The sequence below is a fragment of the Klebsiella sp. KTE92 genome, from assembly GCF_000398905.1.
GTDB lineage: Bacteria > Pseudomonadota > Gammaproteobacteria > Enterobacterales > Enterobacteriaceae > Klebsiella > Klebsiella variicola.
In genome coordinates, this window is the sequence record NZ_KB976100.1 from 3,602,185 (window position 1) to 3,832,870 (window position 230,686).

The 230,686-nt window shown below is 57.4% G+C and carries 198 protein-coding genes, 1 tRNA gene, 3 pseudogenes and 2 riboswitches (1 of these 204 cut by a window edge); of the genes and pseudogenes, 91 read left to right on the plus strand and 111 right to left on the minus strand.

Going from position 1 to position 230,686, the window contains the following annotated elements; translation table 11 throughout:
* Positions 1 to 238: 238 nt before the first annotated feature.
* From A1WC_RS08560 to A1WC_RS08550, 4 genes are all read left to right on the plus strand, one after another.
* Entirely contained in the window at positions 239 to 2,095 is a 1,857-nt protein-coding gene (locus A1WC_RS08560) for a sensor histidine kinase (protein ID WP_016161500.1), read from the plus strand.
* 14 nt (positions 2,096 to 2,109) lie between these two features.
* Positions 2,110 to 2,811 (plus strand): response regulator transcription factor, encoded by a 702-nt coding sequence (locus tag A1WC_RS08555; RefSeq protein ID WP_012541069.1) that lies wholly within the window; start codon positions 2,110 to 2,112, stop codon positions 2,809 to 2,811.
* 237 nt (positions 2,812 to 3,048) lie between these two features.
* A complete protein-coding gene (locus tag A1WC_RS27570; protein WP_046621842.1) occupies positions 3,049 to 3,189 on the plus strand; it encodes a small membrane protein in 141 nt (46 codons plus the stop codon).
* Positions 3,190 to 3,304: 115 nt separating this feature from the next.
* A complete protein-coding gene (locus A1WC_RS08550; protein ID WP_016161501.1) occupies positions 3,305 to 3,916 on the plus strand; it encodes a helix-turn-helix transcriptional regulator in 612 nt (203 codons plus the stop codon).
* Positions 3,917 to 4,191: 275 nt separating this feature from the next.
* On the opposite strand, the gene A1WC_RS08545 is transcribed toward A1WC_RS08550, so the two are convergent.
* Positions 4,192 to 5,466, minus strand: a complete 1,275-nt coding sequence (locus A1WC_RS08545; RefSeq protein ID WP_016161502.1) for a dicarboxylate/amino acid:cation symporter — start codon at positions 5,464 to 5,466, stop codon at positions 4,192 to 4,194.
* A 300-nt stretch (positions 5,467 to 5,766) separates the two neighbouring features.
* Between A1WC_RS08545 and A1WC_RS08540 the strand changes: the two genes are divergently transcribed.
* The 8 genes from A1WC_RS08540 (at position 5,767) to yegS (ending at position 19,659) form a co-directional block, all read left to right on the plus strand.
* A complete protein-coding gene (locus tag A1WC_RS08540) occupies positions 5,767 to 7,005 on the plus strand; it encodes an MdtA/MuxA family multidrug efflux RND transporter periplasmic adaptor subunit (RefSeq protein WP_012541067.1) in 1,239 nt (412 codons plus the stop codon).
* Positions 7,005 to 10,127 (plus strand): MdtB/MuxB family multidrug efflux RND transporter permease subunit, encoded by a 3,123-nt coding sequence (locus A1WC_RS08535; protein WP_012541066.1) that lies wholly within the window; start codon positions 7,005 to 7,007, stop codon positions 10,125 to 10,127. Before A1WC_RS08540 ends, A1WC_RS08535 begins: the two co-directional genes overlap by 1 nt.
* Positions 10,128 to 13,205: a multidrug efflux RND transporter permease subunit MdtC gene (gene mdtC / locus A1WC_RS08530; protein WP_016161503.1), complete on the plus strand. Its 3,078-nt coding sequence runs from the start codon at positions 10,128 to 10,130 to the stop codon at positions 13,203 to 13,205.
* 1 nt (position 13,206) lies between these two features.
* Positions 13,207 to 14,622 (plus strand): MFS transporter, encoded by a 1,416-nt coding sequence (locus A1WC_RS08525; protein ID WP_016161504.1) that lies wholly within the window; start codon positions 13,207 to 13,209, stop codon positions 14,620 to 14,622.
* Complete coding sequence (gene baeS / locus A1WC_RS08520; protein ID WP_016161505.1) at positions 14,619 to 16,121, plus strand: two-component system sensor histidine kinase BaeS; 1,503 nt, start codon at positions 14,619 to 14,621, stop codon at positions 16,119 to 16,121. Before A1WC_RS08525 ends, baeS begins: the two co-directional genes overlap by 4 nt.
* Positions 16,118 to 16,840 carry a two-component system response regulator BaeR gene (baeR, locus tag A1WC_RS08515; protein WP_004201558.1) on the plus strand — a complete coding sequence of 241 codons (723 nt, stop codon included), beginning with the start codon at positions 16,118 to 16,120 and terminating at the stop codon, positions 16,838 to 16,840. Before baeS ends, baeR begins: the two co-directional genes overlap by 4 nt.
* A gap of 318 nt (positions 16,841 to 17,158) precedes the next feature.
* Positions 17,159 to 18,520 (plus strand): tRNA 5-hydroxyuridine modification protein YegQ, encoded by a 1,362-nt coding sequence (gene yegQ / locus A1WC_RS08510; RefSeq protein WP_008804076.1) that lies wholly within the window; start codon positions 17,159 to 17,161, stop codon positions 18,518 to 18,520.
* A gap of 242 nt (positions 18,521 to 18,762) precedes the next feature.
* Positions 18,763 to 19,659, plus strand: a complete 897-nt coding sequence (yegS, locus tag A1WC_RS08505) for a lipid kinase YegS (RefSeq protein WP_008804075.1) — start codon at positions 18,763 to 18,765, stop codon at positions 19,657 to 19,659.
* A 239-nt stretch (positions 19,660 to 19,898) separates the two neighbouring features.
* Here the strand turns inward: yegS and A1WC_RS08500 are convergent, their stop codons facing one another.
* The 10 genes from A1WC_RS08500 to dalD form a co-directional block, all read right to left on the minus strand.
* A complete protein-coding gene (locus A1WC_RS08500) occupies positions 19,899 to 20,672 on the minus strand; it encodes an ABC transporter ATP-binding protein (RefSeq protein ID WP_016161506.1) in 774 nt (257 codons plus the stop codon).
* Between the two features lie 10 nt (positions 20,673 to 20,682).
* Entirely contained in the window at positions 20,683 to 21,546 is an 864-nt protein-coding gene (locus A1WC_RS08495) for an ABC transporter ATP-binding protein (protein WP_016161507.1), read from the minus strand.
* Complete coding sequence (locus tag A1WC_RS08490) at positions 21,518 to 22,423, minus strand: ABC transporter permease (RefSeq protein ID WP_002912641.1); 906 nt, start codon at positions 22,421 to 22,423, stop codon at positions 21,518 to 21,520. Before A1WC_RS08490 ends, A1WC_RS08495 begins: the two co-directional genes overlap by 29 nt.
* A complete protein-coding gene (locus tag A1WC_RS08485; RefSeq protein ID WP_016161508.1) occupies positions 22,420 to 23,457 on the minus strand; it encodes an ABC transporter permease in 1,038 nt (345 codons plus the stop codon). Before A1WC_RS08485 ends, A1WC_RS08490 begins: the two co-directional genes overlap by 4 nt.
* A complete protein-coding gene (locus A1WC_RS08480) occupies positions 23,454 to 25,076 on the minus strand; it encodes an ABC transporter substrate-binding protein (RefSeq protein ID WP_016161509.1) in 1,623 nt (540 codons plus the stop codon). Before A1WC_RS08480 ends, A1WC_RS08485 begins: the two co-directional genes overlap by 4 nt.
* A gap of 119 nt (positions 25,077 to 25,195) precedes the next feature.
* Positions 25,196 to 26,350, minus strand: a complete 1,155-nt coding sequence (locus tag A1WC_RS08475) for a mandelate racemase family protein (protein ID WP_008804070.1) — start codon at positions 26,348 to 26,350, stop codon at positions 25,196 to 25,198.
* A 297-nt stretch (positions 26,351 to 26,647) separates the two neighbouring features.
* Positions 26,648 to 27,310: an HAD family hydrolase gene (locus A1WC_RS08470; protein ID WP_016161510.1), complete on the minus strand. Its 663-nt coding sequence runs from the start codon at positions 27,308 to 27,310 to the stop codon at positions 26,648 to 26,650.
* Positions 27,311 to 27,358: 48 nt separating this feature from the next.
* Positions 27,359 to 28,636, minus strand: coding sequence for a D-arabinitol transporter (gene dalT / locus A1WC_RS08465; RefSeq protein WP_008804068.1), 1,278 nt, complete (start codon positions 28,634 to 28,636; stop codon positions 27,359 to 27,361).
* 70 nt (positions 28,637 to 28,706) lie between these two features.
* Positions 28,707 to 30,170 carry a xylulokinase gene (xylB, locus tag A1WC_RS08460; protein ID WP_016161511.1) on the minus strand — a complete coding sequence of 488 codons (1,464 nt, stop codon included), beginning with the start codon at positions 30,168 to 30,170 and terminating at the stop codon, positions 28,707 to 28,709.
* 10 nt (positions 30,171 to 30,180) lie between these two features.
* A complete protein-coding gene (dalD, locus tag A1WC_RS08455; RefSeq protein ID WP_016161512.1) occupies positions 30,181 to 31,548 on the minus strand; it encodes a D-arabinitol 4-dehydrogenase in 1,368 nt (455 codons plus the stop codon).
* Positions 31,549 to 31,754: 206 nt separating this feature from the next.
* Between dalD and A1WC_RS08450 the strand changes: the two genes are divergently transcribed.
* Positions 31,755 to 32,696: a sugar-binding transcriptional regulator gene (locus A1WC_RS08450; protein ID WP_012541054.1), complete on the plus strand. Its 942-nt coding sequence runs from the start codon at positions 31,755 to 31,757 to the stop codon at positions 32,694 to 32,696.
* 81 nt (positions 32,697 to 32,777) lie between these two features.
* On the opposite strand, the gene fbaB is transcribed toward A1WC_RS08450, so the two are convergent.
* From fbaB to A1WC_RS08430, 4 genes are all read right to left on the minus strand, one after another.
* Positions 32,778 to 33,830, minus strand: coding sequence for a class I fructose-bisphosphate aldolase (gene fbaB, locus A1WC_RS08445; RefSeq protein ID WP_016161513.1), 1,053 nt, complete (start codon positions 33,828 to 33,830; stop codon positions 32,778 to 32,780).
* Positions 33,831 to 33,977: 147 nt separating this feature from the next.
* Positions 33,978 to 34,778 (minus strand): bifunctional hydroxymethylpyrimidine kinase/phosphomethylpyrimidine kinase, encoded by an 801-nt coding sequence (thiD, locus tag A1WC_RS08440; RefSeq protein ID WP_008804064.1) that lies wholly within the window; start codon positions 34,776 to 34,778, stop codon positions 33,978 to 33,980.
* Positions 34,775 to 35,548, minus strand: a complete 774-nt coding sequence (gene thiM / locus A1WC_RS08435; protein WP_016161514.1) for a hydroxyethylthiazole kinase — start codon at positions 35,546 to 35,548, stop codon at positions 34,775 to 34,777. The genes thiD and thiM overlap by 4 nt, the downstream gene beginning before the upstream one ends.
* 34 nt (positions 35,549 to 35,582) lie before the next feature.
* Positions 35,583 to 35,680, minus strand: a riboswitch (TPP riboswitch).
* Positions 35,681 to 36,148: 468 nt separating this feature from the next.
* A complete protein-coding gene (locus tag A1WC_RS08430) occupies positions 36,149 to 36,754 on the minus strand; it encodes a hypothetical protein (protein ID WP_016161516.1) in 606 nt (201 codons plus the stop codon).
* 140 nt (positions 36,755 to 36,894) lie between these two features.
* Between A1WC_RS08430 and A1WC_RS08425 the strand changes: the two genes are divergently transcribed.
* From A1WC_RS08425 to A1WC_RS08400, 10 genes are all read left to right on the plus strand, one after another.
* Positions 36,895 to 37,722 (plus strand): hypothetical protein, encoded by an 828-nt coding sequence (locus A1WC_RS08425; RefSeq protein WP_016161517.1) that lies wholly within the window; start codon positions 36,895 to 36,897, stop codon positions 37,720 to 37,722.
* Positions 37,723 to 37,811: 89 nt separating this feature from the next.
* Positions 37,812 to 37,970, plus strand: coding sequence for a hypothetical protein (locus A1WC_RS28020; protein ID WP_187079213.1), 159 nt, complete (start codon positions 37,812 to 37,814; stop codon positions 37,968 to 37,970).
* 173 nt (positions 37,971 to 38,143) lie between these two features.
* A complete protein-coding gene (locus A1WC_RS08415; RefSeq protein ID WP_016161519.1) occupies positions 38,144 to 38,719 on the plus strand; it encodes a hypothetical protein in 576 nt (191 codons plus the stop codon).
* A 403-nt stretch (positions 38,720 to 39,122) separates the two neighbouring features.
* Complete coding sequence (locus tag A1WC_RS27575) at positions 39,123 to 39,368, plus strand: recombinase family protein (protein WP_016161520.1); 246 nt, start codon at positions 39,123 to 39,125, stop codon at positions 39,366 to 39,368.
* Positions 39,369 to 39,383: 15 nt separating this feature from the next.
* The gene (locus A1WC_RS28025; RefSeq protein ID WP_153677459.1) at positions 39,384 to 39,548 is read left to right on the plus strand and encodes a hypothetical protein; all 165 of its coding nucleotides are present in this window, start codon (positions 39,384 to 39,386) and stop codon (positions 39,546 to 39,548) included.
* Complete coding sequence (locus A1WC_RS27580) at positions 39,541 to 39,747, plus strand: hypothetical protein (RefSeq protein ID WP_016161521.1); 207 nt, start codon at positions 39,541 to 39,543, stop codon at positions 39,745 to 39,747. Before A1WC_RS28025 ends, A1WC_RS27580 begins: the two co-directional genes overlap by 8 nt.
* A 100-nt stretch (positions 39,748 to 39,847) precedes the next feature.
* A complete protein-coding gene (locus A1WC_RS08410) occupies positions 39,848 to 40,144 on the plus strand; it encodes a hypothetical protein (RefSeq protein ID WP_016161522.1) in 297 nt (98 codons plus the stop codon).
* Between the two features lies 1 nt (position 40,145).
* On the plus strand, positions 40,146 to 40,529 hold the full coding sequence (locus tag A1WC_RS08405; RefSeq protein ID WP_016161523.1) for a hypothetical protein: 384 nt from the start codon (positions 40,146 to 40,148) through the stop codon (positions 40,527 to 40,529).
* A 112-nt stretch (positions 40,530 to 40,641) separates the two neighbouring features.
* On the plus strand, positions 40,642 to 41,016 hold the full coding sequence (locus A1WC_RS27585) for a hypothetical protein (protein ID WP_016161525.1): 375 nt from the start codon (positions 40,642 to 40,644) through the stop codon (positions 41,014 to 41,016).
* Positions 41,017 to 41,021: 5 nt separating this feature from the next.
* Positions 41,022 to 42,077, plus strand: a complete 1,056-nt coding sequence (locus A1WC_RS08400; protein WP_016161526.1) for a hypothetical protein — start codon at positions 41,022 to 41,024, stop codon at positions 42,075 to 42,077.
* 44 nt (positions 42,078 to 42,121) lie between these two features.
* On the opposite strand, the gene A1WC_RS08395 is transcribed toward A1WC_RS08400, so the two are convergent.
* Complete coding sequence (locus A1WC_RS08395; RefSeq protein ID WP_000654811.1) at positions 42,122 to 43,090, minus strand: IS5 family transposase; 969 nt, start codon at positions 43,088 to 43,090, stop codon at positions 42,122 to 42,124.
* Between the two features lie 103 nt (positions 43,091 to 43,193).
* Here A1WC_RS08395 and A1WC_RS08390 point away from each other — a divergent pair, with 103 nt between their 5' ends.
* The 6 genes from A1WC_RS08390 (at position 43,194) to A1WC_RS08365 (ending at position 50,817) form a co-directional block, all read left to right on the plus strand.
* Positions 43,194 to 46,832 (plus strand): hypothetical protein, encoded by a 3,639-nt coding sequence (locus A1WC_RS08390; protein WP_032691228.1) that lies wholly within the window; start codon positions 43,194 to 43,196, stop codon positions 46,830 to 46,832.
* Between the two features lie 41 nt (positions 46,833 to 46,873).
* The gene (locus A1WC_RS08385) at positions 46,874 to 47,398 is read left to right on the plus strand and encodes a hypothetical protein (RefSeq protein ID WP_016161528.1); all 525 of its coding nucleotides are present in this window, start codon (positions 46,874 to 46,876) and stop codon (positions 47,396 to 47,398) included.
* 23 nt (positions 47,399 to 47,421) lie between these two features.
* Complete coding sequence (locus A1WC_RS08380) at positions 47,422 to 47,655, plus strand: hypothetical protein (RefSeq protein ID WP_016161529.1); 234 nt, start codon at positions 47,422 to 47,424, stop codon at positions 47,653 to 47,655.
* 20 nt (positions 47,656 to 47,675) lie between these two features.
* Positions 47,676 to 49,508: a hypothetical protein gene (locus A1WC_RS08375; protein ID WP_016161530.1), complete on the plus strand. Its 1,833-nt coding sequence runs from the start codon at positions 47,676 to 47,678 to the stop codon at positions 49,506 to 49,508.
* Between the two features lie 163 nt (positions 49,509 to 49,671).
* A complete protein-coding gene (locus tag A1WC_RS08370; protein ID WP_016161531.1) occupies positions 49,672 to 49,944 on the plus strand; it encodes a hypothetical protein in 273 nt (90 codons plus the stop codon).
* Positions 49,945 to 50,271: 327 nt separating this feature from the next.
* Positions 50,272 to 50,817, plus strand: coding sequence for a recombinase family protein (locus A1WC_RS08365; protein ID WP_016161532.1), 546 nt, complete (start codon positions 50,272 to 50,274; stop codon positions 50,815 to 50,817).
* A gap of 457 nt (positions 50,818 to 51,274) precedes the next feature.
* Here A1WC_RS08365 and A1WC_RS08360 read toward each other — a convergent pair whose 3' ends face one another.
* Positions 51,275 to 52,090 carry an AbiJ-NTD4 domain-containing protein gene (locus A1WC_RS08360; protein ID WP_016161533.1) on the minus strand — a complete coding sequence of 272 codons (816 nt, stop codon included), beginning with the start codon at positions 52,088 to 52,090 and terminating at the stop codon, positions 51,275 to 51,277.
* 38 nt (positions 52,091 to 52,128) lie between these two features.
* A complete protein-coding gene (locus A1WC_RS08355) occupies positions 52,129 to 53,277 on the minus strand; it encodes a tyrosine-type recombinase/integrase (protein ID WP_416376706.1) in 1,149 nt (382 codons plus the stop codon).
* Between the two features lie 195 nt (positions 53,278 to 53,472).
* Positions 53,473 to 53,569: riboswitch (TPP riboswitch) on the minus strand.
* A 184-nt stretch (positions 53,570 to 53,753) separates the two neighbouring features.
* Between A1WC_RS08355 and A1WC_RS08350 the strand changes: the two genes are divergently transcribed.
* Complete coding sequence (locus A1WC_RS08350) at positions 53,754 to 54,176, plus strand: universal stress protein (protein WP_016161535.1); 423 nt, start codon at positions 53,754 to 53,756, stop codon at positions 54,174 to 54,176.
* Here A1WC_RS08350 and A1WC_RS08345 read toward each other — a convergent pair.
* Positions 54,173 to 55,087, minus strand: a complete 915-nt coding sequence (locus tag A1WC_RS08345) for a LysR family transcriptional regulator (RefSeq protein ID WP_074195595.1) — start codon at positions 55,085 to 55,087, stop codon at positions 54,173 to 54,175. The two genes, A1WC_RS08350 and A1WC_RS08345, sit on opposite strands and share 4 nt — an antisense overlap.
* Positions 55,088 to 55,207: 120 nt before the next feature.
* Between A1WC_RS08345 and A1WC_RS08340 the strand changes: the two genes are divergently transcribed.
* Entirely contained in the window at positions 55,208 to 57,019 is a 1,812-nt protein-coding gene (locus A1WC_RS08340; RefSeq protein WP_012541049.1) for an adenine deaminase, read from the plus strand.
* A 2-nt stretch (positions 57,020 to 57,021) separates the two neighbouring features.
* Positions 57,022 to 58,365, plus strand: coding sequence for an NCS2 family permease (locus A1WC_RS08335; RefSeq protein WP_016161536.1), 1,344 nt, complete (start codon positions 57,022 to 57,024; stop codon positions 58,363 to 58,365).
* Here the strand turns inward: A1WC_RS08335 and A1WC_RS08330 are convergent.
* The gene (locus A1WC_RS08330; protein WP_016161537.1) at positions 58,355 to 59,254 is read right to left on the minus strand and encodes a LysR family transcriptional regulator; all 900 of its coding nucleotides are present in this window, start codon (positions 59,252 to 59,254) and stop codon (positions 58,355 to 58,357) included. The genes A1WC_RS08335 and A1WC_RS08330 overlap by 11 nt on opposite strands.
* Before the next feature lie 183 nt (positions 59,255 to 59,437).
* Here A1WC_RS08330 and A1WC_RS08325 point away from each other — a divergent pair, with 183 nt between their 5' ends.
* The gene (locus A1WC_RS08325; RefSeq protein ID WP_002912749.1) at positions 59,438 to 59,755 is read left to right on the plus strand and encodes an RcnB family protein; all 318 of its coding nucleotides are present in this window, start codon (positions 59,438 to 59,440) and stop codon (positions 59,753 to 59,755) included.
* Positions 59,730 to 60,191 carry a GNAT family N-acetyltransferase gene (locus tag A1WC_RS08320; protein ID WP_008804055.1) on the plus strand — a complete coding sequence of 154 codons (462 nt, stop codon included), beginning with the start codon at positions 59,730 to 59,732 and terminating at the stop codon, positions 60,189 to 60,191. Before A1WC_RS08325 ends, A1WC_RS08320 begins: the two co-directional genes overlap by 26 nt.
* Here A1WC_RS08320 and apbC read toward each other — a convergent pair.
* The gene (gene apbC, locus A1WC_RS08315; RefSeq protein WP_008804054.1) at positions 60,188 to 61,297 is read right to left on the minus strand and encodes an iron-sulfur cluster carrier protein ApbC; all 1,110 of its coding nucleotides are present in this window, start codon (positions 61,295 to 61,297) and stop codon (positions 60,188 to 60,190) included. The genes A1WC_RS08320 and apbC overlap by 4 nt on opposite strands.
* Before the next feature lie 153 nt (positions 61,298 to 61,450).
* On the opposite strand from apbC, the gene metG reads away from it, so the two are divergent.
* Complete coding sequence (gene metG, locus A1WC_RS08310; protein ID WP_002912753.1) at positions 61,451 to 63,484, plus strand: methionine--tRNA ligase; 2,034 nt, start codon at positions 61,451 to 61,453, stop codon at positions 63,482 to 63,484.
* A 110-nt stretch (positions 63,485 to 63,594) separates the two neighbouring features.
* Here the strand turns inward: metG and A1WC_RS08305 are convergent, their stop codons facing one another.
* From A1WC_RS08305 to A1WC_RS08295, 3 genes are read right to left on the minus strand one after another with little or no spacing between them, the layout of a single operon-like run.
* Positions 63,595 to 64,065 (minus strand): DUF1456 family protein, encoded by a 471-nt coding sequence (locus A1WC_RS08305; protein WP_008804053.1) that lies wholly within the window; start codon positions 64,063 to 64,065, stop codon positions 63,595 to 63,597.
* Between the two features lie 47 nt (positions 64,066 to 64,112).
* Positions 64,113 to 64,832, minus strand: coding sequence for a two-component system response regulator BtsR (btsR, locus tag A1WC_RS08300; protein ID WP_016161538.1), 720 nt, complete (start codon positions 64,830 to 64,832; stop codon positions 64,113 to 64,115).
* On the minus strand, positions 64,826 to 66,514 hold the full coding sequence (locus tag A1WC_RS08295; protein WP_002912760.1) for a sensor histidine kinase: 1,689 nt from the start codon (positions 66,512 to 66,514) through the stop codon (positions 64,826 to 64,828). The genes btsR and A1WC_RS08295 overlap by 7 nt, the downstream gene beginning before the upstream one ends.
* Positions 66,515 to 66,743: 229 nt before the next feature.
* Here A1WC_RS08295 and A1WC_RS26515 point away from each other — a divergent pair, with 229 nt between their 5' ends.
* Positions 66,744 to 66,857, plus strand: coding sequence for a protein YohO (locus A1WC_RS26515; RefSeq protein WP_002912762.1), 114 nt, complete (start codon positions 66,744 to 66,746; stop codon positions 66,855 to 66,857).
* Here A1WC_RS26515 and A1WC_RS08290 read toward each other — a convergent pair.
* The 5 genes from A1WC_RS08290 to bglX all read right to left on the minus strand — a co-directional run bounded on the left by A1WC_RS08290 (position 66,832) and on the right by bglX (position 73,009).
* On the minus strand, positions 66,832 to 67,569 hold the full coding sequence (locus tag A1WC_RS08290) for an ABC transporter permease (protein WP_016161540.1): 738 nt from the start codon (positions 67,567 to 67,569) through the stop codon (positions 66,832 to 66,834). The two genes, A1WC_RS26515 and A1WC_RS08290, sit on opposite strands and share 26 nt — an antisense overlap.
* Positions 67,553 to 68,500: an ABC transporter ATP-binding protein gene (locus A1WC_RS08285; protein WP_016161541.1), complete on the minus strand. Its 948-nt coding sequence runs from the start codon at positions 68,498 to 68,500 to the stop codon at positions 67,553 to 67,555. Before A1WC_RS08285 ends, A1WC_RS08290 begins: the two co-directional genes overlap by 17 nt.
* The gene (locus A1WC_RS08280; RefSeq protein WP_016161542.1) at positions 68,493 to 69,650 is read right to left on the minus strand and encodes an ABC transporter permease; all 1,158 of its coding nucleotides are present in this window, start codon (positions 69,648 to 69,650) and stop codon (positions 68,493 to 68,495) included. Before A1WC_RS08280 ends, A1WC_RS08285 begins: the two co-directional genes overlap by 8 nt.
* Positions 69,651 to 69,657: 7 nt before the next feature.
* A complete protein-coding gene (locus A1WC_RS08275) occupies positions 69,658 to 70,575 on the minus strand; it encodes an ABC transporter substrate-binding protein (protein ID WP_016161543.1) in 918 nt (305 codons plus the stop codon).
* A 136-nt stretch (positions 70,576 to 70,711) separates the two neighbouring features.
* Positions 70,712 to 73,009 (minus strand): beta-glucosidase BglX, encoded by a 2,298-nt coding sequence (bglX, locus tag A1WC_RS08270; RefSeq protein WP_004201601.1) that lies wholly within the window; start codon positions 73,007 to 73,009, stop codon positions 70,712 to 70,714.
* 194 nt (positions 73,010 to 73,203) lie between these two features.
* On the opposite strand from bglX, the gene dld reads away from it, so the two are divergent.
* Both dld and A1WC_RS08260 read left to right on the plus strand, forming a co-directional pair.
* Entirely contained in the window at positions 73,204 to 74,949 is a 1,746-nt protein-coding gene (gene dld, locus A1WC_RS08265; RefSeq protein WP_008804046.1) for a D-lactate dehydrogenase, read from the plus strand.
* 85 nt (positions 74,950 to 75,034) lie between these two features.
* A complete protein-coding gene (locus tag A1WC_RS08260; protein WP_008804045.1) occupies positions 75,035 to 75,589 on the plus strand; it encodes a GNAT family N-acetyltransferase in 555 nt (184 codons plus the stop codon).
* A gap of 341 nt (positions 75,590 to 75,930) precedes the next feature.
* Here the strand turns inward: A1WC_RS08260 and pbpG are convergent, their stop codons facing one another.
* A complete protein-coding gene (pbpG, locus tag A1WC_RS08255; protein WP_008804044.1) occupies positions 75,931 to 76,881 on the minus strand; it encodes a D-alanyl-D-alanine endopeptidase in 951 nt (316 codons plus the stop codon).
* A 188-nt stretch (positions 76,882 to 77,069) separates the two neighbouring features.
* Positions 77,070 to 77,657, minus strand: a complete 588-nt coding sequence (locus A1WC_RS08250; RefSeq protein WP_008804043.1) for a Yip1 family protein — start codon at positions 77,655 to 77,657, stop codon at positions 77,070 to 77,072.
* Positions 77,658 to 77,810: 153 nt separating this feature from the next.
* Between A1WC_RS08250 and A1WC_RS08245 the strand changes: the two genes are divergently transcribed.
* Entirely contained in the window at positions 77,811 to 78,380 is a 570-nt protein-coding gene (locus A1WC_RS08245; protein WP_008804042.1) for a DedA family protein, read from the plus strand.
* Between the two features lie 32 nt (positions 78,381 to 78,412).
* Here A1WC_RS08245 and mdtQ read toward each other — a convergent pair whose 3' ends face one another.
* Positions 78,413 to 79,852: a multidrug resistance outer membrane protein MdtQ gene (gene mdtQ, locus A1WC_RS08240; protein WP_016161544.1), complete on the minus strand. Its 1,440-nt coding sequence runs from the start codon at positions 79,850 to 79,852 to the stop codon at positions 78,413 to 78,415.
* Positions 79,853 to 79,980: 128 nt separating this feature from the next.
* Here mdtQ and A1WC_RS08235 point away from each other — a divergent pair, with 128 nt between their 5' ends.
* Positions 79,981 to 80,715 carry a class I SAM-dependent methyltransferase gene (locus A1WC_RS08235; protein ID WP_008804040.1) on the plus strand — a complete coding sequence of 245 codons (735 nt, stop codon included), beginning with the start codon at positions 79,981 to 79,983 and terminating at the stop codon, positions 80,713 to 80,715.
* 33 nt (positions 80,716 to 80,748) lie between these two features.
* Here the strand turns inward: A1WC_RS08235 and A1WC_RS08230 are convergent, their stop codons facing one another.
* The 5 genes and pseudogenes from A1WC_RS08230 to dusC form a co-directional block, all read right to left on the minus strand.
* Positions 80,749 to 82,143: a glycoside hydrolase family 1 protein gene (locus tag A1WC_RS08230; protein WP_016161545.1), complete on the minus strand. Its 1,395-nt coding sequence runs from the start codon at positions 82,141 to 82,143 to the stop codon at positions 80,749 to 80,751.
* A 15-nt stretch (positions 82,144 to 82,158) separates the two neighbouring features.
* Positions 82,159 to 84,133: pseudogene (gene bglF / locus A1WC_RS08225) on the minus strand (PTS beta-glucoside transporter subunit IIABC).
* 30 nt (positions 84,134 to 84,163) lie between these two features.
* Positions 84,164 to 84,997, minus strand: coding sequence for a transcriptional antiterminator BglG (gene bglG, locus A1WC_RS08220; protein WP_002912842.1), 834 nt, complete (start codon positions 84,995 to 84,997; stop codon positions 84,164 to 84,166).
* 155 nt (positions 84,998 to 85,152) lie between these two features.
* The gene (locus tag A1WC_RS08215) at positions 85,153 to 86,517 is read right to left on the minus strand and encodes a carbohydrate porin (protein ID WP_016161546.1); all 1,365 of its coding nucleotides are present in this window, start codon (positions 86,515 to 86,517) and stop codon (positions 85,153 to 85,155) included.
* 356 nt (positions 86,518 to 86,873) lie between these two features.
* Positions 86,874 to 87,806: a tRNA dihydrouridine(16) synthase DusC gene (gene dusC / locus A1WC_RS08210; RefSeq protein WP_012541036.1), complete on the minus strand. Its 933-nt coding sequence runs from the start codon at positions 87,804 to 87,806 to the stop codon at positions 86,874 to 86,876.
* Positions 87,807 to 88,164: 358 nt separating this feature from the next.
* Here dusC and A1WC_RS08205 point away from each other — a divergent pair, with 358 nt between their 5' ends.
* From A1WC_RS08205 to A1WC_RS08180, 6 genes and pseudogenes are all read left to right on the plus strand, one after another.
* Positions 88,165 to 88,569: a CidA/LrgA family protein gene (locus A1WC_RS08205; protein ID WP_004201620.1), complete on the plus strand. Its 405-nt coding sequence runs from the start codon at positions 88,165 to 88,167 to the stop codon at positions 88,567 to 88,569.
* Positions 88,559 to 89,254, plus strand: coding sequence for a CidB/LrgB family autolysis modulator (locus A1WC_RS08200; protein ID WP_008804035.1), 696 nt, complete (start codon positions 88,559 to 88,561; stop codon positions 89,252 to 89,254). Before A1WC_RS08205 ends, A1WC_RS08200 begins: the two co-directional genes overlap by 11 nt.
* A 128-nt stretch (positions 89,255 to 89,382) precedes the next feature.
* On the plus strand, positions 89,383 to 90,267 hold the full coding sequence (gene cdd / locus A1WC_RS08195; protein WP_012967554.1) for a cytidine deaminase: 885 nt from the start codon (positions 89,383 to 89,385) through the stop codon (positions 90,265 to 90,267).
* 292 nt (positions 90,268 to 90,559) lie between these two features.
* A complete protein-coding gene (gene sanA / locus A1WC_RS08190) occupies positions 90,560 to 91,291 on the plus strand; it encodes an outer membrane permeability protein SanA (protein WP_008804033.1) in 732 nt (243 codons plus the stop codon).
* 114 nt (positions 91,292 to 91,405) lie between these two features.
* Positions 91,406 to 92,510, plus strand: a pseudogene (locus tag A1WC_RS28560) (HipA domain-containing protein).
* The gene (locus A1WC_RS08180) at positions 92,507 to 92,953 is read left to right on the plus strand and encodes a helix-turn-helix transcriptional regulator (RefSeq protein WP_012541033.1); all 447 of its coding nucleotides are present in this window, start codon (positions 92,507 to 92,509) and stop codon (positions 92,951 to 92,953) included. The pseudogene A1WC_RS28560 and the gene A1WC_RS08180 overlap by 4 nt, the downstream one beginning before the upstream one ends.
* A gap of 41 nt (positions 92,954 to 92,994) precedes the next feature.
* Here the strand turns inward: A1WC_RS08180 and mglC are convergent, their stop codons facing one another.
* The 6 genes from mglC to folE form a co-directional block, all read right to left on the minus strand.
* On the minus strand, positions 92,995 to 94,005 hold the full coding sequence (gene mglC / locus A1WC_RS08175) for a galactose/methyl galactoside ABC transporter permease MglC (protein WP_002912871.1): 1,011 nt from the start codon (positions 94,003 to 94,005) through the stop codon (positions 92,995 to 92,997).
* A gap of 15 nt (positions 94,006 to 94,020) precedes the next feature.
* Complete coding sequence (gene mglA / locus A1WC_RS08170) at positions 94,021 to 95,541, minus strand: galactose/methyl galactoside ABC transporter ATP-binding protein MglA (RefSeq protein WP_008804029.1); 1,521 nt, start codon at positions 95,539 to 95,541, stop codon at positions 94,021 to 94,023.
* A 118-nt stretch (positions 95,542 to 95,659) separates the two neighbouring features.
* Positions 95,660 to 96,658, minus strand: coding sequence for a galactose/glucose ABC transporter substrate-binding protein MglB (mglB, locus tag A1WC_RS08165; protein WP_008804028.1), 999 nt, complete (start codon positions 96,656 to 96,658; stop codon positions 95,660 to 95,662).
* Positions 96,659 to 96,954: 296 nt separating this feature from the next.
* On the minus strand, positions 96,955 to 97,977 hold the full coding sequence (gene galS / locus A1WC_RS08160) for an HTH-type transcriptional regulator GalS (protein ID WP_012967553.1): 1,023 nt from the start codon (positions 97,975 to 97,977) through the stop codon (positions 96,955 to 96,957).
* Positions 97,978 to 98,132: 155 nt separating this feature from the next.
* Complete coding sequence (yeiB, locus tag A1WC_RS08155; protein WP_016161548.1) at positions 98,133 to 99,290, minus strand: DUF418 domain-containing protein YeiB; 1,158 nt, start codon at positions 99,288 to 99,290, stop codon at positions 98,133 to 98,135.
* Positions 99,291 to 99,305: 15 nt separating this feature from the next.
* Complete coding sequence (gene folE / locus A1WC_RS08150) at positions 99,306 to 99,974, minus strand: GTP cyclohydrolase I FolE (RefSeq protein ID WP_008804025.1); 669 nt, start codon at positions 99,972 to 99,974, stop codon at positions 99,306 to 99,308.
* A gap of 361 nt (positions 99,975 to 100,335) precedes the next feature.
* Here folE and fghA point away from each other — a divergent pair, with 361 nt between their 5' ends.
* Positions 100,336 to 101,169, plus strand: a complete 834-nt coding sequence (fghA, locus tag A1WC_RS08145) for an S-formylglutathione hydrolase (protein ID WP_008804024.1) — start codon at positions 100,336 to 100,338, stop codon at positions 101,167 to 101,169.
* A gap of 70 nt (positions 101,170 to 101,239) precedes the next feature.
* Here the strand turns inward: fghA and cirA are convergent, their stop codons facing one another.
* The 3 genes from cirA to yieE all read right to left on the minus strand — a co-directional run bounded on the left by cirA (position 101,240) and on the right by yieE (position 106,026).
* A complete protein-coding gene (cirA, locus tag A1WC_RS08140; protein ID WP_016161549.1) occupies positions 101,240 to 103,213 on the minus strand; it encodes a catecholate siderophore receptor CirA in 1,974 nt (657 codons plus the stop codon).
* Between the two features lie 299 nt (positions 103,214 to 103,512).
* Positions 103,513 to 104,982 carry an amino acid permease gene (locus A1WC_RS08135; RefSeq protein ID WP_012541030.1) on the minus strand — a complete coding sequence of 490 codons (1,470 nt, stop codon included), beginning with the start codon at positions 104,980 to 104,982 and terminating at the stop codon, positions 103,513 to 103,515.
* Between the two features lie 177 nt (positions 104,983 to 105,159).
* Positions 105,160 to 106,026 (minus strand): DNA-binding transcriptional regulator YeiE, encoded by an 867-nt coding sequence (gene yieE / locus A1WC_RS08130; RefSeq protein WP_016161550.1) that lies wholly within the window; start codon positions 106,024 to 106,026, stop codon positions 105,160 to 105,162.
* A 265-nt stretch (positions 106,027 to 106,291) separates the two neighbouring features.
* Here yieE and A1WC_RS08125 point away from each other — a divergent pair, with 265 nt between their 5' ends.
* On the plus strand, positions 106,292 to 107,341 hold the full coding sequence (locus tag A1WC_RS08125) for a YeiH family protein (RefSeq protein WP_012967550.1): 1,050 nt from the start codon (positions 106,292 to 106,294) through the stop codon (positions 107,339 to 107,341).
* A 71-nt stretch (positions 107,342 to 107,412) separates the two neighbouring features.
* Positions 107,413 to 108,267: a deoxyribonuclease IV gene (nfo, locus tag A1WC_RS08120; protein WP_012967549.1), complete on the plus strand. Its 855-nt coding sequence runs from the start codon at positions 107,413 to 107,415 to the stop codon at positions 108,265 to 108,267.
* Positions 108,268 to 108,319: 52 nt separating this feature from the next.
* Here the strand turns inward: nfo and fruA are convergent, their stop codons facing one another.
* From fruA to fruB, 3 genes are read right to left on the minus strand one after another with little or no spacing between them, the layout of a single operon-like run.
* Positions 108,320 to 110,014, minus strand: coding sequence for a PTS fructose transporter subunit IIBC (gene fruA, locus A1WC_RS08115; protein ID WP_016161551.1), 1,695 nt, complete (start codon positions 110,012 to 110,014; stop codon positions 108,320 to 108,322).
* A gap of 16 nt (positions 110,015 to 110,030) precedes the next feature.
* Positions 110,031 to 110,969 (minus strand): 1-phosphofructokinase, encoded by a 939-nt coding sequence (gene fruK, locus A1WC_RS08110; protein ID WP_004103928.1) that lies wholly within the window; start codon positions 110,967 to 110,969, stop codon positions 110,031 to 110,033.
* Complete coding sequence (gene fruB / locus A1WC_RS08105) at positions 110,970 to 112,100, minus strand: fused PTS fructose transporter subunit IIA/HPr protein (protein WP_008804018.1); 1,131 nt, start codon at positions 112,098 to 112,100, stop codon at positions 110,970 to 110,972.
* Positions 112,101 to 112,434: 334 nt separating this feature from the next.
* Between fruB and setB the strand changes: the two genes are divergently transcribed.
* Entirely contained in the window at positions 112,435 to 113,616 is a 1,182-nt protein-coding gene (gene setB / locus A1WC_RS08100) for a sugar efflux transporter SetB (protein WP_016161552.1), read from the plus strand.
* 34 nt (positions 113,617 to 113,650) lie between these two features.
* Here setB and A1WC_RS08095 read toward each other — a convergent pair whose 3' ends face one another.
* Both A1WC_RS08095 and A1WC_RS08090 read right to left on the minus strand, forming a co-directional pair.
* Entirely contained in the window at positions 113,651 to 114,787 is a 1,137-nt protein-coding gene (locus tag A1WC_RS08095; RefSeq protein ID WP_032691231.1) for an HlyD family secretion protein, read from the minus strand.
* Position 114,788: 1 nt separating this feature from the next.
* Positions 114,789 to 115,133, minus strand: a complete 345-nt coding sequence (locus tag A1WC_RS08090; protein WP_016161554.1) for a DUF3302 domain-containing protein — start codon at positions 115,131 to 115,133, stop codon at positions 114,789 to 114,791.
* Positions 115,134 to 115,346: 213 nt separating this feature from the next.
* On the opposite strand from A1WC_RS08090, the gene A1WC_RS08085 reads away from it, so the two are divergent.
* On the plus strand, positions 115,347 to 116,279 hold the full coding sequence (locus A1WC_RS08085; RefSeq protein WP_008804014.1) for a LysR family transcriptional regulator: 933 nt from the start codon (positions 115,347 to 115,349) through the stop codon (positions 116,277 to 116,279).
* Between the two features lie 2 nt (positions 116,280 to 116,281).
* On the opposite strand, the gene A1WC_RS08080 is transcribed toward A1WC_RS08085, so the two are convergent.
* The gene (locus A1WC_RS08080) at positions 116,282 to 116,536 is read right to left on the minus strand and encodes a YkgJ family cysteine cluster protein (RefSeq protein WP_008804013.1); all 255 of its coding nucleotides are present in this window, start codon (positions 116,534 to 116,536) and stop codon (positions 116,282 to 116,284) included.
* A gap of 147 nt (positions 116,537 to 116,683) precedes the next feature.
* Here A1WC_RS08080 and yeiP point away from each other — a divergent pair, with 147 nt between their 5' ends.
* Entirely contained in the window at positions 116,684 to 117,256 is a 573-nt protein-coding gene (gene yeiP / locus A1WC_RS08075) for an elongation factor P-like protein YeiP (protein ID WP_002912951.1), read from the plus strand.
* A gap of 1,201 nt (positions 117,257 to 118,457) precedes the next feature.
* Here the strand turns inward: yeiP and uxuA are convergent.
* The gene (gene uxuA, locus A1WC_RS08070) at positions 118,458 to 119,648 is read right to left on the minus strand and encodes a mannonate dehydratase (protein ID WP_016161555.1); all 1,191 of its coding nucleotides are present in this window, start codon (positions 119,646 to 119,648) and stop codon (positions 118,458 to 118,460) included.
* A 207-nt stretch (positions 119,649 to 119,855) separates the two neighbouring features.
* On the opposite strand from uxuA, the gene A1WC_RS08065 reads away from it, so the two are divergent.
* The 9 genes from A1WC_RS08065 (at position 119,856) to yejF (ending at position 131,512) form a co-directional block, all read left to right on the plus strand.
* Positions 119,856 to 121,322 carry a mannitol dehydrogenase family protein gene (locus A1WC_RS08065; RefSeq protein ID WP_016161556.1) on the plus strand — a complete coding sequence of 489 codons (1,467 nt, stop codon included), beginning with the start codon at positions 119,856 to 119,858 and terminating at the stop codon, positions 121,320 to 121,322.
* A gap of 120 nt (positions 121,323 to 121,442) precedes the next feature.
* Positions 121,443 to 122,420 carry a CobW family GTP-binding protein gene (locus tag A1WC_RS08060; RefSeq protein WP_016161557.1) on the plus strand — a complete coding sequence of 326 codons (978 nt, stop codon included), beginning with the start codon at positions 121,443 to 121,445 and terminating at the stop codon, positions 122,418 to 122,420.
* A 37-nt stretch (positions 122,421 to 122,457) separates the two neighbouring features.
* Positions 122,458 to 123,171: a phosphatase PAP2 family protein gene (locus A1WC_RS08055; protein WP_162494464.1), complete on the plus strand. Its 714-nt coding sequence runs from the start codon at positions 122,458 to 122,460 to the stop codon at positions 123,169 to 123,171.
* Positions 123,172 to 123,597: 426 nt separating this feature from the next.
* Complete coding sequence (gene mepS, locus A1WC_RS08050; protein ID WP_004201653.1) at positions 123,598 to 124,167, plus strand: bifunctional murein DD-endopeptidase/murein LD-carboxypeptidase; 570 nt, start codon at positions 123,598 to 123,600, stop codon at positions 124,165 to 124,167.
* A gap of 188 nt (positions 124,168 to 124,355) precedes the next feature.
* Complete coding sequence (locus tag A1WC_RS08045) at positions 124,356 to 125,918, plus strand: cyclic di-GMP phosphodiesterase (RefSeq protein ID WP_008804008.1); 1,563 nt, start codon at positions 124,356 to 124,358, stop codon at positions 125,916 to 125,918.
* A 68-nt stretch (positions 125,919 to 125,986) separates the two neighbouring features.
* Entirely contained in the window at positions 125,987 to 127,792 is a 1,806-nt protein-coding gene (locus A1WC_RS08040) for an extracellular solute-binding protein (RefSeq protein ID WP_016161559.1), read from the plus strand.
* 9 nt (positions 127,793 to 127,801) lie between these two features.
* Entirely contained in the window at positions 127,802 to 128,896 is a 1,095-nt protein-coding gene (locus A1WC_RS08035; RefSeq protein ID WP_016161560.1) for a microcin C ABC transporter permease YejB, read from the plus strand.
* On the plus strand, positions 128,896 to 129,921 hold the full coding sequence (locus A1WC_RS08030; protein WP_012967542.1) for a microcin C ABC transporter permease: 1,026 nt from the start codon (positions 128,896 to 128,898) through the stop codon (positions 129,919 to 129,921). The genes A1WC_RS08035 and A1WC_RS08030 overlap by 1 nt, the downstream gene beginning before the upstream one ends.
* Position 129,922: 1 nt before the next feature.
* Positions 129,923 to 131,512, plus strand: coding sequence for a microcin C ABC transporter ATP-binding protein YejF (yejF, locus tag A1WC_RS08025; RefSeq protein ID WP_012541015.1), 1,590 nt, complete (start codon positions 129,923 to 129,925; stop codon positions 131,510 to 131,512).
* A 3-nt stretch (positions 131,513 to 131,515) separates the two neighbouring features.
* On the opposite strand, the gene A1WC_RS08020 is transcribed toward yejF, so the two are convergent.
* The 3 genes from A1WC_RS08020 to rsuA form a co-directional block, all read right to left on the minus strand.
* Positions 131,516 to 131,860 (minus strand): YejG family protein, encoded by a 345-nt coding sequence (locus tag A1WC_RS08020; RefSeq protein ID WP_002912974.1) that lies wholly within the window; start codon positions 131,858 to 131,860, stop codon positions 131,516 to 131,518.
* Between the two features lie 330 nt (positions 131,861 to 132,190).
* Complete coding sequence (locus A1WC_RS08015) at positions 132,191 to 133,387, minus strand: Bcr/CflA family multidrug efflux MFS transporter (RefSeq protein WP_008804003.1); 1,197 nt, start codon at positions 133,385 to 133,387, stop codon at positions 132,191 to 132,193.
* The gene (gene rsuA, locus A1WC_RS08010; RefSeq protein WP_008804002.1) at positions 133,384 to 134,103 is read right to left on the minus strand and encodes a 16S rRNA pseudouridine(516) synthase RsuA; all 720 of its coding nucleotides are present in this window, start codon (positions 134,101 to 134,103) and stop codon (positions 133,384 to 133,386) included. Before rsuA ends, A1WC_RS08015 begins: the two co-directional genes overlap by 4 nt.
* Positions 134,104 to 134,249: 146 nt before the next feature.
* Here rsuA and A1WC_RS08005 point away from each other — a divergent pair, with 146 nt between their 5' ends.
* On the plus strand, positions 134,250 to 136,007 hold the full coding sequence (locus tag A1WC_RS08005; protein WP_016161561.1) for a DEAD/DEAH box helicase: 1,758 nt from the start codon (positions 134,250 to 134,252) through the stop codon (positions 136,005 to 136,007).
* 136 nt (positions 136,008 to 136,143) lie between these two features.
* Positions 136,144 to 136,428: a 50S ribosomal protein L25 gene (rplY, locus tag A1WC_RS08000; RefSeq protein ID WP_008804000.1), complete on the plus strand. Its 285-nt coding sequence runs from the start codon at positions 136,144 to 136,146 to the stop codon at positions 136,426 to 136,428.
* Between the two features lie 58 nt (positions 136,429 to 136,486).
* On the opposite strand, the gene A1WC_RS07995 is transcribed toward rplY, so the two are convergent.
* Entirely contained in the window at positions 136,487 to 137,374 is an 888-nt protein-coding gene (locus tag A1WC_RS07995; RefSeq protein ID WP_016161562.1) for a LysR family transcriptional regulator, read from the minus strand.
* Between the two features lie 103 nt (positions 137,375 to 137,477).
* On the opposite strand from A1WC_RS07995, the gene A1WC_RS07990 reads away from it, so the two are divergent.
* Entirely contained in the window at positions 137,478 to 138,764 is a 1,287-nt protein-coding gene (locus A1WC_RS07990) for a serine hydrolase domain-containing protein (protein WP_016161563.1), read from the plus strand.
* A gap of 20 nt (positions 138,765 to 138,784) precedes the next feature.
* On the opposite strand, the gene A1WC_RS07985 is transcribed toward A1WC_RS07990, so the two are convergent.
* Positions 138,785 to 139,381: an NUDIX domain-containing protein gene (locus A1WC_RS07985; protein ID WP_016161564.1), complete on the minus strand. Its 597-nt coding sequence runs from the start codon at positions 139,379 to 139,381 to the stop codon at positions 138,785 to 138,787.
* 81 nt (positions 139,382 to 139,462) lie between these two features.
* On the opposite strand from A1WC_RS07985, the gene A1WC_RS07980 reads away from it, so the two are divergent.
* Positions 139,463 to 140,224, plus strand: coding sequence for a DeoR/GlpR family DNA-binding transcription regulator (locus A1WC_RS07980; RefSeq protein ID WP_008803996.1), 762 nt, complete (start codon positions 139,463 to 139,465; stop codon positions 140,222 to 140,224).
* A 19-nt stretch (positions 140,225 to 140,243) separates the two neighbouring features.
* Here A1WC_RS07980 and yejK read toward each other — a convergent pair whose 3' ends face one another.
* On the minus strand, positions 140,244 to 141,251 hold the full coding sequence (yejK, locus tag A1WC_RS07975; protein ID WP_008803995.1) for a nucleoid-associated protein YejK: 1,008 nt from the start codon (positions 141,249 to 141,251) through the stop codon (positions 140,244 to 140,246).
* A 186-nt stretch (positions 141,252 to 141,437) separates the two neighbouring features.
* Here yejK and A1WC_RS07970 point away from each other — a divergent pair, with 186 nt between their 5' ends.
* The 4 genes and pseudogenes from A1WC_RS07970 to A1WC_RS28565 form a co-directional block, all read left to right on the plus strand.
* Positions 141,438 to 141,665, plus strand: coding sequence for a YejL family protein (locus tag A1WC_RS07970; RefSeq protein ID WP_004195346.1), 228 nt, complete (start codon positions 141,438 to 141,440; stop codon positions 141,663 to 141,665).
* An 18-nt stretch (positions 141,666 to 141,683) separates the two neighbouring features.
* Positions 141,684 to 143,444 carry an LPS biosynthesis-modulating metalloenzyme YejM gene (yejM, locus tag A1WC_RS07965; RefSeq protein WP_008803994.1) on the plus strand — a complete coding sequence of 587 codons (1,761 nt, stop codon included), beginning with the start codon at positions 141,684 to 141,686 and terminating at the stop codon, positions 143,442 to 143,444.
* 76 nt (positions 143,445 to 143,520) lie between these two features.
* A tRNA-Pro gene (locus tag A1WC_RS07960) sits at positions 143,521 to 143,597 on the plus strand.
* A gap of 674 nt (positions 143,598 to 144,271) precedes the next feature.
* A pseudogene (locus A1WC_RS28565) lies at positions 144,272 to 144,367 on the plus strand (AraC family transcriptional regulator); the annotation flags it as partial.
* Positions 144,368 to 144,379: 12 nt separating this feature from the next.
* Here the strand turns inward: A1WC_RS28565 and A1WC_RS07955 are convergent.
* From A1WC_RS07955 to A1WC_RS07930, 6 genes are all read right to left on the minus strand, one after another.
* Complete coding sequence (locus A1WC_RS07955; RefSeq protein WP_008803993.1) at positions 144,380 to 145,168, minus strand: pyrroline-5-carboxylate reductase family protein; 789 nt, start codon at positions 145,166 to 145,168, stop codon at positions 144,380 to 144,382.
* A gap of 207 nt (positions 145,169 to 145,375) precedes the next feature.
* Complete coding sequence (locus tag A1WC_RS07950) at positions 145,376 to 145,915, minus strand: L-2-amino-thiazoline-4-carboxylic acid hydrolase (RefSeq protein WP_008803992.1); 540 nt, start codon at positions 145,913 to 145,915, stop codon at positions 145,376 to 145,378.
* Positions 145,916 to 145,919: 4 nt separating this feature from the next.
* Positions 145,920 to 146,762, minus strand: a complete 843-nt coding sequence (locus A1WC_RS07945; RefSeq protein ID WP_016161565.1) for a transporter substrate-binding domain-containing protein — start codon at positions 146,760 to 146,762, stop codon at positions 145,920 to 145,922.
* The gene (locus A1WC_RS07940; RefSeq protein ID WP_016161566.1) at positions 146,752 to 147,504 is read right to left on the minus strand and encodes an amino acid ABC transporter permease; all 753 of its coding nucleotides are present in this window, start codon (positions 147,502 to 147,504) and stop codon (positions 146,752 to 146,754) included. The genes A1WC_RS07945 and A1WC_RS07940 overlap by 11 nt, the downstream gene beginning before the upstream one ends.
* 9 nt (positions 147,505 to 147,513) lie before the next feature.
* On the minus strand, positions 147,514 to 148,212 hold the full coding sequence (locus A1WC_RS07935) for an ABC transporter permease subunit (protein ID WP_016161567.1): 699 nt from the start codon (positions 148,210 to 148,212) through the stop codon (positions 147,514 to 147,516).
* A gap of 8 nt (positions 148,213 to 148,220) precedes the next feature.
* Positions 148,221 to 148,961 (minus strand): amino acid ABC transporter ATP-binding protein, encoded by a 741-nt coding sequence (locus A1WC_RS07930; RefSeq protein WP_016161568.1) that lies wholly within the window; start codon positions 148,959 to 148,961, stop codon positions 148,221 to 148,223.
* 333 nt (positions 148,962 to 149,294) lie between these two features.
* Between A1WC_RS07930 and A1WC_RS07925 the strand changes: the two genes are divergently transcribed.
* The 4 genes from A1WC_RS07925 (at position 149,295) to eco (ending at position 151,865) form a co-directional block, all read left to right on the plus strand.
* Complete coding sequence (locus A1WC_RS07925; RefSeq protein WP_004851107.1) at positions 149,295 to 149,504, plus strand: YdgH/BhsA/McbA-like domain containing protein; 210 nt, start codon at positions 149,295 to 149,297, stop codon at positions 149,502 to 149,504.
* Positions 149,505 to 149,574: 70 nt separating this feature from the next.
* Positions 149,575 to 149,763, plus strand: coding sequence for a hypothetical protein (locus A1WC_RS07920; RefSeq protein WP_008803987.1), 189 nt, complete (start codon positions 149,575 to 149,577; stop codon positions 149,761 to 149,763).
* Between the two features lie 348 nt (positions 149,764 to 150,111).
* Entirely contained in the window at positions 150,112 to 151,221 is a 1,110-nt protein-coding gene (locus tag A1WC_RS07915; protein WP_012967534.1) for an AI-2E family transporter, read from the plus strand.
* 152 nt (positions 151,222 to 151,373) lie between these two features.
* Positions 151,374 to 151,865: a serine protease inhibitor ecotin gene (gene eco / locus A1WC_RS07910; RefSeq protein WP_012541004.1), complete on the plus strand. Its 492-nt coding sequence runs from the start codon at positions 151,374 to 151,376 to the stop codon at positions 151,863 to 151,865.
* Positions 151,866 to 151,929: 64 nt separating this feature from the next.
* Here the strand turns inward: eco and mqo are convergent, their stop codons facing one another.
* Complete coding sequence (gene mqo, locus A1WC_RS07905) at positions 151,930 to 153,564, minus strand: malate dehydrogenase (quinone) (protein ID WP_016161569.1); 1,635 nt, start codon at positions 153,562 to 153,564, stop codon at positions 151,930 to 151,932.
* Between the two features lie 358 nt (positions 153,565 to 153,922).
* Between mqo and A1WC_RS07900 the strand changes: the two genes are divergently transcribed.
* Positions 153,923 to 155,083, plus strand: a complete 1,161-nt coding sequence (locus A1WC_RS07900) for a SulP family inorganic anion transporter (RefSeq protein WP_072122220.1) — start codon at positions 153,923 to 153,925, stop codon at positions 155,081 to 155,083.
* On the opposite strand, the gene mgtE is transcribed toward A1WC_RS07900, so the two are convergent.
* The 6 genes from mgtE to A1WC_RS07870 form a co-directional block, all read right to left on the minus strand.
* Positions 155,046 to 156,482: a magnesium transporter gene (mgtE, locus tag A1WC_RS07895; protein ID WP_012541001.1), complete on the minus strand. Its 1,437-nt coding sequence runs from the start codon at positions 156,480 to 156,482 to the stop codon at positions 155,046 to 155,048. The two genes, A1WC_RS07900 and mgtE, sit on opposite strands and share 38 nt — an antisense overlap.
* Positions 156,483 to 156,637: 155 nt before the next feature.
* Positions 156,638 to 158,281 (minus strand): multidrug ABC transporter permease/ATP-binding protein, encoded by a 1,644-nt coding sequence (locus tag A1WC_RS07890; protein ID WP_016161571.1) that lies wholly within the window; start codon positions 158,279 to 158,281, stop codon positions 156,638 to 156,640.
* Positions 158,282 to 158,355: 74 nt separating this feature from the next.
* A complete protein-coding gene (alkB, locus tag A1WC_RS07885) occupies positions 158,356 to 159,009 on the minus strand; it encodes a DNA oxidative demethylase AlkB (protein WP_016161572.1) in 654 nt (217 codons plus the stop codon).
* Positions 159,009 to 160,073 (minus strand): bifunctional DNA-binding transcriptional regulator/O6-methylguanine-DNA methyltransferase Ada, encoded by a 1,065-nt coding sequence (gene ada, locus A1WC_RS07880; RefSeq protein ID WP_016161573.1) that lies wholly within the window; start codon positions 160,071 to 160,073, stop codon positions 159,009 to 159,011. Before ada ends, alkB begins: the two co-directional genes overlap by 1 nt.
* A 73-nt stretch (positions 160,074 to 160,146) precedes the next feature.
* Positions 160,147 to 161,199, minus strand: coding sequence for an FAD:protein FMN transferase ApbE (gene apbE, locus A1WC_RS07875; protein ID WP_008803978.1), 1,053 nt, complete (start codon positions 161,197 to 161,199; stop codon positions 160,147 to 160,149).
* Between the two features lie 103 nt (positions 161,200 to 161,302).
* Positions 161,303 to 162,394 carry a porin OmpC gene (locus tag A1WC_RS07870; RefSeq protein ID WP_008803977.1) on the minus strand — a complete coding sequence of 364 codons (1,092 nt, stop codon included), beginning with the start codon at positions 162,392 to 162,394 and terminating at the stop codon, positions 161,303 to 161,305.
* A 771-nt stretch (positions 162,395 to 163,165) separates the two neighbouring features.
* Between A1WC_RS07870 and rcsD the strand changes: the two genes are divergently transcribed.
* Both rcsD and rcsB read left to right on the plus strand, forming a co-directional pair.
* Positions 163,166 to 165,823: a phosphotransferase RcsD gene (gene rcsD / locus A1WC_RS07865; RefSeq protein WP_016161574.1), complete on the plus strand. Its 2,658-nt coding sequence runs from the start codon at positions 163,166 to 163,168 to the stop codon at positions 165,821 to 165,823.
* Positions 165,824 to 165,838: 15 nt separating this feature from the next.
* Positions 165,839 to 166,489, plus strand: a complete 651-nt coding sequence (rcsB, locus tag A1WC_RS07860; RefSeq protein WP_004201684.1) for a response regulator transcription factor RcsB — start codon at positions 165,839 to 165,841, stop codon at positions 166,487 to 166,489.
* 45 nt (positions 166,490 to 166,534) lie between these two features.
* Here rcsB and rcsC read toward each other — a convergent pair whose 3' ends face one another.
* Positions 166,535 to 169,375, minus strand: coding sequence for a two-component system sensor histidine kinase RcsC (gene rcsC / locus A1WC_RS07855; RefSeq protein ID WP_016161575.1), 2,841 nt, complete (start codon positions 169,373 to 169,375; stop codon positions 166,535 to 166,537).
* Between the two features lie 131 nt (positions 169,376 to 169,506).
* Positions 169,507 to 172,140 (minus strand): DNA topoisomerase (ATP-hydrolyzing) subunit A, encoded by a 2,634-nt coding sequence (gene gyrA, locus A1WC_RS07850; protein WP_008803974.1) that lies wholly within the window; start codon positions 172,138 to 172,140, stop codon positions 169,507 to 169,509.
* Positions 172,141 to 172,286: 146 nt separating this feature from the next.
* On the opposite strand from gyrA, the gene ubiG reads away from it, so the two are divergent.
* The 4 genes from ubiG to yfaE all read left to right on the plus strand — a co-directional run bounded on the left by ubiG (position 172,287) and on the right by yfaE (position 177,131).
* Positions 172,287 to 173,015 carry a bifunctional 2-polyprenyl-6-hydroxyphenol methylase/3-demethylubiquinol 3-O-methyltransferase UbiG gene (gene ubiG / locus A1WC_RS07845; protein ID WP_008803973.1) on the plus strand — a complete coding sequence of 243 codons (729 nt, stop codon included), beginning with the start codon at positions 172,287 to 172,289 and terminating at the stop codon, positions 173,013 to 173,015.
* Between the two features lie 344 nt (positions 173,016 to 173,359).
* Positions 173,360 to 175,645, plus strand: coding sequence for a class 1a ribonucleoside-diphosphate reductase subunit alpha (gene nrdA, locus A1WC_RS07840; protein WP_008803972.1), 2,286 nt, complete (start codon positions 173,360 to 173,362; stop codon positions 175,643 to 175,645).
* Positions 175,646 to 175,746: 101 nt separating this feature from the next.
* Entirely contained in the window at positions 175,747 to 176,877 is a 1,131-nt protein-coding gene (gene nrdB, locus A1WC_RS07835; RefSeq protein WP_004140835.1) for a class Ia ribonucleoside-diphosphate reductase subunit beta, read from the plus strand.
* The gene (gene yfaE / locus A1WC_RS07830; protein WP_002913017.1) at positions 176,877 to 177,131 is read left to right on the plus strand and encodes a class I ribonucleotide reductase maintenance protein YfaE; all 255 of its coding nucleotides are present in this window, start codon (positions 176,877 to 176,879) and stop codon (positions 177,129 to 177,131) included. The genes nrdB and yfaE overlap by 1 nt, the downstream gene beginning before the upstream one ends.
* Before the next feature lie 93 nt (positions 177,132 to 177,224).
* Here yfaE and glpQ read toward each other — a convergent pair whose 3' ends face one another.
* Positions 177,225 to 178,292, minus strand: a complete 1,068-nt coding sequence (gene glpQ, locus A1WC_RS07825) for a glycerophosphodiester phosphodiesterase (RefSeq protein WP_016161576.1) — start codon at positions 178,290 to 178,292, stop codon at positions 177,225 to 177,227.
* Positions 178,293 to 178,301: 9 nt separating this feature from the next.
* Positions 178,302 to 179,648, minus strand: a complete 1,347-nt coding sequence (gene glpT / locus A1WC_RS07820; RefSeq protein WP_002913019.1) for a glycerol-3-phosphate transporter — start codon at positions 179,646 to 179,648, stop codon at positions 178,302 to 178,304.
* Positions 179,649 to 179,919: 271 nt separating this feature from the next.
* Between glpT and glpA the strand changes: the two genes are divergently transcribed.
* Genes glpA through glpC form a run of 3 tightly spaced genes read left to right on the plus strand, consistent with a single transcriptional unit; the run spans position 179,920 to position 183,966 of the window.
* Positions 179,920 to 181,542 (plus strand): anaerobic glycerol-3-phosphate dehydrogenase subunit A, encoded by a 1,623-nt coding sequence (gene glpA, locus A1WC_RS07815; RefSeq protein WP_016161577.1) that lies wholly within the window; start codon positions 179,920 to 179,922, stop codon positions 181,540 to 181,542.
* Positions 181,532 to 182,791 carry a glycerol-3-phosphate dehydrogenase subunit GlpB gene (gene glpB / locus A1WC_RS07810; protein WP_016161578.1) on the plus strand — a complete coding sequence of 420 codons (1,260 nt, stop codon included), beginning with the start codon at positions 181,532 to 181,534 and terminating at the stop codon, positions 182,789 to 182,791. The genes glpA and glpB overlap by 11 nt, the downstream gene beginning before the upstream one ends.
* On the plus strand, positions 182,788 to 183,966 hold the full coding sequence (glpC, locus tag A1WC_RS07805; RefSeq protein WP_016161579.1) for an anaerobic glycerol-3-phosphate dehydrogenase subunit GlpC: 1,179 nt from the start codon (positions 182,788 to 182,790) through the stop codon (positions 183,964 to 183,966). Before glpB ends, glpC begins: the two co-directional genes overlap by 4 nt.
* A 28-nt stretch (positions 183,967 to 183,994) precedes the next feature.
* Here the strand turns inward: glpC and yfaU are convergent, their stop codons facing one another.
* The 7 genes from yfaU to A1WC_RS07770 all read right to left on the minus strand — a co-directional run bounded on the left by yfaU (position 183,995) and on the right by A1WC_RS07770 (position 191,397).
* The gene (gene yfaU, locus A1WC_RS07800; protein ID WP_012540990.1) at positions 183,995 to 184,798 is read right to left on the minus strand and encodes a 2-keto-3-deoxy-L-rhamnonate aldolase; all 804 of its coding nucleotides are present in this window, start codon (positions 184,796 to 184,798) and stop codon (positions 183,995 to 183,997) included.
* Between the two features lie 14 nt (positions 184,799 to 184,812).
* Complete coding sequence (locus A1WC_RS07795) at positions 184,813 to 186,102, minus strand: MFS transporter (RefSeq protein ID WP_032691232.1); 1,290 nt, start codon at positions 186,100 to 186,102, stop codon at positions 184,813 to 184,815.
* 42 nt (positions 186,103 to 186,144) lie between these two features.
* The gene (rhmD, locus tag A1WC_RS07790) at positions 186,145 to 187,350 is read right to left on the minus strand and encodes an L-rhamnonate dehydratase (RefSeq protein ID WP_016161581.1); all 1,206 of its coding nucleotides are present in this window, start codon (positions 187,348 to 187,350) and stop codon (positions 186,145 to 186,147) included.
* Between the two features lie 16 nt (positions 187,351 to 187,366).
* The gene (locus A1WC_RS07785) at positions 187,367 to 188,146 is read right to left on the minus strand and encodes an IclR family transcriptional regulator (protein WP_016161582.1); all 780 of its coding nucleotides are present in this window, start codon (positions 188,144 to 188,146) and stop codon (positions 187,367 to 187,369) included.
* A 205-nt stretch (positions 188,147 to 188,351) separates the two neighbouring features.
* Complete coding sequence (locus A1WC_RS07780; protein ID WP_016161583.1) at positions 188,352 to 189,548, minus strand: nicotinamide mononucleotide deamidase-related protein YfaY; 1,197 nt, start codon at positions 189,546 to 189,548, stop codon at positions 188,352 to 188,354.
* A 102-nt stretch (positions 189,549 to 189,650) separates the two neighbouring features.
* Positions 189,651 to 190,193 carry a YfaZ family outer membrane protein gene (locus tag A1WC_RS07775; protein ID WP_004201712.1) on the minus strand — a complete coding sequence of 181 codons (543 nt, stop codon included), beginning with the start codon at positions 190,191 to 190,193 and terminating at the stop codon, positions 189,651 to 189,653.
* Between the two features lie 274 nt (positions 190,194 to 190,467).
* A complete protein-coding gene (locus A1WC_RS07770; RefSeq protein ID WP_012967520.1) occupies positions 190,468 to 191,397 on the minus strand; it encodes an Rpn family recombination-promoting nuclease/putative transposase in 930 nt (309 codons plus the stop codon).
* A 133-nt stretch (positions 191,398 to 191,530) separates the two neighbouring features.
* Between A1WC_RS07770 and nudI the strand changes: the two genes are divergently transcribed.
* The gene (gene nudI / locus A1WC_RS07765) at positions 191,531 to 191,956 is read left to right on the plus strand and encodes a nucleoside triphosphatase NudI (RefSeq protein ID WP_016161584.1); all 426 of its coding nucleotides are present in this window, start codon (positions 191,531 to 191,533) and stop codon (positions 191,954 to 191,956) included.
* A gap of 55 nt (positions 191,957 to 192,011) precedes the next feature.
* On the opposite strand, the gene menE is transcribed toward nudI, so the two are convergent.
* The 7 genes from menE to A1WC_RS07730 form a co-directional block, all read right to left on the minus strand.
* Positions 192,012 to 193,388: an o-succinylbenzoate--CoA ligase gene (gene menE / locus A1WC_RS07760; protein ID WP_032691233.1), complete on the minus strand. Its 1,377-nt coding sequence runs from the start codon at positions 193,386 to 193,388 to the stop codon at positions 192,012 to 192,014.
* Positions 193,385 to 194,350: an o-succinylbenzoate synthase gene (menC, locus tag A1WC_RS07755; RefSeq protein ID WP_016161586.1), complete on the minus strand. Its 966-nt coding sequence runs from the start codon at positions 194,348 to 194,350 to the stop codon at positions 193,385 to 193,387. Before menC ends, menE begins: the two co-directional genes overlap by 4 nt.
* Positions 194,350 to 195,207, minus strand: a complete 858-nt coding sequence (gene menB / locus A1WC_RS07750) for a 1,4-dihydroxy-2-naphthoyl-CoA synthase (RefSeq protein WP_008803957.1) — start codon at positions 195,205 to 195,207, stop codon at positions 194,350 to 194,352. The genes menC and menB overlap by 1 nt, the downstream gene beginning before the upstream one ends.
* Before the next feature lie 14 nt (positions 195,208 to 195,221).
* Positions 195,222 to 195,980, minus strand: a complete 759-nt coding sequence (menH, locus tag A1WC_RS07745) for a 2-succinyl-6-hydroxy-2,4-cyclohexadiene-1-carboxylate synthase (RefSeq protein ID WP_016161587.1) — start codon at positions 195,978 to 195,980, stop codon at positions 195,222 to 195,224.
* Positions 195,977 to 197,647 (minus strand): 2-succinyl-5-enolpyruvyl-6-hydroxy-3-cyclohexene-1-carboxylic-acid synthase, encoded by a 1,671-nt coding sequence (menD, locus tag A1WC_RS07740; protein ID WP_012967516.1) that lies wholly within the window; start codon positions 197,645 to 197,647, stop codon positions 195,977 to 195,979. The genes menH and menD overlap by 4 nt, the downstream gene beginning before the upstream one ends.
* Positions 197,648 to 197,729: 82 nt before the next feature.
* On the minus strand, positions 197,730 to 199,019 hold the full coding sequence (gene menF, locus A1WC_RS07735) for an isochorismate synthase MenF (RefSeq protein ID WP_016161588.1): 1,290 nt from the start codon (positions 199,017 to 199,019) through the stop codon (positions 197,730 to 197,732).
* A 135-nt stretch (positions 199,020 to 199,154) separates the two neighbouring features.
* Entirely contained in the window at positions 199,155 to 199,616 is a 462-nt protein-coding gene (locus A1WC_RS07730) for a GNAT family N-acetyltransferase (RefSeq protein WP_032691234.1), read from the minus strand.
* A 57-nt stretch (positions 199,617 to 199,673) separates the two neighbouring features.
* Here A1WC_RS07730 and rnz point away from each other — a divergent pair, with 57 nt between their 5' ends.
* Complete coding sequence (rnz, locus tag A1WC_RS07725) at positions 199,674 to 200,594, plus strand: ribonuclease Z (protein ID WP_012967513.1); 921 nt, start codon at positions 199,674 to 199,676, stop codon at positions 200,592 to 200,594.
* Between the two features lie 54 nt (positions 200,595 to 200,648).
* Here rnz and nuoN read toward each other — a convergent pair whose 3' ends face one another.
* The 14 genes from nuoN to A1WC_RS07655 all read right to left on the minus strand — a co-directional run bounded on the left by nuoN (position 200,649) and on the right by A1WC_RS07655 (position 217,381).
* Positions 200,649 to 202,106, minus strand: coding sequence for an NADH-quinone oxidoreductase subunit NuoN (gene nuoN, locus A1WC_RS07720; RefSeq protein WP_008803951.1), 1,458 nt, complete (start codon positions 202,104 to 202,106; stop codon positions 200,649 to 200,651).
* A 6-nt stretch (positions 202,107 to 202,112) separates the two neighbouring features.
* Entirely contained in the window at positions 202,113 to 203,642 is a 1,530-nt protein-coding gene (gene nuoM / locus A1WC_RS07715; RefSeq protein ID WP_008803950.1) for an NADH-quinone oxidoreductase subunit M, read from the minus strand.
* Positions 203,643 to 203,943: 301 nt separating this feature from the next.
* Positions 203,944 to 205,785, minus strand: a complete 1,842-nt coding sequence (nuoL, locus tag A1WC_RS07710; RefSeq protein ID WP_012540986.1) for an NADH-quinone oxidoreductase subunit L — start codon at positions 205,783 to 205,785, stop codon at positions 203,944 to 203,946.
* The gene (gene nuoK / locus A1WC_RS07705; RefSeq protein ID WP_002913148.1) at positions 205,782 to 206,084 is read right to left on the minus strand and encodes an NADH-quinone oxidoreductase subunit NuoK; all 303 of its coding nucleotides are present in this window, start codon (positions 206,082 to 206,084) and stop codon (positions 205,782 to 205,784) included. The genes nuoL and nuoK overlap by 4 nt, the downstream gene beginning before the upstream one ends.
* On the minus strand, positions 206,081 to 206,635 hold the full coding sequence (gene nuoJ / locus A1WC_RS07700; RefSeq protein WP_004201743.1) for an NADH-quinone oxidoreductase subunit J: 555 nt from the start codon (positions 206,633 to 206,635) through the stop codon (positions 206,081 to 206,083). The genes nuoK and nuoJ overlap by 4 nt, the downstream gene beginning before the upstream one ends.
* Before the next feature lie 10 nt (positions 206,636 to 206,645).
* Positions 206,646 to 207,188 carry an NADH-quinone oxidoreductase subunit NuoI gene (gene nuoI / locus A1WC_RS07695; protein ID WP_008803948.1) on the minus strand — a complete coding sequence of 181 codons (543 nt, stop codon included), beginning with the start codon at positions 207,186 to 207,188 and terminating at the stop codon, positions 206,646 to 206,648.
* Positions 207,189 to 207,202: 14 nt separating this feature from the next.
* Entirely contained in the window at positions 207,203 to 208,180 is a 978-nt protein-coding gene (gene nuoH, locus A1WC_RS07690) for an NADH-quinone oxidoreductase subunit NuoH (protein ID WP_002913156.1), read from the minus strand.
* Complete coding sequence (gene nuoG / locus A1WC_RS07685) at positions 208,177 to 210,903, minus strand: NADH-quinone oxidoreductase subunit NuoG (protein WP_008803947.1); 2,727 nt, start codon at positions 210,901 to 210,903, stop codon at positions 208,177 to 208,179. The genes nuoH and nuoG overlap by 4 nt, the downstream gene beginning before the upstream one ends.
* Positions 210,904 to 210,934: 31 nt before the next feature.
* Positions 210,935 to 212,272 (minus strand): NADH-quinone oxidoreductase subunit NuoF, encoded by a 1,338-nt coding sequence (nuoF, locus tag A1WC_RS07680; RefSeq protein ID WP_002913158.1) that lies wholly within the window; start codon positions 212,270 to 212,272, stop codon positions 210,935 to 210,937.
* Positions 212,269 to 212,769, minus strand: coding sequence for an NADH-quinone oxidoreductase subunit NuoE (gene nuoE, locus A1WC_RS07675; RefSeq protein WP_002913160.1), 501 nt, complete (start codon positions 212,767 to 212,769; stop codon positions 212,269 to 212,271). Before nuoE ends, nuoF begins: the two co-directional genes overlap by 4 nt.
* 2 nt (positions 212,770 to 212,771) lie before the next feature.
* Entirely contained in the window at positions 212,772 to 214,580 is a 1,809-nt protein-coding gene (nuoC, locus tag A1WC_RS07670; RefSeq protein ID WP_008803946.1) for an NADH-quinone oxidoreductase subunit C/D, read from the minus strand.
* A gap of 87 nt (positions 214,581 to 214,667) precedes the next feature.
* On the minus strand, positions 214,668 to 215,342 hold the full coding sequence (gene nuoB / locus A1WC_RS07665) for an NADH-quinone oxidoreductase subunit NuoB (RefSeq protein ID WP_002913178.1): 675 nt from the start codon (positions 215,340 to 215,342) through the stop codon (positions 214,668 to 214,670).
* A gap of 15 nt (positions 215,343 to 215,357) precedes the next feature.
* Positions 215,358 to 215,804, minus strand: coding sequence for an NADH-quinone oxidoreductase subunit NuoA (gene nuoA, locus A1WC_RS07660; RefSeq protein WP_002913181.1), 447 nt, complete (start codon positions 215,802 to 215,804; stop codon positions 215,358 to 215,360).
* 650 nt (positions 215,805 to 216,454) lie between these two features.
* Positions 216,455 to 217,381: a LysR family transcriptional regulator gene (locus A1WC_RS07655; RefSeq protein ID WP_008803945.1), complete on the minus strand. Its 927-nt coding sequence runs from the start codon at positions 217,379 to 217,381 to the stop codon at positions 216,455 to 216,457.
* A gap of 876 nt (positions 217,382 to 218,257) precedes the next feature.
* Between A1WC_RS07655 and alaA the strand changes: the two genes are divergently transcribed.
* Positions 218,258 to 219,475 carry an alanine transaminase AlaA gene (gene alaA, locus A1WC_RS07650; RefSeq protein ID WP_016161590.1) on the plus strand — a complete coding sequence of 406 codons (1,218 nt, stop codon included), beginning with the start codon at positions 218,258 to 218,260 and terminating at the stop codon, positions 219,473 to 219,475.
* Between the two features lie 81 nt (positions 219,476 to 219,556).
* Positions 219,557 to 220,156: a 5'-deoxynucleotidase gene (yfbR, locus tag A1WC_RS07645; RefSeq protein WP_002913188.1), complete on the plus strand. Its 600-nt coding sequence runs from the start codon at positions 219,557 to 219,559 to the stop codon at positions 220,154 to 220,156.
* A gap of 45 nt (positions 220,157 to 220,201) precedes the next feature.
* Here the strand turns inward: yfbR and A1WC_RS07640 are convergent, their stop codons facing one another.
* From A1WC_RS07640 to yfbV, 4 genes are all read right to left on the minus strand, one after another.
* Positions 220,202 to 222,034, minus strand: coding sequence for an SLC13 family permease (locus tag A1WC_RS07640; RefSeq protein ID WP_008803943.1), 1,833 nt, complete (start codon positions 222,032 to 222,034; stop codon positions 220,202 to 220,204).
* A gap of 76 nt (positions 222,035 to 222,110) precedes the next feature.
* Positions 222,111 to 222,770: a sugar phosphatase gene (locus A1WC_RS07635; RefSeq protein ID WP_008803942.1), complete on the minus strand. Its 660-nt coding sequence runs from the start codon at positions 222,768 to 222,770 to the stop codon at positions 222,111 to 222,113.
* A gap of 11 nt (positions 222,771 to 222,781) precedes the next feature.
* Positions 222,782 to 223,276 carry a YfbU family protein gene (locus A1WC_RS07630; RefSeq protein WP_012540982.1) on the minus strand — a complete coding sequence of 165 codons (495 nt, stop codon included), beginning with the start codon at positions 223,274 to 223,276 and terminating at the stop codon, positions 222,782 to 222,784.
* Positions 223,277 to 223,363: 87 nt separating this feature from the next.
* Positions 223,364 to 223,819 carry a terminus macrodomain insulation protein YfbV gene (yfbV, locus tag A1WC_RS07625; RefSeq protein WP_002913194.1) on the minus strand — a complete coding sequence of 152 codons (456 nt, stop codon included), beginning with the start codon at positions 223,817 to 223,819 and terminating at the stop codon, positions 223,364 to 223,366.
* Between the two features lie 338 nt (positions 223,820 to 224,157).
* On the opposite strand from yfbV, the gene ackA reads away from it, so the two are divergent.
* Together ackA and pta are read left to right on the plus strand one after the other, a co-directional pair.
* On the plus strand, positions 224,158 to 225,360 hold the full coding sequence (gene ackA, locus A1WC_RS07620; RefSeq protein WP_008803940.1) for an acetate kinase: 1,203 nt from the start codon (positions 224,158 to 224,160) through the stop codon (positions 225,358 to 225,360).
* A gap of 200 nt (positions 225,361 to 225,560) precedes the next feature.
* A complete protein-coding gene (pta, locus tag A1WC_RS07615) occupies positions 225,561 to 227,708 on the plus strand; it encodes a phosphate acetyltransferase (RefSeq protein ID WP_008803939.1) in 2,148 nt (715 codons plus the stop codon).
* Between the two features lie 90 nt (positions 227,709 to 227,798).
* On the opposite strand, the gene yfcD is transcribed toward pta, so the two are convergent.
* The 3 genes from yfcD to yfcF are packed head-to-tail and all read right to left on the minus strand — an operon-like array spanning position 227,799 to position 229,654.
* Positions 227,799 to 228,344 (minus strand): NUDIX hydrolase YfcD, encoded by a 546-nt coding sequence (gene yfcD, locus A1WC_RS07610; RefSeq protein WP_012540981.1) that lies wholly within the window; start codon positions 228,342 to 228,344, stop codon positions 227,799 to 227,801.
* 57 nt (positions 228,345 to 228,401) lie between these two features.
* A complete protein-coding gene (gene yfcE / locus A1WC_RS07605) occupies positions 228,402 to 228,953 on the minus strand; it encodes a phosphodiesterase (RefSeq protein WP_012967508.1) in 552 nt (183 codons plus the stop codon).
* A gap of 56 nt (positions 228,954 to 229,009) precedes the next feature.
* Entirely contained in the window at positions 229,010 to 229,654 is a 645-nt protein-coding gene (gene yfcF / locus A1WC_RS07600) for a glutathione transferase (protein WP_016161591.1), read from the minus strand.
* Positions 229,655 to 229,844: 190 nt separating this feature from the next.
* Between yfcF and yfcG the strand changes: the two genes are divergently transcribed.
* Together yfcG and folX are read left to right on the plus strand one after the other, a co-directional pair.
* Positions 229,845 to 230,474, plus strand: a complete 630-nt coding sequence (yfcG, locus tag A1WC_RS07595; RefSeq protein WP_012967506.1) for a GSH-dependent disulfide bond oxidoreductase — start codon at positions 229,845 to 229,847, stop codon at positions 230,472 to 230,474.
* Between the two features lie 65 nt (positions 230,475 to 230,539).
* On the plus strand, positions 230,540 to 230,686 hold the start of the coding sequence (folX, locus tag A1WC_RS07590; protein WP_002913200.1) for a dihydroneopterin triphosphate 2'-epimerase. The gene runs 216 nt beyond the window's last position; 147 of the gene's 363 nt are visible here — the first part of the coding sequence; it begins with the start codon at positions 230,540 to 230,542; its stop codon lies beyond the right edge, outside the window.

Sequence of the window (230,686 nt, forward strand, 5' to 3'; positions counted from 1 at the left end):
GATTACGCTGGAATATTCCTGGTCTCCCACGCAAAATGGCCTGTTCGTCCGGACAGGCCTGTCCACTCTTCCCCACTTCCGGGGGCGTATTATCCATACCGTAGCCAGATGTCTGCGGTCTGTATCGTTGGCATGCCGCAAGGGGGCGTGATTGAAAAGGGTGTCTGCGATCTTCGCAGCGGTCCGGCGTTGCCGGCCGCGGTTCCTGGCAGGCTGGCTGCTCAGCTGTGGATTACTCTTGCTGCTGGTCGCCCCGCAGGCGCAGGCGGTGACGAGCCAGGTGGGCATTGATATTCCGGTCCAGTGGTACGCGGACGCCAGCGGCCAGATGACCATCGATCGCTTCGCCGCCCTGCCCACAGACCAGCTCGCCACCACCCGGCAGATCCCCTCCTTTGGTTATTCGCGAAAAACCTGGTGGCTGCGCAGCGAGCTGCCGGGAACGTGGTTTGCCGGGGAGCCGCGCTGGCTGCAGCTGGGCCCCTCTTTTGTCGACCATCTGACCATTTACTACCGGCCTCTGGGCAGCGATGCCCCCTGGGAACAGCGCACCTTTGGCGACCGCGACGTCGCCCGCGAGAGCGACCTGCACTACCGGGAAAGCGTGCTGATTATCCCCCCGCCGCCAACCGCCGCTGGCTATGAGGTGGTCTTTCGCCTGCACAGCACCAGCACCCTGATCCTGCTGGCCTCGCTCTCTTCGCCGCAGGAATTTGTGCAGCGGGCGACCGCCGACACCGCTTTCTGGAGCTTCTACTTCGGCCTGGCCGCCGTCGCCAGCGGCGTGGCGCTGTGGCTGGCGCTAGCCCTGCGCCGGCGTCTGCTGTGGGGCATCTGTCTTTTCTCGCTCAATTATCCGCTGGTGGCCGCCCTGCACGGCTTCCCGGAGTGGTTTTTCGGCCACGCGGCGCTGCCGTTCCAGGACTTTATGATCAGCAGCCTCTCCCTGTTCAGCTATGCCACCGCCCTCTGGCTGCACAGCGAGATTTTTGATTTGAAGAAGAATATGCCGCGGCTTCATCAACTACTGATCGCCGCGGTGGTCCTCAACCTGGTGCTGCAGGTCAGTATTCCGCTCGGGTTTTACGGCTTCGCGATGCAGATTGAAGGGGTGATCTTCATCATTATCACCCCGGTGCTGCTGTTCACCTCCTGGTGGCTGTGGCGCAAAAAAGCCATCGACCGTAACACTCTGCTGCTGGGTCTGCTGCCGCCGTTCTACGTCGCCGCCGCGGTGCTGGTGCAGTTGTCTATCCACGGGATAATCCCGTTCCATATGGAGATCTATTCCCTCTGGCAGTATGCGCTGATCGTCCACATCATTACGGTGCTGATCATTGCCATCCTGCGGGTGCGCGCTGAAAACCGCCAGCTGGAGCAGAAGCAGCGCCTGGCGCGTGAGCTGCAGATTGAGCGTGAAGCCAGCTTCCATCAGCGACAGTTTATGGGCATGGTAGCGCACGAATTCCGCACGCCGCTGGCGGTGATCCAGGCAGCGCTGGAAAATCTCCGCCTCTCGGCCGCCTCGGCCAGCCAGGAGGCGCGCTTCGATCGCATCGGGCGCGCCGCCACCCGTCTGGTGCAGCTCACCGATAACTGCCTTGCCGACGCCCGGCTCGCCTCACACGACCTGCACGTCGATCGCCAGCAGACCGCCCTGCTGTCGGTGATCAACATGGCCGCCTCGGTGGTGGCCATCTCCCACGACCATTACCTGAACATCCGCCATCACGGCGCGGTGGAAAGCCCGCAGCTGCAGGCCGATGCCGGCCTGCTGTGCATCGCCATCGCCAATCTGCTGGATAACGCGGTGAAGTATTCGCCCCCCGGTGAAATCGCCATCGATATCCGCTCCGAAGCCGGGCATACCGAGCTGCGCATTCGCGACCACGGCCCGGGCCTGCCCGACGGGCAAGCGGAACTGATCTTTGAGCGCTACCGCCGCGGCGAGCACACGTCGCCGGTGCCGGGCGGCACCGGTCTCGGACTGTATGTTGCGCGTCAGATCGTGCAGGCTCATGATGGCAAACTGTGGCTGGCCGAGCATGGCCCGGACGGCTGCACCTTCATTCTCACCCTCCCCACGGTTGCTTAAGAGGAGAACGACGTATGGCTTTACGGCTGGCGATAATTGAAGATAACGCCGATCTGCTGGATGAACTGCTGGCCTGGCTGGGCTATCGCGGCTTCGAGGTGTGGGGCTCGCGCAGCGCCGAAGCCTTCTGGCGACAACTGCATAGCCATCCGGTGGACATCGTGCTGATTGATATCGGCCTGCCCGGGGAAGATGGCTTCAGCGTGCTGAGCTACCTGCATGAGCTGGGGCATTACGGTCTGGTGGTGGTCAGCGCCCGCGGCCAGCAGCAGGATAAACTGCAGGCGCTCAGCCTTGGGGCCGATGCTTACCTGATTAAGCCGGTTAACTTCGCCCACCTTGCGGAGACCCTCACCGCCCTTGGCGCCCGCCTGCAGCAGGATCGACCCGCCGCCCTTCCGTCGGAGGCGCCCGGCACCGCGTCATCCGCCGCCACCGGACTGTGGCGTCTGCATGAGGATAAACTGATTTCTCCCGATGCCCGGACGCTGGAGTTAACCCAGCAGGAGTACCGTCTGGTGGAGCTGTTAATGCGCAATCGCAACGAGGTGTGCAGCAAGCTGGACCTCCATGCCTGTCTGTTTTCCCACGACAGCGAGCCTGACCTGCACCGCATCGACGTGGTGATTAGCCGCCTGCGCCATAAGGCGCGCCAGCAAGGGATCCACCTGCCCGTACGAGCGATCTTTGGCAAAGGACTGGCGTTTATTTCCTGATCGAAAGCGCGATCTGGCCGCTGCGCGGGGTGTGAATAACTCGCAAGTGTTAATTTTTCTCATTTTCTGAGAGAAATGAGAGGAATGAGACTGACGACGCGCTTAAGAACTTTCTTATAGTGCTAGCACATCAGGATGATGTCGTATGATTTTCAGTGGACAGGAAAACATATAACAAAACGTAATAGCCGTTCGCGGTAAATTCTGACACCATGCAGCACAAACAAGGTAAAAACGATGGCCATGCAAACGTGGTTAATATTATTGCTATGCATATTTTTCTTCAGCATCTCTGTATACAGTTTTATTTCCTATCTAAAAGACAGGAGACGGCAGAAGTTTACGTTTAACGATAAGCGTTCGACGCGTCGTAAATAATTCACTTTATAATAATTAAAAACGATTACAGGTACGTTTATAAAATCAACACACCGCATACGCCCGGAGGATTTGTCACAGCATGGCGTTATGTTTTGCATAAGGAAATAACGCCATGAGAAACATTAATGTCACCATCAATACCCGCAACACCTTTGTACGTGAATCGCTGGTGGCCATGGTTAATGATCTCTCCCGGGACGATATGCGGGCCCGTTTCTCCTGGCGCAATAACGACCTGTCAGGCGAAGACATTATTATTTGCGAAGTGATCCCTAGTGAAATCTATCTGTGCAATACCCTGATTAAAAACAGAAAAAAAGGCAGCTCCCTGATTATCCTCCACAGCTACGACCAGCTGCCGGAAGACGATTTCATGATTAATTGCCTGAAAGGAGTCATTTTTGTCTCGCTGAAAACGGCCAGTATTCCACAGCTGCTGGCGATCATTAAAAGCGAACTACAGCATTGTATGGACCCGTCGGCCACTGACGCCACGAGCCGGGAACTGAGCTGCGCCAGCTGCCCGCATCGTGTCCTGTCGCGGTCGCAGACCGCTGTGGTGCACGGTATTCTTGAAGGGCTGGACATGAGTAAAATCGCCGCCCTGCAGCGGGTCAGTCCCCGCACCGCCGCTTACCATAAGAATAAGATTATGGAAAAATACAGCCTGAATAATAATCACGACTTTTTCCAGTTTATGAATCTGTTACGTGAGCGCTGGTAGGCAAATAGCGAACAGAAGAGAATAAGATATTCCCGTAGTGATATTGTCTGGAATCCGAAAATAGCCGCAGGATGCTAAAAAAGCGCCAGCGCTGCCGAACATAACGTTAAACTCTGACGCTTCCTCGGTATAAAGACGTTACCGCGCGTTTTTATATAAGAAAAAAGACTAGTTACGAGGAAAACTGATACTTCGTCACATTACCCCTGACGTGCCTGTCAGGGGTCTTTTTTTTCCGTGCGGAATGGCGCCCTTTGTGAAAGGGCGCGGCAGGATCAGGCTTCCGCTTTCTCGGCTTCCCAGTCCGGCTGTGCTTCCTCGTCGGTCAGCAGACCTTCGTTTTTCGACAGCATGGCGGTGGCGATGCCGTTACCCAACACGTTGATGGCGGAGCGCCCCATGTCGAGGAAATGGTCGATACCCATCAGCAGCAGGATCCCGGCAACCGGAATATTGAAGCTGGGGATCGTGGCCGCCAGCACCACCAGCGCCGAGCGCGGCACCCCGGCGATGCCTTTCGAGGCCAGCATCAGGGTCAGCATCATGACCGTAATCTCGCTAAAGCTCAGTGGTACGTTATAGGCCTGAGCGATAAACATCGCGGCGAAGGAGCAGTAGACCATCGAGCCCACGAGGTTGAACGAGTAGCCAATGGGCAGAACGAACGAGACGATATTGCGCGAGCAGCCAAACTTCACCAGCCGCTCAAGGGTCTTCGGATAGGCCGCTTCGGAGCTGCTGGTGGTAAACGCGACCAGCACCGGGTCCTTCAGCATGTTCAGCAGACGGAAGACCTCTTTCTTCAGCACCATATAACCAACGGCAATCAGCACCGCGCTGGTCAACAGCACCGCCAGGTAGTAACCGCCGATGAACGAAGCGTAGTTGAGCAGGATCCCCAGCCCCTGGGAGGCAATCACCGACGAAATGGTGGCGAAGATAGCCAGCGGCGCAACGTACATCACATAGCCCGTCACCTTCAGCATAATGTGCGACACCACATTGAGGGCCGCCACCAGCGGGGCATTAAACTTCTCGCCCAGCGACGCGCCGGCGATGCCAAAGAACATCGAGAACACCACAATCTGCAGGATCTCGTTGTTGGCCATCGCCTCGGTGATGCTGGTGGGGATGGTGTGCGACAAGAATCCTTTCAGGCTCATGCCGCTGACCGCCAGGCCGGTATCCACCGCCTCTTTCGGCACCGCCAGGTTTAACCCGGCGCCCGGGTGCTGGAAGGTGACGATCACCAGCCCGACGAGAATGGATAATACCGAGGAGGTGATGAACCACACCATCGCCTTCCCGCCTACCCGGCCAATGGTCGCCGTCTCACCGAGACGCATAATGCCGACCGTCAGGGTGCTGAACACCAACGGCGCGATGACCATTTTGATCAACCGCAGAAACAGATCGGTCAGCAGCGTAATGTTGTCCGCCCAGGCGGAGATGGTGGTCGGCGTCGCGTAGGCATGGATAGCCGCGCCGGAGAGGATCCCCATCAGCATAAAAATGACGATGAAGAGCGTGAGTTTGTTTGCGTTTGCCACAACAATGACCCCTGATTATTTAACACGTTGATTTTTAAGTGCATATGTTATTATTATGAAAATGCACTGATTTATTCACCGCATAAATCTAATTAAAGCCCTCCCGGATACAACTATTTTTTACTTTTTTAAACTAAAAGTTGATATCACCCCGGAAATCTCCAACGAGACCGCCCGGCGTCGCGGCGGTTATCCAGACATTTCTCAACCTTCTTTTCATAATTCCTCCATTTTTACGGCCCCATCCCTCACTAAACTAGTATCATTCAGCGAAACGCTTCAGGATGAGACCGTAAACTAATGAAAGGCAGTAACATACGTCGTTGGGGCGCCGCGCTGGCGGTAGTGATTATCGCCGGAGCCGCCTACTGGTTCTGGCACGATCGTGGCACGAGCGGCAGCAGCGCTCCCGCAGCGGGACAAGGCCCGCAGGGGCCGGGCGGCGCGCGCCATGGCCGTTTCGGCGGCGCGCTGGCGCCGGTGCAGGCGGCGACCGCGACCGAACAAGCGGTGCCACGCTATCTCACCGGGCTGGGTACCGTGACGGCGGCCAATACCGTGACCGTGCGCAGCCGGGTCGACGGCCAGCTGCTGAGCCTTCACTTCCAGGAGGGACAGCAGGTCAAAGCCGGCGACCTGCTGGCGCAGATCGACCCCAGCCAGTTTAAAGTCGCCCTCGCCCAGGCGCAGGGTCAGCTGGCGAAAGATAACGCCACCCTGGCGAACGCCCGCCGCGATCTCGCCCGTTACCAGCAGCTGGTGAAAACCAACCTCGTCTCCCGCCAGGAGCTCGACACCCAGCAGTCGCTGGTGGTGGAATCCGCTGGCACCGTTAAGGCCGATGAAGCCGCCGTCGCCAGCGCCCAGCTGCAGCTCGACTGGACCCGCATCACCGCGCCGATTGACGGCCGCGTCGGCTTAAAGCAGGTGGATATTGGCAACCAGATCTCCAGCGGGGACACCACCGGGATTGTGGTTCTCACCCAGACGCACCCGATCGATGTGGTCTTCACCCTGCCGGAAAACAGCATCGCCACGGTGGTGCAGGCGCAGAAAGCGGGCAAAGCGCTCAGCGTCGAAGCCTGGGATCGCACCAATAAACAGAAAATCAGCGTCGGCGAGCTGCTGAGTCTCGACAACCAGATCGATGCCACCACCGGGACCATCAAGCTGAAGGCGCGCTTCAGCAATCTGGACGACGCGCTGTTCCCCAACCAGTTCGTTAACGCCCGCCTGCTGGTGGATACCGAAGAGAACGCGGTGGTGATCCCCGCCGCCGCCCTGCAGATGGGCAACGAAGGGCATTTTGTGTGGGTGCTGAACGACGAGAACAAGGTCAGCAAACACAGCGTGACGCCCGGCATCCAGGACAGCCAGAAAGTGGTCATCAGCGCCGGGCTTTCTGCCGGGGATCGCGTGGTCACTGACGGGATTGACCGCTTGACCGAGGGGGCGAAGGTGGAAGTTGTCACCGCCAGCGGCAGCGAGCAGGCGCAGCCCGCTCCGCGCCAGAGCGGTAAACACGGAGCGCGTTCCTGATGCAGGTGTTACCCCCAGGCCGCACCGGCGGCCCGTCCCGGCTGTTTATTATGCGTCCGGTCGCCACCACTTTGCTGATGGTGGCGATCCTGTTAGCCGGGATCATCGGCTACCGCTTCCTGCCGGTCTCCGCCCTGCCGGAGGTCGATTACCCGACCATCCAGGTGGTTACCCTCTATCCGGGCGCCAGCCCGGACGTGGTGACCTCCGCTATCACCGCCCCGCTGGAGCGCCAGTTCGGCCAGATGTCCGGCCTTAAGCAGATGTCGTCGCAAAGCTCTGGCGGCGCCTCGGTCGTCACGCTGCAGTTCCAGCTGACCCTGCCGCTGGACGTCGCCGAGCAGGAAGTGCAGGCGGCCATTAACGCCGCCACCAACCTGCTGCCGAGCGATCTGCCCAACCCGCCGGTGTACAGCAAGGTGAACCCGGCGGATCCGCCAATCATGACTCTCGCCGTCACCTCCTCCGCGATCCCGATGACCCAGGTAGAGGACATGGTGGAGACGCGGGTGGCGCAGAAGATCTCCCAGGTTTCCGGCGTCGGTCTGGTGACCCTCGCCGGCGGTCAGCGCCCGGCGGTGCGGGTGAAGCTTAACGCCCAGGCCATCGCCGCCCTCGGCCTGACCAGCGAAACCGTGCGTACCGCTATCACCAGCGCCAACGTTAACTCCGCGAAAGGCAGCCTCGACGGCCCGGCCCGCGCGGTGACGCTTTCCGCTAACGATCAGATGCAGTCCGCTGAGGATTATCGCCGGCTGATTATCGCTTATCAGAACGGGGCGCCGATCCGTCTCGGCGATGTCGCCAGCGTCGAACAAGGGGCCGAAAACAGCTGGCTCGGAGCGTGGGCCAACCAGCAGCGGGCCATCGTGATGAACGTTCAGCGTCAGCCGGGGGCCAACATCATCGACACCGCCGACAGCATTCGCCAGATGCTGCCGCAGCTCACCGAGAGCCTGCCGAAATCGGTGAAGGTGCAGGTCCTCTCCGACCGGACCACCAACATTCGCGCCTCGGTGCGCGACACCCAGTTTGAGCTGATGCTGGCCATCGCCCTGGTGGTGATGATCATCTATCTGTTCCTGCGCAACGTCCCGGCGACCATTATTCCCGGCGTCGCGGTGCCGCTGTCGCTGGTGGGCACCTTCGCGGTGATGGTGTTCCTCGACTTCTCGATCAATAACCTGACGCTAATGGCCCTGACCATCGCCACCGGCTTTGTGGTGGATGACGCCATCGTGGTGATCGAGAACATCTCGCGCTATATCGAGAAAGGCGAGAAGCCGCTGGCCGCCGCGCTGAAAGGCGCCGGGGAAATCGGCTTCACCATTATCTCCCTTACCTTCTCGCTGATCGCGGTGCTGATCCCGCTGCTGTTTATGGGCGATATCGTCGGCCGCCTGTTCCGCGAATTCGCCGTCACCCTTGCCGTCGCTATTCTTATCTCGGCGGTGGTCTCCCTGACCCTGACGCCGATGATGTGCGCCCGCATGTTAAGCCACGAATCGCTGCGCAAGCAAAACCGTTTCTCCCGGGCCAGCGAGCGTTTCTTCGAACGGGTGATCGCCGTCTATGGCCGCTGGCTGAGCCGGGTGCTGAACCATCCGTGGCTGACGCTCGGCGTCGCGCTGAGCACCCTGGCGCTGTCGATTATCCTGTGGGTCTTTATCCCGAAAGGCTTCTTCCCGATCCAGGATAACGGCATTATCCAGGGCACCCTCCAGGCGCCGCAGTCGGTCTCCTTCGCCAGCATGGCCGAGCGCCAGCGGCAGGTGGCCAGCATTATCCTTAAGGATCCGGCCGTGGAGAGCCTGACCTCGTTCGTCGGCGTCGACGGCACCAACCCGGCGCTGAACAGCGCCCGTCTGCAGATCAACCTCAAGCCGCTGGATGAACGCGATGACCGCGTCCAGACGGTGATTAGCCGCCTGCAGCAGGCGGTGGACGGCGTCCCGGGCGTGGCGCTCTACCTGCAGCCGACCCAGGATCTGACCATCGACACCACGGTGAGCCGCACCCAGTACCAGTTCACCCTGCAGGCAAACTCCCTCGAGGCGCTGAGCACCTGGGTGCCGCCGCTGCTCAGCCGCCTGCAGGCCCAGCCGCAGCTGGCCGACGTCAGCAGCGACTGGCAGGACAAAGGCCTGGCCGCCTATATCAAGGTGGATCGCGACAGCGCCAGCCGCCTCGGCATCTCAATGGCCGATGTCGATAACGCGCTGTACAACGCCTTCGGCCAGCGGCTGATCTCCACCATTTACACTCAGGCGAATCAGTATCGCGTGGTGCTCGAGCAGGATACCGAGGCGACGCCGGGCCTGGCGGCGCTGGATAATATCCGCCTGACCAGCAGCGACGGCGGCATCGTGCCGCTGACCGCCATCGCCACGGTGGAGCAGCGCTTTACCCCGCTGTCGGTAAACCACCTCGATCAGTTCCCGGTGACCACCATCTCGTTTAACGTCCCGGACAACTATTCGCTGGGCGAAGCGGTGGACGCGATCCTCGCCGCCGAACAGTCGCTGGATTTCCCGACCGATATCCGCACCCAGTTCCAGGGTAGCTCGCTGGCCTTCCAGTCGGCGCTCGGCAGCACCGTCTGGCTGGTGGTCGCCGCGGTGGTGGCGATGTATATCGTGCTGGGGGTGCTGTATGAAAGCTTTATCCATCCGATCACGATCCTCTCCACCCTGCCCACCGCCGGGGTCGGGGCGCTGCTGGCGCTGTGGCTGGCGGGCAGCGAGCTGGACGTGATCGCCATCATCGGCATCATTCTGCTGATCGGCATCGTGAAGAAGAACGCCATCATGATGATCGACTTCGCGCTGGCCGCCGAACGCGAGCAGGGCATGCCGCCGCGGGAAGCGATCTACCAGGCCTGCCTGCTGCGTTTTCGTCCGATCCTGATGACGACCCTCGCCGCCCTGCTCGGCGCCCTGCCGCTGATGCTGAGCACCGGCGTCGGCGCGGAGCTGCGGCGTCCGCTGGGGATCGGCATGGTCGGCGGTCTGATGCTCAGCCAGGTGCTGACCCTGTTCACCACCCCGGTGATCTATCTGCTGTTCGACCGCCTGTCGCTGCACCTGAAGCGCCGCTTCCCGCGTCAGGAAGAGGAGGCGTAAGTGAAGTTTTTCGCCCTCTTCATTTACCGCCCGGTGGCGACGATCCTCATCTCGCTGGCCATCACCCTGTGCGGCATTCTCGGCTTCCGGCTGCTGCCGGTAGCCCCGCTGCCGCAGGTGGACTTCCCGGTGATCATGGTTAGCGCCTCGCTGCCGGGAGCCTCCCCGGAAACCATGGCCTCGTCGGTGGCCACCCCGCTGGAACGCTCCCTGGGACGGATAGCCGGGGTCAATGAGATGACCTCCTCCAGTTCGCTGGGCAGTACGCGCATCATTCTTGAGTTTAACTTCGACCGCGATATCAACGGCGCGGCGCGCGACGTTCAGGCGGCGATCAACGCCGCGCAAAGCCTGCTGCCGAGCGGGATGCCCAGCCGGCCGACCTACCGCAAAGCCAACCCGTCCGATGCGCCGATCATGATCCTGACGCTGACCTCGGACACCTACTCCCAGGGTGAGCTGTATGATTTCGCCTCCACCCAGCTGGCGCAGACCATCGCGCAGATCGACGGCGTGGGTGATGTCGACGTCGGCGGCAGCTCCCTGCCGGCGGTGCGCGTCGACCTCAACCCGCAGGCGCTGTTCAACCAGGGCGTGTCGCTGGACGCGGTGCGCACCGCCATCAGCGACGCTAACGTGCGCAAACCGCAGGGGGCGCTGGAGGACAGCGCGCACCGCTGGCAGGTGCAGACCAACGATGAGCTGAAGACCGCCGCCGACTATCAGCCGCTGATCGTCCACTACCAGAATGGCGCCGCAGTGAGGCTGGGGGATGTCGCCACCGTCTCGGATTCGGTGCAGGACGTGCGCAACGCCGGGATGACCAACGCCAAACCGGCGATCCTGCTGATGATCCGCAAACTGCCGGAAGCCAATATTATCCAGACAGTGGACAGCATCCGCGCCCGCCTGCCGGAGCTGCAGCAGACCATTCCGGCGGCTATCGACCTGCAGATCGCCCAGGACCGCTCGCCGACCATCCGTGCTTCGCTGGAGGAGGTGGAGCAGACGCTGGTGATTTCGGTGGCGCTGGTGATCCTCGTGGTGTTCCTGTTCCTGCGCTCGGGGCGCGCCACGCTGATCCCGGCCGTCGCCGTCCCGGTTTCCTTAATCGGCACCTTCGCCGCGATGTATTTGTGCGGCTTCAGCCTCAATAACCTGTCGCTGATGGCTCTGACCATCGCCACCGGCTTCGTGGTGGATGACGCTATCGTGGTGCTGGAGAATATCTCCCGCCATCTGGAAGCGGGAATGAAACCCCTGCAGGCGGCGCTGCAGGGGAGCCGCGAGGTCGGCTTTACCGTGCTGTCGATGAGCCTGTCGCTGGTGGCGGTGTTTCTGCCGCTGCTGCTGATGGGCGGCCTGCCCGGCCGCCTGCTGCGCGAGTTCGCCGTCACCCTGTCGGTGGCGATCGGCATCTCGCTGGCGGTGTCCCTCACCCTGACGCCGATGATGTGCGGCTGGCTGCTGAAAAGCGGTAAGCCCCACCAGCCGACGCGCAACCGCGGCTTTGGCCGCCTGCTGGTGGCCGTGCAGGGCGGCTATGGGAAATCGTTAAAATGGGTACTCAGGCACAGCCGGCTGACCGGCCTGGTGGTGCTCGGCACCATCGCCCTCAGCGTCTGGCTCTACATTTCGATCCCGAAAACCTTCTTTCCGGAGCAGGACACCGGGGTGCTGATGGGCGGCATTCAGGCCGACCAGAGCATTTCCTTCCAGGCGATGCGCGGCAAGCTGCAGGACTTTATGAAGATCATTCGTGAAGATCCGGCGGTGGATAACGTCACCGGCTTTACCGGTGGCTCGCGGGTCAACAGCGGGATGATGTTTATCACCCTCAAGCCACGGGGCCAGCGCCACGAGACGGCGCAGCAGGTGATCGACCGGCTGCGCAAAAAGCTGGCCAACGAGCCCGGGGCCAACCTGTTCCTGATGGCGGTGCAGGATATTCGCGTCGGCGGCCGGCAGTCGAACGCCAGCTATCAGTACACCCTGCTGTCCGACGACCTGTCGGCGCTGCGCGAGTGGGAGCCGAAGATCCGCAAAGCGCTGGCGGCGCTGCCTGAGCTGGCGGACGTCAACTCGGATCAGCAGGACAATGGCGCCGAAATGGACCTGGTCTATGACCGGGACACGATGTCGCGCCTCGGCATCAGCGTCCAGGACGCCAACAACCTGCTGAACAACGCCTTCGGCCAGCGGCAAATCTCCACCATCTACCAGCAGCTCAACCAGTACAAGGTGGTGATGGAGGTGGATCCGGCCTACACCCAGGACGTCAGCGCCCTCGACAAGATGTTTGTTATCAATAGCGAGGGCAAGCCGATCCCGCTGGCTTATTTCGCCAAATGGCAGCCGGCCAACGCCCCGCTGTCGGTGAACCACCAGGGGCTGTCGGCGGCGTCCACTATCTCCTTTAACCTGCCCACCGGCCGCTCGCTGTCGGAAGCCAGCGACGCCATTAACCGCACGATGACCCAGCTCGGGGTGCCGTCGAGCGTGCGCGGCTCCTTTGCCGGTACCGCTCAGGTCTTTCAGCAGACCATGAACGCGCAGGTGATCCTGATCCTCGCGGCCATCGCCACGGTCTATATCGTGCTGGGGATGCTGTATGAGAGCTATGTGCATCCGTTGACCATCCTCTCGACGCTGCCCTCCGCCGGAGTGGGCGCCCTGCTGGCGCTGGAGATATTCGATGCCCCGTTCAGCCTAATCGCCCTTATCGGGATCATGTTATTAATTGGCATCGTGAAGAAAAACGCCATCATGATGGTCGATTTTGCCCTTGAGGCGCAGCGCACCGGCAATCTGGCGCCGGAAGAGGCGATTTTCCAGGCCTGCCTGCTGCGTTTCCGGCCGATTATGATGACCACCCTGGCGGCGCTGTTCGGCGCCCTGCCGCTGGTGCTCTCCGGGGGCGATGGCTCTGAGCTGCGCCAGCCGCTGGGGATCACCATCGTCGGCGGTCTGGTGATGAGCCAGCTGTTAACGCTCTACACCACGCCGGTGGTCTATCTTTTCTTTGACCGTCTGCGGTTGCGTTTTTCGCGTCACTCCTCTCAACCGGTAAGCGAATAACATGACAGACCTCCCGGCCAGCGTGCGCTGGCAGCTATGGATAGTGGCGTTCGGCTTCTTTATGCAGTCGCTGGACACCACCATCGTTAACACCGCCCTCCCCTCGATGGCCAAAAGCCTCGGGGAGAGCCCGCTGCATATGCATATGATCATCGTCTCCTATGTCCTGACGGTGGCGGTCATGCTGCCGGCCAGCGGCTGGCTGGCCGACAGGGTCGGGGTGCGCAATATCTTCTTCACCGCCATCGTGCTGTTTACCGCCGGGTCGCTGTTTTGCGCCCAGGCCAGCACCCTTGACCAGCTGGTGATGGCGCGGGTGCTGCAGGGGGTCGGCGGCGCGATGATGGTGCCGGTCGGTCGCCTGACGGTAATGAAGATCGTCCCACGCGATCAGTACATGGCGGCGATGACTTTCGTCACCCTGCCGGGCCAGGTTGGCCCGCTGCTCGGCCCGGCGCTGGGCGGGGTGCTGGTGGAGTACGCCTCCTGGCACTGGATCTTCCTCATCAATATCCCGGTGGGGATCGTCGGCGCCATCGCCACCCTCTGCCTGATGCCCAACTACACTCTGCAGACCCGGCGCTTCGATCTCTCCGGCTTTCTGCTGCTGGCCGCCGGGATGGCGACCCTGACCCTGGCGCTGGACGGCCAGAAAGGGCTCGGTATATCGTCACACTGGCTGGCGGGGCTGGTGGCCGTCGGCCTCGCCGCCCTGCTGCTGTACCTGTGGCACGCCCGCGGTAACGCCCGGGCGCTGTTCAGCCTCAACCTGTTTCGTAACCGCACCTTCTCCCTCGGCCTCGGCGGCAGCTTCGCCGGACGCATCGGCAGCGGCATGTTGCCGTTTATGACCCCGGTGTTTCTGCAGATTGGCCTCGGCTTCTCCCCCTTTCACGCCGGGCTGATGATGATCCCGATGGTGCTCGGCAGCATGGGGATGAAGCGGATCGTGGTCCAGGTGGTCAACCGCTTTGGCTACCGTCGGGTGCTGGTCGCCAGCACCCTGGGCCTGGCGGCGGTCAGTCTGCTGTTTATGTTTAGCGCCCTGGCCGGCTGGTATTACGCGTTGCCGCTGGTCCTGTTTCTGCAGGGGATGATCAACTCCAGCCGCTTCTCCTCAATGAATACCCTGACGCTGAAAGATCTCCCGGACGATCTGGCCAGCAGCGGCAACAGCCTGCTGTCGATGGTGATGCAGCTGTCGATGAGTATCGGCGTGACCATCGCCGGGCTGCTGCTGGGGCTGTATGGCCAGCAGCATATGAGCCTCGACGCCGCCAGCACCCATCAGGTCTTTCTCTATACCTATCTGAGCATGGCGGCGATCATCGCCCTCCCGGCGCTCATCTTTTCCCGGGTACCGGATGACGTCGGCACTAATACCGTCATCCGTCGACGCAACAGGAGTGGATCGTGAAATTTTGGCGCCCGGGCATTACCGGTAAGCTGTTCCTCGCTATTTTCGTCACCTGCATCGTGCTGCTGATCAGCATGCACTGGGCGGTGCGTATCAGTTTCGAACGTGGGTTTATCGACTACATCAAGCGCGGTAATGAGCAGCGGTTAACCATGCTCAGCGACGCGCTGAGTGAGCAGTATGCCCAGCACGGCAGCTGGGCGTTTCTGCGCAACAACGACCGCTTTATCTTCCAGCTGCTGCGCACCTTCGAACGGGATAACGACGACCGTTCGCCGCCGGGACACGGCATGAAGCCGGGTCCGATGGAGGGTCAGGGGCCGGATGGGCCGCCGCCGGATGGGCCGCCCGACGGCCCCAGCGACACCCCGCCGCCGAGGCCGGAAATGCCGCCCCACGGCTGGCGCACCATGTTCTGGGTGGTCGATCAGTCGGGCCGCGTGCTGGTGGGGCCCCGTGAGCGCGTACCGGAGGACGGCACCCAGCGCAGCATTGTGGTCAACGGCGTGGAGGTAGGCAAAGTGATCGCCTCGCCGGTAGAGCGGCTGACGCGCAATACCGATATTAACTTCGACCGGCAGCAAAAGCGCACCAGCTGGCTGATTGTCGCCCTTGCCACCCTGCTTGCCGCGCTGGCCACTTTCCCGCTGGCCCGCGGCCTGCTGGCGCCGGTGAAGCGGCTGGTGGAAGGCACCCATAAGCTGGCGGCGGGCGACTTTTCCACCCGCGTGACGGTGACCGGCGGCGACGAGCTCGGCCGCCTGGCGCAGGATTTTAACCAGCTCGCCAGCACCCTGGAGCGCAACCAGCAGATGCGTCGCGATCTGATGGCCGATATCTCCCATGAACTGCGTACTCCGCTGGCGGTGCTGCGCGGCGAGCTGGAGGCGATTCAGGACGGGGTCCGGCGCTTCACTCCCGAGTCCATCCCCTCCCTGCAGGCCGAGGTGGCTACCCTCACCAAGCTGGTGGACGACCTCCATCAGCTGTCGATGTCCGATGAGGGGGCGCTGGCCTACCAGAAAACGTCGCTGGATATCATCACCCTGCTGGAGGTGGCCGCGGGCGCTTTTCGCGAGCGCTTCGCCAGCCGGCAGCTGAGCATTCAGGTGTCGCTCCCCGAGCAGGCGATGATCTTCGGCGACCGCGACCGCCTGATGCAGCTCTTCAACAATCTGCTGGAGAACAGCCTGCGCTATACCGACAGCGGCGGCAGCCTGCACATCACCGCCCGTCGCAGCGGCCGAATGCTGGTGATTGACTTCGCCGACAGCGCCCCCGGCGTCAGCGATGAGCAGCTGGCCCGCCTGTGCGAGCGCTTTTACCGGGCGGAAGGATCGCGCAACCGCGCCAGCGGCGGCTCCGGCCTCGGACTGGCGATTTGCCTCAATATTGTCGCGGCCCACGGCGGCACCCTGCGTGCCGACCATTCGCCTTTTGGCGGGGTTAGCATTAAAGTTGAGTTACCTCTGGAACATGATTTACCGAGAGACGTATGACTGAATTGCCTGTAGATGAAAACACCCCACGCATTCTTATCGTGGAAGATGAACCGAAGCTCGGCCAGCTGCTGATTGATTATCTGCAAGCCGCCGGCTATGCGCCTACGCTGATTAACCACGGTGACAAGGTCCTGCCCTACGTTCGGCAGACGCCGCCGCACCTGATCCTGCTGGATCTGATGCTGCCCGGCACCGACGGTTTAACGCTGTGCCGGGAAATTCGCCGCTTCTCCGACGTTCCGGTGGTGATGGTGACGGCGAAAATCGAAGAGATCGACCGACTGCTGGGGCTGGAAATTGGCGCCGACGACTATATCTGCAAGCCCTACAGCCCGCGGGAAGTGGTCGCCCGGGTGAAAACCATTCTTCGCCGCTGCAAGCCGCAGCGCGATCTGCAGGCGCTGGACGCCCAGAGCCCGCTGATTGTCGACGAAGGTCGTTTTCAGGCCTCCTGGCGCGACAAGCTGCTGGACCTCACTCCCGCCGAGTTCCGGCTGCTGAAAACCCTCTCCCAGGAGCCGGGCAAGGTCTTCTCCCGCGAACAGTTGCTCAACCATCTGTATGACGATTATCGGGTAGTCACCGACCGCACCATCGACAGCCACATCAAAAACCTGCGGCGCAAGCTGGAGGCGCTGGACGCCGAGCAGTCGTTTATTCGCGCGGTGTATGGCGTTGGCTATCGCTGGGAAGCAGACGCCTGCCGACTGGCGTAGTTAGCCTTTTCCCGGCTCGCGCTGCGCTTAGCCGGGCTACACGTTCACCGCCATCTGCAATCCGTAGCCCGGGTAAGGCGTTTATGCCGCAACCCGGGGAACGCCATAGAGCCTATCCCACCAGGCGTTATGAGTGCTGTCAGTGTGAGCACTGCCCAGGTTCAAAATGGCAAACAAATTAGCCATACTGAAAGATACCCATCTGATATTTACTCCCCTTCGCCGCGGCGCTACAATGCCCGCCCTTAATGTGGGGACACTCCCCAACTCGCCGCGCCAGGTGCGGCGAATCTGACCTGTCATCAGAACGAGAACACCATGTTTAAACCAGAACTCCTCTCCCCGGCGGGAACGCTGAAGAATATGCGTTACGCTTTCGCCTATGGCGCCGATGCCGTTTATGCCGGCCAGCCGCGCTACTCGCTGCGCGTGCGTAACAACGAATTCAATCACGAAAATCTGCAGCTCGGCATCAATGAAGCCCACGCGCTGGGTAAAAAATTCTATGTGGTGGTCAACATCGCCCCGCATAACGCCAAGCTGAAAACGTTTATTCGCGATCTGAAGCCGGTGGTGGAGATGGGGCCGGACGCGCTGATCATGTCCGATCCGGGTTTAATCATGCTGGTGCGGGAACACTTCCCGGAGATGCCGATCCATCTTTCAGTGCAGGCTAACGCCGTCAACTGGGCGACGGTCAAATTCTGGCAGCAGATGGGGCTCACCCGTGTGATCCTGTCGCGTGAACTGTCGCTGGATGAAATCGAAGAGATTCGCCGCCAGGTGCCGGAGATGGAGATCGAGATTTTCGTCCACGGCGCGCTGTGCATGGCCTACTCCGGCCGCTGCCTGCTCTCCGGGTATATCAACAAGCGCGACCCGAACCAGGGGACCTGCACCAACGCCTGCCGCTGGGAATACAACGTGGCGGAAGGCAAAGAGGACGACGTCGGTAACATCGTCCACAAATATGAGCCGATCCCGGTGCAGACCGTGGAGCCCACCCTCGGCATCGGCGCGCCGACCGATAAAGTCTTTATGATTGAGGAAGCCAAACGTCCGGGCGAGTACATGACCGCCTTTGAGGACGAGCACGGCACCTACATCATGAACTCGAAAGATCTGCGGGCTATCGCCCACGTTGAGCGTCTGACCCAGATGGGCGTTCACTCGCTGAAGATCGAAGGCCGCACCAAATCCTTCTACTACTGCGCGCGCACCGCTCAGGTTTACCGCAAGGCCATCGACGATGCCGCCGCCGGCAAACCGTTCGATACCAGCCTGCTGGAGACCCTGGAAGGACTGGCCCATCGCGGGTACACCGAAGGCTTCCTGCGCCGCCATACCCATGACGATTACCAGAACTACGAGTACGGCTACTCCCTCTCCGAGCGCCAGCAGTTTGTCGGCGAATTCACCGGGGAGCGTAACGGCCCGCTGGCGGCCGTGGCGGTCAAAAATAAGTTCAGCGTCGGCGACAGCCTCGAGCTGATGACCCCGCAGGGTAACGTCAACTTCACCCTCGAGCATATGGAAAATGGCAAAGGCGAAGCCATGCCGGTGGCCCCGGGCGATGGTTATACCGTATGGTTGCCTGTGCCGGACGACCTGCCTCTGCAGTATGCGCTGCTGATGCGCAACTTCACTGGTCAGACAACCAGAAATCCGCACGGTAACTAGTTAATTTGCGTTATTTTTTCAGGATGTAAGGATATTAGAATCGGATCACATACCGTTTCGATCGAAACAGGTATCATCCATTTCGCTGAAAAACATAACCCATAAATGCTAGTTGTACCAGGAACCACCTCCTTAGCCTGCGTAATCTCCCTTACGCGGGCTTATTTTTTTGCCTCTCCTCCGGTCTTCGCTTGCGTCATGCGGTACACTTTATGCAACATTAAGCAATAAAGGTTCCCTTGATGATGTCTACGTTTCCTGCCAGCTTACTGATCCTTAACGGCAAAGGTGCCAATGAACCGCAGTTACGCGAGGCGGTTAACCTGTTACGCGACGAAGGGATCGATATTCACGTCCGCGTCACCTGGGAAAAGGGCGATGCCGTGCGGTTTATCGATGAAGCCCTGCAGCTGAACGTTGAAACGGTGATCGCCGGCGGCGGCGACGGCACCATTAATGAAGTGGCGACCGCGCTGGTGGAGCGCGGTAGCAAGATGGCGCTGGGGATTTTACCTCTGGGCACGGCCAACGACTTTGCCACCAGCGTAGGCATTCCGCAGGATCTGGCCAGCGCCCTCAAGCTGGCGATCGTCGGCCGCGATGTGCCGATAGATATCGCCCGGGTGAATGATAAAACCGGCTTTATTAATATGGCGACCGGCGGGTTCGGCACCCGAATCACCACCGAAACGCCGGAAAAACTCAAAGCCGCGCTCGGCGGTGTCTCTTATTTAATCCATGGCCTGATGCGTATGGATACCCTGAAGCCGGACCGCTGCGAGATCCGCGGAGAGAACTTTCACTGGCAGGGCGATGCGCTGGTCATTGGCATCGGCAACGGCCGCCAGGCCGGCGGCGGCCAGCAGTTGTGCCCGGAGGCGTTGATTAACGATGGTTTGCTGCATCTGCGCATTTTCACCGGCGAAGAGCTGATCCCTGCCCTGTTCAGCACCCTGGCGAATCCGGAAAACTCGCCGAATATTGTTGACGGTGTCTCCTCATGGTTTGAGATCACCGCCCCCCATGAGATGACGTTTAACCTCGACGGCGAGCCGCTCAGCGGAAAAACCTTCCGCATGGAGCTGTTACCGGCGGCCCTGCGCTGCCGGCTGCCGCCCGACTGCCCGCTGCTACGTTGATCAGGCTTCGCAAAGCAAAGACGGCGCCCGGCTGGTATACAGCAGCCGGGTTCGTTGATTGAGCCTCTGAATGTTAAGGTAAAACGGCACCTGCGGCTGCAGGAAAAACCTGGGCAGGATATCGATCCAAACACCGCACTTACATTAATAGACGATATCTACAACCTCAAACTCACATAATATCAAATAATTACCCATTAAAATGGGCGCATCTGCCGTGAGACAATGCGCCATCAAGCTTAGTAGTCCGCCACCTCGCGCGCCATTTCGCGCGTATATTGCCGACTGGCGTTAACCAGCATCTGCGTATAGGCCGTCCGCGCCTCGCCGCTGACCAACGCATCGACCGTCAGGGTTTCGAGGATCTTCCCGTACTGCATCACCGCCACTTTCTGGCATAAGTGGGCAATAACCCCAAGATCGTGGGTGACCATCAGGTAAGTGAGCTTCGCCTCCCGCTGCAATTCCGCCAGCAGGTTAAGGATCTCAGCCTGCACCGACACATCCAGCGCCGACGTCGGCTCATCCAGCAGCAGCACCTGTGGCTCAAGAATCAGCGCTCTGGCTATCGCCACGCGCTGCCGCTGCCCGCCGGAGAGCTGATGCGGATAGCGCTCACGAAAAGCGCGGTTGAGGCCAACTTTATCCAGCAGCGCATTGATCCGCCGGTCGCGGTCATTGAAACGATGGATCTGCAGCGGCTCTTCGAGGATATCGCCAATGGTGTGACGGGGATGCAGCGATCCGTAGGGGTCCTGAAATACCATCTGCACCTGACGGCAGCGCTCGCGGCTAATTTCATGCCCTAAGGGCTGAGCATCGATGGTCAGTTCCCCCTGCCAGTGGGTAAACAGCCCCGCCAGGCACTTGAGCACCGTCGTTTTACCGGAACCGGACTCTCCTACCAGACCGTAGATCTCGCCGGGCTTAACGTGGAAACTGACGTCATACAGCACCTGGTTACGCTTCTCCCCCTCGCCAAACGCGAGGTTGAGATGTTGAACTTCAATCATTATCCGCTCCTTAATCCGTTAACCAGCTGGCCTGACGCTGCAGCACCGGCAGTATCGGGCGACGATGCTGCATATCCGGCAGCGAGTTAATCAATCCCTGAGTGTAGGGGTGACGGGCGTTATCGAGATCTTTAGCGGCGATGGACTCCACTACCCGTCCGGCGTACATCACCAGTACGCGGTCGCAGAAGCTGCGCACCAGGTTGATATCGTGGCTGATAAAAATCAGCCCCAGCCCGCGCGACTGAACCAGGTCATCCAACAGGCCCAGCACCTGCAGGCGCACCGACACGTCCAGCGCGGAGGTGGGCTCATCGGCAATGATCAGTTCCGGGTCGGTAATCAGCATCATGGCGATCATGATGCGCTGCCCCTGTCCGCCGGATATTTCATGCGGATAAAGCTGATAAACGCGCTCCGGCTGGCGAATACGCACCACCTTCAGCATCTCCAGCGCCCTGGCTTTCGCCTCATCTTTGCGCCCGGGATGATGAGTAAGCCAGGCCTCGGCGATTTGCTTACCCACGCAGACCACCGGATTAAGCGAATATTTCGGGTCCTGCATAATCATAGAGATACGTTTGCCGCGTACGCCGCGCATCTGCGCTTCGCTTAGATGCTGCAGATCGAGGTCGGCAAACTGCATCCGGCTGGCGCTGACGCGGGCCTTTTTCGGATGCAGCTGCAGCAGCGCGCGCCCAACGGTGGACTTACCCGAACCGGACTCGCCGACAATGGCCAGCTTCTCATGCCCCAGCTGGAAGGAGACGCCGCGCACGGCGTGGGTCACCGCGCTACCATTAACAAAGTCGACGCACAAATCGCGCACGTCGAGCAGCGGTGCATTATTCACTGCGGGGATCGAGGATGTCACGTAGGCCATCTCCTAAGAAGTTGAACGCTAAGCTATTGATCAGAATCGCCAGCCCCGGAATGGTTACGACCCACCAGCACTCCATCATATAAGTGCGCCCGCTGGAGATCATCGCTCCCCACTCCGGCTCTGGCGGCTGCGCGCCGAGGCCGAGAAAGCCGAGGCCGGCCGCGGTCAGAATGATCCCGGCCATATTCATGGTGATACGGATAATGACCGAGGGCAGACACAGCGGCACGATATGGCGCCAGAGGACGCGGGCCGATGAAGCGCCCTGCAGACGCACGGCGGAGATAAAATCGGCCTGGCGCAGAGAGAGCGTTTCGGCGCGCGCCAGACGGGCAATCGGCGGCCAGGCGGTCAGCGTGATGGCGATAACCACGTGCTCCAGCCCCGGTCCTAAAGCGGCGACAAACGCCAGCGCCAGGACCAGACTCGGGAAGGAGATGAAAATATCGGTGACGCGCATCAGCACCATATCGACTTTACCGCCGAAATAGCCAGCGCTGACGCCCAGCAGCAGCCCGAGCGGACCGACAGTCACCGAGACCAGCAGCACGATATAGAGCGTGATGCGGGAGCCGTACACCAGGCGACTAAAGATATCCCGGCCAAACTCATCGGTGCCGAACCAGTGCTGTGCATTCGGCGCGACCAGCGCACTATTCAGGTCCTGTACCAGCGGGTTATAAGGCGCAATCAGCGGCGCGAAAATCGCCACCACCAGCAGCAGAAAGATAATGCCTCCGCCGATGGCCGTGAGCGGATTGCGCGCCATTTTGCCGATAAACCCGACGGCCCGCGCCGCCGCGCGTTGCAGCCGCTGACGGCCTTCGCCCGCACCGCCCGAAAGCGGCGAATCCAGAGAAACGGTCATGATTTTGTCCTCGGGTCAAAGAATTGATACAGCATGTCGGAGAGCAGGTTGAGCATCACGAAGATCACGCCCACCAGCAGCACGCAGCCCATCACCGCATTCATATCGCCCAGCAGCAGGCTACCGGTAAGGTAGGAGCCGAAACCCGGCCATGAGAAGACGGTTTCAATCAGCACCGCGCCTTCCAGCAGTGCGCCGTAGGCCAGCGCCACTACCGTCAGCAGCTGCACGAGGATGTTACGAAACGCATGGTTCCAGATAACCTGACGCTCGGTCAGCCCTTTCACCCGCGCGGTAATAATGAACTCCTGCGACAGCTGGGCCAGCATAAAGCTGCGGGTCATACGGCTGATATAAGCCAGCGAGTGAAAACCCAGCAGCGAGGCGGGAAGAATCAGATGATTAATGGCGTTCCAGAACACCTGGCCGTTGCCTGCCAGCAGCGCATCAACGGTCATCAGGCCGGTGCGGCGCGGCACCACACCATCCAGCCCGAGATCTACCCTCCCGGCGCCGCCTACCCAGCCAAGCCAGGCATAGAACACCAGCAGTCCCATCATTCCGACCCAGAAGATCGGCGTCGAGTAGCCCGCCAGGCTGATAATGCGTACCACATAATCGGAGACGCTATTGCGCCGCGCCGCCGCCAACACGCCCAGCGGAATACCAAGACCCGCGCCGACAATAATCGCCATCGTTGCCAGCTCCATGGTGGCCGGGAAGACGCGGATAATATCGTCCACCACCGGTTTCCCGGTCAGCAGCGCGTTGCCCAGATCGCCGTGCAACAGGTTGACGAAATAGATGCCAAACTGGGTGGTCAGCGATTTATCAAACCCAAGCTGCTGGTAAACCTGCTGATAGGTACTCTGGTCAGCATCCGGGCCGACAATCGCCAGCACCGGGTCGATAGGCATGACGCGGCCAATGGTAAAGGTCAGCAGCAGCAGGCCGAACAGTGTAATCACCACCTGCAGTAGCCGTTTTGATAAGCGCCGGCCGCGTGAGCCGGGCGCAAGGATTGTGGTACTCATCCTTTCTCTCCTTCGCGGACTTTATAGACGTCACGCAGAAAAGTGGTGGCGGAGGGGTGCGGCTGATACTCACGTACCTCGTTGCGCACGACGACCGAATCAACCATCTGCGAAAGCGGAATTAAAGCCGGAACCAGCTGGTCGTAGCGTGTCTGGATGGCCTGGTAGTCAACCACCTGTTTTTGCGGATCGCGTTCCAGCAGGGCCTGGTCAATCATCGTATTAAGCTGCGGGTCGTAAAAACCGGTACGCCAGCCCTGGAAGTTGGTCAGGCGCGCCTTATCGCTGTTATCCGGGTTATAGACCAGCGCGCGCAGGCTGGAGTGCGGATGCGGCTCCATCCCGCTGCCGCCGCGACCTACCAGCAGGTCAAATTTACGCTCGCGCATTGCGCCGTAGATCTGGTTACCGGTGCCGGTGATGATTTTGGCGTTAATCCCCGCCTGCATCAGCGTCGACTGCACGGCGATAGCGATGTTAAGAAATGGCTGATCGGAGAGTACCCGCAGCGTGGTATCAAAGCCGTTGGGATATCCCGCTTCCGCCAGCAGCTTTTTCGCCCGCGCCACGTCCAGCTTATAGCCAGGGTCGGGCAGCGTGGATGGCATGCCCGCCTTAATCGGCCGCTGGTGCAGCACGCCGTAGCCCGGCATCAGCGCTTTATTGATACCCTGATAATCAATCAGATAGCGCACCGCCTCGCGCACTTTCGGATTGGCGAAGTGCGCCTCTTTCATGCTCATCGCCACGTAGTACATGGTGCCGCGCTGCACCGCATCGACGGTCAGCTGCGGGTCGCTGCGCAGGGCGTTGATATCGGAAACCGCCATGTTGTTGGCAATATCGAGGTCGCCTTTTTCGATCATCAGGCGCAGGGTTTGCGACTCCTGGAAATGGCGCAGCACCACGCGGCTCATTTTCGCCTCGCCGCGCCAGTAGTCGGGATTGCGCTTCATGCGCAGCACCTCTTTTGCCTGCCAGGTTTCCAGCGTAAACGGCCCGGAACCGGCTTCATGGGTGGTTAGCCAGCGGTTACCCCAATCGTTATCCTGCTGGTGGCTTTGCACCGTTTTACTGTCCAGCACCCCGAGGTTGCCCAGCGCCGCCAGCGAGTAAATCACCAGTTGCGGATCGTTATCTTTGGGTAATACGATTTGCACCGTGAAGCGGTCCGGCGCGCTGACCTGGCTGTCGATATTTTTCTTACTGAAGCCATAGGATTTCCATACCGAGGCCTGGGCCAGGTTGAGATGCAGGATGCGCCGCATCGACCACACCACATCGGCGGCGGTCAGCGGGTTGCCGGAGTGAAACTTGACGTCGTCTCGCAGATGAAAGGTCAGGGTTTTGCCGTCGGGGCTGATATCCCAGGATTTCGCCAGCGCGGGCTTAACGGTGGTGAGCTGCTCAGGGTCCAGCTCCACCAGCGAGTCGTAGAGGTTGACCACGATCCCCACCACTTCGTTACCGGTCATCGCCGCCGGGTCAAGAGTGAGCAGGTTATTCATATTCATCCCGATGATCAGCTGGTCGGGCGGGGTTTTCGCCACCGCCGCCCCGCTCCCCATCGACATGGCGAGCGCGAGAATACACGCTGCCAGTAAGGAGGTTTTTTTCATATCTCTGTTTGCCTGTACTGTAGGGTACATGTTGCCGGATGGCGGCATTTTCGCCTTATCCGGTCTACCGGGCCGCAGACCCGATAAGCGCAGCGCCATCGGGCATTTATTTTTTTAAATCAGTCGTGGCTAACGGTATTGGCTTCGATATACGCAAAATTAATGTCTTCGCCGAGGCCCGGACGTTGTGATAAATGCACAAATCCCTGATCATCCATCGGGTCGACAATGCTGTTGAGATAGGCCGCCGGTTCATCGTAGTCGAGGAACGGATGCAGCAGGCCGCGCTCATACCAACGGCAGTTACGGATCGCGCCGACCACCGCCAGGCTTGCCGCGCCGTTGCCGTGGACTTCGCAATCCATGCCGAAAGATTCCGCCAGCGCCGCCACCTTCATGGTCGGGGTAATGCCCCCCACGCCGTTAGCGCCGGCGCGCAGAATGTCGCAGGCTCCGGCTTTCACCCATTCGGCGCGCATGTGGTGCTTGCCGCCGAAGCTCTCCGGCCCGACGATGGGAATCGACAAGTTTTCCGCCAGCCACGCGTACGAGGACATCGAATCCTCCTCCATCGGCTCTTCAAACCAGGCGAAATTGAGTTTTTCCAGCGCTTTGCCGATCCACAGCGCCTCGGCGCGGCTGTACCAGTGATAGCCATCAATCATCAGGTCAATATCCGGCCCTACCGCTTCGCGCACCGCCGCGCAGGCTTTAATATCCATTTTGGGATTGGGCGCAAAAGAGATTGGCGGCATCCAGGTGTGCAGTTTGATGGCCTTGTAGCCGCGGGCGACCAGCTTTTCGGCAAAGGCGGCATACTCTTCCGGGGTCGACAGGCCGCCCGGTAGATCGTCGCCGCACATGGTGCTACCGTAAGCCGGGACGGTGTCGCGATAGCCGCCAAGCAGCTTGTAGACCGGCATCCTGAGGCTGCGGCCAATCAGGTCCCACAGCGCTTGTTCAACAAACGACAGCGCGCGCTCCGTTAGCTGATGTGCGCTGCCGCGCTGCCAGTGGTTAAGATCCTGCCAGATACGCTCGCGGTTAAACGGGTCCTGCCCCACCAGCACTTTGCGAAAAAAAGTATTCACCACGAACGGGCGCACGACTTCCGGAGGCGCAAACGAAAAACCCTGCGCCCCATCATCAGCGGTGATGGTCAGCATCGCCATTTTGGCCATGCTTTCAGCCCCCGGATGGGAGTGCCCGGCGCTGTCGGAAACCCGACGAGTGGGATACTGGAAAACGGTGACATTCACAGATTCAATTTTCATGCTCAATCCTTATCACGGCCAAATCCGATCGACAGAGGTAAATCGGCAAAGCGGTTTCACATTATTGAAAATACGTTTCAATATATAATCTAAGCACAATTACGTAGCAGTGCCTCGGACAAACACCGCTAAGCAAGGCCATAAATTTGGGCATTGGCACAACAAGACGTGACTGTTTTCACAAAAGATGAGCGAAATGTGAGGCGGATCGGCATGGAGAAAAAAGGGCGTGAGCGCAGAAAAGAGAGTGACCGACCGTGTACATCCCGGGATTTTCTGCGCTCACGAAAGCGTAAGTTATGCGACCGCCGCTGGCTCGGCGTTAAGCGCTTCCAGTAGTTCAGGTAAGGTTTGATAGCGGCCGACAGCGGCCTGATAGCGCCCCTGTCGGCTATCTTCGGCGACAACCGCCGTTGGAATGCCAGCGGCCTGAGCCGCGCAAAAACCGTTGTAACTGTCTTCAATCACCAGGCACTGGCTGGCGTTGAGATTGAGCTTGCGCAGCGTCGTCAGGTACACCGCCGGGTGCGGTTTGCCGCGTGGTTCATCATCTGCGCTGCAAACCACGTCGAAAAAGTGCCAGAGCGAGAGCTTGTTCAGCACAGCGGCAATAACCTGGCGGGATGATGACGTGGCGAGCGCAATTTGATAGCCCGCCTCGCGAAAATAGCGTAACGCCTCATGCACGCCGTGCATCGGCTCGCCTTCGGTGGCGATCAGGCCGGTAATACGCTGCAATATCGCGGCTTCAAGCCGCTGCGGGTCGAGATCAAGCTGAAAATAGCGGCACCAGGTGCCGGCGATTTCGTCGAGGCGTTTGCCTTTGGTCAGGGTTTCACACTCATCCACGCTCGCCGTTGCCCCCCACTGCGCGAGGGCGTCAATCTGCGCCTGGCGCCACAGCGCCTCGGAATCAATAATCACGCCATCCATGTCAAAAATAACCGCCTGCATACTCATTCGTTCACCTCATTAAGGCTGGCATGCGCTTCATGCCAGCCGCATCACCTAAGAGAATTCAACCTGCTCGCGGGCGGTTGCTTCCTTGTGGGAGAACCCTGGCTGCTCCACGCGGATAAAGGCGCAGAGGAAAAAGGCCACCACGTACAATGCGGTGTAGGCAATCACCACCCCGATGGTGCTGAAGAACGGCAGCAACACCACGGCAATCGCCGGCGCGAGAAAGTTCGACATCCCCGCCGACAGGTTATAGACCGAAATCGCCGCGCCTTTGTGCTTCGGCTCCAGCGCCGGGAACACGGCGGCCAGCGGCACGAAGGCGGCGACAAAGATCCCGAGGGCGATGGCGGGGATCAGCGCCATCGCAAAGCTATGGCCAAAGTGCTGAGGGATGTAGTAAAACGCCAGGCTGGAGAGCGCCATCCCGATGCAGCCGAACCAGCGCACCACCTTCATCCAGCCCAGTTTTTCCCCCAGGATCCCCCACAGCACGTTAGAGAAAATGGTGGTGAAGAAGAAGACTGCCCATACCTGGAGCCATTCTGAAGTGGTGAAGCCCAGCTCATCGACAAACATCATCGGCATAATGACCGCAAAACCGAACAGCGAGAGGGTATTGATAATCCTGACCATGCTCGACAGCAGAATATTGCGGTTGGTATAGAGCAGCGTCGCGGCGCGTCCCAGCTCGGAAAATTTCTGGCGAGTGGTGAGATTCTGCATATGCTGCGGCGTTTGAATATGGCGCAGGGAAGCCAGGGCAATCACGCCCCCGGTGACGCAGAAGGCCAGCGCCAGCCATAAAGTCCCCAGTTCGCCAATGTGCGGAATGGTGAAGCTCGGAATATAGCTGCCGAACACGCCGATGCCGATGGAATAGACCGCCCAGAACCAACCGATGGCCGAGCTGGCATTGTCGCTTTTGACGTTATGGACAATCGCCACGATAAACGAGTAGAGGAACAGCGGATAGGCGAAGCCGCGGATGCCGTAGAAAATCAGGATCAGCGCATAGTTGGCGTGACCGAGGCCGAAAACGAGGAACAGCACGTGGAACACGCACCACAGTACGAAGCCAATCATCATCGTTTTCAGCGGGGTGATAATTTCCGCCACCACGCCGGAAATCCACGCCGACAGCGCGGCGGCCAGGCCGTAGAGGGTAAAGGCAAAGGAGGCCTCCGCCGGAGAGAAGCCGAGCGCTTTGATATAGTGCGACAGAAAGGCTAATTCAAAACCGTCGCCGGTCATAAATACGGCAATGGCGATGTATCCCCAGAGCAGGTTCAGGGGTAAACCGAGCCACTGTTTATTATTGATAGACATAATGACCTCGTTTTCAGGGTACAGGGTGGCCGCTCCGCGATGTGCAACGAAGCGGCTGTTATGATGAAAATCAGTGCTGCCGATAATTCAGGTCGTTTAAATACAGGTCTTTAAACTGCGCGTAGCGTTGCATCAGGGTGTGGTGGCGAACGGGATCCGCACGCCAGGTCTGCCAGACTTCCGGTTTTTCACACACCGCGGCAATCGGTTTGCCCGCCGCCAGGCAGGCCAGCCGCGCCGCGCCCAGCGCGCCGCCGGTCTCTCCCCCTTTATGGGTCACCACCGGCATAGCGAGAATGTCGGCCAGCAGCTGGGCCCAGAAAGGACTGCGGGCGCCGCCGCCCACCAGCGAGCACTGCGCGATGGGCGTACCGCTCTCTTTCAACGCCTGCAGGCCGTCGTTGATACCGAAGCTCACCCCTTCCAGCACCGCGTAGCCAAGCTGGGCGCGCAGGCTGGCGTGGGTCATGCCCCAGAACATGCCGCGCGCGTCAGGATCGTTATGCGGGGTACGTTCGCCGGAGAGATAGGGCAGGAAGAACGGGGCGTGGGCTTTCTCCTCCTCGCTGAGCTCGGCAATTTCCGCCAGCAGCGCCACCTCCGTGGTGCCGGTCAGGCGGCAGAACCACTGCAAACAGCTGGCGGCGCTCAGCATGACGCTCATCTGGTGCCACAGGTTCGGCAGCACGTGACAAAACGCATGTACCGCCGACTGCGGCGCCGGACGATAGGCGTCGGTCACCACAAACAGCACCCCGGAGGTGCCGAGCGAAATAAACGCATCCCCCGGCGAGACCGCGCCGACGCCAATGGCGCTAACCGCGTTATCCCCCCCGCCCCCGGCCACCACCACCGAGGCGTTCAGCCCCCAGCGCGCCGCCACCTGCGGATCAAGGGTGGCGGAAACCTCGCAGCCTTCGACCAGTGTCGGCATGTGGCTGCGCGACAGGCCGCACTTGTCCAGCAGAGCGTCGGACCAGTCGCGCTTCGCCACGTCCAGCCACAACGTCCCGGCGGCGTCCGACATGTCGGAGACTTTCTTCCCGGTCATCCGATAGCGCAGATAATCCTTCGGCAGCAGCACCGTGGCGGTGCGCTGAAAGTGTTGCGGCTCATGACGGCGCACCCACAGCAGCTTCGGCGCGGTAAAGCCCGGCATCGCCAGGTTGCCCGCCACCTGATGCAGCTCCGGTGCCATCGCCTCCAGCTCGGCGCACTCTGCGGCGCAGCGGGTGTCGTTCCACAGAATGGCCGGACGGATCGTCTCCCCCTCTTCATCCAGCAACACCGCGCCGTGCATCTGTCCGGAGAGGCCAATCGCCTTGATGGCCGGCCAGTGCTGCGCGCATTTTTCCCGTAGCGTGCTCATCAGGTACTCCGTCGCCTCCCACCATAGCTCCGGTGATTGTTCTGACCAGTGCGGATGGGGCCGCTGAATGCTCAGCGGCGCGCTATGGCTGGCGATAACCTCATAGTTCTCATCAATGACCAGCGCTTTGACTTCCGATGTGCCGAGATCGATACCCAGATACATAGCCACCTCTTTATTTAATCAGCGTGTAAACGGCGGCGACTTTCTCGCGCATCAGCGCCAGAAAATCCGCGTTGTTGGCGAGGTCACCAAACAGGGCTTTATCGCGGGCATAGACAGCCACCGGATCCTGAGCCTCATACATCTCATGCACCGCCTGCGCATCCAGGATGCCGTCCTGGTACTGATAGGGCAGCGTTCCCTTATGCCACTGCTCCATAAAGACGAAGAACAGCGCCGGCAGCATGGCGGTCGCCTCAGGGCGGACGCCGCGCTGATAGCACTCCTGCAGCGTGGGGGCGATCATCGCCGGAATTTTCGAGAAGCCGTCGGCGGCGACGCGCTGGTTGGTGTCCTGGATATAGGGGTTGGTAAAGCGTTTGAGCACCACATCCCGGTAGGTGGGCAGATCAATGCCGTTATCGCCGAGGCAGGGAATGACATCCTCCGTGACGTAGCGGTCGGCAATGGCGTAGATAACATCGGTCAGCGTGCTTTCATGAATATACTGCTGGCCAATTAAGGTTCCCGCCCAGGCAATGCAGCTGTGCGACGCGTTCAGAATGCGGATTTTCGCCTCTTCATACGGGATGACCGACTCGACCATCTCCACGCCGACCGCTTCCAGGTTCGGGCGGGCATCACGGAAGTGGTTCTCCACCACCCACTGGATAAAGGTCTCCCCCATCACCGGCGCTTTGTCATCAATCCCGGTTTGCGCTTTGATACGGGCCGGCAGATCGGCCGCCGGACGCGGGGTGATGCGGTCCACCATGGTGTTCGGACAGGTGGTATTGGCCGCCATCCAGTCAATCACCGCCTGTTTGCCGGTGAGCTGCAGGAACTCGACCATGCCGTCGTGGAAACGCTCGCCGTTGTGGCGCACGTTGTCGCAGTTGAGCAGGGTCAGCGGCCCGGCGTCGTCGGCCATGCGCTTCTCCAGGATCCGCGCGAGGGTGCCATAAATAGTTTTGCACTCGCCTTGCAGGTCGGCCTGCAGATCGGGGTTACTGGTTTCCAGCTGATGGCGGGTGTTCAGGTAGTACCCCCCTTCCGTCACAGTAAAGGCGATAACTTTGGTCTGCGGGTTCGCCCCTTCGTTAATCAGCGGCTGCAGCCCGGCCTGCCACGGCAGCAATTTCTGGATAGAAGTAATTTCTTCATAGTCGCGCTCCCCTTCCGGGCTGACGGTCTCCAGGACGTAACGTCCTCCCTGCGCCGCCAGCGCCTGCACCACCTGCTCGGCGTCGTTACGAATATTTCCTGCCGCGATGTGCCAGCGCTTATCCCCGGACGCTATCAGACGATGCAGATACCACGCCTGATGCGCGCGATGAAAAGAACCCAGACCGATATGAAGCCATGTGAATTGATTGTTCATGTTCTGTTCTCCTTGAGTTGATGGCGCCACTGTAATTGATCATTTGACCAAAATAAGAGCCACGGATCACAAAAGAACAATTACCCAATTAAATTACAAATGACCAGAAAAGAGCAAAAGCTTGCCAGTTATGCCAACCACGGCGAGAATGCGGGTATTCGCCGGGCCAATTGCGAGCCCTGGTCAGCAACTTAGGGCGGGAAACCATGAGTAAAGAAGACGATATCCGGTTGGATCAGAAGGTGCGTGCCGCATGGATGTACTACATCGCCGGTCAGAATCAGAGCGAGATCGCCAGCCAGCTGGGCACCTCCAGACCGGTGGTGCAACGGCTGATCGCCGCCGCGAAAGAAGAAGGGATAGTGTCGATTAATTTGCACCATCCGGTAGCAAACTGCCTCGATTATGCGCAGTTGCTGCAGGAAAAGTACCGGCTTCTCGAGTGCAATGTGGTCCCCGCCTTTAGCGAAGAAAGCACCCTCGACAGCGTGTCGTTTGGCTGCTATCAGCTGATGGCTCGCTATCTGCAGGATGATAAGGAGAAAATCATCGGCCTGGGCTCGGGCCTGACCCTGAAAAAAGCGCTGCAGCGCATCGATTTTGACAGCCTGAATACCCGCTGCGTGGCGCTGATCAGCGCCATGAACGCCGACGGGCAGTGCAATTATTACGATGACGTGCCCCTGCTGCTGACCCGCAAAATTAAGGCCAAGTACTATCAGTGGCCGGCGCCGCGCTACGCCCAGAGCGCGGAGGAGCATGAGATGTGGTGCACCAACCGCTTATTCCGCAGCGTCTCCGGCGTCGCCCAAGAGGCGGACGTGATTTTTGTCGGCATTGGTCCCCTGGGCACGCAAAGTCCGATCTTTAAAGACGGGTTTATCAATCAGGCGCAAATGGATGAGCTGACCGCGCGCGGCGGCATCGGAGAGATCCTCGGACGGTTTATCGATGCGGAAGGCCACGTGGTAGACAGCGAGATCAACCGCATGATCACCAGCTATGATATCCGTCAGAACCACTGCCCGCGTATTGCCGCGGCCTGTGGAGAATACAAACGACCGGCGATCCTGGCGGCCCTTAAAGGCGGCTGGATCAATGGTCTGGTGACCGATGAACATACCGCCCGCTGGCTGCTGACGCGGTAACGGCGCGGCCTGAAGGCGCATACACAACGGTAACCCCGGTGCGCGTCGCGCCACCGGGGATCCCAACGATACTCGTGCTTATCAGGCGATAGTCACTTTCCCGTCAAGGTAGACGTCCTGCACGGCATTGATCAGCTTCACGCCGTCAGCCATCGATTTCTTAAACGCTTTGCGACCAAGGATCAGCCCCATACCGCCGGCGCGTTTATTGATCAACGCTGTGCGCACCGCGTCGGCAAGGTCGGTCTCCCCGCCCGCCGCGCCGCCGGAGTTAATCAGCCCGGCGCGGCCCATATAGCAGTTGGCCAGCTGGTAGCGCACCAGATCGATGGGGTTATCGCTGGTCAGTTTGCTGTACACCCGATCGTCGGTATAGCCGAAGTTAACCGCTTTGTAGCCGCCGTTATTCTCCGCCATTTTTTGCTTAACGATATCGGCGCCGATGGTGGCCGCCAGGTGGTTGGCCTGACCGGTCAGGTCCGCGGAGACATGATAGTCGACGCCATCTTTCTTGAACGCCGAATTGCGCAGATAGGCCCACAGCACGGTGACCAGGCCCAGCTCATGGGCCCGCTCAAAGGCGGCGGAAATCTCTTCTATCTGACGACGCGATTGTTCCGAGCCGAAATAGATCGTCGCTCCCACGGCCACCGCCCCCATATTGAACGCCTGCTCAACGCTGGCGTAGAGGGTCTGGTCGTATTCGGTGGGGTAGCTCAGCGTTTCGTTATGGTTGAGCTTCACCAGGAAAGGGATGCGATGCGCGTAGCGGCGCGACACCGAGGCCAGCACGCCGTAGGTCGACGCCACGCAGTTACAGCCGGCTTCGATCGCCAGCTCGACGATATTTTTCGGATCAAAGTACAGCGGGTTGGCGGCGAAGGAGGCGCCCGCCGAGTGCTCCACGCCCTGGTCAACCGGCAGAATGGAAAGGTAGCCGGTTCCCCCCAGGCGTCCGGTATTGTACAGGGTCTGCATATTGCGTAGCACCGCCGGTGGTCGGTTATTATCCACCATCACCCGATCAACATAATCTGCCCCAGGCAGATACAGCTGGTCGGCCGGAATGGTTATACAACGGTGCTGCAACAGGCTCTCGGCATCTTTGCCCAGCAACTGCGTAATATCAGTCATAGCAATCTCCCGTAAGGCCGGCCGAAGCCGGCATGCATTATCCCAACCCAATTTTTTTGGGCAGGTTAAGCCTGGTACCGACTTAGCCTATTTTCCAGCCGGGGGGCCATTTTTTCAGGAGATTCTGCTGTCCCGTTGCGCTGCCATTTACCACCAGGCGTGGAAATGGTGCACCGGCCCGATGCCGTGGCCCACTTCCAGAGAGTCGGCCTGCGCCAGGGCCGCCGACAGCCAGGCCTTCGCCTCGGCGACGGTGGCCGCCCAGTCCGCATGACGGGGGCGCAGCGCCGCCAGCGCGGCGGAGAGCGTGCAGCCGGTGCCGTGGGTATTTTTGGTCTGCACGCGAGGCGTGGTAAACCGCTGTTCCCCTTCGCGGGTGAAGAGCCAGTCCGGGCTTTCGGCGTCGTCGAGATGGCCGCCCTTCATTAATACCGCGCCGCAGCCCAGCGCCAGCAACGCCCGCCCCTGCTCCAGCATCTCGCGCTCGGTGCGCGCATGGGGGGCATCGAGTAGCGCGGCCGCTTCCGGCAGGTTCGGGGTGATCAATGACACCTGCGGCAACAATCGTTGACGCAGGGTCTCCACCGCCGAGGCCGACAGCAGCGGATCGCCGCTTTTCGCCAGCATGACGGTATCCAGCACCACGTTGGCCACCCGGTAGCGCGCCAGCCGCTCGGCCACGGCTTCCACAATATCGGTCTCCGCCAGCATGCCGATTTTGGTGGTATCGATACGCACATCGCTGAACACCGAGTCGAGCTGCGCGGCCACAAAATCCGGTTCAATGCGATAGACCGACTGCACGCCGCGGGTATTCTGCGCCACCAGGGCGGTGATCACCGAGCAGCCATAGGCCCCCAGCGCGGAGAAGGTTTTCAGATCGGCCTGGATACCGGCCCCACCGCTGGGATCGGTGCCGGCGATGGTCAGGGCGTTGATGCGTTTCATCCCTGCACCTCCTGATACAGCGCGTCGAGAAACGCCGGAATAAAGCTGCCAGGGCCTCCCTGACGGGCGGCGATCTCCCCGGCCTGCTTCATCAGCCCGCAGGCGGCGGCCACGTTTTCCAGCCGGTCTCCCGGCAGCGCCGCGCTCGCCGCCACCACCGCCGACAGCGCGCAGCCGGTGCCCACCACCCGGGTCATCAGCGGATTACCCCCCGCCACGCTGAGCACCCGCTCGCCGTCGGTGACGTAGTCCACCTCGCCAGTGACCGCCACCACGGTTGCCAGCCGACGAGCCAGCGCCTGGGCCGCCGGCAGCGCCGCGGCGGCCGTATCGGTGGTATCCACCCCGCGCCCGCCGGCGCTCATCCCGGCCAGCGCCAGAATTTCAGAGGCATTGCCGCGAATGGCCGCCGGCTGCAGGGCCAGCAGCTCATGACAAAAGGCCGTGCGCACGGTCAGGGCGCCGACCGCCACCGGATCCAGCGTCCAGGGCTTTCCGGCCTGACGGGCGTGTTCCACCGCGACGCGCATCGCCACGGCGCGATCTTCGGTCAGGGTACCGACGTTAATTAACAGCGCATCGGCGATAGCGGCAAACTGCGCCGCTTCGCGGGGATCGATCACCATCGCCGGCGAGGCGCCGACGGCCAGCAGAACGTTGGCGGTAAAGGTCTGCACCACATCATTGGTCATGCAGTGCACAAGGGGGGAATGGGCGCGCAGCAGATGGCGCAGGTGCGCGACAGGCGCGGGATTCAGCAGCTCAGGCATGGTTTGCTCCCGCCAGACGAGGTAGAAGCAATGACCCTGCGGTCTCTGACTTCCCTACGCTGGCATTATCCAGATCAGGTGGTACGGGTATTTCTCAGCCTTCAACGAAGAAGGGCACCCCGAGTCATCGTTACAATAAACTTCTGTAATTCTGCCAGCTTAAGGCAAGTGGCTTGTTAGCACAAGCCTCCCGCAGGGTCGTCGCTTCTTCATCGCCTGGCGGGATACGCATTATCACAGTTTTATCTCACTTTTATCACAGCATATGTGACACCTAACGCAAGAAAGCCAACTTAAATTAATAGCCCGGACATAGTATGCATTGATACAATGAACTCTTATCTAGTTAAGGTGAGATTGCAGGGGGTTAATGTGGTCACGACGATATTTATCATCTTAGGGGTACTCTTTTCTGCATGGCTATCACTAGTAATCGCGGGATTTATACATAGCTCTATTTGCAGGGTAAGAAACTCAAGATGGATTATCAATAAGCTTATGAGTGAATATAACTACGAAGAAGAGCTTGCACGCAATATTATTATCCAAGTTGACTCCATAACCAAATGTAAACTTCTTGGCAAAAATAAAGCCGCGTTTTTAGATGCTACGGAGAAGTTTATATACAAAATGACTGGCGAAATTAGTACCAATAAAGACCCCCTCTAAAACGCTCTCAAAGAGCCTATAGGCAGCTTTAGGATAACAGGGAATACCTTTTCTTATTTTTATCATTGAATTGATTACAGAGTCTCCTGTTAACTTAACTCCTATAGACGCAGCATAGCTGCACACATAATACATACTACGCAGAAAAGATGGATGCTTTTGCTCAAGATAGACGAATGGCCTCCAGCCATGAGGATAGATTGTTGCGTAGGGGGTGCGGGGGCTTGCCCCTGCGTCGCCCTTGACCTTCTCCATTCCCCCTCCTAACTGCATACCTCCTATAGACGCAGCATAGCTGCACTCCCCTTTTAAGTGAAAATAAATTTCCTTATAAAACATACAGATGAAAAATAAATTAAAAATGGTTTTGCACAAATCGACTTTTTTGGAGTGTATATACATATAGGGTATGAAAAAAGTAAGAAACATGTAAGACTCAATCATACGCTCTATCGAGCACATTAATCTTCTATCTCTTGGGAGCTTATGAAGCAACCCTAGTTGCTGAATAGCTTCCCGCGTCTGCGCCGCAGGCATTCTGTTATCTCTTTATTATTTAATAATGATTTAATTAATATAATAGGAGGACATATTGTCCTTACTCAGTGGACATATTGTCCTTAGTCACTGTAAACAGCTATGGCTTAATATAATTATAATAATAAGGTAAGCCCTCTATGATTGTTAAGTGTGAAGATGTTTTTGTAGACTCTCTTACAGGCGAGATTATTAACCCTTTAGATTACTGTCTACCAGAAGGCTACGATGTGTCACCAGCGGTGACAGAGGCTTTAACTGGCCTCCCTTTGAAAGGGACTTATACTACTACTGCCGAAATTAAAAAAGGTAAAGGGCGTAAGCCTAAAGAGATTCTTAACCCGTATTGCTCTATCTTCCAAAACCTAGAGCGTAAAGATGTTAGAACTACTACTGCCGAAATTAAATCAGTAGCTATCCTACCGTCAGTCATTGATGATGTAGTGACCGGAGCGTTACGCTTGAATGAGGCAGGGGACAACACAACTGTTCCGCGTAATCAGCTCTTGTTTGTTCTTGCCCATTTAGAATCTCTGTCAGTAGAAAGCATTCAAAGACTGTTCACTGCTAAACGTGAGCTTAAAGGTGATGCTATTCCGGGGGAGAGATATTGCCGCTACATCTTGCGTAAATGTGAAAGCGTCATTCGCAGCCTGTCATATCATATTGAACGCGGTAACTTCTCTCAGCGTACATCATTTGATTTCGCTCAGGATGCTAAGGATTATGAAAAGTATGGATGCGTGCCCTCTTGTGTAATTTCTCCAGCTCCATTTACTAAAGGGGATAAAGAGATAATTCGTAAACTTGCTATTGAAGGGAAGCTCGTAGAAGCGGATAAGTACCTTAAAGCAGTATCTGATGCACAGGATAAACTGATGAAGAAGTTCTCCTCTCCAGCATTAAAACAGATTGAAGCTGAGATGAATGCTGAGTTTCCGTATGACCCATACATTAGGCAATATTAATTAATACTATCATCAATAATAAGGAAAAAGAAAAGATGAAGATCATCCCCCTTATGAAAGCGCTGCGTGCTCCTTCCGGGAGCGTCCCCATGTCTGAGCTTATGGCCCACTTAAATATCTCCAGAGAGCATTTAATGCTCGATATTAAATGGGCTTTCATCAATCGCCTGTTTGATATGTACATCAATAACGAGGATGAACTGGTATACACCCTCCTCCCGGAAGGTGAATTCTTCCGTAACGCGTAAGGAAATTAACATGCACTTAAAGTTTCCCCAAATCCTGTTCGATACAATGGCAAAAGAAGCTCACAACAAAGGAACCAGTGTAGCTGCTTTGATTGTAAATCTCCTGATGCAACATTATAAACTAACCAAATAACATTTCTTCCTAATACAAATAACAATAAAAGGAAATCAATATGTCTTACATCCCTCGTTCAATCTCTGTAGGCGACATTATCCCAACCAACAACTGCGGCGACATTCGTATTGTTGAATACAAGAATGCTAAACACATCACTGTTGAATTTCTTAACACTGGCTCTCTCAAGGTAGTTAAAGCTTCATCCATTAAAGCGGGTAAAGTAGAGGATAAGATGAAGCCCACCTTTATGGGAGTTGGTTGTATCGGAGAAGGGAATCATCCTACACGCATTAACGGAAAGGTTACTCGTGAATACTCTGCATGGTCTAATATGATTCGGCGGGTATATGGGAATCACCCTAAGTATGCCTCCTACAAAGATTGCACTATCCACCCTCTGTGGCTCAACTTCTCTACCTTCTGCGATACGCTTCCTCAATTGATTGGTTATGCTGAGTGGAAATCTAATGAGAAAGAATGTGCCTTAGATAAAGACGTTCTCTTTATTGGTAATAAAGAATATGGCCCCTTCACTTGTATGTTTGTTGATGCGGCTATCAATTCATTAGAGAGTAACATTCGCCGCTGGCGTAAAGAGCACGCTGATAAAGTAGAAGGGGAGGCTAAGTGATGGAGCCATTCCTCTATTTAGTTGCCACTACTTTCTTCTTAATTAGTTATTTATGGCCTTAATAATTCAAAGAGCCTAGCCGCAGATAGCTCTGCCCGGTGATGGATGCGTAAGGGTTTGGTCGCCTGAGTGTATCCGGCTCTATCTATCCGGGGGAGAGGAGAACTAGATTATATCGTACTGCCATTCGGTGTAAGATGGCTCAGAAGCTGAGCTCCCCCTCAGACCTCCTCTCCCCCGCCTACATTCAGACACACTTTTGATACCTTTATAATATGAAACTAAAAAATAAATATGCACAATATATTTACGACTTAATCACCTTAGCTTGGCTTGACTGGAAGATCATCGCATACATCCTTTCTGTCAGCGCTATAGGGAAATTTCTTATAGGATTTATACTATGACCTTCACTTATACGCGCCCTACTTCTGAACACTTAACTAAATCACGTCAAGCTTCCGCTGAGAAATACCAGCAGACTGTACGTCCTATTGTGGAAGAACTACTCACCTTTGGTTATGGCTATCAGGCCCTGTCAAATGTCCTCAATGCTCGCGGAGTTTTCACTCCACAAGGCAAGCCCTTTAATAAGCAGAGCGTTCGCTATTTACTCTCCATTCTAGAGCTAACCACTGGCAATCAATAATAGGGGGAAGAGAAAATGAATACAGCCGCATCCCTTAAGCGTTTACAAATAAGAATACCTCCGGCAATGCGTGAGCCTTTGAAAGAACATTGTAAGCAGATAGATAAAAGCCCAAGCCTGATTCTTCTCTCTCTTCTTAAAAACTATTTAGAGATTGTCGGAGCTTATGATAATGAATGAATTAATCAAACTGGTTTCCGACATCGACCCCTTTAAGGGCAGTTTCCCTCAAGTTAAACGCTCCCCTTATAATCCAGATGATGCTCGTTCAAGAGCAGCAAGGAAATATCCTAACAAACAAAGCCCGACTGAGTATAAGAAAAGCTATCATAAACAATACGCATATAATGAATTCATGCCATTTGAATATGCAGACTAACCCCCTCTCTAAACACCCCGTAGAAGCTCCTGTATCGCGTTCTGAGAGGATTTCCCCTGTCAACCATTATCGGGCAACATAATTAATATAAAGGCTCCTGATGAATTATACAGAACATAGCATTAAACTACTAAATGAAGAAGAAGCAGCTAAGTATTCCCCCTTTGGCATTGCTTATGCCCTTTCAACTAAATATCCCCTAATGGACAGCAAGCATTGTCAGATAATCAGTGAAGCATTATTCCTCACTGGCATTGAGACATCATTGTATGAGCGCCGCTATTGCTCCCCATTGAACGCTGTAGCTGCTGACATACATTTTACAGCAGAAGAATTAGACACGCTCGCAGAGCTGCTGGAAGCGTTTAAAGACATATCAAAAAGAAAAGGAAAATAATATGGCATACCCGTTTGAAGAGATGGTACAGAAACTTATTGAAGCTGGTTATTCTCGTGAAGATGCTATGGCGGCTGTAGCTGCTGATGCTCAGCGCGTAGCAGAAGAGAAGCGAGCCATTGCAACCACTACAACATTACGCAATCAATATGGCGGCTTTGATTTGAGCAAGGCTAAAGACTTCTTCTCCCACGCTCGTAAGCAGGAAGAGGCTAAGAAGTATTTTGATCCACTGGAAGGAATGCAGTCTGTAGACTCCATGTCTAAGCATGAGCAGATGGATATGATTCGAGGGAAGCATGTAGGGAAAACAGAGAATGTTTCTCCATTACAGAGCGTTAATGCTGGAGTGGATTTCTTTAAGAAACTGCGTGAGGGTAAATAATAATGGCCCTTCTTATCTATTTCCCTGAGCTTTGGTCAGCCAGTAAAACGCAGGTGATGGCCCTCTATTACATGCTGAAAGATTTAAAATAACATTACAAGAGAATATACACATGTCTGATTTATTTGAGGGATGCAAATCCCCTTTCCGCATTTGGAGTATTCTGGATATTCCTTCTTTTATCTATGAAGGAAACACCATCCCCTTCCCTCCGCAACATCGTATTGTATTTGCTTATATGGCCTCCCTTGCTAATCGCTATGGTGATGTGAGAGTTTCCTATTTTTCTGTGTGTAAACGCACAGGCATGGATGAAATAGAAGAAGTGGCGGCAATCTTTAAATGGCTGGAAGCCTTCCGCCTCATCAAGCGTAAAGTAACTCTCTTTGATGAAGACAAAGGCAAGAAAGAAACCACACGCTATGAAGTTAACTATCCTGACAATCAATTTCCTTATGAAACTCTTCCCCCTTCAATGGAGCGATAATATAAATGGCAGATAATAAATATTCTATTGATGATTTTGAGGATGGGCAGGACTACCAGATTGAAGATTTTCAGGATGTTGACGCTGTAGGAGAAACTCCTCCCCCTGCTACCTCAACCCCTTCTAATCGAAATCAGGCTGCTACTGTAGCTCTTCTCAATTCTAATGACCCTATGCAGCAGATGGCAACTTATCAGGCTGTTAACTCTGAGCTGGTTAATCATGGCAGCAGCCCTACAATGCAGGATATTACGGAGCAGGTTACAGCTACAGAACAGGCAGCTAAACAGCGCACTACAGCCCAATACTTAGCGGACCCTTCCATCTCCGATGAATGGAAACAGAGTGCAATCCATGCAGTGAATGACCGCAGCAACCCAATGTATAACCCACGCGCTCTGTTAGGTACTAAGGAGGCTGTACAGGTCACCCCTAATCAGACAGAAGAGGCAGCAGATTTAAGGGAGGTTTGGGCCGCTGGTATTTCCTCAGCAATCACCGCTCAACGTGAGCAGCAGAAAACGCTCAACGCTATGAAGCAAAAGAGCAACGCTGTAGCCGACTATTCAGCAATGGCGGAAGATATCCTCCCTTTGGTATCTGGTGCTAAACAAGCCGGGCTAGAAACAGCTATGGGTGGCACTGGTGGAGAAGCGCTTAAAGCTTTCTTTCTCCCCGGTAGCTCACGCGCTGCTATGGCTGAGAAGTTTAACAGCCTTCCTCTGGAAGAACGTAGCGCTGCATTAACAGCCCTGTCTAATGCCCTCTCCTCTGAGGGGAAGACGATTCTACTCCCGGACTCAATCGACCAATCCAATTATGAAGCGCTTCAACAGATTGTAGAGAATGGTTCTTATACTGTTACAGAAAAATATGTAGATAACATTATGGGGCTGTTAGATATAGTTGGCATTGGCTCTTTGATTAAGGGCGGATTTAAGGCAGCAGGAAAGGCAGCTAAAGTGGCTGGTGTAATTGATGAAGCAGGAGAGGCTGCTAGTGCTGTAGAGCGTAGCTGGCAACGTCGATTCATTGCGACAGATATTCAACGGCTTTGTTGAATAAATAAGATTTCTTGCGAACGACCCTGTAGCTGGCTGGATTTTCAGGCAATACGCACGCTTTCTGGCATCCCAGCCTTTGTCATCCTGTTCAACGCACGCACCATGGCCATAGCTTCCGCTACCTGACCATCGTAGTCACGCAGCGTCAGTGAATCTCCCAACAACTGCTTCATTCTGTACATTGCCGTTTCCGCTATCGAGCGACGGTTATATTCCGTTGTCCATTTCCACCGTGCATTGCTTCCGCTCAGCCGCTGATTAGCAACGGCACGGTTGCGGTCTGCGTACTCACCGGGCCAGTAACCTGCTCCTTTTCGGGGAGGAATAAGCGCGCTGATTTTTTTGCGGCGCAGTTCATCGTGACAGAGCCGGGTATCGTAAGCCCCGTCTGCCGCGGCTGCCCTGATTTTTCTGTGAGTCTGCCGGATAAGGCCCGGGAAGGCTTCTGAGTCCGTGACGTTATTCAGCGACAGGTCTGCACAGACAACTTCATGTGTGTTGCTGTCAACAGCAAGATGCAACTTTCGCCAGATACGACGGCGCTCTTTGCCGTGCTTTCTGACTTTCCATTCGCCTTCACCAAAGACCTTCAGCCCGGTGGAATCAATCACCAGGTGTGCGATTTCACCCCGGGTGGACGTTTTGAAACTGACATTAACCGACTTTGCCCGCTTACTGACACTGGTGTAATCCGGGCAGCGCAACGGAACGTTCATCAGGGCAAAAATGGAATCAATAAAACCCTGCGCAGCCCGCAGGGTCAGCCGGAATACGCGTTTAATCACCAGAACGGTGGTGATGGCGAGATCAGAATAGCGCTGGGGCCTTCCTCGTGATGAAGGCGTTGCCGACTCATACCAGGCCTGAATCGCCTCATCATCCAGCCAGAAAGTGAGGGAGCCACGGTTGATGAGAGCTTTGTTGTAGGTGGACCAGTTGGTGATTCTGAACTTTTGCTTTGCCACGGAATGGTCTGTGTTGTCGGGAGGATGCGTGATCTGATCCTTCAACTCAGCAAAAGTTCGATTTATTCAACAAAGCCATATTCAACCTACCTCCCCTTCACAGGTGATTAAGGATGCCAACCCGGAAAAAGCCCGCCAGCTTCACACAATGGCTGAAGCAGATGAAACCGGGGATGTAGCAGAAGCGCTTTACGGTACTAGCCGCACAGAGGCAGTGGCAGGAGATCTAGCCCCGCAACCCGGCAGTGTAGACGGTTCAGTAAAAAATAAAGTACATCGTCCAGAGATTGCCTCTGATATCGCTGAGATGGCAGACAATGACATTATTAACCTTGTCACTAATACCGCCTCTCCCCATATCTCCCAACGTGAGAAACAAGCTTTAGCCGCTAACGTGTCTAATGATTTCTTTAATGCTACAGGGATGGCGTCACGGAAAGAGATGTCCGCTATTACAGAAGCTCCTGATGGCGGGTTGCACATCTCCGCTGTATATGGCCCTACAGATAGTGGTTGGGCTAACGTACAGGATGCGTTTAATCAAGCTCAGTTTGCATTAAGTAAATATGGTGTAGATGAGAACGACATTACTATCCTGATGCGTAATGGTGATGAATATATCCCCATTGATCGGGCAGCTCAGAATCAACTCCTGAGAGGTAACAACACGCAGATTAAAGGGGATTTTCTCCTTCAAGTTAATCAGCGTTATGAATACAACGCCAGTGATTTAGCGGATACACAATTTGAGAAGTTTGGCGTTAGCTCAATATTCAATGTGCTTAACCGCTTTGAATTTGCTAATGGTAAAACTGGACATGGTTCCCTCACCTCTCAGGTGATTGACCCTGCTTCTATGTTCTCTCCTGAATTCCTCAAAGGCGCTGTATTAGGAGATATTCAGAGCGACCGTGTAGCAGCTAAGCTGATGGAAATATCTAAGCCTTTTGTGGATACGGTTAAGAAGATTCCAGCAGAGCGACACTTCGCTATGGAACGTCGTATTAAAGAGGCTAACCTGAAAGGGCAATCTCTCTCTCCCGTCACTCTCAAGGCTGAGGGATGGAGTGCTCAGGAGATAGCTGGATTTCAGAGCTTCCGGAAAACTCAGGATACCCTTTGGGCTTTAACTAACGCTGATTTAGTTAAGAGCTATAAAGCTCGTGGGTATGGCAAACTAACTTATAAGGATACGGGGTTTGATGTTGTTGCCCGTCCTGTTAAACGCTCTCAAGTAGGGGATGGTGTTAGAGCCTATGACCCAATCAAAGATGAAGTGCGCACTTTGTCAAAAGCTGAGCTTGATGAGATGTATGCAGGAAACAAAAGCATTGCTGAGGCCGCTGATGTAATGGATATTGATGGTATCAAAGTGCAACATGTAATCAACCATAACAGCGCTGATGCTGGTTACATTCGCCCCCTGAGCCACGGTGAGCCAATCCTTTCGTATCGGCATGGATATTACGCGGTACGCTATAAGCAGCCTCACTTCATTGAGCGTAAACTATTTGATGATAATGGTTCCCCTCTGAAAGATAGTAACGGAAATGAAATATGGAAAACTGTAGCAACTGCCCCGGATATTCCCTCAGCTAACAAGGCCATTGAACGATATAAGACCACCTCTCCGGGGGAATATCGTTTCCGAAATGACCTTAAAGGAGAGGACTATGAGAAAGCGAATACGCAATTGCATACAGCCAGTGGGTTAAGTGCTCAGCGTATCCGTGGAAAACGTTTAGAAGATGCTACGGGTAGTAATATGGAGCTTGATGCTGTACACATTGAGTCCCCGGGGGAAGCGATGATGAATAGCATTAACGCTATTAGTTCTCGTGTCTCCTATCGTGACTGGCTGGAAACATCTAAAAAGCGCCTCATGGCTACCTACTCTGATGTAATGCCTACTCATCATGGGCGCACTGTCTATCCTTCTAATGTGTCTGAGATTAAAGGTACATCCAAACAAGCCGCAGACGCTAGGGCTACCTTTGAGTATATCAGGGCTATGGAGAATGGATATACTAACTTAATCGATGATGGTTATAAGTCAATCGCTAACAGCTTTGCTGAGATGGCGGGAACAAACGGCTTTGGTAAGGTGGAGCGTATTTTACGTGGAGCCTCAGAAGCATCTCCTGTTAATAAAGTGAAGTCTGTTCCGTTTGTATTACAGATTGCTCTTAACCCCCTACGCCAATTAGTTATGCAATCCTCTCAGGTAATCCTGTTAGCTACTCGTTTCCCTGCGTACACAGGCCATTTGATTGGAGACAACCTCCTTCTTATTACTCACCACCTAATGAATGGTGGTATTCCTGAGGCTGTCCTGAAGACGTTCGGGCGCAGCAAGGGAGAGTGGGAGGATATGATGAAGGCGCTGGAAGAAAGCTCCATCACTAAAGGGATTAATAAGCATGACCTAGCTAAAGGGCTAGTAGATACAACCGTTGACGCCTCAGTGAAAACAATGAAGGCAGCACGTGACAGTAAGTTGAAGAAGGTTGCTAAAGCCCCTATTACCGTAGGGAAAACTGTAGTAGCCGGTTCTCGTAAGATTGGTTTTGATGCTGGTGAATATATGGTTCAGGCATCCTCCTTTATGGCTCACTACAGTGAAGCTCGTAAGGGTGGCAAGTTGCTTACCAAAGCAGCCCTGGACGATGTAACTCACCAGGCCCGTAATTTCACAGGTAATTTCTCACGCTCTGGAAACTTAGCGATGAACCAGAATACCCTGTCGGTGTTTACGCAATACTTACAAGTGCCTGTCAAACTTGCTCAGCTCGTGTTAACTAATAAAGCTATTCCACTTAAGAATCGTGCTGCGATGGCAGCATCTGTATCCCTCCTCTACGGAATTGGGACAGAAGACATTTACAACCTATTCTCAGATGAACTACCAACAAATGAGTTTGCGCGTAATGTTGTAGTGGATGGCCTGTTAAGCGCCAGCGTCAACGGTATTATTTCCGCTATCTCTGGAGATCCTTCTCGCATTGATGTAAGCGCCCTGAATCCAATTAACGCCTATGGGGTGGTGGAATTCTTAGGGAAGATTAATGAGGGTGGATTCAGCAAGCTAGTAACTGAAAGCCCGGCAGGCTCTCTTATCTTTGGCAGCAATCCACGCATTACTAACCTGACTCGGACAGCGGGAATGTTAATGGGATATGGAGATGTTGCGGAGGGGATTGAGCCTATGTTGTGGGGGCAATTGTGGAGAGATGTAGCTAACCTCTCCTCCGGTGCTTCCAATGGCTATAAAGCTATGTTGGCTCTTGAATATCGTAAGCAGTTTGCTTCTGCTGGCGGTACTATCGCAGACAACATATCCACCCCTGAAGCCTTCGCTATTGCTCTGGGCTTCCCTGTTAAGAACGGGGCGGTTAATTGGGCGATAGTTGAAGATATCAATAGCAAGTATAAAACCCGAAAAGAGGATATACAGGAAGTGTTTAACCAACATTCCCGTATTCTAATTGCCGAGGGGCTGGGAGATGACCAACTAGCCTATCAAATTAAGATGGCCCAACTTGCTATGTCACTCTATAAGGATGACCCGGAAGCCTCTAAGATGTGGTGGGGGATGGTTAAACAGAAAGTGCAAGATGGTGATGACCGTCTGTTACGCAAGATTATGGAAGCGTCTAAATGGGCCACTCCAGAAGACACTAACAAATGGCTTGATAAAGTACCAGACATCACCTCAGAAGAACGCGCTAATTATAAAGCGTGGGCCTCTATGTTTAACAAGGCTCCTAAAGAAGATACTGAGGAATAATTTACAACGGGCAAGGATGCCCCTCACAAAGAGGAAAGATAGTGCTATTTAAAGCCCCAGAATTTAAGCGGCAGCGCGTGCCCCTCAGAAAGAGCAGAGAGCGCAGAAAAGACAGATACAGTGACACCACCCCTGAATATTCTACACGTAATGGCTACTCTATTTATGCTTACAAAGGTGTAGTAATTGAGAAAAGGATGAATGTGTATTTCATTGGTAAACGCATCCAGATTAAAGGCTTTCCTGAGGATGTAATAATGCGGCTCAATGGGACATTTACAGCAGCGTACATCCTGAAAGATTTAATTGATTTTGGATTGGAGAGCGTGGATAAGAAGCGCCATGCTGAAGTAAGAGAACGGCGTAAGAACTGGCAATGCCCACATTGTAAAACCATCACCTTATTAGACGCTAAACATAAACATATAGTGTGGCGTTATATTAAGAATGAATGGGGGGATGAAGAGCGGCAGGACACAGGGAAGCGCCGCTTGAAATGTCACTACTGTTTTGGGGAAACGCTCCTAGAAGATGTTGAGTATGTCTCAGATGAGACGATGTTTTAATAATAAAAAGAGAATATACATTTATGAGCTATAATCTGATTCCTTTCCCTCTCGATATTATGCCTGAAGAAGCATTGAAGATTGTGGAATCCAATTTCATTATTCTTTCTGGTGCTCACATGAAAGCTATTGTGACACATGACCGGCAAGCAATTGAAGATATCCGCAATCTTTCTGAGCAGCTCACCTATATTGAGCATTCCCTTAAAGCTTCTATTGATGGCAAGCTCTTAGATTCTGATTACAACTTACATTAATTATTGAGAGGAATATTAAAATGGCAAATGGTTTATTCGATACTTCTGATATTGGTGGCGGTGTTAGTGGTGGCGTCTCCCCACAACAGGCCGTAGCTCCAGCTCCCAGCGCTATTACAGCGGCGGTAGGCGGCGGGGCATTAAATGCAATTAGTAATGTATTTGGGGGGCTGGCTCAGGGCTTTGAAGCAGGAGCCAAGAAAGCCCAAGCTGCTAAAGATGCAGGTGTTATTAGTAATTATGGTCAGAAGCTTACAGCTCTGGATGCCGCTGTGGCGCAAGGCTCTATGTCACACGCTGAGGCGCAGCGCAGACAGCGGGCTTTGTATAACTCCGCTATTGCTAACAACCCCCATCTCACAGAGAAGCTTACAGGATTCACTAAAGACGTAACAACTACCGACGGATTAGGGGATACGCTTGCTAAAGGGACAGCCGTAGACCAGCAGATTGTAACAGATACTAAGAGCGCAACTGCTGATGGGTTTATCACCCCGAGCATGACTCCAGAAGAACAAGAGAATGGCCTTAACCTCTATCGCCAACGTCAACAGCAAATCGGGGAAATGAAATTTTATAGCCAGCAACTGGACATTCAGAAGCAGAAAATGAGCATTCAAGCTCAGGCAGAGAGTATTGCGGCATCCCGTGTGCAGCGTGCTAATGCTGCTGCTGATTTACAGCTTAAGAAAAATAAAATGTACGCTCAACAGGCTACAGCAGACTTCGGCGCTAACGTTTACGCCCATACACAAACTCAATTGGATGAGATTGGTAAGAAACTAGCAGCAGGCTCTATTACTAATGAGCAAGCTATGTCAGAAGCTAATGCTATTAAGGACAGCATTATGGCGCAGACAATGAAAATCAGGGGCGCTGCTGGCGGTGATTATGTAGATAGTATTTCTAAACCTATTTTTGATTCCATTGATAACCGCAATAAGTTCTTCTCTGGACAAATTAGCGCTGATACCCTTAAAGCCCGTCTGGATAGTCTGAAAGCTACCGCTGAATTGCCTATGATGGCTGACCCTAATTTAGCTAAAATCGCTGTAGCTTCTAAACTTGTGGCGGGGGTAGACCCTTCTTTATTGGGAACCTCAGGGCAGTATTTACAACAGTATTTGAAGAAGAATGTTAACCCTAGCGCCACCCCTGCTAACCCGCTCTCCACTGACCCGGAAGAGAAAGCTGATACTAAGGTGTACACTGGCTCTCTAGTGGATGTGACTAATAAACTTTCCAATAAGAGCCCTACCATTGCAGACCCTAAAGGGACAATGGAAGAGTTACAGAATCACGTTAACCAGCTTTTAAAAGGAACTGGCAGCTTCTCCGGCGCTCATGCTGACCCTAAATCTTACAATGAAGTGGTTAACTATTTGGCTAACCCAGCCTTCCTTGAATATCAGAAGATGGGGGGCCGCATTGACCAAAGCAATCTGGAAAGCGTTAAGAATGTTATCTCCATAAACTATCTGGAAAAACTTGTCCCCGCCATTCAATCTCAATGGGAACAGGCACAAACCACTGTGGGATTCCCTCAGACCGGGAAGCAAGTGGGGGCCGTCTTTATGCCTACCCCTAACACTAAGGCGGCTGAGAACGTTGTACGCTATGTGTGGACAGGAAACACGATTGAGTTTAAAGCAGCTCCGGGCTATGCGGATAATGCAGGTGTACGCGCTAAGGTGGGAGAGCTTCAGCGTAAACTGGCCCCTCTCATCAATAAATCCGTAATGATGCGTGCTCACTTAGATGGCTCCTCTGACTATTCTAAATATTTTAAAATGAGTGAAGCTGAAATGTTCGGGGTGAAAGCTCAGGACAGCTCCTCTGTAAATGGTCGTTAATCTTCATGAGACCCTCCTTAGAAACTATTAGCGCTATAATCACCCTTGGCCTTATCCCAATTATTAAATTCATTCTTAGATGGCGTACCATTAATAAAGATAAATATGAAAGAGGAATTATTGAGCAAGCTATAGAAGAGGCCAGACGCAATAGGAAGAAAGAATGAATATTAGTGACAGCGTACTAACTAATGCGTTCATACAAGCAAAGGTAGCCAGGGATGGCTATCTATATGCCTACGCTCGCAAGCTCTTTAAACAGGGAGGACTTAATGCCCTCTCTTCAAGAGAGCGTGCTTATATGGGGATGAGCCATTGGCAGCATTTCTATAATTATACAGATAAGCTTGTTAAGGCTGGCTTAGCTGTATGTGAATATGATGAGTATGGAGGTATGACATATGTCTCTCCTGTGGAACAAAACAACATGCTGTAATCCACTGGCCCTGTACATCGAAAGGTGTATGGGGCTTTTTCATTTGTACCAAACTTAGAATAGCTTTTTTGGTTTCTGGCCTATGTCACCTTTTCTGCTAGAAATTATCGAGGGGCGTTATGCATAATAGTCACACCCCGTACACCCCCTATCAACCTCCCCAAATCCTCCACCCCCAAATTATTTCACTCTCCCTTTCATACAATCCAACCAATCAATAGATCAACTCCCAAGCCCATTGTCAACATATTTATTTCATGTACAGTATATTGTAAGTTAGTGAACACGCATGCATACTGAACACATCAAATAGAGCTGGGGTGTAAAATGAATATTGGGTATGCAAGAGTAAGTACAATTGGACAGGATACAGCAATTCAAGAAGCCTCTTTAAGGGCTTTGGGATGCTCTATGCTATACATGGAAAACATCTCAGGGAAGGATACTAACCGTCCTGAGTTACAGCGTATGATTGATAATGTACAGGCTGGAGACGTGGTATATGTTACTAAGCTGGACAGGCTTGCACGTAATACCAAAGATGCATTATTTATTGCTGATGCATTGAAAGATAAAGGCGTGGGACTGGTATGTATGGACTTAGGGCAAACAGACATCAACTCTGACTTTGGGAGGATGATATACACGGTTATAGCTGCTGTGGGGGAGTTTGAGCGTAAGCGTATATTGCAGCGTACTCAGGAGGGGAGAGAGAAAGCAATGGCTAATGGTGTTAAGTTTGGAAAGCCTGTTGATGATGAATTACATACGAGTATTGTTGATTGCTGGAATAGAGGTATGAACAAGAAAGCTATAGCTGAACATATTGGATGTAGCCGCACTACCGTGCACAAGGTATTAGAGGGGCTTTAATTAACGCAGTAGTAGTATAAGAAACACTGTAACAATGCTCCTCTTCAAAAGACATTCCTTAAAATAGCTCCAGAGATGGACAGACAAGCTGTCTTGCCGGGAAGGAAGAGACACCCCGAGGGGGCTATTCTCTTTCCTGCGTGCCCTTTGCAGCTCTGCTGTGTGTGAGCGTAGCGAATGCTCTTTGATGATAGTATTCTTTGTTAGTCAGCACTTAAAAAGTGCATTGACCCCACTCCCTCATTCTATCCGTGCTTCTCACTTCATTTACACCCTTTCCTCCCTTCTCATCTCATTAATTTATATACTGTTATATGTAGTGTTATATACGCTTTGCATCGTACCGATGCTCAGCACATTGTATTAACAATGGCATGTATAATAGATTTATAGCTACGCTATTATTCACTGCTGCCGCATTAGAAATGCGAGGTATAATAACACCCCGCAATTTTATTTAATCAGCCATTTTAGATACAAGATAATTACTAAAAGCGCTACATATCACCAGCATATAACGAGCTTCTTCTAATGTAGGCTCCTCACTATCATCCGTTAACGCGTGACGTATTCCGCCTTGGTCACTTGTATATCCGTATAGCTGTTGGAATGCTCTTTTCATTGCTGGATGAATATGTCCTTTATCCTCAATAGTTTTAAGGCAATCTCCAAGAGTCCCTTTCTCATTACCAGAGATCTTCTTGCATAATGATTCTATGGCAGAGATAGATTCTTTGATTGAGTTTCTATAATCAGGCTGCTCTCTGTTAGAAAGCAGGAATAGCGCTCTATTAAAATGCGATTTAGAGGCATTAGTTCCATTATTCAATGCATTATCAATACTACCAACTTCCTCTGGCGAAACAATTGGAGTTATGAGTCCATCAATTATCGTGTACCCTAAACACATCTTCTTGAAAAGATTATTGTATGGCTCACTCAAAAAGGGAGCAACACCTATTACATATTCAACAAAATCTAACACATCATGCCATTCAGCTAGCCTAAAAAAGTCCTTCATGTATTGTTTTAAATCTTTAAAGCTGTTAGATGGATATTCAAAAACAGGTTCTTCGTCAGCAGGACGATATAAAAAACCACACCAAAAACTGGACATTATTTTTTCTGCAACATTATCAAAATATTTTTTTGTTAATAGCTCTAAATACAGGCAACTCCATAAGGCTGTTCTAGTGTTTTCGTTTATCCCTTCAACTTGAAGTATATCCTCAACTTTAACGTGTCCATATCTTTGAGAGAACGGTCTAGCCATCGCTTATGTGCCTTATTGCTGTGTTAGTTATGTAGCGTTTACCGCCAGTTAAGCCCATCAATGATATGACATACAACAGACAGGGGGAAGGTGTGAATATACCTACGCGTTATGCCTGTCCCCGTCTTCTCATGCCCTACTACCTGTTGCAAGTGAGTGATGTCATTCATCCATCCAGAAGCTGCTGTGACAACGCTATGCCTAAAGCTATGTACAATCCTCCGCTGGTTGTGGATGTCTCTGTATGGAATGTTAAGCTCTTCCCTGATATCTGACATCACCTTACCAATCTTAGCCATATTGGTGCCCGCAACTTCACTGAAAAGCTTTTCCCCCTTGCTACCCACAAACTCCAAAAAACCTAAATCAATAAGATGGTTATGGAGAGGAACCTCCCTAGCTGCGTTCTCAGTTTTTCCGTCCGTAATGAGAAGATAATAGCGATTGCTATCATCATCGTATTTCACCTGTGTTTTGGTTAGGGTTGCAATCTCCCCCCTCCTTGCTCCTGTATACGCAAGAAGGAGGATAATCCATTTGAGCCATTCAGGCTTAGCCTCTTCAATTGCATAACGGACAAAGCTCTTCATCTCACTATTTGTATAAGCTCCATAGCGAGCGCTAGACGGCGGAGCTATGACCCCATCTGTAGGGGAGGCTGTCAGTACGTCCTTTTCTTCCACCAAAAATGTTTTAAACAAAGATTTATAAATTTTTAAATGCTTGTGGATCGCCTCCGTCCCTATCAGGTGTTCCTCCGGCACATCACACGCAATGAGCTGTTTTATATTCATAGACCTGTAAGGCTGTATGACTCGCTTAGGGAGGTCTTCTACAACCTCCATCACCTGCTTTATGTCTCTCTTTGTGATGGTGGCTACGGCCCTATCATCTCCAAGTACGGTCAATAACACTTCCATATAGCGCTCATTTGCAGAGTGGATAGCAGCAGTCCAACCCTTCCCCCGCTCATGTTTGTATTGCGCCCAAGCTTCTCCTAAACGCAGCCCCTTCTTTTGCTCTATCTGCTTCTCTGGAGGAAGGGAGAGCGGCATAGAGAGCGGGAAAGCTCTAGCTGCCCTTTCAAGCATTCGATTAGTGTTAAGCGCGTTAAGCTGGAGACAGAGAGCTTCTGGAGTTAATTGGCGATTCTTAACCTGAAGGATAAAAGGCATTAAAGCTATCATCAAAACACTGGCCTCACGATGGCTATCAGTGTTCAGAGAGCGCCTAAACATTTTCCCATCTGGAAGGCAAAACTGAATGTAGTAGATAGAGTCCCGAAGGAAGGTATAGCGGATACGTTTGGTAAGCAAAATCAACACAGCCTCTGTTACAGTTCATACAGGAAAATGAACAGAAGCTTATGTAACACAATGAATTATATAAAAAACCCACCCCCTACGCTGGCATTATCCAGATCAGGTGGTACGGGTATTTCTCAGCCTTCAACGAAGAAGGGCACCCCGAGTCAAAATAGTGAAATTGTTAAGCGTTGTGGAATTTACCGCAACTCACCGGTTCATACAACAAGCCTTTAGCCCTGCAACGACACCCGCGCGGCCATCATGCTCATCAAGCGACCAGGCGGGATTGCATTCCGCTGCTGGCGGGCGGAAAATGATGACATCATGCGCTATTTAGCCTACCGAGGATATACGCCATGGCCGTTTATCACCATGCGCTGGTACTGATTAACAGCAGTCAGGACGGCGTCCCGCTGCTCGAGCATGCCGCCAGAATGGCAGAAGAGAACGGCATGCGCATCACCATCGCCCACATCAGCACCGACTATCGGGCGCTGAACTATGTTTCCGACAGCCTGCGCGACGATCAGGTTTCACAGGAGGTGATCCAGGCCAAGGCCCTGCTCAACGAGCTGGCCTGCACTGTCTCCCTGCAGGTTGAAACCCTCTCGCTGGTGACCACCCGCCGGTTTGAAGACGTGGAAACCTGCGTTCGGCAGCGGCAGATCGATTTAATTATTGCCGGGCACCATAATCGACTGCTGGGCGTCCTCTCCTCACACTCGCTGGAGTACATCAATCACTTAACCGTAGACGTGCTGATCAAGCACCTGCCCTAGCGCAATTCTCCCTGCAGCAGGGAAAAACAGGCTTCGATAAGCGGCGGCAGCGCCTGCGGGCCGCGCATCAGGGCCACCGTACGGGTCAGCGCCGGCTGCTGCAACTGGGCGACCTGGAGCGCCGGGTCCTGCAGATGGGTGGTGTACAGCGCCGGCAGAATGGCCACCGCTAAGCGCGAGCGCACCAGGCCATACAGGGTTTCGATATAGTCCACCTGGTAGCGGGTGGTCAGCGTCAGGCGATGGCTCTCCACTAATGCCGCCACCAGCCGTTGAATATTACCCTTCGAGAAGACGGCAATATCCCGCCCCACCAGCTGTTTCCACGGCAAGTGCGCCTGCGCGGCCAGCGGATCGTCACGGTGCAGCACCGCCACAAAGGGATCTTCGCGCAGCGGATAGACCAGCAGTTCAGCAGGCACTGAGCTGTCGATCGCCCCGATGCCGAAATCAATCTCGCCGCGCAGCAGCGCCTGGATAAGCGCATCGTTGGTCTGATCGTGAAATTCAATGCGCAGACGCGGAAAGGCCTGGGCCAGGGTCTGCGGCAGCAATGGGAACAGCAGCGAACTGACCGACGGCACCAGACCGATGCGCACTGTCCCGTCGCCGCCCGCCTCGACGATCTGCTGCATATCGAAAAAGGCCGCCTGCGCTACGCTGAGGATCCGCTGGGCGTGGGGTAAAATCGCCGCCCCCAGTTCAGTCAGGGTGACCGCCGAAGCGGTACGGTTGACCAGCTTGCCGCCGAGCACCGTTTCAATCTGCCGCAGCGCGCTGCTCAGCGCCGGCTGGCTAATCGCCAGCCGACTGGCGGTATCGGTAAAATGGCGCAGCTGGGCCAGAGTGACGAAATACTGAAGCTGTTTAAGAGAGAGCGCGGGCAGACGCTGCCAGGGTTCGTTCATTATCGGGTTCGCTACGGTGGTCCTGCACAATAACCCGAGCTTATCGGGTGATAAATTTATTCATCTGGGCAAACGTTTGCTGTGCCCATAGAGTATCCGCATTATCCTTGTGCCGGAGTGGTTATGTCCAGCAATGCTCAAGTCCGTCGTCGCGCCGTGCAGGCCGCGCGCGGCGAATCCCCGTTTGATCTGCTGCTGGTCGAGGCGCAGATCGTCGATATGGCCACGGGCGAAATTCGCCCCGCTGACGTCGGTATCGTCGGCGAGATGATCGCCAGCGTCCACCCGCGCGGCAGCCGCACCGACGCCCATGAAGTACGTTCCCTGGCCGGTGGCTACCTGTCCCCCGGCCTGATGGACACCCACGTACACCTCGAAAGCTCGCACCTGCCGCCGGAGCGCTACGCGGAAATCGTCCTCACCCAGGGCACCACCGCGGTGTTCTGGGATCCGCATGAGCTGGCCAACGTCCTCGGCGTCGAGGGCGTGCGCTACGCGGTTGACGCCAGCCGCCATCTGCCGCTGCAGGTGATGGTCGCCGCGCCGTCCAGCGTCCCCTCCACGCCAGGTCTCGAAATGTCCGGCGCCGATTTCGCCGGCGCGGAGATGGAGACCATGCTCGGCTGGCCGGAAGTGCGCGGTGTGGCGGAAGTGATGGATATGCACGGCGTGCTGCACGGTAGCGAGCGGATGCAGGAGATTGTCCAGGCCGGTCTCAACAGCGGCAAACTGATTGAAGGCCACGCCCGCGGCCTGAGCGGCGCTGACCTGCAGGCCTACCTCGCCGCCGGCGTCACCTCCGATCATGAACTGACCTCGGCGGACGACGCGCTGGAAAAACTGCGCGCCGGTCTGACGATCGAGATCCGCGGCTCGCACCCCTATCTGCTGCCGGATATCGTCGCGGCGTTAAAAACGCTGCCGCACCTCTCCTCGCAAATCACCGTCTGCACCGATGACGTGCCGCCGGATATGCTGCTGGAGAAAGGCGGGATCATCGCCCTGCTTAACCTGCTGATCGAGCACGGTTTACCGGCGGTCGATGCGCTGCGATTCGCCACCCTCAACGCCGCTATTCGCCTGCAGCGCCACGATCTCGGGCTGATTGCCGCCGGGCGGCGCGCGGATCTGGTGGTGTTTGATTCCCTGGAGAAACTGGTGGCCCGTGAAGTCTACGTTGGGGGGGAACGGCTGGCCCATGCTGGCCGCCTGCTGAAGCCGATCGCCCCCGCGCCGGGCGTGACGCCGCCGCGCGATACTTTGCCGATCGCCCCCCTCCGCGCCGATGACTTTGTTCTGCGCGTCCAGGGCATTCGTCACGGCGTCGCCCGCCTGCGTCATATCCGCGGCGCGCGCTTCACCCAGTGGGGCGAAGTGGAAGTGCAGGTTCGTGACGGGAAAGTCCAGCTGCCCGCCGGCTTCAGTCTGATCTGGGTTAAACACCGCCACGGCCGCCACCAGGCGACACCGCAAATCGCCCTGCTCGAAGGCTGGGGTGAGCTGCGCGGCGCCATCGCCACCAGCTACTCCCACGACTCGCACAATCTGGTGGTGCTCGGGCGCGACGCTGATGATATGGCGCTGGCGGCCAACCAGCTTATCGCCTCCGGCGGCGGGATGGCGCTGGCGCAACAGGGCGAGATCCTTGCCCATGTGGCAATGCCGATTGCCGGCATGCTGTCGGATCTCCCGGCCGCCGAGCTGGCGCGTCAGTTCCGCGAGCTGCGCGATCTGAGCAGCCAAGTCGCCGACTGGGAGCCACCGTACCGGGTGTTCAAGGCCATTGAAGGAACCTGCCTTGCCTGTAACGCCGGGCCGCATTTAACCGATTTGGGTCTGACCGACGGCGGCAGCCGCCAGATAGTCGACCCGTTGATAGCCTGCCGGGAGACCCCGGAGCCAACCGATCACAACAATAATCCTCAGGGAGCCTGAGCATGGCCGATAACACACTTCACTCTTCCGCCCGCGCTAACTGGCTGGAGCGCCGCTTTGCGCTGCGCTCGCGCGGCGGTACGCTACGCACCGAATGCCTGGCCGGGATCACCGGCTTTCTCGCCGCCGCCTATTTACTGGTGGTCATCCCGGGGCTGCTGGCGATCGGCGGGATGGACAAAGGCGCCGCCACCACCGGCACCATTCTGGTCTTCGTCGTCGGCTCTCTGCTGATGGCGTTTTATGCCAACCTGCCGTTTATCGTCGGCCCGGGGATTGGCGGCTCGGTGCTGGTGGGAGTGACGCTGGCCGGTAGCGAAGCGATTGGCTGGCAGACTGGCCTCGGGATTGCCTGCTGGTCGGGGATCCTCTTCTTCCTGCTGACCCGCTTTGGCCTGCGCGAAGTGGTCACCCGCTCGGTACCGCAGTCGATCAAGCTGGGGCTCACCGCCTCCATCGGCCTGTTTGTCGCCGTCCTCGGCTTTCGCAATGCCGGGCTGGTGCTGGCCAATGCGAAAACCAACGCGCTGATGCTCGGCGACTTTCTCGCCCCCGGCGCGCTGGTGGCGCTGTGCGGCCTGTTCCTGGCGATAGCCCTGCAGGCGCGTAAGGTTCCGGGCGCGATTTTGTGGGCCATTCTGTGCGCCACGCTGGTGGGCATCCCCTTCGGCGTCACCCATCTGCCGACAAGTTTTATCGACGTTCCCCATTCGCTAACCCCGGTGCTGGGGCAGGTTGACCTGTTGGGGGCGTTAAACATCGCCTTCCTGCCGTTCCTGTTCGTCTTTTTCGCTTCTGAGTTTTTCTCCACCATGGGGACGACGCTGGCGGTGGGCGGCGAGGCGGGGCTGCTGGATGAAGAAGGCAACATGCCGCAGATTAATCGCCCGTTTATGGTCGATTCGATTGCCGCCGCGCTCGGCCCATGGGTGGGCATCCCGGCGGCGACGGCACTGATTGAGTCTTCGGCGGCAGCGGAAGCCGGCGGCAAAACCGGCCTCACCGCCCTGTCGGCGGCGGTAATGTTCCTGCTGATGCTGCTGTTCACGCCGGTGGCGTTGATGATCCCGAAAGAAGCCACCGCCCCAGCGCTGATCCTGATTGGCCTCAACATGTTCAGCGGCCTGCGCAAAGTGGATCTTGGCAACTTCACCGACGGGCTGCCGGTGCTGATGATGGTGATGATCACCCTTATCGCCAACAGCTTCGGCACCGGGATTGCCGGCGGGCTGCTGTTTTACATTGTGATCAAGGCTATCGCCGGCAAGTGGCGGGAAATCCCGATTGGCCTGTGGGTGCTGGCTGTCCCGCTGGTGTATTACTTCGCGACCTTAGTCAGGCATTAAGCCCTTCACAATGTGATTTCACCTCTTCATATAACAAACGCACCGCGGCAGAGAGCTGTTTGCGGTGCGGACAAATCAGATTCAACGGCACCACATCCCCCTGATAACGCGGCAGCAGGCGCCGCAGGCGCCCCGCCCGCAGATCGTCGCTGACGTCGAGCATCGATTTATAGGCAATGCCCTCTCCGGCCACCGCCAGCCGACGGATCACCTCGGCGTCGTCGCTCATCACCGTGCCGGAGACCTTCTGCTGCTTAACCACACCGTCGAGGCTCAGCGACCAGCGGTCGAACGGACGGCCGCGCAAAATGTAGATCAACGCATTGTGCTGGCTGAGCTCCTCGAGGGTCTGCGGTTCGCCGTGGCGGGCGATCCACTCAGGCGAGGCCACCAGCACCCGACGATTTTCCGGCGCCACCGGCAGCGAGATAAACGAGGCATCGTCGTTATTGCCATAGCGAAACGCGACGTCCACCGGATCTTTAAACACGTCGGTTAACTGATCGGAAAAGAGCAGCCGCAGACGCAGCGCCGGGTGGCGTTGGCGGAAATCTCGGAACAGGGTCAGGAGCAGATTACGCCCGAGGTCCGACGGCACGGCAATCTGCAACATGCCGCGAACTTCATCGTCCGGGGTCTGGATCTTCTGCAGACCGGCTTCAAGGGTATCGAGCATCTGGGTGGCGTAGGGCAGCCAGGTCTCCCCCTCCGGCGTCAGGCGCAGGCTGCGGGTCGAACGGGCAAACAGGCGAATATTGAGGATCGTCTCCAGACGCTTAATCGCCGCGCTGACCTGCGCCGGCTGTTGTCCGGCTTCGCGCGCCGCGTCGCTAAAACTGCCCAGTGCCGCGGCGCGGACAAATAAGGTCAGATCTTCCAGCCTGAACATGCCGATTCTCCCCTGCTTCAGATTGCTCCCAAAATACGCATCACCGTCGCTGCAACGCAAGCGGCACAAGACTTGTGCCGTGTTTTGCTTACACTTTTTAAAAATCCAGTGCTTGCCATTTCAGCAACGCATCAGGAATGATACGAGGCTGCTAATTTGAGTCCAGGTAATATTGAGGAAATTATGCGTAAAACAAAAATGATGCTTCTGGGCGTACTTCTTGCCACCGCTGGCGCCAGCTGGACGGCTACTGCCGCGGGGATCGATCAGTATGCGCTGAAAGAGTTCACTGCCGATTTCACCCAGTTTCACATCGGCGACACCGTTCCGGCGATGTACCTCACCCCGGAATACAACATCAAACAGTGGCAGCAGCGTAACCTGCCTGCACCGGACGCCGGCAGCCACTGGACCTACATGGGCGGTAACTACGTGCTGATCACTGATACCGAAGGCAAAATCCTCAAAGTGTACGATGGCGAGATCTTCTATCATCGCTGATCCGCGCAACCTCCACGTCCGCCCCGGCGAGCCAGCGGACTCTCCGGCGCTGCGCCAGATCTTCCTGCGGGCGCGCAGTTTATCGTGGACCTGGCTTCCCGCCGCGGCGTGGCGGCTGGAGGATTTCGATGCCGCCACCGCGGATGAACAACTGTGGGTCGCGGAATGCGACGGCCAGCCGGTGGGCTTTGCCGCCGTATGGACCGCCGATAATTTCCTTCACCATCTGTTTGTCGACCCCGACTGGCAGGGCAAACATATCGGCAGCGCGCTGCTGGCGCAGGTCGAACGGAGCTTTACCGCCAGCGGAACGCTGAAATGCCTGATGGAAAATAAAAACGCCCTGCGCTTCTACCAGCGTCATGGCTGGACCATCGAAGCACAGGGCGCGTCGCCCGAGGGCAGATACTGGCTGATGCGCTCGCCGCGGCCTTAAACGGCGCGGAAGGCAATCTCACCCGGGATCACTTCTCCCTGCCAGTACATCTGGGCCGCCACCCGGCCCGCCAGCTGGCGGTAGATGTCGGTAAATTCGCTGTCCGGACGCGCCACCACCGTCGGCGTGCCGTTATCCAGATCTTCCCGCAGCGTAATATGCAGCGGCAGCTGACCCAGCAGCTGGGTGTGGTATTTCTCGGCCAGTTTTTGCGCGCCGCCGGTGCCGAAGATAGGCTCGTGGTGCCCGCAGTTGCTGCAGATATGCATGCTCATGTTTTCCACGATCCCCAGCACCGGCACTTCCACTTTCTCGAACATCACGATTCCTTTTTTGGCGTCGATCAGCGCGATGTCCTGCGGCGTGGTGACCACCACCGCACCGGTCACCGGAATGTTCTGCGCCAGGGTCAGCTGGATGTCGCCGGTGCCCGGCGGCATATCCAGCACCAGGTAGTCGAGATCCGGCCACAGGGTCTCCTGCAGCATCTGCATCAGCGCCTTGCTGGCCATCGGACCACGCCAGACCATGGCGTTGTCGTCGGTCACCAGGTAGCCGATAGAGTTGGTGGCCAGGCCATACTTGATGATCGGCGCCATATGGGTGCCGTCCGGCGAGGTCGGGCGACTGTCTTCGGCGCCCAGCATGGTCGGAATCGACGGACCGTAGATATCGGCATCCAGAATGCCCACCTTCGCCCCTTCCGCCGCCAGGGCCAGCGCCAGGTTTACGGCAGTAGAAGATTTACCGACGCCGCCTTTGCCGGAGCTGATGGCGATAATGTTCTTCACGCCGTTGACCCCGGGCTGGTTTTTCACGCGCTTGAGGGTCGCGATGCTGTGGGTCAGCTTCCAGTCGATGGCCTTCGCGCCGGTGATGCGCAGCAGCTCGGCGCTGCACTGCTCTTTCAGCACTTCGAAGGCGCTGCTCCAGACGAACGGCATCTGCAGCTCAATATGAACGGTATCGTCCAGCCAGGCGACATGGTGCAGCGCCTTGAGGGCGGTGAGATTATGCTTCAGGGTTGGGTGCTGGAAATTGGCCAGCGTCCCGGCGACCATCGCACGTAGGCGCTCAGGGGATTTGGCCTGGGATTGCGAATTCATCCCGACTCCTTTGTTGTTTTGAGATGCTTTCAGTAATCACAGAGTTTATCACAGCTAACGATTATCCATATATGGGCAGCCATTTATGGCGCACCCACAGCCCTTTTGGTAATATCGGAAGCCCTTTTTACAACAGAAGATGTAATGCTCACTATGACTCAAGTCGCGAAGAAAATTCTGGTAACGTGCGCCCTGCCGTACGCCAACGGCTCCATCCACCTCGGCCACATGCTGGAGCACATCCAGGCTGATGTCTGGGTCCGTTACCAGCGAATGCGCGGCCACGAGGTCAACTTCATCTGCGCCGACGACGCCCACGGCACGCCGATCATGCTCAAAGCGCAGCAGCTCGGTATCACACCGGAGCAGATGATTGGCGAGATGAGTCAGGAGCATCAGACCGATTTTGCCGGCTTCGACATCAGCTATGATAACTATCACTCGACGCACAGCGACGAGAACCGCGAGCTGTCGGAGCTTATCTACACCCGCCTGAAAGAGAACGGTTTTATTAAAAACCGCACCATCTCTCAGCTCTACGATCCGGAAAAAGGCATGTTCCTGCCGGACCGTTTTGTGAAAGGCACCTGTCCGAAGTGCAAATCTCCGGACCAGTATGGCGATAACTGCGAAGTGTGCGGCGCGACCTACAGCCCCACCGAACTTATCGACCCGAAATCGGTGGTCTCCGGCGCTACGCCGGTAATGCGTGACTCCGAGCACTTCTTCTTCGACCTGCCGTCGTTCAGCGAAATGCTGCAGGCGTGGACCCGCAGCGGCGCGCTGCAGGAGCAGGTAGCGAACAAAATGCAGGAGTGGTTCGAATCCGGCCTGCAGCAGTGGGACATCTCCCGCGATGCGCCGTACTTCGGCTTCGAAATTCCCAACGCGCCGGGCAAATATTTCTACGTCTGGCTGGACGCGCCGATCGGCTACATGGGCTCCTTCAAGAACCTGTGCGACAAGCGCGGCGACACCACCAGCTTCGACGAATACTGGAAGAAAGACTCCACGGCCGAGCTGTATCACTTTATCGGCAAGGACATTGTCTACTTCCACAGCCTGTTCTGGCCGGCGATGCTGGAAGGCAGCAACTTCCGTAAGCCGACCAACCTGTTCGTGCACGGCTACGTAACGGTTAACGGCGCGAAGATGTCCAAGTCGCGCGGGACTTTTATCAAGGCCAGCACCTGGTTAAATCATTTCGACGCTGACAGCCTGCGCTACTACTACACCGCCAAGCTCTCTTCGCGCATCGATGACATCGACCTGAACCTGGAAGATTTCGTGCAGCGCGTGAACGCGGATATCGTCAACAAGGTGGTTAACCTCGCCTCACGCAACGCCGGCTTTATCAGCAAGCGTTTCGACGGCGTGCTGGCCGCTGAGCTGGCCGACCCGGCGCTGTATAAAACCTTCACCGACGCGGCAGAAAGCATCGGTGAAGCATGGGACAGCCGCGAGTTCGGTAAGGCAATCCGCGAAATCATGGCCCTCGCCGACGTGGCTAACCGCTACGTCGATGAGCAGGCGCCGTGGGTGGTAGCGAAACAGGAAGGCCGCGACGCCGACCTGCAGGCCATCTGCACCATGGGCCTGAACATGTTCCGCGTGCTGATGACCTGGCTGAAGCCGGTGCTGCCGCAGCTGGCGGCGCGTGCGGAGGCATTCCTCAACAGCGAACTGAGCTGGGATGCCATTCAGCAGCCGCTGCTGGCGCATAAGGTGAATCCGTTCAAGGCGCTGTACAACCGCATCGAGATGAAACAGGTGGAAGCGCTGGTGGAAGCCTCTAAAGAAGAGGTGAAAGCCACCGCGGCGCCGGTCACCGGTCCGCTGGCGGACGATCCGATTCAGGAGACCATCACCTTTGACGATTTCGCCAAAGTCGATCTGCGCGTGGCGCTGATTGAAAACGCGGAATTCGTCGAGGGCTCCGACAAGCTGCTGCGCCTGACGCTGGATCTCGGCGGCGAAAAACGTAACGTCTTCTCCGGCATCCGCTCCGCTTACCCGGATCCGCAGCCGCTGATTGGCCGCCTGACGGTGATGGTCGCCAACCTGGCGCCGCGGAAAATGCGCTTCGGCATCTCCGAGGGCATGGTGATGGCCGCCGGCCCTGGCGGGAAGGATATCTTCCTGTTAAGCCCTGACGACGGCGCGAAGCCGGGTCAGCAGGTGAAATAACAAAAAAGCCGGAGAGTATCTCCGGCTTTTTTTTGCCCGGCGGCGCTACGTTTACACGGGCCTACGGGTTTTGTCGGCCGGGTAAGGCGAAGCCGCCACCCGGCTAAACATCACGCCTTCGGGTGATGCACCCGGTGGGTCAACCCGCGCAGGAAGTTGCGCATAAACTGATCCCCGCACTCGCGGTAGTTTTTATGCTCCGGGGCGCGCATCATGGCGGTGATTTCCGGCACCGACACCCGGTATTTCTGCTCGCTCATGATCGCCTGGATATCGTCCGTTTTCAGCGAGAAGGCGATCCGCAGCTTTTTCAGCACCGTGTTGTTATTCACCCGACGCTCCAGCGCCAGCTCCGGCGCCGAATCATCTTTGCCGCGCTTGTCATAGATAAGGCCGTTGAGGAAACCCGACAGGATAATATCCGGGCAGCGGACAAAACCCTCTTCATCCTCTTTCGTCATCCAGGTATCGAAGCTGGCGGCGGTGGATTCCATATCGGCAAGCGCAAGAATGCGCACCATATCGTTATTATTGGCTTTCAGGGTGTAGCGCAGGCTACGAAGAATATCATTACTGAGCATGAGTGCCTTTTACTGTCGATGTTGCAATGGGGCGCAGTGTAGCAGTTTTACAGGCCAATCGCTTCTTTCAGGCTTTTTAAATAGCGCCGGCTCACCGGCACCGTTTGCCCGGCGCGCATCAGCAGCTCCGCCTGGCCGTTCTCTTCCAGGCGAATCTCCTTCAGGTGCGCCATATTCACCAGATACTGGCGATGGCAGCGCAGCAGCGGCGTGCGGCTCTCGAGGGTGCGCAGGGTCAGCTCGGTAAAGCCCTCTTTTCCCTCGCGATCGGTCACGTAGATGCCGCTCATCCGGCTGCTGACGAAGGCCACATCCTCCATCTGCAGCAGCCAGATACGGCTGTGGCCGGTACAGGGAATGTATTTCAGCGTCTGCCGGGCATCATCCAGCAGCGACACGTCCTGCAGGCTGCGCTCCTGACGCAGGCGGGCCAGGGTTTTCTCCAGCCGCACGGCCTCAATCGGCTTGAGCAGATAGTCAAAAGCGTGCTCCTCAAAGGCTTTCACCGCGTACTCATCAAAAGCGGTGAGAAACACGATATAGGGGCGATGCTCCGGGTCGAGCATCCCGACCATCTCCAGACCGCTGATGCGCGGCATCTGGATGTCGAGAAACAGCACGTCAGGGCGCAGCTTATGTACTGTGCCAATCGCCTCCACCGCGTTGCCGCACTCGCCGACGATCTCGATATCGCGCTGAGTCTCCAGCAAAATACGCAGGTTTTCCCGCGCCAGCGGCTCATCATCGACGATCAATACTCTCAGCATGCATTCTCCTCCAGGGGCAGACGTAGGGTGACACGGGTAAAGCGCTCCGGCTCGCAGGTGACGCTGATGCCGCAGTCGGCGCCAAAACGCGCCCGCAGACGCCTGTCCACCAGATTCATCCCCAGTCCGCTGGCCTGGGGGTTGGCCCGGTACAGCCCGGCGTTATCTTCGATATCCAGCTGCAGCCAGCGATCGTCCTGGCTGGCGCGGATGGTAATTTCGCCGACGCCAAGATGTTGCGATGTACCATGCTTAATGGCGTTCTCCACGATCGGCTGCAGGGTGAAAGCGGGCAGCTGGTGATGCGCCAGCCCCTCGGGCACCGCCATCTGGATCTGCAGGTTAGCCTGGAAGCGAGCCTTCTCAATCTGCAGATAGGCGTTAACATGCTCGATCTCATCGGCAAGCGTGACAATTTCCGTCGGCCGTTTCAGGTTCTTACGAAAGAAGGTCGACAGATACTGCACCAGCTGGCCGGCCTGATCGCTGTCGCGGCGGATCACCGCCTTCAGCGTGTTAAGCGCGTTAAACAGGAAGTGCGGGTTGACCTGGGCGTGCAGGAGCTTGATTTCAGATTGCGTCAGCAGCGCCTTCTGCCGCTCGTACTGTCCGGCGAGGATCTGCGCCGACAGCAGCTGAGCAATCCCCTCCCCGAGGGTGCGGTTGATCGAACTGAACAGGCGGTTTTTCGCCTCATACAGTTTAATGGTGCCTATCACCCGCTGGTTCTCGCCGCGTAAGGGGATCACCAGCGTCGACCCCAGCTTACAGTGCGGATGAATCGAGCAGCGGTAAGGCACCTCGTTGCCATCGGCGTAGACCACCTCCCCGGTCTCAATCGCCCGTTGCGTATACGAGGAGGAGATAGGCTTGCCCGGCAGATGGTGATCGTCGCCGATGCCGGTAAACGCCAGTAGCTTGTCGCGATCGGTGATCGCCACCGCGCCGATATCCAGCTCCTGGATCAGCACCTGGGCCACCTTCATGCTGTTCTCTTCGTTGAATCCCTGACGCAGGATCCCCTCGGTCGACGCCGCCACCTTCAGCGCGGTGGCGGAAAAGGCGGAGGTGTATTTCTCGAACATCGCCCGTTTATCCAGCAGAATGCGCATAAACAGCGCCGCACCGACGGTATTGGTGACCATCATCGGCGCAGCAATGCTCTGCACCAGATGCAGGGCGTCCTGGAACGGGCGGGCAATCAGCAGAATGATCATCATCTGCACCAGCTCGGCCACGAAGGTGATCGCCCCGGCGGTCAGCGGGCTAAAGACCTTGTCCGGCCGGCCGCGTTTGACCAGCACGCTGTGCACCAGCCCGCCCAGCAGCCCCTCAACGATGGTGGAGACCATGCAGCTTAAGGCGGTCATTCCCCCCAGCGAGTAGCGGTGCAGGCCGCCGGTCAGCCCCACCAGCCCGCCGACCACCGGGCCGCCGAGCAGGCCGCCCATCACGGCGCCGATGGCGCGGGTGTTGGCGATGGAGTCTTCGATATGCAGACCGAAATAGGTCCCCATAATGCAGAAAATGGAGAAGGTGACGTAGCACAGCAGCTTGTGCGGCAGGCGAACGGTGACTTGCATCAGGGGGATAAACAGCCGGGTTTTGCTCATCAACCACGCGATGACCAAAAATACGCACATCTGCTGAAGCAGCAGCAACACCAGATCAAATTCGTACATACCCGCAAACCACACATTCCTGAAAGCGCGTACCATACCCTGCCTGGCGAAAACTTTCTTTGAAGCCCTGCATAAAAATGAAAAATGACGGACAGGATCACACTTTTCCCGGTGCATTTGCTGAGCAAACGCGGCAAAAACCCCGGCGCGGCACGCTAAACCGCAATTAATGTTTCATTAACACCTGCGCTTCACCGTATAATCCCCCTGTTAACATCAGGAGCCTATTATGAAGCCAGCGAAAATCGCGGTCGTCACCCTCTTCTTACTTATGGCCATCGGCGGGATCAGCGGCGTAATGCTGGCCGGCTATTCCTTTATTGTGCGTGGCGGTGTCGGCTGATCCAGCGGGTCAGACGCTCAAACGCGCGGTCGACGATAATCGCCGCCAGCGCCACCAGCAGCGCCCCCTGAACAATATAGGCGGTATTAAAGCCGCTCAGGCCGATGATGATCGGCGTCCCGAGCGTACTGGCCCCCACCGTCGAAGCAATGGTCGCGGTACCAATATTGACGATGACCGAGGTGCGGATCCCCGCCAGTATCACCGGGGCCGCCAGCGGTAGCTCCACCTTATACAGACGCTGCCAGCCGCTCATTCCCATCCCTTCGGCCACCCCTGACACCCCCGACGGTATCGACCCCAGCCCGGCCAGCGTCCCCTGCAACACCGGCAGTATGCCATACAGCGCGAGGGCGATGAGCGCGGGCAGCCAGCCAAATCCCAGCACCGGCACCGCCATCGCCAGCACCGCCACTGGCGGAAAGGTCTGCCCGATAGCGGCGATGGTCTCCACCAGCGGGCGAAACGCGCTGCCGGCGGGCCGGGTGACCGCCACCCCTGCCCCCAGTCCCACAACCGTTGCCGCGAGACTGGACGCCACCACCAGCCAGCCGTGATCGAGAGTTAGCGCCCAGAAGCTCTCCTGCTGATAGACCGGCCGCGGCAGCTCCGGGAACAGCCGACTGAACAGCGGCGCGCTGTAGGGCAGCCCTACCAGCAGACCGATAAACAGCGCGATAAGCCACCACAGCGGCTCACGAAACGCCTTCATGGCTCGCCTCCTGGCGCAGCAGATCGGCAAAATGCAGCGTACCGCAGGGCTGCCCCTCGGCATCCACCACCGGCAGCGCCTCGCAGCGCCGGGCGACAAACTGCGACAGCGCTTCCCGCAGGGTCATGGTGACGGTCAGCCCCTCGCCCGCCAGCCGTTCGCCGGGACGCAAATAGTCCCCCACCTCGCGCAGCGACAGCAGGCGCACGCCCAGCTCGCTGCGGCCAAAAAAGGTCTGCACAAAGCTATTTTTCGGCCGCAGGAGCATCTCCAGCGGCGCCCCCTGCTGGACCACCTCGCCCCCGTCCATCAGCACCAGGTGGTCCGCCAGACGCAGCGCTTCGTCAATATCATGGGTCACCAGCACAATCGTCCGCCCCAGCAGCCGGTGGATGCGCAGCATCTCCTGCTGCAGCGCCTCGCGGGTCACCGGGTCGAGGGCGCCGAAGGGCTCATCCATCAACAGCACCTCCGGATCCGCCGCCAGCGCCCGCGCCACCCCCACCCGCTGCTGCTGGCCGCCGGAGAGCTGATGCGGGTAACGGTCGCGCAGCGTCGCCTCCAGCCCTAACAACGCCATCAGCTCGTCGACCCGGTCGGCGATCCTCGCCCGCGGCCATTTTTGCAGCTGCGGCACAGTGGCGATATTCTGCGCCACCGTCCAGTGCGGAAACAGGCCGATGGACTGGATGGCATAGCCCATCCGCCGCCGCAGGGTCAGGACCGGCTGCTGGCGGATGTCCTCGCCGGCAAAACGAATAGTGCCATGGTCCGGCTCCAGCAGGCGGTTGATCATCTTCAGCGTCGTCGACTTGCCCGAGCCAGAGGTCCCCACCAGCACCGAGAAGGCGCCTTCGCGCAGCTCCAGGGTCAGGTCCTTCACCGCCGGGTGGCCGGCAAACACTTTGCTGACCCCTTCAAACTCAATCATTGGCCTCTCCTTTTAGCCAGGCGCCCCACAGGGCGAACAGGGCATCCACCACCACCGCCAGGGCAATGGTCGGTACCACGCCCAGCAGCACCAGATCCAGCGCACTGCTCAGCAGCCCCTGAAACACCAGCGCGCCAAAGCCGCCGGCGCCGATCAGCGCGGCCACCACCGCCATGCCGACGGTTTGCACGCTGACCACCCGCAGGCTGCGCAGCAGCACCGGCATCGCCAGCGGAAGCTGCACCTGACGAAAGCGCTGCCCGGCGCTCATGCCCATCGCCGTCGCGCTCTCCAGGGCGTCCTGCGGCACCTGCTGCAGGCCGGTCACCACCCCGCGCACCAGCGGCAGCAGCGCATACAAAGTCAGGGCGATCAGGGCCGGCGCCATGCCGGTCCCGGAGACGCCCAGCTCGCCCAGCGCCGGGAAATAGCGCGCCAGACCGGCAAGTGGTGCAATCAGCAGGCCGAACAGCGCCACCGACGGGATAGTCTGGATCACATTGAGCACGGTGAAGGCCGGCGCCTGCCAGCGCGGACGTCGCCACAGCCATACCCCCAGCGGCAGGCCAATGAGCAGGCCCGGCAGCAGGGTGCCGAACAGCAGAAGCAGATGCTGGCGCAGGGCGTCGTCAAATACTTCCTGACGGTTGGCATACTCCTTCAGCAAAGAGAGCTGATCGAGCGCCCCGACGGCGAGCAGGATGATGGGCAACAGCCAGACTTGCGCATTGAGTAGCCAGCGCCACAGCGGCCGGACGGTAAGATGACGGATGGCCTCGCTGGCCAGCAGCAGACAAAGCGCCAGCGACAGCCACAGGCCGCTGCCGGGCGAGGTGCGCGCCAGCGGCGAGCCGTGCCGGGAGAGCTCAAGCGCCGCCTGTCCGCTGCCCCAGATAAGCAGCGGGAAGAGCAGTTCGGCCAGCAGCAGGTGAAGAAGCGGCGCGGCCTTGCCTGGCAGCCAGCAGAGCAGCATCCCGGCAAGGACTGCCGCCAGCTGAACGCCGGCGAGCCAGGGCATCACCTGCCACAGCCCGCGCCCTTCTCCGGAGAGTAAGCGATTCGGCGCGTAAGTAATAAACGGCAGCGCCAGCGTAACCAGCAGCAGACCTGTCAGCAGCAGGCCGACGCGGTGAGTACAGCGAATGGTCACCGGTGGCTTACTTCAGCAGGCCTTTCTGCTGCAGATAATCTGCCGCCACGCGCTTCGCATCCTGGCCTTCCACCGCAATACGGGCGTTCAGCTGCTGCAAGGTTTTTTCATCGAGGCTGGCAAAGACCGGCTTCAGCCAGTCGGCGATCTGCGGATAGGCTTTGAGCACTGCCTCACGCACCACCGGCGTCGGGGCATAAATCGGCTGCACGCCCTGCGGATCGCTCAGCGTCTGTAACCCCAGCGCCGCGACCGGGCCGTCAGTGCCGTAGGCCATCGCCGCGTTTACGCCCGAGGTCTGCTGCGCCGCCGCTTTGATGGTCACCGCCGTATCGCCCCCGGCCAGCGACAGCAGTTGGTTCTGGTTGAGGTTGAAACCATACGCTTTTTCAAACGCCGGCAGCGCGTCCGGGCGCTCAATAAACTCCGCCGAGGCCGCCAGCTTAAATTCGCCGCCCTGCTGCAGATAGCCGCTGAGGTCGGCCAGCGAGGTCAGGTGATTTTTCTCCGCCAGGTCCTGGCGCACGGCGATAGTCCAGGTGTTGTTGGCCGGCGCCGGGGTGAGCCACACCAGCTGATGTTTCTCCTGATCGAGGCGCTTCACCTTCTCATAGCCCTGTTGGGCATGCTTCCACGCCGGGTCGTTTTCATCTTTAAAGAAGAAGGCGCCATTGCCGGTATATTCCGGATAGATATCCAGCTCGCCGGCGACAATCGCCCCGCGCACCACCGGCGTGGTGCCGAGCTGGATTTTATTAATCGTTTTTACGCCGTGGCTTTCCAGCACCTGCTGGATCATATTGCCCAGCAGCGCGCCTTCGGTATCAATTTTCGAGCCGACCTTCACCGGCTCCGCCGCCTGCAGCGGTAAACTTATCAGGGCGGCCAGCGCCAGCGCACCGGACCATTTCATTGCCATCTTCATCCCGCTTCCCTCAGTTCTTTTGCGCTTCGCTTACAGAAGCTTAAGAGAAAAGCGTAGTCCATTTGCTGGCGATACGAAAAAGAAAAGGCCGATTAATCGGCCTTTAACGTGTCACGTTGAGCTTAAGGGCTATTCCTTACAACAGTTCAAACTCGCTCTGCTTCACGCGGGCGGAGTCCACGCCGATAAAGACATTGAATTTGCCCGGCTCAGCAACGTATTTCATCTGCTGGTTCCAGAACTTCAGCGCGTCGACGTCAATCGGGAAGCTGACGGTTTGCGTTTCGCCCGGCTTGAGGTTGACCTTTTTAAAGCCGCGCAGCATTTTCACCGGCCGGCTCATGGAGGCAGTGACGTCCTGCAGATACAGCTGAATGACCGTTGCCCCTTCGCGTTTGCCGGTGTTGGTCACCTGCACGCTGGCGGTCACGCTGCCGTCGCGCGGCAGGGTGGCTGACGACATGGTGACATCGGAGACGCTAAAGGTGGTGTAGCTGAGGCCGTAACCAAACGGATACAGCGGGCCGTTGGCTTCATCGAAGTAACGCGAGGTGTACTTGTTCGGTTTCTCCGGATTATACGGCCGGCCGGTATTCAGGTGGCTGTAGTAGGTTGGGATCTGCCCCACCGAGCGCGGGAAAGACATCGGCAGTTTGCCCGACGGGTTATAGTCGCCAAACAGCACGTCGGCGATGGCGTGACCGCCTTCAGTGCCGGCAAACCAGGTCTCCAGCAGCGCATCGGCTTGCTGATCCTCTTTCACCAGCGCCAGCGGACGGCCGTTCATCAGCACCAGCACCAGCGGTTTGCCGGTGGCTTTGAGGGCGGCAATCAGATTGCGCTGGCTCTGCGGCAGGGTGATGTCGGTCCGGCTGGAGGCCTCATGCGCCATGCCCTGCGCTTCGCCCACCACGGCAACCACCACGTCGGATTGCTTCGCCGCCGCGACGGCTTCGTCGATCATTTCCTGCGGCGAGCGCGGGTCAACCTGCACCGCGTTCTCATACAGGTTAAGGAAATCGACGATGCCTTTATCGTCAGTGACGTTCGCCCCTTTGGCGTAAATCACTTTACCGTTATCACCCAGCGCTTCTTTGATGCCGGTCAGGACGGTCACCGACTGGTCGGCCACCCCGGCCGCGGACCAACTGCCCATCATGTCGCGTTTGCTGTCCGCCAGCGCACCGACCACCGCGATAGTGCCGGATTTTTTCAGCGGCAGCGTATCGAGACGGTTTTTCAGCAGTACCAGACTTTCGCGGGCCACTTCCCGCGCCTCTTTGCGATGCAGGCGGCTTTCCGCGTTGGTGTCCTGCGGGTCAGAATCTTTTGGTCCCAGGTGGCTGTAAGGATCGTTGAACAGCCCCATGTCATATTTGACGTTGAGCACATGACGGGTGGCGTCATCCAGCTCGGCCATGGTCACCTTGCCAGACTTCACCAGCCCCGGCAGGTACTTGCTGTAATACTCGTCACTCATGCTCATGTTGATGCCGGACTTAAGCGCCACGCGCACCGCGTCTTCCGGGTCGGAGGCCACGCCGTGCTTAATCAACTCTTTGATGGCGCCGTGGTCGGAGACCGTGATGCCTTTAAAGCCCCACTGGTCGCGCAGGACGTCTTTCAGCAGCCAGGAATCAGCAGTCGCCGGGGTGCCGTTCAGCGAGTTCAGGGCCACCATCACCGCGCCGCTGCCGGCATCAAGCCCGGCTTTGTACGGCGGCATATAGTCGTTGAACAGGCGCTGCGGGCTCATGTCGACCGTGTTGTACTCTTTCCCGCCCTCCACCGCGCCGTAGGCGGCGAAGTGCTTGACGCTGGTCATCACCGAATAGCGGTCCGCCGGGCTCTTGCCCTGCATCGACTCCACCATCGCCTGGCCCATCATCGTGGTCAGATACGTGTCTTCCCCGAACCCTTCGGAAGCGCGTCCCCAGCGCGGGTCGCGGGAGACGTCGACCATCGGCGCCCAGGTCATGTTCAGGCCGTCATCGGCGGCTTCATAAGCTGACACGCGGCCCACGGTCTTCACGGCGTCAAGGTTAAACGATGAGGCCAGGCCGAGGCTTATCGGGAACACGGTGCGCTGACCGTGCAGCACATCGTAGGCAAAGAACAATGGGATCTTCAGGCGGCTAAGCTGCATCACCTGATCCTGCATCACGCGGATATCCGGCCGGGTGACGGTGTTAAAAATCGCCCCCACCTGACCGTTTTTGATCATTTCGCGGATCGCCTCTTTCGGGTTATCCGGGCCAACGCTTATCAGACGCAGCTGGCCGATTTTCTCGTCTACCGTCATTTTTTTCAGCAGATCGGTGACAAAGGCATCCCGCGCCTGCGGGGTCAGAGGGTGGTTACCAAACAGTTCATCCGCCAGCGCGGGTTGCAGCGCCAGACTCACGGCGACGCCTACAGTGCAGAGCCATTTCATTGTTATCTCGCTTTTTCTCAGACGGGGACTCGGTAAAACATAATAAAAACCGCAGTTTGCCATATATATAAACAACGCGCCCGCAGAATGCTAAGGTTCTTCTCTGATTTTTGCGAAACATTCATGCATCAAATTGTCATACAAAGCGCTATGCTTATCCTCGATATTTCGCGCACCACCACAAGGAGTGGAACATGTCATCTGCACCCACTAATACCCATAAAACGTTTCTGGCGGATCTGGCGCGCCTGGTTGGCCCTTCGCATCTGCTGACCGACCCGGCAAAAACCCAACGCTACCGCAAAGGCTTCCGCTCCGGTCAGGGCGAGGCGCTGGCGGTTGTCTTTCCCGGCACCCTGCTGGAACTCTGGCGCGTGCTTAACGCCTGCGTAGACGCCGATAAAATTATTCTGATGCAGGCGGCCAACACCGGCCTGACCGAAGGTTCGACCCCCAACGGCAATGATTACGATCGCGAGATCGTGATTATCAGCACTCTGCGCCTGGATAAACTGCATCTGCTGGACAAAGGCGAGCAGGTGCTGGCCTGGCCCGGCACTACCCTCTATTCGCTGGAAAAAGCGCTCAAACCGCTGGGTCGCGAGCCGCACTCAGTGATCGGCTCGTCATGCATCGGCGCATCGGTGATCGGCGGGATCTGCAACAACTCCGGCGGTTCGCTGGTGCAGCGCGGGCCCGCCTATACCGAAATGTCGCTGTTCGCGCAGATTGACGCCGACGGCAAGCTGAAGCTGGTCAACCATCTGGGCATTGATCTCGGCAGCACGCCGGAGCAGATCCTCAGCCGCCTCGACGACGAGCGCATCAGCGATAGCGATGTGCTGCACGACGGCCGCCACGCCCACGATCACGACTATGTGACCCGCGTGCGCGATGTCGATGCCGACACCCCGGCGCGCTACAACGCCGACCCGGACCGCCTGTTCGAATCCTCCGGCTGCGCCGGCAAGCTGGCGGTTTTCGCCGCGCGTCTGGATACCTTCCCGGCGGAAAAACGCCAGCAGGTGTTTTACATTGGCACCAACCAGCCGCAGGTATTGACCGAGATCCGCCGCCATATCCTCGCCGAGTTCCAGCATCTGCCGGTGGCCGGGGAATATATGCACCGCGATATTTACGATATCGCCGAGAAGTATGGCAAAGACACCTTCCTGATGATCGACAAGCTCGGCACCGACAAAATGCCGTTCTTCTTCACCATGAAGGGGCGCACCGACGCGATGCTGGAGAAAGTCTCGCTGTTTAAGCCGCACTTTACCGACCGCTTTATGCAGAAGCTCGGCCACGTCTTCCCGGCGCACTTACCGGAGCGGATGAAAACCTGGCGTGATAAATATGAACATCATCTGCTGCTGAAGATGGCCGGGGATGGCATCGAAGAAGCGCAGCGCTGGCTGACGGAATACTTCCAGCAGGCCGAGGGGGATTTCTTCGCCTGTACGCCGGAGGAAGGCAGCAAGGCGTTTCTGCACCGCTTTGCCGCCGCCGGCGCGGCCATCCGCTATCAGGCGGTGCATGCTGACGAAGTGGAAGATATTCTGGCGCTGGATATCGCCTTGCGCCGCAACGATACCGAGTGGTTCGAACATCTGCCGCCGGAGATCGACAGCCAGCTGGTGCATAAGCTCTACTATGGCCACTTTATGTGCCATGTGTTCCATCAGGATTACATCGTCAAGAAAGGGGTCGACGCCCACGCTCTGAAAGAGCAGATGCTGGCGTTGCTGAAAGCGCGCGGCGCCCAGTACCCGGCGGAGCATAACGTGGGTCATCTGTATGAGGCCCCGGAGAGCCTGCAGCAGTTCTATCGCCAGAACGATCCGACCAACAGCATGAACCCGGGGATTGGTAAAACCAGTAAGCAGAAATACTGGGGTGAAGCGGCACCAACGCCGGTCTCCCCGGCGGATCCGCAATAATCAGTGGCAGGACTATTCAGCCTGGCGCTTCTGTATTACGCTGCACGCCGGAGAATATCTCTCCGGCAGATTCAGGAGCGCCGCCATGCCCGCAGAGGCCCCGTTACTCGACAGTGATTTAGAAATTCGTGAAGCGCTGCCCGACGATGCGCACGCCATCGCCGCGCTGTATGTCTGGCACGTGCTCAATGGCCGCGCTTCCTTTGAAGAGATCCCCCCTACCGTTGACGAAATGCGTAAACGGATCAAAACCGTCCGCGATAACGGGCTGCCCTGGCTGGTGGCGCTGTGGCGCGGCGCCATCGTCGGCTACTGCTACGCCACCTTCTATCGGCCTCGTCCGGCCTATCGTTACACGCTTGAGGAATCGATCTACGTGGAATCCGGGATGGGCGGGCGCGGCATCGGCAGCGCGCTGCTGTCGCGGCTGATCGCCGAATGCGAGAAAGGCCCGTGGCGGCAGATGCTGGCGATCATCGGTGATGGCCATAACAATGCCGGTTCGCTGGCGATCCATAAAAAGTTTGGTTTTACCGTGGCGGGTCAACTGCGCAGCGTGGGCTACAAAATGGGCGACTGGCGAGATACGTTGATTATGCAGCGCGCGCTGGGTGACGGCGACTGGACGCTGCCGGAGTGATATCCGGCGTCAAATCCCCGGCTCGCGGCGTAAACGCCTTAGCCGGGCTACCGTTCAGCGCGGTTCCGTAGAGGCGTCAGCCGCCATACTGCACAAACACCGGCACTCGGCCTGATTGCCCGGCGGCGCTGCGCTTGCCGGGCCTACGAAGGGGGCGAACCCGGCGCCAAATCACGTAGCCCGGATAAGGCGCGAGCCGCCATCCGGCACAAACGCGGCACGGTGTCGGGTATATTGCTCGGCGGCGCTGCGCTTGCCGGGCCTACGAAAGCGGCGAACCCGGTGCCAAATCACGTAGCCCGGATAAGGCGCAATGCGCCGCCATCCGGGGGACAGGCAGATTAATCGTTCTGCGCGGTCTGCGCGCCGCCTTTCAGCATCGCCTCTGCCATCTGCGCTTCGCGCTGCTTTTTATAGCTCAGCGCCGAGGCGGGTACCGGCATCACTTTCCCGGTCTCGATCCAGGTCCGCAAGCGGCTGGCGTCGGCGAAGTGGGTGTATTTACCGAAGGCATCCATCACCACCAGCGCCACCGGGCGTTGGTTAATCACCGTACGCATAATCAGGCAGTGGCCGGCAGCGTTGGTGAAGCCGGTTTTAGTCAGCTGGATATTCCAGTTATCGCGATACACCAGATGGTTGGTGTTGCGGAACGGCAGGCTGTAGGCCGGATGGGCGAAAGTGGCGGTCTCTTCTTTGGTGGTGCTCAGCTGGCCAATCAGCGGATACTGCTCGCTGGCGATCAGCAGTTTGGTCAGATCGCGGGCGGTGGAGACGTTATGCACCGACAGGCCCGTCGGCTCCACGTAGCGGGTATGAGTCATGCCCAGCGCCTGGGCTTTGGCGTTCATCGCGCGAATGAAGGCATCGTAGCCGCCTGGATAGTGATGCGCCAGGCTGGCGGCCGCGCGGTTCTCGGAAGACATAAGCGCCAGCAGCAGCATCGTGCGGCGGCTGATTTGGCTGTTGAGGCGCACGCGGGAGTAGATCCCCTTCATTTCCGGCGTATGGCTGATATCCACCGTCAGCATCTCATCCATCGGCAGATGGGCATCGAGCACCACCATGGCGGTCATCACTTTGGTGATTGACGCCATCGGGCGCACCAGATCCGGCTGGCTGGCATAGATGATTTTTTTGGTTGCCAGATCGACGATCATGGCGCTGCCGGAGGCGATATCCGGCTGCGAGGCGGCAACCGCCGCGGAGGTTTTTGCTAACGCCTGGGGCGCAAAAGGCACAGCCAGCAGCAAGGTCAGGCTGAGCAAAGAGACTCGAAATTTCGGCATCATGGGCATTCTGAAAAGTATTTTTGCACGTTATGGAACGTACGCCGCGAGGTTAAGTGGGCAACATCGCTGGCAAACGCCATCATACCGCGCCGTAAGGCCCTGTGCCTAATAAGAATCGTGAAGAAATGCTGCATTGCCGACACAAAATACATATTTGCCGGCAATGCATATTATCCAGTGACGTGCGATCAGAAGAGTCGGTAACCATACCCCCACAGTACCACGGTGATCGCCAGCAGCACTTCCAGTACCAGCACTCCGATGGCCAGCGTCGAACTGGCGAAGCTTAACCCCTCTTCCCGGTTAATGCTCAGGAAGGTCGGGATGCCCAGATAGAGCAGATAGCCGGTGTAAAACAGCGCGATGGTACCGATCAGCGCGCACAGCCAGACCAGCGGATAGAGCGCCACAATCCCGCTCAGGAACAGCGGCGTGGCCACATAGCCGGCAAACACCATGCAGCGTTTCAGGGAAGGCTGCTGCGGATACTGCCTGGCCATCCACCAGATAACCCGCCCCATGATCGCCACCCCGGCCAGCATCACGGCATAAAACAGTACCGCCAGCGCCAGACCGGTCAACATCGACAGTTTAATAACGGTGCCGTCGCCGAAGTTCCAGCCCAGCTGCGTGGTGCCGATAAAGGCGCACACCACCGGAACCGCCGCCATCAGCAGCACATGGTGCGTATAGTGATGAGAAATGGTTTCATTCTCGCTCTTAATCACGCTCATTTCCCGGTTGGGATGAGCGAAGAGCCCCCAGACATGGTTCATAGCGTCCCCCTTGTCACGGCTTCGTACTGCACTGATCCAAGTATAATTCACCCTACAGATTATTTTGTGTACAGCACAAAAAATCTGCGTCACCGCGTTTTGGTCAGCAGGGTGTATGATTAACAGGTGATGAGATAAGGAGATAAGCTGTTTATGGATATCAATCACCTGATTTCCCAGTATGGCTACGCGGCGCTGATCGTCGGCAGCATGGCGGAAGGTGAGACCATTACCCTGCTGGGCGGCGTCGCAGCGCATCAGGGGTTACTGAAGTTTCCCCTGGTGGTGATCGCCGTCGCCCTCGGCGGGATGATTGGCGATCAGCTGCTCTATCTGGTCGGCCGCCGCTTCGGGGGACGCATTCTGCGCCGTTTCGCCAGCCAGAAGGCGCGAATACGTAAAGCGCAGCGCATGATCCAGCACCGGCCGTGGCTGTTTGTCATCGGCACCCGCTTTATGTATGGCTTCCGGGTAATCGGCCCCCTGCTGATCGGCGCCAGCCGCCTGCCGCCGCGCATTTTCCTGCCGTTGAATATTGTCGGAGCGCTGGTGTGGGCCCTGCTGTTTACCACCATTGGCTATCTCGGCGGCGAGGTGGTTGGCCCGTGGCTGCACCATCTGGACGCCCATCTGAAGCACTGGATCTGGCTGATCCTCGCGGTAGGACTGGTGGTTGCCGCCCACTGGTGGCTCAGGCGGCGAGAAAGGAAGAAGAAAGACTAAACGGCGCCCCCGCAGGCGCGCCGTTGCGCCGGTTATTTCACGCTCTGGTGATAGCCGCCGCCGAGAGCAGAAGTCAGCTGAATGCTGGCGTCAATCCACTGGCCGTGCAGGCGCAATGCGGTAATGCGCTCCTGCAGCGCCGGGAGCTTCGCCATACTGACTCTGGAGCCGGGTAAGATCCCCGCCGCCATTCGGGCCTGCGCCAGGTTCACCACCCGCTGGGCGTCTTTTTCAACCTGCTGCTGCTGCTGGCTTTTGGCCATCAGCGTCTCGACCTGGCTGGCGGTTTTCGCCACCTGGTTGACGGCATCCACCACCGCTTTGTTGTACTGCGCTATCGACAGGCTGTTCTGCGCGCTGGCGATATCCAGATTGGCATTGAGGCGGCCGCTGTCAAAGATCGGCAGCGTCAGTCCGGCGGTGACGCCCATCTGCTGCGCCGAGTGACGGAAAAGATCGCTTAAGTGCAGGGCATCCTGCTGCAGGAACGCCATCAGATTGATGTCGGGATAAAACGCCGCTTTCGCCGCGTCCACTTCGCTCAGCGATGCCTCAATGTACCAGTGAGCAACCTGCAGATCCGGGCGGCGCGCCAACAGCTCATAGCCGAGGGTATCAGGCAGCTGCGCGCTGACCGTCGGCAGGCTGACCGGTTTGAGGTTCAGCGACTGGCTCTGGCTGTTGGTCAGGGCCATCAGGCGCGCTTCAATCTCTTTCATCGTGCCCGCCACGTCCGCCAGCTGCTGGTCGGTTTTGCTGACGTTAATATCGTTCTCCGCCCCTTCGGCGGAGTTGGTGATCCCGCGCTGCAACAGGGCCTTGTCGACCGTCACGATATTATTTTGCTCACCCTTCACCTGCTGCAGCACTGCTTTAATCGCCGCTTCCGTCTGCCACTGCCAGTACAGGCGCGCCACGCTGCCAGAAAGCAATTCGCGGGTCTGGGCCTGCTCCGCCACCTGGGCTTTCAGCTCGCCGATGCGCGCTTTCACCAGCGCGCGGTTTTTACCCCACAGGTCCAGATCCCAGCTAGCGGTCAGGCCGAAGGTGCCGTTGGTGTACCACGGGCCGGTATTGCCGTCGGTGTCGGTGGCGAACGGCCCCATCAGGCCTTCGGCCGACATGCGCTGGCGTTCAACATCGGCGGAGAAATCCATCTCCGGGCCAAGATTCGCCTGCGACATTCGCGCCTGCGCTTCGGCAAGCCTGATGCGCTGTTCGGCAATTTGCATATCCGGCGCATTGGCGAGTGCGCGCTGAATCAGATTATCCAGTTGGGCATCGTGGTAGTCTTTCCACCAGTCGGTCTGCGGCCAGCCATTTTTCACGGCGGCAGGGAGATCCATGGAAACATGGGAGGCTGGAATTTGCTGCTGCGGCGGATTAGCAACCTCATGAGATGGCGCGCAGCCAGCCAGCGCGATGGCCAGGGGCAATGCCGCCAGCACGCTTTTATTTAATATCAATTTCATTAGACAGGTCAGATAACTTAATCAGGTTGGTTATCATAAGTTAATTGAATTAAACGCGTTTAGTAAAGCGTGTGACTAAATTATTAGTTAGCTAAAAATAAACAACCTTATCAATTCAAGGGATGAATATGAGCCAGAATATTTATGACGACCCGCAGTTTTTTGCCGGCTATGCGACCCTCGATCGCTCGGTGAAGGGACTGGATGGCGCACCGGAGTGGCCTTCCCTGCAGGCAATGTTGCCGCCGATAACCGGTTTGCGGGTGGTGGATCTCGGCTGCGGCTACGGCTGGTTTTGCCGCTGGGCACAGCAGCAGGGAGCCAGCCAGATAACCGGTTTTGATATCTCCCAGCGCATGCTGGCGCAGGCGCGGGAGATGACCCGCGGGGATGAGATTGTCTACCGCTGCGCCGATCTGCAAACCCTGACGCTGCCCGCCAACAGCTGCGATCTGGTCTACAGCTCGCTGGCGCTGCATTATTTACCGGACATTGCCCCGCTCTTCGCCACCCTGCAGCAGGCGCTGGTTCCCGGCGGCACCCTGGTCTTTTCCGCCGAACATCCCATCTATACCGCCCCCTTGCAGCAGGGCTGGCGGGTGGATGACCAGGGACAGAAAAGCTGGCCGGTCAGTCACTATCAGCAGGAGGGTGAGCGCGTCAGCAACTGGTTTGCCGAGGGCGTCATCAAGCAACATCGCAAGCTCTCAAGCTGGATAAACGCGCTTATCGCCGCGGGTTTTGTGCTGGAGCAGCTGGATGAGTGGGGTCCGAGCGCCGAACAGATTGTCCAACAGCCCGCCCTGGATGAAGAGAAAGAACGTCCGATGATCTTTTTACTGCGCGCGCGTAAACCGGGCTAATCCCCCGCCCGGCGATGGCCGGGCGGGCATGCTTTACGCTTTCAGGCTGGCGCCGCGGCTGGCAATCACCTCTTTATACCAGTCAAAACTCTTCTTCTTACTGCGCGCCAGGGTGCCGGTGCCGTCATCATGACGGTCGACATAGATAAAGCCATAGCGCTTCGACAGCTCCGCCTTCGAGGCGCTCACCAGGTCAATCGGCCCCCAGCTGGTAAAGCCCATCAGCTCAACGCCATCGTCAATGGCTTCCCGCGCCTGCACCAGATGGTCGTTCAGGTAACTGATGCGGTAGTCATCGTTAATGCTGCCATCGGCTTCCACCTTATCCTTGGCGCCCAGACCATTTTCCACGATAAACAGCGGCTTCTGATAGCGATCCCACAGCACGTTCAGCAGCGTACGCAGGCCCAGCGGGTCTATCTGCCAGCCCCACTCCGAGCTCGCCAGGTGCGGGTTCGGCACCATGCTGAGAATATTGCCGCGCGCCTGCTGGTTCAGCGCCTCGTCGGCGGTGACGCAGCCGGTCATGTAGTAGCTAAAGGAGATAAAGTCGACGGTGGTTTTCAGCGCCTCGCGATCGGCATCGGTGATGGTGAGCGTGATGCCGTTGTCGCGGAAAAAGCGCTGCATATAGCCCGGGTACGCGCCACGCGCCTGCACGTCGCCAAAGAACTGCCAGCTGCGGTTCTCCTGCAGCGTCTCAAACACATCTTCCGGTTTGCAGCTCAGGGGATACATCAGCCCGCCGAGCAGCATATTGCCGATTTTGCCCTCGGGCACCAGCTCGTGACAGGCTTTAACCGCCAGGGCGCTGGCCACCAGCTGGTGGTGAATCGCCTGATACACCTCGCCTTTGCTGCTGCCGGCCGGCAGGCCGACGCCGGTCATCGGGGCATGCAGCGACATATTGATTTCGTTAAAGGTCAGCCACAATTTGACCTTATTTTTATAGCGGCTGAACACCGTGCGGGCGTAGCGCTCAAAGAAACCAATCACCTCCCGGCTGCCCCAGCCGCCGTAGTTTTTTACCAGCGCCCACGGCATTTCATAATGCGACAGCGTCACCAGCGGGGTGATGTTGTGCTTCGCCATCTCGTCGAACAGCTTGTCGTAGAACGCGAGACCGGCTTCGTTGGGCTCGGCGTCATCGCCGTTGGGATAGATGCGGGTCCAGGCGATGGACACCCGCAGGCAGTTAAAGCCCATCTCGGCGAACAGAGCGATATCTTCCGGGTAGCGATGGTAAAAATCGATCGCCACATCCTTAATACCGCTGTCGCCGGGTACGCGCTCGACCACCTCGCCGAACACGCCGTGCGGCTGCACATCGGAGGTGGATAAGCCTTTGCCCTCTTCCAGATAAGCCCCTTCCACCTGATTCGCCGCGGTCGCGCCGCCCCATAAAAAATCCGCCGGGAATGTTTTCATCTCTCTCTCCTGTGATTAATGGCTGACTGACAACAGCGGCTGGCCGGCTTCGACGGCGCTGGACGCCACCGTATCAATTTCCCGGTAGTCGTCGCTGTTGCTGATAATGATCGGGGTCGCCAGGTCGTAACCGGCATCCAGAATCGCCTGACGATCGAACTCAATCAGGAGATCGCCGGCCTGCACCCTGTCGCCCTCTTTGACATGTGCGGTAAACGGCACGCCGTCGAGTTTGACCGTGTCGATGCCGACGTGGATCAACAGCTCAATGCCGCTGTCGCTTTGCAGGCCGATGGCATGTTTAGTCTGAAACAGGGAAGCCACTTCGCCCGGGAACGGCGCAATCACTTGGCCCACCGCCGGGATAATGGCTACGCCTTTGCCGAGCAGGCCGCTGGCGAAGGTGCTGTCCGGCACCTGCTCGAGGGCGATAACGCTGCCGCTCATCGGCGCCAGAATATCGTTTGCCGAGGCCGGGGCTACCGTCACGGCGCCCGGTGCAGCGCTGGCGCGCGGCATGCCGGCGAAGAAGGTCAGTACGCAGGCGAGCACGAAAGCCACGCCGGTGCCGATAAGCCCGCCCCAGACGCTGGCGTCAATGCCGCCGGGCGGGATCATCTGCGCCGGGAAAAAGATATTCGGCACACCGAATGAGTAAGCATGGCTATTACTGAAGGCAGTGATCGCCCCGCCGATGGCACCGGCGATACAGCCGAAGATAAACGGACGACGCAGCGGCAGGGTCAGACCGTAGATAGCCGGCTCGGTGATGCCAAACAGCCCGGCAGAGAAGGCGGAACCGGCCAGCATCCGCTGACGCGCATCGCGGGTGGCCAGCAAAATCCCCAGAACCGCCCCCACCTGGGCAATCACCGCCGGAAGAATAATCGGCAGCATGGAGTCGTGACCAAGTACTGTCATGTTGTTGATCATCAACGGCACCAGCCCCCAGTGCAGGCCAAAAATAACGCACACCTGCCACATGGCGCCCAGTACCGCGCCCGCCAGCCATGGGGCAAACGCATAAATGAACTGGTAGCCGTTGGCCAGCAGATGGCTCAGCCAGGTGGCGACCGGGCCAATCACCAGGAAGGTGAGCGGGACCACCACCGCCAGGCAGATCGCCGGGGTGAAGAAGTTTTTCATCGATGACGGCAACAGCGCGTTGCTCTTGCGCTCCAGCCAGCAGCAGACCCACGAGGCGAGAATAATCGGGATCACTGACGAGCTGTAGTTGATAAAGGTCACCGGGATGCCGAGAAAGTGCTCCACCGCCGCGCCCGGCGCCTGGCTGGCCTCAAAGGCCTGAATCATCAGCGGGTGGGTTAACGCCCCGCCAATCACCATCGAGATAAACGGGTTGCCGCCAAACTTCTTCCCGGCGGTATAGCCAAGGAACAGCGGGAAGAAAAAGAACAGCGCGTCGCTGGCGGCAAACCAGATTTTATAAGTCCCCTGCTCCGGCGTAAGCCAGCCGCAGGTCACCGCCAGCGCCAGCAGGCCTTTCAGCAGACCGGTCGCCGCCATCACGCCGATAAACGGTGTAAAAATGCCGGAAATGATGTCGATAAGCTGGCTTAACACCGATCCTTTGGCCGCTTTTTCCCCGGCAACCGGTTCGCTGTCATCGCTTAACCCCGCCTCCTGGCGCACCGCCAGCCAGACGTCGTGAACGTGGTTGCCAATCACCACCTGAAACTGGCCACCGCTCTCCACCACCATAATGACGCCCGGATTGGCCTTCAGCCCTTCAGCATCGGCTTTGCCGTTATCTTTCAGTTTAAAACGCAGACGTGTCGCACAGTGAACCAGACTCACAATGTTCTCTTTGCCGCCGACGCGGTTGAGAATATCCTGCGCGAGTGCTTTATATTCCATGCTCTTTTCCTTACTGCCGCTGCCCGCAGACAACCGGCGACTGAGTAGTAAAAAATAAAAAAACCCGAGAACCACGCCGGTGGGCGTCGCGCTCAGGTTTTGCCTGCATCATGCAGTAACAATCCAGTTTTGTTGGGGGGAATTAACGCCCCTCTTTTCTTACCCGTTCGATATGAATGGCAAGAAACATAATCTCTTCGGTGGTCAGCGACCGCTGATACTGCTTTTGCAGATGCGTCGCCACCGTTTCCGCACACTTCCACGCTTTAGCGTAGTTATCTTTCACCGCGCTGTGCAGCGAGACGTCGTCATCTTCCACCACCGTGCGCGTCAGCATCCGCTGGGCGAAGAACTTGAGATGAGTGACAAAGCGCTGATAGCTCAATGACTCTTCGTCATAGTTAAGCTGCAGCTGATACTTCACCAGCTGCAGGATCTCCTGCATCACCCGGGTCACGTGCATGACCTCCGGCATTTCGCTGTTGAGCTGCGCCGTCACCAGATGCAGGGCGATAAATCCGGCTTCATCCTCCGCCAGCTCCACACCAAGCCTTTTGGCAATAATGGCCCTTGCCTCCTGACCCAGCGCGAACTCCTTCGGATACAGCCGCTTAATCTCCCACAGCAGCACGTTACGCAGTGCGATGCCCTTTTTCTGCCGCTCGATAGCAAAATGACAGTGATCCGTTAATGTGATGTACAAACTTTCCTGTAGCTTGCCCAGCCGCCCGCGTGCCAGGTCGATAATGCGATCGCAGGTGGTCATCACTTCTAACGGTATCTGACTGAGTAACTCACCTAAGCGGCCTACCAGTTCATCGCTCTGTAAGGCGAAGACTTTTTCAATTTTACTGTCGTCCAGCACGTCGCCCGGGCGTTTCTGAAAGGCCAGCCCTCGCCCCATCACCACCTGTTCGCGCCGGTGCTCGTCAAGAACCACCACCACATTGTTATTGAGTACTTTGGCGATTTGCATATAGACCCCAGAAACAAAAAAACCTGACCCCCGACGAAACGCCAGGTGATCAGGTTTTGCCTGCCGCAGCAGTTGCAATCCAACACCCGCACTGTAACAACTTCTGCTGCGCGCTCAACCTGACAAGTGTAAAAACGTGATTAAGATCGCGACTATCAGAAAGTCACCACCGTTTTCCACTCCACCACCCATGCGTCCTGGGTCTGCGCAACGCCGCCCGGACGGTGCCAGTACTGCAGGCCCGGCTGCAGCTCCAGCCAGGAAACCGGGCGGAAGCGATAATAGAGCTCGCCGTTCAGCGAATGACCGGCCACCGGCTGGTAAGCCGGATCGTTATAGTCGGTGGCGCCGCTGAGTTGATTCATATAGCGCTGGTTACGTGCGTAGTGGCTGCTCATGTCGATCCACGTCAGACCAAAGCCAATCCAGTCCTCCGGGCGGGCGTCAAACAGCCCGCGGTAGCGCATGGAGGCGGCGACGGCGGAGTGGATATAGTTGCTGCGCTGGTCGCTGAGGCTGCCGCTCAGCGAGACGCTCATCCCCCGCAGCGGGTCGTCGGCGTGGCGGGTGATCTGCTGGTTCAGGCCGGCGTACATAAACCAGGTGCTGTCGTGCTCGGCGTAGCCTTGCGGATCGGTCGCCCCGGCGCCGCCGGATTTGCCGCTGTAGAGGTCGGTTTGCGGCGCGTTGGTCCAGACCACACCCAGGTTATAGGCTCCCGGCAGGCCATTCATCAGCGGACGGGTTTCGATCTCCATCGGCAGTAAAATGCCTTTGCTGCCCTTCGTCGACCCGCTCCAGGCGTGACTGCGCGCGGTAGCCTGCGGGTTTTGCTCCATCACCCCGCCTTTCAGGGTGACCGTCGGCCTCAGCTTGTACTCCAGGGTGGTGCCCCAGGTGTGGATGTTCCAGTTATTCCAGGTCAGCGAGTTGGCCGATTTCCCACCGCACTGGGTCAGTAGCTGAAAATCGCAGGGAATGATCTGGTCGAAAGTTTGCACCTTGTTCATCATGCCGATGCGCCAGGTCAGGCGACGGTCGTCAAAGCTGCGGGCAAAGGTCAGCCAGCCGAGGCGGGTGATCGACCCGCCGCCCCAACTCTCCTGCGACAGATCGTTGAAACTGACCCGCGGATCCTGCAGCCGTTTCGTGGTGAGGTTATCATCGTGGTTACGGTTGACGATGTTGCCTTCGAGACGCGCATCCGGTATGCCGGTCCAGCGCTCCAGATCCTGAGTAAAGGTCAGCGCCACCTGGTCAATATAGGCCAGGTGTTTATCATGGTCGTAACCGCCGCCGGCGTTGTAGGCCATCTCGTTAAGATACCCGAGATTATAATGAAAGCCGTTCTCTTCGAGGATCGGACGAATGCCCAGCATATCGCCCAGCAGCCCCTGCTGCCCGGCTTCGAACCCCAGCACGCTGCCGTTCCAGGCCGGAGTTTCCGCGGCGCTGACGGCAGGCACCATTGCCGCCAGCGCCGCGCCGATCAAAAGCTGATTTATTTTTTTGTTATGCATTGTGATATCCACCGTGACTGAATAAAAACAAAGGGGATCCCCAGGTTATTTATTTACCTGTTTTCTTTTTTAAAAAATGAATGGCAAAGGGCGTCCGCCGGTAATAAAACCGCGACGATGCCAGAGAAAAAGTTAATTACAACCCATTGTTTTACATAACCATTTTTTCACCATTGAATTTTAGCCAAAAAAAAACCTAAGCACTTTCCGCCACGAATGACGAAAATGCTTAGGTTTTGCCTGGGTTCAGTAGCAATCCTGAATTGATTGACCGCACATTATCACTTTATTCAACTCATGCCTACCAGCAATAGGCAGGCAAGTAATAATATGTGAAGCAAATAACAGTATGGTGTTTAATAGCGGGCGATGGCCGCCGCTATTTCAGCAGATGTTTGCAGGGCGCGAATTTCATTAAACAGGGTCAGCGCCTCACTATATTCCTTGCGTAAATAGCCTAACCATTGCTTAATTCTCGCCACATGATACAGACCGGTGTCGCCCTGCTTTTCCAGGCGGGTATATTTTTGCAACAGCTGAACCACCTGCGGCCACGGCATGCGCGGTTCGTTGTATTTGATCACCCGGCTGAGGTTCGGTACGTTGAGCGCCCCGCGGCCAATCATCACCGAATCGCAGCCGGTGACGGCCATACAATCCTGGGCGCTTTGCCAGTCCCAGATCTCGCCGTTGGCCACCACCGGAATGGTCAGACGCTGGCGGATCTCACCGATCGCCTGCCAGTTAATGCGTTCGGCTTTGTAGCCATCTTCTTTGGTGCGGCCGTGAACCACCAGCTCGCTGGCCCCGGCCTGCTGCACCGCATCGGCGATTTCGAAGCGCCGTTCGCCGCTGTCCCAGCCGAGTCGCACCTTGACGGTCACCGGCAGATGATCGGGAACCGCTTCGCGCATGGCTTTCGCACCGCGATAGATCAGCTCCGGATCTTTCAGCAGCGTCGCCCCGCCGCCGCTGCCGTTCACCAGCTTAGACGGACAGCCGCAGTTTAAATCCACCCCCCACGACCCCAGCTCCACCGCGCGGGCGGCGTTTTCCGCCAGCCACTCGGGATATTGTCCCAGCAGCTGGACGCGCACGCGGGTGCCGGACGGCGTGCGGCTCTGATGATGCAGTTCCGGGCACAGCCTGTAGAACGATTTTACCGGCAGCAGTTGATCCACCACGCGCAGAAATTCGGTGATGCACAGATCGTAATCGTTAACCTCGGTCAGCAGCTCGCGCACCAGCGAATCGAGCACGCCTTCCATCGGCGCCAGTAGAACACGCATATCGTTATCCGGAAAAAAAAGAGGCGCTATGGTAGCGCCTCCAGGCATTGGTGGAAAGCGCTCAATGCGTCCGGCCTGCCGTACGCCATTCCCCGTTCGGCGAATGCGGCAAAGCGAGGAGATAATCTCTATGCTTTACAGGAGTCTGCGGCGTCTCATGCCGCCTTTATTTGCCGCGCCTCGTTCAAAAAGGTAGCGTGGGACTCCATATACCCTAAGCTGCGAGCTGTCGGGTCCTGCCGGGAGAGGCTATTGTTCCCGTACGCTATCAGCGCTATGCGTAGAATTCATGATGTGATCGGTAGCACATTTTAGGGATTAATTGTATGATGAATGCACTTCATCAAGGGTTATTACCATGAGTAAATCGCTGACTATTATCTGGCAGTACCTGCGGGCCTTCGTCCTGATTTACGCCTGCTTATACGCCGGAATTTTTATCGCCGGACTGCTGCCCATCACTATCCCCGGCAGCATCATCGGCATGCTGATCCTTTTCGTGCTGCTGGCGCTGCAAATTATGCCGCCGCAGTGGGTCAATCCTGGCTGCAATATCCTGATCCGCTATATGGCGCTATTGTTCGTGCCCATCGGCGTCGGCGTGATGCAATACTGGGATCTGCTGCGCGCCCAGCTGGGGCCAGTCGTCATCTCCTGCGCCATCAGCACGCTGGTGGTGTTTGTGGTGGTGAGCTGGAGCTCTCACCTGGTGCATGGCGAACGTAAAGTGATTGGGCAAAAGGAAAAGAAAAATGATGCATGAAATCTGGTGGTCGCTGCCGCTAACCCTGATCGTCTTTTTTCTCGCCCGCAGGCTGGCCGCCCGCTTTAAGTTCCCGCTGCTCAACCCGCTGCTGGTGGCGATGGTAGTTATAATTCCGTTTCTGCTGCTGACCGGGATCTCCTATGAGCGTTATTTTGCCGGCAGCAAAGTCCTGAACGATCTGCTGCAGCCGGCGGTGGTCGCGCTGGCCTTTCCACTGTATGAGCAACTGCACCAGATCCGCGCGCGCTGGAAATCAATCATCACCATCTGCTTTATCGGCAGCTGCGTGGCGATGATCACCGGTACTACCGTCGCCCTGCTGATGGGCGCCACGCCGCAAATCGCCGCCTCTATTCTGCCTAAGTCGGTCACTACGCCAATTGCCATGGCGGTCAGCGGCAGCATCGGCGGTATTCCGGCCATCAGCGCCGTGTGCGTGATTTTTGTCGGCATCCTCGGCGCGGTATTCGGCCATACGCTGCTTAACCTGATGCGCATTCGCACCAAAGCGTCACGCGGCCTGTCAATGGGTACCGCCTCGCACGCCCTCGGCACCGCCCGCTGTGCGGAACTGGACTACCAGGAAGGGGCGTTTAGTTCGCTGGCGCTGGTGCTGTGCGGGATCATCACCTCGTTGATGGCACCGTTCTTATTTCCGCTGATCCTCGCGGTGGTGGGATAAATTGTGATTTAAATCACATTTTTTAATGCAACAAATCAAAGTTGCATAAACAATGAGATATTCGTCACATATGAGACTGCTGGACGCCCGTACACTGGCTTCCCATTACATTGTTATGAGGCAACGCTATGCACTCACGTTTTCAAGCTGCTTTGACGACTCTGGCAGCAGACCTGCAGGCGGCCATCGCCCCGATGCTCGCCGACCCGCACTTCCCGGCGCTGCTCGAAGCCGATCAGGTGGCGACGCTGCAGCAGGCGACAGGTCTGGACGAAGACGCGCTGGCCTTTGCGCTACTGCCGCTTGCTGCCGCCTGCGCGCGCGCCGACCTTTCTCATTTTAACGTCGGGGCGATCGCCCGCGGCGTCAGCGGCCGCTGGTACTTTGGCGGCAATATGGAATTTCTCGGGGCGACCATGCAGCAGACCGTTCACGCCGAGCAGAGCGCCATCAGCCACGCCTGGCTGCGCGGCGAGACCTCCCTGCGCGCTATTACGGTGAACTACACGCCGTGCGGCCATTGCCGTCAGTTTATGAACGAACTGAACAGCGGACTGGCGCTGCGCATTCATCTGCCGGGCCGCGAAGCGCATGCCCTGGAGCACTATCTGCCGGACGCCTTTGGTCCGAAAGATCTGGAGATAAAAACCCTGTTGATGGATGCACAGGACCATGGCTACCCGGTGAGCGGCGATGCCCTGACCCAGGCAGCCATTCAGGCCGCCAACCGCTGCCATGCGCCCTACAGCCACTCGCCCTCCGGCGTGGCGCTGGAGCTGAAAGACGGCACCATTTTCAGCGGCAGCTATGCGGAAAACGCGGCGTTCAATCCGACGCTGCCGCCACTGCAGGGGGCGCTGAATCTCCTGAGCCTCAACGGCTATGATTATCCCGCTATCCAGCGGGCAATCCTCGCGGAGAAAGCCGACGCGGCGCTGATCCAGTGGGATGCCACCGTCGCCACCCTGAAGGCGCTGGGCTGCCAGAATATCGAGCGCGTCCTGTTAGGTTGATCAGCCTGAGCAGATTGCCGGATGACGGTTTCGCCTTATCCGGCCGACCTGATATACCGTCGACCTGATATACCGAGATGTTGTCGGGTGGCGCTACGCTTACCCGACCTACGGTTCGCGCCATGGCGAGCTGAAGATCACTATGCCGGGTGTCGGCTCACGCCTTACCCGACCTGCGTTCGGCGATCTGTCTATATTGCTGAAAATCCCCGCAATCAAACGCGGGTTTCTTGCGCTTACCCGGCGGGTAAAGTAGCCTGAAGACTCCGTTGTCTATTATTGAGCCAAGTTCATGTTAAAGCGTGTGTTCTACAGCCTGTTAGTCCTGCTCGGCCTGCTGCTGTTGACCGTGCTGGGCCTTGACCGCTGGATGAGCTGGAAAACCGCGCCCTATATCTATGATGAGCTGCAGGACCTGCCCTACCGTCAGGTCGGCGTGGTGCTGGGCACCGCCAAATATTACCGCACCGGCGTCATCAATCAGTATTACCGCTACCGCATCCAGGGCGCGCTGAACGCCTACAACAGCGGCAAGGTCAACTATCTGCTGCTGAGCGGCGATAATGCTCTGCAAAGCTACAATGAACCGATGACCATGCGTCGGGACCTGATTAAAGGCGGCGTCGATCCTGCCGATATCGTGCTGGACTATGCCGGCTTCCGTACGCTCGACTCAATCGTCCGCACCCGCAAAGTGTTCGATACCAACGACTTCATTATCATCACCCAGCGCTTCCACTGCGAACGGGCGCTGTTTATCGCCCTGCATATGGGGATCCAGGCCCAGTGCTACGCGGTGCCGTCGCCGAAGGATATGTGGAGCGTGCGGCTGCGCGAGTTCGGCGCCCGCTTTGGCGCGCTGGCGGACCTCTATATCTTCAAACGGGAACCGCGCTTTCTCGGCCCTCTCATCCCGATTCCGGCTCAACAGCATGACGTACCGGATGACGCCCAGTCCTACCCGGCAGTCACTCCGGAGCAGCTGCTGGAACTGCAGAAAAACACAAAACCCGCCAATGAGTGATATAAGATGCATTAATCATGCGATGCCAAAACAATGCGTATTATAAGTAACGTTAATTGCATGAATGCTCTTTAATGAGTAATATTTCACTCATCATCCTTTTTGGAGGGCGCGATGGAAACATTAACGGTACAAGCCTTTCTCAATGCGGAGTGGCAAGACATTGCGTTGATAAAATTCCCCGGTAGTGAGCAAGGGGACTGGTTTACAACACAAATCGACTATCTTACCGATTACGCCATCGACTTTCTGGAACGCGATGACTTTCACGCCGTGTCGCTCAACCATCCCGTTTCGCTTTATTTTGAGGATCACGGAAATCCTGGATGGTTAAGATTTATAGACGATATCATTCCAAGCGGCGCCAGCCGACGTTACTGGGTTAACTTTTTAGATATCAGTGAACTTCCTCAGGGCCAGCAGAATTTCATCTTGCTCAAATTCGGCACGATGTCGCCAGTGGGAAATTTACGCATTAAAGACTCGGTGCCGGACTGGGATAGTCTGGCAAGCAGTAAAACGTTCTCTGTCACTGATGTCATGAATCGTGCCAGTGATTTTCTCGACTATGACCAGGAACGAGGAGCCGCAGCAGGAGGGGCTACATTATCCCTCTCTCTGGTTGCCGCGATTTGATATCAGAAGAGACGGTGATGGCCGGATAATGAGATTGGGAATGGAGTCAGTCTATTCTCTGTTACAAAAAGCGCCAGCGACGATACTTGATCATGAAACCACGCTGCGGATCCTAATCGAAAAGATCACATCCAGTAATATGGTAAGAGTACAGAATTATCGCTTTGATGTTCAAGGATTTATCATCGATTGGGTACGTCGAGACTTATTAAACATTATTTTTGGCAATAGTGATAACCATGGACGTAATACTGCATTTATGAAAGCAGATAATGAAATTATCCTTGCGCCAATCTACGATTTTGCACCAATGAAAGCCGACCCGGAAGGTATACCGCGCACGATGAAGTGGTCATTAGCCTGCGAATCAGGAGGCGAATATAACTTTGGCGCCATCGCACAAGCTTTGGCTGAATGGATCACCCCTGACACATTGCTTAATGCTTTAAGTGAAACCGCATCTCAACTCGTTGATTTACCATCCCGTCTTAAAGTACGCGGCGTTCCTGTTCAGATTCTGGAAATGCCATCAATTGGTTTTAAATTTATACCTGACAAACTCGCTCGCTGGGGGCTGTTATGAAGACCCTGAATAAAAAAGAAACAGAAATCCAAAATACCTTAGCCAGGCTGCGGGCGGATAACCCACCATCCCTACCCGCCACCGGGGTAACGGCTACGGAAAAAAAAGCTCGTTCAGAGATAAGCAGACAACGCGTCTCGGCTGGTTTAAAAAAAGTCAAAACGGTCGATCGTCAGGCGGTCATTCACGCCATTATCCATGACATCATGCTAGGCGCCATCAGCCAGGGAGAGGCCCTGAAAAAACTGAGAGTAGAAGTTCTGGGTTTACGCCAGGATGAATATGCCCGGCTAGTGGATGTCTCTCGTAAGACCTTATCTGATGTGGAAAATGATAAAGGCAATTATTCTGCCGAGATCATTAATAAAATCTATAAGCCGTTTGGCCTTGAAACAGGACTCGTCCCTATTTCTAAAACACTTATTTCTTCTCTATTTAAATAGTAAAAACCCGCGCCAGGCGCGGGTTTTTGATGCGTTCAATCTTATTTCTTACGGGCGTATTTCAGGGAGTCCAGCGCCACGGCGAAGATAATAATCGCCCCCTTAATAATGTACTGCCAGTAAGGGTTGACGCCGATATAGGTCAGGCCGTAGTTGATGACGGTGAAGATAATCACCCCTGTCACCACGCCGAATACGGTCCCTACCCCGCCGCTGAACGAAACGCCGCCCACCACGCAGGCGGCGATGGCGTCCAGTTCGTACATAAAGCCGAGGTTATTGGTCGCCGAGCCGATACGCCCGGCTTCCAGCAGGCCGCCGAAGGCGTAGAACACCCCGGAGAGGGCATAGATCATCAGCAGGTTCAACGCCACGTTAACCCCGGAGACTTTCGCCGCTTCCGGGTTACCGCCGATAGCGAAGATGTTTTTACCAAAGCGCGTCTTGTTCCACAGGATCCAGACAAAGAAGACGGCAATCAGCGCGTAGAAGGTAATGTAGGACAGGCGGAACGAGCCCAGCGCCACAAACCCCTGGGCAAAATGGGAGAAGTGGCTGTCAAAACCGGAGATCGGCGACGCGCCCACGAAGTCGTAGTACAGCGAGTTAATGCCGTACACGATGATCATAGTGCCGAGGGTGGTAATAAACGGCGTCACGTTCAGGTAGGCGATGACGATCCCGTTAATCAGGCCGATGACCGCCCCGATGGCGCACACCAGCAGGATCACCAACGGGATCGGCATGGTCGCCATATCCGGGAACACCTTGTTGGCATTATCCACCGCCTGCAGCATGGTGGCGGCAATCACCGCCGCCAGTCCCACCTGACGGCCGGCGGAGAGGTCGGTCCCCTGCGTGACGATAAGTCCGGCCACGCCCAGGGCAATAATAATACGCACCGAAGACTGAGTCAGGATATTACTCAGGTTGAGCAGACTTAAAAATGTCGGATCCTGGAAAATAATAATGGCCAACAGGACCAGAAGGACGACATATATCCCACCCTCTTTCAGGTAAGTGAGAAAACTCTTTTTATTTAACGCACTCATGTGAAGCCCCTGATCTTAAAGGTGCAATGACGCAAGACGCAGTATTTCGTTTTGCGTGGTGGTTTTAGTCTCTACAATGCCCGCGACAAGGCCATTGCTCATCACCAGAATGCGGTCGGTAATCCCCAGCAGTTCCGGCATTTCGGAAGAAATAATAATGATCCCTTTGTCTTTTTTAGCCAGCTCGGCAATCAGCTGGTAGATCTCGAATTTGGCGCCGACGTCGATACCGCGCGTTGGCTCATCCAGCATCAGGATCTCCGGCTGGGTCAGCAGCCAGCGGCCTATAATGACCTTTTGCTGGTTACCACCGGAAAGCGAACCGATCTGCGTATGCTGGCCGGGGGTTTTAACGCGCATCGAGTCAATAACCCACTGGGTGTCGCTCTTCATTCGCGAGTTATCCAGCAAGCCGATGCTGTTTTTATATTTCTTAATATTGGAGATCAGCGAGTTAAAACCGATATCCAGATAGGCATAAATCCCGGTGGAGCGCCGCTCCTCGGTCACCAGTGCAAAACCGTGGTTAATCGCCTCGTTGGCGCTGTGGTTGTTGATCTTCTTACCGTGCAGGGTGATGGTGCCGCTGGCCTTCTCACGGATCCCGAACAGGGTCTCCACGATGTCGGTACGTTTAGCGCCTACCAGGCCGGCGATACCGAGAATTTCGCCCTTATGCAGATCAAAGGAGACATCGCGAATGGAGGGTTGACGCAGCGAGGTGAGATTGCGCACCTGGAGGATCACTTCTCCCGGGGTATTTTCGCGATCCGGAAAACGCTGGTTGAGCGAGCGCCCGACCATCATGGCGATAATCTTGTCCATATCCAGCCCTTCCAGCGGCTGGGTGGCGATCCACTGGCCGTCGCGCAGGATGGTTATTTCATCGCACAGCTGGAAAATTTCTTCCATTTTATGCGAGATATAGACGATACCGCAGCCGCGATCTTTCAGCTTGCGGATGATCTTAAACAGATGGTTGACCTCTTTTTCCGTCAGCGATGACGTCGGCTCGTCCATGATGACGATTTTGGCGTCATAGGAAAACGCCTTAGCGATCTCAATCATCTGCATCTGGGATACCGATAAGGTACCGACGCGGGCACGCGGGTCGATATCAATATCCAGCTCATCAAAAATGGCCTTGGTATCCCGGTACATTTTGTCCTGATCGACAAACATGCCTTTGGTGGGATAGCGTCCGAGCCACATGTTATCCATGACTGAACGCTGTAAAACCAGGTTTAATTCCTGATGCACCATCGATATACCGTTTTCCAGGGCTTCTTTCGCCGAATGGAAATCGATCTCTTTTCCCTGAAAAAGAATGCTACCGGAATCTTTTTGATAGATCCCAAAAAGGCATTTTAATAATGTCGATTTGCCGGCGCCGTTCTCACCCATTAACGCATGAATGGAGTGCGGACGAACCTTCAGGTTGACATTATCAAGAGCCTTGACGCCAGGAAACGATTTGTTGATGTTGGTCATTTCCAACAAATATTCGCCTGACCGTTCGCTATTATTGCTGACCATAGTTATACCTGGCTGCGTTCATGCACGCCCCGTCCGGCGCAATTACGCCAGCAGGAGTCTGGTTCTGTATCAGGAATAATCGGGCGTGGTTAAACCACGCCCGCAACTCACATCACGATTACTTGCCGGTAAACTGGCTCAGGTTGTCTTTATCGACGCCCACGTACGGTACGCGAACAATCTTGTTGTCAATTTTCCAGTTGGTGCCCGCCGCGGCTTCTTTACCTTCCGCGAGGTTTTTCGCCAGATCGAAGGTCGCTTTCGCCTGGTTGTTGGCATCGTTCAGCACGGTACCGGCCATCGCGCCGGATTTCACCAGTGCCAGCGCTTCTGGCAGGGCATCGACGCCAAACACCGGAATGCTGCTCTTGTTGTGCGCTTTCAGCGCTTCAACCGCGCCCATCGCCATGGCATCGTTGTTCGCGATCACTACTTCAATCTTGTTCGCATTCGGGCCGGAGAGCCAGGCGTCCATTTTGTCTTTCGCCTGCGCGGTATCCCACATGGCGGTATCCAGTTGCAGCTGCTGGGTCTTCAGACCTTTATCATTCAGCTCTTTGATAACGTAGGTGGTACGCGCTTCCGCATCCGGATGGCCCGGCTCGCCTTTCAGCAGGACGAACTGGATCTGACCGTCTTTATTCAGATCCCAGTTCGGGTTGGCTTTCCAGTGCTTGGCGATCAGATCGCCCTGAATAATCCCGGACTCTTTCGAATCGGTACCGACGTAATAAGCTTTGTCATAACTATCCAGCGCTTTGCGGGAAGGCTCTTTGTTGAAGAACACCACCGGAATATTCTGCCCGCGCGCTTTTTCAATCACTGTTCCCGCTGCCGCCGGGTCAACCAGGTTAATCGCCAGCGCCTTCACGCCTTTCGCCAACAGCACGTCAATCTGATCGTTTTGCTTCGACTGGTCGTTCTGCGAGTCATTCATCAGCAGCTGGACGTCAGGCGCGGATTTGCCATCTTTTTCAATCGCCTTACGCACCACCGACATAAAGTTGTCGTCATATTTATAAATCGTCACGCCGATACGGGTATCTGCTGCGTGTGCGGCGGCGCCAAATAACAGACCAGCCATTACAGCAGACAGGGTAAACACCTTCTTATTCATGGAATCTCCGGTTTTATTATGCAGGGTCATTATTGTGAAAAAGTGCGGGCGGGGTTTGTTGCATTAGTGTTACCGCACAACGCATTTCACGACGAAAATTCGGTCTTCCGTGTCGGGTAACGCTCCAGAAAAATACGACTCTAAAACTCGTTTAACGCCTTGTTCCTACTTAAAAAAGTGAGGATAACCCATCACCTCGTGGTTCAGACTGGTAAACGCTGCCATCATAATCAGGCGAATGTTAATATACTGTGAATTTACTCACAAATTGAAAGCGGTTACATCCCATCACCGCTTCAGTTAGTGATCGGCCCCACAGTTTGCCGCTGGGCAACGGAATGACGGCGCACCAGCGTCGGCATAAAGCAGTGCGTTGCCTCGCGATCCAGCTTGCCGGCCGCCCCCAGCAGCGCCAGCTCGGTGGCCAGCTTTGCCATCGACATTACCGGATAGCGCACGGTAGTGAGTTGAGGATCGGTGTAACGGGAAATAGGAATATCATCAAAGCCAATCAGCGACAGATGCTGCGGCACGACAATGCCGTTGTCCTTCAGGGTCGTCAGCGCGCCGGCCGCCATGCTGTCGTTATAGGCGAATACCGCGGTGAGACCGAGATTACGCCCCAGCAGTTCGACCATCGCCGCCTCGCCGCCCTGCATATCCGGGGAGCCAGAACCGACCCAGCTGTCCGGGGCGATGATGCCCTGCTCCTGCAGCGCTTTGCTCCACCCTTCCCGGCGCATATCGTCATCTTCAATGCCGTGGTTTGAGGAGAGATAGCCGATGCGCTGGTGACCGTGATTGAGCAGCATGCGGGTGGCCATCAGCGCGCCGCTGACGTTGTCGAGCCCGACGCAGCGATGGGCAAAGCCTGGCACAATGCGGTTGATCAGCACCATTCCCGGGATATGTTGCATAAAGTCGCTCAGTTCATCATCGCTGAGCGCTTTCGAATGGACAATCAGCGCCGAGCAGCGCTGGCGGATCAGCACCTCGATGGCGTGGCGCTCTTTTTCCGCCTCGTGATAGCTGTTGCCGATCAGCACATACTTCTGATGCTGCTGGGCGACGGTATCCACCGCTTTCACCAGCGCGCCGAAGAAGGCGTCGGAGACGTCCATCACCACCACGCCGATGGTATCGCTCACCTGGGTGGCCAGCGCCTGGGCGTTGGCGTTGGGTCGGTAGCCCAGTTGGGTCACCGCTTTCATCACGGCGTCGCGCGTATCCGGACTCACCAGCGCGCTGTTGTTCAGCACCCGCGACACGGTGGCCACGGATACACCCGCCTGGCGGGCGACATCACGAATGGTGATCATACTCAGCGACCTTAAGAGAATTACAGCACGTCACATTCACCTCCTGTGCTCAGCAAGGAGGCTATTCTGGCAGCGACCCGCGGTCCGCTACGTGAGTGAGGTCACACGGCTGGAAACGTTTACATCCGTTTTGTTAATGATTGTGATCGAGATCGTTATCTGGATGTGTCTTTCAATGATGTGCCTGACGCACGCAGGGTTAACTGACGCCACAGCCATTCCACCGGCCCCTGGCGGAAGCGGCGCAGCCACAGCGATGAGACAAGGAGGTTAACAGCCCAGATGGGGGGAACAAAGGCCAGCAGCTGCAGGCGATCGAAGCGCATAAACAGCCCGAGATGATAAAACAGGGTGGTGCAGATCAGGGTCTGCAACAGGTAGTTGGTCAGCGCCATGCGTCCAACGCAGGCGATAGCGCCCACCAGGCGGAAACGGCACAGCTGCGGCCAGTAACCCCAGGCCAGCGAGGCATAGCCGATAGCCTGCAGGGGGGCGCTCAGTTCGCGCGGCGCCTGCAGCAAAAACGCGCACCAGCGATAGTCCCAGGCCAGATACCACTGGGCGATTATTGCCGGCAGATTCACCGCCATCCCGGCCGCCACCAGCAGCGCCCCCGTGCGCCGGTAGTGACGCAGGCTGAACTGTCCTTTGAGCCAGCCGCTGCGCATCAGCGCCGCGCCCATCAGCATCATCCCCGCCAGCTGCCAGCCATACTGGGCGCCCAGCGCCAGCAGATTGTCCGATAGCATATCCGCCCGGTTGCTGACTGCCTCCATGCCGCCGTGCAGCTTCCAGTACTGCTCATACTGCAGGTTCGCTGCGTCCGGCACCCAGGAGCGATTCGCCGCCGTCCCGGAGATCATCCCCAGCAGCACCAGCACCGCAATGCCGATGAGGTAGAGCACCACCCCGGTATTGAACAGCGATTTGACGTGGTGCGCCTCACGCACCATGCGCCAGCTCACCAGCCCCACCAGGGCGTAGGCCAGCAGAATGTCGCCATCCCAGAAAAAAAGACCGTGAATGAAACCGAGCAGCGCCAGCAGCGTCAGCCGCGACTGGATCCAGCGCTTCCCTCGCGGGAGCAGCAGCTGCAGACCGGCGCCAAACAGCAGTGCAAAGAGCGTGAGAAACTTCACCTGCGCCAGCAAGTCGAGGAGTGCCCATGTCCAGGCATCGCTGAGGGACGCGCTTCCTGACCAGGCAGGATTGAGGTAAGCGGCCTTCGGCAAGCCGAAGGCGCTGATATTGAGAAGCAGGATACCGAGGATGGCGACGCCGCGGACAAAGTCCAGCGTGACATTTCTCTCCATGTACCCTGCTCCGTTTTAGTTGTGGTGACGTACTGCGCGCAGGAATTCCTGGCGGGTATTCTGGCTGGATTTGAACAGGCCACCGAGGGAGGTGGTGGTGGTGGCGCTGGTCGCATCGCGAATGCCGCGCGCCTTCACGCAGTAATGCACCGCGTCAATGGATACCGCCACGTTGCTGGTGCCGAGCAGCGTCTGCAGCGCGATCAGGATCTGCTGGGTCAGACGCTCCTGGACCTGCGGACGCTGAGCGAAAAACTGCACGATGCGGTTGATTTTCGACAGGCCGATCACCGCATCTTTCGGGATATAGGCTACTGTCGCTTTACCATCGATGGTGACGAAATGGTGTTCGCAGGTGCTGGTCAGGGTGATATCGCGCACGGTCACCATTTCATCAACCTTCATTTTGTTTTCAATGACGGTGATTTTTGGGAAGCGGGAGTAATCCAGCCCGGAGAAGATCTCATCGACATACATTTTGGCGATGCGATGCGGGGTCTCCATCAGACTGTCATCACTCAGATCCAGATTCAGCAGTTGCATAATCTCGGTCATATGACCGGTAATCAAACGCTTGCGTGTTTCGTTATCAATTTCTTGTACTGGCGCACGCATCGGCGTCTCCAGCCCACGAGCGACCAGCGCTTCATGAACGAGGACGGCTTCTTTACTCAGTGATGACATTTGGGTTTCTCCTGCAGGTGTGGCGCTCTTTGCTTTTTCTGGGGGCAAAGTTTGTATTCATTGTGCGTGAGGTGGCGCACAGAATCCAGTAGCCGTAACGATAATTATTGAAATTGGCGCTGCCTTTTATTAGGGCCTGAAGCCGCGCCTCAGGCGCGGCGCCAAATCCTTATCGCCGAATCCGGAATGATCTAACCGCTGTACGCATCCATAAGCGCCATCGCTACACCGGTATGTTGGCTATAAGTTGCATTAATGATGCAGTAAGTTCTCAAAAGGAGAAAGTGAAAGTTACTCACCGGCTAATGAAATATCTGTATTATGAACGTTTACGCGCCCCCCCCCTTTCGAGGAGCCTTGCATGGAACTGCTTGAAGAGCATCGCTGTTTTGACGGTCGGCAACAACGCTGGCGTCATCACTCCCCTGTCCTGAACTGCGCCATGACGTTCAGCATTTTTTTACCGCCTGAGCGCGAAACGCCGCCGCCGGTACTGTACTGGCTGTCCGGGCTAACCTGTAACGACGAAAACTTTACCACCAAGGCGGGCGCCCAGCGCATTGCCGCTGAGCTGGGCATCGCGCTGGTGATGCCGGATACCAGCCCGCGCGGTGATGAGGTCGCCAACGATGATGGATACGATCTGGGGCAAGGCGCCGGCTTCTACCTGAATGCCACCGAGGCGCCGTGGGCGGCGCACTATCGGATGTATGATTATCTGCGCGATGAACTGCCCGCGCTGATCCGTAGCGAGTTTAGCGTCGGCGAACGCTGCGCCATCAGCGGCCATTCGATGGGCGGTCACGGCGCGCTGGTAATGGCGCTCAAAAATCCGGGCCGCTACGCCAGCGTCTCCGCCTTTGCGCCGATCGTCAATCCCGGCCAGGTGCCGTGGGGCAAGAAAGCGTTTACCGCCTATCTGGGCGCGGATGAATCGACATGGCAGTCGTGGGACAGCTGCGCGCTGATGCAGGCCAGCCAGCCGGCTGACGCCGTGCCGACGCTGATCGACCAGGGCGATAACGATCCGTTCCTCGCCGGGCAATTACAGCCGGCCGTACTGGCGGAAACCGCCCGCCAGAAGGCCTGGCCGTTAACGCTGCGTATCCAGCCTGGCTACGACCACAGCTATTACTTCATTGCCTCGTTTATTGAAGACCATCTGCGCTTCCATGCGCAGCATCTCTTTGCCTAAACGCCACTGCGCCGCGAAGCAGCTTCACGGCGCATGCTCAGGCCCGCAGGCCACGTTTTAGTGCCGACGATCAGAAGCGATAATCCACCGCCATAAAGTAGCGACGGCCCTCTTCGGTGTAGCTGTAGTCGTCCCGGCTCAGATCTTTATCACCCACGTTCTGCACACCGGAGCGCAGTTTCACGTTTTTGGTCACCTGCCATGCCGCGCCAACGTCAAACAGGGTGTAGCCGCCCGGCGTTTTGCCGGTGGCGCTTACCGCGCGTTGCTGGCCGGTATAGTTGGCCGTCACGTAGAAGGACCAGTCGTCCAGCGGTTTCCAGTCAAGCGTGCCGTTGGCGGTATGGAACGGCAGCGTCTGCAGCGGTTTGTCGCCGCCATTGCTCAGATCGCGGCCATCGTTATAGGTGTAGTTCATCGTCAGCTTCCACTCATCGCCAAACGGGATCTTCACCTCCGTCTCCACCCCTTTGATGCGGGCTTTGTTGACGTTGAAATAGCGGAAGATCGGCACGCGCTTGCCGTTGACGGTTTTCCAGCCGACAAAGTTCGGGTAGCCCGGCGCTTCGCTGGCGCTGGAGGTGCGCAGAACATCGATCATATCGTCGACATTATTCTGGAAGGTGGTGATGCTGCCTTCAACATCCTGCAGCCAGCCCTCTTCCCCACGGTAGTAGAGACCGAGCTCGAAACTTTCACTGGTTTCCGGTTTCAGGTCCGGGTTACCGATGATGCTGCACGACCCGCGGCAGGAGTTGGTGGTCCAGTCGGGGTTAAGCTGCAGCAGCGACGGGGCTTTAAACGCCGTCGCCCAGCCGCCTTTGACGGTGACGGTATCGGTGGCGTTATACACCAGATAGGCGCGTGGGCTCCAGTGATCGCCATAGGTCTGATGGTCGTCCATACGAATGCCGGTGGTCAGCGCCAGCGGCTCGATGATGCGCCATTCGTCTTCGATAAACAGGGCGTACTGACTGGCGGAGGTCGACTGGCCGCCACTGCTCAGGTTGACCGGATCTTTGAGTTTATCGTGGCGCCATTCGCCGCCGAAGGTCACCAGCTGGTTAATCATGTCCAGCGGCAGGACATACTTGCCGTCGATGGCATTGCTTTCCGAGGTGATGGTCCCGTTCTGCCCCGGATTTTTGTTATCCACCTTTTCGCCGTAGAACTTGAGCTCGCTGTTACCCATATCCCAGCGGCCATTATGGCTCAGGGAGTAGTTCTCACGCTCAAGGCGGTTGCGGTCAAGGGAATCGGAATCACGATCCTGACGGTCAAAGCCATAGCCCGCCGTAAAATCATGGTTTTCGCCCGGCGTCCAGGCGAATTCAACATTGCCATCGCGGCTGGTGAAGCCCTCGATGCGCGGCGTCTCGCCGGTGGCGCTGCTGGAAGACTGCGGATCGTCCTTAGCGCGTTTTGCCAGGCTGCCGTAGGCCTTCATCCCGAGCACGCCGTCGATCAGCGGACCGCTGGTGAAGAACTGACCGTTCCAGGTATCGCCGCGATCGCGGTGTTCCTGAATGGTGGTATCGGCGCTCAGCGTCCCGGTCCATTTCTGGCCGATTTTTTTGGTAATAATGTTGACCACGCCGCCGAGCGCATCGGAACCGTAAAGGGAGGACATCGGGCCGCGCACCACCTCGATACGTTCGATGGCATCCACCGGGATCCAGTTCAGGTCGAAGTCATTGTGGCGGAAGACGGCGTTGCGGGAGTTGACGCGTTTCCCGTCGACGAGGATCAGGGTATAGCTGCTGCTCAGACCGCGAATGCTGACGCCCTTGCGGTTATCCCCTTCGTTAGTGAGCTGGACCCCAGGGACATCGCGCAGTACGTCTTTCAGGTTCTGGACGGGCTTACGTTGTAAATCCTGCTGGGTGATGACGCTGATGCTCGCCGGCGCGTCTTTGACGCTCTGTTCAGTGGCCGAGGCGGTCACCACCAGCGTTTCTTCATTTACATCGGCGAGAGCCGGAAACGCCAATGATACGACGGACGCAGACAATCCCGCCCGGATAAAAGGGTTTAACCTGAACATTCCAAATCTCCATGAGGTGTACAACCAAACAAACAAAAAGGTGCTGCTCACACGCGCTGGCGGCCTGTCGCTCTGTCGGCGGCATGCTCGCGCTATTTTCTCGTCGATGTGGCTGGTCGCCCGATGTCAGTCTGACCCAATGGCAGAGACGGGGAGTGGCTTCATCCGTAATGGGCGAAAATGATAAAGATAATGATTACGATTATCAATATAATTATGAAGAATTGTGTCAAGCTGTAACCGTGCGGACATAAAAAAAGCCCTCTTTTCAGAGGGCTTTTATCGCACAATTGCGAAGATTAACGCTTAAAGCGCTCCGGGAAGGTCATTTCGCTGTAGCGAACAAAGCGGGTGCCTTTCGCCAGCTTGTAACCAAACCAGATGACGAGGAACAGCGGAATACCGATGTAGGTCGCCGCCACGCCGCCCCAGTCAATGGTGTCCTTGAGGAACGCTTCGTAGTTCTGTCCGAGGGTGATGATCAGGCACAGCACGAAAGCGAAGATCGGCCCCAGCGGGAAGAATCCGGAACGATACGGCAGATTATTAATATCGTTACCCTGCATGACGTAGCCACGACGGAAACGATAGTGGCTGATCGCAATACCCAGCCAGGCGATAAAGCCGGTCATCCCGGAGGTGTTCAGCAGCCACAGGTACACCGTCTGGTTGCCGAACATGGACGTCAGGAAGCACAGCGCCGCGATAACAGTGGTCGCGTACAGCGCGTTGCGTGGCACGCCGCCACGCGACAGCTTCGAGAAAATACGCGGCGCTTTGCCGTCGCAGGCCAGGGTGTACAGCATACGCGTGGAAGCGTACATCCCGGAGTTACCGGCCGACAGAACGGCAGTCAGAATAACCGCGTTCATGATCGCCGCCGCCGACAGCAGACCAGCATGCTGGAAGACCAGCGTGAACGGGCTGACGGAGATATCCTTCACGTCGTTGCGCAGCAGGCTCGGGTCGGTGTACGGAATGATCAGGCTGATAATCAGAATGGCGAAAACGTAGAACAGCAGGATACGCCAGAAGACCTGGCGCACCGCGCGCGGGATGTTCTTCTCCGGATCCTCAGACTCACCGGCCGCGATGCCGATAAGCTCAGTGCCCTGGAAGGAGAAGCCGACAATCATCGCCACGCCGATCATCGCCGAGAAACCACCGGCGAATGGCGCATCCGCGATCCCCCAGTTGCTCCAGCCAGTGGGCTGCGACCCTTTGAAGATGCCGACAATCATCATCACGCCGACAATAATAAAGATAATGACGGTGGCGACTTTGATCAGCGAGAACCAGTATTCCGCCTCGCCAAAGCCGCGCACCGAGATCCAGTTCAGCAGGAACATAATGCCAAGGAACAAGGCGCTCCAGATCCAGCCCGGGGTATCAGGGAACCAGTAGCTCATCACCAGTTGCGAAGCCACGAGGTCAACGGCGATCGTCACCGCCCAGTTGTACCAGTAGTTCCAGCCCAGCGCGAAGCCGAAGCCTTCTTCAACATAATTCTGGCCGTAGGTGGCGAAGGAACCGGACACCGGCATAAACGCCGCCAGCTCGCCCAGGCTGGTCATCAGGAAATAGACCATCAAACCGATCAGAATATAAGACAGCAGCGCCCCGCCGGGACCTGCTTGCGAAATGGTTGCGCCAGAGGCAACAAAAAGACCCGTACCGATGGAACCGCCAATGGCGATCATGGTCAAGTGGCGCGCCTTCAGTTCACGACGTAGCGTGGGCGCTTCTGTGGTTTTAGTTTCCGAAACCATGTGATAATGCTATCCATCCAAAAAATGAGGCGCGATTGTAGCAGACGATCGGGGTTCCATCCGGTACAAATGCAAAGTTATAAGAGAGCTTCATGATCGCCCGCAAATTATTAGTAAAGCACTAACCTGCGGAATTGCCAGCGAATTCCCCCCGTTATGAGGCGTAAAAACCGGGTGCTACACCTGGCAATATTGCAGAAAACGTTGTAATGCTTTGGAAATATGCTTCTGCCGATGATGGATCCGCCACAGCGTGCGCGTCAGCCGGGGCAATGGCACTTTCAGCTCCGCCAGCGTGCCCGAGGTCAGCTGTTCGGCAATCACCCGGCGCGATAAACAGCTGATGCCCAGGCCATGCCGGACGGCGTGCTTGATCGCCTCCGAATTGCCCAGCTCCATGCCCATATGAAACGCCGGCAGATGCGACAGCAGTACATAATCGACAATCTCCCGGGTACCGGACCCATGCTCGCGCAGGATCCACGGCGCCTCAGCCAGTTGCTGCAGGGTCACCTCCCCCGCCAGCAGCGGCGAATCAGGCGCAGCAAACACCACCAGCTCATCTTCCAGCCACGGCTCGGCAATGATGTCGGCGGCATGGCACGGCCCCTCAATCAGACCGAAATCCACCCGCAGGTCGGCGACGGCGTTGATCACATCCAGGCTGTTGCCGACGCTCAATTCCACCGGCAGTTCCGGGAAGTCATGGCGATAACGGGCGATGATCTCCGGCATAATATAGTTGCCGATGGTGCTGCTGGCGTAGACCCGGATCGCCCCGTTATCGCCGCGAAACAGCTGTTCGATCTCCAGCGCCCGCTCCAGCAGCGCCAGCGCACGCGGGTACAGCAGCCGTCCGTGCTCATTCACCACCAGTCGTTTACCGACGCGGTCAAACAGCTGCACGCCGAGCTGCCCTTCCAGATCGGTCAGCGCGGCGCTGACCGCAGATTGCGAAAGCGCCAGCATCTGTGACGCCTGAGTGGTTGACCCACTCTTATGGACTTCGGCGAACACTTCCAACTGCCGCAGCGTAATATGCATAACCCACCCGTTTAGTAATCCAACCTGAATAACCTTCCTTACTATGGTGACACAAATCGAGGCGGCTGAAGGAAGGAAAATCCGCTTATGTCACAAAATCATCGTCTTGCCGGGAAACCACCCCGCTTTCGCCGCATCGCTCCCCTGCCCCCTTGTCAGCGACGATGCGGTCCTTAACCACTTATTACGATTGATTATAAACATATAATCAATTTTATATTTAACCGCGCGCGGCGTAACCTTTAGGCAGACAAAGGAGAAGGTTATGACAGCACTCACTTTACCCACCAAACATCGTTCCCTGTGGCATTTTGTCCCAGGCCTGGCGCTGACCGCCGCGCTGACCGGCGCCGCCCTGTGGGCCGGGAGTTTCCCGGCCATCGCCGGCGCAGGCTTTAGCGCCCTGACCCTCGCTATCCTGTTCGGGATGGTCGTCGGCAACACGGTCTACCCGAAAATCTGGCAGCCCTGCGACGGCGGGGTGATCTTCGCCAAGCAGCACCTGCTGCGCCTGGGGATCATCCTCTACGGCTTCCGCCTGACGTTCGCCCAGATTGCCGACGTCGGCGTGAGCGGTATTTTGATTGACGTTCTGACGCTCTCCAGTACCTTTTTCATCGCCTGCTTCCTTGGCCAGAAAGTGTTTGGTCTCGACAAACACACCAGTTGGCTGATCGGCGCCGGCAGCAGCATCTGCGGCGCGGCGGCTGTGCTCGCCACCGAACCGGTGGTCAAAGCCGAAGCCAGTAAAGTGACGGTCGCCGTCGCCACGGTGGTTATCTTCGGTACCATCGCCATCTTCCTCTACCCGGCGATGTACCCGCTGCTGGCGCACTGGTTTACTCCGGAGACCTACGGGATCTATATGGGTTCCACCATGCATGAAGTGGCGCAGGTGGTTGCCGCCGGCCATGCGGTCAGCCCGGACGCCGAGAACGCGGCGGTTATCGCCAAAATGCTGCGCGTCATGATGCTGGCTCCGTTCCTGCTGTTCCTGGCGGCGCGTGTTAAACAGCTGACCCCGGCAGGCAACGGCGAGAAAAGCAAAATCACCATTCCGTGGTTCGCGATTATGTTCATCCTGGTGGCGGTGTTTAACTCCTTCCATCTGCTGCCGAAAGCCGTGGTGGATATGCTGGTGACGCTGGATACCGTTCTGCTGGCGATGGCAATGGCCGCCCTCGGGGTTACCACTCACGTCAGCGCGCTGAAAAAAGCCGGGGCGAAACCGCTGCTGATGGCGCTGATGCTGTTCGTCTGGTTGATTGTCGGCGGCGGGGCTATTAACGTCGCTATCCACAGCCTGATGGCATAAAGCACTACATCTTTCTCCAGTTAAGCCGCTATCATTACCCACCCCCCAGCGGCTTTAACTGGAGTTTTTTTATGAAATACGTAGGAGCGCACGTGAGCGCCTCAGGTGGACTGGCCAATGCCGCCATTCGCGCCGCCGAAATCGAAGCAACCGCCTTCGCCCTCTTCACCAAAAACCAGCGCCAGTGGCGCGCCGCGCCGCTCAGCGACGAAACCATCGCCGAATTCAAAGCCGCCTGCGAAAAGTATCACTTTGGCCCCGGGCAGATCCTGCCGCACGACAGCTACCTGATTAACCTCGGCCATCCGGTGGAAGAGGCGCTGGAAAAATCCCGTGATGCCTTCATTGATGAGATGACCCGCTGCCAGCAGCTGGGGCTGACGCTGCTCAACTTCCACCCCGGCAGTCATCTGCAGCAGATCCCGGAGGAGGCGTGCCTGGCGCGCATCGCCGAATCGATCAATATCGCGCTGGCGAAGACCGAAGGCGTCACCGCGGTGATCGAAAACACCGCCGGCCAGGGCAGCAACCTCGGCTTTAAGTTCGAGCACCTCGCGGCGATTATCGACGGCGTGGAAGATAAATCCCGCGTCGGCGTCTGCATCGATACCTGCCACGCGTTCGCTGCCGGCTATGACCTGCGCAGCGCCGAAGCCTGCGAGAAGACCTTTGCCGACTTCGAGCGTATCGTCGGCTTCCAGTATCTGCGCGGCATGCACCTGAATGATGCCAAGAGTACGTTTGGCAGCCGCGTTGACCGTCACCATAGCCTTGGCGAAGGCAACATTGGCCACGACTGCTTCCGCTGGATCATGCAGGACAGCCGCTTCGACGGCATTCCACTGATTCTGGAAACCATCAACCCGGATATCTGGGCGGAAGAGATTGCCTGGCTGCGGGCACAGCAGATCGCCGAAGTGGCGTAAAACAGAGACAAAAAAAGGGCCGAACAATCGGCCCTTTTTTATTACGGTAAGATTATGCCGCTTTTTCGACGTCCACTACCTGCGCTTCCGGGCGTTTCAGCACCGCGTAGGAGAGGCCCGCCACCAGCGTCCCGGCAACAATCGCCAGCAGGTAGCCCAGCACCGGCGTAATCGCTCCCGGGATCAGCAGGACAAACAGACCGCCGTGCGGCGCCATCAGTTTTGCGCCAATCGCCATCGAGATAGCGCCGGTTACCGCGCCGCCGACGATGCAGCAAGGCAGCACGCGCATCGGGTCACGGGCGGCAAAAGGAATCGCCCCTTCAGAGATAAAGCACAGGCCGAGAACCAGCGCGGCTTTCCCCCCTTCACGCTGCCCTTTGTCGAACTTATTGCGGGCAACCAGCGTCGCGATACCCATCGCCAGCGGAGGCACCATACCGGCCGCCATGATCGCCGCCATCGGCGCGTAGGTCTGGGTACTCAGCAGGCCCACGCCAAAGGCATAAGCCGCTTTGTTCACTGGCCCGCCCATGTCGGTACACATCATCGCGCCGAGGATTGCGCCCAGCAGAACCGCGTTCGCGGTGCCCATGGTTTGCAGCCAGTGGGTCAGCCAGGCGAGAATACCGGCTACCGGTTTACCGATCAGGTAGATCATCGCCAGACCCACGATCAGGCTGGAGACCAGCGGAATGATCAGGATTGGCTTCAACGCTTCCATACTCTGCGGCAGTTTCAGCTTCGTGCTGATGGCTTTCGCCACGTAACCGGCAAGGAAACCAGCAATGATCCCGCCAATAAAGCCGGAGCCGCCGCTGACCGCCAGCATACCGCCGATAAGACCCGGGGTCAGGCCCGGACGGTCGGCAATGGAGAAGGCGATAAAGCCTGCCAGCACCGGTACCATCAGCGCGAAGGCCGAGCCGCCGCCGATCTGCATCAGCGCCGCCGCCAGGGTGTCTTTCACTTCAAACGCTTTGATCCCGAAGGCAAAGGAGAGCGCAATACACAGGCCCCCGGCCACCACCATCGGCAGCATGTAGGAGACGCCGGTCAACAGGTGGCGGTAGGCGCCCGCCGACTCTTTTTTCCCTTCGCCAGCAGCCTGAGGTTTACCGGACGGCTGGTACGGTTTGGCTTCGGCCACCGCTTTATCCAGCTCCTGGGCGGTTTTCTTCAGCGCCAGACCGGTGGTGGTGCGATACATTGGCTTACCGGCGAATTTCGCCAGGTCCACCTCGATATCGGCAGCGACGATCACCAGATCCGCCTCGGCCACCTCTTCCGGGGTGATGGCATTGCCAGCCCCAACGGAGCCGCGGGTTTCCACCTTCACCCACCAGCCGCGTTTTTTGGCTTCGGTTTCGATGGCTTCTGCCGCCATAAAGGTATGAGCAACGCCGGTCGGGCAGGCAGTGACCGCGACAATACGTTTCGGTCCGCCGGTAGCCGCCGGGACTGCCGCAGCGGCAGGGGCCGCGTACGGCGTTGCGTGACCTTTGGCTTCGCTGAGGAACAGCTCCGGGTGCGCCACGGCGCGATTAATGTCGCCAAGGTAGACCTGTTTGCCGTTCAGCGCGCTGTCGGTGGCCAGCGCCGCGCCCAGCACAATCACCAGTTCGGCGTCGTTCGGGTTATCAATCAGTTCAAGGTGCGCTTTAGGCGCTGCCGCTCCCAGCAGGGTTTTCGCCATATAGGCGCGCGCCTGTCCGAGTCCGGCATCAATAATCAGCAGCGTTTTCATTATGCCTCTCCTGCTGTCAATTAAAGGGTTGTAAGTCGACGCGCGCCATCATCGCGGCCAACTGGGTACGGTCGGTAATACCCACGTTGCTCTGGCTGACGGCCAGGGCAGCGACGGCAGTCGCCAGGCGCAGGGTATGCTCGCTGGATTCACGCATCAGCAGGCCGTAAATCAGGCCGCCAACCATCGAATCGCCGGCGCCGACGGTGCTGACCACTTCCACTGAAGGCGGTTTAGCAATCCACTCACCGGAGGCGTTCACCCACAGCGCGCCCTCTTCACCCAGGGAAATCACCACGTGGGCGATACCCTGCTCGCGCAGCGCATGGGCGGCTTCGATAACATCTTTCATCTCCGGCAGCTTACGCCCGGCCCAGATTTCCAGCTCGCGACGGTTCGGTTTCACCAGCCACGGCGCCGCTTTCAGTCCGGCAACCAGCGCTTCGCGGCTGCTGTCGAAAATAATGCATGGGCACTGGCTGCGCAGACGGGTCATCCAGTCGGTGAAGGCCTCCGGGCTGACGCCGGACGGCAGGCTGCCGCTGACGCAGACCATATCGAACTGCCCGAGCCAGCTCAGGGAGTCGTTGACGAAGCGTTCCCAGTCGCCCGGGGTGACTTCAAAGCCGGAGAAGTTGAAATCCGTCACTTCGCCATCTTTTTCCGTCAGCTTAACGTTGATGCGGGTCCGGCCCTGCACCACCTGGAAACGGTTGGCGATCCCCAGCTCGCTGAACAACTGCTGAAAGCCATCCTGGTTGTCTTTGCCCAGGAAGCCGCCGACGGTGACGTCAATACCGAGATCTTTCAGCACTTTCGCCACGTTGATGCCTTTCCCGGCGGCATGCAGGCCGGTGGTGCGCACCAGGTTCACTTCACCGCGTTCAATCTCCGGGGTGAACCCCACCAGATCGTACGCCGGGTTTAACGTAATCGTTGCTACACGTCTGCTCATTTATGCGCCCTCCCCAAGGCCTGCGGCGATCGCTTCGCCAATCGCATCCAGCGCTTGTTGCGCATCCTCACCCTGCGCGGTGAAACGCAGACGGTGACCTTTTTTCACACCCAGCGCCACGACCTTCATCAGGCTGCGACCGTTGGCCGGCTTGCCGGAACCGTCGAGGTTGGTGACGGTGATGTCGCTGGAGAATTGTTTAATCGTATTGACCAGCATGGTGCCCGGTCGGGCATGCAGGCCGTGCTCATTGCGCACCACGAATTCGGCGCTCAGCACATCTTCCGCAATGGCATCGTCGCTGGTCAGCAGCGCCAGCACGGTGGCGGCGTCGGCTTTCAGCAAACGGTCAGCTTTCTTGTCCAGCAACAGCTTGCTCAGGCGGTTCAGCACCGCAGTCGGCTGCTCATCGGCCATCGCCACCGTGACCAGCAGAGAAACCGGCTGGTCGTCGCGGGTAAAGGCATTAGCCGCGCGGCTGACTGCCACGGCGCTGCGCAGATTGCCTTCCGCACTGTCGTTCAGCCAGACGCCCTGACCGAGGTTCAGCGGCGTATCGTTGATAGCGTGGCTTACGAATGCCGTGTCAGCGGCACCCACTTCTTTCAGTCGCGCCGCGTTCAGCGCCTGCAGGGTCAGCAGATCGCTGGCCGCCACGTCGAGGCTGAGGGTCTCGTTGTCCAGCTTCAGCGCTTCGCTCTGTTTTTCACCCATCAGCAGCGCACGCAGCTCTTCCGCGGTGGTGGCGGACTGCAGCTGCGCGGCTACCGCGTCATCGCTTAGCACATGGGTCAGCTGACGCAGCAGGCCGAGGTGTTCATCTGAGCTGGCGGCAATCCCGATCGCCACATAGGCGGTCTGCCCTTCGCCCCAGGTGACGCCCTGCGGGAACTGAAATACCTGGACGCCGGTCTTCAGCACCTGGTCACGGGTGTCCGTCGTGCCGTGCGGGATCGCAATCCCGTTGCCGAGGAAGGTCGAGGTCTGCTGCTCGCGAGCCAGCATACCGTTCACGTAGCCATCAGCCACGTTGCCGGCGCTGACCAGCGCGGCGGCGACCTGCCGGATGGCCTCTTCTTTATTACCGGCCTGCTGGCCGGGATGAATATCCTGCACAGATAACTGGAACATGGTTCTCCTCTCCTGCTGAATTGAATCGTTTCAGCTAACTTGAGAAAAAAGGCGCCATCTGACGGGGAACGGATTGTCGAATGACGCTGAAACGTTTCAAGAATTTTGTACCTTTCTTGCTCAACGCGCAAGGTACGTCAGCGACTTGATTGCAGAACTTAGAGGTACTGCACACTTTTGCTGAAGCCTTTGCTATCGACCACCGCAAATGTCAGCTTTTTGCTGAACCTTATATTTTGAAACGCCTTTTTAATTATTCGTGCCATACTACTGTTTATTTTCAGCCAGCAGGCGTAAACTCCGCGCCGTCTCCTGAAACTACAGAAAACCGAACATGCAAAACCGTAGCGCCGCCCTTCCCCGACGCGGGTTCGATGTAACCTCTTCCGCATTCTTGATCGTCGCCTTTCTGACAGGCATTGCCGGGGCGTTGCAAACCCCAACCCTGAGCCTCTTTTTGACCAACGAAGTGCACGTCCGCCCGGCGATGGTCGGCTTCTTTTTTACCGGTAGCGCCGTCATTGGCATTCTGGTCAGCCAGTTCCTCGCTGGCCGCTCCGACCGCCGGGGCGATCGCAAACAGCTGATTGTCGTCTGCTGCCTGCTGGGGGTGCTGGCCTGCCTGCTGTTTGCCTGGAACCGGAACTACTTCATTTTGCTGTTTATCGGCGTCTTCCTCAGTAGCTTTGGCTCGACCGCCAACCCGCAGATGTTCGCCCTCGCGCGCGAGCACGCCGACAAGACCGGTCGCGAAGCGGTGATGTTCAGCTCCATTTTGCGCGCCCAGGTCTCCCTGGCATGGGTGATTGGTCCCCCGCTGGCCTACGCCCTGGCGATGGGGTTTGGTTTTACCGCAATGTATCTCAGCGCTGCGGCGGCGTTTATCGTCTGCGGGATCATGGTCTGGCTATTCTTACCCAGCATGCATAAAGCGGCGGCGGTGGCGACGGGCCGGCTGGAAGCCCCGCACACGCACCGCCGCGATACGCTGCTGCTGTTTAGCATCTGCACGCTGATGTGGGGCACCAACAGCCTGTACATCATTAATATGCCGCTGTTTATCATTAATGAGCTGCATCTGCCGGAGAAGCTGGCCGGGCTGATGATGGGCACCGCGGCCGGACTGGAAATTCCTACCATGCTGATTGCCGGTTATTATGCCCGGCGCTTTGGTAAACGCTTTCTGATGCGCCTTTCGGCAGTGGCCGGTGTGTTGTTTTACGTGGGCATGTTGACGGTGCATACGCCGGCGCTGCTGCTGGCGATGCAGGTGCTGAACGCCGTCTATATCGGGATCCTCGCCGGGATCGGCATGCTCTATTTCCAGGATCTGATGCCGGGGCAAGCGGGCGCGGCCACTACCCTCTACACCAATACCACCCGCGTCGGCTGGATCATCGCCGGTTCACTGGCGGGGGTAGTAGCGGAGATCTGGAGCTATCACGCAGTGTTCTGGATAGCGCTGGTCATGGGTATCACCGCTCAGGTCTGCCTGTGGCGGATCAGGGACGTGTAGGCAAGACGGCCCGGCCTCGACCGGGCCATCCTGATTAATGATCCAGATAGAGGTAATGCAGCCAGCTGGTCATTCGTAGCAGGACTTTGCGCATAATCGACACATGGGCAAAATAATCGGTATAAACCGCCGCCTGCGCACTGACCCCGTCCGGTAAATGTTCCACTTCCGGGTGGGGATCGAGGTCGATCAGCACATAGATGCCCTCTTTTCCTGCCCCGGCGCTCAGCCCCTGCAGCGCACCGCTGGCCTGATAGCTGCCATTCGGGATCGCCGGCAGCACCCGCGATACCTTACCGCTATAGACGCTGCCCGGCAGACCATTAAACACCACCTCCGCGCTATCCCCGGCCGTCAGACGCAGAACCGAGTTCTGGCGGAATACCGCCACCACCTGGCGCTTTTGCTGGGGAATAAACACCAGCACCGGCTTGAAGGGCAGACGTACCGCGGTCATCCCCGGCCGCGCCAATAGCTGGGTAACGTAGCCATCGCTCGGCGCACGAACCACAGTTTGCGCCAGATTATACTCCGCCTCGAGGATCTGCGATTTCAGACTGGCAATGTTGGCATCAAGCCCGTTATAGCGGCCAGACACCTGCTCTCTGGCGTTTTGTAATTGCGCTTTCGCCGCCTGCAATACCGCCGTCTGGATCTGCACCTGCTGCCTGGCGTGAGTCACATCCTGTTCGGAGAAAGGATTGACCGGCATGGCCGCTCCCTGGGCATAACGCTGGTAGTCACGGGTAACACGATCGTACTCGGCCTGCGCCTGCTGCACTCTGGCGCTGGCATCGTCGATAGTCGCCTGCTTCGCCCGCAGCGTCGCCTCCCCGGCCGCCAGATCGGCTTTCAGCTTGTTCAGCCGCGCGCGGTAGCGGGTGTCATCGATGCGGAACAGCAGTTCGCCCTTCTTCATTAACACATTGGTTTTACTGGTGACCTCAACCACCTCGCCTGAGACCTGAGGCACCATCGGAATAGAAACAACAATTTTTTGCGCCCGCAGTGTATAGGGATGGTTATAGTTCATCGTTAATATTAACGCGCCTACGACCACTATTCCGCCTAATATGGCAGTGGGTATTGTCCATTTATTTACTGGAATGCGAAATATCTTAAAAACGCCCCAGGCGATGGCGACATAGCAAAGGATAATTAACAGATCCATATTATTTATCTTTATTCCCCGCTGACGCCTGCTGGCTGTTTTTTAACGCCGCTTCGAGTAATGCGATACGTTGCTCCAGTTCCTCGCGTTGCAGACTATCCTCGGTCTGCGAAGCCATCCCCCACCCGCGGTCAGGGCGGTACAAGGTGGCCCAGATCCACAGAAAAGGCCAGATAGCATGCAGGGTAAACAGGCTTATCCAGCCCGCCACATGAATCGCGTCCTGATGGGGGTGCTGCCGTTTTTGCGCGATATGATAGGGAATATCGTGGATAATAATCACTCCATAAAATAATATGAGAAAAACCAGTATTAATACAAACAAAGCAAAATAATTAAGCAGCATGGTGCATATACACTCAGTAAGCCAGCGGGAAGATCGTTATTTTTAATGACGTCGAGGACCACAAAAGAAGCGATAAAACGCACAATTTTCCTTAAATAACGGACTGTTCAACGCAAAGGTCATCATACGTTTAGCTGATCAATAAATCACATGGCAATTCCGCCAAACTGGTATATCATTTTTGATATACCACAGATATCAGGCAGCGATAAGATGTTGAAAGACTTTAAAATGGATGAGCTGAGGATCATCTGCGCTATCGCCGAAACCGCCAGCGTCAGCCGGGCGGCCCAGCGCCTGAATATGCCCCAGTCTAACGTTTCGCGGACGCTGACCAGCGTGGAGCGGAAAGTCGGTTTGGCCATATTCCTGCGCACCGCCAGAGAGCTGGTGCGCACCGAGTTCGGCGAGCAGTTTATCCATGCCAGTCGCGCGGTTCTCGAACAACATGAGCAGCTTATCAACCTTGCCGACCGTTATAAGAACACGCTGCAGGGCGTGGTCACCCTTGGGGCGCCCATCGGTATCCATCAGTTTCTCGGGCGCTATATTCTGCCGGCGCTGAGGAAAACCCTGCCGGAGCTGCAGATCAATCTGGTCACCCGCAACGCCAGCGAGCGGGAACAGAAATACGGCGCCATCTTCAATAGCGACTGCGATCTGCTGATAAGCCCCTTTAAGCCGCAGAATGAAAATCTCATCGCCCGCCCCTTTACCCGCTTTCGCACCGGCGTCTTCGCCTCTCCGGACTATCTGGCGCAACATCCTATCGCCGAGCCGGAGGCGCTGGTGGATCATGAGTGCATTACCCTGCGCATGTTGGGCGGCAGCGACAATATCTGGACCTTCAAAAGCAAAAACGGCGAACCGCTTAATCTCACGGTAAAGGGGGGATTCGTTTGCGATAACACACTACCGGCGGTGGAGCTGGCGAAGCTGGGGATGGGGATCGTCTATGCGCCCTACTATTCACTCGCCACCGAGCTGGCGGCGGGACAGCTGGTTCCCTGTCTGAAAAAGGAGCGCTGTATCGACCTGCAGGCCTGGCTTATCTTCCAGCGGCGGGACATTCTCCCCCTGCGCGTACAGGCGCTACTCGACGGCCTCAGCGCCCATATCAAAAACCTGTCTCATCTGCTGCTTTAAGCTCAGGGCGCGGTGGCCAGCTCAAGATCCAGCAGCCAGGTGATGGCGTCATCGCGGTGGGTGAAGCACATCTCGGGCGAGGGCTGCAGGCTGGCGCACACCTTCGGGCGCAGAGGGGAGCCGAAAATCAGGCACAAGTTGTGCTCGGAAAGCTGAATACAGCGGGTATTGGCGGGCTTGCCCTGCGGCATGCCGGGTATTGGCGATGATATAGAGGGAGCGATGCAACATGCGCCACAATCGGTACGACATTCCACAACCCAGCTCCCAAACGCTCATTTTGTGCCACAGCCTAAACGTTTTGCCAGAAGATAGCAAAACTCGCGAATTCCGCTTGCCTGAAGGCGCGGGCGCGAGTAGTTTTACGCGATATTTTTGACTCGTTAAGTGACAGGATTACTGCAATGCCAAGAGCGAATGAAATTAAAAAAGGTATGGTGCTGAATTACAACGGCAAGCTGCTGATTGTGAAAAATATTGATATTCAGTCACCCAGCGCCCGTGGTGCTGCGACACTGTATAAAATGCGCTTCTCCGATGTGCGTACCGGCCTGAAAGTGGAAGAGCGCTTCAAAGGTGACGATATCGTCGATACCGTGACCCTGACCCGCCGTTTCGTTGACTTCTCCTATGTCGATGGCAACGAATACGTGTTCATGGATAAAGAAGACTATACCCCTTACACCTTTACCAAAGAGCAGATCGAAGAAGAGCTGCAGTTTATTCCGGAAGGCGGGATGCCGGATATGCAGGTGCTGACCTGGGACGGCCAGCTGCTGGCCCTGGAGCTGCCGCAGACTGTTGACCTGGAAATTATCGAAACCGCGCCGGGTATTAAAGGGGCATCCGCCAGCTCCCGCACCAAGCCAGCCACCATGAGCACCGGCCTGGTAATTCAGGTGCCGGAATACCTGACCACCGGTGAGAAAATCCGCATTCATATCGAAGAGTGCCGCTATATGGGCCGCGCGGATTAATCCTCTGTGACGCCCCGACAGTAAAAAAGGACAGCCGCTGGCTGTCCTTTTTATTTGGCGACGATATGCCCCGGTGCCGGGTAATATTCATTCAACACGGTTCCCGTATTTGTGCCGGATGGCGGCTGACGCCTTATCCGGCCTACGATCCGGGCACCCTGTCGTTAAGTTATTCACTATTCTTGCTGAAACTGCCGGTGCTGGCGGCCTCAACATCGCTGAGACGTTCCCGGAAGGCCGGGGCAGCCCGCATGGATGCGGGCTGAGGGCCGTGTTTTGCACGGACGCTGCCTCGGCCCGACCCGAAGCCTGCAGGGATAAGTCGAAGGTACCACGAAGTGGCGATTTTGCTGGCCGGAGCCCGGGGGTACAGGGGGCGGCGGCGACTGGCCGCCCCCTGTGCGCTCCCTGCACCATGAGTAACATAACGCAGAAGAAATATCGGGAGCGCAATCTGCCCGGAAATAACAGAGAACACAGGTTTTTCCAGGGTCGACACTGTTGCAAACCGATCACCGTATCTACCCATTGCGCCGTTATTTTGTCGGGTGGCGCTTCACTTACCCGACCAGGCTGACGCCCCGACAGTAAAAAGGGACAGCCGCTGGCTGTCCTTTTTATTTGGCGACGGTATGTCCCGGTGCCGGGTAATATTCATTCAACACGGTTCCCGTATTTGTGCCGGATGGCGGCTGACGCCTTATCCGGCCTACGTACGACCTGTCGTTAATTTATTCACTATTCTTGCTGAAACTGCCGGTGCTGGCGGCCTCAACATCGCTGAGACGTTCCCGGAAGGCCGGGGCAGCCCGCATGGATGCGGGCTGAGGGCCGTGTTTTGCACGGACGCTGCCTCGGCCCGACCCGAAGCCTGCAGGGATAAGTCGAAGGCACCACGAAGTGGCGATTTTGCTGGCCGGAGCCCGGGGGTACAGGGGGCGGCGGCGACTGGCCGCCCCCTGTGCGCTCCCTGCACCATGAGTAACATAACGCAGAAGAAATATCGGGAGCGCAATCTGCCCGGAAATAACAGAGAACACAGGTTTTTCCAGGGTCGACACTGTTGCAAACCGATCACCGTATCTACCCCATTGCGCCGTTATTTTGTCGGGTGGCGCTTCACTTACCCGACCCGGCTGACGCCCCGACAGTAAAAAGGGACAGCCGCTGGCTGTCCCTTTTATTATCCCTGTTACCGCGATTACAGCAGTTCAGGGTATTTGGTCATTTTCAGCGCCAGCTCGACGCCACGCACTTCCGCCATCCCCTTGAGACGGCCAATCGCCGAATAGCCTGGGTTGGTTTTCTTGCGCAGATCGTCAAGCATCTGATGACCATGATCCGGACGGAATGGGATCGGGCGCAGATCGCCAGCCTGTTTACGCCGCTGCTCTTCACGCAGAATCGCATCCACCACCGCCACCATATTGACGTCGCCGCTAAGGTGCGCCGCCTCGTGGAAGGTTTTCGGGTTCGCTTCACGACAGGTAGATCGCAGATGGGTGAAATGGATGCGATCGCCAAAGGTCTCCACCATCTTCACCAGATCGTTATCGGCGCGGACGCCATACGATCCCGTACACATGGTGAAGCCATTATTGATGCTGTCCACTGTCTCTTTCAGCCACTGCATATCTTCGATGGTCGACACGATACGCGGCAGGCCAAGGATCGGCCGCGGCGGATCGTCCGGATGCACCGCCAGGCGGATGCCTACCTCTTCGCACACCGGCACGATAGCCCGCAGGAAGTAGGCCATATTCTCGCGCAGCTGCGCTTTATCAATGTGGTCATATTCCGCCAGGCGCGCACGGAACTGGTCAAGGGTGTAACCCTCTTCCGCCCCCGGCAGGCCGGCGATGATATTGCGGGTCAGTTTCTCGATGTCCGCTTCGCTCATCGCCTTGAAATAAACCTCAGCCTGACGCTGCTCTTCTTCGCTGTAATCTCCTTCCGCGCCCGGGCGTTTGAGGATATGCAGTTCAAAGGCGGCGAAGGCGATCTGATCGAAACGCAGCGCCCGGGAACCGTCCGGCAGCTCATATTCCAGATCGGTGCGCGTCCAGTCGAGGATCGGCATAAAGTTGTAGCATACGGTATCGATGCCGCAGGCCGCGAGGTTGCGGATACTCTGCTGATAGTTGGCAATCCAGGTCGCATACTGCCCGCTATGGGTTTTAATATCCTCATGCACCGGAATGCTCTCGACGACCGACCAGGTCAGCCCTTTTGCCGCTAACAGCGCCTGACGCGCTTTAATCTCCTCTACCGGCCAGACCTGACCGTTTGCAATATGGTGCAGCGCAGTCACGACGCCGGTCGCCCCTGCCTGCCGTACATCATCAAGCGATACCGGATCGTTCGGCCCATACCACCGCCAGGTTTGTTCCATCGCTATGCCCTCACAAAAGTTGTTATACCAATAATGGCGACACTCATGACGACTACCATACATGTTTCTCCTCAGGCTGCAAACAGTGCCGGCGCATTGATTGATCCAGCTCACAGTCAGCGGATAATTTCGGCTTACCAATTTAATTTCCTGTCATATAACTTTAGACTGGCATTGTTAATAAGCAGTTAAACAGGTGTGTAAAGAATGACAACAATTGCAACCGCTACGCTACCGGAAAACGTGCAACGTCCTCAGTACGATCGCAGCCAGCTCCGCTCGCGTATTGTCCATTTCGGCTTTGGCGCGTTTCATCGCGCGCACCAGGCGCTGCTGACCGATCGCGTGCTGAATAACGTCGGCGGCGACTGGGGGATCTGCGAAATCAGTCTGTTCAGCGGCGATACGCTGATGAGCCAGCTTCGCGAACAGGACCATCTGTTTACCGTGCTGGAAAAAGGCGCCGACGGTAACCAGCCCATCGTGATCGGCGCGGTGCACGAATGCCTGAACGCCAGGCTCGATTCGCTGGCGGCAATTATCGAAAAATTTTGCGAGCCGCAGGTGGCGATTGTCTCGCTGACCATCACCGAAAAAGGCTATTGCATCGATCCGGCGACCGGCAAGCTGGATCCGACGCATCCGCGTATCGTTCACGATCTGGAAAATCCGACGCTACCGCAGTCGGCTCCCGGTATTTTAGTGGAAGCGCTGGCCCGCCGCCGGGAACGGGGCCTGCCGCCCTTTACCGTGCTCTCCTGCGATAACATTCCCGACAACGGCCACGTGGTGAAAAATGCCGTCCTCGGTATGGCGGAAAAACGCAGCCCGGCGCTGGCGAACTGGATCGCCGATAATGTCAGCTTCCCGGGCACCATGGTGGATCGCATTGTTCCTGCGGCCACCGCCGAGTCGCTGGCGGAAATCGCCGCCGTGCTGGGGGTCGACGATCCCTGCGCCATCAGCTGCGAACCCTTCATTCAGTGGGTGGTCGAAGACCACTTCGTCGCCGGACGACCGGCCTGGGAGACGGCCGGCGTGCAGATGACCGACGACGTGCTGCCCTGGGAGCAAATGAAGCTGCGGATGCTCAACGGCAGCCACTCTTTTCTCGCCTGGCTTGGCTATCTGGCAGGTCATGCGCACGTCAGCGACTGCATGCAGGATAACGTTTTCCGCCGCGCCGCTCGCCAGCTGATGCTTGACGAACAGGCTCCGACGCTGACCATTACCGGCGTCGATCTCGAGGCCTATGCCGACAGCCTCATCGACCGCTTCAGTAATCCGGCGCTCAAACACCGCACCTGGCAAATCGCCATGGACGGCAGCCAGAAACTGCCCCAGCGCATGCTCGACGGCATCCGCGTACATCTTGAGCGCGGCAGCCGCTGGCCGCTGCTGGCCCTCGGCGTTGCCGGCTGGATGCGCTACGTCAGTGGTACGGACGACGCGGGTCAGACGATCGACGTGCGCGATCCGCTGGTCGACAAGATCCAGCAGCGGGTGGCGCAGAGCGATGAGCAGCAGCGCGTCGATGCGCTACTGGGTCTGGAGGAAATATTTGGCCGCGACCTGCCGCACAACGCGCAGTTTGTCGCCGGGATCCGCGCCGCCTGGCAGCAACTGGCGACGCACGGTGCCCGCGAGGCCGTGGCCCGCGCGCTAAATTCTTAACAATATTTGCGCTTATGCGGACAGAATCTTCTTCTGTCCGCCTCAGGACTTCTCTTTTCCCCCTTTTTTCGTCAGGATAGGCGTAACTGTTACAACATTACATTTATCCTGGAGAAAAGAGTGACCAGAACCAATTTGATCACCGGCTTTCTCGGCAGCGGTAAGACGACCTCAATTCTTCATCTGCTGGCGCAGAAGCCTGCGGATGAAAAATGGGCCGTACTGGTGAATGAGTTTGGCGAAGTCGGGATAGACGGCGCGCTGCTGGCCGACAGCGGCGCCCTGCTCAAAGAGATCCCCGGCGGCTGCATGTGCTGCGTTAACGGCCTGCCGATGCAGGTTGGGCTGAATACCCTGCTGCGCCAGGGTAAACCCGATCGCCTGCTGATCGAACCCACCGGCCTTGGCCATCCGAAGCAGATCCTCGATATCCTCACCGCAGCGGTGTATGAACCCTGGATCGATCTACGCGCTACGGTGTGCATCCTCGATCCCCATCAGCTGCTGGATGAAAAAGTCGTCAATAACGACAATTTCCGCGATCAGCTGGCCGCGGCGGACATCATTGTGGCCAATAAAAACGATCGGGAAACGCCCGAAAGCGCCCAGGCGTTGGCCGACTGGTGGCAGCGCTGGGGCGGCGATCGTCGCAAGGTGTCGACAACCCAGGGTAATATCGACCTCGCCCTGCTCGATGAGCCGCGCCGCAACACCGCCCCGTTGCCGGCGAGCGCGGAGCATGTTCACCACTCTCGCCCGACCAGCGGTCTCGCCGCACTCAGCCTGCCCGAGCACCAGCGCTGGCGCCGCCACCTCAACAGCGGCCAGGGCTATCAGGCCTGCGGCTGGATTTTCGACGCGGAAACGGTCTTTGAGACCATCGGCCTGCTCGAATGGGCACGGCTGGCGCCCGTGGCGCGCGTCAAAGGCGTGATGCGCATTGCCGAAGGGGCCGTGAGGATCAACCGCCAGGGCGAGGATTGGCATATCGAGACTCTGAGCGTCCCCCCACCCGATAGCCGAATCGAGCTTATCTCGGCGAACGAAGCCGACTGGAACGCGCTCCAGACCTCACTGTTGAGGCTTCGTTTAAGTTGAGGCGGCTAAGGTTGCCGCCGACTGTCACAAAATCGCAATGGCTATGATGAAAAACCGAATTCCTTTAATTCTGCTGCTTAACATCGCGGGTGTGGCGCTATTTTGCTCCTGGTATCTGCCGGTCAACCACGGCGCCTGGTCGCCGGTCGACTCCGCGATCTTCCATTTCTTTAACCATGGCGTCAGCCTCAGCCACGCCTATGCCTGGCTGCTGGCGATCATCAACAATCGCGCCTTCGACGCCTGTTCGCTGCTGGCGATGGGCTGCCTGATGCTCCGCTACTGGCTTAAAGCGCCGCCAGCAGGCCGTCGCCAGATTGCCATCATGGGCCTGGTGATGCTGCTGGCCGCGGTGATCATTAACCAGCTGGCGCAGCACCTGATGCCGGTACAGCGCGCCAGCCCGTCGCTGTTTTTCCACGATGTCACCCGCGTCAGCGATGTCGTCAATTTCCCCACCAAAGACGCCTCCAAGGACAGCTTCCCCGGCGATCATGGGATGATGCTGCTGATCTTCGCGAGCTTTATGTGGCGCTATTTCGGCCGCCGCGCGCTAACCGTGGCGCTGGTGATATTTGTGGTCTTTGCTTTCCCGCGCGTCATGATTGGCGCTCACTGGTTCAGCGATATTGCCGTCGGCTCCCTGACCGCCGTGCTGATTGGCGCGCCGTGGGTATTGATGACACCGCTGAGCGATAAATTGATCGCCCTTTTCGATCGCTCTCTGCCCGGCGGAATATCGGCCAAATAATGTCGTGGTCGCCGTCTGGCGTCATTATCTATAAGGGGACCTTTTGGGTCCCCTTTTTCAATTGCGCTTTTTTTCAACATGATGTTCATCTTCTTGTCACATTAATCCCGTGACAAATGAAGGAATTGTCTGTTTTTTACCCGATACTGGCGCTATTTTGTCCTTTCCCGATGATTCACTTTTTGTCACCAAAATACTTATAAGAAATCGCGCAAAACCGCTCGCCATGCGGCGTTTGATAGGGTAATCTCGTTCTCGTTTTGCCTTTTCCGCAACATTAATTCAGAGCATGAATAAATTTGTGCGTGACTGCACAAATTTAAGCTTAAGGAATTGTCTCATTGCGGATGGGTATTTAGGCTCTAACACGTTTGGCATTTTTTATAACGACATTGTCGTTAAGGACAACAAGGGAAAATAAACAGCATGGTCAAATCTCAGCCGATTTTGAGATACATCTTGCGGGTAGCCCCCGCGATTGCAGTAGCGGTTCTGCTTTCCGCGTGTAGTTCAACAAGTACCGCCAGGAATATGCATTCTGAGACGCATGCTGTGGGTAGTGGCGATTTATCATCACTGCAAGCCTCTCAGGATGAATTTGAAACGATGGTCCGTAACCTGGACGTGAAGTCCCGTTTAATGGATCAGTATGCCAGCTGGAAAGGCGTGCGTTACCGCCTCGGCGGCAGCACCCGTAAAGGTATCGACTGCTCAGCGTTTGTGCAGCGCACCTTCCGCGAACAATTTGGTCTGGAACTGCCGCGTTCAACCTCTGAACAGCAGGAAACCGGAAAATCGATTTCCCGTACCCAGCTGCGTACTGGCGATCTGGTTCTGTTCCGCGCCGGCTCTACCGGCCGCCACGTCGGGATCTATCTCGGCAACAACCAGTTCGTTCACGCCTCCACCAGCAGCGGGGTGACCATCTCCAGCATGGATGAACCGTACTGGAAAAAGCGCTACAACGAAGCGCGTCGAGTTCTGAGCCGCTCGTAAACTGTCCTCTACCGCCGCCGGTTAGCCCTTGGCTGGAGGCGGGATAAAAAAACACTGCCCCGGCAGTGTTTTTTTTTGCCACCTGATTCTGAACGCCGCAAAATAAGCTATGTCTTTTAAGTGGGAATGAGAAAAACGACGACCGACAAACCGTTGATGGGATTCAATAACACGGAAAGACTATAGCTATGCTTACTCGCTACTTTTCACCCCAGCGTAAAATCTGGTTAACCAGCCTGTGCGTGGGGATTATCGTCGCGCTGCTGGCCGGCTGCATTCAGTTTATGGTGATTTACCATAACCGGGCAGAGCGTTTCGACGCCATTATCAACAACGTTGACACTTATCTTAAAAGCTATTTTCACGATCTCCGTGAAACCATTGATGGCCTGCAGCCGCTGGTGGATCAGCCCTGCGAGAATATCGACTCCGGACTCACCTCCCATGCCGCTTTCAGCCCCAACGTTCGCGCGTTTCTGCTGGTTAAAAACGGCGTCGTCTTTTGCTCCTCGGCGACAGGGGCCATGAATACGCCCCTTACTCAGCTTATCCCGGCGATCGATATTCGCAAACCCGTTGATATGGCGATTTTGCCGGGTACGCCGATGATGCCGAAAAGCGCAGCGCTGGCGTTATGGGTCAGCAAACCCGATGATGCAAACAGCGGCATTTTCGTATCGATCAACGCCAATCTCACGCCGTACATCCTCTATTCCGCACGACAAAATGATTTCAGCGGTATTGCGCTGGCCATCGGTCACACCGCCATCTCCACCTTCAGTAATCGGCTGGTGGATCCGCAAACCCTGCATAACGAACCGATCCGCCAGGTACAGATCGACGGTTTACCGCTGAAGGTCTACCTGTATGCCAACAGCTGGCTGGCGGAAAATACACAGTTTGCCCTGTTGCTCGGGGTAGTGTGCGGCCTGCTGGCGGGGTTGCTCTGTTATTACGTGCTGACGATCAAATCCGATCCGCGAAAATCGATACTGCTGGGGATCAAAAATAACCAGTTCTACGTCGTCTATCAGCCGGTCGTGAATGCCCAGACCCTGCGTATCAGCGGCGTGGAGGTGCTCATGCGCTGGCGCCATCCGGTGGTGGGTGAAATCCCGCCCGACGTCTTTATTAATCTGGCGGAAACCCAGCAGATGATCGTGCCGCTGACCCATCACCTGCTGGCGCTGATCGCCAGCGATGGTCAAGTGCTTAAACGGATCCTGCCGCGCGGCGTCAAGCTGGGGCTGAATATTTCCCCTGCCCATCTGCAGGCTGACAGCTTCCGCGACGATATGCTGCGCTTTGCCGCCGCGCTGCCCGCCGACCATTTTCACGTGGTGCTGGAGGTGACCGAGCGGGCCATGATTGATAAAGAAAAATCGATCGCTAACTTCGCCTGGCTCCACCAGCAGGGTTTTGAAATCGCGATAGATGATTTTGGTACCGGGCATAGCGCGCTGATTTATCTCGAACGCTATAACTTCGATTATCTGAAGATCGATCGCGGCTTTGTGCAGGCGATTGGCACCGAAACCGTGACCTCGCCGGTGCTGGATGCGGTACTGACCCTCAGCCGCCGGCTGAAATTAATGACCGTCGCTGAAGGAGTGGAGACCCAGGAACAGGCGGAGTGGCTTCGTGCCCAGGGCGTCAATTTCCTGCAAGGGTACTGGATAAGCCGTCCGCTATCGCTGGAGGCGCTGGTCGCCGCGCATGATGAACCTGCGAATTATTTCACAACGCGCTAAGTCTCACATATGATGCGGGAACAGAGGTCGGCTATGGGGGCCGACCGTGACAAGGTATTCTGCCGCCTATGTATGCGCGCCTCTTTTTAATTCTGCTTGCTCTGTTTAGCCTTAGCGCTAAGGCGCAAACAATAAAAGAAAGCGTCGCCTTTGCGATTATCGGTGAACCCAAATACGCAGCCAGCTTCAGCCATTTTGATTATGTCAATCCTGAGGCGCCGAAAGGCGGCACCCTCACCCTGGCGGCGATCGGCACCTTTGATAACTTCAACCGCTACGCACTGCGCGGCAATCCCGCCGTGCGCACTGAGGCGCTCTACGATACCCTGTTCACCACCTCGGATGATGAGCCCGGCAGCTACTACCCGCTGATTGCCGAGCGGGCGCGCTATGCCGAGGACTATTCCTGGATGGAGATCGCTCTCAACCCGCACGCCCGCTTCCATGACGGCACGCCAATCACCGCCCGGGACGTTGCATTTACCTTCAACAAGTTTATGACCGAAGGGGTGCCACAGTTCCGTTTGTTTTATAAAGGCACCACCGTTAAGGCCATCGCCCCGTTGACCGTACGAATCGACCTCGGCCAGCCCGGCAAAGAGAACATGCTGAGTCTGCTGAGCCTGCCGGTGATGCCTGAGTCGTTCTGGCGCCAGCACAAACTCAGCGACCCGCTGTCGAAGCCGCCGCTGGCCAGCGGGCCCTACCGCATCAGCGCCTGGCGAATGGGGCAATACATTATCTATTCACGCGTCGCCGACTACTGGGCGGCCGACCTGCCGGTCAACCGGGGTCGCTGGAATTTCGATACGCTGCGCTATGACTATTATCTCGACGACAATGTCGCTTTCGAAGCCTTTAAAGCGGGAGCCGTCGATCGCCGGGAAGAGACCGTCGCCAAAAACTGGGCTACCCGCTACGTCGGTCGCAACTTCAGCCGCGGCTACATTATTAAAGATGAGCATACAAATACCTCGGCGCAGGATACCCAGTGGCTGGCGTTCAATATTCAGCGCCCGGTTTTTGCCGATCGCAGGGTGCGGGAGGCCATTACCCTGGCGTTCGATTTTGAATGGATGAACAAGGCGCTGTTTTACAGCGCCTATCAGCGCGCCAACAGCTATTTCCAGAACACCGAATATGCCGCCCGCAGCCTGCCCGACGCCGCCGAGCTGGCCCTGCTGACGCCGATGAAAAACGAACTGCCCCCGGAGGTCTTCAGCCAGGTTTACCAGCCGCCGGTCTCCCGCGGCGATGGTTTCGACCGCGACAACTTACTCAAAGCCGATGCCCTGCTCAATGCGGCGGGTTGGACGGTAAAAAACCAGCGCCGGGTCAACGCCGCCACCGGCAAGCCGCTGCGCTTTGAACTGCTGATGCCAGCCGGTGGCAATGACCGCTGGCTGCTGCCGTTTCAGCACAACCTGCAGCGCCTGGGGATCGTCATGGATATTCGTCAGGTTGATAACTCGCAGTACAGCAACCGTCGCCGCAGCCGTGATTACGACATGATGCCGAGCCTGTGGCGTGCCATGCCCTGGCCCGGCACCGACCTGCAAATCTCCTGGGCCTCAGACTATATTCACTCCAGCTATAACGCACCGGGGGTGCAAAGCCCGGTAGTGGATAAGCTGATTGCGCAGATCCTGCAGTGGCAGGGCAATAAGCAGAAACTGATCCCCCTCGGTCGGGCGCTGGACCGCGTGCTCACCTGGAATAACTACATGCTGCCGATGTGGTATATGGCGCAGGACCGCACCGCGTGGTGGAATAAGTTCTCTTTCCCCGAGACCCGCCCCATTTATTCCTCCGGGCTCGATACCTGGTGGTACGACGTGAACAAAGCGGCCACCCTCCCCGCGGACAGACGTTAAGGACATCCCATGGGCAGCTACCTGATCCGCCGTTTGCTGTTAGTGATCCCCACCCTGTGGGCCATCATCACCATTAACTTTTTTATTGTGCAAATCGCACCCGGCGGCCCGGTCGATCAGGCCATCGCCGCCATCGAATTTGGTCAGCACGGCGGGATGCCGGGTGCCGGCGACGGCGGGATGGGCGCCAGCCATGCCCGAGCCGGCGCAGGGAACATCAGCGAGGGGCACTATCGCGGTGGGCGGGGCCTTGATCCGGAAGTCATCGCCGAGATCACCCACCGCTACGGCTTTGACAAGCCGCTGCACGAGCGTTACCTGAAGATGCTGGGCGATTATCTGCGCTTTGATTTTGGCGACAGCCTGTTTCGCAGCGCCTCAGTACTGCAGCTGATTAAAGACAGCCTGCCGGTCTCGGTGAGCCTCGGACTGTGGAGTACGCTGATTATCTACCTGGTTTCCATTCCGCTGGGTATTCGCAAAGCGGTCAGCAACGGCAGCCGCTTTGACATCTGGAGCAGCACGCTGATTATTATTGGCTATGCGATCCCCGCCTTTCTGTTCGCCATCCTGCTGATCGTGATTTTTGCCGGCGGCAGCTATTTCGACCTCTTCCCGCTGCGCGGTCTGGTCTCACCGAACTTCGACACCCTTCCCTGGTATCAGAAGATCCTCGATTACCTGTGGCACATCACCCTGCCGGTGCTGGCGACGGTGATCGGCGGCTTTGCCGCCCTGACCATGCTGACCAAAAACAGCTTCCTCGATGAGATCCGCAAACAGTATGTGGTCACCGCCCGCGCCAAAGGCGTCGGTGAGAAACAGATCCTCTGGGGACATGTGTTCCGCAACGCCATGCTGCTGGTGATCGCCGGCTTCCCGGCCACCTTTATTAGTATGTTCTTTACCGGTTCGCTGCTGATCGAAGTGATGTTCTCGCTGAACGGCCTGGGTCTGCTGGGCTATGAAGCGACGGTCTCCCGCGACTATCCGGTGATGTTCGGCACGCTCTATATTTTCACTCTGATTGGCCTGCTGCTGAATATCGTCAGCGATATCAGCTATACGCTGGTCGACCCGCGCATTGATTTTGAGGGCCGCTAATGTCTTTCTTCAGTCCCGTTAATCAGGCCCGCTGGGCGCGCTTTCGTCACAACCGTCGCGGCTACTGGTCGCTGTGGCTGTTTTTAATTCTCTTCTTCTGCAGCCTCGGCGCCGAGCTGCTGGCCAACGATCGCCCGCTGCTGGTGCAGTACCGGGGCCAGCTGTACGTTCCGGTGTTAAAAAACTACACCGAGCAAACCTTTGGCGGCGCGTTCGCTACCGCCGCCGACTATCAGGATCCCTGGCTGCAGCACCAGCTGTCCACCCACGGCTGGGCGCTATGGCCGCCGGTGCGCTTCGGCGCCACGACGATTAATTTTGCCAGCACCGTCCCCTTTCCATCACCGCCCTCGGCCAGCAACTGGCTTGGCACCGACGCCAACGGCGGCGATGTGCTGGCGCGGATCCTCTATGGTACGCGCATCTCGGTGCTCTTCGGTCTGCTGCTGACGCTGTTCTCCAGCGTGCTGGGAGTGCTGGCCGGGGCGATACAGGGTTACTATGGCGGCAAAATCGACCTCTGGGGCCAGCGCTTTATCGAAGTCTGGTCCGGGATGCCGACCCTGTTTCTGATCATCCTGCTCTCCAGCGTCGTGCAGCCGGGCTTCTGGTGGTTGCTGGCGATCACCGTCCTTTTTGGCTGGATGACGCTGGTGGGCGTGGTGCGCGCTGAATTTCTTCGCACCCGCAACTACGACTACATCCGGGCGGCGCAGGCGCTCGGGGTCAGCGACCGGCAGATCATCCTGCGGCATATGTTGCCTAACGCAATGGTGGCGACCCTCACCTTCCTGCCTTTTATCTTGTGCAGCTCCATTACCACCCTGACGTCGCTGGATTTTCTCGGCTTCGGTCTGCCGCTTGGCTCCCCCTCTCTCGGCGAGCTGCTGCTGCAGGGAAAAAACAACCTGCAGGCGCCCTGGCTGGGCATTGCCGCGTTTCTCTCCGTCGCCGTACTGCTGACGCTACTGATTTTTATTGGTGAAGCGGTTCGCGACGCCTTTGACCCAAGTAAGGCGGTGTAATATGACCCACCCGCTGTTAGCTATCGACAATCTCTCTATTGCCTTTCGCCAGCAGGGCGAGACGCAGACCGTGGTGCACAATCTGTCGCTCGAGGTGGCAGTTGGTGAGACGCTGGCGCTGGTGGGCGAATCCGGCTCAGGAAAAAGCATCTCCGCGCTGTCGGTGCTGCGACTGCTCCCCACCCCGCCGGCCAGCTACCCCAGCGGCGATATCCGCTTTCATGGCCAGTCGCTGCTGCATGCGGATGAGTCGACCCTGCGCGGCGTGCGCGGCAACCGGATCGCGATGATCTTTCAGGAGCCAATGGTGTCGCTCAACCCCCTGCATACCCTGGAAAAACAGCTCTATGAGGTGCTGTCGTTACACCGGGGAATGCGCAAAGAGGCGGCGCGCGGGGAGATCCTCGACTGCCTGGAGCGCGTCGGGATCCGTCAGGCGCCGCGGCGGCTGGCGGACTATCCGCATCAGCTCTCCGGCGGCGAGCGCCAGCGGGTGATGATCGCCATGGCGCTGCTGACGCGCCCGGAGTTGCTGATCGCCGACGAACCGACCACCGCCCTGGACGTGTCAGTGCAGGCGCAGATCCTGCAGCTGCTGCGCGAGCTAAAGCGGGAGCTGAACATGGGGTTGCTGTTTATCACCCATAACCTGAGCATTGTCCGTCAGCTGGCTGACCGGGTAGCGGTGATGCAGAACGGCCGCTGTGTGGAACAAAATGACTGTCGGGCGCTGTTCAGCGCGCCGGCACATCCCTACACCCAACGCCTGCTGGATAGCGAACCAGACGGTGAGCCGGTGCCGCTGGCCGTCGATGCCCCGGTGCTGCTGCAGGCGGATGATTTAAACGTGGCATTTCCTGTTCGCAAAGGGATCCTGCGCCGGGTGGTCGATCACCATCGGGTGGTCAACAGCCTCAGTTTTCAGCTACGCGCCGGCGAGACGCTGGGCCTGGTGGGCGAATCGGGATCGGGAAAAAGCACCACCGGTCTGGCGCTGCTGCGCCTGATCTCATCCGAGGGAAAGATAACTTTTGCCGGCCAGCCGATTCAGGGGCGTAACCGTCGACAGCTGCTGCCGCTGCGCCGACAAATGCAGGTGGTTTTTCAGGATCCGAACTCGTCGCTCAATCCGCGCCTGACGGCGCAGCAGATCATTGAGGAAGGCTTGCGCGTCCACCAGCCGACGCTGACGGCAGCCGAACGCGAACAGGCAGTGATCCTTGCCATGCAGGAGGTTGGGCTCGACCCGGCCAGCCGCCAGCGCTACCCGGCGGCGTTCTCCGGTGGCCAGCGGCAGCGTATTGCCATCGCCAGAGCGTTGATCGTCAAGCCGCAGCTGATCGTCCTCGACGAGCCGACCTCATCGCTGGATAAAACCGTTCAGGCGCAGATCCTGCACCTGCTGAAAGCGTTACAGCAAAAGCATCAGCTGGCCTATATTTTTATCAGTCATGATTTACGCGTAGTGCGGGCGCTGTGTCATCAGGTGATGGTGCTGCGTCAGGGAGAGGTGGTTGAACAGGGCGAGTGCCAGTCCGTCTTCAGCGCACCCCGGCACGAATATACCCGCCAGCTGCTGGCGCTGAGCTGACGGTCAGAAGGGGTTGTTGCCGGAGAAGGGCTCGGCGATGGCCACGCCAAAATTTTTCAGACGACAGGTGGCGGCGAATTCATCCTGCAGGTTAACGAACAGGCAGGGTTCGCCTTCGCACTCAAGGACGGAACAGTCGACTTCGATGTCGCTTAACGCCTGGCTGAGCTTATGCATTACCGGCCAGGCTTTTTCACCGTCCGGACTCAGCAGTTTCAGGGCAACGAGGCTGTTCTCGTTCTGCGCGCCGTTTTGCGGAATCGGTTCAACTCTGGAACCCGCAAAACCGGCCAGCCAGCGATAGCTCTGCGGCAGACGGTGTACGATAGAGAGTTGTTGTGTATTCACGTGGTTTCCCCGGAAGCAAAAGGCTTCACAATAAATTTACATCAATATTAACACACTGTTGACAAATAGTCCTGCCTTGACGCAGAAAACGTTTACAGCCGCGGCGGGCCAGGGCTAAGCACTTATAATCCAGCGCGTTATTTTTATACCCGGCGAGCCGATTGGCGCTATATGTACCCGTTTCTGTGATCCAAAACAACTTTTTTATCGCAACAATGCGACTTTTTACACTAATTGATTTTACATAAAGGAAACAAATCGCAGAACCCTGAAGCTCATTCTGGTTGACATGTATCAAGAAAGGGGCGATTTCGCCCCTGAAAATGTGACCTAGTGTGCGATTTTTCGCCGACGGGAAGCGTAAAGCGAGAAGAAAATAGAACAGGTTGCGCAGAAGGCAATAGAGATCAGCATTGGCCAGGCGGTGGTAAACGTCGCCATCGACAGCAGCGCGCCAATGATCGCCCCGATACCAAAACGAAACGTTCCGGCCAGTGACGAAGCGGTGCCGGCCATATGCGGAAACTCATCGAGGATCACCGCCATGGCGTTAGACGACACCATCGATACGCAGCCGACAAAGGCCGCCACGCCGATCACCAGCGACCAGAAGCCGACGTCCAGCAGCGCGCAAACCACCATCCATACCGCCATGGCAAACTGGATCCACAGCCCGGCCCGGAACATGCGCAACGCCCCCACCCGCCGCACAAACCGGCTGTTGAACATGGTCATCAGGAACAGGAAAACAATGTTCAGCGCAAAATAGTAACCAAAGTGCTGAGGCGCAACGTGGTTAATATTGATATAGACGAAAGGCCCGGCACTGAGGAAAGAGAACATGCCGGCGAAGCTAAAGCCGCTCGCCAGCATATAGCTCAGCACCCGCTTGTGACGGAACAGGGTGGCAAAATTACCCAGCGTGGTGCGCAGATGGAACGGCTGACGCCTGTCAGCTGGCAGCGTTTCGCGGATAAACAGGCCGATCATCAGCGAGGCGAGCAGGGCCACCAGCGCGAGGATCCAGAAGATGGCATGCCAGCTAAACCAGACCAGCACCGCACCGCCGACCATCGGCGCCACCAGCGGCGCAATGGTCGTCACCAGCATGACAAACGACATCATCCGTGAAAACTCATCTTTCGGATAGATATCGCGCATCAGGGCATTGATCACCACGCTGGCGGCCGCGGCCGCCAGACCGTGGAAGAAACGCATGACAATGAGCATATCGATGGTCTGCGACAGGGCGCAGGCCACCGCCGCCGCGGCGAACACCAGCGTCCCGCCGAGGATCACCGGTTTGCGACCAAGGCTGTCGGCCATCGGCCCGTACAGCAGCTGACCCAGCGCAAAGCCCAGGATATAGGTGCTGAGCGTCATCTGCGCGCTGCCGTCCGGGACGTTGTACTGGGCGGCGATCACCGGCAGCGCCGGAAGATACATATCGATCGACAGCGGCATCAGCATGGCCAGCAGGCCGAGGATAAACACAATTCCCAGAGAAGAATTCTGCTTCACTGTCACGTTTTACTCCGTGCCTGCGGGGCGCCTACGCTGGCGATTTCCGTTTCCGTCAGCGGACGATATTCACCCGGCGCCAGCGCGTCATCCAGCAGGATATCGCCGATGCGCTCCCGGTGCAGGCCAACCACATGGTTGCCCACGGCGGCGAACATGCGTTTCACCTGATGGTAGCGCCCTTCGCTGATGGTCAGGCGCACTTCGGTCGGGGTGATCACTTCCAGCACTGCCGGCTTAGTGAGATCTTTTTCATTGTGCAACTGGACGCCTTTGGCAAACAGCTCTGCGGTCCCTTCCGCCAGCGGGCTTTCCAGCTCCACCAGGTAGGTTTTTTCACAATGGTGGCGCGGCGAGGTAATGCGGTGCGACCACTGGCCGTCATCGGTCATCAGCACCAGCCCGGTGGTGTCGATATCCAGGCGCCCGGCGGCGTGCAGCTTGTGCGCCACCGGCTCATCGAGGAAATAAAGGATAGTAGGATGATCGGGATCGTCGGTGGAACAGACGTAACCCTGCGGCTTGTTCAGCATAAAATAACGGGGGCCGTTCTGCTGGGTCAGCGTATTGCCATCATATTCCACCTCGTGCTCTGGCTGGAGCTTAAAAGAGGCATCTTTCACAATGTCGCCGTCCACGGTAACACGGCTGCCGCGGATTTCACGCCCGGCAATAGCCCGGCTGACGCCAAGCTGCTGAGCGATAAACTTATCAAGTCGCATGAATTTTTTTAGCCTGTAATAGTGCTGGAGCGGGCAACTCGCCCGAAAAAGAAGAATTTCACTGGCTAGTATAACGGGCTCTTAACACCACTCAAGGGAAAAGATTCATGGCATACTATTCGCGAGTTAATTAGCCCCGTGAATTCATGACTTTTACATTACGCCCCTATCAACAAGAAGCCGTCGATGCCACCCTCGCCTGGTTTCGTCGCCATACCGAGCCGGCGGCCATTGTCCTGCCCACCGGCGCGGGCAAAAGCCTGGTGATTGCCGAGCTTGCCCGGCTGGCCCGCGGCCGCGTGCTGGTGCTGGCCCACGTCAAAGAGCTGGTGGCGCAGAACCATGCGAAATACTGCGCCCTTGGCCTCGAGGCGGATATCTTTGCCGCTGGTCTGCAGCGTAAAGAGAGCCACGGCAAAGTGGTGTTCGGCAGCGTGCAGTCGGTGGCGCGCAACCTCGATCAGTTTCACAGTGAATTTTCGCTGCTCATCGTCGATGAATGCCACCGTATCAGCGATGACGACGACAGCCAGTATCAACAGATCATAAGCCACCTGCGGCAGGTGAATCCTCAGCTCCGGCTGCTCGGCCTGACGGCTACCCCGTTCCGCCTCGGCAAGGGTTGGATCTATCAGTTTCACTACCACGGCATGGTACGTGGCGATGAGAAAGCACTGTTTCGCGACTGCATCTATGAGCTGCCGCTGCGCTATATGATTAAGCACGGCTACCTGACGCCACCGGAACGCCTTGATATGCCGGTGGTGCAGTACGATTTCAGCCGTCTGCAGGCGCAAAGCAACGGCCTGTTCAGCGAAGCCGATCTTAACCACGAACTGAAAAAACAGCAGCGCATAACACCGCATATCGTCAGCCAGATCGTGGAGTTCGCCGAAAGCCGTAAAGGGGTGATGATCTTCGCCGCCACCGTGGAACACGCCCGGGAAGTGACCGGTCTGCTGCCGGCGGCGCAAGCCGCGCTGATCACCGGGGAAACGCCTGGACCAGAGCGGGATCGCATTATCGAGGCGTTTAAAGCGCAGGAGTATCGCTATCTGGTGAACGTCGCGGTGTTGACCACCGGCTTCGACGCCCCGCACGTTGACCTGATCGCCATCCTCCGCCCCACCGAGTCGGTGAGTCTTTACCAACAGATTGTTGGCCGCGGCCTGCGCCTGGCGCCGGGCAAAACCGACTGCCTGATCCTCGACTACGCCGGCAACCCGCATGACCTGTACGCCCCGGAAGTGGGGACGCCGAAGGGGAAAAGCGACAACGTACCGGTGCAGGTCTTCTGCCCGGCCTGCGGTTTCGCCAACACCTTCTGGGGCAAAACCACCGCCGACGGCACCTTGATTGAGCATTTTGGCCGCCGCTGCCAGGGCTGGTTTGAAGATGATGACGGCCACCGCGAACAGTGCGACTTCCGCTTTCGCTTCAAAAACTGCCCGCAGTGCAACGCGGAAAACGATATCGCCGCCCGCCGCTGCCGCGAGTGCGACACGATTTTGGTCGACCCGGACGATATGCTGAAGGCGGCGCTGAAGCTAAAGGACGCGCTGGTGCTGCGCTGCAGCGGCATGGCTATGCAGCACGGTAGCGACGAGAAAGGCCCGTGGCTGAAAATCACCTACTATGATGAGGACGGCGCCGACGTGAGTGAGCGCTTCCGTCTGCAAACGCCCGCCCAGCGTACCGCCTTTGAGCAGTTGTTTATCCGCCCGCATACCCGTACGCCGGGCGTGCCGTTACGCTGGATAACCCCGGCGGATATCATTGCCCAGCAGGCGCTGCTGCGCCATCCTGACTTTGTCGTCGCCCGAATGAAGGGGCAATACTGGCAGGTGCGGGAAAAAGTATTCGATTATCAGGGCCGTTTCCGTCGCGCCAATGAGCTGCGTTAATCCGCCAAAAACTGAGGTTTTGATTGCCGCTGTGCCGATTGGCGGCTATAATGCCGCCCGCTTTTGCATTCGCAAAGCAGATAATCTGCCTGCAGCTGGGTCGCCTGTTGCAGGCTTTATATATAGAGAGACATCAATGTTTACTATCAACGCAGAAGTACGTAAAGAGCAGGGTAAGGGTGCGAGCCGCCGCCTGCGCGCAGCTAACAAGTTCCCGGCAATCATCTACGGTGGCGAAGCTGCTCCGGTTGCTATCGAACTGGATCACGACAAACTGTGGAACATGCAGGATAAAGCTGAATTTTACGGCGAAGTTGTGACCCTCGTTATCGATGGCAAAGAAGAGAAAGTTAAAGTTCAGGCTGTTCAGCGTCACGCGTTCAAGCCGAAACTGACCCACATCGACTTCGTTCGCGCGTAATCGCCGATAGCAAGTTGTATGGCAAACGCCCTGGTGTCTTCTGACCCGGGGCGTTTTGTTATCGGCGCCGCCAAAGTTCCGGCGCCTCGTCCACGAGGTCGCTCAGCATCCGGTGCTTATTCATGCCGGGCAGCCAGAGCATCACCATGGTCACGTTCAGTCCCTGACTGCCGACCTCGGTAGCTATTTCAGCAACCCCCTGCCACTCGCCTGGCCGTAAATGTTCCGGTAAAAATCCCCAGCCCATCCCCTGCTCCATCGCATGGCGCAGCAGCGCGATTTCATTCATATACAGCGTATGGCCGGATATCTGTAGCCGGCGGGCGATCTGATCGTCACTGCGCCGGTGCATCACCAGCTGTGGCGTTAGCGATAAATTCAGCAATGTCAGCGGCCGTGCGGCGTCAGTAAACAATCCTTGCGCGGCGTAAAAACGTAAATCAACGGTGCCCAGCGCCCGCCACTCCATTTCGCTGCCCAGCGTACGATTATTAGCCTGGCAAATGGCCATATCCGCGATGCCCTCGCTCAGCGCCTGCTCGGCTTCGCGCCGCGAGGCGCTCCAGCAGCTTAAACGGATCTGCCGCCGGGCAAGCGTATCAGCCAGCAAACGGAGAAATTCACGCGGCACGAAGGGATCGTACACCAGACGTAACGCCTGCCAGGCCGTTTGCGGCAGCGTTTGCGCAAAAGACTCGAAAGCCTGCGCCTGACGCAACAGCAGGTGTGCCTGGCGAAAAAGCTGCTCGCCTTCGGCGGTTAGCGTCAGGCTACGCCCTTCACGGCTGAACAGCCGGTAGCCCAGCGCATCTTCCAGATAGTCCAGCAGATCGCGAAGCGTGGTCCGGTCTTTAGCTAAACGAATGGCCGCCTGCGACAGGCTGCCAGTTTCGGCGATGGTGGCGAAGGCCTCAATCTGTGCGAAAGAATACTGCAGGGTTTTCATCCCTCTCTCCCTTGCGGGGGAAAATCCCCCATTTGCTGATTTTAGCCTTCGCGAGCCGATTTATATACTGCGCAGCGAAACTATGGCAAACGAGGAAATGAAAATGATAAAAAAACCACTGGCTCTGGCGTTAATTTTGGCGGCGCTGCCGGCGGCGGCGATGGCGCAAAACTGCGGCGACCTGACGCTGGATGTCTGCCCCACCCCTTACGACCAAACGCTACCCGCGGCCAAAGACATGCTCACCTGGGATCAGGCGTCACGCGTCGTTGGCTTTCGTAACGACTATCGCAATTATGCCGGAGACGTCTTCCGCCACGGCGCAGCGGTCCCGCTGGAGCGTGCTGAAAAGCCACTGACCCACGCCAGCTATACCCTCAACGGCCACACCTGGACGCTACAGGATTACCTGAAGCGCGAGAACGTCAGCGGCATGCTGGTGCTGAAAGATGGCAAAGTCGCCTGGAAATACCTTGGCAACGGCAACACCGATACCACGCTGTGGACCTCGCGATCGGTGGGCAAATCGGTCGTCTCAACGCTGGTGGGCATCGCCATTCAACAGGGGAAAATCCACTCCCTCGATGACCTGATTACCGTTTATGAACCCGAACTGAAAGGCACCGCCTGGGACGGCGTAACGCTCAAGCAGCTCATTCAACATACCAGCGGCGTGGACTGGAATGAAGATTACACCAACCCGCAGTCGCACTTTGCCCGCCTGACCCAATGTGAAGCACAGCCCGGCGCCTATGATTGCGTACGTAAAATCGTATCGGCACTGTCGCGCAAACACCCGGCAGGCGAGCAGTGGTCCTACTCTTCCGGCGGCGCCTGGCTGCTGGGCGATGTGCTGGAACGCGCGACCGGTATGTCGCTGGCCGCCTGGCTTGAGCAGTCGCTGTGGCAGCCTGCGGGTATGGCCCACGATGGCGTCTGGCATGCTTATCAGCAAGGGAAGCATGATGTTGGCGCCCACGGCTTTAACGCCACCCTCGAAGACTGGGGCCGCTTTGGCGAGTTTGTCGCCCGCGATGGTCGGTTAAGCAACGGCAAACAGCTGGTGCCCGCAGGTTGGTTCGACCAGGCCGCAAGCTGGACAAAAGCGCTGAACTCGGTTTCAGCAGCGCATCCGCAAGGTATCTACGGCTATCAGTGGTGGAACAACGCGATTCCGGCCAATGCGCAACACGTACAGCCGACGCCGCAGGAAGGACTGCAGGGCTCGCTGTGGGCGCTGGGGATCTATGGCCAGGTGATCATGGTGAACCGCGCGGAACATCTGGTGATCGTCCAGTGGTCGACCTGGCCGCAGGCGGAACCGTCCTTCAACGCCCAGCCGCTGGAAGCGGCGCTGATGTACAGCGCCATTGCCCGCGAATTGCGCTAATCTCCCCTGCTCCTTGCCGCTTAGCTGGCGAGGAGCGTATCGGCATTCAGCGCCAGATGCTGCAACAGCATTATCGTTTTCGCATCCATGATCTCGCCATCGCGAATAGCCTGCAGCGCCCGCGCCAGCGGCCACTCCAGCACTTCAATATCCTCACCTTCTGCCGCCAACCCGCCGCCGTCGCCCCGACGGTCATCGGCCTGATATTCCGCGATAAAAAAGTAGAGCTTCTCGGTCACGGAGCCTGGACTCATAAAGACAGTGAAGACGGGTTCGACCCGCGTCACGCGAAAGCCGGTCTCCTCTTCCGCTTCGGCAACGATCCGCGCCTCCGGCGAGGCGTTATCCAGCAGCCCGGCGGCAGCCTCAATCAGATACCCATCATGACCGTGGGTAAATACCGGAAATCGGAACTGGCGCGTCAGGACCACCGTCCGCTTCTCACGGTTATAGAGTAAAATGACCGCGCCGTTGCCGCGATCATAGGCTTCCCGGCTCTGCTCCTGCCAGCAACCGTCCCGGCGCAGCAGTTCAAAAGTATATTTTTTCAGGGTGTACCAGTTGTCAGAGAGCAGCGTCTCGCGAACGTGGCGGACGTGCGGTGCGTGAGTTTGCATGTTATATCCCCTTTGAGATGACAGCTGGCACCATAACATGCATAATCAGGAACAAACAAGATCATTCGTGAAGGAAAAATCATGCTCGCCAGTCAGAGAAAACAGCAGATCCTCCAGATCCTCACCGAGGAAAAACAGGTGATGTCCGGGGAGCTAAGCCAGCGGTTCAACGTCTCCGAGGACTCCATTCGCCGCGATCTGCGCGAGCTGGCGGCGGAAGGAAAACTGCAGCGGGTCCACGGCGGCGCACTGCCGGTTTCTGCCGCTATTGCGCCTATTGAAACGCGCAAAAGCGTGCAGATCGCCTCCAAGCAGGCGGTCGCCCGCGCCGCCGCCGCGCTGATCCAGCCTGGACAGGTGGTGATTGTCGATGGCGGCACCACCACTGCAGCAATGATCGGCTTTTTACCTGCGGAACTGAACTGTACGGTGGTCACCCACAGCCCCGGCATCGCCGTGGCGCTGGTGGACCACCCGCGAATCGAGGTGATCCTGCTCGGGGGCAAAGTGTTTAAACATTCGGTCGTCGCTGTGGGCGCCGAGACGCTGGCGGGTATGGCGCGGATCAATGCCGATCTGTTCTTTATGGGGGTGACCGGCATCCACCCGCGGGCAGGTTTCACTACCGGTGATTATGAAGAAGCGGGCATCAAACGCGCACTGGCGGCCAGAGCGGCGGAAACCGTGGTGATGGCGTCCCGGGAGAAGCTCAACGCCGCGTCAGCCTTTGCCATCGGCGAACTGAGCCTCGCCAGTACGCTTATCGTCGACGGTGAACCCGACGCCGCGCTGCGCCAGCAGCTGGTGCAGTGCGGCGTGGAGATCATCCCCGTTCAGCGATAGCGCCGACAGGGCATGGGGCTTAATTGCCGCCGGACGTCCGGCGCTGCAGCTGGTCGCGCAGGTTCGGCGGGGTGCCCTTAATGGTCAGGGTATCGGTGGCGGGATCCCAGAATACGCGTTCACCTAACAGCATGGCGTCGAAGTTAATGGTCAATCCGCCGCCGCTGCCGGCAAACTTGGTCAGCTGGCGTAAGGTGCTGCGATCCGCCGGGAAGCTCTCTTCCAGCTCATAGCCCTGCGCGGCAGTGAATTCCTGGAAGCTCTTTTCGCTGACGCCGGCGAGCTCTTTGGACAGCGACTCCAGCTCAATCTCTTCCCCGGCCTGCAGCTGTTCGTTACAGTACGCGTAGACCTGCTGACGCACATTCTGTCGCTCGGATTTATCAAGCTGAGCATCGGCGGCGAAGTCATCCACCGCCTGCAGCAGGCCGCGGTTCTGCGCTTTGGCGTTAAGCCCTTCGCTGGCGCCGAGGAAATCCATAAAGAAATCGGCCACTTTGCGCCCTACCCGCCCTTTCAGGAAGGTCAGATAGCGGGTCGACTCCGGGTTGGTTTCCCACTCGGTTAAATCGATGCGCGCGACAATATCAGCATGGTTAATATCCAGGTAATGGGTCGAGCGGATATCCAGCTCCTCGTTGACGCGCATACTGCTCAGGTTATTGAGCACCGCCACCAGCAGATACTCGACCGCCAGGTAACGATACTGGCAGAAGAGGACAATGCCCCCTTCGGCGAACGGGTATTTCGCCAGTTCATCGCGCAGACGACCAGTCGCCGCGCGGCTGAACGCCAGAAACTCTTCTTCCCCCTGACGCTGCAGACGCAGCGCCTGCGCCAGTTCACTCTCTTCATTGAACAGGCCATAGGCTTTGCTTTTGGCGCTATAGACCCGGTGCAGTTCAGCCATCATCTCGACGACCGTCGCATTCGGCTCCAGCAGTGACTCGCGCAGCACCAGCTCCAGATTTTGTTCATCACGTTTGATTAACTGATGCAGGGCAATCTGGTCGATATCCAGACTCATGTTAAACTCTCCTTTTAGACCGGGCGGTATTCAACCACCGCCGGGTTGCCGACGCAACTGGCGCCACACATTTCGACGTTGTTACCGACGATCGGTGCGCTTTTGCGTCGCGGCGAAAAAATGCGGAAAAAAAGCTGCTGCTACGGTAATATGTTGCCCTTTCACGAACAAACAGATTTTGAGTTTATGCCGCAAATTTCCCGCTATAGCGATCAACAGGTCGAACAGTTGCTCAGCGAGCTAACGAACGTCCTGGAATCACACAAAGCCCCGGTTGACCTTTCACTGATGGTGTTAGGCAATATGGTGACCAACCTGATCAACAGTAGCGTCGCGCCGGCGCAGCGTCAGGCCATCGCCCGTTCTTTCGCGCAGGCTTTGCAGTCTTCCATTAACGACGATCCGGCGCATTAAGGATAACAGCAACAGTATATGGTGACTCTACGTCAGCCCTACCGAGAAAAAGTCTCCCAGATGGTCAGCTGGGGGCACTGGTTCGCCCTGTTCAACATGTTGTTGGCCATGGTGCTCGGCAGCCGCTATCTTTTTGTCGCCGACTGGCCGACGACGCTTGCCGGACGGCTTTTTTCGTACGTCAGTCTCGTCGGACACTTCAGCTTCCTGGTGTTTACCAGCTATGTGCTGATCCTCTTCCCGTTGACCTTTATCGTGGTCTCGCAGCGCCTGATGCGCTTCCTGTCGGTGATCCTTGCCACCGCCGGGATGACGCTGCTGCTGATAGATAGCGAGGTCTTCACCCGCTTCCATCTTCACTTAAACCCGGTCGTCTGGGAGCTGGTCATCAACCCTGACCAGAATGAGATGGCGCGCGACTGGCAGCTGATGTTTATCAGCGTCCCGGTCATCTTTTTGATTGAAATGCTCTTCGCCACCTGGAGCTGGCAGAAACTGCGCAGCCTGACGCGCCGCCGTCATTACGCCCGCCCGGTCGCCTGGTTCTTCTTTCTGTCGTTTATCAGCAGCCACCTGGTCTATATCTGGGCGGATGCCAACTTCTATCGCCCGATCACGATGCAGCGGGCGAATCTGCCGCTCTCTTATCCGATGACCGCCCGCCGTTTCCTCGAGAAACATGGCCTGCTCGACGCCCAGGATTATCAGCGTCGCCTGGTGGAACAAGGGGCGCCGGAGGCGGTATCGGTCCAGTATCCGCTCAGCAACCTGCGCTACCGTGATCTCGGCGCGGGCTACAACGTGCTGCTGATCACCGTCGACAACCTGAACTATTCGCGGTTTGAAAAGACCATGCCGGCGCTGGCGGCGTTCGCCAAAGAGAACGTCAATTTTACCCAGCATATGAGTTCGGGTAATACCGCCGACAGCGGCCTGTTTGGCCTGTTCTACGGTATTTCACCAGGCTATATGGACGGTGTCCTCTCGGCGCGTATTCCCGCCGCGTTGATCACCGCCCTTAACCAGCAGGGCTACCAGCTGGGCCTGTTCTCCTCCGATGGGTTTAGCAGCCCGCTCTATCGCCAGGCGCTGCTCTCCGACTTCTCGCTACCGAGCGCGAAGACTCAGAGCGACGAGCAGACGGCCAATCAGTGGATCGGCTGGCTGGACCGTTACGCGCAGGATGAGAATCGCTGGTTCTCGTGGATCTCGCTCAACGGCACCACCCTCGACGACACGCAGCAACAGGGCTTTGTCCGCCGTTACAGCAAGGCGGCAGGTGATGTTGACGCCCAGATTGATCGGGTGCTGACCGCGCTACGCGCAGCCGGCAAGCTCGACAACACGGTGGTGATTATCACTGGCGGCCACGGCAAGCCGCTTAACGTCAAACACGACTCGTTCGACTGGTCGCGCGAGCAGTTGCAGGTGCCGCTGGTTATTCACTGGCCGGGCACGCCGGCGCAGGAAATTGCCACGCTGACCGATAACAAAGATGTAATGACCACGCTGATGCAGCGCCTGCTCCACGTTTCGACGCCAGCCAATGAGTACTCGCAGGGTGAAGATCTGTTCAGCGCCGCACGACGTCGGAACTGGGTCACCGCGGCCAACGGCGATACGCTGGCCATTACCACCCCGACCATCACCGTGGTCCTCAACCATAACGGCACCTATACCACCTGGAGCCGCGACGGCGAGAAAATTAAAGATCAGAAACCGCAGCTCAGCCTGTTGCTGCAGGTCCTGACTGACGAAAAACGCTTTATCGCTAACTGATTGATTAATTATGAATCAATCGCGCGCGACCCGCTTGCATTCGCTCGGGGAACGGGTAATATTGTTCCCCACGCGTCGGCACGTAGCGCAGCCTGGTAGCGCACCGTCATGGGGTGTCGGGGGTCGGAGGTTCAAATCCTCTCGTGCCGACCAAATCATTCACCGGTAAGTTTTGTTAACGACCGGTAACCCTACAGAAACCCGCACTCTCTCCGAGTTTGCGGGTTTTTTGTTGCCTGTTTTCCGTCGAATTTAAACGGGATCTTCAGGCATATTCCCCCTGGCATGTCGAATGACCAATGCCTGAACTTGTCCTGCTCCCCGTGGATTAATAGACGACGTTAGCGATCCGGCTGGTGTCGGGGGTCGGAGGTTCAAATCCTCTCGTGCCGACCAAATCATTCACCGGTAAGTTTTGTTAACGACCGGTAACCCTACAGAAACCCGCACTCTCTCCGAGTTTGCGGGTTTTTTGTTGCCTGTTTTCCGTCGAATTTAAACGGGATCTTCAGGCATATTCCCCCTGGCATGTCGAATGACCAATGCCTGAACTTGTCCTGCTCCCCGTGGATTAATAGACGACGTTAGCGATCCGGCTGGTGTCGGGGGTCGGAGGTTCAAATCCTCTCGTGCCGACCAAATCATTCACCGGTAAGTTTTGTTAACGACCGGTAACCCTACAGAAACCCGCACTCTCTCCGAGTTTGCGGGTTTTTTGTTGCCTGTTTTCCGTCGAATTTAAACGGGATCTTCAGGCATATTCCCCCTGGCATGTCGAATGACCAATGCCTGAACTTGTCCTGCTCCCCGTGGATTAATAGACGACGTTAGCGATCCGGCTGGGCGACCGTTCTCATGCAGCCTTAAGCCGTGCCTTTAAGCGCATCGCCGGAAAAGCGCCGGGTGCTGCACGGCCAGTGGCGGGAAGAAGGGGTTTAGCGCTGTCCCAGTTCACGGGTACGCCTGACCGCCGCCAGTACGCTGCGCTGAAGGCCTGCGGCAAAGTCACTGTTGTTCAGCTCATACAGAGCGTGGATCCCGACTCCCGCCGGTGAATTATTGATATCCAGAAGCTGACGCGGATGCTTCTGGCTTTGGCGCAGCATCTCGACCGCGCCGAGGAGGTTCTCCAGCACCACCTCCGTCGCCTGAGGCCGCGACAGCCCCGCCAGTACGCCGGCATCGGTAAGCGACTCAATAAAGTAGTAAATATAGTTAGGCCCCGCGACGCCAAAACCGGTAAAGACATCGATCAACCGCTCTGGCAAATACAGCACTTTGCCAAAACCGCGCAGAAACGGCTCGATCTCAGCCGCGCTGGCGTGGGCGTTTAAGGTTACGCCGCTATAGCCAAATCCGGTATCGGTCAGGGTATTGGGGATCGTCCTGGCAATCGGCGTTGTCTCACCAAACAGGGAGGCCAGCTTTTCCAGGGTCACTCCCGCGATCAGAGAAACCACCGTCGTCGAGCCGTTTAGCTGGGCGCGCACGCGGCTCGCCACCGCCGCCAGATCGTCCTGCGGACGGATCCCCAGCACCAGCAAAGAGGCCTCGCTTAAGCCACCGTCGCCCGACAACCGATAGCGGGAGTGCAAAGCCTCGATTCGCGCGCTGTCGATATCCTCCAGCGAGATCGCGTCCGCCCGCAGCGTACCGTTGCTTAATGACGCGCGAATAATCGCCTCCGTCATCTGTCCGGCACCAATAAAATGGACCTTTGCCATAGTTTTACTCCTTATTCAAAACGCTATTCGTCGTGACCAACACCGAAGCGCCGGCCTTGTCGCGCCGAGTCGGCAACGCGAATCCCCGTTCCGTCAGTGGGATAAATCCGTCCGTCAACGTCGCCGTCAACCATGGTGAGCTTTTGCCCGCTCAGTGCCTGAATCGCCGCTTCTGGCTGATTAATAAACTGGTTGCGTGGCCCCCACTTAAGGTTGCCATTCCGCCTCATGCGACTCTGACTGATAAAAACGCAGCCGACAGGCGGCATCACCGCGAGCCAGCGCGGTCTGCACCTCTAAACGCAGCCCCGGAAACGCGTCGGTTAACGCATGATCGCCTTCCATGCAGATATCGCATAGCGTCTCAATTTCGCTGGCGCCCCGCCCCTGCTGCCGCCAGCAGTTAACGTAAGGACAGTAGTGAAACAGGACGATAAATTCGGCCCGGCTGGCGCTAACGGGCTCCATCTCATAAACCTGAGATTCCAGACCGCGGGTAAACAGCCCGGCAAACTCCTGCAAATCCTGGCGATCGCGCATTTGCGCACGCAGCTTATGCCCGATATCGCGGCCATAGTGACGTATGGCTTCACGCGCAAAATCATCCGCGATATGACGTTGTCGGCTTTCGTCCAACAGGTAACCGATGGTAGCCGCGCGTTTTTCAGTAATGGCGCGCAGCGCCAGGGTCACCTCATCGTTTAAGGTGGCGGCGTTATGCGCCGGCTCCGAGCTTATTTGCGTCATGCGTTTATTCCCAGTCGGTATTCACTTTGACGTCGCTGGCGCCCGGCAGGGCATACACATCTTCGGCGTACCATTTCCGTGAGAGCTCAGCGAGCGTGCCGTCTTTTTTCAGGGCAACCAACTGCGCATCAATCGCTTTGATCAACTGCGGGTCGGTATTTTTTTTATACAAATAGACGTTAGGAAACAGGCCGACGGAATCCGAAGCTTTCAGATTGAGATTTAGCGCCTTATTTAACGCCAGTAGCGCACCAATGGGATAAATCGCCGCATCGTATTCCCCGGAAGCGACCGCTTTAAAGATATCGGCGGCGGACTGCTCGCCGTTGGGCTGCAGGTTAATTTGTTGGCCTGGATTTTTTTTGTTGTAGTTTTCAATCACCGTATAACGGGCGTCGGAGGTATGAATCGGCACCAGCTTTTTCTTACCGCTGGCGAGATCGCCAAGGTTATGAATATCGTTCTCATCGTTACGTACAATCAGGCGTAAATCGCTGATCCCGGTCGGCTCGCCGGAGTGGTCATATTTTTCCGCCCGCTCTTTGGTAAGATAAAAGTGATCCGCCGCAAGGGTATACGCGCCGGTCGACAGGCCGACGATCATCGCGTCGCGCGAGACCGCATTAAAATGAAACGTATAGTCGGTTAACCGCTGGTCCAGCACCTTTAACAGATCGCCATCGTAGCCGGTAATATTGTTGTTATCGTCAACAAAGCTAAAGGGAAAACCGTTAGCGTTAACGACAACCTCAATCGTCTTCGCGTGCGGACTTTTTTCAACCGCCTGTGCGGCGTTAATTCCCATTGCCAACGTCAGCGCACTCACCAGTAAAATTTTATTTTTCAAAATACCTTCCCCAAAATGATAACCGTGGAACACTCTTTTGTACGTTTCCTTGCCAGCGGGCGCGCAGAAACCGTTCTACACTGCGCAATGCTCTGGCAATTGCCAGGCACAGCACGATATAAATCACCAGCACGACGCAATAGGCTTCGACAAAATGAAACCCGCGCGCGGCGGCGATATTGGCTTTCGCCATCAGATCAATAACGGTGATGGTGTAAACCAGCGAGGTGTCTTTAATCAGATCGATCAGCACGCTGGTGAAGTTCGGCAGTGCGGATACTGCCGCCTGCGGAAAAATAATGCGTCGGAACTGCGTGAACCCGCTTAGCCCAATTGACCATGCGGCCTCGCGCTGCCCCTTATCAACCGCGTTCCAGCCTGCGCGAAAGGTTTCGGCGAAATACGCGCTGAAAATCAGCGATAGCGCGGTGACCGCCGCCACCAGTGGCGAGAGTTTATAGTGGTACATATTGTCCTGCGGGCCGCCAAACAGCCCGGCGGCTATCCATGGCCAGACGTAAAAAAAGAAATACAGCATCACCAGTACCGGGACCGAACGGCTAAAGGAGAGAAATACCTTCGCCCCCCATTGAACCCCGGGAACCTGACGAATAATCACCCACGCCAGCGCCGCGCCCAGCAGAGTGGAAAAGAGTAAGGACAATAACGTTATCACCAGGGTAACCGGCAGCGCGCTTAAAATAAACGTAAAATTGTCCCGAATGAACGCCAGGCTAAACATGTTAATCTATCACTCCAGCAGGAACTGATACTTCTTTTCAATACGAGTGGTAAAATAGAGAATAATACTATTCAGCACCCAGTAAACGATAATAACACTAATAAACGCCGCAACCTGTTTAGATCCATAGCTATTTTGCGAAATCTTTTGTGCACGGCCAAAAATATCTACAATACCAATAATATTGACCAGTGAGGTCATCTTCACAAGGTTAATTAAAAGATTACCAAAAACGGGAATGGCAATAATGAGCCCCTGGGGAAAAATAATCCGCTGCATTCCCTTATGCCAGGGAATATTGAGGCTGATGATGGCCTCTTTCTGGCCGGTATCCACCGCACGCCACGCGGAGCGCATCATTTCTGCAAAATAGGGACTGATGCTGACCGAAATAGACAACACCGCAAAGGTGGTATCGCTAATCCATAGCGGCGGCAGCGCCAGCGCAGTCAAAATTAATTTTCCGCCGAAGAAAAACAGCAGGATCAGCAGCGCCAGGGGGGCGCCACGCAGAATGTCGGTATACCCGTTTGCCACCGCGCTGAACGGCTTAAAGCGACTAAACTGCAGCAGCACAATCAGCAGCGCGATCGTCAAACCAAGCAGCAGCGATGCCAGCATTATCCCGAGGGTCACGGGTAAATTTTCCAGCAGTTTCGGCAATATTCCGGCGATATCCTGCCAGTTAAAGAGCGGGTTATTGTTCATCATTAGCCTCAGGCATGATAGTGCAGTTGCGCCAGAAACGCCCGGGTTCGCCCCTGCTGTGCTGCGCCAAATATCTGTTCCGCCGGGCCCTGCTCAACGATTTCGCCGTTTTCCATAAATACCACCCGGGAAGCGACCTGGCGGGCGAACGCCATTTCATGGGTCACGATAATCATCGTCTGCCCCGCAGCGGCAATCGTCTGAATAAGCTCCAGCACTTCACCAACTTTTTCCGGATCCAGCGCGGAAGTCGGCTCATCCAGCAGCAGAACGGCGGGGTTAATTGCCAGCGCCCGCGCAATCCCGATACGCTGCTTTTGGCCGCCGGAGAGACTGTGCGGATAGCTGTCTTTTTTATGCAATAACCCCACCTGCTTTAAGAGTCGTTCAGCAATATCCTGCGCCTCCTGACGCGGGCGCTTTTGAGCGTAAATCAGTCCTTCGGTAATATTTTGCAGTGCGGTCAGATTATGAAAGAGATTCCACGATTGAAAAACCATGGCGGTTTTTGCCCGTAGCTTTTCAATCTCCTTTTTGCCCGCTTTTGCGCAATCCAGCGCCACATCATCTATTCTTATTTGCCCGCTATCGGCAGGCTCCAGGAAATTAAGCGTACGTAATAGCGTGGTTTTCCCTGAGCCACTGGGGCCAATAATGCAAATAATCTCACCGGAATGAATACTGAGCGAGACCTCTTTTAGCACTCTTTCACCGGAGAAGCTTTTACTGATCTTATTAATAGTTATCATAATGAAATATTCGTGGATAATTTTTATTTGCCGCACGCCGGCGTTTATTGCTGCCTAAAAACTATATTGCTGCAGTTCAGATGATAGCAAACAAGAAAATCATCTATCGAAAGTTAAAAAATAACTTTTTATATATTTGTTATGACAATGAGGCTGAATTGTAATTTAACTTTCTTAACAAAACTGGATGGCGATACTTGACAATAATTATTCAAATTTACTGAACAATGAGAGCAAATTGTTTCGATTTTAATCATCCGGCCGTCAGCCTATCATTTATCACATCGGGGCAACAACGCTCCAACACTGACAAAACACTTAAGGAATACGACCATGAAATCCATCAAAACTTTCGTTGCAATTGCCGCACTCTCTATGATCTCTTTCGGTACTTTTGCTCAGAGCATCAGCGCCAGCGCTTCCACCCTGGATCGCGCAGAAGCCAAAATTGCCGCGCAGGCCGCAGAGCAAGGCGCGTCTTACAAAATCACCAGCGCTCAATTCAATAACCGCGTACATATGACCGCTGAGCTGACGAAATAAAATCGCCACATTGCCGGGCCGCCGGAAGAAACAGGCGACAGCGACAGCACGATGAAATAAGGAACTGAACATGAAAAATATCGGCGTAGTCACCGCACTGCTGTTGGCCGCTACACTTTCGTCCGGCGTGATGGCCGCAGAGAAGAGCCAGACGCATCCGGAGGCGGGTTCCAATATCGATACATCGATGCATCAGAATCATATTGATGTCAGCCATGCCTTTGATAAAGAGAGCCTGACCGCAGGCAATCTTCAGTAAGACACTGCATAAGGCGCGCGTGGAAATATCCGCTGCGCGCTTTTTTTCTGCCCGTTTGACCATGGATTATCCGCCATAACCTCCGCTTTTGCCGTATCGATATACTACGCTTCTACACCTCGTTGCTTCCTGACAGCACATTTTGCAGATAACACTGCTTTCATCATGCGTACCGGACAGGCATTGAAAGCAGAAGTTGTCTGTTTTACTCAATAGCGTCCGCAGGGTTTTCTGCCAGGGTTTTTATCCACTTTTTCCCCTCTGTTATAGAGTACGACTATCCTGATGGTAAATTACGTCGTAGCATCTATCATTCGACTGTATAACTCATAAGCAGGAGCGGATGACATGAGAGTTAATGGACTTACCAAAGGATTTTTCATCCTTATCGTCTTTATTGTAACCCTGGCCTTTTTTGATGTTCTCTCACCCTATTATTCCGCCATCCTCTGGGCCGCGATCCTTGCGGTGATTTTTAATCCGGTCAAAAACAAGATTCGCACTCGCCTCGGCGAGCGCAATGGCCTCGCGGCGCTGCTGACCATCGTCATCATCTGCCTTATCGTTTTTACGCCGCTGGCGATCATCCTCTCGTCGCTGGCCTACGAGCTGAACGTGGTGTATAGCAAACTTCAGCATAACGACACTCAGTTCCCGACGGTGGTCGCCAGTCTGTTTGCTCACCTCCCCGGCTGGGCCAGAGGTTTCCTTGCCGAGCACAACCTCGATAGCGCGCAGCAGATCCAGCAGCAGCTCTCCGATGTTGCGCTGAAAAGCGGCCAGTATCTGGCCGGCAGCGCGTTTCTGATTGGTAAAGGCACCTTTGGCTTTACCGTCAGCTTCGGCATTATGCTGTACCTGCTGTTCTTCCTGCTAAAGGATGGGCCTTACCTGGTGCTGTTGACTCTCGAATCTCTGCCGTTATCGAGCTATGTGAAGCAGCACCTGTTCGCTAAATTCGCCGCGGTCGCCCGCGCCACGGTAAAAGGCACCGTGGCCGTGGCGCTGGCGCAGGGGGCGCTGGGCGGCTTTGCCTTCTGGGTTGCCGGTCTGGACGGCAGCATTCTGTGGGGTGCGCTGATGGCGTTCCTGTCGCTTATCCCGGCGGTAGGCTCGGCCATTATCTGGGTGCCGGCGGCGATTTACCTCTTCGCCACCGGGCAGCTGTGGCAGGGCGCCTTTATCGTCGGCTTCTTTGTGATTGTGATTGGCCTGGTGGATAACATTCTGCGTCCGCTGCTGGTGGGCAAGGATACCAAAATGCCGGACTACCTGATCCTTATCGCCACGCTGGGCGGCATGGAGATCTACGGTATCAACGGATTCGTTATCGGGCCGCTGATTGCCGCCTTGTTTATCGCTTGCTGGAACCTGCTGTCGGGACGAGAGCATGCCGGTAATACCGATGAAATAGATGAAGAATTCATTGAGGAAGCGAAAAATAGCCGCAACGAATAAGCTTCATGGGCCGCCGTGGCGCAAGGTGCGACACGGCATCACACCAGTACATAACACCATTCATTTTGAAAAAATTAGTAAATAAAACTTAACATTCAGCAAAGCAATGATAGGCTGTATCAGTCAGGAACGAAAATAAAGGATGATCAACCGTGAAAAAAATCACTACGCTAGCCGTTTCTCTGCTGACCGCCGCCTGCATGTCCGCTGGCGCCCAGGCCGCAGACCAGCCGCTGGAAAAAGTCGCGCCGTTCCCGAAAGCGGAAAAAGGCATGAAGCGTCAGGTTATTCAGCTGCCGCAGCAGCAGGATGAGTCAGCGCTGAAGGTTGAGCTGATAATCGGCCAGACGCTGGAAGTTGACTGCAACCACCATCGTTTAGGCGGGAAGCTGGAAAGCAAAACCCTGGAAGGCTGGGGCTATGACTACTATGTCTTTGATAAGCTGAGCGGCCCGGTCTCTACCATGATGGCCTGCCCGGATGGCAAGAAAGAGAAGAAATTTGTCACTGCCGGTCTCGGCGATGATGCCATGCTGCGCTACAACAGCAAGCTGCCGATTGTCGTGTACGCGCCGACCAATGTCGATGTGAAATATCGCATCTGGCGCGCCGACGAAACCATCGGTAACGCCGTCGTCCGCTAAGTCGACCCATCAAACCGACAAAAAAATGGCAGCCCGCAGGCTGCCGTTTTTGTCAGAGCGTTTGTCAGAGCGCGATATCCGCCATCGGCTTACCACCGCTCAGCGGCTTCAGCTCCGCCTGCGGGGCTTCATCCGCCACCGCGGCCGGCTCATATTTCAGCTCCAGCACTTCACTGGTCCACGCCAGCGCTTTCTCAATCTCCGCCGGGTTGCCGTCAAGGCGAATACCGTAGGTCGGGATGATGGCCTTCAGCCTGGCCTGCCATTCCGGCGAATTGACTTTGTCTTTAAACACTTTTTCCATTAGCTGCAGCATGATAGGCGCCGCGGTGGAGGCGCCTGGCGATGCGCCGAGCAGCGCCGCGACAGTGCCTTCGTCATCGCTCACCACTTCAGTACCGAGGCGCAGTACCCCGCCCTTCTTCGCATCGCGCTTGATAATCTGCACGCGCTGACCGGCCTGCCACAACCGCCAGTCCTCTTTCCGCGCTTCCGGATAGTACTCGCACAGCGCCGCCAGGCGATCTTTATCTTTCTGCATCACCTGGCTAATCAGGTATTTCACCAGATCGAAGTTGTCCAGACCGACGTTGAGCATCGGCAGAATATTCGAGGTATTCGTCGAGGCCAGCAGATCCCACAATGAACCGTTCTTCAGGAAGCGGGTCGAGAAGGTGGCGAACGGCCCGAACAGCACCACGCGTTTACCGTCGATAATACGGGTATCAATGTGCGGCACCGACATCGGCGGCGCGCCCACTTCGGCCTGGCCGTAAACCTTCGCCAGATGGTGGTTCACCACCTCCGGATTTTCGCAGACCAGGAACTGGCCGCCGACCGGGAAGCCCGCATACTCTTTGGCCTGTGGAATGCCGGTTTCCTGCAGCAGCGTCAACGCCGCGCCGCCGGCGCCGATAAAGATGAATTTCGCTTTAATGACCCGCTTCTGACGACGGTTGTCGGCATCCGCGAGAATGACCGTCCAGCTCTTGTCGGCGTTGCGCTTGAAGCGACGTACCACGGTACCCAGCTGCAGGGAGAAATTATCATGCTTTTGCAGGCCGGCGATCAGCTGGCGGGTAATTTCGCCATAGTTGACGTCGGTTCCCACTTCAGTACGGGTGGCGGCCACCTTTTGCTGCGGATCGCGGCCTTCCATTACCAGCGGCGCCCAGGCTTTGATCTGCTGATGGTCTTCAGAATAGCGAATACCGCGGAACAGTTCGCTCTGCTGCAGCGCCGCATAGCGCGCGCGCAGGAAGTTGACGTTATCTTCGCCCCACACAAAGCTCATGTGCGGCACGCTGTTAATGAAAGATTTTGGTTTGTTCAGGACGCCGCGCGTCACCTGATGCGCCCAGAACTGACGCGAGATATGGAAGGCTTCGTTGATGTCGACCGCTTTGTCGATATTGATGCCGTTGGCGGTCTGCGGCGTGTAGTTCAGCTCCATTAGCGCCGCGTGGCCGGTACCCGCATTGTTCCACCCGTTTGAGCTCTCTTCCGCCACGCTGGACATCTGCTCAACCATGGTAATAGACCAGTCTGGCTCAAGCTCCTGCAGCCAGGTTCCCAGTGTGGCGCTCATAATGCCACCGCCAATCAACAATACATCCGTCTCTTGCTCATGGCGGGTGTTGGTCCGAGTGCTGTTGGGACCAACCGCCTGTGAGCGTGGTACGGCCATCTTTTTATTCATCGGATTTGAGCCTTACTTTACTCGCTGTTTTTATTTAGCGCAGGTGATACGATTCTCACCACTCACGTTACCACCGAAGCTCAAAAATTTAAATATTGTTTAAATTTTAAGTTCTGTTTTGAGATCCGTTATAAAAATGTTTAATAAATGTATACACCAAATCACTTTTTGTACTGGTAGCCTTGGGGATTCCGCGCTATCATCCTCGGTTTTGTGACAGACCGCACGGAAGCAGGGCCTGCCACCGCTCCCTCTTTTTTATAAGCTGCGAACTTTTTTTATGCCCCCAGTTTCTGACCCCGCCGCTTCCGGCAATCTGCGCCCCATCCTCCGCTCCCCGTCGTTACTGACGCGCGAAGTGCTGGCCGGCGTGCTTACCGCCCTGGCGTTAATCCCTGAAGTTATTTCGTTTTCGGTCATTGCCGGTGTTGACCCGCAGGTCAGCCTGGTTGCCTCGGTGGTGCTTTGCCTGGCGATGTCGGTGCTCGGCGGGCGCCCGGCAATGGTGACGGCTGCTGCCGGGTCGGTGGCGCTGGTCATTGGCCCAATGGTGCATCAGTACGGCGTGGGCTACATTCTGCCGGCGGTCATTCTGGCGGGTATGATTCAAATTTTGTTTGGTCTGTGCGGCATGGCGCGCCTGATGCGTTTTATTCCCCCGGCAGTGATGACCGGGTTCGTCAATGCCCTCGGGATCCTGATTTTCTTTGCTCAGGTACCGCACTTCTGGAGTCGCCAGCCGCTGATCGTCGGCCTGTTCGTCCTGACGCTGCTTATCGTCCTCTGGGCGCCGCGCTTCATTAAGGCCGTCCCGGCGCCACTGATCGCCATTGTCGCGCTCACTCTCTATACCGTCATCACTGGCCAGCAGTTGCCCACCGTCGGCGATGAAGGCTCGATGAGCGGCGGCCTGCCGGGATTCACTGCCCTGACCGTCCCCCTGAACCTGGCGACACTGCAGATTATCTGGCCGTGCGCCCTCAGTATCGCCTTTGTCGGTCTGATGGAGTCCCTGCTGACGGCTAAGCTGGTGGACGATCTCACCCATACCCCGTCGAACAAATCGCGGGAAAGCGCCGGGCTGGGTATCGCTAATATCCTTGCCGGCTGTTATGGCGGTATCGCCGGCTGCGCGATGATCGGCCAGACCATCGTTAACGTGGAGATGGGCAGAGCCCGCAGCCGTCTCTCAACGGTGATCGCCGGTCTGGTGCTGCTCCTGCTGGTGACAGCGCTCAGCCAGGTGATGGCGCAGATCCCGATGGCGGTGCTGGCAGGGGTGATGGTGATTGTGGCGGTGAAAACCTTTAGCTGGCATAGTATTCGCCCGGGCGAACTGGTGCGTAATCCGTGGCCGGAAACGCTGGTGATGCTGGTGACCGTCGCCGCAACGGTGGGAACCAGCAATCTGGCGATCGGCGTGCTGGCGGGGATCGTCGCCATGGCGCTCATCCCCCGCCGCCTGCGCACGAAGGCGCAGGCTACATCAGAAACAGCGTCGCCAGACCAAGGAAAATAAAGAAGCCGCCGGTGTCGGTGATAGCGGTGATCATCACGCTGGAGCCGACCGCCGGGTCGCGCCCCAGCTTCACCATAACCATCGGGATTATCACGCCCATCATCGCCGCCATCAGCAGGTTGAGCATCATGGCCAGCGTCATCACCCCACCGAGCTGCGGATCGTCATACAGCCACCAGGTAATGGCCCCCATAATCCCGCCCCATACCAGGCCGTTAATCAGGGCGACGCCCATTTCACGCAGGATCAGGAAGGTAAAGCTGCCGGGCTGGATCTGCTGTAGCGCCATCGCCCGGACGATCATGGTGATCGTCTGGTTGCCGGTATTGCCGCCGATCCCGGCGACGATCGGCATCAGCGAGGCCAGCGCCACGAGCTGTGAAATGGTGTGTTCGAAGCCGTCGATGACCCTGGAAGCGATAAACGCCGTACACAGGTTGACCGCCAGCCACGCCCAGCGCGTTTTCACCGCCTTGCTGACCGGGGCGAAGACATCCTCTTCATCGCTCAGGCCCCCCATCCGCCGCAGATCGTTATCGGTCTCTTCATAAACCACATCAACGATCTCATCGATGGTCAGTCGCCCGATCAGCTTACCATCGGCATCAATGACGGCGGCGCTGAGTAAGTCATCACGTTCGAAGGTGCGCGCCACCTTCTCCGCCTCTTCGTGCGGCTGAAAGGTGACCGGATCGCCCTCCATCACCTCCCCTACCCGCTTCTGCGCATCGTTGAGCAGAATGGTCTGCAGCTCCAGCTCGCCGAGCAGCAGCTTGTTACGGGTGGTGACGAACAGCTTATCGGTGTTTTCCGGCATTTTACCCAGACGCCGCAGATAGCGCTGCACCGCTGCCAGCGTGGCCTCCGGTCTCACCGTAATGACCTCAAACTCCATGATCGACCCGACGCTGTTGTCGGCGTAGCGCATAATCTGGCGAATACGGGCACGCTTCTCGGCCGGCAGGGTCGCCAGCAGCCGTCCGGTCAGGTTGCGCGGCAGATGCTGCAGCAGGTAAACCTGTTCATCGATATCCAGCGGCTGCATCGCCTGCAGCAGCTCGGGGTCGCTCATCTTGTCGATCAGGTCGCCCCAGACGTTTTCTGAGGCTTCCAGCAGCACTTCGCCACGTTTATCGTCAGGCACCAGGCACCACAGCGCGGTGCGGGCGTCATAGGGGAGCGCTTCCAGCGCATCGGCGAGATCCGGCGGCGGCAGATGCGAGACCAGGATCTCGACTTCCGCCAAGTCATCGGCCAGCGTGCCTTCATCATAGCGTTCGGCCAGCGTCAGTTTGCCCAGCAGCGCGGAGGTCACTGCTTTATCGGTGCTCAAGAGCCAAATCAGACGGGCGCGCTCTTCGTCACGTAAGCGGGCGCTTTTTTTATGCAAAACGGACATCGATCGGGCAATCCTTTTGAGAATAGTGAGCCGGCCTGCGGGCCGGAAGCCTTAAGCATAGCGCGAGGAGGGGGAAATAATAACCGCCAGCAATGTAGTCGCTGAAAATTTCAGCGGCGCGGCACCCGGCTTTTCCCCCGGGCTCGCGGCGAGCATCAGGCCGTACGGGCCACCGCATCGCGGGAAGCCTGCGCCCGCTCCTCCCCGGTGAGCTCGGACAGCTGGCCGGCACGCATCTCCAGCAGGCGATCGGCGTGCTGGAAATAGTGATCGTCATGGCTGATGGCGAACACGGTTTTCCCCATCTGCTGCATCAGCGGCAGCAGCACCTGATAGAACTCGCGGCGGAAATGCGGATCCTGATCCGCCGCCCATTCATCCAGCAGAATGATGTCCCGGGACTCGGCCAGCGCCAGCAGGAGCGCCACGCGCTTCTTCTGCCCTTTCGACAGCCGGAGGTCGGCGATTTTCCCGTTCTCCAGCTGCAGCTTGTGGGCCATTTGCAGGCGCTCCAGCCACGTTGCCACCAGCGCCGGATCGGCCTCCTCTCCCTGCGGCCCGAGCAGGCGGTCAAACAGCCAGACGTCGGTAAACACCGCGGAGAACAGTTTGCGATACTCCTCCGGTTTATCCGCCGCCAGCGGCTGGCCGTCCACGAGGATCTGACCGGAAACCGGCTGATACAGGCCGGTCAGGAGCATCGCCAGGGTTGACTTGCCGCTGCCGTTGCCGCCGATCAGAAACACCAGCTCGCCGCGTTTCAGCGTCAGGTTAAGCGGCCCTACCGCAAAGCGCTGGTCCGGATAATGGAAAGTGACATCGCGCAACTCCAGCGTCTGCCAGTCAGGATGCGCCTGCGGCCGGGGAAATTCGGCTTGATATGGGGCGAGAGAGAACTGGCGCAGCTTGTTAAACGCCACCTGGGCGCTGAGCAAGGTGGGCAGCGCGCCGACGGCGGAGAGCAGCGGCGTGCGCAGAAACAGCAGCGTCAGGGAATAGGTCGCCGCCACGGCGGTATCGGCCCAGCCGAGGCTGTTGGCCATCCAGAACACCAGCCCGATGGCGCCAAGCATCATAATATTCGACCAGTTAACCGCGCTGAGATGGAAGGTATCGGCGCGAACGATATGGTGCCGATACTCCCGGGCGTCCGGGAGGTAGAGCTGATTAAACACATACTCCGCGCGTTCGCGGTTGAGGGTCAGCTCTTTGCGCCCCTCCAGCACCGTCTGGTAGTCGTGATACAGCTTATCTTCCGTTTCGCGCAGGCTGGCCATATGTTTGTACACCCGCGACACCAGCACAAAACCGCCCCAGATGGTGAGCGCCATCCACAGCGCCGTCACCAGCATCATTTTGCCTGATAGCCAGGCCAGATAGGCGGCAGAGCCGAAGGTCAGAATGATCCCCTGCACCAGCTCCGGCAGGCGCACAAAGGCGATGGTGATGTTACGGATATCGCTGGTCAGCCCGGCAAGCAGCGACGCGCTGCCGATCTTCTCCACCTGTTCAATCTGAGTATCGAGGATGCGTTTAACAAATTCGCCGCGCAGGCGATAAACAAAATGGTGGCCGAGGGTGGTCAGCGCCAGCTGGGAGCCCAGCGTCACCGCCATCAGCAGCCCCAGCAGGCCAAGAAACTCCGGCAGGACCCGCAGCGAGGTATCGACAGCGGTAATCAGGCGCAGGTTAATGAAGGCGATTAAGCCGATACCCAGCGCGGCGCTGAGCAGACTGAGGGCAATCACGCCGAGAAACGGCCAGCGATACTGACGCCAGACGAGAGAGAGAAGTTCCATAACAGGCTATCCGGAAAAGCAAAACAGCCAGCAGTTTAAACGGCTCGCCGATGACATCAAGAATAATTCTTATTTTAATACTGGCGACTGCCCGCCTGCCGAAAAGTGAGGTTGTAACGACAGTCGCCCGTTTCGGGGTGATGCCCGGCTTTCAGCGGCTGAATACCATGATAAAACAGACGCGACTCGCCGCCCCAGACCACCACATCGCCATGCTCCAGCAGCAGCCGTTGTAGCGGGTCGCTGCGTTGCAACCCGCCAAACTGAAAGATGGCCGGCAGACCCAGCGAGACCGAGACGATCGGCGCCCGCAGATCCTGTTCATCTTTATCCTGATGCAACGACAGTTTTGCGCCCGGCTGATAGCGGTTAATCAGACAGGCGTCGGGGGAAAAGTTCGGATAGCCGCCGGCGGCGGCTGCCGCCAGGGCCAGTTCGCGGAATACGGCAGGCATCGGCGGCCAGGTTTGATCGGTTAACGGGTCGACCGGGTCGTACAGGTAGCCGTAGCGATCGGTGGTCCAGCCCAGCGCACCGCAGTTGGTCATGGCGACTGACATGGTGTATCCACCCGGCGTGACCATCTGGCGAAATGGCGACTGGCGGGCGACATCGGCAATCGCCTGCAGCAGCGCCGGGGCGCGCTCGCGGGCGAAGCGTCGGAGCACCACCGCGCCGGGCGCCAGCGGCTCCTGCCACGGTGGGGTATCGCTAAACAGATCGAGCATTATTCCTCCTCGTGTTGGGCCTCGCGCGCCAGCAGTTGCGCTTTCCGCGCCGTTCCCCAGCGATAACCGGACAGCGCGCCGCCCTCCCGCACCACCCGATGGCAGGGAACGATCACCGCCAGCGAATTCGCCGCGCAGGCGCCAGCCACCGCCCTTGCCGCCCGCGGCAGACCAATATGCTCTGCTACCTGGCGGTAGCTGCGGGTCTCGCCCGCCGGGATCTGCCGCAGCGCCTGCCAGACCTGCAGCTGAAAGGCGGTGCCCTGCAGATCCAGCGGCAGCGATACCGGCCGCCGGCTGTCGTCGAGGTGGGCGAAAACCTCGGCCATTTGGCGACGGAACTCAGGGGTGCCCTGGCGCAACTCGGCGTTGGGAAAGCGCTGGCGCAGGTCGTCGAGCAATGCCGTATCGTTATCGCCCGGCAGAACGGCGCAAACGCCACGCTCACTCTGCGCCACCAGACAGCGGCCCAGCGCGCAGTCGCCCGTGGTCCAGGTCACCACGGTGGCGGCGCCGCCGCGGCGAAACTGACGGGCCGTCATGCCTAATGCCGCATCGGACTGACGATAATAGCTGCTGCTGTCGGGAAAACCGGCCGCCAGCGCGGCGCGGGTCACCGTGTTCCCCTGCTCCAGCGCTTCCCGCAGACGTCGGGCGCGCCACGCCTGTTGCCACGCTTTGGGGGTCATACCGGTGACGGATTTAAACAAACGGTGGAAATGAAACGGGCTGACCGCCAGCTCACGAGCCAGCGCCTCAAGGGTCAGGGGCGCGTCCTGCTCCAGCAACCGGCAGGCCTGCGCCACTTTGTCGACCCTTTGCTGCTGCGGATCGTCTTTATCCGGCTGGCAGCGTTTGCAGGGGCGGAACCCCGCCGCCACGGCAGCGGCGACGTCGGCAAAAAAGCGCACGTTTTCCCGCCGCGCACGACGCGAGCGGCAGGAAGGGCGGCAGCAGATGCCGGTGGTCAGTACCGCAAAGACAAACTGACCATCGGCCCGGGTATCACGTTCGCAGACCGCCTGCCAGCGGCGGTCATCGGTATCGGCAACTATCGGTTTCATGACGAGGCTCCTGCTGTAAGTGTATCCTCAGTCTGCGGCGACGCCCGCAGCAAAAAACCCGCAATCTTGCTTTTTAATTTTTCTCGCCGACGAGGAAGGTGCGGAACTGTGGCGACATCCAGGTTTTAAACCCCTCGCCCTCTTTGACGATCATATAGACTGCCAGCCCCTGCTCGCGCACCACCTGCTGCGCTTTTTCCGGCCCGAGGACCATCAGTCCGGTATCCCAGCCATCCGCCTCCAGCGCCGTTGGCGCAATGACGGTGACGGAGACCAGCTTATGGCTTATCGGCTGCCCGGTCTGCGGATCGATGACGTGCGAGATACGTTTGCCGTCGAGTTCATAGTAATTACGATAGCTGCCGGAGGTGCTGATGCCGTGCCCATTGATGTCGACAATCGCCTGGACGGCGTTTTCCCGGTCAGTCGGTTTCTGGATCGCCACCCGCCAGGGCTTGCCTTCGCCGTTCATCCCGCGGCTCACCAGCGCCCCGCCTACCGACACCAGATAGCGGGAGATCCCCTCCTGCTCCATCAATCGCGCGAGGTGATCGGCAGCATAGCCCTCCCCCACCGTGGAGAGATCGACAAACAGATCGGGGATATCTTTTTGCAGGAATTGCCTGCCGCTCTGATTGATAACCTGCAGATGCTGCAGGCCGGTGCGCGCCTTCGCCGCGGCTATCGCCTGGGCATCCGGGGTGGTGACCGGCTGTTTATCCGGGCCAAAGCCCCACAGATTGACCAGCGGCCCCACGGTAATATCCATCGCGCCGTGCGTTTTGGCGCCAATCCGCAACGACAGCGTCACGATGTCCGCCATCGCTTCGCTCACTGGCCATGGCCGGGTATCCGCCGCGTGGTTGAAACGCATCAGCGCCGAGTCGTTTTTCCAGGTCGAGAGCAGGCGATCGTCGGCGTCCAGCTGGGCCTGAACCTTGGCGCGCAACGCCTCAGCCTTTGCCTCATCCACGCCAATGACGCTGACCCGCCAGAAGGTGCCCATGGTTTTGCCATCCAGCACGGTGGCCGTCGAAGCTGGGGTCGCAGGGGTGGTGGCTGAATCGCAGCCAGAGAGCAGTACGCAGGCGCCCAGCAGTGCGGCGCGAAAGAAAGTCATGTCCATTAGTCGAGGCTCCTCTTACCAGGGCGACAAGAGTATACCAGCGAGGTTAAACCAGACATAAAAAAAGGCGCCAGAGGCGCCTTTTTCTTGTGCAGCTTGCGACTTAGAACTGGTAAACCAGGCCCAGTGCAACCACGTCGTCGGTAGAAACACCGGCGTTGCGGGTGAAGCTGTTGTCGTCCAGCAGGTTGATTTTGTAGTCAACATAGGTGGACATGTTTTTGTTGAAGTAGTAGGTCGCGCCAACATCAACATATTTCAGGAGGTCCTGGTCGCCGTAGCCTTCCAGATCCTTACCTTTAGACTGCAGGTAAGCCACGGACGGACGCAGACCGAAGTCGAACTGGTACTGAGCAACCACTTCGAAGTTCTGTGCTTTGTTAGCAAAGCCCAGGGAACCGGCGCGGGTCGCGTTGTAGGTCTGGGTGTACTGAGTGGCCAGGTAGATATTGTTCGCGTCGTATTTCAGACCACCGGTGTAGGTTTCAGCGTTGTCGCCGTTACCCAGAACCAGGTTGTTCTGATCGTCGGTACGTTTAGAGTGAGAGTACGCGAAACCAGCGCTGATGCCATCAAAGATGTCATAAGTTACAGAAGTACCGTAGCCGTCGCCATTCTGTTTCTGCGCGCCACGACCGTTGTTGGTCGCGCCTTCGCCGCTGACGCTGCCGTTTTTACCCTGGTACTGCAGAGCAAAGTTCAGGCCGTCAACCAGACCGAAGAAGTCAGAGTTACGATAGGTTGCAACGCCGTTAGCACGGGACTGCAGGAAGTTGTCAGAACCGTAGGTGTCGCCGCCGAATTCCGGCAGAACGTCGGTCCAGGACGTTACGTCGTATACCACGCCGTAGTTACGACCGTAGTCGAAAGAACCCGCGTCACCAAATTTCAGACCGGCGAATGCCAGACGAGTCCATGCCTGATCGCTGGAGCTTTCAGTGTTGTTCGCCTGAACGTTGTATTCCCACTGGCCGTAACCGGTCAGCTGGTCGTTGATCTGAGTTTCGCCTTTAACGCCTACACGCATGTAGGTCTGGTCGCCGTCTACGCTCTTGTCGTCAGAGAAGTAGTGCAGACCATCGATTTTACCGTACAGGTCTAATTTGTTGCCATCTTTGTTATAAATTTCAGCCGCATTTGCTGCGCCTGCTACCAGCAGAGCCGGTACCAGGAGGGACAGTACTTTAACTTTCATGTTATTAACCCTCTGTTTGTTATATGCCTTTTATTATGCCACTGCTTACTGATTACCCTTCTAATCAGTCGGCTATTTCATTGTGCTGCAAAATGCAGAATAATCCAACAAGAATATGATACTAAAACTTCTAAGATGTTTCAAAATGCCCACAAGATGTTTCAATTTGTAAAAATGGCGGAACTTTTTGCACCACAAAATGGTCTGGGAAATACGCACTAATAATCAAAAAAAATATTTATTGGTTCACAATCAATCACATACACACAAATAACTCTATAGCACTGAATGGTAAAACAAAACTATCATTGGTGACTAAAATAACAGTCGCTATCATCATTAACTTTATTTATTACCGTCATTCAGTTCTGAATGTCTGTTTACCCCTATTTCAACCGGATGCCTCGCATCCGGTTTTTTTTACCCTTCTTTACACAACTTTAATTTATCTGTGCTACGGCAAAAAATTCCCTAACGACTATTAATCAATCAATTAGCCTGTCAATTGCCCTTATTCAGCCAATGTCTTGTTATTTCGTGCGATTCTTCCGCCTGTACTTTGTCAATATCGCGACTGGTCAGCGTTGTTGGCGCGGTTTCATTGGCGCTTCGATTCTAAGATAATTCCTGGAGAGTATCGCGCCGCTGGCACCATTCTGTAGTATGGATTTACGCCATTAGCCTTTATACTGCCTGCAGCATCTGCTTTGTTGCCAGTTACTCTGGCGCTACATCCTGTTTACAAACAATGATGAGTCGTTCAGCCACAAGATGACCCCGAAAAAATTCTCCCTGATCCCCGGCAACATCAGCCGCTTCTTCATTTTGATGGTTATTGTCCTGCTGGCGACGATGGGGGTGATGATTCAAAGTGCCGTCAATGCCTGGCTGAAAGAGAAGAGCTATCAGGTGGTTGATGTCTCCCACGCCTTGCACCAGCGCATTGACACCTGGCGCTATGCCACCTGGCAGATCTACGACAATATCGCCGCGACCTCGGCTAACGCTGCGAGCGGTGGCTTGCAGGAGACGCGTTTAAAACAGGACGTCTACTACCTTGAGAAGCCCCGGCGTAAAACCGAAGCGCTGATTTTTGGCTCCCACGATAGCTCGACCCTCGAGATGACGCAGAAAATGTCCGATTATCTCGATATCTTGTGGGGTGCGGAAACCATCCCATGGTCGATGTACTATCTCAATGGTCTGGACAATAGCCTGATTCTGGTCTCAACCCTGCCGTTGAAGGACCTCTCCTCAAGCTTTAAAGAGTCAACGATCAGTAGCGTCGTGGAATCCCGGCGCGCGGAGATGCTGCTGCAGGCCAATACCCTTGATGAGCGCGAGACCTTCTCGCCGCTGCGCCATCTCGCCTGGCAGAACGCGCACTACTTTACGTTACGCACCACCTTCAACCAGCCTGGACATCTGGCCACGGTGGTCGCTTTCGACCTGCCGATTAACGATCTGATCCCGCCAGGCATGGCGTTGGACAGCTTCCGTATCGAGCCAGACCCGTCGCAAAACCTTGCCACCAATCCTGACAAAGAGACGACCGACCATATCGGGATCACCTTTAACGGCATGCAGATCGACATCGCCACCGATATCAGCACTACCGGTATGCAGTTGCTCTGGACGGTACCGCTGAGCAGCATGCTGCTGGCCGCCCTGCAGAATATTCTTCTGCCGCTGCTGCTCAACATTGGCCTGCTGGCGCTAGCGCTGTTTGGTTTTACCACCTTTCGTCACTTTAAAGGACGCAGCAATCCGTCTGGCGCCGGGCTCCCTTCCGCCGCCAACAGCGAACTGCGTCTGCTACGCGCTATAAATGAAGAAATTGTTTCTTTGCTGCCGCTGGGGCTGCTGGTTCACGATCAGGAAGCCAACCGAACCCTTATCAGCAACCCTATTGCCGACCATCTGCTTCCGCACCTGAATCTGCAAAACATCACCAATATGGCGGACCAGCATCAGGGGGTGATTCAGGCTACCGTCAATAATGAGCAGTATGAAATCCGCCAGTATCGCAGCCAGGTAGCCCCGCGCACGCAGATCCTGATTATCCGAGACCAGGACCGCGAAGTGCTGGTCAATAAAAAGCTCAAGCAGGCCCAGCGCTTGTATGAGAAAAACCAGCAGGGGCGGGCGGCCTTTATGCAGCATATTGGCAGCGCCCTGAAGCAGCCCGCGCTGAACCTGGCGGCAGAGGCGGCGGCGCTCGACAGCGCAGAGAACCGGACGCTGGCGCAGCATGCCGATGAGCTGGTCAAACTGATCGATGACATTCAGCTCGCCAATCTGCTGGAAAGCGACACCTGGAAAACCAGCCAGGCGCTGTTCTCGGTTCAGGAACTGATCGATGACGTTGTACCGGAAGTTCTGCCGGCGATGAAGCGCAAGGGTCTGCAGCTGCTGATCAATAACGCGCTCCCTGCCGGTGAGCAGCGCTACGGTGACCGTGAAGCCCTGCGACGCACACTGGTGCTGTTAATCCAGTATTCCATCACCACCACGCCTATCGGCAAGATCACCCTCGACGTTTGCCAGGACGAGTCGGCCAGCGATCGTTTGACCTTCCGCATTCTTGATACTGGCAACGGCGTCTCGGCAAACGAGATCGACAATTTGCACTTCCCGTATCTCAACGAGACCCAGAGCGATCTGTACGGCAAGGCGAACGCCCTCACCTTCTGGCTGTGCGACCGCATGACGCGCAAACTGGGTGGGCAGTTGACCATCAAAGCGCGGGAGTCGCTGGGAACGCGCTATACCCTGCACCTGAAAATGCCGGCCAGCGAAGAGGCGCCAGAGGCGGGCGAACATCTGCTGGATGACGTTATCGTCCTGCTGGATGTGACTTCCAGTGAAGTGCGGCGGATTGTCACCCGCCAGCTGGAGAGCTGGGGGGCGTCCTGCATCACGCCGGACGATCGGGCGACAAGTCAAGCGTTCGATCTGTATTTAACGGATAATCCGTCTAATCTTACTGCTTCGGGCTTGCTTTTAAGCGATGATGAGGTCGGGATACGCAAGATCGGCCCGGGACAACTGCGGGTCAACTTTAATATTAGCACGGCGATGCAGGAGGCTATCCTGCAGCTTATTGAGCAGCAGCTGGCGGAGGAGGCGGTTCAGCCCGCCACCTCAGGAAACGAGAGTAACGCCGAACTCCATGCCAGCGGCTATTACGCACTGTTTGCCGATACGGTACCGGATGATGTTCAGAGATTGTATACTGAAATCGAAGCGGGCGATTTTGCTGCTCTGGCGCAAACCGCCCACCGCCTCAAAGGGGCATTTGCTATGCTTAATCTGATACCCGGCAAGCAGTTATGTGAAACGCTTGAGCATCTGATTCGCGAAAAGGATGCGCAAGGCATAGAAAAATATATCAGCGACATTGACGCTTACGTCAAGAGCTTGCTGTAGAAGGTAGCCTTATACATGAACACTATGAACGTAATTATTGCCGATGACCATCCGATCGTACTGTTCGGTATTCGTAAGTCACTTGAGCAAATTGAGTGGGTGAACGTCGTTGGCGAGTTTGAAGACTCCACGGCCCTTATCAACAATCTTCCGAAGCTGGACGCCCATGTGCTGATCACCGATCTGTCCATGCCCGGTGATAAATACGGCGACGGGATCACGCTGATTAAATACATCAAGCGCCACTTCCCGGATCTGTCGATCATTGTTCTGACCATGAACAACAACCCGGCGATCCTCAGCGCGGTGCTGGATTTGGATATCGAAGGGATCGTTCTCAAGCAAGGAGCGCCGACCGACCTGCCAAAAGCGCTGGCCGCGCTGCAGAAAGGGAAGAAATTCACACCGGAAAGCGTCTCTCGTCTGCTGGAAAAAATCAGCGCCAGCGGCTATGGCGATAAACGCCTGTCGCCGAAAGAGAGCGAAGTGCTGCGTCTGTTCGCTGAAGGCTTCCTGGTGACCGAGATCGCTAAAAAGCTCAACCGCAGCATCAAAACCATCAGTAGCCAGAAGAAGTCGGCAATGATGAAGCTGGGCGTGGAAAACGACATTGCGCTGCTGAACTACCTCTCCTCCGTCTCGCTGAGTTCGACGGATAAAGAGTAACCCCTTTGTTTTCTCCGTCTCGCCCCGGCGAGACGGAGCTCCCCGTTATTCCCGCCCGTTACGTACCCGCGCCGCATACACCGTCAGCGTTTGCTTCAGCACGTCGAGGGTGACCGGCTTGGACAGGCAGCTGTCCATCCCCGATTCAAGACAGCGCTGCTTCTCTTCCGCCAGGGCATTGGCGGTGACGCCGATCACCGGCAGCGTCAGGCCAAGCTGACGAATGCGCTGCGTCAGACGATAACCATCCATATTGGGCATGTTGACGTCGCTGAGCACGATATCGATATGCTGTTTGCTAAGTACGTTGAGCGCGTCGACCCCGTCGTTAGCGGTCACGCACTGGTAGCCGAGCGATCCCAGTTGATCCGCCAGCAGACGGCGGTTAATCGGGTGATCGTCGACCACGAGGATCATCATGTCGTCGTTATTACCGATCTGCGCGTCCGGCGCCATCAGCGCCCGGCTATTCTCCGCGCTGTCGAGGGCGACGTGGAAAATACGCCCCAGCAGCGGCAGCAGTTCATGCGGCGTCGTCACGCTGTGCAGCCACTCTCCGGCCGCTCGCTCCTGCGGGATGCCGATATGGCGGCGGCAGAAGATGACCATCGCACTCCCCTGCCAGCCCCTCTGCGCTTCATCGTCAGTCAGCAAGACATCGTCGGCGTCCGGCGTTTCTCCGGCATGGCGGCGTACCGTCAGGCCGTGATAGCTGAGCAGCGACGTGACGAACATCGCCAGCGAGGTATTATGAATTGCCAGCCAGCAGGTCTTGCCTGCGAAACCGTCCGCCGTCACCTGCGGTGTGTTCTGCACGCCATACAGCGGGATACGGATGGTAAAACGGCTGCCCATCCCCGGCTCCGTTTCCACGGCGATATCGCCATCCATCATGCTGATCAGCTTTTCACAGATCGCCAGGCCAAGGCCGGTGCCCTGGAAGTTTCGCTGCACGCCGGTCCCCACCTGGAAGAAGGGATCGAACAGGCGCAACACCTCTTTCGCCGGGATCCCCTCCCCGGTATCGCGGACGCTGATCTGCAGATAATCCCCCGCACACTGGACGTGCAGGATAATACAGCCGGTGTCGGTGAACTTGATCGCATTGCTCAGCAGGTTAGAGATCACCTGCTGCAGGCGCATCGGGTCGCCGGACATCTGCTCCGGGACATCCGGCTCGATAAAACAGTACAGACCCAGCTGCTTGCGTACCACCAGCGGCAGATAGTTAGCAGAGATATGGTTCATCACTTCGCGCGGGGAAAACTCCCGCGGCTCGATCTTCAACTGCTCAGACTCGATTTTCGAGAAATCGAGAATATCGCTGATGATTTTCAGCAGCAGGCTGGAAGAGTTGTTCATCGCCGTCACCAGGCGATCAACGCCCTTCGGCAGGGCCTTAGTCTGCAGCAGATCGAGGTTACCGATGATGCCGTATAGCGGGGTACGCAGCTCATGGCTGACGGTCGCAAGGAACATCGATTTCGACTGGCTGGCCTGTTCAGCCGCCTGGGCCATCTCCTGCAGCGACTCCTCCATTTTCACGCGGGCGGAAACGTCCACCAGCACGCAAATGGCGACGTTTTCATTGCGATAACGCGAATGGACAAAGCTAATCTGCAGGTTGGTATGGTTGCTGGTCAGCACATCGACAAAGTTGACCTGCTGGCCGCAGATGATCTGCGTCAGCCGCTGGCGATCCTCATGGGTCAGCATATTCAGGTAGTTGTGCGCCAGCTCGTTACTGAGAATATTGGTCCCGTCGACGGTGCGCAGAATACAGATCCCCACCGGGGCTGAGGCCACGATTTTGCGGTTGAACTGTTCATGCTCTTCCAGTCGCTGCGCATCATTTTCCGCCGGGATAAAAATGCGCCGCTCATACATTCGCGCCAGCGCAAACAGCATTGCTCCGGTCAGAATATTGAGAATGATGGCGTTGATGATGAGCATGCGGATCCGCTCCAGCACCTGGTCCACCGAAACGGAATAGACGATACTTAAGGAGGACGGCGCCAGGCTTTTTTTCAGCACCAGCTCGCGAAAACCTGCGCTGTAGCCAAACCACATCCGCTCCTGCATCCACTTCGCTTCGCTCTGGATTTTGCCTTCCGCGCCGGCCAACGAGATCAGCGGCTGGCCGTTATCGTCAAAAATCGTCACGCTCATCGGCAAACTGCCTGGCGTGAAGAAGCTCTCCATACGGATGGTCTGCTCCACGCCGAGCATCGCCTGCAGACGGTTGGCCATATAGACCGGGGTCAGGGCATAAAAGTAGCCCACGCCGGGGCGCATGCCCTGGCTTATCCAGAACAGGTTGTTGCCGCGCTCGTTTTGCGGCGCGTTGCGATATTGCTCAATGCGCTGATGCAGGACTTTCAGCGCCTGATCGCGCTCAATCGGCACGTCCCGTAGGCCAAAGTTGGCCATGCAGAGGTTATCGCTGCCAATGAGAAAGATGCGGTTAAGGTCGTAGGCAGCGGTAAAATTATCCCGCCAGTAGCGCATAAACCACGCCAGTGATTGCAGCGAATTACGCCAGGTGCTGCTCATCGCGCTGCAGTCGGAATCTGGGTACAGGGGTTCAAAGTTGGGCACCGCTATATCGCCGTTTTGCCCTTGCGCTACCGCGTCCCCTGCCGACAAGCGGTTACCGGCGACGTACTTCAGCTCTTTAATCACGTCCGCCGTACGCTGAATATAGCGCTGGGCCTGATCGGCGTTGAGATTGAGCTCCTGATGGATCTCGGCTTCCCGCTCGTGCAGGGCATTGACGATATAGAACACAGAGACAAACGCAATCAGCAGCCACAGTAATACCGCCAGCGCTCTGAACAGATAACGTGAAACCTTCAGGGTTGTATGAAACGAGGCAAGATATTTCAATGTGGCGATGCTCGGCCGTCAGGGACTCAACAGAATGGGGTTAAAGTAGCGGTAAACCGGCTTTGCCGCAATCTTAATGCAAAAAGGGCCGGGAGAATACCCGGCCCTTTCAGAACATTTACCTGCGACGATTACTCTTCGTCTTCGGCGATGTCGTCATCGGTATCCGCTTCCGGGGCGATATCGTCATCGCCTTCCGCTACGCTACCGTCGATGGCATCCAGTTCTTCGTCGTCCACCGGCTCTGCCACGCGCTGCAGACCCACCACGTTTTCATCTTCCGCGGTGCGGATGAGGATCACACCCTGGGTGTTACGGCCCACGATGCTCACTTCGGAAACGCGGGTACGAACCAGCGTCCCGGCGTCGGTGATCATCATGATCTGATCGCAGTCATCCACCTGCACGGCGCCCACAACGGAGCCGTTACGCTCGGTGACTTTGATCGAGATAACGCCCTGAGTGGCACGCGATTTGGTCGGATACTCCGCCGCTGCGGTACGTTTACCGTAACCGTTTTGCGTTACCGTCAGGATCGCGCCTTCGCCGCGCGGAATAATCAGCGAGACGACGCTGTCGTTTTCCGCCAGCTTGATGCCGCGTACGCCGGTGGCGGTACGGCCCATGGCGCGAACGGCGTCTTCTTTGAAGCGCACAACCTTACCGGCCGCGGAGAACAGCATCACTTCGTCCTGACCAGAGGTCAGATCGACGCCGATCAGCTCATCGCCTTCGTTCAGATTGACCGCGATGATACCGGCGGAACGCGGACGGCTGAACTCGGTCAGCGCGGTTTTCTTCACGGTACCGCTGGCGGTCGCCATAAAGACGTTGACGCCCTCTTCGTACTCGCGGACCGGCAGGATGGCGGTGATACGCTCATCGGCTTCCAGCGGCAGCAGGTTGACGATCGGACGACCGCGCGCGCCGCGACTGGCTTCCGGCAGCTGATAGACCTTCATCCAGTACAGACGGCCACGGCTCGAGAAGCAGAGGATAGTGTCATGGGTGTTAGCCACCAGCAGGCGGTCGATAAAGTCTTCTTCTTTAATGCGCGCTGCTGACTTGCCTTTACCGCCACGACGCTGTGCTTCGTAGTCGGTCAGCGGCTGATACTTCACATAGCCCTGATGCGACAGGGTGACCACCACGTCTTCCTGGTTGATCAGATCTTCGATGTTAATATCAGCGCTGTTGGCAGTGATTTCGGTACGACGTTCGTCGCCGAACTGGTCACGGATCAGTTCCAGCTCTTCGCGAATCACTTCCATCAGACGATCGGCGCTGCCGAGAATGTGCAGCAGTTCCGCGATCTGCTCCAGCAACTCTTTATATTCGTCGAGCAGTTTTTCATGCTCAAGGCCGGTCAGTTTCTGCAGACGCAGATCCAGAATCGCCTGAGCCTGCTGCTCGGTCAGATAGTATTTACCGTCGCGCACGCCGAACTCTGGCTCCAGCCATTCCGGACGCGCGGCGTCATCACCGGCGCGCTCCAGCATCGCCGCAACGTTACCGAGATCCCACGCCTGGGCAACCAGCGCCGTTTTCGCTTCTGCCGGGGTCGGCGCGCGACGGATCAGTTCGATAATCGGGTCGATGTTGGCCAGCGCAACGGCCAGCGCTTCGAGGATATGCGCCCGGTCGCGCGCTTTGCGCAGTTCGAAAATCGTACGACGGGTCACCACTTCGCGGCGGTGGCGTACAAACGCGGCGATGATGTCCTTCAGGTTCATGATCTTCGGCTGACCATGGTGCAGAGCAACCATGTTGATGCCGAAGGAGACCTGCAGCTGGGTCTGGGAATAGAGGTTGTTGAGCACCACTTCCCCTACCGCATCGCGCTTCACTTCAATCACGATGCGCATCCCGTCTTTATCAGACTCGTCACGCAGCGCGCTGATGCCTTCCACGCGTTTTTCTTTGACCAGCTCGGCGATTTTCTCAATCAGGCGCGCTTTGTTCACCTGATACGGAATTTCGTGCACGATGATGGTTTCGCGGCCGGATTTCGCGTCCACTTCCACTTCCGCGCGCGCGCGGATGTACACTTTACCGCGACCGGTGCGGTAAGCCTCTTCAATGCCACGACGGCCATTAATAATGGCGGCGGTCGGGAAATCAGGGCCTGGAATATGCGCCATCAGCCCTTCAATGCTGATGTCTTCATCGTCAACATACGCCAGACAGCCGTTGATCACTTCCGTCAGGTTATGCGGCGGTATATTGGTCGCCATCCCTACGGCGATCCCGGAGGCGCCGTTCACCAGCAGGTTAGGAATTTTGGTCGGCATGACGTCCGGAATACGCTCCGTACCGTCATAGTTGTCGACGAAATCGACCGTCTCTTTTTCAAGATCGGCCATCAGCTCATGAGCGATTTTCGCCAGACGAATTTCGGTATAACGCATCGCCGCGGCGGAGTCGCCGTCGATGGAACCGAAGTTACCCTGGCCGTCCACCAGCATGTAACGCAGCGAGAACGGCTGCGCCATACGAACGATGGTGTCGTATACCGCGGAGTCGCCGTGCGGGTGGTATTTACCGATTACGTCACCAACGACACGGGCTGATTTTTTATAGGCTTTGTTCCAGTCATTGCCCAATACGTTCATGGCGTAAAGTACGCGACGGTGTACCGGCTTCAGGCCATCTCGGACATCCGGCAGCGCACGGCCAACAATGACCGACATCGCATAATCCAGATAAGAGTTCTTAAGCTCTTCCTCAATGTTGACCGGTGTAATTTCTCTCGCAAGGTCGCTCATCTAACCGCTATCCCTCTACTGTATCCCGGATTCAAAGGTCGCAAATTATAACACAGCCGCGCTAATAGAGGTAAAGCAATACGGTTTATTCATGGCGCGCTGCTGATATACTCGCAGGTCTGAACAGAAAAGGAGTAAAAGCGCCCATGAATGCCGAAAAAACGTCGGTAGCCCCTAACGTCGATCATGCTGAAATCGCCAAATTCGAAGCCGTCGCCTCGCGCTGGTGGGATCTGGAGGGCGAGTTCAAACCGCTCCACCGCATCAACCCGCTGCGGCTGGGCTATATCGCCGAACGCTCCGGCGGCCTGTTCGGTAAAAAAGTCCTCGATGTCGGCTGCGGCGGCGGCATTCTCGCCGAGAGCATGGCGCGCGAAGGTGCGACGGTCACCGGACTGGACATGGGTGCCGAACCGCTGCAGGTCGCGAAGCTGCACGCCCTGGAGAGCGGTATTCAGGTGGACTATGTTCAGGAAACGGTTGAGGAACATGCCGCGAAGCATCCGCAGCAGTATGACGTCGTGACCTGTATGGAGATGCTGGAGCACGTGCCCGACCCGCAGTCGGTGGTGCATGCCTGCGCGCGGCTGGTGAAGCCCGGCGGACAGGTCTTCTTCTCCACCATCAACCGCAACGGCAAGGCCTGGCTGATGGCGGTGGTTGGTGCGGAATATGTCATGAAGATGGTGCCTAAGGGCACTCATGATGTGAAGAAGTTTATCAAACCGGCCGAGCTGCTGAGCTGGGTAGATCAGACAACTCTGAAAGAGCAGCATATCATCGGTCTGCATTACAATCCGCTGACCAACACCTTCAAGTTAGCGCCGGGGGTTGATGTTAACTATATGTTGCATACCACCGCCAAACAGGACTGAGGTCAGCACCTGCGCTTATGATGATTGCGCGGCATCAAGCCGCGTGATTATTTCTTCCGATGAAGAAATCAGCACTCGATCAAATTTTCATTTTTTTTTCTGTTTTATTGACTTCTTCTCCAGGCCTTATGCGACGTGGACTTGCGGATTATTACCCTTCCGCAACCTCAATTTAACGTCAAAATCAACCCTTGTACTCAAAAGATTCCTTACTAAAATACTCACCATATAGCGTTTCTTTTATCGACAACCCCCTACATATAGTATTTATCCACAGAGTTAGTCACAACGGCCTTCTGTGGATAAACGGGGGATATTTTCTTTCACGGACAGGTAAAATCCACATGAATCAGAGTCTGCTGGTGACAAAGCGCGACGGGACCACCGAGCGCATCAATCTCGACAAAATCCATCGCGTACTGGATTGGGCGGCAGAAGGACTGAATAACGTTTCGATTTCCCAGGTAGAGCTGCGCTCTCATATCCAGTTCTATGACGGCATCAAAACCGCGGACATCCACGAAACCATTATTAAAGCCGCCGCGGATTTGATCTCCCGCGACGCGCCGGATTACCAGTACCTCGCCGCGCGTCTGGCGATTTTCCATTTGCGTAAAAAAGCCTTCGGCCAGTTTGAGCCGCCGGCGCTCTACGATCACGTGGTGAAGATGGTCGAGAAGGGTAAATACGATCATCATCTGCTGGAAGACTACACGGAAGAAGAGTTCCAGCAGATGGACGGTTTCCTCGACCACTGGCGCGACATGAACTTCTCCTACGCAGCCGTTAAGCAGCTGGAAGGCAAGTATCTGGTACAAAACCGCGTTACCGGCGAAATTTATGAGAGCGCGCAGTTCCTCTATATTCTGGTGGCTGCCTGCCTGTTCTCGAACTACCCGCGCGAAACCCGTCTGGACTACATTAAGCGTTTCTACGACGCGGTATCGACCTTTAAAATCTCGCTGCCGACGCCAATCATGTCCGGCGTGCGCACCCCAACCCGTCAGTTCAGCTCCTGCGTGCTGATCGAGTGCGGCGACAGCCTGGATTCCATCAACGCCACCTCCAGCGCGATTGTGAAATACGTTTCCCAGCGCGCCGGTATCGGCATCAACGCCGGGCGCATTCGCGCGCTGGGCAGCCCGATCCGTGGCGGCGAAGCCTTCCACACCGGCTGCATTCCGTTCTACAAACATTTCCAGACCGCGGTGAAATCCTGCTCACAGGGCGGCGTTCGCGGCGGCGCGGCGACCCTCTTCTACCCAATGTGGCATCTGGAAGTGGAAAGCCTGCTGGTGCTGAAAAACAACCGCGGTACCGACGCCAACCGCGTTCGTCACATGGACTACGGGGTGCAGATCAACAAACTGATGTACACCCGTCTGCTGAAGGGCGGCGACATTACCCTGTTCAGCCCTTCCGATGTCCCGGGCCTGTATGACGCTTTCTTTGCCGATCAGGACGAGTTCGAGCGCCTGTACACCCAGTACGAGCAGGACGACAGCATTCGCAAACAGCGTATTAAAGCCGTTGAGCTGTTCTCGCTGATGATGCAGGAGCGCGCCTCTACCGGCCGCATCTATATCCAGAACGTCGACCACTGCAACACCCACAGCCCGTTCGATCCGGTGGTCGCCCCGGTGCGTCAGTCTAACCTGTGCCTGGAGATTGCCCTGCCGACCAAACCGCTGGAAGACGTCAACGACGAAAACGGCGAAATCGCGCTGTGCACCCTGTCGGCCTTCAACCTCGGCGCGATTGACAGCCTCGACGAGCTGGAAGAGCTGGCGGTGCTGGCGGTGCGTGCCCTGGATGCGCTGCTGGACTATCAGGATTACCCGATCCCGGCCGCCAAACGCGGCGCGATGGGGCGTCGTACGCTGGGCATCGGCGTGATCAACTTCGCTTACTATCTGGCGAAGCATGGCAAACGCTACTCCGACGGCAGCGCCAACAACCTGACGCACAAAACCTTCGAAGCGATTCAGTACTACCTGCTGAAGGCCTCCAACGAGCTGGCTATCGAGCAGGGCGCCTGCCCGTGGTTCAATGAAACCACCTATGCGCAGGGTATCCTGCCGATCGATACCTATAAGAAAGACCTGGACGGCATCGTCAGCGAATCTCTGCACTTCGACTGGGAAGCATTGCGCGAATCCATTAAAACCCACGGTCTGCGTAACTCCACGCTCTCCGCACTGATGCCGTCCGAGACCTCGTCGCAGATCTCCAACGCCACCAACGGCATTGAGCCGCCGCGCGGCCACGTCAGTATCAAAGCGTCCAAGGACGGTATCCTGCGCCAGGTGGTGCCGGATTACGAAAATCTGCAGAACGCCTATGAGCTGCTGTGGGAAATGCCGAACAACGACGGTTATCTGCAGCTGGTGGGTATCATGCAGAAGTTTATCGACCAGTCGATCTCTGCCAACACCAACTACGATCCGACGCGCTTCCCGTCCGGAAAAGTGCCGATGCAGCAGTTGCTCAAAGACCTGCTCAACGCCTATAAATTCGGTGTCAAAACGCTGTACTATCACAACACCCGTGATGGCGCAGAAGACGCTCAGGATGACCTGGCCCCGTCCATCCAGGACGACGGCTGCGAAAGCGGCGCTTGTAAGATCTAAGTTATTTTTGCCGGGTGGCGCGATGCTTACCCGGCCTACGATTGTGTAGGCCCGGCCAACGTAGTACCGCCGGGCAATACATTTCAACAGGACTCACTTCAATGGCATACACCACTTTTTCACAGACGAAAAACGATCAGCTGCTGGAACCGATGTTTTTTGGCCAGCCGGTTAACGTGGCCCGCTACGATCAGCAAAAATATGACATCTTTGAAAAGCTGATTGAAAAGCAGCTCTCCTTCTTCTGGCGTCCGGAAGAGGTTGACGTTTCGCGCGATCGCATCGACTACCAGGCGCTGCCGGAACATGAAAAACATATTTTCATCAGCAACCTGAAGTACCAGACGCTGCTCGACTCCATCCAGGGCCGCAGCCCGAACGTCGCGCTGCTGCCGCTGATCTCCATCCCGGAGCTGGAAACCTGGGTGGAAACCTGGGCCTTCTCCGAGACCATCCACTCACGCTCCTACACCCATATCATCCGCAACATCGTCAACGATCCGGCGACCGTGTTCGACGATATCGTGACCAACGAGCAGATCCAGAAACGTGCGGAAGGCATCTCTCACTATTACGATTCGCTGATCGAAATGACCAGCTACTGGCACCTGCTGGGCGAAGGCACCCACACCGTCAACGGCAAAACCGTGACCGTGAATCTGCGCGAGCTGAAAAAGAAACTCTATCTGTGCCTGATGAGCGTCAACGCGCTGGAAGCGATCCGCTTCTACGTTAGCTTCGCCTGCTCCTTCGCTTTCGCCGAGCGCAAGCTGATGGAAGGCAACGCCAAAATTATCCGCCTGATCGCTCGCGATGAAGCGCTGCACCTGACCGGCACCCAGCATATGTTGAACCTGCTGCGCTCCGGCAGCGACGATCCGGAGATGGCGGAAATCGCCGAAGAGTGCAAGCAGGAGTGCTATGACCTGTTCGTGCTGGCGGCGCAGCAGGAGAAAGAGTGGGCGGACTATCTGTTCCGCGACGGCTCGATGATCGGCCTGAACAAAGATATTCTCTGCCAGTACGTCGAGTACATCACCAATATCCGCATGCAGGCAGTGGGCCTCGATCTGCCATTCCAGACCCGCTCCAACCCAATCCCATGGATCAACACCTGGCTGGTCTCCGATAACGTCCAGGTGGCGCCGCAGGAAGTAGAGGTCAGCTCGTATCTCGTCGGCCAGATCGATTCTGAAGTCGATGCCGACGACCTGAGCAACTTCCAGCTGTAATGAAGCGGATTTTCCTGAAAATCTCTGACACTCGCCTTGAGTGTCAGGATGAACATCCTTCCCTGCTGGCGGCGCTGGAGTCGCATAATATCGACGTCGAGTATCAGTGCCGCGAAGGCTATTGCGGTTCCTGCCGCACGCGTCTGGTTTCCGGCCAGGTTGACTGGCTGACCGAGCCGCTGGCCTTTATCCAGCCGGGGGAAATTTTGCCCTGCTGCTGCCGGGCGAAAGGCGATATTGAGATCGAGATGTAAGTGTTGTCGATGTGTGCGGCCTGATGCCCTCACCCCGGCCCTCTCCCATAGGGAGAGCGGGAAAACATAAAAGGGCCTTACGGCCCTTTTGTTTTATTTCGCGTTCAGAAACTGCACCGCTTTATCCGGGAAATCGGTAAACAAGCCGTCGACATCCGCCTGGTGATACAGCAGGTCATAGAGCTGATTAACGTTAGTCGCGTACTCCGGCAGCTGATCCGCACGCACGGTGTACGGATGCACCTGCAGATGGCTGGCATGCGCCTCTTTCATCATCGCCGTCAGCTTCACCGCGCCCGGCTTCGAGCCTTCCGCCACCAGCATATGGTAATCCGGGCCAATACCGTCGGCGTACTGCGCAATCTGCGCCATCGCACCCGGCTGGAACATCCAGTCGTAGCTGTAGTTCACCCATTTGCCATCTGCCTGTTTCTGCTGGGTTTCATTCCAGTCGGTATAGGCGATGAGCTGCACCAGATTGAGATCCATGCCCATCTTCGGTTCCAGCTCATTTTTGATACGTTTGAGCTCGTTGGCGTCAAAGCACTGCAGATAAACCTTATCCTGCTTGCTGGTGTAGCCATATTCCTTCAGCACTTTCAGGGTACTGGCAGCAATATCTTTGCCTTCCTGATGGTGGAACCACGGCGCTTTGATTTCCGGGTAGATACCGATATTTTTACCCGTCGAATGGTTCAGCCCCTGGACAAACTCAATCTCTTCTTCAAAGGTATGAATGCGAAAATCGGATTTGCCCATCGGGAAACGCCCAGGATAGGTTTGGACGTTCTTACCATTTTTCGGCTCAAAACCTTCGGTAAACTTCAACGACTTAATCTCGGCCAGGGTAAAGTCAATAGCGTAAAAACGACCGTCTTGACGCGCCCGCTGCGGGAAACGCTGCGCAACGTCAGTCACCCGATCGAGATAATGGTCGTGCAACACCACCAGCCGGTCGTCTTTGGTCATCACCAGATCTTGCTCAAGGTAATCCGCCCCCTGAGCGTAAGCCATCGCTTTCGCCGGCAGGGTATGTTCCGGCAGATACCCGCTGGCGCCGCGGTGGGCGATGACCATTTTCTCCGCTGCGACAGCGCTGAAGCACAGTGCCGAACTGGCCAAAATCATGCCGCTCATTAGCGCGGTGAGTTTCATGTTCATCGTCGCTCCTTAGGCTTGTTTCAGTTGTTGATGATGACGACGCTCGCCAAGCATCACGATAACCAGCAGGATAACCGCCAGCACGCTGCCGCCGATCATCACCATGAAGCCGCCGTCCCAGCCGAAGAAATCGACGGTGTAGCCGACGATGGCGCTCGCGGCTACGGAACCGCCGAGATAGCCAAACAGACCGGTGAAGCCCGCAGCGGTACCGGCGGCTTTTTTCGGCGCCAGTTCCAGCGCATGCAGACCGATCAGCATCACCGGGCCGTAAATCAGGAAGCCAATGATGATCATACAGGCCATATCCACGCCCGGATTACCCGGCGGGTTCAGCCAGTAAACGACAGTGGCGATGGTCACCAGGGTCATAAAGAACACGCCGGTCGCGCCGCGGTTGCCTTTAAACACTTTGTCCGACATCCAGCCGCACAGCAGCGTGCCAGGGATCCCCGCGTACTCGTACAGGAAGTAGGCCCAGGAGGATTTATCCAGCGCGAAGTGTTTGACCTCTTTCAGGTAGGTCGGCGACCAGTCCAGAATGCCGTAGCGCAGCAGATAAACGAAGACGTTAGCGATAGCGATGTACCACAGCAGCTTGTTCGGCAGGATGTACTGCATAAAGATCTGCTTCGCCGTCAGCTCTTCTTCGTGCTTTTCACTATAGTCATCCGGATAGTCGTTTTTATACTCTTCGATCGGCGGCAGACCGCAGGACTGCGGGGTATCGCGCATCATCGCGAAGGCAAAAATCGCCAGCAGGATCGCGCCGAAAGCCGGCATATACAGCGCCGCGTGCCAGTCGTTAAACCACGCCATCCCCAGCAGGAACAGCAGCGGCGGAATACCGCCGCCGACGTTATGCGCGCAGTTCCACACCGAGACAATCCCACCGCGCTCTTTCTGCGACCACCAGTGCACCATGGTCCGGCCGCACGGCGGCCAGCCCATCCCCTGGAACCATCCGCAAAGAAACAGCAATACGAACATGATCATGATGCTGGAAGTCGCCCACGGTACAAAGCCCATCACCAGCATCACCAGCGCGGCGAGGATCAAGCCGGCCGGCAGGAAAATGCGCGGATTCGAGCGGTCAGAGACCGAGCCCATGATGAATTTCGAAAATCCGTAGGCGATGGAGATGCCGGAAAGGGCGAAACCGAGGTCGCCACGGGAGAAGCCCTGCTCAATCAGATAAGGCATCGCCAGGGCAAAGTTCTTACGAACCAGATAGTAAGCGGCATAACCAAAAAAGATGCCAATGAAAATCTGCCAGCGTAATCGACGATACAGCGGGTCGATCTCCGCTGCTGGCAAACGCGCTTTATGCGCGGCGGGTTTAAAAATACTTAACATATCAGCCTCCGTGGCCCTTGCTGTTTTCTACTGACGTCACGACAAAATCCCAGATTAATCACCAACTTCAAATATGGTCGCGATGGTAGGCAATACGTAGAGTTGATACTGTGAAACATCGCACAATTTGTTACAGAAATATGACAAAACGTTCTAATGTGAGCACGAAATCACATAACACGCTCAAATAACGCGCGAATATGCTCGAAATCAAACAATAACCTTATGAATTGTGGCTAAATGGCGTTAAACGAAAGCAGAGGAGCTGAAGATGACGGGACGTCTTGATAGCGAGGTCATTATCATCGGCGGCGGAGCAACCGGCGCCGGTATCGCCCGCGACTGCGCCCGGCGCGGATTACGAACGCTGCTCATTGAGCGCCATGATATCGCCACCGGGGCCACCGGCCGTAATCATGGACTGCTGCACAGCGGCGCCCGCTATGCGGTGACCGACAACGAATCCGCCCGCGAATGCATCAGTGAGAACCGCATCCTGCGCCGCATCGCCCGCCACTGCATTGAACCGACCAATGGGCTGTTTATCACCCTGCCTGAAGATGACCTGGCGTATCAGCAGACTTTTATCACCGCCTGTCAGCAGGCTGGCATAGAGGCCACGCCGCTCTCGCCGCAGGACGCGCTGCGCCAGGAGCCCGCCGTCAACCCGACGCTGCTGGGCGCAGTGCAGGTCCCGGACGGCACCATCGACCCGTTTCGCCTCACCGCAGCCAATATGCTCGACGCCCGCGAACACGGCGCGCAGATCCTTACCGGCTGCGAAGTAACAGGCCTGCTGCGCCAGGGCGATCGCGTCTGCGGCGTCCAGGTATACGACCGCCAACTTCACCAGGCCCGTACGCTGTACGCCGGGGTGGTGGTTAACGCCGCCGGGATCTGGGGGCAGCGCATTGCGGAATATGCCGACCTGCGCATCACCATGTTCCCGGCGAAGGGATCGCTGTTGATCCTCGACCACCGGATTAACAACCTGGTGATCAACCGCTGCCGTAAGCCGGCCGACGCCGATATTCTGGTGCCCGGGGATACCATCTCGCTGATCGGCACCACCTCAATGCATATTCCTTATGACGACATTGACGACAACCGGGTAACGACGGCGGAAGTCGATACCCTGCTGCGCGAAGGCGAAAAGCTGGCGCCGATCATGGGCCGCACCCGGATCCTCCGCGCCTACTCCGGCGTCCGCCCGCTGGTGGCCAGCGATAACGATCCCAGCGGGCGCAGCGTCAGCCGCGGCATCGTCCTGCTCGACCATGCCCAGCGTGACGGTATGGAAGGCTTCATTACTATCACCGGCGGCAAGCTGATGACCTATCGCCTGATGGCCGAGTGGGCCACCGACGCCGTCTGTCGTAAGCTGGGAAACACCACCCCCTGTAGCACGGCCGAGACCCCGCTGCCCGGTTCACAGGAGCCAACGGAAAGTACCCTGCAAAAAATTATCTCCCTCCCCACCCCGCTGCGCGGCTCGGCCGTCTACCGTCACGGCGATCGCACTCCGGCCTGGCTTGGCGACAGCCGCCAGCACCGTAGCCTGGTCTGCGAATGCGAAGCCGTTACCGCTGGCGAAGTGAAATACGCGGTGGAAAATCTGGCGGTCAACACCCTGCTCGACCTGCGCCGCCGCACCCGGATTGGCATGGGCACCTGCCAGGGGGAACTCTGCGCCTGCCGCGCTGCCGGACTGTTGCAGCGCTTTAACGTCACCACCCCCGCGCAGTCATTAACCCAGCTCTCGGCGTTTCTCAATGAACGCTGGAAGGGCGTGCAGCCCATCGCCTGGGGCGACGCACTGCGCGAAAGCGAATTCACCCGCTGGGTCTACCTCGGCCTGTGCGGACTGCCACAGGAGCACCAGGATGAAGTTTGATTGCGCAATTGTCGGCGGCGGGCTCGCCGGCCTGTTGTGCGGGCTGGCGCTGAATCAGTACGGCCTGCGCAGCGTCATTATCAGCCGCGGGCAGAGCGCGCTGCATTTTTCCTCCGCGTCGTTAGACCTGCTCTCGGCGCTGCCCAACGGCGATAACGTTACTGACGTCGCACAAGGTCTGCAGCAACTCGCTGAACAGCTTCCTGAACACCCTTATTCCCGGCTCGGCGCCGGGGCGGTACTCGAATACGCGACACAGACCGAAGCCCTGCTGGCCGCCTGCGGCGCGAACATGCAAGGCGAAGCGCGCCAACCTCATCTGCGGGTGACCCCGCTGGGGACGTTGCGACCGGCGTGGCTGTCGCCGGAAGAGGTTCCGCTGGCACCCTTCGCGCAGCAACACGTATGCCTGGTAGGGATTAGCGGTTTTGCTGATTTTCAGCCGCATCTCGCCGCCGCTGCACTCGGTCAACACGGAGTTACCGCCGCGGCGGTGGAAATCGAGTTACCGGTGCTGGATGTGCTGCGTGACAACCCCACCGAGTTTCGCGCCGCTAACATCGCCCGCGTGCTGGATGATGAGAATCTATGGCCGGCCCTGCATGCAGCGCTGCTGCCGCTGGCACAGCAGCATGACCTGCTGATCATGCCCGCCTGTTTTGGCCTCGCCGACGATCGCCTGTACCGCTGGCTGCAGACGCGTCTGCCCTGCCCGCTGCGTCTGCTGCCGACGCTGCCGCCTTCGGTGCCGGGGATGCGTTTACATTCTCAGCTGCAACGCCAGTTCATTCGTGAGGGCGGCACCTGGCTTGCTGGCGATGAAGTGGTGAAAATCAGCCATCAGCAGGGCGCCGTCGAGGCCGTCTGGACGCGAAATCACGGCGATGTCGCGCTGCGTCCGCGTTTCACCGTGCTGGCCAGCGGCAGCTTTTTCAGCAACGGTCTTGTCGCCACTCGCGATAGCGTGCGCGAGCCGATCCTCGGCCTCGATCTGCAGCAGACCCTGCCACGGGAAAGCTGGTACCAGCGCGATTTCTTCGCCTCACAACCGTGGCAGCGGTTCGGCGTGAAAACCGATGCCCTGCTGCGCCCCGTGCTGGGCGGGCAGCCGTTCCATAATCTGTTTGCCATCGGCTCATTGCTCGGCGGGTTCGATGCCATTCAGCTCGGCTGTGGCGGCGGCGTCTGCGCCGTCACCGCGCTGCACGCCGCCAGACAGATCCACGCCCTTGCCGGAGGTCGGCCATGAACGATACCCGTTTTGAAAGCTGCATTAAGTGCACGGTCTGTACCACCACCTGCCCGGTAAGTCGGGTCAATCCACGCTATCCCGGCCCGAAACAGGCGGGGCCGGACGGCGAACGTCTGCGTCTGAAGGATGGCGCGCTGTACGACGAGGCGCTGAAGTACTGCATTAACTGCAAGCGCTGCGAGGTTGCCTGCCCGTCGGATGTGAAAATTGGCGATATCATTCAGCGCGCCCGGGTACAGTACGGCCAGCAAAAGCCGACCCTGCGCGACGCCATCCTCAGCCATACCGACCTGATGGGCACCCTTTCCACTCCCTTTGCCCCCCTGGTCAACGCCACGACCGGTTTAAAACCGGTGCGCCGCCTGCTCGACGCGGCGCTTAAAATCGATCACCGGCGTACGCTGCCGAAATATGGCTTCGGCACCTTCCGCCGCGCTTACCGCCAGCTCGCGGCCAGACAGGCGCAGTACCGCGAGCAGGTGGCCTTCTTTCATGGCTGCTACGTCAACTATAACCACCCGCAGCTGGGTAAGGATCTGATCCGCGTCGTCAACGCGCTGGGTACCGGCGTGCAGTTGTTATCGAAGGAAAAATGCTGCGGCGTGCCGCTGATCGCCAACGGCTTTTTTGACAAGGCGCGTAAACAGGCGCAGAGCAACGTCGCCGCGATGCGGGAAAACACGCTGCCGATCATCGCCACCTCCTCGACCTGCACCTTTACGCTACGTGATGAATACCCCCATCTCCTCGATGTCGACAACAGCGATCTCCGCGATCGGGTGGAGCTGGCCACTCGCTGGATCTGGAAACAGCTGGATGCCGGCAAGACGCTACCGCTGCGCCGGCTGCCACTGAAGGTGGTCTATCACACCCCGTGTCATATGGAGAAAATGGGCTGGTCGCTGTATACCCTTGAGCTGCTGCGGCTGATCCCCGGCCTGCAGATGGAGGTGCTGGATTCACAGTGCTGCGGCATCGCGGGCACCTACGGGTTTAAAAGTGAGAATTATGCGGTATCCCAGGCTATCGGCGCCCCGCTGTTCCGCCAGATTGAGGAGAGCGGCGCCGACATCGTCGTGACCGACTGCGAGACCTGCAAGTGGCAGATTGAGATGTCCACCCGCAAACGCTGCGAGCATCCGCTGACGGTACTGGCGCAAGCGCTCGCCTGAGCCCAGCGCCAGCCTCCGCCATCAATAGTTAATAGCTCGCTTTCTCCTGCGGCTGGGCGCAGGTGGGTTTGAACATCGCCAGCCGGCGGTCCAGCGCCTGGGTATACAGCATGGTGTCCACCCCGACGGCGACGAAGTTGGCCCCCCAGGCAAGACATTTTTCTGCCATCGCCGGGTCGACCGCCAGAAATCCGGCCGCTTTCCCCGCCGCGCGAATGCGCCGGATGCTCTGCTCGATCACCCGCTGCACGTCAGGATGGCCGGCATCGTCCGGGTGACCCAGTGAGGCGGAAAGATCCGCCGGACCGATAAACACCCCGTCAATGCCGTCCACCTCAAGAATCGCGTCCAGATTCTCCAGCGCGGTTCGGCTCTCGACCTGTATCAGCAGACAGAGTTCGTCATTCGCCTCCGCCATATAATTCTCTATCCTTCCCCAGCGCGCCGCTCTCGCCACGCCAGCGCCAACACCGCGGCTACCGATGGGCGGATAACGGGTCGCTGAGACCACCTCCCGCGCCTGCTCGGCGGTATCGACCATCGGCACCAGCAACGTTCTGGCGCCAATATCCAGCACCTGTTTTATCAGGCTGCGGTTGCCCTCGACCGGACGAATGACCGGCTGGCTGGCGTAGGGGGCAATCGCCTGAAGCTGATGATAAAGGTCCTGAATGGTGTTCGGCGCATGCTCGCCGTCGATCAGCAGCCAGTCGTATCCCGAGGTCGCGGCGATCTCGGCCATGTAGGAGGAGGTGGAGCTCAGCCACAGGCCGATTTGCGTCTCACCGCGTAATAATCCCCGTTTGAAGGGGTTAGATAACAGTGCGTTCATAGCGATTCCTTTATTCAATGCTGTACGCTGCCGCGCTGGGGTACCGCGCGGGTAAGGCTCAATGAAAAGATAATGACCACCCCGACAATGGCGACGCCGGCCAGGGTTAACAGTCCGGCGGCGCTGCTGGCGAACAAAGTTTCGGCCTGCACGCGCACGATCGGCGCCAGAAAGCCGCCGATGGCGCCAAACAGGTTAACAAAGCCAATCCCGGCGGCCAGGGCCGTGCCGGACAGCAGCTGCGTCGGCATCGTCCAGAAGACCGGCTGCACGGCAATCACCCCAACCGCCGCCACGCACAGCGCGATGATAGCCAGCACCGGCGCCACCAGTCCGGACACCGCAATCCCGACCGCCGCCGCCAGCAGCGTCAGGGCGGCAATATTGCGCCGCTCGCCGGTGCGATCGGAGTAGCGAGGGATAAGCCAGGTGCCAAACAGCGCTGCCACCCACGGGATAGCCGTCACCACCGAGGCAACGAAGCCGACTTTGGTGCCCAGCAGCGCAGCAACCTGGGTGGGCAGGAAGAAAATCAGACCATAGACCGCCACCTGAATGGTCAGATAAATCAGCGCCAGCTGCCAGACCCGCCCGTTACGCAGCGCATCGGACAGGCGCGAGGCAATCTTTTTCTCCTCCTCGCGCGCCAGCTCGCTTATCAGCGCCTGTTTCTCCTCCATGCTCAGGAAGCGGGCATGCTGCGGCGAATCGTCCAGCCAGAAGAAGGTGAACGCTCCCGCGGCGACGGCGAGCAAGCCTTCAATGACAAACATCCAGAACCAGCCGGGATGGCCCATCAACCCATGCATCTCCAGCAGCGCACCGGATAAAGGCGATCCCAGCGTCAGGGCCAGCGGCGCCCCCATATAAAACAGCCCCATAATGCTGGCGCGGTTTTGCTGGGGAAACCACTGCGAAGTGAGGTAGATCATTCCGGGAAAGAAGCCCGCCTCCGCCGCGCCCAGCAGGGTACGTACCAGCAGGAATTTCGCTTCCGTATCCGCCCACGCCATCGCCGCCGACAGCACGCCCCACAGGAGCGTGGTGCAGCCGATCCATTTTCTGGCGCCAAATTTGCGCATCAGCAGATTGGCCGGCACCCCGAGGAAGGCATAGACCACAAAGAAGATACCGGCCCCCAGCGCGTAGGCCTCATTGCTGAGCCCGGTATCCAGTTGGTAGGTCTCTTTGGCGAAACCGATATTCGAACGGTCAAGAAACGCCAGCACGTACAGCGCCAGCATAAAGGGGATTAAGCGGGCGCGGTTTTTCTTCACCACGCTCTCCAGCAGAGTGTTGCTCATCATAATATCCTCAGGCGCGGGCCGCCGGGCGGCCCGACGCAATCAGTGTTGATAAGGACGCTTCAGGTTGCAGTCGCGATTGAGCTCGACGCCAAAGCCGGGTTTATCCAGGACCGATTTATGAATGCGCCCTCTCTCCGGCACCGGCTCGCCGAGCAGGATCGGGTCGAACTGCGGACGCAGCGTGGCGCAGTCCGGGCTGGTCATCAGAAACTCGCTGAACGGTGTGTTGGTGAAGGTGATCACCGCATGATGGGAGTAAACCGACGAGCCGTGGGGCACCACCAGCTGCCCGCGCGCTTTGGCGATGGCCGCGATCTCCACCAGGGTGGTTAAGCCGCCGCACCAGCCGACGTCGGGCTGCATAATATCGATGCCGGTTTCCGACAGGGTGCGGAAGGACTGCAGTGTGCCGTGGTGCTCGCCGCTGGTCACCATCATCCCGGCCGGCGCCTGGCGCTTCAGCTCGCGATAGCCTTCATACTGCTGCGGCGGCAGGCACTCTTCGATCCACTTGAGGTTATAAGGGGCACAGGCATGGGCAAGTTTGGTGGCATAGTTAACGTCCTGACTCATCCAGCAGTCCAGCATTAACCAGAAATCCGGGCCGCATTTTTCACGCATGTCAGCCACCATGGCGACGTCTTTGCGGATCCCGGCGTCGCCATCGTGCGGCCCCCAGTGGGTAGGCATTTTACCGCCGATAAAGCCCATCTCCTGCGCCAGGTCCGGACGCGCGCCGGTGGCATAGAACTGGATTTCGTCGCGCACTGCCCCCCCCAGCAGTTTGTAGACCGGCAGGCCAACCACTTTCCCGAACAGATCCCACAGCGCCAGGTCGACACAGGAGAGGGTATTCATTACCAGGCCGCCGGATCCCGCGTAGTAAAGGGTGGCGTTAAGCATCTGGTCATGGATCAGTTTGATATCGCTGACGCATTTGCCTTCGATAAAGCGGTTGAGATGTTTTTCCACGATAAAGCAGCCCATCTCCCCGGCCGTCGACACCGCAAAGCCGGTCTGTCCGTTGTCGGCTTCCACTTCCACAATCAGCGTCCCCAGCACGTTGATGCCAAACGACTGGCGGGACTGCTCATACTCTTTATATTTGCTCATCGGGGTGGCGATATGATCGTCAATCCAGTGGTTTGCCCCCTGGTCGTGGTAATCGCCGCCGCCGGCGCCCTGCTCTGCCGTGGCGCCGCCGATGAACCAGGCGCGGACGTGTTTAATTTTCGGTAGGGTCATGATGTTCTCCTTATGATCAGGCGTGTTGTTCAAAGGGGCTTTTCCACCCCAGCAGACGGGAAATATCTTTCGCGCAGGCAATCGCCTTACCGGCCAGATAATCGCGATTGTCTTCATTGATTTGCAGACGGGTGCCCACCACCGAGATGGCGGCGGTCAGGTCGTTATTGGCGTTAAATACCGGGGCGGCCACGCAGCGCACATCCGGATAGTCCTCGCCATTATCAAAGCTCCAGCCCCGAGCGCGAATGCGCCCCAGCTCCTCCCGCAGCTGTTGAGCATCGGTGATGGTCGTTGGCGTGGCCCGCTCCCACTGCAGGTCGTCGATAATCGACGCCTGAACGCTGGCGGGCTGCCAGGCCAGCAAACATTTGCCGATCCCGGAGCGATAAAGCGACAGGCTCTTGCCTTCGTGCGAACGCACGCTAATGGTGGCGGGAGACTCAATTTTAAGAATGTAGTAGGCGTTACCCTGATCGATGATGCCCAGATGACAAAGCAGGCCGCACTCATCCATCAGTCGGGTGAGGCGCGGACGCGCCAGCTCGCGCAGATCCATTTTGCTCAGCGCCTGCCCGGCCAGCTCCACCAGCTTGGTCCACAGGCAGTAGTTATCCTGATTATCCATACTGATGAAGCGCTGCTTTTTTAGCTCGCCCAGCAGAAGATAAACCGTGCTTTTCGGGATCCCCAGTTCGGCAATGATGGTGGCTGCGCTGCAGGGACCAATCCGGCTGATTAAATTGAGGATCTCAATCGCGCGGGTCAGCGCCGGGACTTTTGTTGATTCCAACATACTGGACTCCAATCCTGAATACTGGAATCAGTGTTGCGATTGTGCGGGCGGTAAAGTGTGAGCGATATCGCGGGGCAATCGTTTTCCCGTATGCTGGACCATCCGCTGCAGATTATTGCGACTTAACGCACAGAATTTTTTCAGGAGAGTACAACAGGCTGGACAACCGGCGCCCGGGAGAAGCCCGCGCGCCGGGGGAAACGACTTACAGCGAGAGGGAATCCACCACGTTAATCCAGCCATGTTCGCTGGCCAGCGGTTGACCATTCAGCCAGCGACGCAGCATGTTTAATGCCATCATGGCGCAGACTTCCTGGCGTACCGCCAGGCTGTGGCGGGTGACGCTGAACTTCACCCGCAGCGCGAAGGTGCCGCCCGGGGTGGCCAGGGCCACGTTAAGATGATCGTTCTCCTGGCCGCTCACCGCCAGGGCCAGGCCGGCAAAATGGTTTATTCGCCGCTCGGCCGCCCAGCGAGCCGCCTGCGCCAGCGTCTCCTCCTGCGCCGGGACCACTTCGCTGGCCAGCAGCGGCGCGCCGGCGCGGGACAGCTGGAGCGCCAGCAGGCCGCCGGTAAACTGCTCGCTGAGCGTCAGGCTCAGCTGCCGCTCCTGCAGGCAGCGCGCAATCTGCGCCGGTAACCCTTCCGTGCCTTCGAAAATCAGACTGTCGCCAGCCACCTTGCGGACTTCCGGCCACAGGGCCAGCATGGCGTCACGCTGGTCAGCCGGTCCGGTTAGCTTGAGTTCGATAATCGGCATCGACGAACGGTAACCCATCACCACGCCAGGCGGTAACGTCAGCGTATTGAGGCTTTGCGCCAGCTCGCTCTCCGAGCGGCCAAAGGTGGTCAAACGCAGGCATACCGGCGGCTCCGGCAGCGTAAAGCGCTGACGCAGACGCGGTAAAATCTCCTGCTCGACCATCACCTTAAATTCAGAAGGTACACCGGGGGTGAAAAACATCAGGCAGCGGTTGAGCTGAACGGCAAAGCCACAGGCCGTGCCGACCGGGTTATTGATCATTTCGGCGCTGGCGGGGATTTCCGCCTGCTTGCGGTTACTTTCCGCCATCGGCCGGCCGCGCTCGGCAAAGAAACGGGTCATGGTTTCCAGCCACTCCGGATGCAAAATAAGCCCTTCGCCTTTCGCGGTGGCGGCGGCCAGCGCGCTCAGATCGTCGCTGGTCGGCCCTAGGCCGCCGTTAACGATCAGCACATCCGCCTGTTCGCTGCGTTCGCGCAGAATCGCCACCAGCGCATCAAGATCGTCGCCAACGGTATGGCGGCGCGTTAACGGTAACCCCTGATTAAAAAAGAAATCCGCCAGCCATGCCGCATTGGTATCAACGATTTGACCATGCAACACTTCATCGCCAGTGGACAGCATTTCCACATTCAACATTGCTCACTCCTTGCCTGCCAGGTGGCAAATACTATAACGCAAAGCGGGATGCTGACGAGGAGGAAAATCTGGCGCGGCAAGAAGATACCGCGCCGGAGGAGATTAGAAGCTGGCGCTGGCGCCGATGTACGGGCCGTCGGCGATGGTGTTATCGCGGTTGCCATCTTTGCCCGCCAGGTTCAGATAGCGATAGCCTGCCTGGATGCTGAGCGGACGCATGATGGTCCAGCTGGCGCCGACGTTGGCTTCCTGATAGCTGTCAATGCCGCTGGAGAGGGAATCCGGCGAGTAGTAGTAGTCGCCGTACAGGCGGAAGCTGTCGCCGATTTTCCACTGCAGGCCGCCGCCGACCGCTGCCGCATAACCTTCATCGCCCTGTTTCGGGTTGGTGTATACGCCTTTACCGCCCACGGTCGCGAGGAACGGCCCCAGCGGAATATTGAGCCCCAGGCCTAAACCCGCGGCGTCGCCGTCGTTATCGCTATGCAGCCAGTTACCGGAAACGGCCAGGCCGGTAGACTCCGTGCCAAACCCGACGCCAAGATTGGTGTAATGCTCGCCTGCTTCACCGGTAACGCTGATCGCATGGGCCGCGGAAGAAACCAGCATGACGCCAGCCAGCGCCATAAAAATGCTTTTTTTCATTATTTACTCTATCCAGAAAATTAAAATCAAAGAAGTCCCGAAAAAACCTGAAAATTCTACTGCGCACCCGTCAGGAATCAATGACCTGGCGAAATGAATTTTCACAAGAGTGTAACCAGTTGCGTTTTTTTACGGCATCGGGCGTTGCCAGCATGACGAACCGCCCATTCAGCGCCATGAATATTCATGTTTATTATGATTAACGCTGACACATTGACGAAAACAGAGAACTGACGCCGCACGATCGGCGCGGCGCGGGTGGATAAGGGAATAATTAATGCTGCAGCCGGGCCAGACATTCCGGGGCGAGGCCGGTCAGTTTCGCCACCAGGGACAGGTCAAGCCCGTTAGCGAGCATCGCCCGGGCGATACGCTCCGCGGTCTGCTGCTCACCTTGCTCCAGACCTTGTTGCAGACCTTGCTTTAACCCTTGCTGATGGCCGCGTTGTTCCAGAAACTGGGCAATATTCATGAGCGTCTCCTTGTGCGACCGCCGGGGAACGCTTTGCGCAAGATGGCGCAAAAAAGCGACCGGATCGGCGGCATTTCCTGCCTGTAACAGATAATGCAGCAGCGTCTTTAGCTGCCTGCGGCTAGTGTATCCCAGTGCTAACAGGCTGACCAGCTGCTCGTGCAGGTCCATCATGTCGCGCTGGCGGATATGCTTCTGCAGCAGCTCCAGCATCGCCACGCGCCGGTGGCGCATGATTTCATCATCCGGGGTGGTGGTGATATCGATTAAGGGAAAATCATCACCATAGATCCGCCGCGCAACGTCCGGATCGGCAAAGCCTGCCAGCCAGCACATCGGGTACGGCCAGGGCGAAACGCGGCCATGATAAAACAGCAGGGGGATAACCAGCGGCAGCTGCGTATGCCCCTTATCCAGATGACGTTGCATCGCGGCGATGGCATAGCGCATCAGGCGAAAGGCCATATGGCGGTCCGCCGAGCTTTGGTGCTCAATCAACAGATAGATATAGCCCTCCCCCGCCTGCGTTTGCAGCGAGTAAAGGATATCGGAATGACTCGCTCGTAGCTCATCGTCTATAAAGCTCCCTGATTCCAGTTGCAGCGTATTCAGATTGCATAACGCACGCAGCGGTGCGGGGAGATGAATGTCAAGGAAGTCCTTTGCCGTCGCCCGGTGCGACAACAGGTGTTTAAATACGGCGTCATGCGGGGAATGGGGCGCCCTGTCCATGGCGAAACTCCATGCGATTATTTTCACCTAACTTAACACTCAACAGGGCCAGGGCCGCATTTCGCTTGCGGTTTACCGAGGCGGCTCGCAAACTATTTCATCGGCATACCGCCCCCTGTGAAGGAGAAAAACCATGCGCCAAAGGACGATTGTTTGCCCGCTTATCCAGAATGAAGGTCAGTATCTGCTCTGCAAAATGGCCGCCGACCGCGGTGTTTTTCCCGGGCAATGGGCCTTATCCGGCGGCGGCGTGGAGCCAGGGGAGCGTATTGAAGAGGCGCTGCGGCGGGAAATACGCGAAGAGCTTGGCGAAAAACTCATCCTTACCCATATCGCGCCGTGGAGCTTTCGCGATGATACCCGCGTCAAAACTTACCCGGATGGTCGGCAGGAAACGATCTATATGATCTACCTGATCTTCGACTGCGTCAGCGCCAATCGCGACGTGACGATCAACGAGGAGTTTGACAATTACGCCTGGGTCAAAGCCGACGATCTCAAAAACTACGATCTCAATGCCGCCACCCGCGTTACGCTCAGCCAGAAAGGGCTACTTTAGTCCAGCATACCGCGTTCAACCCACCCGGCGTTATGTCGCGGGATATGGCGGGTGGCTACGATACGGTCGCATACGTCTGCTGTCTGGCCCATTCGCGCAGCGCCTGACGGGAAATCTTAATCCCACCGTTCTTTAACGTGTCCGGCAGCCGTAGCCACTGTACCGGCTGTTGGAAACGCGCTAACCGTTCAGCGCTCCATGCTGCCAGCGCGCTCAACTCGCAGCCGTCATCGCATTCCACCACCGCGACCGGGCGTTGACCATATTCGACATCATCCAGCGGTACAATAAACACCTGTTGTACCGCTGGATATGCGAGTATCACGCGCTCGACCTCTTCCGGTTGAATACCTTCGCCGCCGCTAAAAAAAAGATTATCCAGTCGCCCAACAACCGTCAGCCGACCATTGTGTAATTCCCCGCGATCGCGTGTCGCAAACCAGCCTTCATCATTGGTTAATGGCAATAACTGACCGTCGCGCCAGTAACCCGCCGCCATACTCGACGCCCGCAGCCAGATCTCGCCGGCGACAATTTTCACCTCCCGCCCCGGCAGCGGTTCGCCCACATCCGCCGCGCCGTCGGCCGCTTTGGCACAGACCGTGGAAGCGAACTCGGTGAGGCCGTAGCCGCAGAAACTGCGTATTCCCTGCGCGAGTGCACGCTCAGTCAATTCGACCGGGATCGCTGCGCCGCCGAGCAGCACCGCCTTGAGGGAATGCGCAGCATCATCATTCAGCAGGCGCCACAGCTGAGTCGGCACCAGCGAAACATGGGTACAGCCCTGCAGCATCTGCGCCAGCGGTTGCTTGTCGCGCACCGTCATTCGCGCGCCGGCCAGCAGCCAGCGCCAGATGATCCCCTGCCCGGAGACATGAAACAACGGCAGCGACAGTAGCCAGTCGTCTTCTGCGGCAAACGGCATCAGCGCCAGCACGCCAGCGGCGCTGGCCAGATGGGCGCTGGCGCTATGTACCGCCGCTTTCGGCAGGCCGGTTGAGCCGGAGGTTAACGTCATCGACACCAGCCGTTCGCCATGCCAGCAAACGGCATGGACGCCTTCGGCCGCCTGCAGAGTTAACGCCGGTAAATCCCCCGGCAGCGCAGCACCATTCAGCACCAGCTGATGCTGGACGTTTAACGCAGGCAGCAGTTCCTGCAGCAACACCTCTGGCAGCTGCGGATTCAGCGGCAACACCCGCGCCCCGCACTGCAGCAATGCCAGCCAGGCGAGTAGCGTCTCCGGCTGGTTGTAGGCCCGGAGCGCCACGCCCTGACCTTCCATAACGCCCTGCGCGGCAAAGCCGGCCGCCAGCGCGTCAACCCGCGCGCATAGCTCACGCCAGGTCAGCAGCCGATCGTTCAGGCGTAACGCCTGCGCCTCACCGCGTAACTGGCGCCAGTGGCGCCATGGCCAGTCGGAAAACATCACAGCAGCGGCTCCAGCGCATCAATGTTGATCATCGGCAGCGTACTCTCCGGCCACGGCCGTACCAGTTGGGCGCTCATCAGCGCCAGCGTATCGAGTCCGGGGATGGTCTGCGGCGTCAGCCAGGCGGCAACCCGCGCCAGCTGGGTTAACCCGAGGCTGGACTCGATTGACGAGCTAATCACCGCGCTCAGCCCCAGGGCGTGTGCCGCGGCGACCTGTTGCTGAACCTTTTGCACACTGCCGGTCAGCGTCGGTTTGATCACCACCGCGCGCACGCCGGGCTCCGCGACAAAGCGGAAATCCGCCTCGCGCAGGCTTTCATCCCAGGCGATAGCGATCCCCGTCTCGCGGCTAAAGGCCCGCGAGTCCTCCCGCGTTTTGCAGGGTTCCTCAAGAAACGCAATGCGCTGGCGATATGCGGGATTGACGTATTTGGCGAACTGCTGCGCTTTAAGCGGCGTCCACGCCCGGTTGGCATCCAGCCGCAGCTGGAGATCGGGGATGGCTTCCAGTAGCAGATTAACCACCATGCCGTCGCGGACCGCCTCCCACAGCCCCACTTTCACCTTAGCGACTTTCTCGCCGGGCATCGTCGCCAGTTTGGCGAACAGCTCATCCGGATCGCCGGAACAGAGCGGCGCCGCGCGATAATCCGCGGCCTGCGGTAGTTCGCCGTAAAGCTCCGCCTGCGCGCAGCTTATACCAAAAGCGACAGAAGGCAGTGTGGGAAGCGGCGGTTCCGCGCCGTCGCGCCAGGCCTGCGCCCACGCCAGCAGCGCTGTTTGCGCCTCTTCCAGCGTCTCGTTACTGAATCCCGGCAAGGGAGAAATTTCCCCCCAGCCTTCGCGTTCATCCTCCTGCAGGCGGATGAACAGCCCGTCGCGGGTTTTTAACCGCCGTTCGCGCAGAACCACGCCCGCGTCCATCGGGATCTGCCAGCGGTAAACCTGCGAAACGCGCATTATGGATTCCGTTTAAATTTGCTGAAGTCCGGCTGACGTTTCTGGTTGAAGGCATTGCGGCCTTCCTGCCCTTCTTCCGTCATGTAGAACAGCATGGTGGCGTTGCCCGCCAGCTCCTGCAGACCGGCCTGGCCGTCGCAGTCGGCGTTCAGCGCCGCTTTCAGGCAGCGCAGCGCCATTGGGCTGTTTTGCAGCATTTCACGGCACCAGCGCACGGTCTCTTTTTCCAGCTCCGCCAGCGGAACTACGGTATTCACCAGCCCCATGTCCAGCGCCTGCTGGGCGTCATACTGACGGCACAGGAACCAGATTTCGCGCGCCTTTTTCTGCCCGACGATACGCGCCATATAGGAGGCGCCCCAGCCGCCATCAAAGGAGCCGACTTTTGGCCCGGTCTGGCCGAAGATGGCATTGTCCGCCGCGATGGTCAGATCGCACATCATATGCAGCACGTGGCCGCCGCCGATAGAGTAGCCGGCTACCATCGCCACCACCGGTTTCGGGCAGGTGCGGATCTGGCGCTGGAAGTCGAGCACGTTAAGGTGGTGAACGCCGGAGTCGTCCTGATAGCCGCCGTAGTCGCCGCGAACTTTCTGGTCGCCGCCGGCGCAGAAGGCTTTCTCACCTTCACCGGTCAGGACAATCACCCCGATATTGTCGTCATAGCGGGCATCCGCCAGCGCCTGAATCATCTCTTTGACGGTCAGCGGGCGGAAGGCGTTGCGCACCTGTGGGCGGTTGATGGTGATTTTGGCAATGCCGTCGGCCGATTTGTGATAGCGAATATCGGTATAGCCTTCGGAACAATCGTGCCATTCCACAGGGGCATAGAGCATTGCTTCATCAAGAGAGATCATAGAATGTCCTTCAGTTAACTTGCCAGAATCTGCGCCAGACAAGCAATCACCGCGGCGGGGTTGTCCCGGTGCGCGTTGTGTCCGGCATGGTGAATGATATGGGTATCGGCAGCGAGCGCTTGCGCGATGGCGCGAAACTTCGCGTCGCGTTCGCCACACAGGTAGTGAAAAGGAAAATCGCGCGCCTGCAGAGGCGCGCGCAGATCGGCCTGCCCGGCAAGGGAGGTTGCCTGCAGCATCGCCGCCAGCGTGGCGCCGTTATTGCGGCTACGTAAGGCGACCAATGACTCGCGCTGCGCGGCATCCAGTGAGGCAAAAACCGGCTGCTGATACCAGTCGGCAAAGACCTGCGCCAACGGATCGCGGCGAAAACGTTCTGCCCAGGCGCGGTCATTGCTGCGCCGCGCCTGCCGCGCTTCTGCATCCTGCAGGCCAGGATGGCCGCCTTCAACGATCAGGCCGCGCAGGCCCGTACGCGGCTGACAGGCGAAGTTCATCGCCACCCGGCCGCCCAGTGAGTAGCCAATCAGCCAGTAGTTAAGGATGTTGTAACTATTAAGCGTAGCCAGCAGCAGAGTATTGACCCCGGCAAAGTCCTGCACCGCGATATCCGCGGAGCCGCCGTGGCCCGGCAGATCGAGATACAGACGCGGCCAGGCGGGAAAAGCGTCGCCCACTTCACGCCACTCGTCGCGGTCGCCGGAAAACCCGTGCAGAAACACCAGCCAGGGATAACCTGACTGGCCGTTGTCGACCGCGGCGCTGAGGGTCACAGGCGGCTTACCTGCGCCAGCAGCTGCTGGAGAGTCTGCGTGCCGTCAGTCTCGTTGACCGCCAGCTCAATCACCGTCGCCCCCGCCCTGCGCCAGGCACCCGCCAGCGCCTCATCCAGCGACTGCCAGTCATCGGGACGATGATAGGCCAGGCCGAACATCGCCGCCGCGTGGCTGAAATCCACGTCCTGCGGCATTAAATAGAACTGGCGGCGCTCGTCCTGCGGCGTCGGCAGCATAGAGAAAATCTGTCCGCCGTTGTTATTTACCACGATCAGCACCAGCGGCGCCGACGCCTGGCGCAGCAGGGCCAGCGAGTTAAGATCGTATAAGGCCGACAGATCGCCGACGATCGCCAGTGTCGGCCGCGCACTGGCGCGCTGCACGCCGGCGGCGGTGGCGATTAAACCATCAATCCCGCTGGCGCCGCGGTTGCTGTAAACCGGATACCCGGCCGGTAGCTGCGCCAGGGCGTCGATCAGGCGCACCACCAGACTGTTACCGACAAACAGTTGCCCCTGCTCCGGCAGATAGCGCCGAATACGCTGCGCCAGCTGCGCTTCGCCAAAAGGCTCATTGCTGGCAACCGCCGCCTGCCACGCCTGCCCGGCAAGCTGTGGGATCACCGTCGCCCACGGCTGACGTTTTTCCGCCGGATGCAGCTCAAGCCAGCGCTCAACGCTGGCGAGCAGACGGCGGCCGCGGTGCTGCGCCGGGTCGAGGCGGCCTGGCAGATTATCCACCAGCCAGTATTCATCCGGCTCGCAGGTCGCCTGCCACTGGAGGACGCGTTTACCGGTCAGGCTGCTGCCGAGCTGCACCACGATCTGCGCCTGCGCCAGTTCGCTGACCGCTTTACCATTGCCCAGCCACAGGTCAGCGCACGGCAGCGGCTGCCCGGTCTGCGACAGGACATCGCCGATCAGCGGCCAGCCGAGAGTTTGCGCCCACTCAGCCACTTTTTTCCCTTCCGCGGCGCTCATTCTCCCCGCCACGACGACGCCGCGTTTTTGCCGCCAGAAGAACCAGTCGCGCTGCTTCTCGCTCTCTAACTGCAGCGCCTGACGCAGCCAGGGTTTATCGCTCTGCCACCAGTTGCCGAGCTGCTGCTGCCACTCCACGCCGGTCTCATCCATATCGCCATACAGCGGTTCGGCGAACGGACAGTTGATATGCACCCCGCCGGCGTGCAGCGCCCCCAGCGCCTGGTCGATGGTTGAGACCAGCCAGCGGGCAGGAATATCCTGCGAGGGACGCGGCAGAGAAATCGTCTGCGACGGATGGGAGGCAAACATTCCGGGCTGGCGGATCGCCTGGTTCGCGCCGCAGTCGATCAGCTCCGGTGGACGGTCGGCGGTCAACAGGATCAGCTTTTCGCCGGTGAGGCCCGCCTCAATCAGCGCCGGATAGAGGTTTGCGGTGGCGGTCCCGGAGGTGACTATCACCGCCACCGGCTGCCGGCTGGCCTTCGCCAGGCCGAGCGCCAGGTGGCCGAGGCCGCGTTCGTCGAAATGGGTATGATGGATAAAGGCGCGGTTTTCCGCCGCCGCCAGGGTTAAGGGTGTCGAGCGCGAACCCGGCGCGATGCAGATATGCTGCACGCCATGGCGCGTTAAAGCTTCCAGGATCACCGCCGCCCAGCGTCGGTTAAATGCGCTTACTGACATGAAATTGTCCGGTATCAAATATTGATGCTAAGTATAGATAAGGCAAAGTGACGACGTTTTGATATGCATCGTCATTCCCGCCTTATGGACACAGCAGCGAGCGCAGCCCGGCCGCTTTGTTGTCAATCTCCTGCCACTCCTGCTGCGCATCGGAGCCGCTGACGATCCCCGCTCCGGCATACAACCGCAGGGTGTCGTGGTCCACTTTCGCCGAACGCAGCGCCACGCAAAACTCGCTTTGCGCCAGCGACAGATAGCCGGCGGACCCGGCATACCATTCGCGGGCAAAGGGTTCATGGCGCTGAATGAATGCCAGCGCCGCCCGACGCGGCAGGCCGGCCACTGCGGCGGTGGGCTGCAGCTGCAGCAGACAGCGGCTGTCGTCAGGCGCCGCCAGCTCGGTCCAGATGCAGCGCCTGAGATGCTGCACCTTACGCAGTCTCACCACCTGCGGCGGCAGGACGTCCAGCGTCGAGGCCTCACTCTGCAGGCGCTGGCAGATATCCTCTACCACCAGCATATTTTCCCGCTGGTTTTTGTCATCTTTCATCAACCAGTCGGCCAGTTGCTGCGCCTTCGCGTCTTCCTGATGGTTCGCGACGGTCCCTGCCAGCGCTTCGGTGCGCAGCAGCGCGCCGCGCCGGCGCCACAGCCGTTCCGGCGTGGAGCCGAAAAATGCCTGCCGGGCATTAAACGCCATCAGGAAATGAAAACAGTTAAGATTGCTGCGGCGGCTGGCCGCCATGATGCTCACGGCGTCCAGCGGCGCGGCAAACTGCAGGTCGGTTGCCCGCGCCAGTACCACTTTATCCATTTCACCGGCGCTAATCGCCTTAGTCGCCCGCGCAATCATTGCCTGCCATTGAGAATAGTCAGATGAATGGCGCTCGCTCAGTAGCGGCGGGATAGCGCCAGGGGTCGCCTGAGTGGTGGTCAGACTGGCGAGAAACACGCGGGCCGTCGCGGCATCCTCACGCAGGGAGATATCACTATGCAGCACCAGCCGCAGCACGGCCCTGCCGCCGCACCGGCGCCACTCCAGACGCGGCAGCACCAGTCTGCCCTGCTGCGGTTCAAACGCGTTCAGGCCGCAGATGCGCAGATTCTGCCGCCCGGTCTGGCGTAAAAAGCGGTTGGCCGCGTCGAGCGAGGGAAAGGTTTTTGCCGCCCCCAGCGTCGCCAGTTCCTCATCGCCATTGCGCTGCTGCCAGTAAAACTGCGGCCATTGCGCCTGCTGGCCGCACCATAGTAGCGGATCGAAGGCATCATTCAGCGGAAAGGCAATATCGATAATTCGCGTGCCGGGCGAGTCTGGAAAAGACTCACCCAGGCCGTCTTGCAAACGGGCCAGCGCAGTGGAAACAGACAGCACGCAAACCTCCACGGTAGTAAAACCCCACATTATAAGGGGTTCGACGGCGGAATAGCAGTACCCATGACGAGGGAGCGGGTTTTATCTTACCCGCTCGCCGGGCCAAAGCAGCGTGTGGACGAGGGTGCAGAGGGGTCAGATAGCGCGCTTTTCTCGCGCCATGCCAATGTGGGGGATGCCATCCTCATCATAGACCTCGGTCACCGGCGTAAAACCGAAGTGGGCGTAAAAGGATTGCAGGTGCGCCTGCGCCCCGAGGTAAATTGCCTTTTGCGGCCAGTACTGCTGACAACTGGCCAGCGCCTGCTCCATCAGCTGATAGCCGAGCTTCTCACCGCGGGCGGCGGGGCTAACGATAACCCGGCCAATCACCACCGGCGCAAACGCCTCTTCGCTTTTGAGGATCCGCGCGTAGGCCAGCAGTTCGCCATCGCGCCAGCCGAGCAGATGGCGATTTTCACCGACCAAATCATCGCCGTCGACATCCTGATAGGCGCACTGCTGCTCCACGACAAAAACTTCACTGCGCAATTTCAGCAGCGCATACAGCTGGGGAACGGTGAGTTCACTATGGTGGAGATCCTGCCAGGTCATCATCTGTAGCTCCTTATTGATATACTGATACTTTGCGACTCGCCCTGAGGACACTGGACGATGGAATTAACTTTTTTAGGAACATCCGCCGGGGTGCCGACCCGTACGCGTAATATGACGTCGATAATACTGAATTTGCAACAGCCGACCCGCGCCGAAATGTGGTTGTTTGACTGCGGTGAAGGGACCCAGCATCAGTTTCTTCGCACGCCCTATCACCCCGGCAAACTGAATAAAATTTTCATCACTCACCTGCACGGCGACCACCTGTTCGGCCTGCCCGGCCTGTTGTGCAGCCGTTCGATGCAGGGGAACTCTCTGCCCCTCACCCTCTACGGGCCAAAAGGGCTCAAAGAGTTTGTTGAGACCGCGCTGCGTCTGAGCGGTTCGTGGACCGACTATCCGCTCACCATCATCGAAGTCGGCCCTGGTCTGGTGTTCGACGAAGAGGGCTATCGGGTCACTGCGTACCCGCTCAGCCATCCGGTGGAGTGCTACGGGTATCGCATTGAGCAGCATGACAAGCCCGGCACCCTCGACGCCGCCCAACTGATTGCCGATGGCGTGCGTCCGGGGCCGCTGTTTCATCAACTCAAGCTCGGCCAGCGCGTTGAGCTGGAAGATGGCCGGGTCATCGACGGCAGCCGCTATCTGGGGCCAGCGACGCCGGGTAAAACGCTGGCCATCTTTGGCGATACCGCCCCCTGCCCGCAGGCGCTGGAGATGGCTCGCGGGGCGGATGTGATGGTCCACGAAACCACCCTTGAGCAGGCGATGGCGGAGAAAGCCAATAGCCGCGGCCACTCCTCAAGCCAGCAGACCGCGGCGCTTGCCAAAGAAGCGGGGGTCGGCACGCTAATCGCTACCCACTTTAGCTCGCGCTACGATGCCGAAGGCTGTCTGAAGATGCTGGCGGAATGCCGGGAGATTTTCGCCAATACGCTATTGGCGGAAGACTTTATGGTCTACAAGATGGCGTAAAATCCGGGCATAAAAAAACCGCCATCCCGGCGGTTTTTTTATTTATAGCGCAGATTACATCAGCGGCGTCGCCAGCTGCACGATGCTAATCAGCGGCTGCGGCCAGATACCAAGCACCAGCACCAGCAGGGCGGAGATCAGCACCACGATACCGCCAGCGCTGTACTGCCAGTTCGACGGCGCATCGCGGTTCAGTTGCTCGGGTGCGCTCAGGTACAGGCTGACTGCCACTCGCAGATAGTAGTAGAGACCAATCGCTGAGCCGACAACCACTGCGGCAACCAGCCACCACAGGTGCGCATGCACACCGACGGCCAGCACGTAGAACTTACCGATAAAGCCGAGGGTCATCGGAATACCGGCCAGCGACAGCATCATCACCGTCATGACCGCTGACAGGATCGGACGGTGCCAGAACAGGCCGCGGTAGGAGAACAGCGAGTCCGCATCCGGACCGCGGTACGGGCTGGACATCAGGCTGACCACGCCGAACGCACCAAGGCTGCTGAACAGATAACCGGCCAGGTAGACGCCAACGGCTTCCATCGACATTTCGCCGCTCTGCAGGGCGATTAACGCCACCAGCAGATAGCCGAGGTGGGAGATGGAAGAGTAGCCGAGCAGACGCTTAATGTTGGTTTGGCTCAGCGCCATCAGGTTACCGAAGATGATAGAGGCGAAGGCGATCAGGCCCAGCACAACGCGTACCGCTTCACTGTTGCCCACCGGCATGTACAGGAACAGACGCATCACCACGCCGAAGATGGCGATCTTGCTGGCGGTCGCCAGGAAGGTGGAGACCGGCGCAGGCGCGCCCTGGTAAACGTCCGGCGTCCACAGATGGAACGGCACCAGCGACAGTTTAAAGCCAAGACCGACGATCATCAGACCGAGGCCCGCCAGCAGCAGCGGCTCGTGCAGCGTATTGTCCGCCAGGCTTTTACCCAGCGCGAGGAAGGACAGGTTGCCGGAGTTCGCATACACCAGCGCCATACCGAACAGCAGGAAAGACGAGGCTGCAGCGGAGAGGATAGTGTATTTGATGCTCGCTTCCAGCGAACGCTTCTGGCGGAAGGCGTAGCCGACCAGGCCGAACAGCGGTAGCGAAATCAGTTCGATACCGAGGAACAGCGCCGCCAGATGATTCGCACCGGCCAGCAGAATGCCGCCCAGCGCGGCGATCAGCACCAGCAGGTAGAACTCTTCTTTGTTGTCCTTGTAACCCTCAAGCCACGGGTAGGCGAAAGTACAGGTCGCGAGGCTCGCCAGCAACACCAGCCCGGTGTAGAGCATGGCGTAGCCGTCAACGCGGATCATTGGCGTAACGTCCATCGCCCCGTTCTGACCAACAAACCAGAGCGAGACCAGCGCAGCGTTAAGCCCGAGAACCGACAGCGTGGCATTGAGAAAATGATTGCGTCGCCACGCAATGGAGAGCATCACAACCACCACCGTCAAGCCGACGATCAGCAGCGGTAGCAGTGCGATCAGTTGTTGTGGAGTTATTGTCATGGCGAATTACGGCCTTGTAGTAGAAACAGAATTAACAAACCACTGCTGAATGTTGCTCATCGCAGCATGCGAGGTGTCGAGGATCGGCTGCGGGAAGAAGCCCAACAGCACCAGCAGCACCACCAGCAGCAGGATGATAGACAGTTCACGCAGGGACATCCCCGGCAGCGCTTTCGCCGCGATTTCGCTTTTCGCTTTACCGAAGTAGGCGCGATGCAGCATCGACAGCGAATAAACGGAAGCGAATACCAGACCAAAGGTCGAGATAACGGTGATCACCGGCACCACTTTATAGCTGCCGAACAGGATCATAAATTCGCCGACAAAGTTACCGGTGCCCGGCATCCCCAGGGTGGCGACGGCGAAGAACATTGACATTGCCGGCAGCCATTTAATTTTGCTCCACAAACCGCCCATCTGACGCATATCGCGGGTGTGCAGACGTTCGTACAGCTGGCCGCACAGAATAAACAGACCGGCCGCGGACAGACCGTGGGCGATCATCTGGATCACCGCCCCCTGATAAGCCAGCTGGCTACCGGTGTAGATAGCAATCAGCACGAAACCCATGTGGGAAACGGAGGTATAAGCGATCAGACGTTTGATATCGGTCTGGGCGAAGGCCATCCACGCGCCGTAGAAGATACCAATCACGCCCAGCCACATGGCGATGGGCGCAAACTCGGCGGAGGCGTTCGGGAACAGCGGCAGCGCAAAGCGCAGCAGACCGTAGGCCGCAGTTTTCAGCAAGATGCCCGCGAGGTCGACGGAACCGGCAGTCGGCGCCTGAGAGTGAGCGTCCGGCAGCCAGCCGTGCAGCGGTACCACCGGCATTTTCACCGCGAAGGCGATGAAGAAGCCCAGCATCAGCAGGTATTCCACGCCGTGGGACATCGGCGTTTTCAGCAGATCTTCATAGTTGAAGGTCCACACGCCGGTCGCGTTGAAGTGGACGAAGGCCAGCGCCAGAATGGCGATCAGCATCACCAGACCGCTCGCCTGGGTATAAATGAAGAACTTGGTGGCCGCCGTGATACGCGTTTTACCGTCCGAGGCTTTATGACCCCACAGCGCGATCAGGAAGTACATCGGCACCAACATCATTTCCCAGAAGAAGAAGAACAGGAACATGTCGATGGCGAGGAACACGCCGATGACGCCGCCCAGGATCCACATCAGGTTGAGGTGGAAGAAGCCCTGGTATTTTTCGATTTCACGCCACGAACAGAGTACCGCCAGCACGCCGAGGAGACCGGTCAGCACCACCATCAGCAGCGACAGGCCGTCGATCGCCAGATGGATGCTAATGCCGAAGCGTGGGATCCACGGCAGCACGAATTCCGACTGCCATTGCGGAATACCCGCGGATTGCGTCAGAGAATAGCCGCCCTGCATCCACAGCTGCAGGCCAAGCGCCAGCGTCAGTCCCATGGTAATCAGCGCGATCCAGCGCGGCACTTTCACGCCAAAGCGTTCGGTCTGCCAGCACAGGAAGCCGCCGATAAAGGGGATTAATATCAACCAAGGCAATAACATGGTGATTTTTATTCCTTATTTAAGTCCGGTTCAGGCTATCTTACTCGTCATAGCGAACGTCGGCTGTGCTCACAATCCTCACGCATTTTAATACGCTCCGGTTGCTCCGCGCAGGCGGTGTCCACTCTGACTTCGCCGATAACGCCTGTCCTTTACGACCTGATTTTCAACGAATTCTCACAGAAAATTCACTTCGGATTGAGGCTTGTTTTGTCGGGTGACGCTAACGCTTGCCCGACCTACGGTCCCGTAGGCCCGGCAAGCACCGCGCCGCCGGGCGAAACAATCCCAATCCTCAAACTCAACGCAATACCATCAGCAGCGCCAGCACCACCACCGCGCCGATGCTCATTGATGCCACATACCAGCGCAGATAACCGTTCTCGCTCACCAGCAGACCTTTGCCTGCGAAGCGGGACAGAATCGCCGGGATATTCATCAACGCATTCAGCGGATCGCTCTTCAGCAGCCAGGCAATCCCGAGGAAAGGTTTCACGAACACCTTGTCGTATAACCAGTCGAAGCCCCAGGCATGGAACCACCAGGTACCGAAGAAGCGGCCAGGCGCGCTGTTGGCGATGGAGGTCACCAGGGTACGTTTACCCAGCCACAACCATGCGGCGATCAGGATGCCGGCAATCGCGATAATCCCGGAGGTAATTTCCAGCGTCATCACGCTGCCGTGCGCAAGCTCAGTGGTCTGCGGCAGTACGCCCTCCAGCGGCGGCACAATCAGCGCGCCAACAAAGGTGGACAGCACCAGCAGAACGATCAGCGGCAGATGATGGGTAATCCCCTTCCCTGCGTGCGCGTGAATTTGCTCTTTACCGTGGAACACGATGAAAATCATACGGAAGGTGTACAGCGAGGTCATAAAGGCGCCGACCAGGCCCGCCACCATCAGATTGATATGGCCGTTGGCCATCGCGCCCGCCAGAATCTCATCCTTACTGAAGAAGCCTGCGGTGATAAGCGGCAGAGCGGACAGCGCCGCGCCCCCCACCAGGAAGCAGACATACACCAGCGGAATAGATTTGCGCAGGCCGCCCATCTTGAAGATGTTCTGTTCGTGATGGCAGGCCAGAATGACCGAGCCAGACGACAGGAACAGCAGCGCTTTAAAGAACGCGTGGGTCATCAGGTGGAAAATCGCCGCATCCCATGCCTGTACGCCCAGCGCGAGGAACATGTAGCCAATCTGACTCATGGTCGAGTAAGCCAGCACACGTTTGATGTCGGTCTGCACCAGCGCGGCGAAGCCCGCCAGCACCAGCGTTACCGCACCAACGATACCCACCAGATGCAGCACTTCCGGCGTCATCAGGAACAGGCCGTGGGTACGGGCAATCAGGTACACGCCCGCGGTCACCATGGTGGCCGCGTGGATCAGAGCGGAGACCGGCGTCGGGCCAGCCATCGCATCGGCAAGCCACGTTTGCAGCGGCAGCTGAGCGGATTTACCTACCGCGCCGCCGAGCAGCATCAGCGTCGCCCACTGCAGCGTGGTGCTGCCATTAGCGAAGTGCTGCGGCGCCAGCTCTACCATTTCACGGAAGTTCAGGGTGCCCAGTTCGTTATAAAGAATGAACAGCGCGAAGGCGAGGAACACGTCGCCGACGCGGGTGACCACGAAGGCTTTCATCGCTGCGGCATTGTTCTTCGGATCGGTGTAGTAGAAACCGATCAGCAGGTAAGAACAGAGGCCCACACCTTCCCAGCCGAGGTACATCAACAGCAGGTTATCGGCCAGTACCAGAACGACCATGCTGGCGATAAACAGGTTGGTGTAAGCGAAGAAGCGAGAGTAGCCCTCTTCGCCGCGCATGTACCAGGAGGCGAACATGTGGATCAGGAAGCCGACGCCGGTCACCACAGAGAGCATGGTCAGCGACAGGCCATCCAGCACCAGGTTGAAGCCGATGTTGAAATCACCGACCGACATCCAGTTCCACAGCGGTACGCTGACCGCTTGTTTGCCGTTAGCGAAAAAGTCGACGCCAACGTACGCGGTGACCAGCGCCGCCAGGCCTACCGACCCCATGCCAACGGTGGCGGAAAGGTTTTCCGACCAGCGCCCGCGGGAGAAGGCCAGCAGCACAAAGCCAATCAATGGCAAAAGAATGGTTAAGGCAAGCATGTTCATCCACGCAACTCACTTACTGAATCGATGTTCAGGTTCTGGCGGCGACGATGGAGCTGCAGCAGCAGCGCCAGGCCGATACTCGCTTCCGCAGCCGCGAGGCTGATGGCGAGGATATACATTATCTGACCATCTGCCTGGCCCCAGTAGCTACCCGCCACCACAAAGGCCAGCGCGGCGGCGTTAATCATGATTTCCAGGCTAATCAACATAAACAGCAGATTGCGGCGGATCACCAGCCCCGTCAGACCAAGCACAAACAGGATGGCCGCGAGGATCAGTCCATGTGTTAAGGGGATCATGCGTGTTCCTCCGTTTTTCTTTTGTCGCTGTCGTTCACGCGGTTGCTCAGCACCTCGCCGGCACGCTCTTCGCGGCCGATGTGGAAGGCGACCACCAGGCCCGCCAGCAGCAGCATGGAGGCCAGCTCCACCGCCAGGACGTACGGCCCAAACAGCGCAATACCCACTTCTTTGGCGTTGATCGCCGCGCCGTCGATACCCTGGTCGTTAATGCCCAGGATGGCGTAAACGATAACCACCAGCAGCACCGCGGAAAGGATGGCCGGGCCAATCCAGATCCCCGGCTGCAGCCATTTGCGTTCCTGTTCGATCTCGCTGCCGCCCAGGTTGAGCATCATCACCACAAAGACGAACAGCACCATAATGGCCCCGGCGTAGACGATGATTTCCAGCGCACCAGCAAAGTAAGCGCCCAGCGAAAAGAACACCCCGGCAATCGCCAGCAGCGAAATAATCAGGTACAGCAGCGCATGCACCGGATTGGTGTGGGTGACGACCCGCAAGGTTGCGAGGATGGCTATCAGGCCACAGATATAAAAAGCGAATTCCATTGCCCTCTCCTTACGGTAACAGGCTCTTGACGTCGATTGGCTTAGCTTCGTTTTCCGCTTCACCTTTATCTTTGCCGTCGATTGCCATACCCGCCATCCGGTAGAAGTTATATTCCGGGTATTTGCCCGGACCGGAAATCAGCAGATCCTCTTTTTCGTACACCAGATCCTGACGCTTGTATTCACCCAGTTCGAAGTCCGGGGTCAACTGGATCGCCGTGGTCGGGCACGCTTCTTCGCACAGGCCGCAGAAAATGCAGCGTGAGAAGTTGATGCGGAAGAACTCCGGATACCAGCGGCCATCTTTGGTCTCTGCTTTCTGCAGCGAGATACAGCCCACCGGGCAGGCTACCGCACACAGGTTACAGGCAACGCAGCGCTCTGCACCGTCCGGATCGCGGGTCAGCACGATGCGGCCGCGGTAGCGCGGCGGCAGATAGACCGGCTCTTCCGGATACATCCGGGTTTCACGTTTGGCGAAGGCATGCAGGCCAATCATCCAGATACTACGGACCTGGGTGCCGAACCCCACCAATAATTCTTTTAAGGTCATGTTCAATTCACCCCTTATTGCGCCTGCCAGAGAATGACAGCCGCCGTTACCAACAAGTTGACCAGCGTTAACGGCAGGCATACCTTCCAGCCAAAGGACATTACCTGGTCATAGCGCGGACGCGGTAATGATGCGCGGATCAAAATGAACATCATCATGAAGAACGCGGTTTTCAGCGCGAACCAGATGAAAGGTGGTAACCACGGGCCATTCCAGCCGCCGAAGAACAGCGTGACGATCAGCGCTGAAACGGTGACGATACCGATGTATTCACCGACGAAGAACAGACCGAATTTCATGCCGGAATATTCAATGTGGTAACCATCGGCCAGTTCCTGCTCCGCTTCCGGCTGGTCGAACGGGTGACGGTGACACACCGCCACGCCGGCGATGGCGAAAGTGACGAAGCCGAAGAACTGCGGAATGACGTTCCACAGATGCGCCTGGTTGTTGACGATATCGGTCATATTGAATGACCCCGCCTGCGCCACCACGCCCATCAGGGAGAGACCGAGAAACACTTCGTAGCTCAGGGTCTGCGCGGAAGCACGCATCGCCCCCAGCAGCGAGTATTTGTTGTTGCTCGACCAGCCGGCGAACAGCACCGCATAGACCGCCAGGCCTGCCATCATCAGGAAGAACAGGATGCCGATGTTCAGGTCAGCCACCACCCACGTCGGGCTGACCGGCACGATAGCAAAGGCCAGCAGCAGCGAGGTAAAGGCGATAACCGGCGCCAGAGTAAAGATCACGCGATCGGAGAAGCGCGGGATCCAGTCCTCTTTGAAGAACATCTTGATCATGTCAGCGACCAGCTGCAGCGAACCGCCCCAGCCGACGCGGTTAGGTCCGTAGCGGTTCTGGAACAAGCCGAGCAGACGACGCTCGCCGAAGCTCATGAACGCGCCGCAGGTGACGACCACCAGCAGAATGACCACGGCCTTCAGGATGCTTAACAGAATGTCGATAAGATCCGGCGTTAACCAGCTCATGCTTTCGCCTCCTGCAGTGAATCAATACGCGATCCGGTCAGCACCGGCGCAATGCCCGGCATGCCCATCGGTAAGCCAACCTGTCCTGCGGTCAGGCCTTCAGAGATAACCAGCGGCAGACGCAGGGTCTGGCCTTCCACGCTAAAGGAGAGCATTGCCCCCGCGTTAACGCCCAGCTTCGCGGCATCCGCCGGATTCAGCTTGATGTACGGCTCAGGCATCCGGCTCTCGAACACCGGCGCGCGCTGTGACAGCTCATCGCTACCAAACAGGTGGTAATACGGCGCGATACGCCATTTGCCCTCTTCCGCCTGGAAGCTGGCCGGCACCGCGGTGAAATACTCCAGCCCGTTGGCGGACGCTTCAAACAGTCGAACACCCGGATCGCCGTGGCGCAGTTTCCCGCCCACTTCATCCTGGAACTTGTTCCATGCCTGCGGGGAGTTCCAGCCCGGCGCCCAGGCGAACGGGATCTGCGAACGCGGGGCGGACGGCTGGTTGTTCCCTTCCATGGAGAAGGCGAACATGGTGTCTTTATCCTGCGGCTGACGCGGCTCGTGCACGCTGATGTTGGCGCGCATCGCCGTGCGGCCGCTGTAGCGGTGTGGTTCACGCGCCAGCTTCTGACCGCGGATGCGGAAGGTCGCATCCGGCGCGGCATCTTTAATGCCCGCCAGCTGCGGCAGCGCGGCAATCGCCGCATCGATGACGTGGTCCAGCTGCGTCCAGTCAACCTGACGGTTGTTGACGGTGCTGTGCAGCGAATGCAGCCAGCGCCAGCTCTCCAGCATCACGGTTTTCGCATCGTAGTAAGCCGGATCGTAAACCTGGAAGAAACGCTGGGCGCGGCCTTCGTTGTTCACCACAGTCCCGTCGCTTTCCGCAAAGCTTGCGGCAGAGAGCACCAGGTGCGCTTTGTCCATAATCGCGGTGCGCTGATGGTCAACCACCATCACCAGCGGGGCTTTCGCCAGCGCAGCGTCAACGCGCGCGGCGGAAGCATGACGGTGAAGGTCGTTTTCCAGCACGATAACCGCGTCGGCGGCGCCGCTTTCCAGTTCGTCCAGCGCCTCTTCAAGCGAGCCGCCGCCGATCATGCCCAGACCGACGCTGTTCACCGCGCGGGCGACCATGGTCACGCCGACGTCGGCGCCGCGGCCTTTCAGGGCTTTTGCGACGTTAGCGGCGGCCTGGATGATCTCCATGCTGCCAGCGTTAGTACCGGAGATAATCAGCGGTTTTTTCGCCCCGGCCAGCGCCTGGACAATCACGTCAACCTTACCCTTCAGGTCCTGGCTCAGGCCATCAACCGCCGGCGCGCTGTCATCCAGCGCATGGGCGATAGCGAAGCCCAGACGCGCCTGATCTTCCACCGGCGCGCGGTAGGTCCACGCGGCAATGTCATCCAGGCGGGTGTCATCGATGTTGGTGACGAATAACGGGTGCTTGGCGCGCTGCCCGATGTTGAGGATCGCGGCGATCTGCCAGTCGGCTACTTTCTGCGCCGCTGCCATTTCGCGTGCTTTCCCTTTCACCGCCTGGCGGACTGCCAGGGCCACGCGCGCGCCGGTCTGGGTAATGTCTTCGCCCAGCACCAGTACCGCATCGTAGGATTCGATATCGCGCAGGCTTGGGGTATGGACCCCACCTTCACGCAGCACTTTCAGCATCATCTGCAGGCGCGCTTGTTCGCCTTTGGCGATGCCGGTATAGAAGTTGTCGGCGCCCACCAGCTCACGCAGCGCAAAGTTGCTTTCGATGCTGGCGCGCGGGGAGCCAATACCGATCACTTTCTTCGACTGGCGCAGGATATCTGCCGCGCCCTGCATCGCCTGCTCGGCGTTGAGAGTGATCAGATCGTCGCCGCGGCGCTGCACCGGCTGACGCGGACGGTCTTTCAGGTTGACATAGCCATAGCCGAAGCGACCGCGGTCGCAGAGGAAGTAGCGGTTAACGGTCCCGTTATAGCGGTTTTCGATACGACGCAGCTCGCCATAGCGTTCGCCCGGGCTGATGTTGCAGCCGATGGAACACTGCTGGCAGATGCTCGGCGCAAACTGCATGTCCCACTTACGGTTGTAACGCTCGGAGTGCGTTTTGTCGGTGAAGACGCCGGTCGGGCAGACTTCCACCAGGTTGCCGGAGAACTCGCTTTCCAGGGTGCCATCTTCCGGGCGACCGAAGTAGACGTTGTCGTGCGCGCCATAGACGCCCAGGTCGGTGCCGTCGGCATAATCTTTGTAGTAGCGCACGCAGCGGTAACAGGCGATGCAGCGGTTCATTTCGTGCGAAATAAACGGCCCCAGATCCTGATTGCGGTGGGTACGCTTGGTGAAACGATAGCGGCGGAAACTATGGCCGGTCATCACCGTCATATCCTGCAGGTGGCAGTTGCCCCCTTCTTCACAGACCGGGCAGTCGTGCGGGTGGTTAGTCATCAACCACTCCACCACGCTTTCGCGGAACTGCTTCGCTTCGCCGTCGTCAATAGAAATAAAGGTGCCGTCGGATGCCGGAGTCATACAGGACATCACCAGGCGACCACGCGTGTCTTCCGCGTTCTGATATTGCTTCACCGCACACTGGCGGCAAGCACCGACGCTCCCTAGCGCCGGGTGCCAGCAAAAGTAGGGAATATCAAGACCAAGAGAGAGACAAGCCTCTAGCAGGTTGTCCGCCCCGTTGACCTCGTATTCTTTGCCGTCTACATGAATCGTAGCCATTTGCGTGCTTCCAAAAATAAAAAACCTTTGATTACCAGCGCGTCTTAAGCAGGTTCGGCTGAATCCCGTTGATTGCATGGGTATTGCTGAACTGCTGCTTAATGCCAGCCTCGAATTCTTCGCGGAAATATTTAATCGCGCTCTGTAGCGGTTCGACTGCGCCCGGCGCGTGCGCGCAGAAGGTTTTACCCGGGCCCAGGAATCGACACAGTTGCTCAAGCGTTTCGATATCGCCAGGCTGGCCTTCGCCGCGCTCCAGGGCGCGCAGGATCTTCACGCTCCACGGCAGACCATCACGGCACGGCGTACACCAGCCGCAGGACTCGCGGGCAAAGAACTCTTCAAGGTTGCGCACCAGCGAGACCATGTTGATCTCGTGGTCAACGGCCATCGCCAGCGAGGTGCCCAGACGGCTGCCCGCTTTACCAATACTTTCGAACTCCATCGGCAGATCGAGGTGCGCTTCGGTCAGGAAGTCGGTCCCTGCCCCACCCGGCTGCCAGGCTTTAAACTTCAGACCATCGCGCATGCCGCCGGCGTAATCTTCGAGGATCTCACGCGCGGTGGTGCCGAACGGCAGCTCCCAGACGCCTGGATTCTTCACCCGGCCGGAGAAGCCCATCAGCTTGGTGCCAGCATCTTTGCTGGTGGAAATGTTCTGGTACCACTCGACGCCGTTGGCGAGGATCGCCGGCACGTTGCACAGGGTTTCCACGTTGTTGACGCAGGTCGGCTTGCCCCACACGCCGGAGCTCGCCGGGAACGGCGGTTTGGAGCGCGGGTTAGCACGGCGGCCTTCCAGGGAGTTGATCAGCGCCGTCTCTTCACCGCAGATATAGCGCCCTGCCCCGGTGTGCACAAACAGTTCGAAGTCAAACCCGGTGCCAAGGATGTTTTTCCCCAACAGGCCCGCTTCAGTGGCTTCGGCAATCGCGCGACGCAGATGCTGGGCCGCTTCGATATATTCGCCGCGCAGGAAGATGTAGCCGCGGTACGCTTTCAGCGCAAACGCGGAGATCAGCATGCCTTCCACCAGCAGGTGCGGCAGCTGCTCCATCAGCAGACGGTCTTTATAGGTGCCCGGCTCCATTTCATCGGCGTTACACAGCAGGTAACGGATGTTCATGGATTCGTCTTTCGGCATCAGGCTCCACTTCAGACCCGTGGAGAAGCCCGCGCCGCCGCGCCCTTTCAGGCCAGCGTCTTTTACCGCCGTGACAATCTCATCCGGCGCCATCCCGGTCAGGGCTTTACGTGCCCCTTCGTAACCGTTTTTGCTGCGATATTCGTCCAGCCATACCGGCTGCTTGTCGTCGCGCAGACGCCAGGTGAGCGGATGCGTTTCCGCAGTACGAATTACGGTTTTCATTTGTACTGCTCCAGCAGGTCAGGAATTGCCTCCGGCGTCAGATGACTGTGAGTATCCTCATCAATCATCATGGTCGGTCCCTTGTCGCAGTTGCCCAGGCAACAGGTCGGCAGCAGCGTGAAGCGGCCATCGAAGGTGGTCTGCCCTGGCTTGATATTGAGCTTCTTCTCAATCGCAGCCTGAATACCTTGATAACCGGTGATATGGCACACCACGCTGTCGCAGTAGCGGATCACGTGACGGCCAACCGGCTGACGGAAAATCTGGCTGTAAAATGTTGCCACGCCTTCGACGTCGCTGGCCGGGATCCCCAGCACATCGGCGATCGCATAGATCGCGCCATCCGGCACCCAGCCGCGCTGTTTTTGGACAATTTTCAGCGCTTCGATGGACGCCGCACGCGGGTCTTCGTAGTGGTGCTTCTCGTGCTCAATAGCCTCACGCTCAGCCGCACTCAGCTCAAAAGCCTCGGTTTGTGGTTGTTGATTCTCGTGCATAATTAGCGGTCCACGTCTGACATAACAAAATCGATACTACCCAGATAGACGATCAGGTCGGATACCAGGCTGCCGCGGATCGCCGACGGGATCTGCTGCAGATGCGCAAAACTCGGCGTACGCACGCGGGTACGGTAGCTCATGGTGCTGCCGTCGCTGGTCAGGTAGTAACTGTTAATCCCTTTGGTCGCCTCAATCATCTGGAAGGATTCGTTGGCCGGCATCACCGGGCCCCACGATACCTGCAGGAAGTGGGTGATCAGGGTTTCGATATGCTGCAGCGTGCGCTCTTTCGGCGGCGGCGTGGTCAGCGGGTGATCCGCTTTGAACGGGCCTTCCGGCATGTTATCGAGGCACTGCTGAAGAATGCGCAGGCTCTGGCGCAGCTCTTCGACTTTCAGCATCACGCGGGTGTAGCAGTCAGAGACGCCGCCCCCGGTCGGGACTTCGAAGTCGAAGTTTTCATAGCCAGAATAAGGACGCCATTTACGCACGTCGAAGCCGATACCGGTGGCGCGCAGGCCTGCGCCGGTGGTGCCCCACTCCAGCGCCTCTTTGGCGGTATAGGCTGCCACGCCGACGGAACGGCCTTTCAGAATGGTGTTGCGCAGGGCGGCCTTCTCATAGGAGTCCAGACGCTTCGGCATCCACTCGAGGAATTCACGCAGCAGGCGATCCCAGCCGCGCGGCAGATCGTGCGCGACACCGCCGATGCGGAACCACGCCGGGTGCATACGGAACCCGGTAATCGCTTCCACCAGATCGTAAATTTTCTGCCGATCGGTAAAGGCGAAGAAGACCGGCGTCATCGCGCCGACGTCCTGAATAAAGGTCGAGATATACAGCAGGTGGCTGTTGATGCGGAACAGTTCGGAGAGCATCACGCGGATCACGTTCACGCGATCCGGCACGGTGATCCCGGCCAGTTTTTCCACCGCCAGCACGTACGGCATCTCGTTGACGCAGCCGCCGAGGTATTCAATACGGTCGGTATACGGGATGTAGCTGTGCCAGGACTGACGCTCGCCCATCTTCTCGGCGCCGCGGTGGTGATAACCGATGTCCGGTACGCAGTCGACGATCTCTTCGCCATCCAGCTGCAGAATAATACGGAATGCACCGTGGGCAGACGGGTGGTTCGGACCGAGGTTGAGGAACATGAAGTCCTCGTTGTCGGTGCTGCGCTTCATGCCCCACTCTTCCGGTTTGAAGGTCAACGCTTCCATCTCCAGATCCTGCTTGGCTTTGGTCAGCTCAAACGGATCGAATTCGGTAGCGCGCGCCGGATAGTCTTTACGCAGCGGGTGGCCTTCCCAGGTCGGCGGCATCATGATACGGCGCAGGTTCGGGTGGCCATCGAAGGTCATGCCAAACATTTCCCAGGTTTCACGCTCATACCAGTTGGCGTTGGGGAACAGTTTGGTGAAAGTCGGCAGATGCAGATCGTTTTCAGACAGCGCCACCTTGAGCATGATGTCGCGGTTGCGGTCGATAGAAATCAGATGATAGAAAACGGAAAAATCCGCGGCGGGCAGGCCATCGCGGTGGGTGCGCAGACGTTCGTCCATGCCGTGCAGGTCAAACAACATCACGTAAGGCTTCGGCAATTTCTTCAGGAAATCACCCACCTCAAGCAGTTGCTCACGCTTCACCCACACCACCGGTACGCCGGTGCGGGTTGGCTGAACGGTAAAGGCATCCGGCCCAAAGCGGTTGCGCAGTTCGCCGATCACCGGGTCATCAAGGTGATCGCGGGTTTGCCAGGCTGGTGCGGCGTCATGCGCGGTTAAATCGGTCATATTGTTCACCATTGCAAAAGGTCCGTGGTGACTGCCGGGCGAGACTTCGCGTTGTTGTAGATTGATTTGCGAAGTGGTACTCCCGCCCGCAGGCGCAAATTAAATCTCGTCCGGCGTCCGCAGATTGGTCACTGCAATACGTTCGCCGCGTTTACGCTCGCGTTCCGACTGCATATTGGCGCGATAAACGCCCTGATCGCCAACCACCCATGAGAGCGGACGACGTTCTTTACCAATGGACTCCTGCAGCAGCATCAGCGCCTGCATATAGGCCTCCGGACGCGGCGGGCAGCCCGGGATGTACACATCGACCGGAATGAATTTATCCACGCCCTGGACGACGGAGTAGATGTCGTACATGCCGCCGGAGTTAGCGCAGGCGCCCATAGAGATCACCCACTTCGGCTCCAGCATCTGATCGTACAGACGCTGAATAACCGGCGCCATTTTGGTAAAGCAGGTTCCAGCGACCACCATCAGGTCCGCCTGACGCGGAGAGGCGCGCAGAACTTCTGCCCCAAAACGCGCAACGTCATGCACCGCAGTGAATGACGTCACCATTTCCACATAACAGCAAGAAAGGCCGAAGTTATACGGCCAAATTGAGTTCTTACGGCCCCAGTTCACCATGTCATGCAGCGCGTGCTCGAGTTTCCCCATATACACGCTTTTATTGACTTCCTGCTCCAGGGGGTCGGTGACGATCTCCTGTTTCTGCAGGGGGTAACGGTCGTTCTCACCGTTAGGATCTATGCGGGTGAGCGTATAATCCATCTTATTGCCTCGCTTTTACTGCATATGACGGTTAGTGGGACTGTCTGTTTCCGGGTTAACCAGCGTGCGACGGGAACGCGCAGGCGTCCAGTCCAGTGCGCCGATGCGAACGAGATAAACCAGACCAGCCAGTAGCACTAAAATGAAAATTGCGGCTTCCACAAAGCCGACCCAGCCGCTCTCGCGGATAGAAGTCGACCATGCGTAGAGATACAGGGCTTCCACGTCGAAGATAACGAAGAACATGGCAACCAGATAAAACTTCGCAGAAAGACGTAAGCGGGCCGAACCAACGGAGTCAATCCCCGATTCAAACGGCGTGTTTTTGCTACGCGCGCGCGCGCGACCGCCAAGGTACCAGCCGCCGACGAGCATGAGGCAGCACAGGCCGATAGCGATGATGAGAAATATAGCGAATGCCCAATGATGAGCGATGACTTCAGTGGATGTTGACATACGCATTGCTTAACCAAAAAAGTGTAGCGCCAAAACCCTCTGCTCTTACTGGCAGATGAACGCCACAGCGTTTCACGGGAGGAATAAAAAAAACCGTGCAAAAAAGCGTCCCTGGTTGATGTGAGAAGCCCAGATGCCGTGGCTTTTTACCCCTTTCTTTAACCTTTTGTCAACTTTAACAAAAGTTTTCATAACATTAATTTACATTGGAATCTTTTCATTAACATTAAATGCCCTTTTATGCGAAATAACCTTGCATACTGTTCGGTTTTAGTGTTGTTGAATCGTGTCCGTTTCCGTCGTAAATCAAAAATCCCTTCTATTTTGACAGGATTTAGCCTCGATTCCTCCCCCCAAAGAGGGGTATTTTCTTGATCTGTGACACGGTTTTGTTAATTACCCCAGGAAATCGGCAACAATCCGTCCGGTTTTTTAACATTAGCAGGAAGTGTTGAAAGTGCAGGGAAAAGTCGACAAGGTGAGCGCCAGGTCACGCTAATATCCTGATTTTTCAGTAAAGAAATAAAATAAACATTCAAAACATCAATAATAGTGCAAAAAAAAGAGCCAGCAGGCGGGAAACCCGCCCCTGAGGCTCTTTTTGTGCACTTACATTCTGTTACCAGTTTTTGTGATCTTTGTTAGCAAAATTGCCCTCACAAAATGAAGGTGTTATCTCCCTCTTGCGGAGTAAGTGCCGGGCCCGTTCGCCAGGGGTCGCTCTCCTGACTCAGTGACTGAAAAATCACCTGCGGCAGCTCGCTCACCGTCTGCGGATTGCAACTGACCACATACCGGGTATCCGGCAGGCCAGGCAATCCATCGCTGATGCCAGCCACGCGCAAATCGGGGCTCATCATTTCGACGGGTCGCGCGGTGACGCCCAGCCCGGCTTTGACCGCCGCTTTCACCCCGGAGAGAGACGAAGCGCCATGGGCCAGATGCCATGGGACGCGGGCCGCCTCCAGCGCGGCAATAATATCCTGGCGGAATGGACCTGGCTCTTCGAGCAGGATCAGGGGAATAGACTCCCCTTTCGCCAGCACATATTCCGCCGCACAGTACCAGAGGGTCGGTGACGTTCTCAGGATGAAAGAGGTAAAGCCGGGAGGCTGATGGGTGGTCAGCGCCAGATCCACCCGCCCCTCGGCCAGCATCGCCATGATGGCGGCATGGGGATGCACTTTGATCTCCAGCGTCATTCTGGGATAGAAGCAGCCGATGCGGTTTAATAAAAACGGCAGGATGGTATCGGCCGTTTCTTCCGACGCGCCGATGGTCAATCCACCTTGCAGGCTGCCATACATCAGCGACATGCAGGCTTCATCGTTAAAACGCAGGATCTTGCGGGCATAGCCCAGTAGCTGGATGCCTTGCTCAGTCAGCAGTTTATTACGCCCGTGACGGGCGAAAAGCTCTTTGCCGACCAGCTGCTCCAGGCGTTGCATTTGCTGGCTGACCGCGGACTGGGTACGACACACTGCGGCGGCGGCGGCGGCGAAGGTGTTCAAATCAGCGACCGCCACAAAGGTGCGCAGCAGATCGAGATCAAGGTTGAGTATCGGACGTGTTGTATTAATCATCTTTCTTCACTTACAGGTGGCTAACGCTGACCTGCCTTGTTGATGCTTTACGCCAGGTTTCCGGCTATTCCCTGAGCCTCGTGCTCACCGTCAGATGGCGGATAAACAACTGGACGAACGTTATTACATGCCAAAGTACTCGTCTGGGCAAATGCGCAGAACCACGGAGTAATATATTGTTCGTATTTCTCATTGTTATTTATTACCACGGCCAGCCAGGTGTCATGCGTCGCTCCGGAAAAGCGGCCAGTGGTGGTGAGAAAGTCTCTCTTCCACCGCGCGTTCACACAGGGAAGAATGAACAATAAAATCCTGTAATAACAATATATTAAACATCAATCCAACCGGAGTGCTTACCGGCTATCACTGATATTAACGGCGATATTCTAACCGATTCTCGCCCTTTTTATAAGCCTAAATAAGGATTAACTCAGATAATTTTAAATTTTTTTCAACGTTTTATATAAATTAACAAACCTCAGATTATTACCTGTCAAAAATAATAATAATGCCCCCGCGGACTGTTTTTTATTGATATTATTTAACATCAAAATTACAAATCAGTCCCTATTGTATTAAGGATAGCGTTGTTTAGTCTGCCAACATTCTTCGTTCGCCCCTTCGTCACACAAACAAACCAGATAAATGATGGCAAAAAAGGCATATGGTCTACATATACGACCAAAAAAAGCATCATAAGCAGGTATAACCTACAACATAAAACCGTAAGCGGCAGATAAATCAATTACGCTTAAAATCCTGCGTTAGCAAAATCTTCTCCTGCAAAGCCTTCAAAACAGCGGGGATGCGGAGTACATTGTTCCGTGCTGACTTCCACGGCAGGGAGTGGCGATAACAGCTAAAAGGTCAAGATTCATGTCCCCCATCGAAAAATCCAGCAAGTTAGAGAACGTCTGTTACGACATCCGTGGCCCGGTTCTGAAAGAAGCGAAACGTCTTGAGGAAGAAGGCAATAAAGTTCTGAAACTGAACATCGGCAACCCGGCGCCATTCGGCTTCGAGGCCCCTGACGAGATCCTCGTCGACGTCATCCGCAATCTGCCTACTGCCCAGGGTTACTGCGATTCGAAAGGGTTGTATTCGGCGCGCAAAGCCATCATGCAGCATTACCAGGCCCGGGGAATGCGTGATGTCACGGTAGAAGATATTTACATCGGCAACGGCGTGTCCGAACTGATTGTGCAGGCGATGCAGGCGCTGTTAAACAGCGGCGATGAGATGCTGGTTCCCGCGCCGGACTACCCACTGTGGACGGCGGCGGTGTCGCTTTCCAGTGGCAAAGCGGTCCACTATCTGTGTGACGAATCCGCTGACTGGTTCCCGGATCTTTACGATATCCGCGCAAAAATCACGCCGCGCACCCGCGGGATCGTCATCATTAACCCCAACAACCCCACCGGCGCGGTCTATTCCAAAGAACTGCTGCAGGAGATCGTCGAGATCGCCCGGCAGCATAACCTGATTATTTTCGCCGATGAGATCTACGATAAGATCCTCTACGACGAAGCCCAGCATCACTCAATTGCTGCTCTGGCGCCGGATCTGCTGACCGTGACCTTTAACGGACTGTCGAAAACCTACCGTGTTGCCGGCTTCCGTCAGGGGTGGATGGTGCTGAATGGCCCGAAAAAACACGCGAAGGGCTATATCGAAGGCCTGGAGATGCTGGCGTCGATGCGTCTGTGCGCCAACGTGCCGGCACAGCATGCTATCCAGACGGCGCTGGGCGGTTACCAGAGTATCAGCGAATTCATCATTCCCGGCGGGCGCCTGTATGAACAACGCAACCGCGCCTGGGAGCTGATCAACGATATTCCGGGTGTCTCCTGCATGAAGCCAAAAGGCGCGTTGTATATGTTCCCGAAAATCGATGCCAAACGCTTCAATATTCACGACGACCAGAAAATGGTGCTCGACTTCCTGTTGCAGGAGAAAGTCCTGCTGGTGCAGGGTACCGCGTTCAACTGGCCGTGGCCGGATCATGTGCGCATTGTGACGCTGCCTCGTGAAGACGACCTGGAGATGGCGATCTCCCGCTTTGGCCGCTTCCTCTCCGGCTACCACCAGCTTTAATCGCTACGCCGCCGGCATTTGCATCCGGCGGCGATCCCTGCGCACAATGGAACCCGATGTTGTCACTGATTAAGGGTTCCTATGAGTCAGAGTCATTTCTTTGCCCACCTCTCCCGCCTGAAACTGATTAACCGCTGGCCGCTGATGCGCAACGTGCGCACCGAAAATGTCTCCGAACACAGTCTGCAGGTGGCGATGGTCGCCCATGCGCTGGCGGCAATTAAAAACCGCAAATTTGGCGGCCAGGTCAACGCCGAACGTATCGCCCTGCTGGCGATGTACCATGACGCCTCCGAAGTATTAACTGGCGACCTCCCTACCCCGGTGAAATATTTCAACTCCCAGATTGCCCAGGAATATAAGGCGATTGAGAAAATTGCTCAGCAAAAGCTGGTGGATATGGTCCCTGACGAGCTGCGCGATATTTTCGAGCCGCTGATTGATGAGCATCACTACAGTGAGGAAGAGCAGTCGATCGTTAAACAGGCTGACGCCCTCTGCGCTTACCTGAAGTGCCTCGAAGAGCTGTCTGCGGGTAACAACGAATTTCTGCTGGCCAAAGGCCGTCTGGAAAAGACGCTGGCGTCGCGGCGAAGCGCAGAGATGGATTACTTTATGCAGGTGTTTGTCCCGAGCTTCCAGCTGTCGCTGGATGAAATAAGTCAGGATTCGCCACTGTAATTTTTCAGGCCGGGCAGCGGTTGCGCCCTACCCGGCCTGACACCCTTAAAACGGAAACAGTACCGGGATCAGCAGCACGCAGACCACCATCACCAGTACGGTGAAGGGCACGCCAATCTTCACAAAGTCGCTGAAGGAATACTTACCCGGGCCAAGCACCAGGGTGTTGACCGGCGAGGAAACCGGAGTCATAAACGCCGCCGAAGCCGCCATCGCCACCACCATGGCGAAGGGATAGGGCGACACCCCCATTGACTTCGCTGCTGCCAGGGCTATAGGCGCCATCAGGACCGCGGTCGCGGTATTAGAGATGAACAGGCCTATCGCCGCGCACATTACAAACAGGCAGCCGAGCATCAGATAAGGCCCCTCGCTTCCGGCGACGTCCATCAGTCCCTTGACCACCAGATCTACCCCGCCGGTTTTCTGCAACGCCAGGGCAAACGGCATCATCCCGACAATCAAAATAATGCTTGGCCAGTGGATCGCCTTATAGGCGCTTTCGGCGTTGATGCAGCGGAATTTGCCCATCAGCAGGCAGGCGATGATCGCGGCAATCGGGTTGGGAATTTCATCAGTGAGCATCAGGGCTACCATCAACACCAGACAGAAAATCGCGTGCGGAGCCTGGCTGTGTGCCGGCGAAGCGTCATCCACTTCAACCGGCATATTGAGCACCACGAAATCACGCCCACGCTTCGCCAGCAGGGCAATTTGCCGCCAGTTGCCGACCACCAGCAGGATATCGCCGAGCTGCAGCGGCTCATCGACCACGGAACCATCCATCGCCTCGCCATCGCGCTTCATGCCGACGATATTGAGACCAAACCGGGTGCGGAACGCTATCTCACGCACCGTTTTACCAATCATCTCCGAATCCGGGATCAGCGACACCTCCGCCATGCCCACATCCAGCGCCTGATCGGCAAAATACTCGCCGCGCAGCACCATCGGCTCGAGCATCTGCTCACCACAGAACTGGCGTAAGTCGACATCGGAGGCGGACATATCGATCAGCAGGACGTCGCGGGCGCGGAATTCCGATACCCCGTTGACGTTAACAATCACCCGACGGAACCGCCGCCAGCGTTCGACGCCGATGACGTTGGCACAGTACCGCTCACGCAGTTTTAAATCATCAAGACGCTGGCCGATCATCGGCGAACCAGGACGGATCGCCAGCCGGCGGGCGCGGCCAGTGAGGTGATATTCGCGGATCAGATCGCGGAAGGTGCTTCTTTTACGGCCATCACGCGCGGATTCGCCATTCTCTGTCTTCAGCATAAAGCGCACCGCCAGCATATAGACGATGCCCAGGATCAGCACCACCAGGCCAATCGGCGTGACGCTGAAAAAACTGAAGCCGTGCAGCCCTTCGCGCAGCAGTTCACTGTTGACCACCAGGTTGGGGGGCGTTGCGACCAGGGTCATCATCCCGCTGATAAGTCCGGCAAAGCTCAGCGGCATCATCAGCCGCGAGGGAGAGGTATTCATCCGCGCCGACACGCTGAGCACTACCGGAATGAAAATGGCGACCACCCCGGTTGAACTCATAAACGCACCCAGCCCGGCGACGGTGAGCATCAGGTAAACCAGCATCTTGGTTTCGCTGTTGCCCGCCACACTCACCAGCCACGCCCCCATCTTGGTGGCCACCCCGGTACGCACCAGGCCATCACCGATAATAAACAGGGCGGCAATCAGGATCACGTTAGGATCGCTGAACCCGGAAAAGGCTTCATTCAGCGTCAGCGTGCCGCTGAGGACGAAGGCGACAATGACCATCAGGGCGATAGCATCCATGCGCACCTTGCCGGTAGCAAACAGCACAACCGCGATAGCCAGAAGGGATAAAACCCAAATCAATTCACCGTTCACAACGTTTCCTTGTCACAAGTGGGAGTCGACATAGTGGCATAAAAAAGCCCCGGCAACGCGGGGCGAAATCATACGTTTACGCTTTAAGACGCACATTAACATAGCCGTCCGCCTGGCGTTCGATCACCAGATCGTCCAGGCTACTCAGCACGAGGTCGGCTTCATCCAGTCGAGGGGCATCGGCAGGCACGTTGACCGCGATGGTGCGACACCCCGCCGCCAGGCCGGAGAGCAACCCCGCCGGCGCATCTTCTACCACCGCGCACTGATCGGCCGGTAGTCCCAGCCGCTCGGCGCCCAGCAGATAGGCGTCCGGCGCCGGTTTTCCGTGTTTTACCTGCTCAGCGGTGATGAAGACCTCCGGCATCGGCAGGCCTGCCGCGCGATGACGCGCGTGGGCAACCGGCACCGACCCGGAAGTGACAATCGCCCATGGGATCCCAGCCTCATTGAGGGTACTCAGCAGGGTTAACGCCCCCGGCAGAGCGACAATGCCCTCGATATCAGTGGCTTCAATCTGCTCGAGGAAGCGGAATTCGGCCTGGATATCCTCCTCGCTACGACCCGGCATAAAATGGCGAATAGAGGTAATGGCCTGCTTGCCGTGAATAAAACTGAGAATTTCATCATGGTCAATGGCGAAACGATCGCCCCACTTACACCATGAACGCTCCACCACCGGCAAGGAATCCACCAGCGTCCCGTCTAAATCGAACAGGAAACCTTTACACTGCACGGGCACCTCCCTCAGGCATTGATAATTTGGTTAATTTCATTACTGCTCAGGTGATACTGGCGCGGACAGGCGTGCCAGACGCTCAGCATCCGCTGATATTTCTCCCACATCGGGGTCTGCGAGTTAAAGCCATGAGTGCCGGCGTCAAAATGGCTGTAGCGGCCTTCAATATTGACCATAAAGCGTACATAGCCGAGAAAACGCGCTTCGGTGGCGGCATCAAATCCGAGGAAGGTAACCCGACGCTCGTCGATACCCGCCGCGTCTTTCAGGTTGGTCCAGGAGACATGTAGCGCGTGGTACATCTCCATGATATCGATAACGGTACGGCAGGTTTCTTCCGTCAGCTGGCCAAACTCGCGGTCCAGTTCGCGCATCTGCAGCCCATACCCACGCTCAATGATGGTTTGCAGACGACGGTAGCGTTCCGCATTGTCCGGGTCGAGCATCGTCATCATTTTGTACTGATTGGATAAAATCAGACGCTGCGCATTGGTCATTTCCATGTTGTGACTCCTGTAGCACGGTAGGGCGTGAAATAAAGAAGGCGCATAAATCATGCGCCTTCTTTTATATGCGTTTTCCGTAGTGAATTACAAATCATCAAGGAAAGTTTTATCCAGTTGTTTGAAGGCGCGCTTAAGCGTGTCAGCCAGCGCCTGATAATCGGGCTTGCCTTCGACCGGCGCCAGCGCCTGCCCCGCCTCCTGCAGTTTGCCGCGCACTTCGTAAAACCAGTTGAGAATGGAGGGCGGTAGCGGTGTGACCGAACGCTTACCCAACCACCATAATCCCTGCATCGGCAGGCTCAGGGCAAACAGCGCGGTGGCGACGGCGGGACCCAGCTGGCCGCCCAGGGCTATCTGCCAGCACAGCGTAAAAATGGCGATCGGCGGCATGATACGGATAGCATAGCGGGTGGCACGAATAATGCGGTTTTCGATAAACACCGGCGCGAGGCGCTTGTCGAGAGGCCAGGTCTTTGCGTAATGCTGCCCGCGGTTGAACAAGCTAAAGAAGCTAACGGGGCGTTTCTCAGGGGTCGACATGGCTTTACCTCAACTTTACATATAAAACTTAAAAAATTCGTGCAAAACACCAACTATGCATGACATCGTTCAAAAGATTTTGGCAAAGGATGCCGCAATCAGGTATCCTGTGCCCGCCTGAAAGGGCGGATAGACTCTTTTGCCAGGCTAGTCAAATTATCGCATATTCTGCCATTGGCTGAAAATTATGCAAAATGGCATAAAATCAAATGTACTTCTCTCATCGTGCCCGAAAACAGAACAAGGCATGATGTTAATCATAAATGTCGAGGTCATCCTGCGCTACGCTAATGACACACTGACGTTTTTTTAGCCACGTATCATAAAAAGGTACTTCCATGTCGAGTAAGTTAGTACTGGTTCTGAACTGCGGTAGCTCCTCTCTGAAATTTGCTATCCTTGATGCCGTTAACGGCGACGAATATCTGTCCGGTTTAGCGGAATGCTTCCACCTGCCGGAAGCCCGTATCAAATGGAAAATTGACGGCGGCAAACAAGAAGCTGAATTAGGCGCCGGTGCCGCGCACAGTGAAGCACTGAACTTTATCGTTAACACTATTCTGGCACAAAAACCAGAACTGTCTGCTCAGCTGACCGCAATCGGCCACCGTATCGTACACGGCGGTGAAAAATACACCAGCTCCGTGGTGATCGACGAGTCTGTGATTCAGGGTATTAAAGACGCAGCGTCTTTCGCACCGCTGCACAACCCGGCACACCTGATCGGCATCGCTGAAGCGCTGAAATCCTTCCCGCATCTGAAAGACAAAAACGTGGCCGTATTCGATACGGCGTTCCACCAGACCATGCCGGAAGAATCCTATCTCTACGCCCTGCCGTACAGCCTGTACAAAGAGCATGGCGTTCGTCGTTACGGCGCGCACGGCACCAGCCACTTCTATGTGACTCAGGAAGCCGCTAAGATCCTGAACAAGCCGGTGGAAGAGCTGAACATCATCACCTGCCACCTCGGCAACGGTGGTTCTGTTTCCGCTATCCGTAACGGTAAATGCGTTGATACCTCTATGGGGCTGACGCCGCTGGAAGGTCTGGTGATGGGTACCCGCTCCGGCGACATCGACCCGGCAATCATCTTCCATCTGCACGACACCCTGGGCATGAGCGTTGACGCGATCAACAAAATGCTGACCAAAGAGTCCGGCCTGCTGGGTCTGACCGAAGTCACCAGCGACTGCCGCTACGTGGAAGACAACTACCAGGAAAAAGCCGACGCTAAACGCGCGATGGATGTCTACTGCCACCGCCTGGCGAAATACATCGGCTCCTACACCGCGCTGATGGACGGTCGTCTCGACGCCGTTATCTTCACCGGCGGTATCGGTGAAAACGCCGCGATGGTGCGTGAACTGTCGCTGGGCAAACTGGGCGTCCTGGGCTTCGAAGTTGACCACGAACGTAACCTGGCTGCCCGTTTCGGCAAGTCTGGCTTCATCAACAAAGAAGGCACCCGTCCTGCCGTGGTTATCCCGACCAACGAAGAACTGGTCATCGCGCAAGACGCCAGCCGTCTGACCGCTTAATTCCACACCGCCAGCCATAACCTTCAATAATTCGAGCTGCAGGAAGGCGGCGACGCAGCAAATCCCCGGTGGCGTACACCACGTACGCCACCGGGGTGAGCAAGTAGAGCCAACGCGCATGCAACTTGAAGTATGACGGGTAGCTGGTGGTGCTGTTTTGTATCCCGCCTGATACTGGCGGTAACGAAAGAGGATATACCGTGTCCCGTACTATCATGTTAATTCCTACCGGTACCAGCGTAGGCCTGACCAGCGTCAGCCTCGGTGTGATCCGTGCTATGGAACGCAAAGGCGTTCGTCTGAGCGTCTTTAAACCAATCGCCCAACCGCGCTCCGGTGGCGATGCGCCAGACCAGACCACCACCATCGTTCGCGCCAGCTCCTCCACGACCACCGCCGCTGAACCGCTGAAGATGAACCACGTTGAATCTCTGCTCTCCAGCAATCAGAAAGATGTGCTGATGGAAGAGATCATCGCCAACTACCACGCGAACACTCAGGATGCGGAAGTAGTACTGGTGGAAGGCCTGGTGCCGACCCGTAAGCATCAGTTCGCGCAGGCGCTGAACTTTGAAATCGCCAAAACGCTGAACGCGGAAATCGTCTTCGTGATGTCGCAGGGCACCGATACGCCAGAGCAGCTGAACGAGCGTATTGAACTGACCCGCAACAGCTTTGGCGGCGCGAAAAACACCAGCATTACCGGCGTTATCGTCAACAAACTGAACGCACCGGTCGACGAGCAGGGCCGTACCCGTCCTGACCTGTCAGAAATCTTCGACGACTCGTCGAAAGCGAAAGTCGTGAAGATCGACCCGGCTCAGCTGCAGAAAGGCAGCACCCTGCCGGTGCTGGGCGCGGTGCCGTGGAGCTTCGATCTGATCGCCACCCGCGCGATCGACATGGCGCATCACCTGAATGCCACCATCATCAACGAAGGCGATATCAACACCCGCCGCGTGAAATCCGTGACCTTCTGCGCGCGCAGCATCCCACACATGCTGGAGCACTTCCGTGCAGGCTCGCTGCTGGTCACCTCGGCAGATCGTCCTGACGTGCTGGTCGCTGCCTGCCTGGCCGCGATGAACGGCGTGGAAATCGGCGCCATCCTGCTGACCGGCGGCTATGAAATGGACGCGCGCATCAGCAAGCTGTGCGAACGTGCCTTCGCCACCGGCCTGCCGGTGTTTATGGTCAATACCAATACCTGGCAGACCTCCCTGAGCCTGCAGAGCTTCAACCTCGAAGTACCGGTTGACGATCACGAGCGCATCGAGAAAGTTCAGGAATACGTGGCCAACTACATCAACGCCGACTGGATCGAATCGCTGACCGCGACCTCCGAGCGCAGCCGTCGTCTCTCCCCGCCAGCTTTCCGCTACCAGCTGACCGAGCTGGCGCGCAAAGCCGGCAAACGCGTTGTCCTGCCGGAAGGCGACGAACCGCGTACCGTGAAAGCCGCCGCTATCTGTGCGGAACGTGGCATCGCCACCTGTGTGCTGCTGGGTAACCCGGATGAGATCAACCGCGTTGCCGCAGCGCAGGGCGTTGAGCTGGGCGCGGGTATCGAAATCGTCGACCCGGAAGTGGTTCGCGAAAGCTACGTGGCTCGCCTGGTCGAACTGCGTAAGAGCAAGGGCATGACCGAAGCCGTCGCTCGCGAGCAGCTGGAAGACAACGTGGTTCTCGGCACCCTGATGCTGGAACAAGACGAAGTCGACGGCCTGGTGTCCGGCGCGGTTCACACCACCGCCAACACCATTCGTCCGCCGCTGCAGCTGATCAAAACCGCACCGGGCAGCTCGCTGGTCTCTTCCGTATTCTTCATGCTGCTGCCGGAACAGGTTTATGTCTACGGCGACTGCGCGATCAACCCGGATCCGACGGCAGAACAGCTGGCGGAAATCGCTATTCAGTCCGCTGACTCCGCCATTGCTTTCGGTATCGAACCGCGCGTAGCGATGCTCTCCTACTCCACCGGTACCTCCGGCGCGGGTAGCGATGTCGAGAAAGTCCGCGAAGCGACCCGTCTGGCGCAGGAAAAACGTCCTGACCTGATGATCGATGGTCCGCTGCAGTACGACGCCGCTGTCATGGCTGACGTGGCGAAATCCAAAGCGCCGAATTCGCCGGTTGCTGGCCGCGCGACCGTGTTCATCTTCCCGGATCTGAACACCGGTAACACCACGTACAAAGCGGTACAGCGCTCTGCCGACCTGATCTCCATCGGGCCGATGCTGCAGGGTATGCGCAAGCCGGTCAACGACCTGTCTCGTGGCGCCCTGGTTGACGATATCGTCTATACCATCGCTCTGACCGCGATCCAGTCAGCTCAGCAGCAGAAGTAATTCCCCGCTGAGATAAAAGCAAAAGGCAGCCAGATGGCTGCCTTTTTTCGTCAGGAGGCGAGCAGCTGTTGCTGCTGCGCGATTGCGGTATTACTCGCCCTCTTCCGCGTCATCATACTCATTACCCGCGTTACGGGTCATCCACAGCGCCAGCGCTTTCAGCGAGTCCGGCGTGAATTCATCGCAGCGGGCGGTGATCTCTTCCGGCGTTAACCAACACACCTCGCTGACCTCTTCTTCCTGCAGCGCAAATGGCCCATGCGAGACGCAGCTGAACAGGCTTCCCCAGACGCGACAGAACTTATCTTCGTAGTAAAACTGACCGTGATCGGCAAACGGTACTCCCGCGATGCCTAACTCTTCTTCGGCCTCGCGACGGGCAGACTCCAGCAGTTGCTCATCGGCCTGAACGACGCCGCCGGCGGTGGCATCCAGCATGCCCGGATGAAAGTCTTTTGTCTCGGTGCGTCGCTGCACCAGAATTTTTCCCATTCCGTCGTGAACGACGATATAGGTCGCCCGGTGACGCAGGCACTGCGCGCGCATCTGCTCGCGGCTGGATTGTGCTATCACCTCATTGTTTTCATTAACAATATCGACCCATTCTGTGCTTGCCAAATGATTCTGTTCCGCCATCAGGAAACCTTACTTTGAAAGCGCTCTCGCGGCGCGTCTTTATGATTGAGGGCTAAATTACGGGTAAATTGCGACCTCTGCAATAACCTGATTATCATTGAGCGCTAAAACCTGCAGACGCCCCTGATCCAGCAGCCCATAGCTGGCGGAATATCCCCCTTTCGGGATACTCACTGAGCCAGGGTTAAACAGGTAGATCGCACCGCGTTTTTCCGCAACCGGAATATGAGTATGGCCGTAAGCCAGAACATCGCCAGCGTCCAGCGGCGGCAAATTTTCCGGGCTATAAAGATGGCCATGGGTCAGAAACAGGCGGTAGCGTTCGCTGAGCACCTGTTGCCAGGGCGCGGTCATGGGAAAACGAAGTAGCATCTGATCCACTTCGCTGTCGCAATTGCCGCGAACGGCAATAATGCGCTCCGCCACGCTGTTAAGCCGCTCGGCCACCTCCGCCGGCGCATAGCCTTCCGGCAGCGCATTGCGTGGCCCGTGATTGAGCACATCGCCGAGAATAATAAGCCACCTGGCGCCGCTTTGCGCGAATCGTTCAAGCACGCGTTCCGTAGCGGGCAGCGAACCGTGAATATCGGAGGCAAACATCAGTTTCATAGATTCCATCTCCACTGGTTACAATGCCACTATGATAGCGGAAGCGCGGCGGGCGATCAGCCTGCGCGTTTGGCGGAAAGCGCGGCGTAACGCTGGATTGAGGCCCGTTGCCACTGAAAAGTCGCATAATCGGCCAGCGTCTCCGGCACCTCATCGCCATTGAGAACCAGACGATTGAGCATCAGCGCCAGGTCGGCGTCGGCAATGGACCATTCGCCAAATAAATTTTGCCCGCCGTGGGCCAGTAGCATGGCGGCGGTGGTAAACAGTTTTTCCGCAGATTGCTTGCCTGCCTCGCTGAGGGCCGGCATTTTCACCCCGCCAAACACCACGGCGGTGGATCGCTCTTCACGAATCGGCACCAGATCGCTGCGCAGCCAGGCCTGGATCTGCCGGGCGCGGGCGCGTTTTTGCAGATCATGCGGGTATATACGCTCCCACTCCGGCGGGGCGAAACGCTCATCCAGATACTCGGTAATCGCCGAGGACTCGCTCAGCGCGAAATCATCAACCTCCAGCAGCGGTACGCGACGGGTGGCGGTATAGCCCGTCCAGCCGGCCTGCAGATGTTCGCCGCGGTTCAGGTCGACGGTTTTAAGGCTAAAAGGCAGGCTCTTTTCCTGCAGGGCGACATAGACAGACATCACATACGGTGAGAAAAAATCGGCATCGGACCACAGGGTAATCACAGGCTGGCTCATGGCTTCCTCAAGGATGGTAGACAGGACAATAAGCCAACATAGCCTGGCTTGCCGGGGATGTCACTGCTCGTCCGCGCGTCAGCATCACGTGGCTGCCTCCAGACCGATGCGCCGCTCGCGGATTTCCACCCGGGTTGCGCAGCTTCACCTATACTCGAACAGTTTGCGACCCACGACGGCGGGAAATATTATGATCGATCTCTACTATGCACCCACCCCAAACGGCCACAAAATCACCCTGTTTCTCGAAGAGGCGCAGCTGGCCTATCGGCTAATTCGGGTCGATATCGGCAAAGGGGAACAGTTTCATCCACAGTTTCTGGCGATTTCGCCGAATAACAAAATCCCGGCGATTGTCGACCATATGCCTGTCGATGGCGGAGCGCCGTTGAGCGTCTTCGAGTCCGGCGCCATCCTGCTCTATCTGGCGGAGAAAAGCGGCAAGCTGCTGAGCGGTGAGCTGCGGGAGCGCTATATTACTCTGCAATGGCTATTCTGGCAGGTCGGCGGTCTTGGGCCGATGCTGGGACAAAATCAGCATTTTGCCCACTCGGCGCCGCAAACGGTGCCCTATGCCATTGAACGTTTTCAGGTGGAAACCCAGCGACTGTACGGGGTTCTCAACCACCGTCTCGAAGCCAGTCCGTGGCTTGGCGGCGACCATTACAGCATCGCCGATATTGCCGCCTGGCCCTGGGTCAACAACCATGTCCGACAGCGTATCGATCTGGCGAACTATCCGGCGGTGCATAACTGGTATGAGCGCATTAAGCAGCGACCGGCGACCATTGAAGCGATGCTAAAAATTCAGCCTTATTAACCCCCTGCTCGCCCGTCGCGCTTTGTTGTATGATTGCAGAACTTACAACACGGAGGAAGCCTGCAATGTCTCAACCAGACGCCATTATTCGTATTAAGAACCTGCGCCTGCGTACTTTTATTGGAATTAAAGAGGAAGAGATCGCCAACCGCCAGGACGTGGTGGTGAATGTGGCGATTCACTATCCCGCCGATAAGGCGCGCGATAGCGAA

Excerpts from the sequence above, each read along its gene's own strand:
- A1WC_RS08555 (WP_012541069.1), top strand. The coding sequence starts at position 2,110 with ATGGCTTTACGGCTGGCGATAATTGAAGATAACGCCGATCTGCTGGAT.
- A1WC_RS27570 (WP_046621842.1), top strand. The coding sequence starts at position 3,049 with ATGGCCATGCAAACGTGGTTAATATTATTGCTATGCATATTTTTCTTC.
- A1WC_RS08550 (WP_016161501.1), top strand. The coding sequence starts at position 3,305 with ATGAGAAACATTAATGTCACCATCAATACCCGCAACACCTTTGTACGT.
- A1WC_RS08540 (WP_012541067.1), top strand. The coding sequence starts at position 5,767 with ATGAAAGGCAGTAACATACGTCGTTGGGGCGCCGCGCTGGCGGTAGTG.
- A1WC_RS08535 (WP_012541066.1), top strand. The coding sequence starts at position 7,005 with ATGCAGGTGTTACCCCCAGGCCGCACCGGCGGCCCGTCCCGGCTGTTT.
- A1WC_RS08525 (WP_016161504.1), top strand. The coding sequence starts at position 13,207 with ATGACAGACCTCCCGGCCAGCGTGCGCTGGCAGCTATGGATAGTGGCG.
- baeR (WP_004201558.1), top strand. The coding sequence starts at position 16,118 with ATGACTGAATTGCCTGTAGATGAAAACACCCCACGCATTCTTATCGTG.
- yegQ (WP_008804076.1), top strand. The coding sequence starts at position 17,159 with ATGTTTAAACCAGAACTCCTCTCCCCGGCGGGAACGCTGAAGAATATG.
- yegS (WP_008804075.1), top strand. The coding sequence starts at position 18,763 with ATGATGTCTACGTTTCCTGCCAGCTTACTGATCCTTAACGGCAAAGGT.
- A1WC_RS08500 (WP_016161506.1), bottom strand. The coding sequence starts at position 20,672 with ATGATTGAAGTTCAACATCTCAACCTCGCGTTTGGCGAGGGGGAGAAG.
- A1WC_RS08490 (WP_002912641.1), bottom strand. The coding sequence starts at position 22,423 with ATGACCGTTTCTCTGGATTCGCCGCTTTCGGGCGGTGCGGGCGAAGGC.
- A1WC_RS08485 (WP_016161508.1), bottom strand. The coding sequence starts at position 23,457 with ATGAGTACCACAATCCTTGCGCCCGGCTCACGCGGCCGGCGCTTATCA.
- A1WC_RS08480 (WP_016161509.1), bottom strand. The coding sequence starts at position 25,076 with ATGAAAAAAACCTCCTTACTGGCAGCGTGTATTCTCGCGCTCGCCATG.
- A1WC_RS08475 (WP_008804070.1), bottom strand. The coding sequence starts at position 26,350 with ATGAAAATTGAATCTGTGAATGTCACCGTTTTCCAGTATCCCACTCGT.
- A1WC_RS08470 (WP_016161510.1), bottom strand. The coding sequence starts at position 27,310 with ATGAGTATGCAGGCGGTTATTTTTGACATGGATGGCGTGATTATTGAT.
- dalT (WP_008804068.1), bottom strand. The coding sequence starts at position 28,636 with ATGTCTATCAATAATAAACAGTGGCTCGGTTTACCCCTGAACCTGCTC.
- xylB (WP_016161511.1), bottom strand. The coding sequence starts at position 30,170 with ATGTATCTGGGTATCGATCTCGGCACATCGGAAGTCAAAGCGCTGGTC.
- dalD (WP_016161512.1), bottom strand. The coding sequence starts at position 31,548 with ATGAACAATCAATTCACATGGCTTCATATCGGTCTGGGTTCTTTTCAT.
- A1WC_RS08450 (WP_012541054.1), top strand. The coding sequence starts at position 31,755 with ATGAGTAAAGAAGACGATATCCGGTTGGATCAGAAGGTGCGTGCCGCA.
- fbaB (WP_016161513.1), bottom strand. The coding sequence starts at position 33,830 with ATGACTGATATTACGCAGTTGCTGGGCAAAGATGCCGAGAGCCTGTTG.
- thiD (WP_008804064.1), bottom strand. The coding sequence starts at position 34,778 with ATGAAACGCATCAACGCCCTGACCATCGCCGGCACCGATCCCAGCGGT.
- thiM (WP_016161514.1), bottom strand. The coding sequence starts at position 35,548 with ATGCCTGAGCTGCTGAATCCCGCGCCTGTCGCGCACCTGCGCCATCTG.
- A1WC_RS08430 (WP_016161516.1), bottom strand. The coding sequence starts at position 36,754 with ATGCCTGCGGCGCAGACGCGGGAAGCTATTCAGCAACTAGGGTTGCTT.
- A1WC_RS08425 (WP_016161517.1), top strand. The coding sequence starts at position 36,895 with ATGATTGTTAAGTGTGAAGATGTTTTTGTAGACTCTCTTACAGGCGAG.
- A1WC_RS28020 (WP_187079213.1), top strand. The coding sequence starts at position 37,812 with ATGTCTGAGCTTATGGCCCACTTAAATATCTCCAGAGAGCATTTAATG.
- A1WC_RS08415 (WP_016161519.1), top strand. The coding sequence starts at position 38,144 with ATGTCTTACATCCCTCGTTCAATCTCTGTAGGCGACATTATCCCAACC.
- A1WC_RS27575 (WP_016161520.1), top strand. The coding sequence starts at position 39,123 with ATGACCTTCACTTATACGCGCCCTACTTCTGAACACTTAACTAAATCA.
- A1WC_RS28025 (WP_153677459.1), top strand. The coding sequence starts at position 39,384 with ATGAATACAGCCGCATCCCTTAAGCGTTTACAAATAAGAATACCTCCG.
- A1WC_RS27580 (WP_016161521.1), top strand. The coding sequence starts at position 39,541 with ATGAATGAATTAATCAAACTGGTTTCCGACATCGACCCCTTTAAGGGC.
- A1WC_RS08410 (WP_016161522.1), top strand. The coding sequence starts at position 39,848 with ATGAATTATACAGAACATAGCATTAAACTACTAAATGAAGAAGAAGCA.
- A1WC_RS08405 (WP_016161523.1), top strand. The coding sequence starts at position 40,146 with ATGGCATACCCGTTTGAAGAGATGGTACAGAAACTTATTGAAGCTGGT.
- A1WC_RS27585 (WP_016161525.1), top strand. The coding sequence starts at position 40,642 with ATGTCTGATTTATTTGAGGGATGCAAATCCCCTTTCCGCATTTGGAGT.
- A1WC_RS08400 (WP_016161526.1), top strand. The coding sequence starts at position 41,022 with ATGGCAGATAATAAATATTCTATTGATGATTTTGAGGATGGGCAGGAC.
- A1WC_RS08390 (WP_032691228.1), top strand. The coding sequence starts at position 43,194 with ATGGCTGAAGCAGATGAAACCGGGGATGTAGCAGAAGCGCTTTACGGT.
- A1WC_RS08380 (WP_016161529.1), top strand. The coding sequence starts at position 47,422 with ATGAGCTATAATCTGATTCCTTTCCCTCTCGATATTATGCCTGAAGAA.
- A1WC_RS08375 (WP_016161530.1), top strand. The coding sequence starts at position 47,676 with ATGGCAAATGGTTTATTCGATACTTCTGATATTGGTGGCGGTGTTAGT.
- A1WC_RS08370 (WP_016161531.1), top strand. The coding sequence starts at position 49,672 with ATGAATATTAGTGACAGCGTACTAACTAATGCGTTCATACAAGCAAAG.
- A1WC_RS08365 (WP_016161532.1), top strand. The coding sequence starts at position 50,272 with ATGAATATTGGGTATGCAAGAGTAAGTACAATTGGACAGGATACAGCA.
- A1WC_RS08360 (WP_016161533.1), bottom strand. The coding sequence starts at position 52,090 with ATGGCTAGACCGTTCTCTCAAAGATATGGACACGTTAAAGTTGAGGAT.
- A1WC_RS08355 (WP_416376706.1), bottom strand. The coding sequence starts at position 53,277 with ATGATAGCTTTAATGCCTTTTATCCTTCAGGTTAAGAATCGCCAATTA.
- A1WC_RS08350 (WP_016161535.1), top strand. The coding sequence starts at position 53,754 with ATGGCCGTTTATCACCATGCGCTGGTACTGATTAACAGCAGTCAGGAC.
- A1WC_RS08340 (WP_012541049.1), top strand. The coding sequence starts at position 55,208 with ATGTCCAGCAATGCTCAAGTCCGTCGTCGCGCCGTGCAGGCCGCGCGC.
- A1WC_RS08335 (WP_016161536.1), top strand. The coding sequence starts at position 57,022 with ATGGCCGATAACACACTTCACTCTTCCGCCCGCGCTAACTGGCTGGAG.
- A1WC_RS08330 (WP_016161537.1), bottom strand. The coding sequence starts at position 59,254 with ATGTTCAGGCTGGAAGATCTGACCTTATTTGTCCGCGCCGCGGCACTG.
- A1WC_RS08325 (WP_002912749.1), top strand. The coding sequence starts at position 59,438 with ATGCGTAAAACAAAAATGATGCTTCTGGGCGTACTTCTTGCCACCGCT.
- A1WC_RS08320 (WP_008804055.1), top strand. The coding sequence starts at position 59,730 with ATGGCGAGATCTTCTATCATCGCTGATCCGCGCAACCTCCACGTCCGC.
- apbC (WP_008804054.1), bottom strand. The coding sequence starts at position 61,297 with ATGAATTCGCAATCCCAGGCCAAATCCCCTGAGCGCCTACGTGCGATG.
- metG (WP_002912753.1), top strand. The coding sequence starts at position 61,451 with ATGACTCAAGTCGCGAAGAAAATTCTGGTAACGTGCGCCCTGCCGTAC.
- A1WC_RS08305 (WP_008804053.1), bottom strand. The coding sequence starts at position 64,065 with ATGCTCAGTAATGATATTCTTCGTAGCCTGCGCTACACCCTGAAAGCC.
- btsR (WP_016161538.1), bottom strand. The coding sequence starts at position 64,832 with ATGCTGAGAGTATTGATCGTCGATGATGAGCCGCTGGCGCGGGAAAAC.
- A1WC_RS08295 (WP_002912760.1), bottom strand. The coding sequence starts at position 66,514 with ATGTACGAATTTGATCTGGTGTTGCTGCTGCTTCAGCAGATGTGCGTA.
- A1WC_RS26515 (WP_002912762.1), top strand. The coding sequence starts at position 66,744 with ATGAAGCCAGCGAAAATCGCGGTCGTCACCCTCTTCTTACTTATGGCC.
- A1WC_RS08290 (WP_016161540.1), bottom strand. The coding sequence starts at position 67,569 with ATGAAGGCGTTTCGTGAGCCGCTGTGGTGGCTTATCGCGCTGTTTATC.
- A1WC_RS08285 (WP_016161541.1), bottom strand. The coding sequence starts at position 68,500 with ATGATTGAGTTTGAAGGGGTCAGCAAAGTGTTTGCCGGCCACCCGGCG.
- A1WC_RS08275 (WP_016161543.1), bottom strand. The coding sequence starts at position 70,575 with ATGAAGATGGCAATGAAATGGTCCGGTGCGCTGGCGCTGGCCGCCCTG.
- bglX (WP_004201601.1), bottom strand. The coding sequence starts at position 73,009 with ATGAAATGGCTCTGCACTGTAGGCGTCGCCGTGAGTCTGGCGCTGCAA.
- dld (WP_008804046.1), top strand. The coding sequence starts at position 73,204 with ATGTCATCTGCACCCACTAATACCCATAAAACGTTTCTGGCGGATCTG.
- A1WC_RS08260 (WP_008804045.1), top strand. The coding sequence starts at position 75,035 with ATGCCCGCAGAGGCCCCGTTACTCGACAGTGATTTAGAAATTCGTGAA.
- pbpG (WP_008804044.1), bottom strand. The coding sequence starts at position 76,881 with ATGATGCCGAAATTTCGAGTCTCTTTGCTCAGCCTGACCTTGCTGCTG.
- A1WC_RS08250 (WP_008804043.1), bottom strand. The coding sequence starts at position 77,657 with ATGAACCATGTCTGGGGGCTCTTCGCTCATCCCAACCGGGAAATGAGC.
- A1WC_RS08245 (WP_008804042.1), top strand. The coding sequence starts at position 77,811 with ATGGATATCAATCACCTGATTTCCCAGTATGGCTACGCGGCGCTGATC.
- mdtQ (WP_016161544.1), bottom strand. The coding sequence starts at position 79,852 with ATGAAATTGATATTAAATAAAAGCGTGCTGGCGGCATTGCCCCTGGCC.
- A1WC_RS08235 (WP_008804040.1), top strand. The coding sequence starts at position 79,981 with ATGAGCCAGAATATTTATGACGACCCGCAGTTTTTTGCCGGCTATGCG.
- A1WC_RS08230 (WP_016161545.1), bottom strand. The coding sequence starts at position 82,143 with ATGAAAACATTCCCGGCGGATTTTTTATGGGGCGGCGCGACCGCGGCG.
- bglG (WP_002912842.1), bottom strand. The coding sequence starts at position 84,997 with ATGCAAATCGCCAAAGTACTCAATAACAATGTGGTGGTGGTTCTTGAC.
- A1WC_RS08215 (WP_016161546.1), bottom strand. The coding sequence starts at position 86,517 with ATGCATAACAAAAAAATAAATCAGCTTTTGATCGGCGCGGCGCTGGCG.
- dusC (WP_012541036.1), bottom strand. The coding sequence starts at position 87,806 with ATGCGTGTTCTACTGGCGCCGATGGAAGGCGTGCTCGATTCGCTGGTG.
- A1WC_RS08205 (WP_004201620.1), top strand. The coding sequence starts at position 88,165 with ATGAGTAAATCGCTGACTATTATCTGGCAGTACCTGCGGGCCTTCGTC.
- A1WC_RS08200 (WP_008804035.1), top strand. The coding sequence starts at position 88,559 with ATGATGCATGAAATCTGGTGGTCGCTGCCGCTAACCCTGATCGTCTTT.
- cdd (WP_012967554.1), top strand. The coding sequence starts at position 89,383 with ATGCACTCACGTTTTCAAGCTGCTTTGACGACTCTGGCAGCAGACCTG.
- sanA (WP_008804033.1), top strand. The coding sequence starts at position 90,560 with ATGTTAAAGCGTGTGTTCTACAGCCTGTTAGTCCTGCTCGGCCTGCTG.
- A1WC_RS08180 (WP_012541033.1), top strand. The coding sequence starts at position 92,507 with ATGAAGACCCTGAATAAAAAAGAAACAGAAATCCAAAATACCTTAGCC.
- mglC (WP_002912871.1), bottom strand. The coding sequence starts at position 94,005 with ATGAGTGCGTTAAATAAAAAGAGTTTTCTCACTTACCTGAAAGAGGGT.
- mglA (WP_008804029.1), bottom strand. The coding sequence starts at position 95,541 with ATGGTCAGCAATAATAGCGAACGGTCAGGCGAATATTTGTTGGAAATG.
- mglB (WP_008804028.1), bottom strand. The coding sequence starts at position 96,658 with ATGAATAAGAAGGTGTTTACCCTGTCTGCTGTAATGGCTGGTCTGTTA.
- galS (WP_012967553.1), bottom strand. The coding sequence starts at position 97,977 with ATGATCACCATTCGTGATGTCGCCCGCCAGGCGGGTGTATCCGTGGCC.
- yeiB (WP_016161548.1), bottom strand. The coding sequence starts at position 99,290 with ATGGAGAGAAATGTCACGCTGGACTTTGTCCGCGGCGTCGCCATCCTC.
- folE (WP_008804025.1), bottom strand. The coding sequence starts at position 99,974 with ATGTCATCACTGAGTAAAGAAGCCGTCCTCGTTCATGAAGCGCTGGTC.
- fghA (WP_008804024.1), top strand. The coding sequence starts at position 100,336 with ATGGAACTGCTTGAAGAGCATCGCTGTTTTGACGGTCGGCAACAACGC.
- cirA (WP_016161549.1), bottom strand. The coding sequence starts at position 103,213 with ATGTTCAGGTTAAACCCTTTTATCCGGGCGGGATTGTCTGCGTCCGTC.
- A1WC_RS08135 (WP_012541030.1), bottom strand. The coding sequence starts at position 104,982 with ATGGTTTCGGAAACTAAAACCACAGAAGCGCCCACGCTACGTCGTGAA.
- yieE (WP_016161550.1), bottom strand. The coding sequence starts at position 106,026 with ATGCATATTACGCTGCGGCAGTTGGAAGTGTTCGCCGAAGTCCATAAG.
- A1WC_RS08125 (WP_012967550.1), top strand. The coding sequence starts at position 106,292 with ATGACAGCACTCACTTTACCCACCAAACATCGTTCCCTGTGGCATTTT.
- nfo (WP_012967549.1), top strand. The coding sequence starts at position 107,413 with ATGAAATACGTAGGAGCGCACGTGAGCGCCTCAGGTGGACTGGCCAAT.
- fruA (WP_016161551.1), bottom strand. The coding sequence starts at position 110,014 with ATGAAAACGCTGCTGATTATTGATGCCGGACTCGGACAGGCGCGCGCC.
- fruK (WP_004103928.1), bottom strand. The coding sequence starts at position 110,969 with ATGAGCAGACGTGTAGCAACGATTACGTTAAACCCGGCGTACGATCTG.
- fruB (WP_008804018.1), bottom strand. The coding sequence starts at position 112,100 with ATGTTCCAGTTATCTGTGCAGGATATTCATCCCGGCCAGCAGGCCGGT.
- setB (WP_016161552.1), top strand. The coding sequence starts at position 112,435 with ATGCAAAACCGTAGCGCCGCCCTTCCCCGACGCGGGTTCGATGTAACC.
- A1WC_RS08095 (WP_032691231.1), bottom strand. The coding sequence starts at position 114,787 with ATGGATCTGTTAATTATCCTTTGCTATGTCGCCATCGCCTGGGGCGTT.
- A1WC_RS08090 (WP_016161554.1), bottom strand. The coding sequence starts at position 115,133 with ATGCTGCTTAATTATTTTGCTTTGTTTGTATTAATACTGGTTTTTCTC.
- A1WC_RS08085 (WP_008804014.1), top strand. The coding sequence starts at position 115,347 with ATGTTGAAAGACTTTAAAATGGATGAGCTGAGGATCATCTGCGCTATC.
- yeiP (WP_002912951.1), top strand. The coding sequence starts at position 116,684 with ATGCCAAGAGCGAATGAAATTAAAAAAGGTATGGTGCTGAATTACAAC.
- uxuA (WP_016161555.1), bottom strand. The coding sequence starts at position 119,648 with ATGGAACAAACCTGGCGGTGGTATGGGCCGAACGATCCGGTATCGCTT.
- A1WC_RS08065 (WP_016161556.1), top strand. The coding sequence starts at position 119,856 with ATGACAACAATTGCAACCGCTACGCTACCGGAAAACGTGCAACGTCCT.
- A1WC_RS08055 (WP_162494464.1), top strand. The coding sequence starts at position 122,458 with ATGGCTATGATGAAAAACCGAATTCCTTTAATTCTGCTGCTTAACATC.
- mepS (WP_004201653.1), top strand. The coding sequence starts at position 123,598 with ATGGTCAAATCTCAGCCGATTTTGAGATACATCTTGCGGGTAGCCCCC.
- A1WC_RS08045 (WP_008804008.1), top strand. The coding sequence starts at position 124,356 with ATGCTTACTCGCTACTTTTCACCCCAGCGTAAAATCTGGTTAACCAGC.
- A1WC_RS08040 (WP_016161559.1), top strand. The coding sequence starts at position 125,987 with ATGTATGCGCGCCTCTTTTTAATTCTGCTTGCTCTGTTTAGCCTTAGC.
- A1WC_RS08035 (WP_016161560.1), top strand. The coding sequence starts at position 127,802 with ATGGGCAGCTACCTGATCCGCCGTTTGCTGTTAGTGATCCCCACCCTG.
- A1WC_RS08030 (WP_012967542.1), top strand. The coding sequence starts at position 128,896 with ATGTCTTTCTTCAGTCCCGTTAATCAGGCCCGCTGGGCGCGCTTTCGT.
- yejF (WP_012541015.1), top strand. The coding sequence starts at position 129,923 with ATGACCCACCCGCTGTTAGCTATCGACAATCTCTCTATTGCCTTTCGC.
- rsuA (WP_008804002.1), bottom strand. The coding sequence starts at position 134,103 with ATGCGACTTGATAAGTTTATCGCTCAGCAGCTTGGCGTCAGCCGGGCT.
- A1WC_RS08005 (WP_016161561.1), top strand. The coding sequence starts at position 134,250 with ATGACTTTTACATTACGCCCCTATCAACAAGAAGCCGTCGATGCCACC.
- rplY (WP_008804000.1), top strand. The coding sequence starts at position 136,144 with ATGTTTACTATCAACGCAGAAGTACGTAAAGAGCAGGGTAAGGGTGCG.
- A1WC_RS07995 (WP_016161562.1), bottom strand. The coding sequence starts at position 137,374 with ATGAAAACCCTGCAGTATTCTTTCGCACAGATTGAGGCCTTCGCCACC.
- A1WC_RS07990 (WP_016161563.1), top strand. The coding sequence starts at position 137,478 with ATGATAAAAAAACCACTGGCTCTGGCGTTAATTTTGGCGGCGCTGCCG.
- A1WC_RS07985 (WP_016161564.1), bottom strand. The coding sequence starts at position 139,381 with ATGCAAACTCACGCACCGCACGTCCGCCACGTTCGCGAGACGCTGCTC.
- A1WC_RS07980 (WP_008803996.1), top strand. The coding sequence starts at position 139,463 with ATGCTCGCCAGTCAGAGAAAACAGCAGATCCTCCAGATCCTCACCGAG.
- yejK (WP_008803995.1), bottom strand. The coding sequence starts at position 141,251 with ATGAGTCTGGATATCGACCAGATTGCCCTGCATCAGTTAATCAAACGT.
- A1WC_RS07970 (WP_004195346.1), top strand. The coding sequence starts at position 141,438 with ATGCCGCAAATTTCCCGCTATAGCGATCAACAGGTCGAACAGTTGCTC.
- yejM (WP_008803994.1), top strand. The coding sequence starts at position 141,684 with ATGGTGACTCTACGTCAGCCCTACCGAGAAAAAGTCTCCCAGATGGTC.
- A1WC_RS07955 (WP_008803993.1), bottom strand. The coding sequence starts at position 145,168 with ATGGCAAAGGTCCATTTTATTGGTGCCGGACAGATGACGGAGGCGATT.
- A1WC_RS07950 (WP_008803992.1), bottom strand. The coding sequence starts at position 145,915 with ATGACGCAAATAAGCTCGGAGCCGGCGCATAACGCCGCCACCTTAAAC.
- A1WC_RS07940 (WP_016161566.1), bottom strand. The coding sequence starts at position 147,504 with ATGTTTAGCCTGGCGTTCATTCGGGACAATTTTACGTTTATTTTAAGC.
- A1WC_RS07935 (WP_016161567.1), bottom strand. The coding sequence starts at position 148,212 with ATGAACAATAACCCGCTCTTTAACTGGCAGGATATCGCCGGAATATTG.
- A1WC_RS07930 (WP_016161568.1), bottom strand. The coding sequence starts at position 148,961 with ATGATAACTATTAATAAGATCAGTAAAAGCTTCTCCGGTGAAAGAGTG.
- A1WC_RS07925 (WP_004851107.1), top strand. The coding sequence starts at position 149,295 with ATGAAATCCATCAAAACTTTCGTTGCAATTGCCGCACTCTCTATGATC.
- A1WC_RS07920 (WP_008803987.1), top strand. The coding sequence starts at position 149,575 with ATGAAAAATATCGGCGTAGTCACCGCACTGCTGTTGGCCGCTACACTT.
- A1WC_RS07915 (WP_012967534.1), top strand. The coding sequence starts at position 150,112 with ATGAGAGTTAATGGACTTACCAAAGGATTTTTCATCCTTATCGTCTTT.
- mqo (WP_016161569.1), bottom strand. The coding sequence starts at position 153,564 with ATGAATAAAAAGATGGCCGTACCACGCTCACAGGCGGTTGGTCCCAAC.
- mgtE (WP_012541001.1), bottom strand. The coding sequence starts at position 156,482 with ATGTCCGTTTTGCATAAAAAAAGCGCCCGCTTACGTGACGAAGAGCGC.
- A1WC_RS07890 (WP_016161571.1), bottom strand. The coding sequence starts at position 158,281 with ATGGAACTTCTCTCTCTCGTCTGGCGTCAGTATCGCTGGCCGTTTCTC.
- alkB (WP_016161572.1), bottom strand. The coding sequence starts at position 159,009 with ATGCTCGATCTGTTTAGCGATACCCCACCGTGGCAGGAGCCGCTGGCG.
- ada (WP_016161573.1), bottom strand. The coding sequence starts at position 160,073 with ATGAAACCGATAGTTGCCGATACCGATGACCGCCGCTGGCAGGCGGTC.
- apbE (WP_008803978.1), bottom strand. The coding sequence starts at position 161,199 with ATGGACATGACTTTCTTTCGCGCCGCACTGCTGGGCGCCTGCGTACTG.
- A1WC_RS07870 (WP_008803977.1), bottom strand. The coding sequence starts at position 162,394 with ATGAAAGTTAAAGTACTGTCCCTCCTGGTACCGGCTCTGCTGGTAGCA.
- rcsD (WP_016161574.1), top strand. The coding sequence starts at position 163,166 with ATGACCCCGAAAAAATTCTCCCTGATCCCCGGCAACATCAGCCGCTTC.
- rcsB (WP_004201684.1), top strand. The coding sequence starts at position 165,839 with ATGAACACTATGAACGTAATTATTGCCGATGACCATCCGATCGTACTG.
- gyrA (WP_008803974.1), bottom strand. The coding sequence starts at position 172,140 with ATGAGCGACCTTGCGAGAGAAATTACACCGGTCAACATTGAGGAAGAG.
- ubiG (WP_008803973.1), top strand. The coding sequence starts at position 172,287 with ATGAATGCCGAAAAAACGTCGGTAGCCCCTAACGTCGATCATGCTGAA.
- nrdA (WP_008803972.1), top strand. The coding sequence starts at position 173,360 with ATGAATCAGAGTCTGCTGGTGACAAAGCGCGACGGGACCACCGAGCGC.
- nrdB (WP_004140835.1), top strand. The coding sequence starts at position 175,747 with ATGGCATACACCACTTTTTCACAGACGAAAAACGATCAGCTGCTGGAA.
- yfaE (WP_002913017.1), top strand. The coding sequence starts at position 176,877 with ATGAAGCGGATTTTCCTGAAAATCTCTGACACTCGCCTTGAGTGTCAG.
- glpQ (WP_016161576.1), bottom strand. The coding sequence starts at position 178,292 with ATGAACATGAAACTCACCGCGCTAATGAGCGGCATGATTTTGGCCAGT.
- glpT (WP_002913019.1), bottom strand. The coding sequence starts at position 179,648 with ATGTTAAGTATTTTTAAACCCGCCGCGCATAAAGCGCGTTTGCCAGCA.
- glpA (WP_016161577.1), top strand. The coding sequence starts at position 179,920 with ATGACGGGACGTCTTGATAGCGAGGTCATTATCATCGGCGGCGGAGCA.
- glpB (WP_016161578.1), top strand. The coding sequence starts at position 181,532 with ATGAAGTTTGATTGCGCAATTGTCGGCGGCGGGCTCGCCGGCCTGTTG.
- glpC (WP_016161579.1), top strand. The coding sequence starts at position 182,788 with ATGAACGATACCCGTTTTGAAAGCTGCATTAAGTGCACGGTCTGTACC.
- yfaU (WP_012540990.1), bottom strand. The coding sequence starts at position 184,798 with ATGAACGCACTGTTATCTAACCCCTTCAAACGGGGATTATTACGCGGT.
- A1WC_RS07795 (WP_032691232.1), bottom strand. The coding sequence starts at position 186,102 with ATGAGCAACACTCTGCTGGAGAGCGTGGTGAAGAAAAACCGCGCCCGC.
- rhmD (WP_016161581.1), bottom strand. The coding sequence starts at position 187,350 with ATGACCCTACCGAAAATTAAACACGTCCGCGCCTGGTTCATCGGCGGC.
- A1WC_RS07785 (WP_016161582.1), bottom strand. The coding sequence starts at position 188,146 with ATGTTGGAATCAACAAAAGTCCCGGCGCTGACCCGCGCGATTGAGATC.
- A1WC_RS07780 (WP_016161583.1), bottom strand. The coding sequence starts at position 189,548 with ATGTTGAATGTGGAAATGCTGTCCACTGGCGATGAAGTGTTGCATGGT.
- A1WC_RS07775 (WP_004201712.1), bottom strand. The coding sequence starts at position 190,193 with ATGAAAAAAAGCATTTTTATGGCGCTGGCTGGCGTCATGCTGGTTTCT.
- A1WC_RS07770 (WP_012967520.1), bottom strand. The coding sequence starts at position 191,397 with ATGGACAGGGCGCCCCATTCCCCGCATGACGCCGTATTTAAACACCTG.
- nudI (WP_016161584.1), top strand. The coding sequence starts at position 191,531 with ATGCGCCAAAGGACGATTGTTTGCCCGCTTATCCAGAATGAAGGTCAG.
- menC (WP_016161586.1), bottom strand. The coding sequence starts at position 194,350 with ATGCGCGTTTCGCAGGTTTACCGCTGGCAGATCCCGATGGACGCGGGC.
- menB (WP_008803957.1), bottom strand. The coding sequence starts at position 195,207 with ATGATCTCTCTTGATGAAGCAATGCTCTATGCCCCTGTGGAATGGCAC.
- menD (WP_012967516.1), bottom strand. The coding sequence starts at position 197,647 with ATGTCAGTAAGCGCATTTAACCGACGCTGGGCGGCGGTGATCCTGGAA.
- A1WC_RS07730 (WP_032691234.1), bottom strand. The coding sequence starts at position 199,616 with ATGATGACCTGGCAGGATCTCCACCATAGTGAACTCACCGTTCCCCAG.
- rnz (WP_012967513.1), top strand. The coding sequence starts at position 199,674 with ATGGAATTAACTTTTTTAGGAACATCCGCCGGGGTGCCGACCCGTACG.
- nuoN (WP_008803951.1), bottom strand. The coding sequence starts at position 202,106 with ATGACAATAACTCCACAACAACTGATCGCACTGCTACCGCTGCTGATC.
- nuoM (WP_008803950.1), bottom strand. The coding sequence starts at position 203,642 with ATGTTATTGCCTTGGTTGATATTAATCCCCTTTATCGGCGGCTTCCTG.
- nuoL (WP_012540986.1), bottom strand. The coding sequence starts at position 205,785 with ATGAACATGCTTGCCTTAACCATTCTTTTGCCATTGATTGGCTTTGTG.
- nuoK (WP_002913148.1), bottom strand. The coding sequence starts at position 206,084 with ATGATCCCCTTAACACATGGACTGATCCTCGCGGCCATCCTGTTTGTG.
- nuoJ (WP_004201743.1), bottom strand. The coding sequence starts at position 206,635 with ATGGAATTCGCTTTTTATATCTGTGGCCTGATAGCCATCCTCGCAACC.
- nuoI (WP_008803948.1), bottom strand. The coding sequence starts at position 207,188 with ATGACCTTAAAAGAATTATTGGTGGGGTTCGGCACCCAGGTCCGTAGT.
- nuoH (WP_002913156.1), bottom strand. The coding sequence starts at position 208,180 with ATGAGCTGGTTAACGCCGGATCTTATCGACATTCTGTTAAGCATCCTG.
- nuoG (WP_008803947.1), bottom strand. The coding sequence starts at position 210,903 with ATGGCTACGATTCATGTAGACGGCAAAGAATACGAGGTCAACGGGGCG.
- nuoF (WP_002913158.1), bottom strand. The coding sequence starts at position 212,272 with ATGAAAACCGTAATTCGTACTGCGGAAACGCATCCGCTCACCTGGCGT.
- nuoE (WP_002913160.1), bottom strand. The coding sequence starts at position 212,769 with ATGCACGAGAATCAACAACCACAAACCGAGGCTTTTGAGCTGAGTGCG.
- nuoC (WP_008803946.1), bottom strand. The coding sequence starts at position 214,580 with ATGGTGAACAATATGACCGATTTAACCGCGCATGACGCCGCACCAGCC.
- nuoB (WP_002913178.1), bottom strand. The coding sequence starts at position 215,342 with ATGGATTATACGCTCACCCGCATAGATCCTAACGGTGAGAACGACCGT.
- nuoA (WP_002913181.1), bottom strand. The coding sequence starts at position 215,804 with ATGCGTATGTCAACATCCACTGAAGTCATCGCTCATCATTGGGCATTC.
- A1WC_RS07655 (WP_008803945.1), bottom strand. The coding sequence starts at position 217,381 with ATGATTAATACAACACGTCCGATACTCAACCTTGATCTCGATCTGCTG.
- alaA (WP_016161590.1), top strand. The coding sequence starts at position 218,258 with ATGTCCCCCATCGAAAAATCCAGCAAGTTAGAGAACGTCTGTTACGAC.
- yfbR (WP_002913188.1), top strand. The coding sequence starts at position 219,557 with ATGAGTCAGAGTCATTTCTTTGCCCACCTCTCCCGCCTGAAACTGATT.
- A1WC_RS07630 (WP_012540982.1), bottom strand. The coding sequence starts at position 223,276 with ATGGAAATGACCAATGCGCAGCGTCTGATTTTATCCAATCAGTACAAA.
- yfbV (WP_002913194.1), bottom strand. The coding sequence starts at position 223,819 with ATGTCGACCCCTGAGAAACGCCCCGTTAGCTTCTTTAGCTTGTTCAAC.
- ackA (WP_008803940.1), top strand. The coding sequence starts at position 224,158 with ATGTCGAGTAAGTTAGTACTGGTTCTGAACTGCGGTAGCTCCTCTCTG.
- yfcD (WP_012540981.1), bottom strand. The coding sequence starts at position 228,344 with ATGGCGGAACAGAATCATTTGGCAAGCACAGAATGGGTCGATATTGTT.
- yfcE (WP_012967508.1), bottom strand. The coding sequence starts at position 228,953 with ATGAAACTGATGTTTGCCTCCGATATTCACGGTTCGCTGCCCGCTACG.
- yfcF (WP_016161591.1), bottom strand. The coding sequence starts at position 229,654 with ATGAGCCAGCCTGTGATTACCCTGTGGTCCGATGCCGATTTTTTCTCA.
- yfcG (WP_012967506.1), top strand. The coding sequence starts at position 229,845 with ATGATCGATCTCTACTATGCACCCACCCCAAACGGCCACAAAATCACC.